Origin of the sequence: Streptomyces specialis, from assembly GCF_001493375.1 — a bacterium.
GTDB classification, from domain to species: Bacteria; Actinomycetota; Actinomycetes; order Streptomycetales; family Streptomycetaceae; genus Streptomyces; species Streptomyces specialis.
The window spans coordinates 400,299-584,232 of record NZ_LN929896.1 but is presented as its reverse complement, the minus strand read 5'-3'; the positions used below and the strand labels follow the sequence as shown (position 1 = coordinate 584,232).

Below are 183,934 nucleotides of genomic sequence, written 5' to 3'. Positions count from 1 at the left end.
CCCCGCCCGCCCCCACCCCCTCCGCCGGCGGCCCCGTATGTGTAGAAGAGCCGGGGGTGAACATGCCCGCCACCACCAGCACCCCCGCGCTGTCCGCCAGGGCCCGCACCCGCGTCGCCCACGGCCCGTCCAGCGGCTCGGCGACCGGCCCGAGCGGAATCCCGAACCGGGCCATGGCGGCCTCCGGGAAGACCACGACGTCCGCGCCCCCGGCCGCCGCCTCGGTGATCTGCCCGGCGACGACCGCCAGGTTCTCCGCGGGGGAGACCCCGGCCGCCAGTTGGCACGCTGCGATACGCACGGGCCGTCCTCCTTCGCTGTCGCGGTGTACGTCACCATGGTCGTATGGCGACACATGTGATCACGGGGGCGGGTTCGGGGATCGGCGCGGCGGTCGCGCGGCGGCTGGCGGAGCGCGGCGACGAGCTGTGGCTGTGGGCGCGCGACGCGGGGCGCGCGAAGGAGCTCGCGGAGCTGTACCCGGGCGCGCGGACGCTCGTCGGGGACCTGGCCGAGCCGGAGCGCCTGTCCTGGGCGCTCGGGCACCAGTCGCCGCCCGACCGGATCGACTCGCTGCTGCACATCGCCGGGGTCGTGGACCTCGGCGCGGTCGGTGACCTGACGCCGAAGATCTGGCGGGCCACCCTCGCCGCCAATCTGGTGGCCCCGGCCGAGCTGACGCGGCTGCTGCTGCCGCAGTTGCGCGCGGCGCGCGGCCACGTGGTCTTCGTCAACTCCGGCGCGGGCCTGCGCGCCAATCCGCAGTGGGCCGCGTACGCCGCGAGCAAGCACGGGCTGCGGGCCCTCGCCGACGCGCTGCGCGCCGAGGAGGCGGCCCACGGGGTGCGCGTGACCAGCGTCTTCCCCGGCCGCACCGCGACCCCGATGCAGGAGAAGGTGCACCGGCAGGAGGGCGCCGAGTACGACCCGGGCCGCTGGATGACCGCCGACGCGGTCGCCACCACCGTGCTGACCGCCCTCGACCTGCCGCGCGGCTCCGAGATCACCGATCTGACCGTGCGCCCGGCCGGGTGACGTGACCGGGCCGGGTGCGCGGTGACCTACGTTGAGACCGTGACCGACGTGAGCAGCGTGACCGAGACCGTGACGGAAACCGAGAAGCACAAGTTCCCCTGGGGCCCGGCCGCCGCGACCGGGGTCGGCTCGATGCCGGGCGAGGACGTCCGGGAGGCGGTCCGGGTAGCGACCGGGGCCCTGGAGGCGTTCGTCTTCCTGCCGGAGCTGCCCGCGCGCGGGCCGGGCGCCGACATGACCGGGCGCACCGCGGGGCTGCTGGCCGAGCTGTACGCCCATGTGGAGCCCAGCGGCTGGCGGATCAGCGACCGGCCGGGCCGGGACACCCGCCGGGCGCGGGCCTGGCTGCGGGAGGACCTGGACGCGCTGGAGGAGTTCACCCAGGGGTTCACCGGCGCGCTGAAGATCGCGGCGGTCGGCCCGGGGACCCTGGCGGCGGCCCTGGAGCGGCGCAACGGCGAGGCGATGCTGGGCGACGCGGGCGCCTGCCGCGATCTGGCCGACTCGCTGGCCGAGGGGCTGCGCGGCCATCTCGCCGAGGTGCGGCGGCGGGTGCCGGGCGCCCGGGTCGTCCTCCAGGTGGACGAGCCGTCGCTGCCCGCCGTGCTGACCGGCCGGGTGCCCACCGCCAGCGGGTACCGCACCCACCGGGCGGTGGACCGGGCGGTCGCCGAGGAGACGCTGCGCCGCCTGGTCGCGGTGGCCGGGGACGACCCGGTGGTGGTGCACTGCTGCGCGCCGGGGGTGCCGTTCGCGCTGCTGCGCCGGGCCGGCGCGCGGGCCGTCTCGGTCGACTTCTCGCTGATCACCGAGCGTGACGATGAGGCGATCGGGGAGGCGGTGGAGGACGGGGTCGCGCTCTTCGCGGGCGTGGTCCCGGCCGACGGCGCCGTGGCGGGGGCGTTGTCGGACCCGGCCGGTACTGTCGGGGGAGTCAGGTCGCTCTGGCGCAGGCTGGGGCTGTCCCCGGAGGCTCTCGCGGAGTCGGTGACCGTCACCCCGGCGTGCGGGCTGGCGGGTGCCTCACCGGCGTACGCGCGGGCCGCGCTGAGCCATTGCGTCCGGGCGGCGAGGTCCCTCGCCAACGACCCTGAGTGATGAGGGAGACGAGACAGTGGCTGGCGAACCGTCTGTCGAGCAGCAGTCAGCAGTGCCCGCCGAGGCGCGGGAGCGGCACGCGCGGCTCGCCGAGCAGGTCGAGGAGCACCGCTTCCGGTACTACGTGAGGACGCCGGTCATCAGCGACGCCGCGTTCGACGCGCTGCTGCGGGAGCTGATGGCCCTGGAGGACGAGCACCCGGAGCTGCGCACCCCCGACTCCCCGACCCAGAAGGTCGCGGGGGCGTACGAGACGGAGTTCACCCCGGTCGCCCACCGCGAGCGGATGCTCTCGCTGGACAACGCGTTCGCCGACGAGGAGCTGACCGCCTGGGCGGACCGGGTCGCCGGCGAGCTGCGGGACATCCCGTACCACTTCCTGTGCGAGCTGAAGGTCGACGGCCTCGCGGTGAACCTGACGTACGAGCACGGCAGGCTGACCCGGGCCGCGACCCGGGGCGACGGGCGCACCGGCGAGGACATCACGCCCAACGTGCGCACCATCGAGGAGGTGCCGGACCGGCTGACCGGGGACGACGTCCCGGCGCTGGTGGAGATCCGCGGCGAGGTCTTCTTCCCGATGGAGCGGTTCGAGGAGCTGAACGCCCGGCTGGTCGAGGCGGGCGACAAGCCCTTCGCGAACCCGCGGAACGCGGCGGCCGGCTCCCTGCGGCAGAAGGACCCGAAGATCACGGCGAGCCGCCCGCTGCGGATGGTGGTGCACGGCATCGGGGCCCGCGAGGGGTTCGCCATCGACCGGCTGTCGGAGGCGTACGGCCTGCTGACGGCGTGGGGGCTGCCCACGGCACGGGCCGCGAAGGTGGCCGGTTCCCTGGACGAGGTGCGGGAGTTCATCGCGTACTACGGGGAGCACCGGCACGCGGTGGAGCACGAGATCGACGGCGTCGTGGTGAAGCTGGACGAGATCCCGCTCCAGGGCCGCCTGGGCAGCACCTCGCGGGCGCCGCGCTGGGCGATCGCCTGGAAGTACCCGCCGGAGGAGGTCAACACCAGGCTGCTGGACATCCGGGTCGGCGTCGGGCGCACCGGCCGCGTCACGCCGTACGCGGTGGTCGAGCCGGTCACGGTGGCCGGCTCCGAGGTGGAGTTCGCCACCCTGCACAACCAGCAGGTGGTGAAGGCCAAGGGCGTGCTGATCGGGGACACCGTGGCGCTGCGGAAGGCCGGGGACGTGATCCCCGAGATCCTCGGCCCGGTCGCGGACCTGCGGGACGGCACCGAGCGGGAGTTCGTGATGCCGGCCGAGTGCCCCGAGTGCGGCACCGGGCTGATGCCCATGAAGGAGGGGGACATCGACCTGCGCTGCCCCAACGCCCGGTCGTGTCCAGCCCAGTTGAGAGAGCGGCTGTTCTATCTGGCGGGCCGCAGATGCCTGGACATCGACCACTTCGGGTATGTGACGGCCACCGCGCTCACCCAGCCGCTGGAGCCGGCCGAGCCACCGCTGCGGGACGAGGGCGGGCTGTTCGGGCTGACCGTCGAGGAGCTGCTGCCCATCAAGGCGTATGTCCTGGACCAGGACACCGGCCTGCCCAAGCGGGACCCGGAGACGGGCGAGCCGAAGATCGCGTCGGTCTTCGCGAACTTGCAGGGCGCCCCGAAGAAGAACACGCTGGCGATGCTGGAGGCCGTCCAGGAGGCCAGACAGCGGCCCCTGGCCCGGATCATCGCGGGCCTGTCCATCCGGCACGTGGGGCCGGTCGCGGCCGAGGCGCTGGCCCGCGAGTTCCGCTCGCTGGACCGGATCGCGGAGGCGAGCGAGGAGGAGCTGGCCGCCACCGAGGGCGTCGGGCCGACGATCGCCGCCTCCGTGAAGGACTGGTTCGCCGAGCCGTGGCACCGGCAGATCGTCGAGCGGTGGCGGGAGGCCGGGGTCCGGCTGGCCGAGGAGGAGCGGGAGGAGGCGGGCCCGCGCCCGCTGGCGGGCGTCACCGCCGTGGTCACGGGCACCCTGCGGGACTTCACCAGGGACGGCGCCAAGGAGGCGCTCCAGAGCCGGGGCGCGAAGGTCACCGGCGCGGTCTCCAAGAAGACGGACTTCGTGGTCGTCGGCGAGAGCCCCGGCTCGAAGTACGACAAGGCCGTGCAGTTGAAGGTGCCGGTGCTCGACGAGGCGGGGTTCGCCGTTCTGCTGGAGCGGGGGCCGGACGCCGCCCGGGAGGTGGCTCTGGTGCCCGAGGAGGAGCCCGGGACGGCGGCCGGTGAGGAGCCCGTCACGGAGGCGGCCTCCTGACACCGCAGGTCAGCGGTTGTTCCGGGGTGAGCAGCCCGGACCGGGGCATATGCCATATGAGTATGAAGATATGAAAGGCTGTCAGTGGCCGGGAAGGTTCCCTGCCGCTCACGGCCCCCGGCGCCCTAGGGTGGGGTGGAGCGCCCGCTCCGGGCGCGGGCGAATCCGGCCGTGAGAGGGACCTCCGCATGCAGTCAGCCCGCCCAGGGAGACCGACCACCCAGCGTGGTCCCGGCGGCCTGTACCGGTATCTCGGCCCCGCCATGCTCGCCGGCGCCGGAATCGCGTTCCTCATCGGCGTGATCCGCGTGCTCGCCGAGGGCCGCGCGCTCTTCCCCGGCGAGCGCGCGGGCTGGGGCTTCGCGCTCCTCACCGGGCTCGTCGTCGCGCACCTGGTCGCCGTGGGCCGCGACCGCTGGTGGGGCGGCAGCGGCTCGGGCGCCGCGCTCGCCCTGGCCATGCTGCTGCTCTACGGCTGGGTGCCGGCCGCGCTGGTCAGCCTCTCCGTCGTCACCCTCGTCGGCGCCGCCCGCCGCGACCGCTGGCCCGACGCGCTGCTGCACGGCGCCATCGACATGCTCGGCGTCGGCGCCGCCGCGCTCGCCCTGGCCGCCTGGGGCACCCGGCCCAGCGTCGAGCACCCCTGGGAGCCCGCCGACTGGCAGACCTCCACCCTGCCGCAGCTCCTCCTGGGCGCCTGCGCCTACCTCCTGGTGTCCCGCACGCTGCTGTGGCTGACGACCACCCCGCCCGGCAGCCTCCCCTCGCTGGCCGGCGCCGCCCTGCTCCGCCAGGGCCTGGTCGCCATAGCGCTGCTGTGCATAGCGCCCCTCATCGTCGTCGTCGCCGTCGACAAGCCGATGGTGCTGCCGCTGTTCGCCGTGCCGCTGATAGCCCTCGACTCCTCCTTCTGGATGGCCCGCGCCCGCGACGAGGACCAGCTCGTCGACCCGCTGACCGGCCTCCCCAACCGCCAGTGGCTGCTGGAGCGGACCAGGACCGCCCTGACCGAGGCCGCCAGGACCGGCGACCGCGCCGCCCTCATCCTCATCGACCTCGACAGCTTCCGCTCCGTCAACGACACCCTCGGCCACCTCACCGGCGACCGGCTGCTCCTCCAGATCGCCGACCGCATCCAGCGCGACCTGCCGCGCGACGCGGAGGTGGCCCGCCTCGGCGGCGACGAGTTCGCCGTCCTGCTGCCCCGCGTCGCCTCCGCGACCAGCGCCCAGCGCGCCGCCCGCGCCGTCATCGGCTCCCTCAGCGCCCCCCTCGACCTCGACGGGCTGACCCTGGTCGTGGAGGCCAGCGCGGGCGTCGCCGTCTTCCCCGAGCACGCCCCCGAGGGCGAGGGCCTCCTCCGCCGCGCCGACGTCGCCATGTACTCCGCCAAGCGCGACCGCAGCGGCGTCGAGGTCTACGACGCCAGCCGCGACGGCAACACCCCCGACCGGCTCGCCCTCCTCGGCGACCTGCGCCGAGCCCTGGACACCGGCCAGGTCGAGCTGCACTACCAGCCCAAGGTCGGTTTCGACGGCGTCGTCGTCGGCCTGGAGGCCCTCGTCCGCTGGGAGCACCCCGACCGGGGCCGGATCCCCCCGGACGAGTTCATCGCCATCGCCGAGACCTCCGGCCTGATGCCCCGCCTCACCGAGCACGTGCTGGAGACCGCGCTCGGCCAGGTCGCCCGCTGGCGCGCCGCCGGCCTCACCGTCCCCGTCGCCGTCAACGTGTCGCCGCGCGACGTGTACACCCCCGGCTTCGCCGGCGCGGTGGCCGCCCGCCTGGCCCGGCACGGCGTCCCCGCCGGCTCCCTCCAACTGGAGATCACCGAGCACGTGATGCTGGAGGACCCGCAGCAGGCCGCCGACACCCTCGCCGGGCTCACCGGCCACGGCGTCCGGATGTCCCTGGACGACTTCGGCACCGGCTACTCCTCGCTCGTTCACCTCCGCCGCCTCCCGGTGAGCGAGCTGAAGATCGACCGCTCCTTCGTCGCGCGCCTCACCGTCGACAGCGAGGACGCGGAGATCGTCCGCTGCACCGTCGAACTCGCGCACTCCCTCGGCCTGGTCGTCGTCGCCGAGGGCGTCGAGGACGACGAGACCTGGGAACGGCTGCGCGCCCTGGGCTGCGACGCCGTGCAGGGCTGGCTCGTCGCCGCCGCCATGCCCCCGGCCGAGGCCACCGCCTGGCTGCGCGCCCGCGACAGCGCCCCGCACCGCGCCGGGACGGCCCGGCCGGTCGCCGCCACCGGCCCCGCCGGCCCCGGGGTGGCCGTCACCTCCGGCGAACTCCCCGCCGACCGCGCCCCCGCCCGGTAGAACCCGGCGCTTAAACACCTCCGACGCCGCCGACGCATAGATACCTATTGTGGTAAGTTGTAGGAGTGAGTGTACGCAAGGGTGGCTGTAATGCTCAGAGTTGTATGTGGAAGGTCCGGTGACCACCGATGACGCCCCTATCCTCTTCGTCGGCAGCGTCAGATGTGTATAAGGGGCAGCCCCCCGCCGCGTCGCCCCCCGGGGAACGCGGGCGCGGGCCGCGTCGGGGTCCCCCTAGGATTGGGGTCGCGTACGACAGTGGGTTTTCGCGTCCGGACGCCGGGGACGCCGCCTGTGCGTGTCCGTCCGGCCGGGGCGCGTCCGCTGTCCGCGCACCATCCGAACCCAGCCCGCGACGAGCAAGAGGATCGCCACATGCCCGGCATCACGCGCGAGGAGGTCGCCCACCTCGCCCGGCTGGCGCGTCTGGAGCTGACGGCCGAGGAGCTCGACCACTTCGCCGGACAGCTCGACGACATCATCGGCGCGGTCGCCCGCGTCGCCGACGTCGCCACCGAGGACGTACCACCGACCTCCCACCCGCTGCCCCTCACCAACGTCATGCGCCCCGACGAGGTCAGGCCCGGCCTGACCGCGGAGCAGGCGCTGTCGGGTGCCCCGGCCCAGGAGCAGCAGCGCTTCAAGGTGCCGCAGATCCTGGGGGAGGAGTGACCGGCATGACCGACCTGATCCGGCTCACCGCCGCCGAGCTGGCCGCCCGCGTCGCCGCGGGGGACGTCAGCGCCGTCGAGGTCGCCGAGGCCCACCTCGCGCGCATCGACGCCATCGACGAGAAGGTGCACGCCTTCCTGCACGTGGACCGCGCCGGCGCCCTCGCCCAGGCCCGCGCCGTGGACGACAAGCGCGCCAAGGGCGAGCCCCTCGGCCCGCTGGCCGGCGTGCCGCTGGCGCTGAAGGACATCTTCACCACCGAGGGCGTGCCGACCACCGTCGGCTCCAGGATCCTCGAAGGCTGGATCCCGCCCTACGACGCCACGGTGACCAAGCGCCTCAAGGAGGCGGGCATCGTCATCCTGGGCAAGACCAACATGGACGAGTTCGCGATGGGCTCCTCCACGGAGAACAGCGCCTACGGCCCCACCGGCAACCCCTGGGACCTCACCCGCATCCCCGGCGGCTCGGGCGGCGGCTCCGCCGCGTCCCTCGCCTCCTTCCAGGCGCCGCTGGCCATCGGCACCGACACCGGCGGCTCCATCCGGCAGCCCGCCGCCGTCACCGGCACCGTCGGCGTCAAGCCCACCTACGGCGGCGTCTCCCGGTACGGGATGGTCGCCTTCTCCTCCTCCCTCGACCAGGGCGGTCCCTGCGCCCGCACCGTGCTCGACGCGGCGCTGCTGCACGCGGTGATCGCCGGGCACGACCCGATGGACTCCACCTCCATCGACGCCCCCGTCCCGCCCGTCGTCGAGGCGGCCCGCGCGGGCTCGGTGGCGGGGCTGCGCGTCGGCGTGGTCAAGGAGTTCCGCGGCGAGGGCTTCCAGACGGGCGTGATGCGCCGGTTCGACGAGGCGGTCGAGCTGCTGCGCGAGCTGGGCGCCGAGGTCGTGGAGCTGTCCTGTCCGTCCTTCGAGGCCGCGCTCGCCGCGTACTACCTGATCGCACCCTCCGAGTGCTCCTCGAACCTGGCCCGCTTCGACGCCATGCGGTACGGCCTGCGGGTCGGCGACGACGGCACCCGTTCCGCCGAGGACGTCACCGCCCTCACCCGCGAGGCGGGCTTCGGCCCCGAGGTCAAGCGCCGGATCATCCTCGGCACCTACGCCCTGTCGTCCGGCTACTACGACGCCTACTACGGCAGCGCGCAGAAGGCCCGCACCCTCGTCGTCCGCGACTTCGCCCGGGCCTTCGAGCAGGTCGACGTCGTGGTGGCGCCGACCACCCCCACGACCGCCTTCCCGATCGGCGAGCGCGCCGACGACCCGATGGCGATGTACCGAGCCGACCTGTGCACCATCCCCGTGAACCTGGCGGGCAACGCCGCGATGTCCCTGCCCTGCGGCCTGGCCCCCGAGGACGGACTCCCGGTGGGCCTGCAGATCATCGCCCCCGCCCTGGCCGACGACCGGCTGTACCGCGTGGGTGCGGCGGTCGAGGCGGCCTTCCAGGCACGCTGGGGACACCCGATTCTGGAGGAGGCGCCCGCGCTATGAGCAAGAAGAAGCAGAAGTCCAAGGCCAGCATGTACCTGTCCCTCGGCACCACGCTGTTCGGGACGTTCAGCGTCGCCCGGCGGCTGCGCGAGGCCCGCAGCGAGGGCGACCGGCTCCAGCTCGCCGACGCGGTGGTCTCGGCCGCCGCCATCGTCACCAGCGTCGCCCTGCTGGCGCGCGAGCTGCGCCGGCTCGCCGAGGACGAGGGGTAGGACCGACCCGTGACGACCGTTGAAGAACTGGTGTCGTACGAGGACGCGCTGACGTCCTACGACCCCGTCATGGGCCTTGAGGTCCATGTGGAGCTGGGCACCGCGACCAAGATGTTCTGCGGCTGCGCCACCACCCTGGGCGCCGAGCCCAACACCCAGACGTGCCCCACCTGCCTGGGCCTGCCCGGCGCGCTGCCGGTGGTCAACGCCGCCGGCGTGGAGTCCGCCATCCGCATCGGCCTCGCCCTCAACTGCGAGATCGCGCGGTGGTGCCGCTTCGCCCGGAAGAACTACTTCTACCCGGACATGCCGAAGAACTTCCAGACGTCGCAGTACGACGAGCCCATCGCGTTCGACGGCTACCTGGACGTGGAGCTGGCGGACGGCGAGATCTTCCGCGTCGGCATCGAGCGCGCCCACATGGAGGAGGACACCGGCAAGTCCGCCCACATCGGCGGCGCCACCGGCCGCATCCACGGCGCCTCGCACTCCCTGCTCGACTACAACCGGGCCGGTATCCCGCTGATCGAGATCGTCACCAAGCCGATCACCGGCGCCGGCGAGCGCGCCCCGGAGATCGCCCGCGCCTACGTGGCCGAGCTGCGCGAGGTCATCCGCGGCCTCGGGGTCTCCGAGGCCCGGATGGAGATGGGCCAGTTGCGCTGCGACGTCAACCTCAGCCTGCGCCCGCACGGCCGGGAGATGTTCGGCACCCGCAGCGAGACGAAGAACGTCAACTCGCTGCGGAGCGTGGAGCGGGCCGTCCGGTTCGAGATCCAGCGGCACGCCGCCGTGCTCGGCGCCGGGGGCACCATCGTCCAGGAGACCCGGCACTTCCACGAGGACAACGGCAGCACCACCTCCGGCCGGGTGAAAGAGGAGGCCGAGGACTACCGGTACTTCCCGGAGCCCGACCTCGTCCCGATCGCCCCCGACCGCGCGTGGGTGGAGGAGCTGCGGGCGTCGCTGCCCGAGCTGCCGCGCCTGCGCCGCAACCGGCTGCGCGAGGAGTGGGGCATCAGCGCCCACGAGATGCAGTCCGTGCTCAACGCGGGCGTCCTCGGGAGCGTCCTGGCCACCGTCGAGGCGGGCGCGGACGCCGCCGCGGCCCGCAAATGGTGGATGGGCGAGCTGGCCCGCCGGGCGAACGAGCAGGGCGTCGAGCCGACCGCCCTGCCGATCACCCCGGCGCAGGTGGCCCGGGTCGCCACCCTGGTCACGGACGGCCTGCTCAACGACAAGCTCGCGCGCCAGGTCATCGAGGGCGTGCTGGCGGGCGAGGGCGAGCCGGACGAGGTGGTCGCCAAACGCGGCCTGGCCGTCGTCTCCGACACCGGCGCCCTGGGCCAGGCCGTCGACGAGGCCATCGCCGCCAACGCGGCCATCGCGGACAAGGTGCGCGGCGGCAAGGTCGCGGCGGCCGGCGCGCTGGTCGGCGCGGTGAGGAAGGCGACCCGGGGCCAGGCGGACGCGGCCATGGCACGGCGGATGATCCTGGAGCGCCTGGGCGTGACGGAGTGACGCCCGGCGTCTGAGGCCCCTCCCCCAAGGCCCCCGGCCCCGGCCGGGGGCCTTTCCGCGTCCCCGCCGCGCGGGTCAGGGGAGCTGGTCGAGGAGCGCCAGCGCGACGCGCGCCTGGTACTCGGCCTGGTCCGCCACGGGCACCGGGCGCGGCGCGAAGTCCCGTTCCAGCCGTCGGCACCACTGCCGCAGCAGCCGCTCCAGCGTGCCGCGCACGCCCGCCGTCGCCGCGGCGGCCGGGCCCGTGCCCGGCGCGGGCAGGGCCCGCAGCAGCATCGCCGCCGACCGCATCACCAGCCGCCTGGCCGCCACGTCCAGCCCCGCCACGCGCCCGGTGTTCAGCCGGTGCCCCGTCTCGCGCAGCAGCACCGACGGCTCCCAGTCCCGGGCCAGCCCCGGCGCGTTGCCGAGGAACTCCTCGACGGCCGGCAGCATCGGCTCGGGCCGCTGGAGATGGGGCCTGGCCGCGTCGAGCTGCTCCACGACCAGGCGCGCGTCGTGTCGCAGCGTGGCCCCGATCTCCCGCAGCGCCGCGCCGGGCGCCGGGTGCGGCGCCGGGTCGGTCGCGGCCTCCGAAGCCCACTGCGGCGCCTCGATCACGGCGGAGACCGTGCCGTAGCGGAACGGGTAGAGCCAGGTCGATCTGGCCGTGCTGTCGGGCAGCGAGCGGAACTGGTCGATGCCGCCCGGCGGCGGCATCGTGTAGACACCGGGCGCCGGGCTGGGCCAGTGGAAGGCGTCGAACGGACCCGGGTCGAGGGGGATGCCCAGCTCGGTGGCGGCCCGGTGCAGCGGGGCCACCACACCGGGCAGGTCGTGCGTGAGCTGCACCCAGCCGCCGCCCATCTCCGACCCGTGCAGCGAGCACTGGAGCACCGGCCGCAGCTCGTCCAGGAGCTGCACGATGGTCCGGGTCTCCGGCAGCGGCGGCTCGCCCCCGGTCGGCAGCCACTCCGGCTGCTCGGCGGACGACGGCCGGAAGAAGTCCCGGTAGTACCGGGTGAGGGAGCCGGGCGTCCCCAGCCAGCCCTCGTTGTACCGGGAGCCGTCCGGGTCGGCGCAGAGCAGGAAGTGCCACGACGTCCCGCGGCGCCCCGCGACCCGCTCGGCCAGCCGGAGCGCGGTCATCCCGCCGACCGGCTCGTTGGCGTGCGCGCCCGCCACCACCAGGACGTTCCGCGGGCCGGTGCCGGCCGACAGCAGCAGCAGCGGGTGGCCGAGGCGGGACTTGCCGACCTGGCGCAGGAGGAACAGGTCGGGGTCACGGTCGACCAGGCGCTCGGCCGCGGCGGCGAGCTGGTCGACGGTCCGGTAGCCCATCGCTCAGCCGCCGGGCGTGCCCGCGTGTGCTGGCTGAGCTGGCTGAGCCATGCGGCACCTCCGGGAGTGGCGGGCGTGTCACGTGGAGTCAGTACACCCACGGCCCCGGCGGGCGTCAAGGGCAACTTCCCTGGCCGGGACGCACGTTGACGTGGCCCGTACGCAGGGGCGAACGGTGCGCGGGAAGCCTAAGTACCCCCGGCGCGCACGGCTAAGGCCCCGGCGCGCGGCGAAGTTCCGGAAGCTGCCCGATGCGCCGGACCCCCCTCGCGGCGGAGCCTTGGGGTAGTCCGGGAAACCCCGGGTGACCAGCCAGGACGAAGGAAGCCGGCCATGTTCCACGAGTACGACAGCGTCAAGGCCCGTATGGAGACCCTCCGCCGGGAGGCCGATCAGGAGCGGCTGGCGGCCGAGGTCCGCAGGGCGCGCCGTGATTCCGCCGCCACGAACGACGGGGGGCGGGTGAGAACGGTGAGAGACGGCGAGGAGTCGCCCGGAGGAAGGACCCGTGGCGGCCGGCTGCGGGCACTTCGCTGGGGCACCGGCGCCTGACGCGCCGGCCCGGCCGCGCTGTCAGACGTTTGTGCGATGCTGCGGAGTATGCAGACCAGAACCGTCAGCCCCGTCTTCGTCGGCCGCGGTCCCGAGCGGGCCGTGCTGTCCGAGGGGCTCGTCCGGGCGGGGGAGGGCGAGCCCCAGGCGGCGCTGGTCGGCGGCGAGGCCGGGGTCGGCAAGACGCGGCTGGTGGAGGAGTTCCTCGCCGAGGCCCGGGGCGCCGGGGCGCTCACCGCCGTGGGCGCCTGCGTGGAGGTCGGCGCGGACGGGCTGCCGTTCGCCCCGGTCTCCACGGTGCTGCGGGCCCTCCACCGGCACCTCGGCGAGGAGCTGACCCGGGCCGCCGCCGGGTTCGGCGGCGAGCTGGCGCGGCTGCTGCCGGAGCTGGGCGAGCCCGGCGAGGCGGTGCGCGCCGCGCGCGATGTCGAGGTCAGGGGGCGGCTGTTCGAGATGACGGCGCGGCTGCTGGAGTCGCTGGCGCAGGAGCGTCTCCTCGTCCTGGTCATCGAGGACCTGCACTGGTCGGACCGCTCGACGCGCGAGCTGCTCGGCTATCTGTTCCGCTCCCTCCAGCGCGGCCGGGTCCTGCTGCTGACGACGTACCGCTCGGACGACATCCACCGCCGTCACCCGCTGCGGCCCTTCCTCGCCGAGGTGGACCGGATGCGCACGGTGCGGCGGATGGAGCTGGCGCGGTTCACGCGCGACGAGGTGCGCCGCCAGCTCGCCGGGATCCGCGGCACGGCGCCCTCCCCGGAGCTGCTGGACCAGGTGTACCGCCGCTCGGACGGGAACGCGTTCTTCGTCGAGGAGCTGGCCAGCATCACCGAGGGCTGCGGCCGGGGCATGATCAGCGACTCCGTGCGCGATCTGCTGCTGGTGCGGGTCGAGGCGCTGCCGGAGACCGCGCAGCGGGTGGTGCGGATCGCCGCCGAGGGCGGCTCCAAGGTGGAGCACGGGCTGCTGCGCGCGGTGGCCGGGCTCTGCGAGGACGACCTGATCGAGGCGCTGCGGGCGGCGGTCGGCAGCAGCATCCTGCGCGTGGACGAGGAGGACGGCGCGTACCGGTTCCGGCACGCGCTGGCCCGCGAGGCGGTGGACGACGACCTCCTGCCGGGGGAGCGGTCCCGGCTGGCCAGGCGGTACGCGGAGGCCCTGGAGGCCGACCCGGCGCTGGTTCCGGGCGACGAGTTGCAGGCCCGCCTCGCGACGTACTGGTACCGGGCGCACGACGCGGCCAAGGCCCTGCCGGCCGTGCTCAGCGCGGCGGCGTGGGCCCGCCGCCGCCACGCGTACGCCGAGCAGCTCCAGCTCCTGGAGCGCGCCCTGGAGCTGTGGGACGACGCCCCCGCCGAGGTGCGGGCCGGCCTGCGGATCGCGGAGGACGCCGAGTCGTATCCGCTGTGCGACTGCGCCGACGACACCCTGAGCTTCCTCGACATGCTGGCCGAGATGACGCTGGCCGCGCGGTTCGCCGGCGACTCCGAGCGCGGCGTCTCCGTGGTGAACCGGGCGCTGCGCCTGCTGGACGGGCTGGACCATCCGCTGCGCGCCGCCTGGTTCTGGACGGAGAAGTCCCGCCTGGTGCGCTGGGGAGGCCGGGGGAACGGCTGGAAGGAGCTGGCCACCGCCCAGGAGCTGCTGCGCGGGTTCCCGCCCTCCCCGGTGCACGCCCGGGTGCTCACCGAGGCGGCGTCGTGGGGCGTGATCTTCGACCCGGGCCCGGGCAGCCTGGCCATCGCCGAGCGGGCGGTCGAGCTGGCCCGCGAGGTGTGCGACGAGCACGCCGAGCTGAACGCGCTGCTCAGCCGGGGCGGGCTGCTGATCGAGACCGGCCGGGGCGAGGCGGGGCTCGCCGACATGCGCGGGGTGGCCCGGCGGGTCGTGACCTCCGACATGGTCGGCGTCTTCACCCGCAGCCATGTGAACCTCCAGTCCCTGCTGGAGGGCATGGGCCGCTCCGAGGAGTCGCTGGCGGTGGCCGACGAGGGCATCGCCCTGGCGTACCGGTACGGCCTGCGCGACACGCAGTCCTGGATCCACGGGAACCGGGCGGACGCCCTGTTCTCCCTCGGCCGGTGGGCCGAGTCCCGGGAGGTCGCCGAGGAGGCGCGGCGCACCGCGCAGCTCCCCGTCACGCGGGCGCTGGCCGCGCAGCGCCTGGTCAGGCTGGCCCTGGGCCGGGGCGACTGGGAGACGGCCGAGGCGGAGCTGGCGGTGATGCGGGAGCACCACCTGAGCCATGACAACTCGGCGCCGCAGTACGCCCACCCGGCGGCGCAGTACGCGATCTCCCTGGCGGCGGCGCGCGGGCGCATCCTCGACGCCCGCCAGGTGCTGCGGGAGACGCTCGACCGCGGTCTGTCCCCGGGCACCGGGAGCTATACGTGGCAGATGGTGGCGGCGGCGGCGCTGGCCGAGTCGGAGGCGCGGGGCGTGCCGGCCGCCGAGCCGGGGCGCGCCGAGGCGATCGCGCTGATCAGGGAGTGCGCGGCGGGGCTGGCCAGGGACTACCCGGTGTGGGCGGCGTACGCGGCGCTGGTCGAGGCCGAGCTGCGCAGGGCCGAGGGCCGGGCCGTCCCGGCGGACTGGGCGGCGGTCGCGGCGGCGTTCGAGGGGCTCACGCGCCCGGCGGAGCTGGCGCGCGTCCACACCGGGTGGGCCGAGACGCTGCTGTCCGAAGGGGACCGCGAGGCCGCGGCGCCGCTGCTGGCGCGGGCGCACGCGGCGGCGGAGGACCTTGGCGCCCGCCCGCTGACCGAGGAGATCGGGCGGCTGGCCCAGCGGGCGCGGCTGTCGCTGGTGCCGCGGGAGGCGGGGGAGCCGGAGCCCGGCGGAGCGGAGCGGTTCGGGCTGACCCCGCGCGAGCTGGACGTGCTGGCGCTGGTGGCGGCGGGGCGGAGCAACCGGCAGATAGCGCAGGAGTTGTTCATCTCGCCGAAGACGGCGAGTGTGCACGTGTCCAACATCCTGGCCAAGCTGGCGGTGTCCGGCCGGGGCGAGGCCGCCGCGCTCGCCCACCGCCTCGGTCTCCTCGGCCCGGACCCGGCCGACGTGGCGGCCGGCTGACCGCCGGCCCGGCGCGGCCGGGGCCCGGGTGGGGAGTCCGGGAAGGGATCCCGGGGCGCGTGAGCCCCCGGCGTTCGGGAAGCGGAGGTCCTAGCCTGGCGGCATGACCTCACGCCCGGACGTTTGGCTGCCGTACCCCGCCGAGGAGCTCGGCCCGCTCCCCGCGTCGCCGCGCTACCTGCTCTGGGACGGGACGGGCGACTTCCCCGCCGACCCGGCGCGCTGCGCCTTCTACACGGTCCCCTATCTCAAGGGCACCGAAGCCGCCGTCCGGCCGCTGGCCGCGATGACCGGGGTGCGCGTCGTCCAGACCCTGACCGCGGGCGTCGACCACATGCTGCCCTCGCTGCCTCTGCTGCCGCCCGGCGCGCTGCTGTGCAACGCGGGCGAGCTGCACAACACCAGCACCGCCGAGCTGGCGCTCGCCCTGATCCTCGCCGCCCTTCGCGGCATACCGGACGCGGCCCTCGCCCAGGCCGAGGAGCGGTGGGCGCCCGCGTTCCACCCCGCCCTCGCCGACCGGCGGGTGCTGATCGTCGGCTACGGCGGGATCGGCGCCGCCGTCGAGGACCGGCTGCTCCCGTTCGAGGTCGCCGAGGTGATCCGGGTCGCGTCCCGCGCCAGGACGGCGGAGCACGGGCCCGTGCACGGCATCGGGGACCTGCCGGACCTGCTGCCGCGCGCCGACGTCGTCGTGCTGGCCACCCCGCTCACCGAACGCACCCGGGGCCTGGCGGGCGCGGACTTCCTCGCCCGCATGCGGGACGGCGCCCTGCTGGTCAACGTCGCGCGCGGCCCGGTGGTGGACACCGGGGCCCTCCTCGCCGAGCTGCGGTCCGGCCGCCTGCGCGCCGCGCTCGACGTCACCGATCCCGAACCGCTGCCCCCGGGCCACCCGCTGTGGCACGCCCCCAACACCCTCATCACCCCGCACGTCGGCGGCCCGAGCAGCGCGTTCCTTCCGCGCGCCGCGCGCCTGCTGCGCGCGCAACTGGCGCGCTTCGCCGCGGGTGAGCCCCTCCAGTACGTCGTCGCGACCGGTGGCACGCCCCTGGCTTAGGCCATAACTTCCCCCGAATGGTCACTTTCTGTGATGTTCGTATGTCGCTGTGTGACGGTTCTGGTGTATCGTCCGTCGCGGGCCGGTCCGCGACGAGAGGGGGGCGACAGGCGCATGCACCACCCGTGGACCCATCGGCGGTCTCCGAAGGAGCACCCGGCCGGACCGCTCGGCGGCCCGTTCCCGCGACTGACCCTCGGCATCGTGTGCACCGGCTACGCGGTGGGCGCCACGCTCGGCTGGGGCTCTCCCCATCTGGCCCTCGCCATGGGCGACTTCGGGCTCAGCGCCGCCGCCCTCCTGGCCGCCGGCTCCTGCCTGTGGTACGCCCGCACCCGGGCCGGTGAATTCCGCGCCGCGTGGACCCTGTTCGGCCTCTCCTCGCTGATGATGGCCCTGGGGAACGCCATCTGGGGCTGGTACGAGGTGGTGCTGCGCGGTCCCGTTCCCCGCCTCTCGCTCGCCGACATCTGCTTCGTGCTCTTCGCCCCGCTGGCCATCGTCGGGCTGCTCATGCTCGCCCGGCGGCCCGTCACCAAGGGCGGCTGGATCTGCCTCGGCCTGGACGCCTGGCTGATCGCCGGCTCCCTGATGACGCTCTCCTGGAGCGTCGCCCTCGCCCAGACGGCGCACCGGCAGGCCGAGAGCGTCCCCCGCGCCGCCCTCGCGCTCGCCTACCCGCTGCTCGACATCGCCCTGGTCAGCACGGTCCTGGTGCTGCACTTCCGGCGGACCGCCGCGCACCGCAGAGCCATCGACACGGCGATCGCCGCCCTCGCCCTGACCGTGCTGTGCGACGCGCTGTTCACCTCGCCGATGCTGCGCGAGCAGTACAGCTCGGGACGGCTGCTCGACGCCGGCTGGTTCGCCGGGTCCCTGATGCTGGCCTGCGCGCCCTGGATGGCCGGCCGCGCGGCGCCGGGGGAGCCCGCCGAGGAGGACACGGCCGGGCCCGCCGGCCGGAGGCACCCGCTGGCCGGCACGCTCGCCGCCCTCGCCCCCTACCTCACGGCCGCCGTCTGCGTCGTCAGCCTGCTGTTCATGCTCCTCAGCGGCCGGAGCGTGGACCGCGCGGTCGTCGTCATCGCCTGCGCCGTCGTGCTGGCCCTCCTCGTCCGCCAGGGCATCACCCTGATGGACAACGTCGCGCTGACCCGGGAGCTGGCCCACCGCGAGAGCTACTTCCGGTCCCTCGTGCAGGGTTCCAGCGACGTGATCATGATCGCCGACCCCGACGGCCGCCTGCGGTACGTCAGCCCCGCCGCCACCGGGGTCTACGGCCGGGACGCCGACCGGCTCAGGGGCAGTCACCTCGCCGACCACATCCACCCCGACGACCTCGGCCGCGTCGTGCACGAGCTGCGCCGTTTCCTGACCGTCCCGGCCGCCCGCGAGCCCGCCACCCGCGTCGAGTGCCGGATCCGGCACGGCGCCGGGCACTGGCTCAACGTCGAGTCCAGCGTCAAGCGCCACGAGGGCGGCCTGATCTTCAACAGCCGGGACGTCACCGAGCGGGTCCGGCTCCAGGCCCAGCTCCAGCACAGCGCCTCCCATGACGCGCTGACCGACCTGCCCAACCGCGCCCTGTTCGTCGACCGGCTGCGACTGGCCCTGAGCGGCGCGCACGGCGGCGACCCGGACGCCGCCGTCCTCTACATCGACCTCGACGGCTTCAAGGCCGTCAACGACTCGATGGGCCACCAGGCCGGGGACGAGCTGCTGGTCCAGGCCGCCCAGCGGCTGCGCGAGTCGGTGCGGACGGGCGACACCACCGCCCGGCTCGGCGGCGACGAGTTCGCCGCGCTCATCACCGGCGACAGCGGCGGCGAGCCGCAGCCCCGGGAGCACCGCATCCTGGAGATCGCCGAGCGGGTGCGCGCCGGGCTCTCCCGGCCCTACGTGGTGGACGGCCAGGAGGTCCGCGTCGCGGCCAGCATCGGCGTCGCCTTCGCCGAGCCGGGCGCCGCCCCCGCCGCGCTGATGCGGAACGCGGACCTGGCGATGTACCGGGCCAAGCAGGCGGGCAAGGGCCGGGTCGAGCTGTACGCCCCGCATCTCCAGTCCGACGCCGTCCGCCGCACCGAGGTGGCCGACCGGCTCCGGCGCGCCCTGCACGCCGAGGAGCTGGCGCTGCTGCACCAGCCCGTCGTCGCGCTGGCCGACGGGCGGATCGTCGGCGTCTCCGCCCAGGCCCGGTGGCGTTCCGCGCACGGCCTGCTCTCCACCCCGCTGGATTTCCTGCGCGGGCCGCGCCGCGAGCACGCCGTGGACACCGCCCCGGAGGACGACCGCGTCGCCGAGCTGACGGGCTGGGTGCTGGAGCAGGCCCTCGCCGAGGCCGGCCGGCGGTACCGCAAGGGCGTCGTGGTGCCGGTCAGCGTCCGGGTGCCCAGCGGCCGGCTCGCCGACCGCGTCCTCGGCGCGAGCGGTGTCGAGGCGCTGCTCGGCCGGCACGGGCTGCCGCCCGAGGCCCTCATGATCGAGCTGCCGGAGGCGTGCACCGTCCTCGGTTCCGACGGGCTGCGGGCCCGGCTGGCCGACCTCAGCGGGCTCGGCGTCGGCGTCGCGCTGGGCGGCTTCGGCAGCGGCGGCACCGCCGCGGCGGCCCTGCACCGGCTGCCGGTGGACCTGGTCCGCCTCGACGGCGAGCTGGTCGACGGCCTGCTGGACTCGCCGCGGCTGTACAAGATCGTCGCCGGGCTGCTGCGGATGGCCGCCGACCTCGGCATCGACTCCCTGGCCGACGGGGTGGACTCGCCCGAGCAGGCCCTCGCCCTGCGCGCCATGGGCTGCCGCCGAGGCCAGGGCCTGGCGTTCTGCGAGCCCCTGGACGGGAGCCGGCTGCGCCGGGTGCTCGACGGCGGCCGGCTGCCGGTGCCGCCCGGGCCCGGCCAGATCCCCGCGCAGCCGCCCCGCCCGGCCCGGCCCGCCCCCCGGGACGGCACGGGCGCCGGGGAGATCGGAAACGCCGGAGGGATCGGTGAGGCGAGGGAGATCAGAGAGGTCTGCGACGAGCCCACATAGTGAGACGTGAAACACCCCCGCTTGACACGTGGTGGGAGAGAAGAGCAGTGTCTGATCCATGCGCACCCGAATTCTCGTACTTGGACGGCGCGTCGGCTGACCCCGGGACCACCCCGTGGGCCCCCAGCGGCGCGCTCCCCCTCGCATGCCTCACGGCACGAGGGGTTTTTTGTTGCGACGACATCCGTCGCACAGGCACCACCGACCCGCACCCGCATCAGCACCACCACCCTCACACCCCGAGAAGAGAACGCCGATGACCGAGCAGGCCACCGGGGCTCCGAAGCCCCAGCCGCGGGCCCCTCGAAGCGGAGCACCGCAGCAGCCCACCGCCACCATCGAGCACGTGACGGGCGCGCAGTCCCTCATCCGCTCCCTCGAAGCCGTGGGCGCGGACACCGTCTTCGGTATCCCCGGCGGCGCCATCCTTCCCGCCTACGACCCGATGATGGACTCCACCGCCGTCCGTCACATCCTGGTCCGCCACGAGCAGGGCGCGGGCCACGCCGCCACCGGATACGCCCAGGCCACCGGCAAGGTCGGGGTGTGCATGGCCACCTCGGGTCCCGGCGCGACCAACCTGGTGACCCCCATCGCGGACGCCCACATGGACTCCGTGCCGCTGGTCGCGATCACCGGCCAGGTCGCCAGCCGGACCATCGGCACCGACGCCTTCCAGGAAGCCGACATCTGCGGCATCACCCTGCCGGTCACCAAGCACAACTTCCTCGTCACCGACCCGGCCGACATCCCGCGGGTGATCGCCGAGGCGTTCCACATCGCCTCCACCGGCCGGCCGGGCCCCGTGCTGGTCGACATCGCCAAGGACGCCCTGACCGGCTCCACCACCTTCTCCTGGCCGCCCACCCAGGACCTGCCGGGCTACCGCCCGGTCAGCCGTCCGCACGCCAAGCAGATCCGCGAGGCGGCCCGCCTGATCGCCGAGGCCAGGCGCCCGGTGTTCTACGTCGGCGGCGGCGTCATCAAGTCCGGCGCCTCGGCGGAGCTGCTGGCCCTGGCCGAGCTGACCGGCGTCCCGGTCACCACCACCCTGATGGCCCTGGGCTCCTTCCCCGACAGCCACCCGCAGCACCTGGGCATGCCCGGCATGCACGGCTCGGTCGCCGCCGTCACCGCCCTCCAGAAGGCCGACCTGATCGTCGCCCTCGGCGCCCGTTTCGACGACCGCGTCACCGGCCGGATCGACTCCTTCGCGCCCTTCGCCAAGGTCGTGCACGCCGACATCGACCCCGCCGAGATCGGCAAGAACCGCGTCGCGGACGTCCCCATCGTCGGTGACGTCAAGGAGGTCATGGCCGATCTCGCCGCCGCCCTGAGCGGCGAGGAGGCCGCCGCCTCGCGCGGCCCCGAGGCCGCCGAGCGGTACGCCGCCTGGTGGCGCCAGCTCGACCGGTGGCGCGAGACCTACCCGCTGGGCTACGACCTGCCCGAGGACGGCACGCTCTCGCCGCAGCAGGTCATCGAGCGCATCGGCCAACTGGCCCCGGCCAACACGATCTTCACCGCGGGCGTCGGCCAGCACCAGATGTGGGCCGCCCACTACCTGCCCTTCGAGCGCCCCGGCACCTGGCTCAACTCCGGCGGCCTGGGCACCATGGGCTACTCGGTCCCGGCCGCGATGGGCGCCAAGGCGGGCCGCCCCGACGCCACGGTCTGGGCGATCGACGGCGACGGCTGCTTCCAGATGACCAACCAGGAGCTGGTCACCGCCGCCCTGAACAACATCCCGATCAAGGTCGCCATCATCAACAACGGCGCCCTGGGCATGGTCCGCCAGTGGCAGACCCTCTTCTACAACCAGCGGTACTCCAACACCGTGCTGCACTCGGGCCCCGACGCCCCGGCCACCCCCGCCGCCGGCGCCGGGACCCGCGTCCCCGACTTCGTCAAGCTCGCCGACGCGATGGGCTGTGTCGGCCTGCGGTGCGAGGACCCCGCCCAGCTCGACGCCGTCATCGAGAAGGCCAACGCGATCAACGACCGCCCCGTCGTCGTCGACTTCATCGTCCACGAGGACGCCATGGTCTGGCCGATGGTCGCCGCCGGCACCTCCAACGACGAGGTCATGGCGGCCCGAGGGGTCCGCCCCGACTTCAGCGACGCCGACGACTGACCCACACGCCGAGGTAGCGAACCGACATGTCCAAGCACACCCTCTCCGTCCTGGTGGAGAACAAGCCCGGCGTCCTCTCCCGGATCACCTCGCTGTTCTCCCGCCGAGGTTTCAACATCGACTCCCTCGCGGTCGGCACCACCGAGCACCCCGAGGTCTCCCGCATCACGATCGTGGTCAACGTCGAGGCGCTCCCCCTCGAACAGGTCACCAAGCAGCTCAACAAGCTCGTCAACGTGCTGAAGATCGTGGAGCTGGACCCCTCGGCGGCCGTCAGCCGTGAGCTCGTTCTGGTGAAAGTCCGCGCCGACAACGAGACCCGCTCGCAGATCGTCGAGATCGTCCAGCTCTTCCGCGCCAAGACCGTGGACGTCGCGCCCGAGGCCGTCACCATCGAGGCGACCGGCAGCAGCGACAAGCTGGAGGCCATGCTCCGCATGCTGGAGCCGTTCGGCATCAAGGAGCTGGTGCAGTCCGGCGCCATCGCCATCGGCCGCGGCGCGCGGTCCATCACCGACCGCTCGCTGCGCGCCCTGGAACGGACCGCATAGCGAGACCGCACGTCCACCACCCGTCCGCACCGCTTACGGTGGTCCGCGAGCGCGGGACCACCCGCCAGGCAACAACAAGGAGAAGTCTCAGTGGCCGAGCTGTTCTACGACGACGACGCCGACCTGTCCATCATCCAGGGCCGTAAGGTCGCGGTCCTCGGCTACGGCAGCCAGGGACACGCCCACGCGCTGTCCCTGCGCGACTCGGGCGTCGACGTCCGGGTCGGCCTGCACGAGGGCTCGACGTCCCGCGTGAAGGCCGAGGAGCAGGGCCTGCGCGTGACCACGCCCGCCGAGGCCGCCGCCGAGGCCGACGTGATCATGATCCTGGTTCCCGACCCGATCCAGGGCAAGGTCTACGAGGAGTCGGTCCGCGACAACCTCCGGCCCGGCGACGCCCTCTTCTTCGGCCACGGCTTCAACATCCGCTTCGGCTTCATCCAGCCCCCGGCCGGCATCGACGTGTGCATGGTCGCCCCCAAGGGCCCGGGCCACCTGGTGCGCCGGCAGTACGAGGAGGGCCGCGGCGTCCCCTGTATCGCGGCGGTGGAGCAGGACGCCTCGGGCAACGCGTTCGCGCTGGCGCTCTCCTACGCCAAGGCGATCGGCGGCACCCGGGCCGGCGTCATCAAGACCACCTTCACCGAGGAGACCGAGACCGACCTCTTCGGCGAGCAGGCGGTGCTCTGCGGCGGCACCTCGGCGCTGGTGAAGGCCGGCTTCGAGACGCTGGTCGAGGCCGGTTACCAGCCGGAGATCGCGTACTTCGAGTGCCTCCACGAGCTGAAGCTGATCGTGGACCTCATGTACGAGGGCGGCCTGGAGAAGATGCGCTGGTCCGTCTCCGAGACCGCCGAGTGGGGCGACTACGTGTCGGGGCCGCGGGTCATCACCGCCGACACCAAGGCGGAGATGAAGCGCATCCTGGGCGAGATCCAGGACGGCACCTTCGCGAAGAACTGGATGGCCGAGTACGCGGCGGGCCTGCCCCGTTACAACGAGTACAAGAAGACGGACGGCGATCACCTCCTGGAGACCACGGGCAAGGAGCTGCGCAAGCTCATGAGCTGGGTCGACGACGAGCGCTGACCCTCCGGGGCCGGCCCGCCGTCCCCACCGCGGGAGTTCGCGCGATCGGGGCGGTGGCCTTCGTCAGACGTCTGGCGGAGAGCCACCGCGCCGATACACTGCACAGCATCGCCAAACGCGTCACAGGCTCACAGCGTCGTGCGTCTCCACGCGGCCTTCTCCCTCTCTCCCCGCCGTCGGCCGTCGGGACCCGGCCTACCGCAAAGGACCAGTGAGACCAGTGAGCAAGCCTGTCGTACTCATCGCCGAAGAGCTGTCGCCCGCGACCGTGGACGCCTTGGGCCCTGACTTCGAGATCCGGCACTGCGACGGCGCGGACCGCGCCGCCCTGCTGAACGCGATCGCGGACGTGGACGCCATCCTGATCCGCAGCGCGACCAAGGTGGACGCCGAGGCCATCGCCGCCGCCCGCCGCCTGAAGGTCGTCGCCCGCGCCGGCGTCGGCCTGGACAACGTGGACGTGGCCGCCGCCACCAAGGCGGGCGTGATGGTCGTCAACGCCCCCACCTCGAACATCGTGACCGCCGCCGAACTCGCCTGCGGTCTGATCATCTCCACGGCGCGCAACATCCCGCAGGCCAACGCCGCGCTGAAGAACGGCGAGTGGAAGCGGAGCAAGTACACCGGCGTCGAGCTGTCCGAGAAGACGCTCGGCGTGGTCGGCCTGGGCCGCATCGGGCTGCTCGTCGCGCAGCGCATGGCCGCGTTCGGCATGAGCGTCGTCGCCTACGACCCGTATGTGCAGCCCGCCCGCGCCGCCCAGTTGGGCGTCAAGCTGCTCACCCTGGACGAGCTGCTCGCCGCCTCCGACTTCATCAGCGTCCACCTGCCGAAGACCCCCGAGACGCTGGGCCTCATCGGCGACGAGGCGCTCCACAAGGTCAAGCCCTCGGTCCGCATCATCAACGCCGCCCGCGGCGGCATCGTGGACGAGGCGGCCCTGCTCTCCGCGCTGAAGGAGGGCCGCGTCGCCGGCGCCGGCCTCGACGTGTACGCGACGGAGCCCTGTACGGACTCGCCGCTCTTCGAGTTCGACACCGTCGTCTGCACCCCGCACCTGGGCGCCTCGACCGGCGAGGCCCAGGAGAAGGCCGGCATCTCGGTCGCCAAGTCGGTGCGCCTGGCGCTCGCCGGCGAGCTGGTGCCCGACGCGGTCAACGTGCAGGGCGGCGTCATCGCGCAGGACGTACGGCCGGGCCTGCCGCTGGCCGAGAAGCTGGGCCGCATCTTCACCGCGCTCGCCGGCGAGGTCGCGCAGCGGCTCGACGTCGAGGTCTGCGGCGAGATCACCCAGCACGACGTGAAGATCCTGGAGCTGTCCGCGCTCAAGGGCGTCTTCGAGGACGTCGTCGCCGAGACGGTCTCCTACGTCAACGCTCCCCTGTTCGCACAGGAGCGCGGCGTCGAGGTGCGGCTGACCACCAGCTCCGAGTCGCCCGACCACCGGAACCTGATCACCGTGCGCGGCACGCTGACCAGCGGCGAGGTCGTCTCCGTCTCGGGCACCCTGGCCGGGCCGAAGTACCTCCAGAAGATCGTCGCCATCGGCCAGCACACCGTGGACCTCGCGGTCGCCGACCACATGGCGTTCCTGCGCTACACCGACCGCCCCGGCATCGTCGGCGCGCTCGGCCGCATCCTGGGCGAGGCCGGCATCAACATCGCGGGCATGCAGGTCGCCCGCGCCGAGGAGGGCGGCGAGGCGCTGGTCGCCCTCACCGTGGACGGCACCATCCCGGCGCCGGTGCTCACCGAGATCGCCGAGGAGATCGGCGCCACCTCGGCGCGCGGGGTCGATCTCACCGACTGAGCGCCGCCGCGAGGCGACAGACGGCCGCGCCGTTCATCCGTGGGGGAGGATGACGGCGCGGCCGTTGACCTTTCCGGCGTGCAGCCGCTCGTACGCCAGCGGCGCCTCGTCGATGCCGTACGTCTCGACGCGGACCGCCACGGCGCCGGCCCTGGCCAGCGCCAGCACCTCGTCCAGCTCGCCCCGGCTGCCCCAGTACGGCGCGGTGACCTCCACGTCGAACGCGGTGGTGCCGATGCCGACCGGCAGCGCGCCGCCGCCGATTCCCACGATGGCCACGTCCCCCTCCACGGCGGCGACCGCGCCCGCCGTGGTCACGGTGGCCTGGGTGCCCACGAAGTCGAAGACGGCCTGGGCGCCGAGCCCGCCGGTCAGCTCCCGGACGCGCCCGGGGGCGTGCTCGTCCGACAGCACCGCCTCGTGCGCCCCCACCTCGCGGGCCAGCGCGAGCTTCTCCTCCGACACGTCCAGCGCGACGACCCGGCTCGGGGTCAGCGCGCGCAGCAACTGGATCGCGACGTGCCCGAGGCCGCCGGTGCCGATCACCACGGCGGTGGTGCCCGCCACCAGCTTGGGCAGCGACCGTTTGATCGCGTGGTACGGCGTCAGCCCCGCGTCGGTCAGCGGCACCGACGTCACCGGGTCCAGCCCGTCCAGCGGCAGCAGGAACCGCGCGTCGTCCACCAGCAGGTACTCGGCCATCGCGCCCGGCGCGCCCAGGCCCGGCGGGAAGATGCCCAGCTCGGCGGCGCGCAGGCAGTAGTTCTCCTTGCCCTCCGCGCACTTGGCGCAGCGCCCGCAGCCCTGCGGGCCGTAGACGGCGACCCGGTCGCCCTCCGCGATGCCGGTGACGCCCTCGCCCAGCGCCTCGACGGTGCCCGCGCCCTCGTGGCCGAGGGTGAGCGGCAGCGCGTACGGGAAGGTGTCGGCGGGCCGGCTCATCACGGCGATGTCGGAGTGGCAGACCCCGGCGGCGGTGACCTTCAGCAGCACCTGTCCCGGCCCAGGCTCCGGGTCCGGCACGGTCACGACCTCGGGCGCGGCGCCTATCTCCCGGTACTGGACGGCCTTCATGGCGTTTCCCCTTCGGCTCCCCGAGGCGGCGGGACGGCGGTCGGCATGCCGTCAGCGTAGGTCCGCCGCCGGCGCGGGACCGGGCGCGGATGCGCCATCCGGGTGGCGCATCCGCGGTCAGGCGTGCGGATCCGGCGGGTCCAGGCGGTCGAGGTGGGCGCGTTCCAGGCCGATCCGCTCCGCGGCGGCGTTCTCCTCCAGATGCGCGAGATCGGCGGTGCCCGGGATGGGGAGGATCACCGGCGAGCGGTGGAGCAGCCAGGCCAGCGCCACCTGTGCGGGGGTGACCCCGAGTTCGGCCGCGACGGCGCCGACCGGTGCGGTCCGGGCGGACGCCGCCGCGGGGGCGACGGGCCGCCAGGGGAGGAACGCGATCCCGGCCGCCTCGCAGGCGTCGAGCACGGGCTCGTGCGTACGGTCCAGCAGGCTGTAGCGGTTCTGCACACTGGCGATGTCGACGATCTCGCGGGCCCGGCGCAACTCGTCCACGGTGACCTCGGAGAGCCCGACGCGACCGATCCGGCCGGCGTCCCGCAACTCGCGCAGCGTGCCGAGCTGGTCGGCCGGCGGGACCGCTGGATCGATGCGGTGCAACTGGAGCAGCTCGATCCGCTCGACCCTCAGCCGGCGCAGGGCCTGCTCGACCTGGTCGCGCAGGATCTCCGGCCGCCCGTCGAGCTTCCACTCGCCTCCGGGCCCCGTCCGGGCGACACCGACCTTGGTGGTGATGAGCAGGTCGTCGGGGTAGGGGTGCAGCGCCTCGGCGAGCAGTTCCTCGTTGGCGCCCCCGCCGTACAGGTGCGCGGTGTCGATGAGGGTGATGCCCAGCTCGACGACCCGCCGGGCGACGGCGAGGGCGTTCTCCCGGCCCGGGCCGGGCTCGGTCGCCAGGTGCATGGCGCCGAACCCGAGACGCCGCACGGGCAGGTCACCGCCGACGCGGAAGGTGGTCGTTGTCATGCGCCGGAGCCTAGAAGTTCATCCGCGCTTGAGGTCAACCGCTCCCCGGCGGGCGGCGCCGTCGCGCGTCAGTCGGCGGGCGCCGCGGGGCCGGTCAGGCGGGCCGCCTTCAGGGCCATGTGCAGCAGCAGCCGGTCCTCGCCGGAGGCCAGGTCGAGGCCGGTGAGGCGCTCGACCCGGCTCAGGCGGTAGTACAGCGTCTGGCGGTGCACGCCCAGCGCCGCCGCCGTACGGGTCGCCCCGCCCGCGTGGTCCAGGAACGTCTCCGCCGTGCGGGCCAGCTCCCGGTGCTCGGGGCGGAGCAACGGCCGCACCGCCGGGTCGGGGTCGCCGCCCGGCAGCGCGGTCAGCAGCCGGTACGGGCCCAGGTCCCCCCACTGGGCCAGACCCGCGAACCGGCCCTCCGCGCCCGCCGCCCGCGCCGCGGCCAGCGCCTCCCCCCACGCGCCGGGCAGCTCCCGCGGATCGCGCCGCGCCGACCCCGGCCGCGCCCCCGTCGCCGCGCAGCCGCGCGGCGACCGGCGCGCGGCCTGCCTCCTACACCCATCTCCCGGCCCACGAGACAGGCAGCCAGCATGACTGCCCTTTTATGCCTCGTGCGCCGACAGCGACGAGTGGGTATCGGGGCCGGGCCGCCCCCCGCCCCGCCCTCGCCCAGCTCGCCGGCGGGCGGCACCGGCGGGTCCGCCCCCGGCTCCCCCGGCACGCCGCCCCCCCCGGTCAGCGGCCCCTCCGCCGGGGCGCCGAGGGCCGCCGCCAGCTCCCGGGCCGCGCCCGGGGTGGCCGCCGTGAGCGCGGCGCGCAGCAGCTCGCCCAGCCGGGCGCCCGCCCGGGCCTCCTCGGCGAGCAGCGCCCCGATCCGCCCGGCCACCACCATGGCGTCGTCCAGCCGGGGGTCGCCCGGCGTCACGGCGCCGTCGTCCAGCAGCCACAGGTACCCGTACACCACCGGCCCGTGCCGGACGGGCAGGCAGACGCGGCCGGTGAGCACCCCGGCCGCCGGCTCGGGCGGGATGCGCACCGGCCGCCGCGCGGTCGCGATGCCGAAGCTCTCGAACCACTCGCGGACGGCGGGCGCCGAACGCCGCCGCAGGATGGTGCGGGTGCGGACCGGATCCATCACCCGGTCGTCCTCGCTGTCGTGCGCGCCGAACGCGATCAGCCGGAAGTCGCGGCCCTCCAGCGTCGCCGGGGTGCCGAGCAGCGCGCAGACCTCGTCCACCAGCTCCTGGTAGTCCACCGCTCCATTCTCCGCCACGCCGTCATACACATGTCTGAGATCCGGGACACGAATCCGCGACACCTGTCCGTGGCCGCCGGGGCGGGCGATCCTTACCGTCCCGGGTAAGCGAAGAGGCGACCCACCGTCGGAGGTGCCCGTGCTCGGACCAGGCCCCCTACTCCTCGCCGCGGCGCGCAGCGACACCGTCCGGCGCCTCGTCTCCGCCGCGCCCGTCACCCGGCCCGTGGTCGACCGTTTCGTCGCGGGCGAGCGGCTCGCGGACGCCGTCCAGGTCGTCACCGGCCTCGTCGCGCGCGGTCTCGACGTCACCCTCGACCACCTCGGCGAGCACGTCACGGACGCGGCCGAGGCGCGGCGCGCCCGCGACGCGTATCTCGCCCTCGCCGAGGCCCTGGCGGCCGAGAAGCTGGGGGAGCGGGCCGAGCTGTCGGTGAAGCTGTCCGCGTTCGGGCAGGCGCTCCCCGGCGGCCACGACCTGGCGTACCGCACCGTTCTGCCGGTGGTGGAGGCCGCCGCCGCGGCGGGCACCACCGTGACCCTCGACATGGAGGACCACACGACGACCGACTCGACCCTGGCGATCCTGCGCGACCTGCGGACACGCTTCCCGCGCACCGGCGCCGTGGTCCAGTCGTACCTGTACCGCACCGAGGACGACTGCCGGGCGCTGGCGGCGGCCGGTGCCCGGGTCCGGCTGGTCAAGGGCGCCTACCAGGAGCCCACCTCCGTCGCGTACCGGGACCGGCGCGCGGTGGACCGCTCCTACGCGCGCTGCCTGCGCGTCCTGATGGCCGGTGACGCCTACCCGATGGTCGCCACCCACGACCCTCGCCTGATCGCGATCGCCGGTGCCCTGGCCGCGCGGTACGGCCGGGGCCCGGAGGCGTACGAGTACCAGATGCTGCGCGGCGTCCGCCCCGACGAGCAGATCCGGCTCGCCGCCCGGGGCCACCGGGTGCGCGTCTACGTCCCCTACGGCACCGACTGGTACGGCTACTTCACGCGCCGCCTCGCCGAGCGCCCCGCCAACCCTGTACCCTACACCCAGCTGACGCTGACGCCGGAGAGGCAAGTGTATGGTTATGTTGTGGTAGATGCGGTACTGGGCTGGGATCAGGGATGAGGTTGATATTTTTTTTTTTTTTTAAAGAAAAAGCGGGAAGAGGATTTTTCTGCCTGTCGCGGGGGCGGGGAGATGTGTAAAAGAGACGGGGAGACGACGGCCATGGACGCCGTGACCCAGGTCCCCCCGCCGGTGAACGAGCCGGTGCACACCTACGCCCCCGGCACCGCCGAGCGCGCCCGGCTGGAGCGGAAGCTCAAGGAGCTGGCGGGGAACCCGATCGAGCTGCCGATGACCATCGGCGGCGTGGAACGGATGGGCGGCGGCGAGCGCTTCGACGTCGTGCAGCCGCACCGCCACCGGGCCCGTCTCGGCACCGCGGCCGAGGCCACCGCCCGGGACGCGGCGGACGCGATCGACGCGGCCCTGGCCGCCGCGCCCCGCTGGCGGGCGCTGTCGTTCGACGACCGGGCCGCGGTCTTCCTGCGGGCCGCCGAGCTGCTGTCCGGGCCGTGGCGGGAGACGATCGCGGCCTCGACCATGCTGGGCCAGTCCAAGACCGCGCAGCAGGCGGAGATCGACGCCCCGTGCGAGCTGATCGACTTCTGGCGCTTCAACGTCCACTTCGCCCGCGAGATCCTCGCCGAGCAGCCCCCCGCGCACTCCCCGGGCGTCTGGAACCGGATGGACTACCGCCCGCTGGAGGGGTTCGTCTACGCGATCACCCCGTTCAACTTCACGGCGATCGCGGGCAACCTGCCGACCGCCCCCGCCCTGATGGGCAACGTGGTGCTGTGGAAACCCGCCCCCACGCAGACGCACGCCGCCGTGCTGTTGATGCGGCTGCTGCGCGAGGCCGGCCTGCCGGACGGCGTGATCAACCTGCTGACCGGCGACGGCCGGGCCGTCTCCGAGGTGGCCCTGCCCCATCCCGAGCTGGCCGGGATCCACTTCACCGGCTCCACCGCGACGTTCCGCCACCTGTGGCAGCAGGTCGGCGAGAACATCGCCCGCTACCGCGCCTACCCGAGGATCGTGGGCGAGACGGGCGGCAAGGACTTCATCGTCGTCCACCCCAGCGCCGACCCGGACGTGGTGCGGACCGCGATGACGCGCGGCGCGTTCGAGTACCAGGGCCAGAAGTGCTCGGCCGCCTCCCGCGCCTACGTCCCGCGCTCGCTGTGGGAGGGCGGGCTGCGGGACGCGGTGGCCGCCGAGACCGACGGGCTGTCGATGGGCGACCCGACCGACCTGTCGCACTTCATGGCCGCGGTCATCGACGCCCGCGCCTTCGCCAAGAGCAAGGCGGCGATCGACCTGGCCCGGACCGATCCGGCGTGCGAGATCGTCGCGGGCGGCCGGTACGACGACTCGCTGGGGTACTTCGTCCGGCCCACGGTCCTCACCTGCGCCGACCCGGAGCACGAGGTGTTCACCACCGAGTACTTCGGGCCGATCCTGGCCGTCCACGTCTACGAGGACGACGACTTCGAGGCGATGCTCGGCCACATGGAATCGGTCGCGGACTACGCCCTGACCGGCGCGTTCTTCGCCCGCGACCGCGCGGCGGCGGCGCTGGCCACCGAGCGGCTGCGGTTCGCCGCGGGCAACTTCTACCTCAACGACAAGCCGACCGGCGCCGTCGTCGGCCAGCAGCCCTTCGGCGGCTCCCGCGCCTCGGGCACCAACGACAAGGCGGGCTCCAAGCTCAATCTGCTGCGCTGGACGTCCCCGCGCGCCATCAAGGAGACCCTGGTCCCGCCGACCGACTACCGCTACCCGCACATGGGCTGAGCCGGGCCGGCCGGGGCGCCTCACCAGGGCTTCCGGCCGCCCGCGTCTCACATAGTAGGACGACCGCATATATGGCGGGACACCACGGCGGATCGCCGCTAACTTTGTGGAGGTCGTACTCCGGGCACCGTGGCCCGGCGTCGCCCGGCACCCCCACAGGAGCTGATCCGTCATGGACGCAACCCTCACTCCGCGCCGGCTGAGCGGGACGGCCCTCGCCCGCGCCCGCGCCGCCACCCGCGCCGCGGGGGACGACACCCGGCGCGAGGCCGCCGCCGCGCTCCAGCGCGCGATCGACCGCAGGGACAACGGCGGCGCCGGCGAACCCGGCCCGTCCGCATCGTGGACGGACCCGGCCGGTCCTCGGAACGCGGCGTAGGGTCCCCCGCATGGCTCGGAGTATCGATCTCGCGGTGATTCCCGGTGACGGCATCGGCCCGGAGGTGGTCGCGGAGGGACTGAAGGTCCTGACCGCCGCCCTGCCCGGCGACGTCAAGCTGGAGACGACGCGGTACGACCTGGGTGCCCGGCGCTGGCACGACACCGGTGAGACCCTGCCCGACGCCGACCTGGAGCGGCTGAAGGGGCACGACGCGATCCTGCTCGGCGCCATCGGCGACCCGTCGGTGCCGTCCGGGGTCCTGGAGCGCGGGCTGCTGCTGAAGCTGCGCTTCGCGTTCGACCACTACGTGAACCTCCGGCCCAGCCGCCTCTTCCCGAACACCGCCACACCCCTGGCGGGCAGCCCCTCCATCGACTTCGTCGTCGTCCGCGAGGGCACCGAGGGTCCGTACGTCGGCAACGGCGGCTCGATGCGCACCGGCACCCCCGCCGAGGTCGCCACCGAGGTCAGCATCAACACGGCGTACGGCGTCGAGCGCGTCGTGCGCGACGCCTTCGAGCGCGCCGCCGCCCGCGAGGCGAAGAAGCTGACGCTGGTCCACAAGAACAACGTCCTGGTCCACGCCGGCCACCTGTGGAAGAACACGGTGGACCGCGTCGGCCTGGAGTACCCGCAGGTCACCACCGACTACCTGCATGTCGACGCCGCGACGATCTTCATGGTCACCCAGCCGCAGCGCTTCGACGTGATCGTCACCGACAACCTGTTCGGCGACATCCTCACCGACCTGGCCGCCGCCGTCACCGGCGGCATCGGCCTCGCGGCGTCGGGGAACATCAACCCGGCGCGCACCTTCCCGTCGATGTTCGAGCCGGTCCACGGCTCCGCGCCCGACATCGCGGGCACCGGCAAGGCCGACCCGACCGCGACCGTGCTGTCCGTCGCCCTGCTGCTGCGTCACCTCGGTCACGAGTCCGAGGCCGCCCGCATCGAGGAGGCCGTCACCGCGGACCTGGCCGAGCGCGACGCCGCCGCCCCGCGCACCACCGAGACCATCGGGGACGCGCTGGCGGAACGAGTATCCGGTCTGTCCTAGACCCGCCGGTCACGCCGCCGGGTCCTGGCACCCGGCGGTCACCCCGCGTGAGGGGTGGGCAAGTCCTCCGCCGGGTGTCACCATCCCCCTCAGGACCGCCCCCCCCCCCCTCTCTTATACACATCTCACCCTACACACCTGTCACCTCCCATCACGGTTGGGCGGCGCCGTCGCTGTGCAATCTACCCACAACCGATGACATCCGTAGCAGTATAATCTCGGCCACAGGACTTGTATGTACGGCTGCGATGAATTGATCGAGAGTGTTGTATACTCGAGTGCCGGCTCTGACTTGCACATTTAGCTGTGTTGGTTGAAGAGTGCACGGGCCCACCGAAATCTACCACTATCCTCTCGGCCGGCGGCGTCAGAGGTGTAAAAGAGACGGGCCCGCACGGCACGCGGGCCCCCGCGCCATAATCGGACGCGGGGCCCACGCATCCCCGGTTGCTCGGATGCCCTAGTACCGCGTCGGGCGACGGATCAGGCGGCCCGCTCCACCCTTGACGTGAAGGACGCCCACCATGACGACGCCCGCCATCCCCTTCGACCTCAAGCCCGCCGCGCAGCCGCTGTCCGAGGCGGAACGCGAAGCGGTGCTCGCCGACCCCGGGTTCGGCCGGTACTTCACCGATCACATGGTCACCATCCGGTGGACGGAGGGGCGGGGCTGGCACGACGCGCGCCTCCAGCCCTACGCCCCGATCCCGATGGACCCGGCGACCCAGGCACTGCACTACGGGCAGGAGATCTTCGAGGGGCTGAAGGCGTACCGCCAGCCCGACGGCTCCGTGGCCGTCTTCCGCCCCGACGCCAACGCCCTGCGGTTCCAGCGCTCGGCCCGCCGGCTGGCGATGCCCGAGCTGCCGGTCGAGACGTTCGTGGAGGCCATCGACGTCCTGCTCGCCCAGGACGCGGCGTGGGTCCCCGCCGCGGGTGAACAGTCGCTGTACCTGCGGCCGTTCATGTTCGCCAGCGAGGTCGGCCTCGGCATCAACCGCCCGGCCAACGAGTACCTCTTCCTCCTCATCGCCTCGCCGGCCGGCGCCTACTTCGCCAAGGGCGTCAAGCCCGTTTCCGTGTGGCTGTCCACGGAGTACGTCCGGGCCGCCCCCGGCGGCACCGGCGAGGCCAAGTGCGCGGGCAACTACGCCGCCTCCTTCGTCGCCCAGGCCGAGGCCACCGCGCACGGCTGCGACCAGGTCGTCTGGCTGGACGCCACCGAGCGCCGCTGGATCGAGGAGATGGGCGGCATGAACCTGTACTTCGTGCAGGGCTCGGGCAGCGACGCCAGGATCGTCACCCCCGGCCTCACCGGCACCCTGCTGCCCGGCATCACCCGGGACTCCCTGCTGCGCATCGCCGCCGACCTCGGCCACGGAACGGGCGAGGTCCGCATCTCCACGGACGACTGGCGCGAGGGCAACGCGAACGGCACCATCACCGAGGTCTTCGCCTGCGGCACCGCCGCCGTGATCACCCCCGTCGGTTCGGTGAAGTCGGCCGCCGCCTCCTGGACGGTCGGCGACGGACAGCCCGGCCCGGTCACCATGCGGCTGCGCGAGGAGCTCCTCGGCATCCAGACCGGCCGCGTCCCGGACCGCCACGGCTGGATGCACCGCGTCGGCTGACCGCTCGCTGTCCGCGTTCCCGTGCGACCCGGCCCACCGGCCGCGCCGCACGGGAACGTCCGGCCGGATCGGTCCCGGTCGTCCCGGTCGACCGGGGTATGTCCGGATCGTGAGACGGTGCGCGGCTCGCGCGCTCCGTGTGCCACACTGACGACGTGCTCTCGTTCGCCATGATTATCGGTGACAGGCGCGCCGGTCCGCAGTGACCGCCCACCCGCTCGAACCCCGCGGGAGCGGCCACCTCGCCCCAGACCCGCGCGCAGACCTCTCGCATCCGCGAGAGGTTTTTTCGTTTTCCGGCCCCACCGGGCCGGGAGCGGGAGCGCACGGAGCGGGGGGCGGTGGAGCCAGGCAGACACACGCATCCATCCGACAGGAGTTCCCGCCATGACGACGGACGCCCTGGACACGCGGTCCCCCAGTGACGGCTTCCATGTGTTCGACACCACCCTGCGCGACGGCGCCCAGCGCGAGGGCATCAGCCTCACCGTCGCCGACAAGCTCACCATCGCCCGCCACCTGGACGACTTCGGCGTCGGCTTCATCGAGGGCGGCTGGCCGGGCGCCAACCCCAGGGACACCGAGTTCTTCCGGCGCGCCCAGGCCGAGATCCAGTTCCGGCACGCCCAACTGGTGGCCTTCGGCGCCACCCGCAAGGCGGGCGCCGATGTCGCCGACGACCCGCAGGTCCGCGCGCTGATCGACTCCGGCGCCCCCGTCGTCACCATCGTCGCCAAGTCCCACGACCGCCACGTCGAACTGGCCCTGCGCACCACGCTGGAGGAGAACCTGGCCATGGTCAGGGACACCGTGGCGCACCTGCGGGCCCACGGCCGCCGGGTCTTCGTCGACTGCGAGCACTTCTTCGACGGCTACGCGGCCAACCCCGGCTACGCGCTGGACGTCGTCCGCGCCGCGCACGGCGCCGGCGCCGACGTGGTGGTGCTGTGCGACACCAACGGCGGCATGCTCCCCGCCCGGGTCCAGGCCGTCGTCCGCACCGTGGTCGCCGACACCGGCGCCCGGCTCGGCATCCACGCGCAGGACGACACCGGCTGCGCCGTCGCCAACACCCTGGCCGCCGTGGACGGCGGTGCCACCCACGTGCAGTGCACCGCCAACGGCTACGGCGAGCGCGTCGGCAACGCCAACCTCTTCCCCGTGGTCGCCGCCCTGGAGCTGAAGTACGACCGGCGCGTGCTGCCCCCCGGCACCCTGACCGAGATGACCCGCATCTCGCACGCGATCGCCGAGGTCGTCAACCTCACCCCCGCCACCCACCAGCCCTACGTCGGGGTCTCCGCCTTCGCCCACAAGGGCGGTCTGCACGCCTCGGCCATCAAGGTCGACCCGGACCTGTACCAGCACATCGACCCCGAGCTGGTCGGCAACTCGATGCGGATGCTCGTCTCCGACATGGCGGGCCGCGCCTCCATCGAGCTCAAGGGCAAGGAGCTGGGCTACGACCTCGACGACCGCGACCTGGTCGGCCGGATCGTGGAACGGGTCAAGGAGCGCGAGCTGCGCGGCTTCACCTACGAGGCCGCCGACGCCTCGTTCGAACTGCTGCTGCGCGACGAGGTGCACGGACAGCCGCAGCGCTTCTTCCGCCTGGAGTCATGGCGTACGATCACCGACCAGCGCGCCGACGGCTCGATGGAGAACGAGGCGACCGTCCGGATCTGGGCCAAGGGGGAGCGGGTTCTCGCCAGCGGCGAGGGCAACGGGCCGGTCAACGCGCTGGACCGGGCGCTGCGCGCCGGGCTGGAGCGGACCTTCCCCGAGCTGGCCCGGCTGACCCTGGTGGACTACAAGGTCCGCATCCTGGCCGGGAAGCACGGCACCCAGTCCACGACCCGGGTGCTGATCACCACCAGCGACGGCACCGCCGAGTGGTCCACCGTGGGCGTGGCGGAGAACGTCATCGCCGCGTCCTGGCAGGCGCTGGACGACGCGTACACCTACGGGCTGCTGCGCGCCGGACTGCGGCCGGGCGACTGACTGTCCGGAACCGACAAAGCCACGCCGGGCGGCGCTGTCAGTTCACTGCACTGCGCCCCCCGGCGCACTCTGGTTCTGTCCAGCGCGGCCATGATTCCGGGACGGAGACTGTCCGGATCCGACGAGTCCACGGAGGGGTCCGGTTTCGTAGGGTCTATACATGACCGATCAAGCTGAGACCGATCTCTCCGAACCGGTAGCCGTCATCGACGCCCGAGGGAGGGTCGAGGAGCTCCGCGCCATCCGTGACGAGGCGCTCCGCGGTCCCTCGGAGAAGGCGACCGAGGCGCAGCACGCCAAGGGCAAGCTGACGGCACGGGAGCGGATCGGTCTGCTGCTGGACGAAGGGTCCTTCCAGGAAGTGGGTGTCCTGCGGCGGCACCGGGCCTCGGGTTTCGGTCTCGAGGCCAAGAAGCCGTACACCGACGGGGTGGTCACGGGCTGGGGGACGGTGCACGGGCGGACGGTCTTCGTCTACGCCCACGACTTCAGGATCTTCGGCGGCGCGCTGGGCGAGGCCCACGCCGCCAAGATCCACAAGATCATGGACATGGCCATGGCGGCGGGCGCGCCGCTGGTGTCCCTGAACGACGGCGCGGGCGCCCGCATCCAGGAGGGTGTGTCGGCGCTCGCGGGCTATGGCGGCATCTTCCAGCGGAACACCCGGGCTTCCGGGGTGATCCCGCAGATCAGCGTGATGCTCGGCCCGTGCGCGGGCGGCGCGGCGTACTCGCCGGCGCTGACGGACTTCGTGTTCATGGTCCGGGAGACCGCGCAGATGTTCATCACCGGCCCGGACGTCGTGCAGGCCGTGACCGGCGCCCAGGTCACGCAGAACGGGCTCGGCGGCGCGGACGTGCACGCCGGCACCTCCGGGGTGGCGCACTTCGCCTACGACGACGAGGAGTCCTGCATCGAGGAGGTGCGGTTCCTGCTGTCGATGCTCCCGCAGAACAACCGGGAGAACCCGCCGGTCCTGCCCACCGAGGACCCGGCGGACCGGCGCTGCGAGGCGCTGGTGGACCTGGTCCCCAGCGACGGCAACCGGCCGTACGACATGCGGGCCGTCATCGAGGAGATCGTGGACGACGGGGAGTTCCTGGAGATCCACGAGCGCTGGGCGGGGAACATCCTGTGTGCTCTGTCCCGCCTCGACGGCCAGGTGGTCGGCATCGTCGCCAACCAGCCGCAGTCCCTGGCCGGCGTCCTGGACATCTCCGCCTCCGAGAAGGCGGCGCGCTTCGTCCAGATGTGCGACGCCTTCAACATCCCGATCATCACGCTGCTGGACGTCCCCGGCTTCCTGCCGGGCGTCGACCAGGAGCACGGCGGCATCATCCGGCACGGCGCCAAGCTGCTGTACGCGTACTGCAACGCGACGGTCCCCCGGGTCTCGGTCGTGCTGCGCAAGGCGTACGGCGGGGCGTACATCGTGATGGACTCCCAGTCCATCGGCGCCGACGTGACGCTCGCCTGGCCGACCAACGAGATCGCGGTGATGGGCGCCGACGGTGCCGCCAACGTCATCTTCCGCCGTCAGATCGCCGGTGCCGACGACCCCGACGCCATGCGCGCCCGGATGGTCAAGGAGTACAAGGCCGAGCTGATGCATCCCTACTACGCCGCGGAACGCGGGCTCGTCGACGACGTGATCGAGCCGGCCGAGACCCGTGAGGTCCTCATCCGCACCCTGGCGATGCTGCGCACCAAGCACGCCGATCTGCCCGCCCGCAAGCACGGCAATCCGCCGCAGTGAGCCACCTCAAGGAGAGCTGACGATGAGCCCCGAGACGATCACCGCCCCCGCCCCGCATCTGGTCCGCGTGGAGAAGGGGCAGGCCAGCGCCGAGGAGCTGGCCGCGGTGACCGCCCTGCTGATGGCCCGTGCCTCGTCGCGGCACGCCGCCACCGGCGAGGACGACGCCGACCGCAGCCCCGCGGTCTGGCGGCGCCTGGAGCGGGCCCGGTCCTACCGCGCCCCGCATAGCTGGCAGGGCTGACACCCCGGCGGGAGGAGACACCGCCGACCGTCACAGGAGCGCCGCCCCGGCCCATGATCACCATGGGCCGGGGCGGCGCCGCGCGTGGTGCGCGGGGTTACGCGCCCGGCCGCACGTCGAGGACCGTGCGGCGCGGGTTCGCGGTCTGCCGGGGCAGCTCCGCCGAACGCGCCCCGGGCAGCGCGGCCGGGGCGAGCCCGGCGGCGTCCGCGAGATGGGCCAGCGTGGTGCGCCGGGGGTTGGCGAGGGAGCGCAGGGTCATGGTGGTCTTCACGGTGTTCCTCACGGTGTGCTGCCTCGGATCCGTCGGTGCCGGGATCGCGTCACGATGAGATTAGTGCGCCTCCTTTACCCGTCCCAAGCCGGGACACAGTCCACTCGAAGGTGTGAGTTTCCTCACCAGTAGCCTGACAAAAAGGGAGTAACGGACTAATGCATGTATAGGGCGAAGCGCACATATCACATCAAGTACCCATCTTCTTTCGTGCGTGATGAGTGCCAAATGTGCTGGTCGTGTGGTCACACTGGGAGCAAAGGTCCGGTTTTTCCGCGCATATGGTGCGCGTGCCGTGATGAGACCTCGACACGGCGTCATCCATGTCACGGGACGATGCCGGGCCCTTGTTGGAGATCGGCCACTGTGCTGGAATTCCACGGACCGCCGCGAGTCAACGAGCCACGTGAGGGACGCACACCAAGCGCCGCCCCCACGGGCTGATCCACCGGACGCGCCGGTTGTCCGAACGACCGATACGGGGCTCAGGTGCCCCCGGCTCGACACCGTCACGTCGCCACAGCGGCGGGACGCCTGGTCCAGAGGTTGCGACGCTAGTGCAGGGACGTTTCAAGAGGGAAGGCAGCGCTGCGGGGGACGCCGAGCGGATTGGAGCGGCGGACCGCGGCTCCTCCGTCGGTCCCGCGCTGAGCGGCGACCCGGCACGTCCGGGCCCGCCGGGCACGCACGCCCCCCGCTTCTCGCACGCCGCGCGCGACGGCACCGCCGACGACACGGCCGAGCGGTCCGCGCCCTCCAGGACCGGCCGCTCCGGCTCCCGGCTCGCCCTGCGCAACTGGAGCATCAGCACCCGCCTGGTCTCCCTGATCGCCCTCCCCGTCGTCGCCGCGAGCGTGCTCGGTGGCCTGCGCATCCAGAACTCGCTGGACAACATCGAGCAACTGGACAACATGCAGCTCCTCACCGACATGACCCAGCAGGCCACGCTGCTGGCCGCGGCCCTCCAGGAGGAGCGGGACCGCTCGGCCGGCCCGCTGATCAGCGGCCGGAGCCCCAAGAGCGACGAGGTCGCCGCCCCCCGCGAGCGCACCGACCAGGCGATGGAGGCGTTCGACGACGCCACCCTCGGCATCGACAGCTCCGACGAGGCGATGCAGGGCGTCTACGCGACGGTCACCGACATCGGGCGCCAGGTCAACCGGATCAGCCAGATCAGGAACGAGGCGTACCAGGACCCGCAGTACGTCTCCCAGACCATCTCCGAGTACAGCGTGCTCATCGCCGCGCTGCTGTCGCTCTCCCAGGACATGGCCCAGGCGACCAGCAACAGCGAGATGATCCGCAGCACCCGCGCCCTCACCGCGTTCTCCCTCGCCAAGGAGCACGCCTCCATCCAGCGCGCCGTCATCACCGCGGGCCTCGCCCGCGACGAGCTGCCCAACCAGACGGCCGCCCTGTCCGACAACGACTGGCGCTACGGCCGGATCCACCAGCAGAGCGAGAACGCCCAGCTCAAGACGTTCACCGAGATCTACGGCGACGAGGAGCGCGCCGAGCGGCTCCTCGACTCCCTCGACGGCGGCATCGCCACCATCACCTCGGCCGACCAGTTCGCGGCCCAGGTCTTCTCGGCCGAGGAAGGCATCCAGAGCCAGGAGCTGTCCTACAAGGACTGGTACGACCAGGACCGCGCCAAGATCGACGCGATGGCGGACATCGAGCAGACCCTGCTCGCCGAGATGGAGGAGCAGGCGGGCGAACTCCGCGACGACGCCCAGCGCGACGCCATCCTCAACGGCGCGATCATCATCCTGGTCCTCGGCATCTCGGTGGTCGGCGCGTTCGTCGTCGCCCGCTCCATGGTCCGCTCGCTGCGCCGCCTCCAGGACACCGCGCAGGAAGTGGCCCACAAGCGGCTGCCCGAGGTCGTCAAGCACATGTCCGACGCCGAGCCGGAGGACGTCGACACCACGGTCGAGCCGGTCGGCGTCTACACCCGGGACGAGATAGGCCGGGTCGCCCAGGCATTCGACGACGTCCACCGCGAGGCCGTGCGGCTGGCCGGTGAGCAGGCGCTGCTGCGCGGGAACGTCAACGCGATGTTCACCAACCTCTCCCGCCGCAGCCAGGGCCTCATCCAGCGCCAGCTCTCCCTGATCTCCGAGCTGGAGTCCCGCGAGGCGGACCCGGACCAGCTCTCCTCGCTGTTCAAGCTCGACCACCTGGCGACCCGTATGCGCCGCAACGGCGAGAACCTGCTGGTCCTCGCCGGCGAGGAGCCGGGCCGCCGGTGGACGCGGCCGGTGCCGCTCGTGGACGTGCTCCGGGCCGCCGCCTCCGAGGTCGAGCAGTACGAGCGCATCGAGCTGAGCGCGGTGCCCAAGACCGACGTCGCCGGCCGCGTCGTCAACGACCTGGTGCACCTGCTCGCCGAGCTGCTGGAGAACGCCACCTCGTTCTCCTCGCCGCAGACCAAGGTCAAGGTCACCGGCCACGCCCTGCCGGACGGCCGGGTCCTGGTGGAGATCCACGACACCGGTATCGGCCTCTCCCCGGAGGACCTGGCCGAGATCAACGACCGGCTCGCCAACCCGCCCACGGTGGACGTGTCCGTATCCCGCCGGATGGGCCTGTTCGTCGTCGGCCGCCTCTCGCTGCGCCACAACATCCGCATCCAGTTGCGGCCCTCCGACTCCGGCGGCACCACCGCCCTGGTGATGCTGCCCGCCGACGTCGCCCAGGGCGGGGGGCGCGCCCGCCCGTCCGGCACGGCCTCCGCCCCGCCGACCGCGACGCTGCGCCGCGACACCCCGCCGGCCGGCGCGGCCCGCGCGCCCGTCGGGCCGGGCGCCGCCGAGGACGACAGCGCACAGCTCCGGTCCGGCGGCCGGGCCAGGAGCCTGGGGCCCGGCCCCCAGCACCGCCCGGCCGCGCCGGCCCAGGGCGGTCCCGGCGGCCAGGGACGCCCCGCGCTGCGGGCTGGGGTGTGACGGACTGGGGTGTGACGGGCTGGGGCGGGTCGGGGCGCGGCGCGGCCGGGAACCTGTGTCTTATACCCCCCTCTCCGAGCCCACGAGACCGGCAGAACTCGACGGGCTACGGACGGCCCGCGCCGGAGCCGCCCCAGTCCGGCCATCCCGGGTTCGGCTCGTTCCCGCCGTCGCCGCTCCCCGGGCCGCAGCGGGCCGTTCCGCCGGCGTCGTCCCAGCCGCCGCCGCCCCGGCAGTCGCTGCGCCCGCCGGTCCGCCCGGCGGCGCAGCCGCCCGCGGGCCCGCTTCCGGCCGGACCGCCGCCCGCGGCCCCGATGACCGAATCACCGCACGGGAGTCCCGCCGGAGGCCCGCAGCGCGTAGGCTTCGGTGGACCGGACCCCGTGGCGGCCGAGTTCCGCACGAGGACCAGTGCGGGTCTTCCCCGCCGTGAACGACACTGGAAGCAGTCCGAGGAGGAACCGGCAGAGCGACCGCGGGAGGAGTCCCGGGCCCCGCTGCCCGGGATGGCGCGGTGGGAGAGCCGCGGACCGCGCCGGGAGGAGCAGCCGGCCGGCACGACGGCCTCCGGCCTTCCGAAGCGGGTTCCCCGCGCCAATCTCACCGAGCACACCACACCCGAACCGACCGACCCCGGCGGGCCGCAGGTCTCCCGGGACCCCAACGACGTCCGCGGCAGGCTCACCAGCCTGCGCCGCGGGGTACAGCAGGGCCGCGGCGCGGTCACGAGCCGTGGCGAGCGGAACGACGAACGGGGCCACGGCCCCGGACAGACCTATGATCAGGAGCGTTAGTGTGAGCCCGATGAGCCAGGCGGCGCAGAACCTGAACTGGTTGATCACCAGTTTTGTGGAGAACACCCCGGGGGTGTCGCACACGGTGGTGGTGTCCGCTGATGGTCTTCTTCTGGCGTTGTCCGAGGGGTTTCCGCGGGATCGTGCTGATCAGTTGGCGGCGGTGGCGTCGGGTCTGACGTCGTTGACGGCTGGTGCTTCGCGGATCTTCGAGGGTGGTGCGGTGAATCAGACGGTGGTGGAGATGGAGCGGGGGTTTCTCTTCATCATGTCGATCTCGGATGGTTCGTCGTTGGCGGTGTTGGCGCATCCGGAGGCCGATATCGGTCTGGTGGGTTATGAGATGGCGTTGCTGGTGGATCGGGCCGGTTCGGTCCTGACGCCCGACCTGCGCGCCGAGCTGCAAGGAAGTCTGCTTAACTGACTTCCAGCTTCCCCCACATGAGCACCACCGCCCGCCTCGCCGACCTCATGTCAAGCTCGGAGGAGCTATGATCACCCCGCCACCTTCGCAGGGCTCGTACGGTGTTCCGCATCATTACGGCGCCTTCGACGATGATGGCGACCAGCCTCTGGTGCGTCCCTATGCGATGACCGGCGGCCGGACCAGGCCGCGGTACCAGTTGGCGATCGAGGCGCTGGTGAGCACCACCGCCGAACCGGTGCAGCTCCCGGGATTGTTGCCGGAGCATCAGCGGATCTGCCAGCTCTGCCTCGAAGTGAAGTCCGTCGCCGAGGTGTCCGCGCTGCTGAGCCTGCCGCTCGGGGTCGCGCGGATTCTGGTGGCCGATCTCGCCGAGGCGGGACTTGTCGCCATTCACCAGCCGGGTAGTGAAGCCGAGCCGGGTGGCCAGCCAGACGTGACTCTGCTCGAAAGGGTGCTCAGTGGACTTCGCAAGCTCTAGCGCCGCGGGCCGTCCGGCTCCATCCCAGTCGACCACGTCCGCGAAGATCGTGATCGCGGGTGGGTTCGGTGTGGGGAAGACCACGTTCGTGGGGTCGGTGTCGGAGATCAATCCGCTGCGGACGGAGGCGGTGATGACGTCGGCGTCGGCGGGGATCGACGATCTGACGCATACCGCGGGGAAGACCACCACGACGGTGGCGATGGACTTCGGCCGGATCACGCTGGACCAGGATCTGATCCTGTACCTGTTCGGTACGCCGGGGCAGGACCGGTTCTGGTTCATGTGGGACGACCTGGTGCGCGGCGCGATCGGCGCGGTGGTGCTGGTGGACACCCGCCGGCTGGCGGACTGTTTCCCGGCGGTGGACTACTTCGAGAACAGCGGCCTGCCGTTCGTGATCGCGCTGAACGGGTTCGAGGGCCACCAGCCCTACTCGCCCGAAGAGGTCCGCGAAGCCCTCCAGATCGGCCCGGACGTCCCCATCATCACCACCGACGCCCGCCACCGCTCCGAAGCCAAGAGCACCCTCATCACCCTCGTGGAACACGCTCTGCTCGCCCGGCTGCACTGACCGCGTCCGGGGGTATGCCCTCTGTGTTCTTGAACACGCGCTCTGTCGATGTTCATAACAATCCATCGCGCGGCCCCTCGCTTTTCCCGCACCTCCCGGGAGCGCGGAGTATCTCTCCGTTGACAAAAAGCGGGGCTTTTGTGGCGCTCCGCACCGATGCCCGTTTCGCTCCGGCGGCACTTGGCTGGAATCAGGACGGTTCGGGGGATTGGAATCTCCCCTGGTCGCGTGCTGGAATCCACACAACTCCGCAGTCGTGACAGCCATGAGCGACGGTGTGCCGATGCCGAGAGGTGAGAGCCCAGTGAGGCGCAACAGTGCGACTCCCGCGTACCCCGGAGGGTCCGCGGCCCCCCGGACACCCGGGCGGGGCAACTTCACCCCGCCGTCGGTGGCCCGTCGGCCGGCCGAGGTGGAGATGGACCCCGACCCCCTGCCCGAGGTTCCCGCCTCCAGACTCGCCCCCCGCAACTGGCGGGTGGCGACCAAGCTCTACGCGATCCTCCTCATCCCGGTCCTGGTCGCCCTCGTGCTCGGCGGCTTCCGGGTGCACGACTCCTACGACCGGTGGCAGGAGGCCGACGACGCCCGGGCGATCGCCGAGCTGGTCCGCACCGCCTCCACCTACGCCCACGCGCTGATCGACGAGCGGGACGTCACCGCCCAGCCGCTGCTCCTCGGCGAGGAGGGCAGCCTCGTCGTGGAGGAGGCCCGCCGGACCACCGACCAGGCACAGGCCGAGTTCCACGCGCAGATAGCGGAGACACCGCTCACCGAGAGCCTCGAACGGCGTCTGGCGTCCGTCACCGCGGAGGAGGCCGACCTCGACTCGCTGCGGCAGCAGGCGTACACCGACGAGCTGCCCGGCGCCCAGACGGAGGAGCGGTACGTCCAGATCCAGCGCCCGCTGATGTCGCTCGCCAACGAACTGGGCCTGGGCACCGGCAACATCACCTCCTACGGCCGGGCCGTGTACTCGCTGTCCCTGGCGAAGTCGGCCAGCTCGCTCCAGCGCTCCATCGGCGTGCACATGCTTGTCGCCCCCGCCGACGACGAGGCGACGCGCGAGGCCATGCGGACGTCGTTCTCCTCCTACGCCTACCTGGAGCGCATCGCCCAGGCCGAGTACTTCGCGGCCGGCGACCCCGACGACCTGGGGCGGATGAGCGAGGTGGCGCAGTCGCAGTCCGACGACAAGGACCGGATGGTCGAGGCCATGAGCCGGCCGGGCGCCACCCCGGAGAGCCTCGCGGAGGAGGGCATCACCCCCGAGGCGTGGTTCCGGATGGCGACCACCGAGTTCGAGGCGTACCGCACCGCCGAGCGCGAGCTGGTGAACTCCGCGGTGCTCCAGACGCAGGACATCGCGTCGTCGGCCCGCCGCGACATGCTGATCAACTCCGTGGTCGTGCTCGCCGCGCTGTTCCTCGGCTTCGCCATCGCGGCCCTCATGGCCCGTTCGATGAGCCGCAACATGCAGCGCCTGCGCACCGCCGCCTTCGAGGTCGCCGAGCAGCGGCTGCCCGCCCTAGTCGATCAGCTCTCCCGCGCCAACGGGGGCGACGCCGACACCCGCGTCGCCCCGATCGCCATCACCAGCCAGGACGAGATCGGCGAGGTCGCGCGCGCCTTCGACCAGGTGCACCAGGAAGCGGTGCGGCTGGCGACCGAGCAGGCCCTGCTGCGCGGCAACGTCAGCGCGATCTTCACCAACCTCTCCAGCCGCAACCAGGGCCTCATCGAGCGCCAGATCGCGCTCATCAGCGAGCTGGAGAGCCACGAGGCGGACCCCGAGCAGCTCGAACACCTCTTCAAGCTGGACCACCTGGCGACCCGCATGCGCCGCAACAGCGAGAACCTGCTGGTCCTCGCCGGCGAGGAGCCCAGGCACCGCTGGAACCAGCCGGCCGCGCTCGTGGACGTGCTGCGCGCCGCGTCCTCCGAGGTGGAGGCGTACGCCCGGATCGACCTGTCCGGCGTTCCCGATCGCGACGTCCACGGCTCGGTCGTCAACGACCTGGTGCACCTGCTCGCCGAGCTGCTGGAGAACGCCACCTCGTTCTCCTCGCCGCAGACGAAGGTCCGCGTCACCGCCACCCGGCTGCCGGACGGCCGGATCATGATCGAGATCCACGACAAGGGCATCGGGCTCACCCAGGAGGACTTCGCCGAGATCAACAAGCGGCTGGCCGAGCCCCCCGCCATCGACGCCTCGGTCTCCCGCCGGATGGGCCTGTACGTGGTCGGCCGCCTCGCCGAGCGCCACAACATCAGGGTCCAGTTGCGGCCCTCGGGGGAGCAGTCGGGCACCACCTGTCTGGTCATGCTGCCGGGGGGCATCACCCTGCCGAGCCGGAGCCGCCCCCAGCGGCCGGAGGAGGACTTCACCGTCTCGCGGATCGTTCCCGCGCACCCGCCCGCGCTGGAGGACGACCGCAGGCCGCAGTCCCCGACCGCCGCCGACCTCGGCTTCGACGACTCGCGGTACGCGGCGGGCGACACCGCGCGGCTCGACCCGGTGGGCCGTTTCCCGCTGCCCGGCGAGCGCCGCCCGGCCCTCGGGCCGCAGCCTGTCTCTCATCCTCATCTGACGTTGCCGACGTAGAGGAGAGATTAGGCCACCGTTGTGGCTGCCTCATGAAAGCAGTAAGCTCTGCAATCCTGCCGTTGCGCGTCTGCATTTCCCAACACACACAATCTCCAGCCAGCCGGGCTACGGACGGCCCGCGCCGGAGCCGCCCCAGTCCGGCCATCCCGGGTTCGGCTCGTTCCCGCCGTCGCCGCTCCCCGGGCCGCAGCGGGCCGTTCCGCCGGCGTCGTCCCAGCCGCCGCCGCCCCGGCAGTCGCTGCGCCCGCCGGTCCGCCCGGCGGCGCAGCCGCCCGCGGGCCCGCTTCCGGCCGGACCGCCGCCCGCGGCCCCGATGACCGAATCACCGCACGGGAGTCCCGCCGGAGGCCCGCAGCGCGTAGGCTTCGGTGGACCGGACCCCGTGGCGGCCGAGTTCCGCACGAGGACCAGTGCGGGTCTTCCCCGCCGTGAACGACACTGGAAGCAGTCCGAGGAGGAACCGGCAGAGCGACCGCGGGAGGAGTCCCGGGCCCCGCTGCCCGGGATGGCGCGGTGGGAGAGCCGCGGACCGCGCCGGGAGGAGCAGCCGGCCGGCACGACGGCCTCCGGCCTTCCGAAGCGGGTTCCCCGCGCCAATCTCACCGAGCACACCACACCCGAACCGACCGACCCCGGCGGGCCGCAGGTCTCCCGGGACCCCAACGACGTCCGCGGCAGGCTCACCAGCCTGCGCCGCGGGGTACAGCAGGGCCGCGGCGCGGTCACGAGCCGTGGCGAGCGGAACGACGAACGGGGCCACGGCCCCGGACAGACCTATGATCAGGAGCGTTAGTGTGAGCCCGATGAGCCAGGCGGCGCAGAACCTGAACTGGTTGATCACCAGTTTTGTGGAGAACACCCCGGGGGTGTCGCACACGGTGGTGGTGTCCGCTGATGGTCTTCTTCTGGCGTTGTCCGAGGGGTTTCCGCGGGATCGTGCTGATCAGTTGGCGGCGGTGGCGTCGGGTCTGACGTCGTTGACGGCTGGTGCTTCGCGGATCTTCGAGGGTGGTGCGGTGAATCAGACGGTGGTGGAGATGGAGCGGGGGTTTCTCTTCATCATGTCGATCTCGGATGGTTCGTCGTTGGCGGTGTTGGCGCATCCGGAGGCCGATATCGGTCTGGTGGGTTATGAGATGGCGTTGCTGGTGGATCGGGCCGGTTCGGTCCTGACGCCCGACCTGCGCGCCGAGCTGCAAGGAAGTCTGCTCAACTAGCAGACGACTTGTGCGGATTGGGGCCGCGCACCTTAAGGTGCGGAAGACGCGGCCAAGCGGCGAGCGCGGCATCCGCGATCGGCAGTGGGAGTCGGAGGAGGAACTGTGGCAACGCCCCCAGGCGGACCATACGGCAATGAGTACCCGGCGCAGCCGAACGGCGGCGGGCGCTTCAACTTCCCCTCGGCGCCGAGCGGCCAGGGCCAGGACCAGAACCAGAACCAGAACCAGTGGAACGGGTACGACCAGGGCGCCCAGGCCCAGCCGTATCCCGGCCCCACGCCCGAGGTACGGCCGATTCCCGCGCCGGCGCCGGGCGCCGCCCACCCGCCCGGGAACGGGTACCCGCAGGAGCGGCACCCGGCCGGCGCCCCGCCGAGGCGCCCCGGCGACAGCGAGACGCCGCAGCCTCTGGTGCGTCCCTATGCGATGACCGGCGGCCGGACCAGGCCCCGGTACCAGTTGGCGATCGAGGCGCTGGTGAGCACCACCGCCGACCCCGTCCAGTTGCACGGGCAGTTGCCGGAGCACCAGCGGATCTGCCAGCTCTGCTACGAGGTCAAGTCCGTGGCCGAGGTCTCCGCGCTCCTCACCATCCCCCTGGGGGTCGCGCGGATTCTGGTGGCCGATCTCGCCGAGGCGGGACTTGTCGCCATTCACCAGCCGGGTCATGACGCCGAGCCGGGTGGCCAGCCAGACGTGACTCTGCTCGAAAGGGTGCTCAGTGGACTTCGCAAGCTCTAAGGACGGCGGTCTATCCGCGCCGTCCCGTTCCACCACGTCCGCGAAGATCGTGATCGCGGGTGGGTTCGGTGTGGGGAAGACCACGTTCGTGGGGTCGGTGTCGGAGATCAATCCGCTGCGGACGGAGGCGGTGATGACGTCGGCGTCGGCGGGGATCGACGATCTGACGCACACCGCGGGGAAGACCACCACGACGGTGGCGATGGACTTCGGCCGGATCACGCTGGACCAGGACCTGATCCTGTACCTGTTCGGTACGCCGGGGCAGGACCGGTTCTGGTTCATGTGGGACGACCTGGTGCGCGGCGCGATCGGCGCGGTGGTGCTGGTGGACACCCGCCGGCTGGCGGACTGTTTCCCGGCGGTGGACTACTTCGAGAACAGCGGCCTGCCCTTCGTGATCGCGCTGAACGGGTTCGAGGGCCACCAGCCCTACTCGCCCGAAGAGGTCCGCGAAGCCCTCCAGATCGGCCCGGACGCCCCGATCATCACCACCGACGCCCGCCACCGCTCCGAAGCCAAGAGCACCCTCATCACCCTGGTCGAGCACGCCCTGATGGCCCGCCTGCGCTGACGCTTCCCGCCGTTCGCCTCCCGGACGGGGTCCGGGGGGTCGTGGGCGCTTGGCCTAGGCTGGGCCCGTGCGCATCGCCAGATTCTCCATCGACGGGACCGTCGGCTTCGGCGTGGTGGAAGCCGATCCGGAAGCGGGCGGTGAGCCCGTGCTGGACATCATCAAGGGCCACCCCTTCGCCGCGTTCGAGCGCTCCGGCCGCCGGGTGCCGCTGAGCAAGGTCAGACTGCTGCCGCCCGTGCTGCCCAGCAAGATCGTGGCCATCGGCCGCAACTACGCCGAGCACGCCCGCGAGTTGGGGAACACCGTCCCCGACGTCCCGGTCACCTTCTTCAAGCCCTCCACCTCCGTGATCGGCCACCGCGACGAGATCGCGTATCCCGCCTTCTCCTCCGACGTGCACCACGAGGCCGAGCTGGCCGTCGTCATCGGCCGCATGTGCCGCGACGTCCCCCGCTCCCGCGCCCGCGAGGTCATCCTCGGCTACACCTGCGCCAACGACCTGACCGCGCGCGACGTCCAGCGGCGCGAGGACCAGTGGGCCAGGGCCAAGGGCTTCGACAACGCCTGCCCGCTCGGCCCCTGGATCGAGACCGACCTCGACCCGTCCGACCTGGCCGTCATGTGCACCGTCAACGGTGAGCAGCGACAGCTCGGCCGCACCAGCGAGATGGTGCGCACGGTCGAGGATCTGATCGTGCACATCACCGAGTCGATGACGCTGCTGCCGCAGGACGTCATCCTCACCGGCACCCCGGCGGGCGTCGGACCGCTCCGCGTCGGCGACGAGGTCGCCGTCACCATCGAAGGCATCGGCACTCTCACCAACAAGGTCGTCAAGCGTGACTAGCCCAGCTCCCGTCCGTGTCCGTTTCTGTCCGTCCCCGACCGGCAACCCCCATGTCGGCCTGGTCCGCACCGCCCTGTTCAACTGGGCGTTCGCGCGCCACCACGGCGGCACCATGGTCTTCCGCATCGAGGACACCGACGCCGCCCGGGACTCCGAGGAGTCCTACGCCGCGCTGCTCGAAGCGATGCGCTGGCTCGGCCTGGACTGGGACGAGGGCCCCGAGAAGGGCGGCCCGCACGCCCCGTACCGGCAGTCGCAGCGCATGGACATCTACGCGGACGTCGCCGCCCGGCTGCTCGCGGCGGGGCACGCCTACCGCTGCTACTGCACGGCCGAGGAGCTGGAGCGGCGGCGGGAGGCCGCCCGGGCCGCCGGGAGGCCGTCCGGCTACGACGGCACGTGCCGCGACCTGTCGCCCGAGGCGGTCGCCGCCCACGAGGCGGAGGGCCGCACCCCGATGATCCGGTTCCGGATGCCGGACGAGCCGATCACCTTCACCGACCTGGTCCGCGGCGAACTCACCTTCACCCCCGAGAACGTGCCGGACTACGGCATCGTGCGGGCCGGCGGCGCCCCGCTGTACACCCTGGTCAACCCCGTGGACGACGCGCTGATGGGCATCACCCACGTGCTGCGCGGCGAGGACCTGCTCTCCTCCACGCCCCGTCAGATCGCCCTGTACCGGGCGCTGGCGGAGATCGGGGTGGGCGACGGCGCGACCCCGGCGTTCGGGCATCTGCCGTACGTCATGGGCGAGGGCAACAAGAAGCTCTCCAAGCGTGATCCGGAGTCCTCCCTCAACCTCTACCGGGACCGCGGCTTCCTGCCGTCCGGGCTGCTCAACTACCTGGCCCTGCTGGGCTGGTCGCTGGCGGAGGACCGGGACGTCTTCACGGTGGACGAGATGGTCGCGGCGTTCGACATCGGCGCGGTGAACGCCAACCCGGCGCGGTTCGACCCGAAGAAGTGCGAGGCGATCAACGCCACCCACATCCGGGAGCACCTGACGGTCGAGGAGTTCACGGCCGCGTGCGAGCCGTGGCTGCGGGCGCCGCACGCGCCGTGGAAGCCCGAGGCGTACGACCCGGCCGCGTTCGCCGCGCTGGCGCCGCTCGCCCAGACCCGGGTCACGGTCCTGTCCGACATCACCGACAACGTCGACTTCCTCTTCCTGGACGAGCCGGTCTCCGACGAGCAGTCCTGGGCGAAGGCGATGAAGCCCGGCGCCGAGGCCGTCCTCGCCTCGGCCCGTGCCCGCCTGGCCGAGGCGCCGGAGTGGACGGCCGAGCACCTGAAGGCGGCGGTCCTGGCAGCGGGCGAGGAGCACGGCCTGAAGCTGGGCAAGGCACAGGCCCCGGTCCGCGTCGCGGTGACGGGCCGCACGGTGGGCCTGCCGCTCTTCGAGTCCCTGGAGGTCCTGGGCCGCGACCGGACACTGGCCCGCGTGGACACCGCCCTGGCACGCCTGGGGAGCTGAGCCGGAGGGAACGGGCCCCGGAACGCATCTCGTTTTGGGGCACCGTTCTCGATCGGGTATTGTTTGGCGCGTCGCAAGGGCGGGCCGGAAAACCGGACCGCCGCGTGATCACCTGGACGACTCCCCCTGGCGGGGGTTGCGTTTTGGTGGGGTATGGTGTAATTGGCAGCACGACTGATTCTGGTTCAGTTAGTCTAGGTTCGAGTCCTGGTACCCCAGCGCGATCTCTCAACAAGATCGAGCCCCCGTTGTGTAGCGGCCTAGCACGCTGCCCTCTCAAGGCAGTAGCGCCGGTTCGAATCCGGTCGGGGGTACGGATCCGTGAGGATCTTGAGCGAGCCCCCGTTGTGTAGCGGCCTAGCACGCTGCCCTCTCAAGGCAGTAGCGCCGGTTCGAATCCGGTCGGGGGTACTCGGTCGAAAGAGTCAGGGCCCTCCGCCGGTGGCGGAGGGCCTTCTCGCGTTCCGGGCCGCGTCCGGAGGCGGTCTCATGTCTGGGTGCCGAAGCGCCGGGTCGCCTCCTCGGCCTGGGCCAGGCGCCGCAGGCTCAGCAGCACCGGCTCGTACAGCACGGTGAGCGCGACGGCCGCCTCCAACTGCGTCGTCGGCGCCCCGAACTCCTCGATGAGCGCGATCTCGTGGCCCGCGATGGCGGCGGCGGCCCGTCCGTACGGCAGGAGTTGGTCCACGTCGCATGGGTATCCCAGGCGGATCAGCGTGGCGAGGGCGGAGACCAGCATGCCGTGCGCCGGGTTCCCCGGCACGGGCCGCCAGCCGAGCCGGCGCTGCACCTCCTCGGCGGTGCGCCGGGCGGCGTCCACGGCGCCGTCCGCGCCGGACGGCGCCGGGCCGTGGGGGAGGGCGGAGACCGCCGTGCCGAGCCGGGTGAGCTGGTCCACCGACTCGTCCTCGACCGCGGCCAGGACCTTCCGCGCGGTGGCCACCGGCACCCGGCCCACCTGCACCAGCGCCCGCGCCAGGCGGAGCCTGCGCAGGTGCTCCTCGTCGTACTCGGCCTGGGTGGCGCTCACGCGCTCGCCGGGCGGCAGCAGGCCCTCCCGCAGGTAGTACTTGATCGTCGTGATGGAGACCCCGCTGCGCTCGCTCAGCTCCGCCAACCGCATCGACTCGTGCTCACCCCTTGTGTTCCCGTTCGGAGAGTGGCACTATCCAATCATGGATAGCCGAGCTATCCAATCTGGCGATCCACCGAGGGGTGGGCGGCGAGCGGGGAGGTCTGTGATGGGACGCGGGATCATCGAGGGGCGCATGACGGCGGGGACGGACGACGGGGTGACGGTCTTCCTGATCGGCATGCGGATCAACGACTTCCGGCATCCGCGGAGCTGGTGGCCGGTGTTCACGGCGATGCCCCGGATGCTGAAGGAGCTGTCGCGGGACCCGGAGAGCGGCCTGCTCGGCTACCGGCTGCTGCTGGGCGGCCCCCGGCTGTTCTACGTCGTGCAGTACTGGTCGTCCGAGGAGAAGCTGCTGGCGTACGCGTCGGCGCCGGACCGGGAGCACCGGCCGGCGTGGGCCGCGTTCAACCGCCGGGCGCGTGCCGCCCGGGGCCGGGTCGGCATCTGGCACGAGACCTATGTGGTGCCCGCGGGCGCGCACGAGGAGATGTACGTGGACATGCCGCCGTTCGGCCTGGGGGCGGCGACCGGGGTGGTGCCGGTCGGGCCGCGCGGCGAGACGGCCGCGGAGCGGCTGTCCGCGGTGGGGGAGCGGTGATCAGCCGCCGTTGCGCCTGAGCGCCTCGGTCAGCCGGCCCGCCGCGTCCAGCAGCGCCTGGGCGTGCATCCGCCCCGGGTGCCGGGTCAGCCGCTCGATCGGTCCGGAGACGGACACGGCGGCCACCACGCGGTTGGACGGGCCGCGCACGGGCGCCGAGACGGAGGCGACCCCCGGCTCGCGCTCGCCGATGGACTGGGCCCAGCCCCGGCGCCGGACGCCGGAGAGCGCGGTCGCGGTGAAGCGGGCTCCCTGGAGGCCGTGGTGCAGGCGCTCGGGCTCCTCCCAGGCGAGCAGGATCTGCGCCGCCGAGCCGGCCTTCATCGGCAGCGTGGAGCCCACGGGCACGGTGTCCCGCAGCCCGGAGAGGCGCTCCGCGGCGGCCACGCAGATCCGCATGTCGCCCTGGCGCCGGTAGAGCTGCGCGCTCTCGCCGGTCACGTCGCGGAGGTGGGTGAGCACCGGTCCGGCCGCGGCGAGCAGCCGGTCCTCGCCCGCGGCGGCGGCCAGCTCGGCCAGGCGCGGCCCCAGGATGAACCGGCCCTGCATGTCGCGCGCCAGCAGCCGGTGGTATTCGAGGGCCACGGCCATCCGGTGCGCCGTGGGTCTGGCCAGCCCCGTCGCCCCGACCAGGCCCGCTAGCGTGGCCGGTCCGGACTCCAGGGCTCCCAGCACGAGGGCGGCTTTGTCGAGCACGCCCACACCGCTGGAGTCGCCGCTAGAGTTGTCCATGCAACGATATTCGCGTCTCACAGTGTGAAACGCAAGTTCAATTTCGCGGGGAAAGCGCCACGCTGGTTCCGCGGACCGCGTCACCACGCGCCGCACGGTCACCGTCCGGCGCGAGGGGAACGGACGGCGACCCCCTCACCGACCAGCGGCACAGCCGAAGGGAAAAGCGATGGGACGGACACTGGCGGAGAAGGTCTGGGACGATCATGTCGTCCGGCGGGCGGAGGGCGAGCCCGATCTGCTCTACATCGACCTCCACCTGCTGCACGAGGTGACCAGCCCGCAGGCGTTCGACGGACTCCGCAAGAGCGGGCGGCGGGTGCGGCGCACGGACCTCACCATCGCCACCGAGGATCACAACACCCCCACCCTCGACATCGACAAGCCGATCGCGGACCCCGTCTCCCGCACGCAGTTGGAGACGCTCCGGAAGAACTGCGCGGAGTTCGGCGTCCGGCTGCACCCGCTGGGCGACGCCGAGCAGGGCGTCGTGCACGTCGTCGGGCCGCAGCTCGGGCTGACGCAGCCGGGTATGACGGTGGTGTGCGGGGACAGCCACACCTCGACCCACGGCGCCTTCGGCGCCCTCGCGTTCGGCATCGGCACCAGCCAGGTCGAGCACGTGCTGGCCACCCAGACCCTGCCCATGGCCCCGTTCCGGACCATGGCCGTCACGGTCCTGGGCGAGCTGCCCGAGGGCGTCACCGCGAAGGACCTGATCCTGGCGATCATCGCCAGGATCGGCACCGGCGGCGGCCAGGGCTATGTCATCGAGTACCGCGGCGAGGCCATCGAGAAGCTCTCGATGGAGGCCCGGATGACCATCTGCAACATGTCGATCGAGGCGGGCGCCCGGGCCGGGATGATCGCCCCCGACGAGACCACCTTCGCCTACCTGCGGGGCCGCGACCACGCGCCCCGGGGCACCGACTGGGACGCCGCCGTGGAGTACTGGCGGACGCTGCGCACGGACGACGACGCCGTCTTCGACCACGAGGTCGTCATCGACGCCGCGGAGCTGGCCCCGTTCGTCACCTGGGGCACCAACCCCGGCCAGGGCGCGCCGCTGTCCGCGTCCGTGCCCGACCCGGCCTCGTTCGAGGACGCCAGCGAGCGCCTCGCGGCCGAGAAGGCGCTGGAGTACATGGGCCTGACGGCCGGCCAGAAGCTGCGGGACATCTCCGTCGACACCGTGTTCGTCGGCTCCTGCACCAACGGCCGCATCGAGGACCTCCGCTCGGCCGCCGGGATCCTGGCGGGCCGCCGGATCGCCGACGGCGTGCGCATGCTCGTCGTGCCCGGCTCCGTGCGGGTCGCGCTCCAGGCCGTCGAGGAGGGGCTGGACAAGGTGTTCACGGCTGCCGGCGCCGAGTGGCGGCACGCGGGCTGTTCGATGTGCCTGGGCATGAACCCGGACCAGCTCTCCCCGGGCGAGCGCTGCGCCTCGACCTCCAACCGCAACTTCGAGGGCCGGCAGGGCAAGGGCGGTCGTACTCACCTGGTCTCGCCGCAGGTCGCCGCGGCCACGGCCGTCACCGGCCACCTCGCGTCCCCGGCCGATCTGGCCGACGTCCCCACCCCCGTGGAGGTCTGAGTCATGGAAGCATTCACCACGCACACCGGCCGCGCCGTCCCGCTGCGCCGGGGGAACGTCGACACCGACCAGATCATCCCCGCGCACTGGCTGAAGAAGGTCACCCGCGACGGCTTCGAGGACGGGCTGTTCGAGGCGTGGCGCAAGGACCCGGAGTTCGTGCTGAACCGGCCGGAGCGCCGGGGCGCCACGGTGCTGATCGCCGGCCCCGACTTCGGCACCGGCTCCTCCCGCGAGCACGCGGTGTGGGCCCTCCAGAACTACGGCTTCAAAACCGTCATCTCGGCCCGCTTCGCCGACATCTTCCGCGGCAACTCGCTGAAGAACGGCCTGCTGACGGTGGTGCTGCCGCAGGCGACCGTGGACGCGCTGTGGGAGCTGACCGAGGCCGACCCCACCGCCGAGGTCACGGTCGACCTCGTCGGCCGGGTGGTGCGCGCCGAGGGGGTCGAAGCCCCCTTCGAGCTCGACGAGAACGCCCGCTGGCGGCTGCTCGAAGGGCTGGACGACATCAGCATCACGCTCCGCGAGGAGGACGCGATCGCCGTCTATGAGCGCGGCCGCCCCAACTGGAAACCTCTTACCACGCAAGGCGCCTGACACCCGCTCACCACACGCCCCCGCCGGTTCCGACCGGCGGGGGCGTTGTTCTGACAGGCCGTCACGACACGGGCGTTGAGGGCTTAGGGGGCGATAACAGGCCCAAGGTGGCACAATCGGCCGCATGGAACGCGACGGTCAACTCGAACTCTACGACCGCGTCGCCGCTCGACTGAAGGACGCGCACCGCACGGTGCGGGCCCTGCAAGTGCCTGAGGACGTACGGCAGGCTCTCACCCGGAAACTGCTGATCATCACCGCGGCCGCCAAGCAGGACCTGCCCGGGGCCGCTCGCCGTCTGGACCGGCTGATGGAGGACGTTGACGCGGGCCGGCTGCCGTCGGGGGTACCCGGCGACGGCCGTGACGGGACTTCGTGATGGTCGAGTTCGTTGCGACACAAGGGTGATTCGCCCGTTTCGCGTTTGATTTGCGGAATATATCTGCCTAACGTGCGAAAAAGCTTGAACACATTCGTTCCAGCAAGGCCTGCGAAGGGGAAGACGTGAACAAGGCGCAACTCGTAGAAGCGATTGCCGACAAGCTCGGCGGCCGTCAGCAGGCGGCCGACGCGGTGGATATCGTGCTCGACGCCATCATCCGCGCGGTGGTCGCCGGGGAGCGCGTCTCGGTGACGGGCTTCGGCTCGTTCGAGAAGGTCGACCGTCCGGCGCGGTACGCGCGGAACCCCCAGACCGGCGAGCGCGTCCGGGTCAAGAAGACGTCCGTGCCGCGCTTCCGCGCCGGACAGGGCTTCAAGGACCTGGTCGCGGGAACGAAGAAGCTCCCCAAGAACGACGTCGCCGTGAAGAAGGCCCCCAAGGGCAGCCTTTCGGGCGGCACCACCACCAAGAAGGCCACCACCAAGAAGGCGGCGGCGAAGAAGACGACCGCCAAGAAGACCACCGCGAAGAAGGCCCCGGCGAAGAAGGCCACCGCCAAGAAGACCGCGGCGAAGAGCACCGCCAAGAAGGCCCCGGCCAAGAAGGCCACCGCGAAGAACGCCCCGGCCAAGCGGGCGCCGGCCCGCACCACCACCGCCAAGAAGGCCGCCGCACGCCGCCAGTGATCACCGTCAGCACTCGGGGCCACCCCGCGGGCCGGACTCCTCCCCAGGAGCCCGGCCCGCTGTCGTTCGCGCCCGGCGGCTACGCTCGGGGCATGCAGGCCACCGCGTACACCTACGATCCGCAGACCCGCTCCGGCAGTGTCCTGCTGGACGACGGCACCCCGCTGGAGTTCGGCGCCGACGCCTTCGACGCCGGCGGCCTGCTCCTGCTGCGCCCCGGCCAGCGCGTGCGGATCGAGGTGACCGGGGAAGGCGACCGGCGCCGCGTCACGTTGCTGACCCTGCAGACGCTGTAAGCCGCCGCGCGCCCGCGGCCGTCCTCGGCCCGACGCCCAGCGCCAGCGCCGCCCACAGATCCGCCCCGGTGTCCACGTCGCGCCGCACGCTGTCCACCCCGGCGAGCGTCAGTTCCACCGCGCCGGACGCCAGATGCCGTTCCCGCGACGGCCCGCCGAAGCGCGGTCCCAGCGGTTTCCCGGCCGCGGCCGTCAACAGCGTGGTGCCGATGCCCGCCGCGTCGGCCAGGAAGGCCCGCGCGGCTCCCTCCGCCGCCGCGAGCACGCGGGCGAGTTCCGCCGGACGCAGCGCGGGCAGATCGGCGTTGAGCACGGCCACCGCCGCGTCCGGGGCGGCGTCCCGCACGGCGTCGGCACCGTACGTCAGCGCCGCGTTGAGTCCCCGGCCCGGGGCGTCGGGCACGATCCTGGCGCCCAGCGCCGCGAGGCACCGCCCGGCCAGCGGATCGTCCGTGACGACCACCACGTCCCGTACCGCCGCGCACGCCAGGACGGCGGCCACCGTGTCCTCGGCGAAGGCCAGCGCGAGCGAGGGCCGCAGCGTGTCCCCGGCCACGGGCGCGAGCCTGCTCTTGGCCAGCGCCAGCGGCTTCAGGGGCACCACCAGCGACCATCGGGTGTCTCGCATCCTGCCATTCTCCTCGTCCTGATCATCCTGATCGTCCCCGGCCGGTGGGGAGCGGTCGCCCGGCGGCGGCCTTCCGGTGCCCGCGCGAGCGGTGCGCATTAGGGTGCAAACAGACCCGCCGTGACGGTGAGGTTCGCTGGGCGGCCCCCGGCCCGGGGCGAGCGCGATCCGGCTGTCCGCACCGGGCCACGTCGGAGCAGCGCAAGAGGAGAGGGTGACCGAGTGTCTCGCCGCAGAATCGGCTTCTGGTACCGATTGGCCGCAATTCTGGTAAAACCGCCGCTGTTGCTGCTCTTCAGCCGGGACTGGCGGGGAATGGAGCATATTCCCGATGAGGGGGGATTCATCACGGCGGTGAATCACAACTCCTATCTCGACCCGCTCTCCTACGCGCACTTCCAGTACAACACCGGCAGGCCGCCGCGATTCCTCGCCAAGGTCAGCCTCTTCCAGCGCGGCGCCGTCGGCCGATTCATGCGGGGCACCGGCCAGATCCCCGTCTACCGGGACACCCTCGACGCCGCCGACGCCTTCCGCGCCGCCGTGGAGGCCGTGCACCGGGGAGAATGCGTCGCGTTCTACCCCGAGGGCACGCTCACCCGCGACCCGCGGCTGTGGCCCATGGAGGGCAAGTCGGGCGCCGCCCGCGTCGCGCTCCTCACCCGGGCCCCCGTCATCCCCGTCGCCCAGTGGGGCGCCCACGAGGCGATGCCGCCCTACGCCACGGAGCGACGACTCCGGCTGCGCCCCCGCAAGACGCTCGTCGTCGTCGCGGGACCGCCCGTCGATCTGGGCGAGTTCTACGGCCGGCAGCCCACCCCCGAGGTGCTGCGCGAGGCGACGGACCGCATCATGGATGCCATCACCGAACTGTTGGCCGACGTGCGCCACGAGCCCCCGCCCGCGGAGCGCTATGCCCACCGCCGGACGACGCCCGAGCGGCGCGTCCGGCGGACCGCCCCGGAGGAGGAGAACGCGGAGTGACACGTGCCGCCGTCTACGGAACCGGCTCCTGGGGGACCGCGTTCGCCATGGTCCTCGCCGACGCGGGCTGCGAGGTGACCCTGTGGGGCCGCCGCCCCGAGCTGGCCGAGGCCGTCAACACGGCCCGGGTCAACCCGGACTCCCTGCCCGGCATCGAGCTGCCCAAGGGGCTGCGGGCCACCCCCGACCCCGCCGAGGCGGCACGGGACGCGGAGTTCACCGTGCTCGCCGTCCCGTCGCAGACGCTCCGCGGCAACCTCGCCGCCTGGGCCGGCCTGCTGGCGCCCGACACCGTCCTCGTCTCCCTGATGAAGGGCGTCGAACTGGGCACCGCGAAGCGGATGAGCGAGGTCGTCGAAGAGGTCGCGGGCGTGGGACCGGAGCGGGTGGCCGTGCTCTCGGGACCCAACCTCGCCCGGGAGATCGCCGAACGGCAGCCCGCCGCCTCCGTCGTCGCCTGCCGCGACGAGGAGGTGGCCCGACGGCTCCAGGCCGCCTGCCACACGCCGTACTTCCGCCCGTACACCAACACCGACGTGGTCGGCTGCGAACTGGGCGGCGCCGTGAAGAACGTCATCGCGCTCGCCGTCGGCATCGCCGACGGCATGGGCCTGGGCGACAACACCAAGGCGTCGCTGATGACCCGCGGCCTCGCCGAGACCGCGCGTCTGGGGCTCGCCATGGGCGCCGACCCGCAGACGTTCGCCGGGCTCGCCGGCATGGGCGACCTGATCGCCACCTGCTCCTCGCCGCTCTCCCGCAACCACACCTTTGGCACCAACCTCGGCCGCGGCATGACGCTGGAGGAGACCATCGCCGTCACCCGGCAGACCGCCGAGGGCGTCAAGTCCTGCCGTTCCGTCCTCGACCTGGCGCGCCGTCATGGCGTCGACATGCCGCTGACGGAGACGGTGGTGGGCATCGTGCACCGCGGTACCGCCCCCCAGGTGGCCGTCGAAGAGCTGATGTCGCGAACCGCCAAGGCCGAACACCGCTGACGGAGGCGACCCCGTTGGGTAGCCTCAGAGCGTTATGAGCAGCGAGCCCTCTTCCCAGAGCCCCAAGCCCCGCGTCGCCGTCGTCTTCGGCGGCCGAAGCTCGGAGCACGCCATCTCGGTGGTCACCGCCGGAGCCGTGCTGCGCGCCATCGACCGCACCCGTTACGACGTGCTGCCCATCGGCATCACCGCCGACGGACGGTGGGCCCTGACCGCCGACGATCCGGACCGGATGGCGATCAGCGAACGCCGGATGCCCAGCGTCGAGCAGATCGCCGAGCCCGGCGCGGGCGGCGTGCTGCTGCCCATCGACGCGGGCCGCAGCGAGGTGGTCTACGCCGAGCCCGGCTCGGTGCCCAAGGACCTCGGCGAGGTCGACGTCGTCTTCCCGCTGCTCCACGGCCCGTACGGCGAGGACGGCACGCTCCAGGGGCTGCTGGAGCTGTCCGGGGTGCCGTATGTCGGGGCGGGCGTGCTGTCCTCGGCGATCGGCATGGACAAGGAGTACATGAAGCGCGTCTTCGTCTCCTTCGGCCTGCCCGTCGGCCCGTACACCGTGATCCGCCCCCGCGAGTGGGAGAACGACCCGTCGGCGGCCAGGAAGAGAGTCGTGGACTTCGCGGCGGAGCACGGCTGGCCGCTGTTCGTGAAGCCCGCCCGCGCCGGCTCCTCCTTCGGCATCTCCCGCGTGGACGACCTCTCCGGTCTGGAGGACGCGCTGGCGGAGGCCCGCCGCCACGACCCCAAGGTCATCGTGGAGTCGCTGCTGCGGGGGCGCGAGATCGAGTGCGGCGTGCTGGAGTTCGAGGACGGCCCCCGCGCCAGCGTGCCGGCCGAGATCCCGGCCGTCTCCAGCCACGCCTTCTACGACTTCGAGGCCAAGTACATCGACTCGGCCGAGGGTATCGTCCCGGCGCCCCTGACCGAGGAGCAGACGGCCCGGGTCCGGGAGCTGGCCGTGCGCGCCTTCGACGCGGCCTCCTGCGAGGGCCTGGTGCGCGCCGACTTCTTCCTGCTGGAGAACGGCGAGTTCGTCATCAACGAGATCAACACCATGCCCGGCTTCACACCGATCTCGATGTTCCCGCGGATGTGGCAGGCCAGCGGTGTGGACTACCCCGAGCTGGTGGACCGCCTCATCCAGGCCGCGCTGCGCCGCCCGACCGGGCTGCGCTGACGGTCACCGCGCGTACAGCGGGTCCGGCGGGATGTGCGCCTCGACCGCCTCGGCCACGTCGAGCAGCGGATCGACCTCGGGGGCGTAGTCGTCGGGCACGGTCATCTCGACGAACACCTCGCGTCCCGTGGTGGTGAACCGCTTGCCGCCGGACTCCTCCTCCAGGAGCCACGACACCCCGTTCACCTCCACCGCGTCGGCCGTCGGATCGTAGGTCTCGCTGCCCGGGGTCAGCAGCTCCGGGCGCGGGACGCCGCAGCGCAGCACGATCGCGGGGTCCCCCCATACCGCGGCGAACTCCATCCCGTCCGCGGCCGATACGCGTTCCTCGCCGTCCACGCGTCCGGGCAGGTCGCCCGCCAGCTCCCGGCACGCGTCCGCCGCCTCGCCGGTGGGGGTCGGTTCCGTCACCTCGGGGCCGTCCCCTCCCGAGGCGCACGCCGCCGACACCAGCGCCGCGCACACCAGCGGCAGCGCCCGAAGTGCCTTGAAGGTCATCCAGCGAGCATAAGCGGTGCTACAGATGCACGACCGGGCAGGTCAGCGTGCGCGTGATACCGGTCACCCGCTGCACCTCGGCGACCACCAGCCGCCCCAGCTCGTCCACGCTCCCGGCCTCCGCCCGCACGATCACGTCATAGGGACCCGTGACGTCCTCGGCCTGGAGGACACCTGGGATCTTGGAGATGACGTCGGCCACGGTGGACGCCCTGCCCACCTCGGTCTGGATCAGGATGTACGCCTGTACCACGGGTCCTCCACAGCGGCTACGAGGAACGGGGGCGCTACCGTAGCGCGTCATGACCAGCACCGGGGAGACATCAGGCCGCCGCTGGTCACGGCAGGTTGACGGATGGCCGCGAGACGAGCATGAGGAGAGCTGAGTGAAGGGCAGTGTGGGGGAGCTCGGGGAGTTCGGGCTGATCCGGGAGCTGACGTCCCGGATCACCGGGACGCCCGCGGTGCGGCTGGGCCCGGGGGACGACGCGGCGGTGGTGGCGGCCCCGGACCGCAGGGTCGTCGCCACCACCGACATCCTGCTGGAGGGACGGCACTTCCGCCGCGACTGGTCCACCGCGTACGACGTCGGCCGCAAGGCCGCCGCCCAGAACCTCGCCGACGTCGCCGCGATGGGCGCCGTGCCCACGGCGGTGCTCGTCGGGCTCGTGGTCCCCGCCGAACTCCCCGTCACCTGGCCCGTGGAACTGATGGACGGCATCCGCGACGAATGCCGCGTCGCCGGCGCCGGAGTGGCCGGCGGGGACGTGGTCAGGGGCGACCTCATCACCGTCTCCATCACGGCCCTGGGCGACCTGCGCGGCCGGGAGCCCGTCACCCGGTCCGGCGCCAGAGCCGGGGACATCGTCGCCGTCACCGGCTGGCTGGGCTGGTCGGCCGCCGGGCACGCCGTCCTCTCCCGCGGCTTCCGATCCCCCCGCGCGTTCGTCGAGGCCCACCGCCGGCCCGAGCCGCCCTACGTCGCGGGCCCGGCCGCCGCCGCCCTCGGCGCCACCGCCATGACCGACGTCAGCGACGGACTCGTCGCGGACCTCGGGCACATCGCGCTCAGCAGCAAGGTGCGCGTCGACATCGTCTCCGCCTCGCTGGACGTCCCCGCCCAGATGTCGGACATCGGGCAGGCCGTCGGCGTCGACCCGCTCCAGTGGGTCCTCACCGGCGGCGAGGACCACGCGCTCGTCGCCACATTTCCGCCCGAGACCAAACTGCCCGCCCGCTGGCGGACGATCGGCCAGGCCCTGCCCGCGCGCGGCCGGAACGCCCCGCCGGTGACCGTGGACGGCGCCGCCTGGGACCAGGCGGGCGGCTGGGACCACTTCGGCGCCTGACGCGTGCCCGCAGGTACCGTCGGGGCCATGCCGACACCTCCACGCGTGCTCACCGTCGCCGGCTCCGACTCGGGCGGCGGCGCGGGCATCCAGGCCGACCTCAAGACCATGCTGGCGCTCGGCGTCCACGGCATGAGCGTGATCACCGCCGTCACCGCGCAGAACTCCCTGGGCGTCCGCGGCGCCTGGGAGCTGCCCGCCGAGGCCGTCACCGCGCAGTTCCGCGCCGTCGCCGACGACATCGGCGTCCAGGCCGTCAAGACCGGCATGCTCGCCACGGCGGAGATCGTCGAGCTGGTCGCCGGGCTGCTGGCCGGCACCGGTGTCCCGGTGGTGGTCGATCCGGTCGGCGTCTCCAAGCACGGCGACCCGCTGCTGGCCGCCGACGCGCTGCACGCCGTGCGTACCCGCCTGTTGCCGGTCGCGACCGTCGCCACCCCCAACCTGCCCGAGGTCGCGCAGATCACCGGCGTCCGGGTCGCGACGGAGACCGACATGCGCCGCGCGGCGGCGGCGATCCTCGCCCACGGCCCGCGCTGGGCGCTGATCAAGGGCGGTCATCTGCCGGGCGAGGCCACCGACCTGCTCACCGACGGCACCGCCGAGCACTGGCTGCGCGCCCCGCGCCACGACAACCGCCACACCCACGGCACCGGATGCACGCTCGCCTCCGCGATCGCCGCCCGGCTCGCCCACGGCGACGCGGTGCCCGACGCGGTGGCCGCCGCCAAGGAGTACGTCACCGGTGCCATCGCGGCGGGCTTCCCGCTGGGCGCGGGCATCGGGCCGGTCGACCACGGCCACGGCATGCGAAAAGCCGGTCCGTCGTGAGCGACGGACCGGCTTCTCAGCGGTCTCACGGGCGCGTCAGCGCGTGACCTTGCCCGCCTTGATGCACGAGGTGCAGACGTTGAGGCGCTTCGGCGTCCCCTGCACCACGGCCCGCACCCGCTGGATGTTCGGGTTCCAGCGGCGGGGGGTCCGGCGGTGCGAGTGGGAGATGCTGTTGCCGAAGCCCGGCCCCTTGCCGCAGACGTCGCAGTTGGCAGCCACGGGTCACTCCAAAGACAGAAATTTACGCGGGGATCCCGGAACTCCTCGGCTCCGGTGAGGTCCGCCCGGTGCGTGGCCGACTGAAGGCGGCGGCATCGGGCAACCGGAGAAGCATACCCCGCGCTTTCCCGATCGGCGAAATCGCTCCCGCGCCGGACCGGGGCTTAAGCTGCCCCCCGGCCGTTCACCGACAGCCGTTCACCGACAGCCGTTTCCCCGGGCCGAGGAGGTCGCCACGTGCCGCAGCCGCTCGACGCCGCAGCGGTACGGCGCTGGTGCCGCATCGCCCTGGACGTCGTGGGCCGGGCCCGCGAGGACATCGACGCGATCAACGTGTTCCCCGTCGCGGACGGCGACACCGGCACCAACCTCTACCTGACCGTCGAGTCCGCCGCGCAGGCCGTCGCGGCGGCCGAACCGGCCCGCCCGACCCTCGCCGAGGCGGCCCACGCCATGGCGCACGGCGCCCTCATCGGCGCCCGGGGCAACTCCGGCACGATCCTCGCCCAACTCCTGCGCGGCATGGCCGGGGTGCTCGCCGCCGAGCCCGAACCGGCCGGCCCCGGCACCCTGGCCCGCGCGCTGCGCCGCGCCGCCGCCGCCGGGTACGAGGCGGTCGCCCACCCCGTCGAGGGCACCATGCTCACCGTCGCCGTGGCCGCCGCCGAGGCGGCCGGGCAGGCCGCGCGCGCCGGGGGCGACACCGCCGACGTCGCGGCGGCGGCCCGCGCCGGAGCCGGGACGGCGCTGGCCGCGACGCGGGCCCAGCTCGCCGCACTCGCCGAGGCGGGCGTGGGGGACGCGGGCGGCAGCGGCCTGGTCGCCCGCCCCGACGCCCTCGGCGCGGCCCCCTCCGGCCGCGCCCCCGCCGTCTCGCCGCGCGAGCGCCTGGGCCGCTCCACCGCGCCGCGCGCCGGCGGCCCGGCGGGCGCGGAGTGTCACGAGCCCGCCGACGCGGCGGGCGCCTACGAGGTCACCTACCTGCTCGACGCCCCCGACGCCCCCGTCGCCGCGCTGCGGGCGCGGCTGGACGCGCTCGGCGACTCGCTGGTCGTCGTCGGCGGCGACGGCCTGTGGCACGTCCACGTGCACCCCCCGGAACCGGGAGCGGCCGTCGAGGCGGGCATCGAGGCCGGCCGGCCGCACCGGGTCCGTATCACCGCCCTGGCCGCGACGGGCCCGCCCCGCGCCCCCCGCGCCGGCCGTGTCATCGTCTCGGTCCTGCCGGGCGACGGGCTGGCCGGGCTGTGCGAGGAGGCCGGCGCCGTCACCCTCACCGTGCTCCCCGAGGAGCCGCCCGGCGGCGGCGAGCTGGCCGCCGCGATCCTCGGCACCGGCGCCCGCGAGGTCGTCCTGCTGCCCAACGACGACGCGCTGTGGCACGCCGCCGCCGCGGCGGCCGAACAGGCCCGGGCCGGCGGCGTGCGCGTCGCCGTCATCCCCACCCGCTCCCCGGTGCAGGGCATCGCGGCGCTCGCCGTGCACGCCGCCGAGCGCCGCTTCGACGAGGACGTCGTCGCCATGACGGCCGCCGCCGGCGCCACCCGCTTCGGCGAACTGGCCGTCGCGGAACGGCAGTCCTGGACCACCGCGGGCATCTGCCAGGCCGGGGACGCGCTCGGCCTGATCGACGGCGACGTCGCCGTCATCGGCACCGACCTCGCCGATGTCGCCGGCGACGTGCTGGCCCGGATGCTCTCCGCCGGCGGCGAACTGGTCACCCTGGTGATCGGCACCGGCGCCCCCGCCGGGCTCGCCGCCCGCCTGGAGGCCCAGGTCCGCCGGGGGCACCTCGGCGTGGACACGGTGGTCTACGAGGGACGGCAGAGCGCGCCGCTGCTCATCGGCGTCGAATAGGCCGAACAGGCGGACGGCCGCCGGGGGCCGGCGTCCGTCGGCCGCTGTCGGCGCCATGGTGTGCAATGGGCGGCGTGACCGCACTGCACGAGCCCCTCACCAAGGTCGTCGGCGGCACCACCGCCAAGGTGATGGCCGCCCACCTCGACCTGCACACGGTCGGAGACCTGCTCCACCACTACCCCCGCCGGTACGCCGAGCGCGGCGAGCTCACCCGGCTGCCCGACCTGCCGCCGGACGAGCACGTCACGGTCGTCGCGGAGATCGCGGACACCCGGTCCGCCACGTTCAACCGCGGCAGCGGCGTGCGCCTGGAGGTCACGCTCACCGACGGCAGCGGCCGGCTCCAGCTCGTCTTCTTCGGCAGGCGCGCCGTCCACCACCACGAGAAGGTGCTGCTGCCGGGCCGGCGCGGCATGTTCGCCGGGAAGGTCACGCAGTTCAACGGCAGACTCCAGCTCTCCCACCCCGCCTACGAGCTGCTGGACGAGGACGACGAGGCGGACGGCGGCTCGGCGGCCGTGGCCGGGTTCGCCGGCCGGCCGCTGCCGATCTACCCGGCCGCCCGGCAACTGGAGTCGTGGCGGATCGCCAAGTCCGTCGAGGTCGTGCTCGACTCCCTGGCCGCCGTCGGCTGGGAGGGGCTGGCCGACCCGCTCCCCGCCGCCCTGCGCGCCCGGCAGGGGCTGATCGAACTGCCGGAGGCGTTCGAGAAGGTGCACCGGCCGCGCGGCAAGCAGGACATCGCCGACGCGCGGGCGCGGCTGAAGTGGGACGAGGCGTTCGTGCTCCAGGTCGCGCTGGCCCGCCGCCGCGCCGCCGCCCCCGCCCCCCCCGCCTCCCCCCCCCCCCCCCTCCCCCCGCCCCCCCCCCCGGTGATCGGCTCCCGATCACACTCGCCGGTGATCGGCTCCCGAACCGACAGTTGCAGTATCCTCTTCGTCGTCAGCGTCAGAGGTGTATAGTAGACAGACCGAGGGTCAGGTCCGGGTCAGCGAGGAGATCTTCGCCGACCTGGCCGCCGAGCACCCGATGCACCGGCTGTTGCAGGGCGAGGTGGGCAGCGGCAAGACCCTGGTCGCGCTGCGCGCCATGCTCGCCGTCGCGGACTCGGGCGGCCAGTCCGCGCTGCTGGCGCCCACCGAGGTGCTCGCGCAGCAGCACCACCGGTCGGTCACCGAGATGATGGGGCCGCTCGCCGAGGGCGGCATGCTGGGCGGCGCCGAGCGCGGCACGAAGGTGGTGCTGCTGACCGGTTCCATGGGCGCCGCCGCCCGGCGCCGGGCGCTGCTCGACGCGGCGACCGGCGAGGCGGGCATCGTCATCGGCACCCACGCGCTGATCGAGGACGTGGTGAAGTTCCACGACCTCGGGCTCGTCGTCGTGGACGAGCAGCACCGGTTCGGCGTCGAGCAGCGCGACGCCCTGCGCGCCAAGGGCAAGCGGCCCCCGCACCTGCTGGTGATGACCGCGACGCCCATCCCGCGCACGGTCGCCATGACGGTCTTCGGCGACCTGGAGACCTCGGTCCTGGACCAGCTCCCCGAGGGACGCTCCCCGATCGCCAGCCATGTCGTCCCCGCCCGCGACAAGCCGCACTTCCTCTCCCGCGCGTGGGAGAGGGTCCGCGAGGAGGTCGAGGCCGGCCACCAGGCGTACGTGGTCTGCCCGCGCATCGGGGACGGCGACGAGCCGGGCGCGCCCGCCCGGAAGGGCCAGGCGGCCAGGGAGCCGGCGGCGGACGCCGAGGGCGAGGAGCGGCGGCCCCCGCTGGCCGTCCTCGACGTCGCCGCCGAGCTGGCGGCCGGGCCGCTGGGCGGTCTGCGCGTCGAGGTCCTGCACGGCCGCCTCGCGCCGGACGCCAAGGACGACGTGATGCGCCGCTTCGGGGCCGGGGAGATCGACGTCCTGGTGGCCACCACGGTGATCGAGGTCGGGGTCAACGTGCCCAACGCCACCGCCATGGTGATCATGGACGCCGACCGGTTCGGCGTCTCCCAGCTCCACCAGTTGCGCGGACGCGTCGGCCGGGGGACCGCCCCCGGGCTCTGTCTGCTGGTCAGCGAGGCGCCGGAGGGCGCCGCCGCCAGGACGCGGCTGGCGGCGGTGGCGGCCACGACCGACGGCTTCGAGCTGTCCCGCATCGACCTGGAGCAGCGCCGGGAGGGCGACGTCCTGGGCCAGGCGCAGTCCGGCGGGCGCAGCAGCCTGCGGATGCTCACCGTCATCGAGGACGAGGAGGTCATCGCCGAGGCCCGCGCGGAGGCCACCGCCCTGGTCTCGGCCGACCCGGAGCTGACCGGTTCCCCGGCCCTGCGGACGGCGCTGGACGCGCTGCTCGACGCGGAGCGCGAGGAGTTCCTCGACAAGGGCTGACCTGCGGCGGAGGGGCGCCTGACGGCCCGTCAATTGTCAGTGCCCCCTGCGAGAATGGACCCAGTCCGCACCGATCCATCCGGGATCGTGCGGGAGTGGACCGTTGGGGGTTGCTCGATGGCATTCCGGCACATCAACGAACTGCCGCTCGGCGACAAGATCTTCCGCGTCGAGCTGGCGAGCGACGACGACATCACCGTGACCCTGACCCTGACCGGCTGGCGGGAGGCGCTGCCCGAGGTGCCCCTGGCCTCCGGCTCGCTCACCATGCCGCTGGCCGACGTCCCCGCGTTGCGCATCGCCCTCAATCGGGGGCTGCGCGCGCTCGCCCTGGCCGCCGACGTCGCGGAGCCGATCCCGGACCGGGACATCCTGCGCGAGCTGTTCCCCGGCCACGGCGCCCCCTGGATCCCGCAGCACGAGGAGGACCTGACCCGCCGGTTCCACGCCGGCGAGACCATCGCCCGCATAGCGGCCCGCTTCGGCCGCACCCCCGACTCCGTGCGGACCAAGCTCCGCGAGCTGGGCCACGACCCGCGCCGCCCGGAGCACTGCCCGCCCGACGGCTGCATGTCCTGGTCGCGCTACGCGTCGCCGGTCCTCATCGGCTCCGCCGGCCCGGCCGGTTCCGCCGAGGAGACGAGTGGGAGCTGACGACGTGCTCAGCGGGTGCTCATCCGCCGCGCACATGTTCTTGATTCCGTAAAGGGGGTCCCCCGGAGCGCATCCGGGGGACTACGGTGAGTACGCACGGGCATCGGACGCCGCATACCGGAAGGATTCAGCATGACCGATCGCCGCGAAGCTCCGCGGGACCGGAGCCTCGGGCCGGACGCGCTCACCGTGCTGGGAGTCAGGATCCCGGGCCAGCGGGCGTATCCGGGGCAGGACTCGTCTGAGCACGCCCGTCGGCTGCTCCGCCGCGCGGTCAACCCCGACCGCCCCGGCGAGGAGATACTCCGCCTGCTGTCGGCCGCCCGGGGTTATGGCATCGAGCGCCTGCCCGAGCCCCGCGGCCACGCCGGCGGCGGGCACTGGTGCTCCCTGTACGAGCACGCCTTCCTGCTCGACGACGACAGCGAGCTGTGTCTCTACGAGCTGGAACACGACCGGACCGCGGACGGCGGGCTCGTCTGCGAGGTCTACCCGGACGTGCTGAGCGCGGGGCGGGCCGCCCAGCGGCATGTCCGCGTCCGGGGAGGTGACGCCTGACGTCTCCCCACCGGAGCGTCCCCGGGCCCCTCGCCGTGCTCCTGGGCGGGGGGCCCGTATAGCGTGGAGTCCGACGGCTGACGGACGAGCGCTTGAGAGGGGCGAGGACGCCCATGACCCGCGTGATCGCCGGCATCGCCGGCGGGCGGCGGCTGGCCGTGCCACCGGGCGGTGGTACGCGGCCGACGTCGGACCGGGCGCGCGAGGGGCTGTTCTCGACCTGGACCGCGCTCCGGGGCCCGCTGGACGGGGCCCGGGTGCTCGATCTGTACGGCGGCTCGGGCGCCGTCGGCCTGGAGGCGCTCTCCCGCGGAGCCGCCCACGCCCTGCTCGCCGAGACCGACGCGAGAGCCGCCAGGACCATCAGGGACAACATCCGCTCCCTCGGGCTGCCCGGCGCCGAGCTGCGCTCCGCGCGCGCCGAGCAGCTTGTCGCGGCGCCGCCCGCTGGCGACCCCTATGACCTGGTTTTCCTCGATCCGCCCTACGCCGTGGGCGACGACGATCTCCGCGAGATCCTGCTCACACTCGTGACGCACGGCTGGCTGACGGCCGGTGCCCTCGTCACGGTGGAGCGCAGCACCCGGGGCGGTGCCTTTCACTGGCCGGACCGATTCCAGGAGCTGCGTTCACGCCGCTACGGCGAGGGAACTCTCTGGTACGGCCGGTTCACCGTCCACCACGTAAGCGACCGGCCATGAGCGGCCGGAAGAGCGAGGAGAGACCGTTGCGCCGCGCAGTCTGTCCGGGGTCCTTCGACCCCGTCACCAATGGGCATCTCGACATCGTCGCCCGCGCCTCGAAGCTCTACGACGTCGTCCATGTCGCCGTCATGATCAACAAGTCCAAGCAGGGGCTGTTCAGCGTCGAGGAGCGCATAGCCCTGATCGAGGAGTGCACCAGCGGCTACGGCAACGTCGTGGTCGAGGCGTTCCACGGCCTCCTCGTCGACTACTGCAAGCAGCGTGACATCCCCGCCATCGTGAAGGGGCTGCGCGCGGTCAGCGACTTCGACTACGAGCTGCAGATGGCCCAGATGAACAACGGCCTCTCCGGCGTCGAGACCATGTTCATCCCCACCAATCCCGTCTACAGCTTCCTCTCCTCCAGCCTGGTCAAGGAGGTCGCCGCCTGGGGCGGCGACGTCTCCCACCTGGTCCCCGAGCCCGTGCTCGCCGTCCTCGGGGAGCGGCTCGCCAGTCGCTGAGCCGCCCCGAGCCGCCGGGGACCTCGTCAACGAGTGCCCGCCGGTCCCCGGTTGGCCGTACAGTCGCTCCGTGGACGTACAGCAGAAACTCGACGAGATCGTCACGGCGGTCCGGAGCGCCAAGGGCATGCCCATGTCGGCGTCCTGCGTCATCAACCGCTCCGAGCTGCTCTCCCGGCTCGACGAGGTCCGCCAGGCGCTGCCCGGCTCCCTGGCCGAGGCCAGGGAGGTCCTCGGGGACCGCGAGCAGGTCGTGGCCGAGGCCCAGGAGGAGGCGCGCCGGATCGTCGAGGCGGCGCACGCCGAGCGCGGCTCGCTCGTCGGGACCACCGAGGTCGTGCGCCAGGCCCGGGACGAGGCGGCCCGGATCCTCGACGAGGCCCGGCGCGAGGCCGCCGAGGTGCGTGCCGAGGCCGACGACTACGTGGACAGCAAGCTGGCCAACTTCGAGGTGGTCCTCGGCAAGACGATCGGCTCGGTCGACCGCGGCCGGGCCAAGCTCCTCGGCCCGGACCGGGGCGACCCGCAGGAGCTGCTGGCGCAGGCCGACGCCTATGTGGACGCCCAGTTCGGGGCCATCGAGGCCGTGCTGCGCAAGACCCTGGAGGCGGCGAGGGGCCGACGTACGCGGCTCCATCGCAGCAGCACCGTGAGAAAGCAGATCGCCCTGAACGCCCCGCTGGACCACCGAGCCCCTCTCGTGTTCGACACACGCGAGCTGGGGCGGCGTCCCGGCGCGCTCCGGAGGATTTCCCGCACGGTCGAGGCTCCGGCCGATCTCGGCACCGAGGTCATCGGGGTGCCGCAGGGCGCTTTGATGGAGGTGGAGCTCCGCATGGAGTCGGTGATGGAGGGTGTGCTGGTCACCGGCACCGTCCGGGCGCCGTTGGCGGGGGAGTGCGTAAGGTGTCTGGAGCCTCTCGCCCGTGAGGGCGAGGCGGAGTTCCAGGAGATGTTCTCGTACCCCGAGACCGATGGGCACGGCCGCCGTCCGGCGGACGCCGTCGAGGACGAGGGGGACGAGGAGGCGCTGTTCCTCCAGGCCGACCTGTTCGACCTGGAGCCCGTGCTGCGGGACGCGGTGGTGCTGTCACTGCCGCTGCAGCCGGTGTGCCGGGAGGACTGCCCGGGTCTGTGCCCCGAGTGCGGGGCACTGCTCGCGGAGGACCCCGGTCACCGTCACGACGACGCCGTCGACATCCGTTGGGCGGCCCTGCGGGAGTTCGCCGGGACCTCGGGTTCCGGGGAGTCATCCGGCAGGCAGGACATGCAAGAGAAGGCACCCCGCGTTCGCGGGGACGATCCACAGGAGAAGTAGCCGTGGCTGTTCCGAAGCGGAAGATGTCGCGCAGCAACACGCGCCACCGCCGGTCGCAGTGGAAGGCTGCGGCCCCGAGCCTGGTGCGTTGCGAGCGTTGCCAGGAGCCGAGGCTGCAGCACACCGCGTGCGGCAACTGCGGCACGTACAACCGCCGTCAGGTCCTCGAGGTCTGATCGGCGGGTGACAGGCTCCATGCCACACGCCAGGAGGTCGCAGCCCCAGGCGTCGGAGGACACAGCCTCGTCCCTCGCGATTCTGGAAGGGCGGCTCGGCTACCGGCTCGAGCCCGCCCTTCTGGTGCGTGCGCTGACCCACCGCAGCTACGCGTACGAAAACGGCGGACTGCCCACCAACGAGCGGCTGGAGTTCCTCGGGGACTCCGTGCTCGGACTGGTCGTCACCGACACCCTGTATCGCAGGCACCCGGACCTGGCCGAGGGCCAGCTCGCCAAGCTGCGGGCGGCGGTTGTCCAGGCCAGGGCACTGGCCGAGGTGGCGCGCGGGCTCGACCTGGGCGCGTTCGTCCGGCTCGGGCGGGGCGAGGAGGGCACCGGCGGCCGGAACAAGGCGTCGATCCTCGCCGACACCCTGGAGGCCGTGATCGGCGCCGTCTACCTCGACCAGGGTCTGGACGCGGCGGACGAACTGGTGCACCGGCTCTTCGACCCGGTGATCGAGCGCTCCTCGAATCTGGGGGCGGGTCTCGACTGGAAGACCAGCCTCCAGGAGCTCAGCGCCGCCGAGGGCCTCGGCGTGCCCGAGTACGTGATCACCGAGAGCGGCCCCGACCACGAGAAGACCTTCACCGCCGCCGCCCGTGTCGGCGGGGAGACCTACGGCACCGGTACCGGCCGCAGCAAGAAGGAAGCGGAGCAGCAGGCCGCCGAGACGGCCTGGCGCGCCATCCGCGGCGCCATCGACGGCCGCGACGGCACGACGACGGCCGGGGGAGCGCCCGTTGCCTGAGCTGCCGGAGGTGGAGGTCGTCCGGCGCGGCCTCGACCGCTGGGTCAGCGGTCGCACCATCACCGCGGCCGAGGTGCTGCATCCGCGCGCCGTCCGCCGCCACCCGGCCGGGGCGGAGGACTTCACCGACCGGCTCCGGGGCGCCCGGGTGGCCGACGCGCGCCGCCGGGGCAAGTACCTGTGGCTGCCGCTGGGCACCGACTTCGCGCTGCTCGCCCACCTGGGCATGAGCGGGCAGCTTCTCGTCCAGCCGGACCGAGCCCCGGACGAGAAGCACCTGCGCATCCGGATCATGTTCACCGACCCGGCCGGCGGTGAGCTGCGCTTCGTGGACCAGCGGACCTTCGGCGGGCTCTCCCTCCACCCGGTCACGGCGAACGGGGTGCCCGACGTGATAGGGCACATCGCGCGCGACCCGATGGACCCCGAGTTCGACGAGGACGCCTTCCACACGGCCCTGCGCCGCCGCCGGACGACGATCAAACGGGCCCTGCTCGACCAGTCGCTGATCAGCGGCGTCGGGAACATCTACGCCGACGAGGCGCTGTGGCGCACCCGGCTGCACTACGACCGCCCGACCTCGGGCCTCACCCGGCCGGTGACCGCCGAGCTGGTGACCCATGTCCGCGAGGTGATGACGGCGGCCCTGGCGGTCGGCGGCACGAGCTTCGACAGCCTGTACGTGAACGTCAACGGCCAGTCCGGCTACTTCGACCGTTCGCTCGACGTGTACGGCCGCGAGGGGCTGCCCTGCCGCCGCTGCGCGACGCCGGTCCGCAGGCGCCCCTGGATGAACCGGTCGAGTTACTTCTGCCCGCGCTGTCAGCGGCCCCCGAGGCTGCCCCGCCCCTGACCTGCCGCGCCGCCGTCGGTCAGAAGCCGAACTCCTGCGTCCACCAGGGGCCGCCGGCCCCGACGTGGACGCCGATGCCGATGGTGGTGAAGGCGCAGTTCAGGATGTTGGCCCGGTGGCCGTCGCTGCTCATCCAGGCGTCCATCACCGCTTCGGGGTCCGCCTGGCCCCGCGCGATGTTCTCGCCGCCCAGACCGGTCACGCCCGCCGCCGCGGCGCGGTCCCACGGGGTGCGGCCGTCGGGGTCGGTGTGTCCGAAGTAGTCCCGCGCGGCCATGTCCACGCTGAAGGCGGAGGCGAGCGCGGTCAGCTCGGGGTCCTCCGTCAGCGGCCGGCAGCCGGCGATGGCGCGTTCCTCGTTGACCAGGGCCAGGACCGCTTCGGCGGCCGGCTCGGGGTCCGTGTCCGGGGAGCCGGGGTCGCCGGGCGACGGGCTCCCGGGTTCCGGCTCCGGCTCGGCCTCCGGCGTCTCGCTCGACGGCGCGGGCGAAGGCTCCTCCGCCTCGGTCTCGGGCCCGGCCTCGGGTTCGGCCTCCGCTTCAGGCTCGGGCTCGGGGCGTGACGGGGACCGGGAGGCGGCCCCGGACTCCCCGGCTTCCTCCGAGCCCCGTGCCTCCGGCGAGGGTGAGGGCGACGGCGCGGCGTCCGGCTCCGGGGCGGGCGACGACTCCTCGTCGGCCGGTTCGGACGACGCCCCGCCCGCCGGCTCGGGGGCGCTGTCGCGCTCGGGTGTCGGGGTGGGCGTGGGCACGGGACTGCCGGAGGAGCCGTGCCCGAGGGCACGCGGCCCGTCGGAGTCGCTGAGCGCGGGGTCGTCCCCGAGCCCGGGGAGCAGGCCCGTGGTCACGGCCACCGCGCCCACGGCGAGTGCCGTGGAGGCACCGATCAGCCCGGCCCGCGCACGCCCCCCGCGACGGCGATGGCGTCCCATCCGCAGCACCTTCCTCGTCGACTGGATGATCACAAATCACCCGAACAGGTGATTCTTTACCGCGTGACTGTACGCGATGTCGACATTTGCGCCAGTGCCTCGCTCTGTTTCGAGGGGATAACGTGCGTCACATGAACGGACCGTCTCCGCTTCCCGGCGAGGAATCCGGGCCCGTCCGGCTCACCGCCTGGGTGCGGGGCCGGGTGCAGGGCGTGGGCTTCCGGTGGCACACGAGGGCCCGCGCCCTCGCCATCGGTGGGCTGCGCGGCTTCGCGCTGAACCTGGCCGACGGCCGGGTGCAGGTCGTCGCGGAGGGCGACGCGGAGCGCTGCCGGCTGCTGCTGGAGTGGTTGCGGAGTGACGACACGCCCGGGCGGGTGACCGGTGTCACCGAGATTTGGGACACACCGCGCGGCGGCTACGAGGGTTTCGCGGTCCGCTGAGCGACGCCCCGGCGGCTCCGGGAAAGTTCCGGAAACTGCTTGCCAACCCCGCTCCCACGTGCGAGGCTGCCGCCACCACCGCCGCCCGGCGGAGCCGCCCGACCCGCCGACGAGTGTTTCTTCCTCCCTCGTGCGGGCATCCCGAGGCCGTGGCACCCGGGTGATACGCGGTGTGATCGTGTTGACCGTCCCACTTTTTGGTGAGACGCTGAAAGTCCCGCGCACCTCAGCTTTGTGACCCCTGGAGCACACAGCCGAGCCCATCGCGCGGATTCATACACCTCATGACCCACCAACGGCTTCGGTCGGTCACTCAGTGTGGAGGACCATCCATCATGGCAAAGGCGCTTCTTGGTCACGTCGGCGGCTTCGACCCCCGAGTGCTCGCCGAGATGCGACGGCTTCAGCAGCGCGTACAGGACCTGGAGACGCAGCTTCTCCGGGTCCAGGCGGAGAACGACGCGCTCGCCGCCGCCGCCCGGCACGGCGACTCGGTGCTCGACAGCATCGACGTGCACAAGGCGGAGCCCGCCCTGACCTGACCTCAAAGGAGAGGCAGACCGCGAGGGCATCCGCTTGCGGAAGTAGTTAATGCGAGGGACGCTTCGGCGTCCCTTCGTCATGTGCGGGTCCCCTGGCCCCGCCGGCTTGACTCATTCACTGATGTGCCCTGCATCCTCGGCGTCGAAACGGCGAATCCCGGAAGACTGACAGGTAAAGTCCCTCGGCGTGCACCTCAAGAGCCTGACCCTGCGCGGGTTCAAGTCCTTCGCCTCGGCCACCACGCTCCGCTTCGAACCCGGTATCACGTGCGTCGTCGGTCCCAACGGGTCGGGCAAATCCAATGTGGTGGACGCCCTTTCGTGGGTCATGGGGGAGCAGGGCGCCAAGTCGCTGCGCGGCGGCAAGATGGAGGACGTCATCTTCGCCGGGACCACCGGCCGTCCCCCGCTCGGCCGCGCCGAGGTGTCGCTCACCATCGACAACTCCGACGGCGCCCTCCCGATCGAGTACGCCGAAGTCACCATCACGCGGACCATGTTCCGCAACGGCGGCAGCGAGTACCAGATCAACGGCGACACCTGCCGTCTGCTCGACGTCCAGGAGCTGCTGTCCGACTCCGGCATCGGCCGCGAGATGCACGTGATCGTCGGCCAGGGGCAGCTCGACTCGGTCCTCCACGCCGACCCCACGGGACGCCGCGCGTTCATCGAGGAGGCCGCCGGCGTGCTCAAGCACCGCAAGCGCAAGGAGAAGGCGCTGCGGAAGCTCGACGCCATGCAGGCCAACCTGGCGCGCGTCCAGGACCTCACCGACGAACTGCGCCGCCAGCTCAAGCCGCTGGGGCGGCAGGCGGCCGTCGCGCGGCGGGCCGCCGTCATCCAGGCCGATCTCCGCGACGCCCGCCTCCGGCTGCTCGCCGACGACCTGGTCGCGCTGCGCGCCGCGCTGCGCGCCGAGATCGCGGACGAGGCCGCCCTGAAGGAGCGCAAGGAGGCCGCCGAGGAGCGCCTGCGGGAGGCCCTGCGCCGCGAGGCGGAGCTCGAGCGGGAGGTGCGCACCCTCACCCCCCGCGTCCAGCGCGCCCAGACCACCTGGTACGAGCTGTCGCAGCTCGCCGAGCGGGTGCGCGGCACCGTCAGCCTCGCCGACGCCCGGGTCACCAGCTCCCGCGACCGGGCTCCCGAGGAGCGGCGGGGGCGCGATCCGGAGGACATGGAACGGGAGGCCGCCCGGATCCGCGAGCAGGAGGCGGAGCTGACCGCCGCCCTGGAGGCGGCCGGCCGGGCGCTGGAGGACACCGTCGAGCACCGCGCCGCGCTCGAACGCGGCCTGGCCGAGGAGGAACGGCGGCTGAAGGACGCCGCCCGCGCCATCGCGGACCGCCGAGAGGGACCGGCCCGCCTGCACGGCCTGGCCACCGCGGCCCGCAGCCGCGCGGCGGCGGCCCAGTCGCAGATCGCCCGGCTGGCCGCCTCCCGGGACGAGGCGCGCGGGCGGGCCGAGGCGGCGCGGGCGGAGTACGAGACGCTGCGGGCCGAGGTCGACGGGCTGGACGCGGGCGACACCGAGCTGGCCGGGGAGCACGAGGCGGCCCGGGCCGCCCTCGCCGCCGCCGAGACCGCGCTGACCGCCGCCCGCGGGGCGGCCACCGCCGCCGAGCGGGAGCGCGCCGCCGTCTCGGCCCGGCACGACGCGCTCGCGCTGGGCCTGCGCCGCAAGGACGGAACGGGCGCCCTGCTGGCCGCCGCCGACCGGCTCACCGGGCTGCTCGGCCCGGCCGCCGGGCTGCTGACCGGCACCCCGGGGTTCGAGGTCCCGGTGGCCGCCGCGCTGGGCGCCGCCGCCGACGCGGTCGCCGTCGACGGGCCCGCCACGGCGGTCGAGGCGCTGCGCCTGCTGCGCAAGAACGACGCCGGCCGCGCCGCCCTGCTGCTCGGCGGGCCGGGTCCCGAGCCCGGCGAGGACCCGCCGGCCGGTCCGGCCGTCGCCGTGCCGGGGCCCGGGGAGAGACCCGTGCCGGCCGCGCGCCTGGTGCGCGGGCCGGAGAACCTGGTGCCGGCCGTGCGTCGCCTGCTGCGGGACGTGGTGGTGGTCGGCACGCTCGACGACGCGCGGGAGCTGCTGGCCGCCCGGCCCGAGCTGACCGCCGTCACCACCGACGGCGATCTGCTCTCCCGGGATCTCGCCCAGGGCGGCTCGGCGGGCGCGCCGAGCCTGCTGGAGGTCCAGGCGTCCGTGGACGAGGCGGCGGCGGCGCTGCGCCGCCTGACCGGGCGGTGCGCGGAGCTGGCCGCCGCGCAGGAGGAGGCGGCCGAGCGGCGGCGGGCGCTCGCGGCCGAGGTGGAGGAGCTGGCCGGGCGGCGCAGCGCGGCGGAGCGGGAGAAGTCGCGGGTGGCGCAGGACCTCGGGCGGCTCGCCGGGCAGGCCAGGGCCGCGGGCGGCGAGGCGGAGCGGGCGGAGGCCGCCGTGGCGCGGGCGCGGGAGGACCTGGCCCGCGCGGTCGAGCAGGCCGAGGAGCTGGCCGAGCGGCTGGCGGTCGCGGAGGAAGCCGCGGACGGCGACGAGGAGCCGGACACCACCGTGCGGGACCGGCTGGCCGCCGACGGGGCCAACGCGCGGCAGACCGAGATGGAGGCCAGGCTCCAGGTCCGCACGCACGAGGAGCGGGTCAGGGGGCTGGCGGGCCGGGCCGACTCCCTGGACCGGGCGGCGCGGGCGGAACGCGAGGCGCGGGCGCGCGCCCCGCAGCGGCGCGCGCGGGTGCGGCACGAGGCCGCCGTCGCCGCCGCCGTCGCCTCGGGCGCGCGGCAGCTTCTGGCGCATGTGGAGGTGTCGCTGGCCCGGGCGCTGCGGGAGCGGGAGGCGGCCGAGCGGGCCAAGGCGGAACGGGAGCAGGCGCTCGTCGTCGAGCGCAACGCCGGGCGGGAGCTGAAGGAGGAACTGGACAAGCTCACCGACTCGGTCCACCGGGGCGAGGTGCTCGGCGCGGAGAAGCGGCTGCGGATCGAGCAGTTGGAGAGCCGGGCGCTGGAGGAACTGGGGGTCGAGCCCGAGATCCTGGTCCGCGAGTACGGCCCCGACCAGTTGGTGCCGCCCGCGCCGCCGGCGGAGGGTGAGGAACTGCCGGACGACCCGGACGATCCGCGGAACCGGCCGCGCCCGTTCGACCGGGCGGAGCAGGAGAAGCGGCTGCGGGCCGCCGAGCGGGCCCACAAGCAGCTCGGGAAGGTGAATCCGCTGGCGCTGGAGGAGTTCGCGGCGCTGGAGGAGCGGCACCAGTTCCTCAGCGAGCAGTTGGAGGACCTCAAGAAGACGCGGGCCGACCTGCTGCAGGTCGTGAAGGACGTCGACGAGCGGGTCGAGCAGGTCTTCACCGCCGCCTACCACGACACGGCGCGCGAGTTCGAGGGCGTCTTCTCCCGGCTCTTCCCGGGAGGCGAGGGCCGGCTGCTGCTGACGGACCCGGCGAACATGCTCACCACGGGTGTGGACGTGGAGGCCAGGCCGCCCGGCAAACGGGTGAAGCGCCTGTCGCTGCTCTCCGGCGGCGAGCGCTCGCTGACGGCGGTGGCCCTGCTGGTGTCGATCTTCAAGGCGCGTCCCAGCCCGTTCTATGTGATGGACGAGGTCGAGGCGGCCCTCGACGACACCAACCTCCAGCGGCTGATCCGGATCATGGAGGAGCTGAAGGACAGCTCCCAGCTCATCGTGATCACGCACCAGAAACGGACCATGGAGGTCGCGGACGCCCTGTACGGCGTTTCCATGCAGGGAGACGGGGTATCCAAGGTCATCAGCCAACGCCTCTCTTCATAACTTGAATGATCATTCCCGGCACGTGAGCCGTATCACGTCTTTCGGCCGGGATTTGACGTAGAAACGCGAAGGCATACCCTCTCCTGGGCTGCTTTTCTGTTCAATCGGTGGCCCTCGCGCGGGTGTGCACCAGTGGACCGTGCGGAATCGGCACGGCCGGCAACGCCGCCGGACACCCAGGAGTACACCGTGAACACCACCGCGAGAACCGGGCCGCCGCAGCGCGCCGAGCGCCCGCCGCACCTCACCTACGTGATCTTCATCGCCGCCACCGCGGCGCTCGGAGGCTTCCTCTTCGGCTACGACAGCGCCGTCATCAACGGCGCGGTGGAAGGAATCCGCGGCAGGTTCGACATCTCGTCGGGGAAGCTCGGCACGGTCGTGGCCATCGCGCTGCTCGGCGCCGCGCTGGGCGCGATCGTCGCCGGCCGTCTCGCCGACCGCCTCGGCCGCATCCGGGTGATGCAGCTCGCCGCGGCGATCTTCGTCATCAGCAGCGTCGGCTCGGCCCTGCCGTTCGCCGTCTGGGACCTCGCGTTCTGGCGGACCCTGGGCGGCGTCGGCATCGGCATGGCCTCGGTCATCGCCCCCGCCTACATCGCCGAGGTCTCCCCGCCCGAGTACCGCGGGCGGCTCGCCTCGTTCCAGCAGGCCGCCATCGTGCTGGGCATCGCCGTCTCGCAGCTCGTCAACTACGGCCTGGTCAACCTCGCCGGGGACGACCAGCGCGGCTCCCTGCTGGGCCTGGAGGCGTGGCAGGTCATGCTCGGCGTCGGCGCGATCCCGGCCCTGCTCTACGGCCTGATGACGCTGCGCATCCCCGAGTCCCCGAGGTTCCTGATCACCAGCCGCCGGCCGGACGACGCCCGGCGCGTGCTCGCCGACGTCGAGGCGCCGGGCACGACCTCGACGCCAGGATCGCCGAGATCGAGCACCACATCCGCACCGAGCACAGGTCCACCTGGCGCGACCTGCTCGGCGGGCGCGCCGGGCTGCTGCCGATCGTGTGGATCGGCATCGGGCTGTCGGTCTTCCAGCAGCTCGTCGGCATCAACGTGATCTTCTACTACTCCAACTCGCTGTGGCAGTCGGTCGGTGTCGACCCCGAGGGCTCGTTCTTCTACTCGTTCACCACGTCGATCATCAACATCGTCGGCACCGTCGTCGCGATGACGCTGGTGGACCGCATCGGCCGCAAGCCGCTGGCCCTCATCGGCTCCGCCGGCATGGCCGTCTCGCTGGGCGTCGCCGCCTGGGCGTTCTCCTTCAAGGAGGGGACCGGCGACGACATCCGGCTGCCCGACACGCAGGGCACGGTGGCCCTGATCGGGGCGCACGGCTTCGTGCTGTTCTTCGCCCTCTCCTGGGGCGTGGTGGTCTGGGTGCTGCTCGGCGAGATGTTCCCCAACCGGATCCGCGCCGCCGCGCTCGGGCTGGCCGCCTCGGCGCAGTGGATCGCCAACTGGGCGATCAGCCAGAGCTTCCCGACCCTCTCCGACTGGAGCCTTTCGGGCGCGTACGTGATGTACACCTGCTTCGCCCTGCTGTCGATCCCGTTCATCCTGCTGTGGGTGCCCGAGACGAAGGGCAAGGCGCTGGAGGAGATGGGCTGATCACCCGCCGCCCCGGGCGGGGGCGGCGGCCGTCCGGGGCGGCTTCGGTACGTTGGACCCCGTTGTCCCACCGCCAGGCCGCTCAAGGGAACCGATGGACATCCTCATCCTCGTCGTGATCATCGCCGTGGTCGCCGTCGCCGCGATCAGCGGCCTCGTCGTCAGCACCCGCCGTCCCAAGCCGCCGCAGGCGCCACCGCCGAAGGGCCGGGGCGGCGCGACCGCCGCGCCGCCCGAGCCACGCGTCGGCGACGACGCGGCCACGCCCGTCGACGAGGAACGCCGCACCATCGAGGACGTCACCCTGCCGGGCGGTCCCGCCCCGCAGGCGCCGCCCGTCCCCGAGGTGGAGGTGCCCGAGCCGGGCGCCGGGCGGATGATCCGGCTGCGCGCCCGGCTCGCCCGGTCGCAGAACACGCTGGGCCGCGGCCTGCTCACCCTCCTGTCCCGTGAGCACCTGGACGAGGACACCTGGGAGGAGATTGAGGACACGCTGCTGAGCGCCGACATCGGTGTCGCTCCCACCCAGGAGCTGGTGGAACGGCTCCGCGAGCGGGTCCGCGTGCTGGGCACCCGTACCCCGGACGACCTGCGCGCCCTGCTCCGCGAGGAGCTGCTCGCCCAGATCGGCACGGATCTCGACCGCGTCGTGCACACCGAGGGCGGTGTCTCCACCGAGGGCGAGGAACGCCCGGCCGTCATCCTGGTCGTCGGCGTCAACGGCACCGGCAAGACCACCACCACCGGCAAACTGGCCCGGGTCCTCGTCGCGGACGGCAAGTCCGTCGTCCTCGGCGCCGCCGACACCTTCCGCGCCGCCGCCGCGGACCAGTTGCAGACCTGGGGCGAACGGGTCGGCGCCCGCACGGTGCGCGGGCCCGAGGGCGGCGACCCCGCGTCGGTCGCGTTCGACGCGGTCAAGGAGGGCATCACCGCGGGCGCCGACGTGGTCCTCGTCGACACCGCCGGGCGGCTGCACACCAAGACCGGCCTCATGGACGAGCTGGGCAAGGTCAAGCGCGTGGTCGAGAAGCACGGCCCGGTCAACGAGGTGCTGCTGGTGCTGGACGCCACCACCGGGCAGAACGGGCTGGTGCAGGCGCGGGTCTTCGGCGAGGTCGTGGACATCACCGGCATCGCCCTGACCAAGCTCGACGGTACGGCCAAGGGCGGGATCGTCGTCGCCGTCCAGCGCGAACTGGGCGTGCCCGTGAAGCTGGTCGGCCTGGGCGAGGGACCGGACGACCTCGCGCCGTTCGAGCCCGAGGCGTTCGTGGACGCGCTGCTCAGCTAGCCGGACCACCGCCGCCCGCCCGGCGGCAGGCGTACGCCAGGACGCCCAGCAGCAGCCGGGCGCGCGGCGGCCTCGCGGCCGTCTCCGGTCCGGGCGGGCGCAGCCAGCGCACCGGGCCGAGACCCGCGTGGTCCGAGGGCGGCGCGGTGATGTGCCGCCCGGGGCCGAGCCCCCGCAGGTCCAGCCCGGCGTCGTCCCAGCCCGCCCGGTAGAGCAGGCGGGGCAGCTCCGCCGCCATGCCCGGCGCGACGAGGAACCAGGCGCGGCCGTGCGGCGCCAGCGCCACCGGGCCCGGCGGCAGGCCCATCCGCCCCAGCCTGGGCAGGGCGCGCACCCCCGCCGCCGCCGGCACGTCGATCACGTCGAAGCCCCGGCCGGGCGGCAGCAGCACGGCCGCGCCGGGCGGGCGCGCCCACGCGCGCAGCGCCCGCTCCAGCGTGGTCCCGGCGGGAACGAGGGGCGCGGAGTCCAGCGGATGCGCCCCGGGGGACGGGCACTCCGCCCGGCCGCACGAACAGCGCGGGCAGCCGTCGTCGCCCGGTTCGGCGCGGGCCCCCGGCGCCACGTCCCAGCCCCACAGCCCCGTGTACTCCGCGACCGCCGTGGGGAGGGAGATCCGGTCGGCCCGCCGCCCGCCGATCGTGAAGACCATGCCCCCTCCAACGGGTCCGTCCGGCGATGGTTACGGACCGGCGGACGGTGGCGCCGACGGGGGAGCGCGCAGCCGTTCACGCGCCCCCGGTGTGCTTCGCGTCGCCCGCCACCGCTACCCGGTCGGAACAAGTCAAGCGCGCCGCGCGGGCAATAGGTTCTGGCAGAGGGGTGGCGAATGGTGGCGATTGGTAGCCTCCCCTCGCCGCACCTGTGACCACGGGATCACGTTCAGTGCGCTCCTGGGTGTGGCGTCCGCACAGCGTCTTCCTCAGCGTCTCCCTCATCCCGCGTTCCGCGCAGCGCGCACAGACTCCCTGATTGGGGGCGAACCCGTGTCCGGCAACGGCAGCGGCATTCCCGCGAAGCGGCCCAACGAGCGGCTCGGCTCATGGTTCCGGCGCAGCGGCTGGTCCAAGGGCGAGCTGGCCCGGCAGGTGAACCGGCGGGCCCGTCAGCTCGGCGCCCACCACATCAGCACCGACACCTCCCGGGTGCGCCGCTGGCTCGACGGCGAACAGCCGCGCGAGCCGATTCCCCGCATCCTCTCCGAGCTGTTCTCCGAACGCTTCGGCAGCGTCGTCGGCATCGAGGACCTCGGGCTGCGCTCGGCCCCCCAGTCCGCCGCGGTCTCCGGCATCGACCTGCCCTGGGCCGGAGCGCAGACCGTGGCGCTGATCAACGAGTTCTCCCGCAGCGACCTGATGCTGGGCCGCCGGGGCTTCCTCGGCACCTCACTGGCCATGTCGGCCGGCCCCGGCCTGATAGAACCCATGCAGCGCTGGCTGGTGCCCTCGCCCCCCGGCGGCGGGACACCGGCCGGGGCGAGACTGACCGTGCCTTCCCAGAGCCGGGGCGAGACCCGAAGGCTGACCGGTCTCTCCGGCCCCGAGCTGGAGCAACTGGAGGAGTCCACGGCCCAGTTCCGCCGCTGGGACGCGGTCAGCGGTGGGGGCCTGCGGCGCAAGGCGGTCGTCGGCCAGCTCCACGAGGTCACCGACCTGCTCCAGGAGACGCAACCCGAGGAGGTCCGCGGCAGGCTGTTCCGGATCACGGCCGAGCTGTCGGAGCTGGCGGGCTGGATGAGCTACGACATCGGGCTCCAGCCGACCGCGCAGAAGTACTTCGTACTGGCCCTGCACGCCGCCAAGGAGGCCGGGGACCGGCCGCTGGGCGCCTACGTCCTGTCCAAGATGAGCCGGCAGATGATCCATCTGGGCCGCGCCGAGGACGCGCTGGAACTGATCCACCTCGCGCAGTACGGCAGCCGGGGCCGGGCCACCGCCCGCACCCAGTCCATGCTGTACGCGCTGGAGGGCCGGGCCTACGCCACGATGGGCCAGGTGCCCCGGTGCCACCGCGCCGTGCGGATGGCGCAGGAGGCGTTCGGCGACATCACCAGCGGTGAGGAGGAGCCGGACTGGATCCGCTTCTTCTCGGAGGCCGAGCTGAACGCCGAGAACGCCCACTCCTACCGCGACCTGGCGTATGTCGCGGGCCGCAGCCCGGCCTACCTCGCGCGGGCCCGGCCGCTGATGGAACGCGCGGTCGAGCTCTTCGCGCGCGAGTGCGCGGAGAACGCGACGGGCGGGCACCAGCGTTCGTATGCACTCAACCTCATCGGGATGGCCACCGTGCACCTGATGGAGCGCGAGCCGGAAGCCTGCGCGGCGCAGACGGCCGAAGCGGTGAATCTCGCCCGGCGGCTCCGGTCCGAGCGGGTGAACAACAGGCTGCGCAAGACCTGGGCCACCGCGCGCAGGGATTACGGAAAGGTCCCGGAAATCGCCGCGCTGACCGAGCGGCTCGCCGTGGAATTCCCGGAAGGCGAGGCCAGCCGGGCGGTCTGACGTCCCTCACCGCCCCCGGCGCCGGCCGCGCCGGCCGTCCTTGGCACCGCCGCCGGGCGCCCCGGCGCCCGGCCGCCCCGGACGGCCGCCGCGGCCGGCCCCGTACCGGGGACGCCCCGGCGGCGGGCCGCGGACGCCGGTGCGGGACACGGTGACCCGGCCGCCCGGGCGACTAACCCGATTCATCGGCGTGTAACGCGCGGGCCGCCATCGTCACACCCAGGAAACATAGAGGGCCATCGACCGAAACGGCCCTCGGAGAGCCTGTGGCGAATCCTGGCCCGACCGAGATCCTGCCCGCACGGGTCGTTATTCCGAGGAGACGTCCACTTTGAGTCCCGCAGACACCAGTTTCGTACTGATCTGTTCCGCATTGGTGATGCTCATGACCCCAGGGCTCGCCTTCTTCTACGGCGGCATGGTCCGGGTCAAGAGCGCCCTCAACATGCTGATGATGTCCTTCATCTCCCTGGGCATCGTCAGCGTGCTGTGGGTGCTGTACGGCTTCAGCCTCACCTTCGGATCGAACTACTCGACCGCCGACGACGGCGGCCTCATCGGCAACCTGGACTTCATCGGGTTCGCGGACACGATCGCGCTGACGCCCGACGGGATCTCGCCGGACAGCACCGGCCTGATCACCTTCGCCCTCTTCCAGCTCATGTTCGCGATCATCACCCCCGCGCTGATGAGCGGTGCGCTGGCCGACCGCGTGAAATTCAGCAGTTGGGCCGTCTTCATCGCGCTGTGGGTCACGGTCGTCTACTTCCCGGTCGCCCACTGGGTCTGGGCCGCCGACGGCTGGCTGTTCGGCGAGGAGGTCATCGACTTCGCCGGCGGCACCGCCGTCCACATCAACGCGGGCGCCGGCGCGCTGGCCGCCGTGCTGGTGATCGGCAAGCGCAAGGGCTTCAAGAAGGAGCCCATGCGCCCGCACAACCTGCCCATGGTCCTCCTCGGCGCCACCCTCCTGTGGTTCGGCTGGTTCGGCTTCAACGCCGGCTCCGCGCTCTCCCCGACGGGCACCGCCGCCGTCATGGCCCTCAACACGCAGCTCGCCACCGCCGCCGCCATGGTCGGCTGGCTGATCTACGAGCGCGTCCGCCACGGCGCGTTCACCACGCTGGGCGCCGCCTCCGGCGCAGTCGCGGGCCTGGTGGCCATCACCCCGTCCGGCGCGCACGTCAACCCGATGGGCGCCCTGCTCATCGGCGTGGTCGCCGGCGCGGTCTGCGCCTGGGCCGTCAGCCTGAAGTTCAAGCTGGGCTACGACGACTCGCTGGACGTCGTGGGCGTCCACCTGGTCGGCGGCCTCATCGGCACCCTGATGGTCGGCTTCCTCGCCTCGGACAAGGTCAACACCATCGCCGGCGGCTTCGAGCAGTTCGGCAAGCAGGCCCTGGGCGCGTTCTCCGTCCTGGCCTACTCCTTCGTCGTCACCTTCGTCCTCGCGACCCTGATCCAGCGCACCATCGGCTTCCGCTCCTCCGAGGAGGAGGAAGTCGCGGGCCTGGACCTGGCGTACCACGCGGAGACCGGGTACGACTTCACACAGACCGGCACCGGCTCCGTGCCCGTCAGCAGCGTTCCGGCCTCCGCTGACCTGGCGGCCGGCGAGAAGAAGGTGGACGCATGAAGCTCATCACCGCGGTGATCAAGCCGCACCGGCTGGACGAGGTCAAGGACGCCCTCACCGCGTTCGGGGTGCACGGCCTGACCGTGACCGAGGCCAGCGGCTACGGCCGTCAGCGCGGTCACACCGAGGTCTACCGCGGCGCCGAGTACACCGTCGACCTGGTGCCGAAGGTCCGCATCGAGATCCTCGCCGAGGACTCGGACGCCGAAGCCCTCATCGACGTCGTCGTCAAGGCGGCCAGGACCGGGAAGATCGGCGACGGCAAGGTCTGGAGCCTGCCCGTCGACACGGCCATCAGGGTCCGCACCGGCGAGCGCGGCCCGGACGCCCTCTAGCAGAACACCGAGAGTTGGGGACCGCATGACGGCGGAGACGACATCCACGACCGGCGGCGAGACGGGTCCCAGCGGTGGCTACGCGGCGGCCCGGCTGCACCTCCTGACCCAGGAGGAGCAGGCCGGGCCGCCGCGCCGCGCGCGGCTGGCACGCCTCACGGACGAATGGCTCGCCGGTCTCCTCGGCGGCGGCCCCCGGCCCACCCGCGTCGCGCTCGTGGCCGTCGGCGGCTACGGACGCGGCGAGCTCTCGCCGCGCAGCGACCTCGACCTGCTCCTCCTCCACGACGGGAACGCCGGCCGCGCCGAGATCGCGGCCCTCGCCGACCGGCTCTGGTACCCCGTCTGGGACCTCGGCATCTCCCTGGACCACTCCGTGCGCACCCTGGCCGAGGCGCACGAGACCGCCGCCGGCGCCCTCAAGGTCCACCTCGGCCTGCTGGACGCCCGTCACATCGCCGGCGACGCCGCCCTCACCGCCGAACTGCGCACCGCCCTGCTCGCCCAGTGGCGCGCCCAGGCCCCCGCCCGCCTGCCGGAGCTGCACGAGCTGGGCCGCGAACGGGCCCGCCGCCAGGGCGAGCTGCCGTTCCTCCTCGAACCCGACCTGAAGGAGGCCCGCGGCGGGCTGCGGGACGCCACCGCCCTGCGCGCGGTCGCCGCCTCCTGGGTGGCCGACGCCCCCCGCCAGGGACTGGAAGCCGCCCGCAACACCCTCCTCGACGTCCGCGACGCCCTCCACCTGACCACCGGCCGCTCCACCGACCGGCTCGCCCTGGAGGACCAGGACCAGGTCGCCGCGGCCCTCGGCCTGCTCGACGCCGACACGCTGCTGCGGCGCGTGTACGAGGCGGGCCGCACCATCTCGTACGCCTCCGACGTCACCTGGCGCGAGGTCGGCCGCGTGCTGCGCGCCCGTTCCGCCCGGCGCCGGCTGCGCGGCCTGCTGGGCGGGCGTTCCGGCCGGCGCGTCCCGGGCGAGGAGCGCATGCCGCTCGCCGAGGGCGTCGTCGAGCAGGAGGGCGAGGTCGGGCTCGCCCTCGGTGCCCGCCCCGACCGCGACCCCGTGCTGCCGCTGCGGGCCGCCGCCGCGGCGGCCCAGGCCGGCCTGCCGCTGGCCCTGCCCGCCGTGCACACGCTGGCCTCCGCCGACACCGCGCTCCCGGTGCCCTGGCCCGCCGAGGCGCGCGAACAGTTCATCACCCTGCTCGGCGCCGGGCCCGACCCCGTTCCCGTCTGGGAGGCCCTGGAGGCCGCCGGGCTCATCACCCGCCTGCTGCCCGACTGGGAACGGGTCCGCTGCCGTCCGCAGCGCAACGCCGTGCACCGCTGGACCGTCGACCGGCACCTGGTGGAGACCGCCGTGCGCGCCTCCGCCCTCACCCGCCGGGTCGAGCGCCCCGACCTGCTGCTGGTCGCCGCGCTCCTGCACGACATCGGCAAGGGCTGGCCGGGCGACCACAGCGTGGTCGGCGAGACCATCGCCCGCGACATGGCGGCCGGCATCGGCTTCGGCCCCGCCGACACGGAGGTGCTCGCCACCCTCGTCCGCCACCACCTGCTGCTGATCGAGACCGCCACCCGGCGCGACCTGGACGACCCGGCGACCCTGGCCCACGTGGCGAAGGCCGTCGGCAGCCGGTCCACGCTGGAGCTGCTGCACGCGCTCACCGAGGCCGACGCGCTCGCCACCGGCCCGGCGGCGTGGTCCGCCTGGCGCGCCTCGCTCCTGGCCGACCTCGTCAAGCGCGTGGCGGTCGTCCTGGAGGAGGGCGGCGAGCCGCCCCGGCCCGTCCCGGCGCAGCCGAGCGTCGCGGCCGAGCGGCTGGCCGTCGAGGCGTTCCGCACCGGCGCGCCGGTCCTCGCCCTCCACCCGCGACCCGACCGGCCCCCGGCCGGGACCGCCGAACGGGACGGCGACGGCGAGGAGAGCGAGCCGGAACCGGTCGGCGTCGAACTGGTCGTGGCCCTGCCCGAGCAGCCCGGGGTGCTCCCGGCCGTCGCCGGGGTCCTGGCCCTGCACCGGCTGACCGTCCGCTCCGCCGAACTGCGCGGCGTCGACCCGACGGGCCAGGGCCAGGTGCTGCTCCTGGACTGGCGGGTCGCCGCCGAGTACGGCTCGCTGCCCCAGGCCGAGCGGCTGCGCGCCGATCTGGTCCGGGCGCTGGACGGCTCGCTGGACATCGCGACCCGGCTCGCCGAGCGGGAGGCCGCCTACCGGCGCCCGCACCGCAGGCTGCCGCCGGCCCCGCCGCCCCGGGTCACCGTGGCGCCACTCGGTTCCCGGGTCGCCACCGTCATCGAGGTCCGCGCGCAGGACGCCCCCGGTCTGCTGTACCGGATCGGCAGCGGCCTGGAGACCGCGGGCGTCACGGTGCGCAGCGCCCACATCAGCACCCTGGGCGCCAACGCCGTGGACGCGTTCTACGTCACCGGGCCCGACGGCGAACCGCTCGCCCAGAACGCCGCGGCCGGACTCGCCCGGGACCTGGAACGGGTCCTGGCCGACTGAGCCGCGCGACCGCGGGCTGACCGCACCCGCACGGGGCGGATACGCTGGAGGGCACCGCCGACCCACCCGCCGAGGTTAAGGATCCGCCAGCGCCGTGTTCGACACACTCTCCGACCGCCTTGCGGCAACGTTCAAGAATCTCAGGGGCAAGGGCCGCCTGAGCGAGGCGGACATCGATGCCACGGCGCGCGAGATCCGTGTCGCCCTGCTGGAGGCGGATGTCGCGCTGCCGGTCGTCCGCGCCTTCATCCAGCGGGTCAAGGAGCGGGCCCTCGGCGCCGAGGTCTCCCGGGCCCTGAACCCCTCGCAGCAGATCGTCAAGATCGTCAACGAGGAGCTCGTCGCGATCCTCGGCGGCGAGACGCGGCGGCTGCGCTTCGCCAAGACCCCGCCGACCGTGCTGATGCTGGCGGGTCTCCAGGGCGCGGGCAAGACCACCCTGGCCGGCAAGCTCGGCCGCTGGCTGAAGACCCAGGGCCACGCGCCGCTGCTGGTCGCCTGCGACCTCCAGCGGCCCAACGCGGTCAACCAGCTCAGCGTCGTCGCCGAGCGGGCCGGCGTCGCGGTCTTCGCGCCCGAGCCGGGGAACGGCGTCGGCGACCCCGTGAAGGTCGCCGAGGACTCCCTCGCCCACGCCCGGGACAAGCAGTACGACGTCGTCATCGTCGACACCGCCGGCCGTCTCGGCATCGACGAGGAGATGATGCGGCAGGCCGCCGACATCCGCGACGCGGTCCGGCCCGACGAGATCCTGTTCGTCGTGGACGCGATGATCGGCCAGGACGCCGTCACCACGGCGGAGGCGTTCCGCGACGGGGTCGGCTTCGACGGGGTCGTCCTGTCCAAGCTCGACGGCGACGCGCGCGGCGGCGCGGCCCTGTCCGTGGCGCAGGTGACGGGCCGCCAGATCATGTTCGCCTCCAACGGCGAGAAGCTGGACGAGTTCGACGCGTTCCACCCGGACCGCATGGCGTCCCGCATCCTCGGCATGGGCGACGTGCTCAGCCTCATCGAGCAGGCGGAGCGGACGTTCAGCCAGCAGGAGGCCGAGCAACTGGCCGGCAAGCTGGCCAAGGGGCCCAAGGAGTTCACCCTCGACGACTTCCTCCAGCAGATGGAGCAGGTCCGCAAGATGGGCTCGATCTCCAAGCTGCTCGGGATGATGCCCGGCATGGGCCAGATGCGCGAGCAGATCAACAACCTCGACGAGCGCGAGGTGGACCGCACCGCCGCCATCATCAAGTCCATGACCCCGGCCGAGCGCGCCGACCCCAAGATCATCAACGGCTCGCGTCGCGTCCGCATCGCCCGCGGCTCCGGCGTGGACGTCAGCGCGGTCAAGGGCCTGGTGGAGCGCTTCTTCGAGGCCCGCAAGATGATGTCCAGGATGGCCCAGGGCGGCGGTCTGCCCGGCATGCCGGGCATCCCCGGCATGGGCGGCGGCGCCCGGCGCAAGCCGAAGCAGCAGAAGAAGGGCAAGGGCGCGCGCCGCTCCGGGAACCCGATGAAGCGCCAGGCCGACGAGCGGTCCACCGGTCAGCGGCCGGGCGAGGACGGCGCGGCGTTCGATCCCCAGTCGTTCGAACTGCCCAAGGAGTTCCGGGACATGCTCCCGCCCAAGTAGTCCGATTCACGCTCGGGGGCGCCTTCCCCGTACCATTCGCGGCATGGCAAAGGCTCCCGTACTCACCCCCCAGGCGGAGGACTTCCCGCGCTGGTACCAGGACGTGATCAACAAGGCCGAGCTCGCCGACAACGGCCCGGTCCGCGGCACGATGGTCATCCGACCGTACGGGTACGGGCTCTGGGAGCGGATGCAGCAGGAGCTGGACGCCCGGATCAAGGCGACGGGCACCCGCAACGCGTATTTCCCGCTGTTCATCCCCCAGAGCTACCTGGCCAAGGAGGCGGAGCACGTCGAGGGCTTCGCCCCCGAGCTGGCGGTGGTCACGCACGGCGGCGGCAAGCAGTTGGAGGAGCCCGCCGTCGTGCGGCCCACCTCCGAGATGATCATCAACGCCTCCTTCGCGAAGTGGGTGCAGAGCTACCGCGACCTGCCCCTGCTGATCAACCAGTGGGCGAACGTAGTCCGCTGGGAGATGCGCCCCCGGGTCTTCCTGCGCACCACCGAGTTCCTCTGGCAGGAGGGCCACACCGCGCACGCCACCTACGAGGAGGCGCGGGACTTCGCCGCCCGGATCCACCGCGACATCTACGCCGACTTCATGGTCAACGTGCTGGCCATCGATGTCGTCCTCGGCCGCAAGTCGCCTTCCGAGCGCTTCGCCGGCGCCATCAACACCCTCACGCTCGAAGGGATGATGGGCGACGGCAAGGCCCTCCAGATGGGCACCAGCCACGAGCTGGGACAGAACTTCGCGCGAGCCTTCGACACCCGGTTCCTGTCGAAGGACGGCAGCCGGGAGCTGGTCTGGCAGACGTCGTGGGGCTCCTCGACCCGCATGGTCGGCGGCCTGATCATGTCGCACGGCGACGACAACGGACTGCGGGTCCCGCCGCGCCTGGCGCCCACGCAGGTCGTGGTGCTGGCCATCAAGGACGACGAGGCCGTGCTGGCGAAGGTCCGCGAGATCGGCGCGGCGCTGACCGCGGCCGGGATCAGGACCGAGGTCGACGACCGCACCGACACCCCCTTCGGCCGGCGCGCGGTGGACTGGGAGCTGAAGGGCGTCCCGGTGCGGGTCGAGGTCGGCCCGCGCGACCTGGAGGCCGGCACGGCGATGCTGGCCCGCCGCATCCCCGGCGGCAAGGAGCCGGTCGCCATCGACGCGCTGCCGGCCCGGCTGCCGGGCGTCCTGGACGAGGACCAGGCGCTGCTGCTGCGTCAGTCCCGCGAGCGCCGCGAGGCCAGGACGACGGACGTGCGGACGATCGAGGACGCGGTGGCCGCCGCCACCGCGGGCGGCTGGGCCCGCATCCCGTGGGCCGACCTCGGCCCGGAGGGCGAGGCGCGGCTGGCGCAGGACGCGGTCACGGTGCGCTGTCTGGTGGGCGAGGACGGCTCGGTCCCCGAGTCCGACGACGCCCCGGGCACGCTCGCCGTCGTCGGCCGGGCGTACTGACCCGGACGGGCCGGGAACCCGACCGGCCCCGCCGATCCGGGTCCCGCGTCCCCATAGGCGGCGAACTGACTGGTAAGTGCAAATTCGTGGACTTGGCCCGGAATCGGAACACCCCGGGGCACTCGCTCGTTAGGTAGACGTGAGCACGACACCACCAGTTCTCGCCGCCGAGCTGGCACACGCGTGGGCCGATATCCAACGGCACCACCCGGAGTTGCCCGACCTGGCCGCGCCCGAATCCCTGATCGGAGAGTCCTCGTCGGCCTGTGGCTCCGAGCTCTCCTTCGAACGGCTGTTGCATGAGGCCGTGCACGGTATCGCCGCCGCACGGGGGGTCAGGGACACCTCCCGCGCGGGGCGCTACCACAATCGCCGTTTCCTCGCGATCGCGGAGGAGCTCGGCCTCGACCACGCCGACGACCCCCACCCGAGCAGCGGTTTCTCGCTCGTCACGATGAACGCGGAGACCAGGCGGCGCTACCGGCCGACGGCCGAGCGGCTGGCGCGCGCCCTCAAGGCGCACCTGGCGGCCACCGCGACCGACACCAAGCGGAGCTTCCGCGGGCCGGCCGCCCGGCACGGGTCGTCCGGCGGCGGGGTGCGCGTGAAGGCGGTCTGCGAGTGCGGGCGGAACGTGCGGGTCGTTCCGTCGGTGCTGGCGCAGGCGCCCATCATGTGCGGCGCGTGCAAGAAGCCGTTCCAGATCGCCGAGGCCATGACCGTGGCGGCTTCCTCCTGACGGCCTATGGCAGAATAGGCCGTTGAACTCGGCAGTCGCACAGGACCCCTCTCTCCTCCGGCTGACGCGTCCACCGGGCCGGTCGGCACCGCAACCCCACGCGGTCCGCCGTGATGGCCCACCACGCCAAGACGCAGGAGACACCACACCCGTGGCAGTCAAGATCAAGCTGAAGCGACTGGGCAAGATCCGGTCGCCGCACTACCGCATCGTCGTCGCCGCCCCCCGCCCCCGCCGGGACGGCCGCGCCATCGAGGAGCTGGGGCTGTACCACCCGGTGCAGAACCCGTCGCGCATCGAGGTCGACTCGGACCGCGTGCAGTACTGGCTCGGTGTCGGCGCGCAGCCGACCGAGCCGGTTCTCGCGATCCTCAAGGTGACGGGCGACTGGCAGAAGTTCAAGGGCCAGCCCGCCCCGCCGCCCATGAAGGTCGCCGAGCCCAGGCCGGACCGCCGCGCCATCTTCGAGGCCGCGGCCAAGGAGACCGGTGGCGAGCCGAGGGGCGAGGCCATCACCCCGAAGGCGAAGAAGGCCGAGAAGAAGGCCGACGCCGAGGCCGCCGAGGCCCCGGCCGAGTCGACCGAGGGCTGAGGATGCTCGAGGAGGCCCTGGAGCACCTGGTGAAGGGCATCGTCGATCACCCCGAAGAGGTCCAGGTCGCCTCGCGCACGCTGCGCCGCGGGCGGATCCTCGAAGTCCGGGTGCACCCGGACGACCTCGGCAAGGTGATCGGTCGCAACGGCCGCACCGCGCGCTCCCTGCGCACGGTCGTGGGCGCGCTCGGCGGCAAGGGCATCCGCGTCGACCTGGTCGACGTGGACGAGGTCCGCTGAGGGCGCTGCCGATATCGCAACGAGGGCCGTGGGCGGCGATCGCCGCCCACGGCCCTCGTCGTCCGCAATGAAGAGCAACGGAAAGCGGAAGAGCACAGTGCAACTCGTCGTCGCGCGCATCGGTCGCGCCCATGGCATCAAGGGCGAGGTCTCCGTCGAGGTCCGCACCGACGAGCCGGAGCTGCGGCTGGCGCCCGGCGCGGTGCTGGCCACCGACCCGCCGGAGGTGGGCCCGCTCACCGTCGCCGACGGGCGCGTGCACAGCGGCCGGCTGCTGCTGCGTTTCGCCGGCGTGGCCGACCGCACCGCGGCCGAGGCGCTGCGGAACACCCTGCTGCTCGCCGAGGTGGACCCCGAGGCCCAGCCGGACGACCCGGAGGAGTTCTACGACCACCAGTTGGTCGGGCTCGACGTGGTCACGGCGGACGGCGCGCGCGTCGGGCCGGTGACCGAGATCGCGCACCTGCCCGGTCAGGACCTGCTGATCGTCGAGCGGGAGACCGGCGGCGAGGTGCTGATCCCGTTCGTCTCGGAGATCGTCCCCGACATCGACCTGGCCGCCCGCCGGATGGTCGTCGTCCCGCCGCCGGGCCTGCTCGACGCCGACGAGAGCGACGACGAGGGGAACGGCGAGGGCGACGACGACCGCGAGGGGAACGGCCGCGAGGGCTCCGGCGCATGAGGCTGGACGTCGTCACCATCTTCCCCGAGTACCTGGAGCCGCTGAACGTCTCGCTGGTCGGCAAGGCGCGCGCCGCCGGTCTGCTCGACGTGCGGATCCACGACCTGCGCGCGTGGACGCGCGACCGGCACCACACCGTCGACGACACCCCGTACGGCGGCGGCCCCGGCATGGTGATGAAGCCCGAGCCGTGGGGCGAGGCGCTGGACGCCGTGCTGGCCTCCGGGGAGGGCGAGCCGGTCGTCGTCGTGCCCACGCCCAGCGGCCGTCCGTTCACCCAGCGGCTGGCCGGGGAGCTGTCGGAGCGGCCGTGGCTGGTGTTCACCCCCGCCCGGTACGAGGGGATCGACCGCCGGGTGATGGACGAGTTCGCCGCCCGGCTCGACGTGCGCGAGGTCTCCATCGGCGACTACGTGCTGGCGGGCGGCGAGGCGCCGGTGCTGGTGATGGTCGAGGCGATCGCCCGGCTGCTGCCGGGCGTGCTGGGCAACGCCGACAGCCACCGCGACGACTCGTTCGCGCCGGGCCCGATGGCGGACCTGCTGGAGGGACCCGTCTACACCAAGCCGCCCCAGTGGCGGGGCCGGGACGTGCCCGAGGTGCTGATCAGCGGCCACCACGGGCGGATCGCGCGCTGGCGCCGGGACCAGGCGCTGCTGCGGACCAGCCTGCACCGGCCGGACCTGATCGCGCGGTGCGACCCGGCCGCGTTCGACCGGCACGACCGGGCCACCCTCGCGGAGCTGGGCTGGCGGCCGGGACCGGACGGCCGATTTGGGCGCGCGCCGGACGGCATGGAAGAATAGGCCGCTGGCTCTCGCCCGGCGCGCGACCCCGCCACAGGGGGACCGACGCCCGCCGGGGCGACCGAGCCGCCTCCCTTTTCGTCAGTTCGATCACTTCCGTCGATGACCTGTGGCATCGGCGAGGAAAGCAGCAGGTCATGAACCTTCTGGACAGCGTCGATTCCGCGTCCCTGCGCGACGACATCCCGGCCTTCCGCCCCGGCGACACGGTCAACGTCCACGTCCGCGTCATCGAGGGCAACCGGTCCCGCGTGCAGCAGTTCAAGGGCGTGGTCATCCGCCGCCAGGGCTCCGGCGTGCGCGAGACGTTCACCGTCCGCAAGGTCAGCTTCGGCGTCGGCGTGGAGCGCACCTTCCCGGTGCACACCCCGGTCGTGGAGCGCATCGAGCTTGTGACCCGCGGCGCCGTCCGCCGCGCCAAGCTCTACTACCTGCGGAACCTGCGCGGCAAGGCCGCCAAGATCAAGGAGAAGCGCGACAACTGAGCGGTACGACCGCCGGTTACCATCGCGGCGTGAGCGATTCCGACGCACCACCTCCGGAGCGCGACCCCATCCCCGACCCTTTCACGGGCGGGTGGTGGAGGTCGCGTTCGGTGCGTCTGTGGACCACGGCGCTGGTGACCACGGTGATCATCACCTGGTTCACCAGCTCTTTTGTGATGCAGCCGTTCCTCATCCCCAGCGGATCGATGGAGGGCACCCTCCAGGTGGGCGACCGGGTGCTGGTGAACAAGCTGGCGTACCGTTTCGGTGGGGAGGTGCGGCGCGGTGACGTCATCGTCTTCGACGGCGAGGGGTCGTTCGTCGCCGAGAGTGCCGAGCCGGGCCTGCTCGACGGCCTGCTGCGGAGCGCGGGCGCGGTGGTCGGCCTCGTCCAGCCGTCCGGCGCGGATTTCGTGAAGCGGGTGATCGGCATCGGTGGGGACCGCGTGCGCTGCTGCGACAGTCAGGGCAGGATCGAGGTCAACGGCGACCCGTTGGACGAGCCCTATCTGTATCCGGGGGACGCTCCTTCGATTGTCAGGTTTGATGTCATAGTCCCGGAGGGACGGTTGTGGGTGATGGGCGATCACCGTGCTGACTCGGCGGATTCCCGGGAGTATCTGGGCTCTCCGGGCGGCGGCACCGTTCCCGAGGACAAGGTGATCGGCCGCGTGGAGATGATCGGCTGGCCGGCGGACCGGTGGGGCTGGGTGCGGTCGGATCATGGGTGAGCGGGGACGCTCCAGGGCCGCGAGCCGCCACGGCGTGCCGCGGGACCAGGCGGAGCAGACACAGGAGCCGCACGGGAGCGAGCCGCGGCCGACGCTGCGGGGCCCCGGCGAGGGGCGGGCGGCCCGGCGGCGCGCGGCCAAGCGGATCAAGCGCCGCAGGCGGCTGCGGGCGACCCGCGAGGTCCCGATCCTCATAGGCACGGCCCTGCTGATAGCCCTGATACTCAAGACCTTCCTGGTGCAGGCCTTCGTCATCCCGTCGGGTTCGATGGAGCAGACGATCAAGATCGACGACCGGGTGCTCGTCGACAAATTGACGCCGTGGTTCGGCTGGGAGCCCGCGCGTGGCGAGGTCGTCGTCTTCAAGGACCCGGGCGGCTGGCTCCAGTCCGAGCGGGAGAACACCGCCGACGACGAGGCCCCGATCGTGATCGAACAGATCCAGGACGCGCTCACCTGGATAGGTCTGCTGCCGACCCAGAACGACCAGGACCTGATCAAACGGGTCATCGGGATCGGCGGCGACCGCGTGGTCTGCTGCGACGACGAGGGCCGGGTCACGGTCAACGGCGAGCCGCTGAACGAAGAGGACTACATATATCCGGGGAATCCGCCCTCACTGAGGACCTTCGACGTCACGGTCCCCGAGGGCCGGCTCTTCGTCATGGGGGACCACCGGTCCAACTCCTCGGATTCCCGCTACCACTTGGACGAGGCCGGGCAGGGTACGGTACCCGAGGACCTGGTCGTCGGCCGGGCCGTGGTGATCGCCTGGCCCTTCGGGCACTGGGGCAAGCTGGACGGGACGGAGGCATTCGCCTCGGTGCCCGATCCGGAAACGGGCACCGTGGGAGCCCGCTCGACCGCCGATCCGGAGGAATTTGCCCGTCTCCCGATGCCTGCGGAACTTCCGCTCGTTATGGGAGTGGCGGGCCTGTCGCGGGCGCGGAACAGGCCGGAGCGGAGCGTGAGGAGCGAATGTGGGGGATGTAGCGGTGGATGCGCGGGCCGGCTCGGGCGATCCGGAGGAGCGTCCGGAGCAACCGGGTGGCGACGCGTCCGGCGAGGAATCCCCCGGTGCGCGGACCGGCTCCGGTGGCGCCGGCGCGGACGGCGGCCCGGGCGGTAGCGGTCGCGCCGGCGAGGATCCCGCGGCGGATCCGGAGGGCGCGCACTCCGCCGAGGCGGAGGACGAGAACGATGCCGAGGACGACGACGCGGAGACGCAGCGGCGCCGGCGCGCCGCGAAGCAGCGCTCGTTCTGGAAGGAGCTGCCGCTCCTCATCGGCATCGCCGTGGTGCTGGCGCTGATCATCAAGACGTTCCTGGTGCAGGCGTTCTCCATCCCCTCGAACTCGATGCAGGACACCCTCCAGAAGGGGGACCGGGTCCTGGTCGACAAGCTCACCCCCTGGTTCGGCGCCGAGCCCGAGCGCGGCGAGGTCGTCGTCTTCAACGACCCGGGCGGCTGGCTCGCGGAGGCCCCGTCGAGCGGCGGCGTCGGCGCGGCCGTCCAGAGCGCGCTGAGCTTCATCGGACTGATGCCGTCGGCCGACGAACAGGATCTGATCAAGCGGGTCATCGCGGTCGGCGGGGACACCGTGGAGTGCCGGCAGAACGGCCAGGTCATGGTCAACGGCGAGACCCTGGACGAGAGCGACTACCTCTACCCGGGGAACACGCCGTGCGGCGACGAGCCGTTCGGGCCCATCGAGGTGCCCGAGGGGCGGCTGTGGGTCATGGGCGACCACCGCCAGGACTCGCTGGACTCGCGGTTCCACCAGAACCTGATCGGCCAGGGCACCGTCGCCGAGGACGACGTGGTGGGCCGCGCCATCGTCATCGCCTGGCCCGTGACCCGCTGGGGCACGCTGCCGGTGCCCGACGCGTTCGGGAGCCTGGGCAGCGGTGCCACCGCCGCCGGGCCGGCCGCGCTCGGCCTGGCCGGGGCGCTGCCGCTGGTGCTGTGGCGCCGCCGCAGGCTGCTGGACCGCGCCGTCGCGCGGGCGGCGGCGGGCGAGGAGCAGGTCAGGGGCTGACCCGCGGCTCCGCGCTGGGTAGGGTCGTCCTCCTGAGCACTCTTCGGGAGGGGACGTGATGAGCGGAGCGCCGCCGCGCCGCGCCGGGCGGGTGGGCCGGACGCTGTCCGGCCTCGCCGTGGGCCTGGGCTGTGTGCTGCTGCTGGGCGGGTTCGTGCTGGCCGCCGTCCTCTACCAGCCCTACACGGTGCCCACGGACTCCATGGCGCCGTCCGTGGCCGCGGGGGACCGTGTGCTGGCGCAGCGGATCGACGGCGGGGAAGTGCGCCGGGGGGATGTCGTCGTCTTCGAGGACGACGACTGGGGGCCCTCACTGATGATCAAGCGGGTCGTCGGCATCGGCGGCGACACGGTCGCCTGCTGCGACGACCGGGGGCGGCTCACGGTGAACGGCGACCCCGTCGCCGAGTCCTACCTCGCCGGGGACTCCGAGGACTCCGCGGCCTCCGCGATGAACTTCACGGCCGAGGTGCCGGACGGCGAGCTGTTCCTGCTCGGCGACAACCGGATGGACTCGCGGGACTCCCGGAGCATGCTGACGGAGACCGGGACCGGGACCGTGCCCAGGGACGCCGTCTCGGGACGGGTCGAGGCCGTCGTGTGGCCGCTGGGGGAGTTCGGTGTGCTGCCACGGGCGGCGGGGTTCGGCTACTCATAGCCCGCCACCAGCCTCTGCGTCGGGAGTGTAGGATGTGGCTCAGACTGCGGCCTCTGCTCTGGGCCACGGGCGCCGGCGCGGCGCTGATCGTCGTGGGCGCGGCGTACGACGGGATCGCGCGCCGGGGCTCCGGGTCGGGCCGCCGCGGCGTGCGGACGTCCGGAGTGGCGCACAATGAGGGAACGCACGGCTGAAGGGGATCACGCCATGAGTGCCGAGGACCTCGAAAAGTACGAGACCGAGATGGAGCTGAAGCTCTACCGGGAGTACCGGGACGTGGTCGGGTTGTTCACTTATGTGATCGAGACCGAGCGGCGCTTCTACCTCACCAACGATTACGAGATGCAGGTGCACTCGGTGCAGGGTGAGGTGTTCTTCGAAGTCTCCATGGCCGACGCGTGGGTGTGGGACATGTACCGGCCGGCCCGCTTCGTCAAGCAGGTCAGGGTCCTGACGTTCAAGGACGTCAACATCGAGGAGCTCAACCGCAGTGAGCTCGATCTTCCGGAGGACACCGGCTTCGGCGGCGGGCGGAACGGCTGAGCGACCTGTTTCACCCGATCGGGGGGCCTCCGTGTCCACCGTTCCCGGGTTGTCCACAGATTTCCGGTTCGCCCGTCGCGGCGGGGTGGGGCGGGGCAGGCTGCCGTCATGACCGTTCTCGCCGCGTTTGGGTCGTTCCTGCTGCGCGTCGCGCCCGGGGCGCCCGCCGGGGCCGGGGCGCCGGGGGAGCCCGCGTTCGCCGGGTGGCCGGTGCCGGGAGCCGCCGGTGCGGCCCGGCCGCTGGTCGCCCGCGGCTGGGATCCGCCGCCGGCTCCCTGGTCGGCCGGGCACCGCGGCGTCGATCTGACCACCGCGGCGGGGGCGCCCGCGGCGGCCCCCGGCCGCCGGACTCTGGAGCCGGTGCGGGCGGCCGTGGCCGAGGGGGCCGAGGTGGCGGCGGGCGAGGTGATCGGCTCGGTGGCGGCGGGCGGCCCGTTCCACTGCGACGGGCCGTGTCTGCACTGGGGGCTGCTGCGGGGCGAGACCTACGTCGATCCGCTGTCGCAGCTTCCGCCCGGCCTGCTGGGCCGGGGGCCGTCGAGGCTGCTGCCGACCGAGGGCGTCCCGGTCCCGTCGGGGGCCGGGTCGGTGCCGGTCAGCCGTTGACGTCGGCGAGCTTGGCACGGAGCTGGAGGACCGACTTGGTGTGGATCTGGCTGACCCGGCTCTCGGTCACCCCGAGCACCTCGCCGATCTCGGCCAGCGTCAGCCCCTCGTAGTAGTAGAGCGTCACCACTGTCTTCTCCCGCTCGGGCAGCGTGTTGACGGCGCGGGCCAGGAGGCGGCGCAGCTCGCGGTCCTCCGCGATCTCCACGGGGTTGTCCGCGGCGGTGTCCTCCAGCGTGTCCATCAGGCTCAGCCGGTCACCGCCCTCCCCCCCGGCGTGCAGCAGCTCCTCCAGGGCCACCACGTTGGCCAGGGACAACTGGCTGAAGACGCCGTGCAGTTCCTCCAGGGTGACGCCCAGCTCCGCCGCCACCTCGGGCTCCGTCGGGGTGCGGCGCAGCGACGCCTCCAGGGTGGCGTAGGCGCGTTCGATGGCGCGCGCCTTCTGCCGCACCGAGCGGGGGATCCAGTCCAGCGCGCGCAGCTCGTCGATCATCGCGCCCCGGATCCGGGTGATGGCGTAGGTCTCGAACTTGATGGACCGGTCGGGGTCGAACTTCTCGATCGCGTCGATGAGGCCGAAGACGCCGGAGGAGACGAAGTCGGCCTGCTCCACGTTCGGCGGCAGCCCCACGCTGACCCGGCCCGCCACATATTTGACGAGCGGTGAGTAGTGGAGGATGAGCTGCTCCCGCAGCCGCTCGTCGCCGGTGGCCTTGTACGAGCGCCACAGCTTGTCGAGCGCGGTGGGCGCCGCCGGGGCCGTGGTGCCCTCCGCCGCGGCCGGCGCTGCCGGAGCCGCGTGCTGAGGCCCGGAGGAGTGCTGTGGCATACGTCGTCGTGAGCCGTTCTGCGGGGAGTGCGTGCGGGGGGTGGAGTTCTGGCGACAGAACCCTGTGAGCGTAGCGTGACAACAGGATCGCGGTGCGCATGTGCGCCACCCCCGGGTATGCGCAGATACGTTCCGCTGCCCGCACGGTGGTGTTACGCACCGGCGTGCGCGCGGGCTCGCGGCTCGTCCGCGTGTCGGGGGCCGGCGCGGGAGACCCGCCACAGCTCGCCCACCCGTTCGACGAAGCCAAGCGTGTTCAGCTCGCGGAGCCGCGCCAGGGCCGCCGCCGGGCTGGTGCACGCCCCGCGCGCCACCTCCTCCACCGCCACCGCGCTGTCGGCGGGCAGCGCGTCGAGCACCTCGCCGGCCGGCCGGGACAGCAGGTCGCGCGGCACGGCCGGCTCGTCCGGCGCGCACGCCAGCTCGCCCATGTCCCCGACGAGCTCGATGACGGCGGCCGCGTCCGCGACCAGGGTGGCCTCCTCCCGGATCAGCCGGTGCGTCCCGGCCGACAGCCCGGAGGTGACCGGGCCCGGCACGGCCATCAGGTGCCGCCCCAGCCGCCCGGCCTGCCGCGCCGTGATCAGCGAGCCGCTGCGCCGCGCCGCCTCGACCACCACGGTGCCCCGGGTCAGCGCGGCGATCACCCGGTTCCGCTGGACGAACCGGGACCGCGTCGGACGGTCGCCGGGCGGCAGCTCGGCGACCAGCAGCCCACCGCCCACGATGCTCCCCAACAGCTCGGCGTGGGCGGCCGGATAGGGGACATCGACCCCGCAGGCCAGCACCGCCACCGTGGACCCGCCGACCGCGAGGGCACCCCGGTGCGCCGCGGCGTCCACCCCGAACGCCGCGCCGGAGACCACGGTCCAGCCGCGCTCGGCCAGCGACGTGCCCAGCTCGGCGGCGACATGCGCCCCATAGTCGGTGCAGGCGCGGGCGCCCACCAGCGCGACCGAGCGCAGCGAGACGAACCGCAGCGAGCAGGCCCCGCGCACCCACAGCCCGACCGGTGCGGCCACCCCCAGGTCGTCGAGCTGGCTGGGCCACTCCCGGTCACCGGGGCACACGAAACGCCCGCCCAGCCGGACGATCCGCTCCAGATCGCGCCCGGGCTCCGCGTGCCGCGCCCGCGACCGCAGCCCGGCCCACCGGTCGGCGGACATCCCCTCCGGCGGTGGGCCGTCCGCCCGCAGTGCCTGCCAGACCTCCACCGGGCCCAGCCGCGCCAGCCACCGCCCCACCACCTCGTCGCCCGGCTCCACGGTCCGGGCCAGCGCCGCCCGCGCCCGCCGGGTCTCCTCGTCCCCGCTCACGGCAGGCTGCCCGCGACACCCGCGCCGCGCCGCAGCCCGGTGCGCAGCTCCAGCGCCGCGTCGACGTCCGACGCGGTGGGCCGGTCGTGCCCGGCCAGGTCGGCCACCGTCCAGGCCACCCGCAGCACCCGGTCCAGCCCCCGGGCGGTGAGCAGCCCGCGTTCCATGTCCAGCTCGGCCCGGAGCAGGGCGCCCGGCTCCGGGCACCACCGGGTGCGCAACTCGTGCCCGGGCACCTCCGCGTTGGTCCGCCAGGGGGTCCGCGCGTACCGGGCCAGGGACCGGTCGCGGGCGGCGCGGACCCGCTCGGCCACCACGGCGGTCGGCTCCCCGCCACCGCCCCCCGTGATCAGCTCCGCGCGGCTCACCGGCTCCACCGGCACCCGCAGGTCCACCCGGTCCAGCAGCGGCCCGGACAGCCGGGCCCGGTACCGCCGGACCGTGCTGGGCAGGCACTCGCAGTCCCCCGCGGGCGCGCCGTGCCGCCCGCAGGGACACGGGTTCGTCGCGAGGACCAGCAGCACCCGGGCCGGCATCCGCACCACTCCGGCCGCCCTGGCGACCACGACCTGTCCCGACTCCAGCGGCTGCCGCAGCGCGTCCAGCACCTGACCGCTCATCTCCGCCGCCTCGTCGAGGAAGAGCACCCCGTGGTGGGCCAGGGACATCGCGCCCGGGCGGGGCAGGCCGGTGCCGCCGCCGACGAGCGACGCCATCGACGCCGAGTGGTGCGGCGCGCAGTACGGCGGGCGGTCGATCAGCGGGCGCCCCGGCGGCAGGGAGCCGCCCACCGAGTGCACGGCGGTCACCTCCAGCGCCTCCTGCGTGGTCAGCGGCGGCAGCAGCCCGGGGAGCCGCTCGGCCAGCATCGTCTTGCCCGCCCCGGGCGCGCCCTTCAACAGCAGGTGGTGCCTGCCGGCCGCGGCCACCTCCAGTGCCCGGCGGGCCAGCCGCTGACCCGCCACCTCCGCCAGGTCGGGCGGATGCTCGCCGGCCACCGGGAAGAAGAGGCCGCCGGACTGCGGCAGCCCCCAGCCGGGCCCCGGCGCGACGAACGGGCCGCCCGCCTCGTCCGGCTCCGGCTCCTCGGGCACGGGCTCGTCGGCCAGCACCGCGATCAACTGCCGCAGGCTGCGCCCGCCGAGCCCCGCCACGTCCGGCACCAGGGCCGCCTCGGCCGCCGTCTGCTCGGGCACCACCACCTGCCGGTACCCGGCGTCGACGGCCGTGAGCACCGCGGGCAGCACCCCCCGGACCGGCCGCACCCGCCCGTCGAGCCCCAGCTCCCCGATCATCATCACGTCCGCGATCACCCGCGGGTCGATCCGCTCGGCGGCGGCCAGCACACTGCACGCGACCGCGAGGTCGAACCCGCTGCCGCACTTGGGGACCGCGGCCGGACTCAGCCCCACGGTCAGCTTCTTCTGGGGCCACTGCGCCCCCGAGTTGATGACGGCGGCCCGGACCCGGTCCCGGCTCTCGCTCAGCGACTTGTCGGCCAGCCCCACCAGGGAGAAGGCCGCGACGCCGGGCTCCAGATCGGCCTGGACCTCGACCACCACGCCCTCGACACCGACCAGGGCGACCGCGCACGTGCGGGCGAAGGCCATCACGCCACCCCCCGCGCGTGCTCGACCAGCGGCGCCCCGCGCTCGGGCAGCACCACGCCGACCAGGTCGATCCGCACCCCGCCGGGCGGCGGCGCCGCGTACACCGTCAGCCATCGCTCGCTCAGCCACCACTGGGCGAGCCGGCGCAGCCGCTCCACCTTGCGGGGCGTCACCGCCGCCATCGGATGCTGGAACCGGCCGGCCCTGCGGGTCTTCACCTCGCACACCACCAGCGTCCGGCCGCCGGCGGCCCGCTCCTGGGCCACGATGTCGATCTCGCCCGCACGGCATCTCCAGTTCCGCTCCAGGACGGTCAGCCCCTCGTCCCGCAGCCGCCGCACCGCGACGTCCTCGCCGAAGCGGCCCAGCGCACCTCGCTGATTCATGACGCCTCACCTCCGTCACCGACTGTGACGTACTCCCGGCGCTCGCGGGGACCCCGGTGGACAACCGGAACGTTGTGGAAAAACCCGTCACCCGTTCGGGGTGGATCGGGGTAACGGCGGGCGCTGCCACGGAAGGGTCATGCCGTCCGGGACGGTCGCCCGGCCCTGTCGCGGTCCCGTACACTGCTCGTGGCGATCCGGGTTCCCGGATCGACCTCGCATGCCCCGCCACCTCGGCGCCCGGTCCGTTCTCGGCGCCCCGGTGGCCGCGCATCTCGGTCCATGGAGCTGTCTGCCGCACAGGCACTCCCCGGCACTGCGCGCGGGGGCGTCAGGAGCGCCGGTCACCCGGCCGGCGCTGACAACCGAGCATCCACAAGGAGAACGGCCATGGCCGTCGTCACGATGCGGGAGCTGCTGGAAAGCGGCGTCCACTTCGGGCACCAGACCCGTCGCTGGAACCCGAAGATGAAGCGCTTCATCTTCACCGAGCGCAACGGCATTTACATCATCGACCTGCTCCAGTCGCTGTCGTACATCGACCGCGCCTACGAGTTCGTCAAGGAGACGGTGGCGCACGGCGGCACCGTCATGTTCGTCGGCACCAAGAAGCAGGCCCAGCAGGCGATCGCCGAGCAGGCGGCCCGGGTCGGCATGCCCTACGTCAACCAGCGCTGGCTCGGCGGCATGCTCACCAACTTCTCGACCGTGCACAAGCGGCTCCAGCGCCTCAAGGAGCTGGAGCAGATCGACTTCGACGACGTCGCCGCCTCCGGCCTCACCAAGAAGGAACTGCTCGTCCTCTCCCGTGAGAAGGCGAAGCTGGAGAAGACGCTGGGCGGTATCCGCGACATGCAGAAGGTGCCGAGCGCCGTCTGGATCGTGGACACCAAGAAGGAGCACATCGCCGTCGGCGAGGCCCGCAAGCTCAACATCCCGGTCGTCGCGATCCTCGACACGAACTGCGACCCGGACGAGGTGGACTACAAGATCCCGGGCAACGACGACGCGATCCGTTCGGTCACCCTGCTCACCCGGGTGATCGCCGACGCCGTCGCCGAGGGCCTCATCGCCCGGTCCGGTGCCGCCGAGGCCAAGGACGGCGAGAAGCCGGCCGGTGAGCCGCTGCCCGAGTGGGAGCGCGATCTGCTGGTGGGCACGGAGGCCAAGGCCGAGGAGCAGGCCGCCGAGGACCAGCCGGCCGCGACGGCCGAGCAGCCGGCCGAGGAGCAGGCCGCTCCCGCCGCCGAAGCCGTGGAAGCCCCCGCCGAGCAGGGCTGACGCGGACGACAGGCCCGGCGGCGGGGCAAGCGATCCGAACGACTTCCGGGAAGAGAATCACCATGGCGAACTTCACCGCCGCCGATGTCAAGAAGCTCCGCGAGCTCTCCGGCGCCGGCATGATGGACTGCAAGAAGGCCCTGGACGAGGCCGAAGGCGATGTCGCGCAGGCTCTGGAGATCCTGCGCGTCAAGGGCCAGAAGGGCGTGGCCAAGCGCGAGAGCCGCACCGCCGAGAACGGCGCGGTCGTCTCGATCATCGCCCCGGACAACGCCTCCGGCGTCCTGGTCGAGCTCAAGTGCGAGACCGACTTCGTCGCCAAGGGCGAGAAGTTCCAGGCCGTCGCCGGCGCCATCGCCGAGCACGTCTTCGCGACCGCGCCCGCCGACCTGGCGACGCTGCTCGCCTCCGAGATCGAGGGCGGCAAGACGGTCAAGGAGTTCGTGGACGAGGCCAACGCGTCGCTGGGCGAGAAGATCGTCCTCGACCGGTACGCGCGCTTCGCCGGCGGCTATGTCGCGACCTACCTGCACCGCACCAGCCCCGACCTGCCGCCGCAGGTGGGCGTCCTGGTCGAGCTGGAGCAGGAGAACGCCGAGGTGGCCAAGGACGTGGCGCAGCACATCGCCGCGTTCGCGCCGCGCTTCCTGACCCGCGACGAGGTGCCGGCCGACGTGGTCGAGAGCGAGCGCCGCATCGCCGAGGCCACCGCGCGCGAGGAGGGCAAGCCCGAGGCGGCCCTGCCGAAGATCGTGGACGGCCGGGTGAACGGCTTCTACAAGGAGAACGTCCTCCTCGACCAGCCTTTCGCCAAGGACAACAAGAAGACCGTGCAGAAGGTCCTCACCGAGGCCGGCGTCGCGCTGAAGGGCTTCGCCCGCTTCCGCGTCGGCGCCTGATCCCGGCGGAACGGACGCCGCCCGGCTATTGTCGGGCGGAAGCCCGTCCGGCCGCGGGTCGAACCGGCCGTACGACCGCAGTCGTGACGAGGAGGCCATTGCCCAGCAGGGGAACCGTACGGATCCACTGGCAGTGGCCTCCTTGGTGTGTGCGCACGAGGAGAGTTCCATGAACCAGGACGACAAAGCCCGGCGTTTCCTGCTGAAGCTGTCGGGAGAAGCCTTCGCGGGTGGCGGAGGGCTCGGCGTGGACCCCGATGTCGTGCACAAGATGGCCCGGGAGATCGCCGCGGTGGTACGGGACGGCGCGGAGATCGCCGTCGTGATCGGCGGGGGCAACTTCTTCCGCGGGGCGGAACTCCAGCAGCGCGGCATGGACCGGGCGCGCTCCGACTACATGGGCATGCTCGGCACGGTGATGAACTGCCTGGCGCTCCAGGACTTCCTGGAGAAGGAGGGCATCGACTCCCGGGTGCAGACCGCCATCACCATGGGGCAGGTCGCCGAGCCGTACATTCCGCTGCGGGCCGTGCGGCACCTGGAGAAGGGCCGCGTGGTCATCTTCGGCGCGGGCATGGGCATGCCGTACTTCTCCACCGACACCACCGCTGCCCAGCGGGCCCTGGAGATCCACGCCGAGGCGCTGCTGATGGGCAAGAACGGTGTCGACGGGGTATATGACTCGGATCCGGCGAAGAACACCGACGCGGTGAAGTTCGACGCGCTCGACTACGGCGAGGTCATCACCCGGGACCTGAAGGTCGCCGACTCCACCGCCATCACCCTCTGCCGTGACAACAAACTGCCGATCCTGGTCTTCGAACTGCTCGCGGAGGGCAATATCGCCCGTGCCGTGAAGGGTGAGAAGATCGGCACACTCGTCAACAGCCAGGGCCGACGGGCCTGAAGGCCCGTCACCTCATACGCGTCAACACATCGAACCAGGAGCACGTGGTGATCGAAGAAGCCCTCCTCGAGGCCGAGGAGAAGATGGAGAAGGCGGTCGGCGTCGCCAAGGACGACCTCGCCGCGATCCGTACCGGCCGCGCCCACCCTGCGATGTTCAACAAGATCGTGGCCGAGTACTACGGCACCATGACCCCGATCAACCAGCTCGCGTCGTTCTCGGTGCCCGAGGCCCGCATGGCGGTGGTGACGCCGTTCGACAAGAGCGCGCTGCGCAACATCGAGCAGGCGATCCGGGACTCCGACCTGGGTGTCAACCCGACCAACGACGGTCACCTCATCCGCGTGGTCCTCCCCGAGCTGACCGAGGAGCGGCGCCGGGAGTTCATCAAGATCGCCAGGACCAAGGGCGAGGACGCGAAGATCTCGATCCGCGGGGTCCGCCGCAAGGCCAAGGAGATCATCGACAAGGCCGTCAAGGACGGCGAGGTCGGCGAGGACGAGGGCCGGCGCGGCGAGAAGGAACTCGACGACACCACGGCCAGGTACGTCGCCCAGGTGGACGAGCTGCTCAAGCACAAGGAGAGCGAGCTGCTCGAGGTCTGAGACCTCCGCCGAGGACGCGGGCGCCGCGCATGCCGCGGGCGCCATGGACCGCTGAAGGACGCTGTCACCTGTGAACGATTCATCCTGGGGGCCGCCCCGGGCCGCCGGGTTCTACGAGCCGCCCGAGCCCGCCCGGGCCGTACCGGCGGGTCCCCTGCGCGATTCCGGTGAGGCGGCGCAGACTCGCCCTATGTCGATCGTGCCCGAGCCAGGCGGCGTGCCGGAGCAGCGGCCGGACGGCGGTGACGGGAAGCGGAGCAGGAAGCGGGCGGGCCGGGATCTGCCCGCCGCGATCGGGGTCGGGCTGGCCCTCGGCGCCGTGGTCCTCGCCTCGCTGTTCGTCTACAAGCCGGTCTTCGTCGGCGTGATAGCGGTGGCCGTGGTCGTGGGGATGTGGGAGCTGTCCTCGCGGCTGGCCGAGCGCAAGGGAATCCGGGTGCCGCTGCCGCCGCTGGCGGTCGGCGGCGCCGCCATGGTGGTGAGCGGCTATCTGCGCGGCCCGGAGGGCGCCTGGGTGGCCGCGGCGCTGACCGCGCTGGCCGTGCTGGTCTGGCGCATGGCCAGGCCGCCGGAGAACTACCTGCGGGACGTCACGGCGGGCGTGTTCGCCGCGTTCTACGTCCCCTTCCTGGCCACGTTCGTGGCCCTGATGCTCGCCGCGGACGACGGTGCCTGGCGGGTGCTGACGTTCATACTGCTCACCGTGGTCAGCGACACCGGCGCCTACGCCGTCGGGTGGCGGCTGGGCCGGCGCAAGCTGGCGCCGCGCATCTCGCCGGGCAAGACCCGGGAGGGGCTGGCCGGTGCCGTCGTGTTCGCCATGGCGGCCGGGGCGCTGGCCCTGGAGTTCCTGATCGACGACGGCGTCTGGTGGCAGGGGCTGGTGATCGGCCTGGGCGCCGCGCTCAGCGCCACCCTCGGCGACCTGGGCGAGTCCATGATCAAGCGGGATCTCGGCATCAAGGACATGGGCACGCTGCTGCCCGGCCATGGCGGGATCATGGACCGGCTGGACTCGCTGCTGCCGACCGCCCCGGTGGTCTGGCTGCTGTTCCTGGCGTTCGTCGGGGCCGGCTGAGCCCGCGGCCGAGGCACCGGGCGGGCCGGGTCGTCCCGCCGGTCTGCGACACTTGACGCATCATGCCTGTACCAGGAGAGCTCACGTTCGTCGCGCCGCGCGGGGCCGCCAAGCCCCCGCGGCATCTCGCCGACCTCACCCCGGACGAGCGCCGCGAGGCGGTCGTCGCGCTGGGCGAGAAGCCGTTCCGCGCCCGCCAGTTGTCGCGGCACTACTTCGGGCGCTTCGCCGACGACCCGGCCGCCTGGACGGACGTCCCGGCGGCGGCCAGGGAGCGGCTGGCCGGTGAGCTGCTGCCCAGGCTGATGACGGTGGTGCGGCATGTGAGCTGCGACGACGGCGCCACCCGCAAGACGCTGTGGCGGCTCCACGACGGCACGCTCGTGGAGTCGGTGCTGATGCGGTACCCGGACCGGGTCACCATGTGTGTCTCCTCACAGGCCGGGTGCGGGATGAACTGCCCGTTCTGCGCCACCGGTCAGGCGGGTCTGGAGCGGAACCTGTCGACGGCCGAGATCGTGCACCAGATCGTGGACGGCATGCGCGCCCTGCGCGACGGCGAGGTGCCGGGCGGCCCGGCGCGGCTGTCGAACATCGTCTTCATGGGCATGGGCGAGCCGCTGGCCAACTACCGGCGCGTCACGGGTGCCATCCGCCGGCTCACCGACGCCGACCCGGACGGCGCCGGCCTCTCGCAGCGCGGCATCACGGTGTCCACCGTGGGCCTGGTCCCGGCGATGCGGCGGCTGGCCGACGAGGGCTTCTCGTGCCGGCTCGCGGTCTCGCTGCACGCGCCGGACGACGAGCTGCGGGACACGCTGGTGCCGGTCAACACCCGGTGGAAGGTGCGGGAGGTGCTGGACGCGGCGTGGGAGTACGCCGAGAAGTCCGGGCGCCGGATCTCCGTCGAGTACGCCCTGATCCGGGACGTCAACGACCAGGCGTGGCGTGCCGATCTGCTGGGCCGGCTGCTCAGGGGCCGTGGCGCGCACGTCAATCTGATCCCGCTCAACCCGACGCCCGGGTCGAAGTGGACCGCGTCGCGGCCGGAGGACGAGCGGGCGTTCGTCGCCGGGCTGGCGGCGCACGGCGTGCCCGTCACCGTCCGGGACACCAGGGGCCAGGAGATCGACGGCGCGTGCGGACAGTTGGCGGCGGCCGAGCGGTAACCACGCGGCTGCTATCGTTCGAAAACACAACAATCACACAGTCCGACAGGGGAGCGCTCGCAGCGCTGAGAGTGCGGCACCGGCCGCAGACCCTCGAACCTCGCCCGGGTCATGCCGGGTAGGAAGTCCGGATCGCTCTCGTCCGTGCCGCGCGCCCCCGCGAAGGAAGCGCCAGATGAGACGCACCGCCACGACAGCCCTGAGCGTGAGCACGGCTCTGCTCACCGTCACCGTCCTCACCGCCTGCGGCGACGGCGGCGGGAACGGTGACGACGCCGAGGGCGGTGGCGGCGGCAAGGTCACGCTCGTCGCCCATGACTCGTTCCTCGTCTCCGACGAGGTCCTCGCGGCGTTCACCGAGCAGACCGGCTACACCGTCGAGGTGCTGCGCGGCGGCGACGCCGGGATCGTCGTCAACCAGGCCGTGCTGTCCAAGGACAACCCGCAGGGCGACGTCCTCTTCGGCGTCGACAACACGCTCCTGTCCCGCGCCCTGGACGCCGGGATCTTCGCCCCCCACGAGGCGGCGGGCCTGGCGGACGTCCCCGAGGAGATCAGGCCGGGTGACGGCGAGCACCGCGTCACCCCGGTCGACACCGGCGACATCTGCGTCAACTACGACCGCGCCTGGTTCGCCGAGCGCGACCTGGCGCCGCCCGCCACGTTCGACGACCTGGCCGACCCGGCCTACGCGGACCTGCTCGTCGTGGAGAACGCGGCCACCTCCTCGCCCGGCCTCGGCTTCCTGCTCGGCACGGTCGCCGCGTACGGCGAGGACGGCTGGCGGGACTACTGGGAGCGGCTCGCCGACAACGGCGTCGAGGTCGTGGACGGCTGGGAGCAGGCGTACAACGAGCGCTTCTCCGGCGCGGGCGGCGGCGACCGGCCGCTGGTCGTCTCCTACGCCTCCAGCCCGCCCGCCGGGGTGTACTACGGCGGCGACGACCGGCCCGAGGAGGCGCCCACCGGCGTGGTCACGGCGACCTGCTTCCGGCAGATCGAGTACGCGGGGCTGCTGGCGGGCGCCGCGAACCCCGAGGGCGGCCGGGCGCTGATCGACTTCCTGCTGAGCCGCGCGTTCCAGGAGGACATGCCGTTGCAGATGTTCGTCAACCCCGTCCTGCCCGACGCCGAACTGCCCGACGTGTTCACCCGGTACGCGGAACCCGTCGAGGAGCCGCTGACGCTCGCGCCCGACACGATCGCCGCCAACCGCGACGCCTGGGTCGAGGACTGGACCTCCCTGGTCGTCAGGTGACGCGCGCCGGATGGACCCGGCTCGCGCTCCTCGCGCCGCCGGTCGCCTTCCTCGGCGTCTTCTTCGCCTGGCCGGTCGCCGCGATCACCGCGCGCGGGCTGCGGGTGGACGGCGGGGCCGCCGAGGTGCTGACCGACGCCGACACCCTGCGCGTGCTGGGCTTCACCCTCTGGCAGGCCGCCGCCTCGACCGCGCTGACGCTGGCCCTGGCGCTGCCGGGCGCCTACGTCTTCGCGCGGCTGGCCTTCCCCGGCAAACGGCTGCTGCACGCCGTGGTCACCGTGCCGTTCGTGCTGCCGACCGTCGTGACCGGGGCGGCGTTCCTCGCCCTGGTCGGCCGGGGCGGGCTGCTGGACGAGCTGTGGGGCGTACGGCTGGACACCGGGGTCTGGGCGATCCTGCTGGCACACGCCTTCTTCAACTACGCCATCGTCGTGCGGACCGTCGGCGGCCTGTGGGCGCGCCTCGACCCGCGCCAGGAGGAGGCCGCTCGGGTGCTGGGCGCCGGGCGGTTCGCCGCGTGGCGGACGGTGACGCTGCCCGCGCTCGTCCCCTCGGTGGCCGCGGCGGCGCCGATGGTCTTCCTGTTCACGTTCACCTCGTTCGGGATCGTGCAGATCCTCGGCGGGCCCCGGTACGCCACGCTGGAGGTGGAGATCTACCGGCGGACCGCGCAGCTCCTCGACCTGCCGACGGCGGCCGTGCTGACGCTGCTCCAGTTCGCCGTCGTGGCGGTGCTGCTGGGCGCGCACGGCCGGATCGCGCGCCGTGGGGAGAGCGCCCTGGCGCTCGTGGACCCGGCGCGCACCGTCCGCCGGCCGCGCGGCGCGGCGCAGTGGGGACTGCTCGGCGGGACCCTGACGGTGATCGCGCTGCTGCTCCTGCTGCCGCTGGCGGTCCTCGTCGAACGGTCCCTGTCCGGGCCCGACGGCTACGGGTTCGCCCACTACCGGGCGCTCACCTCCGCCGAGGGCGGCACGTTCCTGGTCGCGCCCTGGGAGGCCGTGGGCAACTCGCTGCGCTTCGCCGCCGTCGCCACCGTCGTCGCGCTGGTGGTCGGCGGGCTCGCGGCGGCGGCGCTGACCCGGCGGGCCGGGCGGTTCGCGCGCGGCTTCGACGCGCTGCTGATGCTGCCGCTGGGCACCTCCGCCGTGACGGTCGGGTTCGGCTTCCTGATCGCGCTGGACGAGCCGCCGCTGGACCTGCGGTCTTCCTGGATCCTGGTCCCGCTGGCGCAGGCGCTGGTCGGGGTGCCGTTCGTGGTGCGGGTGATGCTGCCGGTGCTGCGCGCGGTGGACGACCGGCTCCGGCAGGCCGCGGCCGTGCTCGGCGCCTCGCCGCTGCGGGCGTGGCGGGAGGTGGACCTGCCGCTGGTGCGGCGCGCCGTGCTGGTGGCGGCGGGATTCGCGTTCGCCGTGTCGCTGGGGGAGTTCGGGGCCACCGTGTTCATCGTCCGCCCCGACGCCCCGACGCTGCCGGTCGCCGTGGCGCGGCTGCTGGGCCGGGCCGGCGAGCTGAACTACGGGCAGGCGATGGCCCTGAGCACGGTCCTGATGCTGGTGTGCGCCCTGACCCTGGTGGCGCTGGAGAGTCTGCGGCCCCTGCGGACGACGGAGCTGGTGTGACCATGCCGAAGATACTGCTGGAGACCGAGGGGCTGACCGTCCGTTACCAGGGCCGCACCGCCCTGGACTCCGTCGGCCTGCGGGTGGCGGAGCACGAGACGGTCTGCGTGCTCGGACCCAGCGGCGGGGGCAAGTCCACGCTGCTGCGCGCCGTCGCCGGACTGACGGATCTCGACGCGGGAACGGTCCGGCTGGCCGGCCGGGACCAGGCCGGGGTGCCGACGCACCGCCGCGAGGTCGGGCTCATGTTCCAGGACCACCAGCTCTTCCCGCAGCGGGACGTCGGCGGCAACATCGCGTTCGGCCTGCGGATGCGCCGCGTGCCCCGGGCCGAGACCGGGCGGCGGGTCGCCGAACTGCTCGATCTGGTGGGGCTGCCGGGCGCCCAGCGCCGCGCCGTGGACGCCCTGTCGGGCGGGGAACAGCAGCGGGTGGCGCTCGCCCGCGCGCTGGCGCCCGGCCCCCGGCTGCTGATGCTGGACGAGCCGCTCGGCCAGCTCGACCGCGATCTGCGGGAGCGGCTCGTCGTCGAGCTGCGGCAGCTCTTCCGCCGCCTGGGCACCACGGTCCTGGCCGTCACCCACGACCAGGGCGAGGCGTTCGCACTGGCCGACCGGGTGGTGGTGATGCGTGAGGGGCGCGTGGCGCAGACCGGCACCCCGGTGGAGGTGTGGCGGCGGCCGGCCGACGCGTTCGTCGCCCGGTTCCTCGGCTTCCGCAATCTGGTCCGGGCCACGGTCGGGGCGGACGGTACCGCGCGGACGCCCTGGGGACCGGTTCCGGTGCCCGAGGGCACCCCGCCCGGCCCGTGCCGGCTCCTCGTCCGGCCGTCGGGCGTCCGGCTCACCGCGCCGGGCGCCGACCCCGCCGGCCCGCGCGCGACGGTCGGCGCCCGCACGTTCCGCGGCGACCATGTGCTGCTGCACCTCGACCCCGAGCGCGGGCCCGCCCTGGAGGCGGCGTGTCCGCTGCGCGACGCCCCGGCGGAGGGCGAGGCGGTCGGGGTCGCGTTCGACCGGGCGGATGTGGTGGCGCTCCCGGAGTGAGCCCGACGCGCCCGGGCGTGCGGGGTCAGTGCCCGGCCGGCAGGGCGATCAGGTAGGCGGCCAGCCAGGTCACCGGTGCCAGCACCGACACCAGCACCGTGGCCCGCAGCACGGCCGCGCCGCGGAGCAGCGTGCGCGGGGCGCCGAGCCTCGACAGGGCGGCGGTCGCCGTCCGGCGGGCCGCCCGTCCCTCGTCGGCGACGGTCGCCACCGTTCCCAGCGCGCAGGCCAGCACCACGGCGGCGCCGAGGGCGCCGAGCGGGCCGAACCCGTCCAGCCCGTCCAGCTCCCGCGCCGCCAGCAGCGCGGCCGACGCGGCGACCAGGGCGCCCAGCGGGCGGCCGACCCGGCGCGCCTCCTCCTGGAGCGCCCGCCCGGCCAGCAGCCGCAGCACGCCCGGCCTGCCGCCGGACAGCAGCCGCCCGCACAGGTGGACCAGGCCCGGCGCGGCCAGCACGATCCCGGCCGCGATCAGCAGCCAGCCGGCGACCACGCCCGCGGTGACACCGCCCAGCGCGCCCGGAAGCGGCAGCCAGCCGTCGGGCGCGGGGGCGGAGGCCGCCGCGTCGTTCCCGGCGTAGGCGCTGAGCGCGATGCCCCCGGTGATCAGGGCGGTGCCCCAGGGCAGGCCCTGTATCTTATACTCATCAGAAGCTGTGGACGTAGAGGACAGTCCGATACACGTGCGGTACCGCTACTCTAGCAACCGTAGCGAGCGACTATGCGCCGGTCCGGCTGCAGACTCGTATTTCGGTCGGGAGATACGGCTGCAGACAAGTTCTGCACCAGTCCCCTCGGCGGCAGCGGCAGATGTGTAAAAGGAGCGGGCGAGCCCCCGGCCGCGGCGGCGGCGGGCGCGACGGCCAGCAGGGTCAGCGCGGCACCCAGCGGCAGCGAACGGCCCGCCCCGAGCGTCCCGGCCGCGGCACCGCCGAACGGCAGCCCGATCAGGTCGCCCCGCAGGTGCAGGAAGAGCAGCAGCGCCAGGCCGCTGCCCACCGTTCCCGCCAGGGCCGTGGACATCGCGGCGAGCACCGGGACGCGCGCCGGGCCGAGCCCCGCCATGTCGAGGCCCGAGGCGGGCCGCGTGGCCGGGTCCGCCCGGGCGACGGCGATGGCGAGCTGGACGTTCGCGGCCAGGGGCACGGCGCACCAGGCCAGGCGGAGCGCCGCCGAGCGGCCTTCGCCCGGGTGGCCGACGGCGTAGGCGAGGGCGCTGAGCAGCAGGAACCCGACGCCGGCCGCCGCGCAGACGAGGAGCAGTCTGCGGCACAGCGCCGTCGGGTCCGCGCCGCGGGCTAGGCGGAGAGCGAGCATGTGGCTGTGTGGGGCGCGCCGGACGCGCGGCCGTCGAGGAGGTGGACCGTCCGGTCGGCCAGGGTGGCGACCTCGGGGTCGTGCGTCGCGATGACCACGGTGATGCTGTGCGAGCGGCCCGCCGTGGTCAGGGTCCGCAGCACCTGCGCCCGGTCGGCGCGGTGCAGCGGCGCGGTCGGCTCGTCCGCGAACAGCACGTCGGGCTGGTGCACCAGCGCCCGCGCGATCGCGACCCGCTGCCGCTGGGACTGGAGCAGCGCGGTGGGCCGTTTGCGGGCGCAGTCCCCGACGTCGAGCCGGTCGAGCCACTCCATCGCGGTCCGGCGGGCCTTGCGGTGGCCGGTGCCGGCCAGCAGCAGCGGCAGCGCGGCGTTCTCCCAGGCGGTCAGCTCGGGCAGGAGCTGCGGGGTGTCGCCCACCCAGCCGAAGCGGTCGCGGCGCAGCCGCTCCCGCGAGGTGGGGGTGAGGGTGTGGACGGGCATGCTGTTGAACCAGACCTCGCCCTCGGCGGGCACGAGCTGCCCGGACAGGCAGCCGAGGAGCGTGCTCTTGCCGCAGCCGCGCGGTCCGGTGACGGCGAGGATCTCGCCCTGGCGGACGCCGAGGCAGACTCCGAGCAGCGCGGGCGAGCCGTGGTGGGCGTAGTGCACACCGCGTGCCCAGAGGACGTCGTTGTCGGGTGGGGCCATGTCTCCGGCACCTCCGCTCGTAGCGGTTCTGACTCCCCCGGCCGGGTGAACGAACGGCCGGGGAATCGGTCACGGACTCCTCCGCACGCTGACACAGCCCCGCGGGGCCCGGACGGCGACTCGGCGGGTTGTCCGCAGAATCCTCCGAACGGTGCACCGGGGGCCTGGGCTGGCGAAAGATTTCCCTTCTGATGGGGAAAAGCAAGCTGTTTTTCCTTCGTGTTCCGGTGTGGCGCGGAAGGATCTGCTGGCTGTGGCAGTGTGGTGTGACCGGGGTGGGGCATAGGCTGGGAGGCCCGACAGGGGTCGGGCCGGGAAGGCAGGAGGGTGCCGTGACGACCGAACCGCGCCGTGTGCGCAACTACATCGACGGGGAGTTCCGGGACGCCGCCGACGGGCGGACCACCGATGTGGTGGACCCGGTGACCGGGCTGGCGTTCGCCACGGCGCCGCTGTCCGGCGCGGCCGACGTGGACGCCGCGATGGCCGCCGCCGCCGCTGCCTTCCCGGCCTGGCGCGACACCACGCCCGCCGCCCGGCAGATGGCGCTGCTGCGCGTCGCGGACGCGTTCGAGAAGCACGCGGACGAGCTGCTGGCCGTCGAGTGCGAGAACACCGGCAAGCCGCTGGAGCTGACCCGGCAGGAGGAGCTGCCGCCGATGCTCGACCAGATCCGGTTCTTCGCCGGGGCCGCGCGGATGCTGGAGGGGAAGTCGGCGGGGGAGTACATGGAGGGGATGACCTCGTTCGTGCGGCGCGAGGCGATCGGTGTCTGCGCGCAGGTCACCCCGTGGAACTACCCGGTGATGATGGCGGTGTGGAAGTTCGCCCCGGCGCTGGCCGCGGGCAACACGGTCGTGCTCAAGCCGTCCGACACCACCCCGGCGTCGACCGCCTTCGTCGCCGGGCTGCTGGGCGACATCCTGCCGCCCGGCGTCCTCAACGTGGTCTGCGGCGACCGGGACACCGGGCGGCTGATGGTGGAGCACCCCACCCCCGCCATGGTCTCGATCACCGGCTCCGTGCGGGCCGGCACCGAGGTGGCGGCCAGTGCCGCGAAGGACCTCAAGCGGGTCCACCTGGAGCTGGGCGGCAAGGCACCCTGCGTCGTCTTCGAGGACGCCGACCTCAAGGCGGCCGTCGAGGGCATCCGCGACGCGGGCTTCTTCAACGCCGGGCAGGACTGCACGGCCGCCACCCGGGTGCTGGTCCACGAGTCGGTCCACGACGACTTCGTGGCCGCGCTCACCAAGGCGGCCCAGGAGGTGAGGACGGGCGACGTCACGGACCCCGACTGTTTCTACGGCCCGCTGAACAGCCCCGCGCACCTCGCCAGGGTCACCGCCTTCATCGACCGCCTCCCGTCCCACGCCACGGTCGTCACGGGCGGCCACCGGGTGGGCGAGCGCGGGTTCTTCTACGCGCCGACCGTGGTCACCGGCTGCCGCCAGGACGACGAGATCGTGCAGCGGGAGGTCTTCGGACCGGTGATCACCGTGCAGAAGTTCACCGACGAGGCACAGGCCCTGGCGTACGCCAACGACGTGGAGTACGGGCTGGCGTCGTCGGTGTGGACCACGGACCACGCGCGGGCCATGCACATGTCGCGGGCCCTGGAGTTCGGCTGCGTCTGGATCAACACCCACATCCCGCTGGTCGCGGAGATGCCGCACGGCGGCTTCAAGAAGTCCGGGTACGGCAAGGACCTCTCGGCCTACGGTCTGGACGACTACACCCGCGTCAAGCATGTGATGACCGCGCTGTGACCCGCGGCGGCGCCCGGCGTCCCGCGCCGGGCGCCGTGCTCAGCGGCCGGTCGCGCCCAGCACCGAGCGGAGGACCGCGACGCGGTTGGTGGTGATCGCCGTGACGCCGAGGGCCAGCAGCCGCCGCATCGTGCGGCGGCTGTCCGCCGTCCACGCGGCGACCCGGTAGCCGTCGGCCCGCGCGCGTTCCACCGTCTCGCGGGTGATGAGCCCGAAGCGGTAGTTGAGCCAGCGGGGCCGCACCTCGGCCAGCAGCGCGTCGCGCGGACGCGCGGCGCGCTTCCAGGTGAGGGCGATCTCCGCCGCCGCGTCGGCCGCCCGCACCGCGCGCAGCGCGGCGACGTCCCCGCAGTACCAGACCCGCGCCCCCGTGCCGGTCTCGCGGACCACGGCCATCGCCGCCAGCGCGGTCGCCGAGGCCCGCTCCGGCAGGTCGATCAGCGTCCGCACCGGCGCCGTCACCGCCAGCGCCTCGGCCAGCGTCGGGACGCCGCCGCCCGTCAGCTCCGCGATGCGGCGGGCCGTCAGCGACGCCACCGGCAGGTCGTGACCCCACAGCCGCTTCAGCGTGGCGTCGTGCACCACCACCGGCACGCCGTCGGCCGAGAGGCGGACGTCCAGCTCGACGGCGTCGGCCCCGGCGGCGATGGCGGACCGGAAGGACGCCAGGGTGTTCTCCCGGACCCGGTACGGGTCGCCGCGGTGGGCGACCGCGATCACCCCGGCCACGTGGCCAGGTGGGCGTCGATCTCCGCCGCGAGCCGGGCCTTGCCGGCCGCGTCCATGAAGGAGACGTCGACGGCGTTCTTCGCCAGCGCCGCCACCCCGGCCGCGTCCAGGCCCAGCAGGCGCGCGGCGACGCCGTACTCGGTGTTGAGGTCGGTGCCGAACATGGGCGGGTCGTCGCTGTTGATCGTCACCAGCACCCCGGCGTCCACCATCTGCCGCAGCGGGTGCTCCTCCAGCGAGGGCACCGCCCGGGTGGCGACGTTGGAGGTGGGGCAGACCTCCAGCGGAATCCGGTGCTCGGCCAGGTACGCCAGCAGCTCCGGGTCGCGGACCGCGCTCGTGCCGTGCCCGACGCGCTCGGCGCGCAGCTCCCGCAGGGCGTCCCAGATCGTCTGGGGTCCGGTGGTCTCGCCCGCGTGCGGGACGCTGTGCAGCCCCTCCGCGATGGCCCGGTCGAAGTACGGCTTGAACTGCGGGCGGGGCCAGCCGATCTCGGGCCCGCCCAGGCCGAACGCCACCAGCCCGTCCGGCCGCAGGTCGCACGCGAGCCGCGCGGTCTCCTCGGCCGCCGGGAGGCCCAGCTCGCCGGGGATGTCGAAGCACCAGCGCAGCACGACGCCCAGGTCGCGCTCGGCGCCGGTCCTGGCGTCCTCGATGGCCTCCATGAAGGCGACGTCGGGGATGCCGCGCATCACCGACGTGTGCGGGGTGACGGTCAGCTCGGCGTAGCGGATGTTCTGCCGGGCCATGTCGCGGGCGACCTCGTAGGTCAGCAGCCGCACGTCCTCGGCGTCCTTGATGAGCGAGACGACCGCGATGTAGACCTCGACGAAGTGGGCGAAGTCCCGGAAGGTGAAGAACGCGGCCACCTCCTCGGGGTCCTTGGGCACCGGGGAGTCCGGGTGCCGGGCGGCCAGCTCGGCGACGATGCGGGGGGAGGCGGATCCCACGTGGTGGACGTGCAGTTCGGCCTTGGGCAGGCCGGCGATGAACTCGGTCAGGTCGGACAACGGGCCCTCCGGCGTCGGTGGCATGCCAGCTCATCGTAGGCGGGGGTCCCCGGCGGGCGGGCGGCCCGTAGGGTGAGCACCCTGAAGATATGGAGGTGCTGTGGCCGCAGAGCAGCCGTACAACCCGTTCCGTCCGCCGGACGCGAGCGCCGCCGCGGTCGCGCCCCCACCGCCTGCCGGGCCGGTGGCCCCGGTGCCGCCGCAGCCGTACGGATACCCGGCCCACCCCGGGGGGCCCGCCGGGTACCCGCCGGGGTGGGCGGCGCCGTACCCGCCGGTCCCGTACCCGCCGATGCCGCGCAACGGCATGGGCACGTCGTCGCTGGTGCTCGGGGTCGTCGCCGCCGCGCTCTGCTGGACCTTCATCCTCAGCGTGGTCACGCTCGTCCTCGGCGTCCTCGCGGTGATCTTCGGTGTCGTCGGCCTCCGGCGCGCACGCCGGCGCGAGGCCACCAACGGCGGTGTGGCGCGGGGCGGTCTGTGGACCGGCGTGGGCTCGGCCGCCGTCTCCGCGGTGCTCACCGTGCTCCTCTTCGTCTGGGCCCTCGCGCCGGTTCCCGTGGTGTCCGCGGCGGGGGCCGACTTCCTGGCGGACACCGGCGACCAGGTCGCCTTCGACGACGGCCTGGTGGTGGTGGCCGACGCGCCGTCGGTGAACGCCGACGGCGGCTACTCGGTGCGGCTGCGCCTCGCCAACGAGGGCGACGAGGACATCGCCCTGGACGGCTCCCGGCTGACCGCCGCCTGTGACGGCGAGGCGGTCCCGGGCGACGGCGTCGAGCCCGAGCAGCGGCTGACCGGTGTGCTGCGGCCGGGGGAGACGACGGCGGCCGGTCACCGGATCGCGTGCCCGGGTGGGCACGCGGAGATCCTCGCCCTGGACCTCCGGCCGGGCGACGACCACGAGACCGCGTACTGGGAGCTGGACCTGCCCAGCGGTGGTGGCGCCGGTGACAACGGTGGCAGTGGTGACGGCGGTGGCGGCGGATCGGGCGGGCTCGACGCCTGACGCGCCGCCGCACGCGGAAGTTCACCGCGAAATGACGTGAAGTGGCGTAAGAATGCGCCGAGTTCGCCCTCCTACCACGTGACCCGACCGGCCCGGACCCCGGGCCGGGGGGGCGAGGAGGCGCGGCATGAGCGGCATGGGCGGGACCAGGACGGCGATGGAGTGGCTGGCGTCGGCGGCGCCGGACCCGGAGGCGTGCCGCTGGGAGTGGGAGCGGCACCCGATGGGGGTGGCCCTGCTGCCCGCCGGGCGGTTATGGGATGTGCTGATCCTCTCCGGCGAGCTGGGACATCCCACCTTCGACGTGCTGGCCCGGCTGATCGACCGGCCGGGTCCGGTGCTGGCGGACCACGGGAGCGCGCGGGGGGGATTCTTCGTGCCGCCCGGCACGGCGGGCCGCTGGCTCGGCGCGGGGATCCGCGCGGGGGGGCGCGGCAGTTGGATCGTGGTGCCGCATCCGACCCGCACGGCGCACGGGGTGCGCTGGCTGGTCCCGCCGGACGGCTCGGGGCTGCTGACGGACACGGCCGTGCTGGAGATGGCGATGCACGAGGCGGCGGCCGGTATCCCGCGGTCGGGCGGCGACTGACCGGGCGGGCGCCGGTGAACGATTGACTGCCCCGGAGCAGTGGGGGAGAGCTCCGGGGCAGTCAAGTGGTTCGCCGGCCGGACGGCCGCACGCCCCGGGGGGTGTGGGGCGGGCGGATCCGGTCCGTCATGGAGTAACGGGAGTCTGGCTGCTCTCGCTTCCGCCTCGACCGTACTGCGGGACCGGCCGGGCCGGAGGGGCCCGCCGCGGATCCGCATCACATCCCCGCACGTTCTTCATGGGCTGTGGGACGGCGGGGAGGAATCACGTTCGCCGGTCCGGCCGGCGCCGCTCGCCGTGGGTGCGCGCCCGCTCATCGGGCGGTGGCGGGCCACAGCTTCAGGTGCGGCACCAACAGCTCGGCGAGCTCGCCGGGGGCCTGGTCGGGGATCCAGTGGCTCACCCCGGCCAACGTCACAAAGGTGTAGGGCCCCTGGACATGGCGGGCGCAGCGCCGCGCCGCCTGCCGGGAGATGGCCACGTCGCCGTCGGACCACACGAACAACGTCGGACGGCGTACCGGCGTGCGGGCGGCACGCGGGTTGACCAGTGGCATGGCCCGGTACCAGTTGATCGCGGTGCGCAGCGCTTCCGGGCCGGAGAACCAGGCCGCGTCCCGCCGGGCCTGCTCCGGGGACAGACCCAACCGGATCAGCGTCCGGACCGGGTCGACGAGCAGCAGCCGTTCGGGCAGCCACGGCAGTTGGAAGGCGTACATGTACCAGGACTTCAGCCCCTGCACGCTGGTGAACATCGACGTCAGGAACGCGGAAGGGTGCGGCACGGACAGGGCGGTCAGGCTGGCCACCCGCTCGGGGTGGGCGGCGGTCAGGGCCCAGGCCACCGCCGCGCCCCAGTCGTGGCCGACCACATGCGCCGGGCCACCGCCGGTCCGGGCGTCGATCAGGGCGACGACGTCGGCCACGAGCTCTTCCATCCGGTAGGCGAGGCGTCCGCGCGGGCTGGCGCTCGGGCTGTAACCGCGCTGGTTCATCGCCAGGACGCGGTAGCCGTGCGCCGTGAGCAGCGGGGTCAGCGCGTCCCAGCAGTCGGCGTGCTGGGGGAACCCGTGCAGCAGCACCACGGGCTCACCGGCGGCGGGCCCGCTCTCGGTGATGTCGAACTCCAGCCCGGCTCGGTTGATCGTGGCCATCGGCTCACTCGCTCTCGGGGTCGGGGTGGGTGGCGAGTCCGCGCAACAGGGTCCGGACGAGCGCGGCGTAGTGGGCGTCGTAGTCGGTGACGAACGCGATACCGCGCAGCTCCAGACTGGTCGCGCCGTGGCACCCCGCCCAGATCCGCTGGGCGATCTCTTCGGGGTCACCGGGCCGCAGGTGCCCGGTCGCGATGGCGAGCCGGACCGCGTCGATCAGTCGCTCGAACGCCGCGTGCGCCATCATGCGGACCTCCGCGGACGGCTCGAACCCCGCGATCGACCGGTCGAACATCAACCGGTACATCGCGGGGTTGGCCAGCGCGAACGCGCGGTAGTTGCCCACTCCGGCGGTGATCGCGCCGAGGGGATCGGCGGCATCGGGCCGGACCGTGACCGCAGCCGCGAGTTCGGCGAACCCTTGTTCGAGCAGCGCGTTGAGGATGCCGTCCTTGGAACCGAACCGGTTGTACACCCCCATCGGGGCCACCGCGGCGCGCGCGGCGATGTCCCGGATCGCCAGCCCCGAGGGGCCGCGCTCGTCGAGCAGCTCACGGGCCGCCCGCAGCAGCGCCTCGCGGACCACCAGCGCCGAGGTCCGCCCGCGGCTCACCTCCGCCCCCGGGGGCGGAGGGGCGGTGTCCGGGACGAGGCGGGCGACGGAAGCGATGGCATGCGGCCATGCAACCACGCCGCCGTCGGTCGACGGGAACGGACATGTCGCCGGTCCTGGCGAGGCCGGCCACGGCAGCGATGTCACGTGACGGCTCCGTGTTGCCCCGGCACCACCGGCCCCGGCGTCGGCCCACCGCCGGTCTCGGGGTGAGCGTCGGGCAAGGCGCGGACGGCCGCCAGCGAGGCGTCCGTCAGGCCGAATTCCTGGCTGGGGACGCCGAGCCGTCCCGCGAGCGCCGCCCGGGCGACCCGCACCGGCACCCGGGGGCCGAACAGCGTGGCCGGTGACGCCATCATCATGATCAGGTCGAAGTACCTCTCGGAGAGGTACGGGTCGGCCACGGCCGCGCGCAGCACCAGATCGATCCAGCGCCGCACGGCTCGTCCGCCGCGCCGTGGTCGCGCCCCGTGCAGGGCGATCCCCGGCCAGCGCAGGTCCTCGCTGCCGGCCACCATCCACGCGGTCGCGACGTTCTTGGCGAGCCGGCGCTGGAACTCCCGCTCGAAGCCCGGCCGGACGCCGCCGCGCGACGGGTCGGCGTGGTCCCGCAGGCATGCGTCCAGGACCAGCGCGTCGGTGGCGGCCACGGTCATGCCCTGGCCGTAGATCGGGTTGAACGCGCACACCGCGTCGGCGGTTGTCACGAAACCGGACGGCCATCCGGCCAGCCGCTCGAAGTGGCGCAGCCGGTTGACGAGCGTGCGATGGCCCCGGATCGGGGTCAGCGGACGGGCGATCCGGACGCACTCGTAGACCGTCGGATCAGGCAGGTCGCGGGCCCACCGCAGGAACCCCGCCTCGTCGGTGGGCGGCGCGGCGCCGGCGAAACCGCCGAGGGTGACGTGCCACTGGTCCTTCTCGATGCCCAGCACCAGCCCGCTCCGGGGGTTGTCGGGGGCCCGGCCGTTGATCACGATCCCGGACCAGTCGCCGGGAAATCCGTCGGGTTTGGCGTAGAAACGCGACGCGTAGCCGATGCCGGAGGTGATGGTCTCCTCGGCCACCTCGCCGTAGCCCAGCTCCCGCAACCAGTCCGGCGCCTTGGAGCCGCGCCCGCTCGCGTCGACCACCAGATCGGCGGCGAGCACGGAGGTGGCGCCGACGCCCGCGCCGCGATGACGCACCCGCACACCGGTGACCCGCCCGGAGCCCGGCCGGGCCGCCGGGCCGCCGGTGTCCAGGCCCACCGCCTCCGTTCCCCCCAGCAGCCGCAGCCGGGAGTGCGCGGCCAACCGCTCGCGGATCTGCCACTCCAGCAGGAACCGGCTGTGGACCGTGAACTCGGCGTTGACCGGCTTGAGCGGCAGCGGCCCGAAGGGCGACACCACCTGGAACGGCACGCGGTCGCATTCGACGGTCGCCCCGGCCGCCCGCAGGTCCTCCTCGATCCCCGGGAACAGCTTCTCGACGATCTCCCGGCCGCGCAGCAGCAGGCCATGCGCGTGGTGCGACTGCGGCACCCCGGACCGGTGCGTCGGCGACTCCGGGAAACGGTCCCGGTCGAGCACGGTGACCCGGTCGAAGTGATCGAGAAGTACCCGGGCCGCCAGCAGGCCGCCCATGCCGCCCCCGATCACCACCGCGTTCCCGCGCGCCGACGCCGGCGTGTGGTGCGGATCCCGTCGGGACCCAGGTGTCGTCCTGATCATCGCGACCTCCAGTGGAACAGTGCCCTGAAGTAATAGATCGACGTAATGCGAATATAGAACGCTGTTATATAGCTGGCAAGCCTGGTTCGGCATCGGTTCGTTCGGGTGAGCGAGTGGTGCGCTCACAGCCCGGTCAGGGCGTCCTCCAGGATGTCGAGGCCCTCCGTCAGCAGGTCCTCGCCGATGACCAGCGGCGGAAGGAAACGCAGCACGTTGCCGTAGGTGCCGGCGGTGAGCCCGATCAGGCCCTCGCGGTGGCAGGCGGCGGCGACGGCCGCCGTGGTCGCCGGGTCCGGCTCCTTGGTACCGGGCCTGACCAGTTCGGCGGCGAGCATCGCGCCGCGTCCGCGCACCTCGCCGATGACCGGGTGCCTCGCGGCCATCGCCAGCAGCCGCGGCTTCGCGATCTCCTCGATCCGGCGGGCCCGGGCGGGCAGGTCGAGGTCGCGCATCGTCTCGATCGCGCCGAGGGCGGCGGCACAGGCGACGGGGTTGCCGCCGTACGTGCCGCCGAGGCCGCCCGCGTGCACCGCGTCCATGATCTCGGCCCGCCCGGTCACGGCGGCCAGCGGCAGCCCGCCCGCGATGCCCTTCGCGGTGGTGATCAGGTCCGGGACGATGCCCTCGTCCTCGCAGGCGAACCAGTGTCCGGTGCGGCAGAAGCCGGTCTGGATCTCGTCGGCGACCAGGACGATGCCGTGCTCCTTCGCGAACGCGGCCAGGCGCGGCAGGAAGCCCCGCGCCGGGACGATGAACCCGCCCTCGCCCAGCACCGGTTCGATCACGATCGCCGCGGTGTTCGCGACGCCGATCTCCTTGGTGATCCGGTCCGCGACGAGGGCGGCGGCCTCCTCGGCGCAGTTCCCGGGGCCGGTCAGCCAGCGGAACGGGTAGGCCACGGGCACCCGGTGGATCTCGGGCGCGAACGGGCCGAAGCCGTGCTTGTACGGCATGTTCTTCGCGGTCAGCGCCATCGTGAGGTTGGTCCGGCCGTGATAGCCGTGCTCGAACACCACCACCGCCTGCCGCCCGGTGTGGTAGCGGGCGATCTTCACCGCGTTCTCGACGGCCTCGGCGCCGGAGTTGACCAGGACCGACTTCTTCGCGTGGTCCCCCGGGGTGAGCCGGGCCAGCTCCTCGCAGACCTCGACGTAGCCCTCGTAGGGCGTGACCATCGCGCAGGTGTGCGTGAAGCGTCCGAGCTGCTCCGCGGCCCGGCGGACCCCCGCGTCGGCGCTGTTGCCCACGCCGGTGACGGCGATGCCGGAGCCGAAGTCGATGAGCGCGTTGCCGTCCACGTCCTCGGCGATGCCGCCCCCGGCCCGCCGCGCGAACACCGGCAGCACGGACCCCACCCCGGCCGCGACGGTGGCCAGCTTCCGTTCCATCAGCTCCCGCGACACCGGTCCGGGGATCTCGGTGACGAGCCGGCGCTCCTGGGGGAGGGACGGGCCTCCGGACGGTCCTGGCGTGGCACTCATGAGGCGCTCCTGGGGCGAGGGGGCTGGTACGGTCGCTCACCCGCAGGCTAGGGCCGTCCCCGGCCGTCCGGGACGAGCCGTCGTGGAGTGTTCGCCGCGACCTTGTGGCCGGTATGGAGTACGGGCCGCCGCGGGGTCCGGCGAGCGCCGGCGGCGAGCGGCTCCGTCCGGACGGGCCCGGCCGGGTGCGCCCTGCACTAGATTTGACCGCCGAGGCTTCAGTCGGCCGATGGCGTGAGCAGGGGGCTTGGCACCGCATGAGCACCAATGGCGCGCGGGACGCGCGGGAGACACGTGAGGGCGCCCGGCCCGCCACGCGGCCCACCGGCACACCCCCGGCTCCCCGGCAGCCCCCGGAGGCCGAAGGCCCGCCGCTCGTACGCTGGTTGCACACACCGCGTCCGGCGGCCAGGCCCGGAGTCTGGCGGGCGGGCCACGTGCCGAAACCGCCGGAGGACCCCGACCGCCTCGGCGACCGCGAGCTGCACGGCGGCGCGCTGCTGGCGCTGCTGGCCGGCTGGCTGATCTGGTCCTTCTACCACAACGGCTATCTGGACATGGTGGGCTGGCCGCTCGACTGGCTGGGCGCCGATTCCTGGGGCTCCTCGGCGGTCGGCCCCACCCTGCTGGACCTGTACAACCTGCTGTTCGCCTGCCTGCTCGCCTGGTTCTTCGGCCGCGTCGGCAACGCGCCCCGGCTCTGGCGCCGCTGGCGGCCCGCCGTGCTGCGCCTGGTCTGCGGGCGCGCGGACATCGAGCCGATGAGCCGCCGCGACACCGTCCGGGCCACGGCTGCCCTGCTCGCCGGGTACGCCGCGTGGCGGCTGAGCTTCGGGGGCATATGGGAGTTCTGGCTCGAACCGCTCTACGCCGTCGTCCCCGACTCCTGGTGGGAGGACGGCGACACCACCGCGTACACCGTCACCTACAACCTCTACTACGTGATCTACACGGCGCTGCTGCTCGCCGTCTTCGGCGCGCTCGGCGGCTGGCGGGCCGTCGCCCGGCGCTACCCCGTCGCCCCGCCACACCGGCGCGGCGGCGCCGCGACGGTCCGGGACCGCGCCGAGCTGGCCCGGCTGACGGACTTCACCGAGCTGCGTGCCGCCGGCGCGGACGGGGCCGCCGACCGGCTCGCCGACGAGGTGCGCGGCGGACGCATGGGCGACCTCGACTACGCCCGGATCACCCACGCCTGGCAGGCCGTCAGGGCCCGGCCGACCGCGCTGCCCGCGTTCGCCGCGGCGGCCCGCGCCCCCGGGGCCGCCGCGTTCGTCCCCCCCCCCGGCGCCCGCGACCTGCCGGTCAGGGCCGCCCAGCACGACCTGCTGACCCGTCAGGTCCGCATCGGCCACGCCCCCGACGAGGAGCGGAACCCGTACGAGTACCGGGGCGAGGACGTCGCCCTCGACCCGGCCGTGCTCGGCACCTCCCTGCTGGCCGTGGGGCCGCCCGGCTCCGGCAAGACCGGCCGCGTCATCCGGCCCGTCACCGAGGCCCTGTGCCTGCACGCGCTCACCGGCCAGGCGGCCGTGGTCGCGGTCGGCACCGCCAGCAGCGCGCTGGGCCCCGACCACGCCTTCGACGTCATCGTCCGCGTCGGCCACCCGGACGGCACCCACCAGCTCGACCTCTACGGCGGCGCCACCGACACCGACGAGGCCGCCACGCTGGTGGCCGAGGCGCTGGTGGGCGGCTCGCGCACCGACCCGCGCGAGGCGGCGGCCGTCCTGGTCCAGCTCATCGGCCCCTACCAGGCGGCGTACGGCCGGCTGCCCGGCGTGCCCGAGCTGCGCGCCATGCTCGACGGCGCCCCGGCCCTGCTGGCCACGCTGCGCGAGGACCTCCGGCTGGCGGGCGCCGTCGGCCAGGAGCGCGAGCTGGACGCGCGGGCGCGGCAGGCGCAGCGGCCCGACGACCTCGGGCCGCACCTGGCGGACCGGCTCGCCCTGCTGGACCGCGCCGGGTTCTCGCACACCGCGCGGGCGTTCTCCCTCAACTCCCTCGTCCACCCGCTGCGGGTCCGCGTGGACCTGCCCGCCACCGGGCACGCCGAGGCGGGCCGGATCATCACCCGGCTGCTGCTCGCCCAGTTCACGGCGGCGGTCACCGCGCGGCCCGACCGTTCGCTCTTCGCGTGCCTGGTGCTGGACGACGCCACCGCCGCCATCACCGCCGGCACGGTGCGCGGGCTGACCCATCTCCGTCCGGCCAACGCGGGGGCCGTCCTGGCGCTGCGCACGCTGGACGACGTTCCGCCCGAGCTGCGCGCCGGGCTGCTGGGCGCGGTCGGCTGCCGGATGGCGTTCTCCGGCATCACCACCTGGGACGCCGAGCATTTCGCGCGGGCGTGGGGCACGGAGTGGAGAGAGGACCAGGACGTCACCCGCACCCCCGACCGCAGCGGTGGTGTGATGAAGCGCACAGTGCGCGGAATCCGGAAAGTCTTCACCGGCCGGGACACCACCACCGAGTCCGTCACCGTGCGCCGGGTCGAACGGGAGCGCTGGTCGGCGTCCGAGCTGGCCCATCGTGTGCCCCCGCGCCACGCGGTGCTCTCGCTCACCACCGTCGCGGGCGAGCCAGGACCGCCCGTCCTGGTGCGGTTGGGCTGACCGGCGAAGCCCGGGGTTATGGCCGATACCCACCGCATATGCCACGGGCGCCATCGGCGGCGGGACACCTCCGCTGTACGGTGAGGACACGTGTCGTCCCGGCTCTTCACAAGGTGACTCATGCGGCCGACTCTCGCGACGCTCGTCCAGCACTCCGCGCTGAAACTCGGCGTGCTCGCGGGCGAGGACCGGCTCGACGCCGAAGTGCGCTGGGCGCACGCGAGTGAGCTGGCCGACCCCGCGCCCTGGCTGGACGGCGGCGAACTGCTCCTGGTGACCGGCGTGAAGCTGCCCGTCCACGACGAGGCGGAGATGCGGGCGTACGTCGCGCGGCTGGTCACCGCCGGGGTCGTGGGGCTCGGCTTCGGCGTCGGCGTGAACCATCCGCGGGTGCCGCCCGCGCTGCTGGCCGCCGTCCGGGACGCCGGGCTGCCGCTGCTGGAAGTGCCGCGCCGGACGCCGTTCATGGCCATCAGCAAGGCGGTCTCGGCCGCGATAGCCGCCGAGCAGTACCGGGCGGTCACCGCCGGGTTCGCCGCCCAGCGGGAGCTGACCTCGGCGGCGCTGTCGGCGGGCGGCCAGGACGCGCTGGTCGAACGGCTCGCCACCCAGGTGGGTGGCTGGGCCGCGCTCTACGACCTGACCGGCGCCGTCACCGCCGCCGCCCCCGGCTGGGCCGGGCGGCGGGCCGCGAAGCTGGCCGCCGAGGTGCGGCGCCTCGCCGACCGCCCGGCGCCCGCCGCCGTCGTCTGCGCGACCGCGCCCGAGGACGACCGGGTGGAGCTCCAGACCGTGGGCAGCGGCTCCGCGCCCAGGGCCGTGCTGGCCATCGGCACGAGCGCGGCGCCCGGTACGGCCGAGCGGTACGCGGTGCAGTCGGCCGTCGCCGTGCTCACCCTGCTCACCGAGCGGTCCAGCGCGTACCGGGCGGCGGACGCCAGGCTCGGCGGAGCGGTGCTGCGGATGCTGCTCAGCGGCGAGCCGGACCACGCCCGCGCGGTCGCCGGGCAGTTGTTCGGCGGCCTGCTGGACGCGCCGCTGCGGCTGCTGGTCGCTGCGCCCGGGGCCGACGCGAAGGCGCTGGAGGCGCTGACGACGACGGTGGAGTCGGCGGCGGCGCGCGCCGGGGAGTCGGTGCTGACGGCGGCGGGCGGCGACGGGCTGGGCATCGTGGCGGCGGACGGCGGCGCGGTGGTGGCGGCGTGCCTGGCGTACGCCCGGGAGGAGCCGCGTTCCCGCGCCGAGGGCCTCGCCCTGGGCATGTCCGCGCCGACCGGTCCGGCGTCGGCGGACGCGGCGTACCAGCGGGCCAGGCAGGCGGCGCTGGTGGCCCGTAAGCGAGGCCGGACGCTGGTGGAGCACGACGACGTCGGCACCGGCTCCGTGGTCGCGCTGCTGGCGGACGACGCGGTGCGGGCGTTCGCGGACGGGATGCTGCGGGCGCTGCGCGAGCACGACGAGCACGGCCGCGGCGATCTCGTCGTCTCCCTGCGCGCCTGGCTGGCCCGCCACGGCCAGTGGGACGCGGCGGCGGCCGACCTCGGGGTCCACCGCCACACGCTGCGCTACCGGATGCGGCGCGTGGAGGAGATCCTCGACCGCTCGCTGGACGACCCGGACGTCCGGATGGAGCTGTGGCTGGCGCTGAAGGCCACCGCCACGCCCGACCGTCCCGCGTAGCCCCGGCCCCGCCGGAACGGCGTACGCGGGCGGCCCGCTCCGACGGGCCGGACAAGGACCCGCGCCGCCGCCACCCCCTACGGTGGGAAGCGGGACACGACAGCAGCGAGAAGGGCGGCACCCCGCGATGAGCACAGCGACATCCCACCCGTTCTGGCCCGCCGGCCGGGCGGCGACCGGCGAGCGCACCCTGGAGGTCACGTCGCCGGGGGACGGCGGCGTCGTCGGCCCGGCCGCCGTGCCGACCGCCGCGCAGACCGAGGAGGCCGTCGCCGCGGCGGCGGCCGTCACGGCCGAGTTCGCCGCCACGCCCGCGCACGTCCGGGCCGCGGCCCTCGACCATGTGGTCCGCGGGCTCGGCGAGCGCGCCGAGGAGATCGCCCGGCTGATCAGCGCGGAGAACGGGAAGCCCGTGAAGTGGGCGCGGCGGGGGGTGTCCCGCTGCGTCTCCGTCTTCCGCTGGGCCGCCGACGAGGCCCGCCGCTTCAACGGCGGCACGGCCCAGCGGCTGGACGCCGACGCGGGCGGCGCCGGCCGGCTGGCGCTCACCCGCCGGTTCCCCTACGGCCCGGTTCTCGGCATCGCGCCGTTCAACTTCCCCCTCAACCTCTGCGCCCACAAGATCGCCCCCGCGCTGGCCGCCGGCGTTCCCCTCATCCTCAAGCCGGCCCCCGCCACCCCGCTCAGCGCGCTGCTCCTCGGCGAACTGCTGGCCGGGACCGACCTGCCCGCCGGGGCCTGGAGCGTGCTGCCGGTGCCCAACGAGGCCATGGAGCCGCTGGTGGCCGACCCGCGGCTGCCGGTGATCTCGTTCACCGGCTCCGTCCCGGTCGGCTGGTCGATCCGCGACGCGGTGCCGCGCAAGCGCGTCACGCTGGAGCTGGGCGGCAACGGCGCGGCCGTCGTGCTGGCCGACTACGCCTCCGACGCCGACCTGGACCACGCGGCCGGGCGCATCGCCACGTTCTCCAACTACCAGGCCGGCCAGTCCTGCATCTCCGTGCAGCGCGTCATCGCCGACGCCGCCGTCCACGACCGGCTGGTGCCGCGGATCGTCGCCGCCGTGGAGGCCCTGGTGACCGGCGACCCGTCCGACGACGCCACCGACGTCGGCCCGCTGATCGACGAGGGCGCCGCGCGGCGCGTGGAGTCCTGGGTGCGCGAGGCGACCGAGGCCGGCGCGAAGGTCCTCACCGGCGGCACCCGGGACGGCGCGACCTTCGCGCCGACCGTCCTGGCGGATGTACCGGCCGACGCGAAGGTCTCCCGGGAGGAGGTCTTCGGCCCGGTCCTGACGGTGACCCGGGTGGACGGCGAGGAGGAGGCGTTCGCCGCGGCCAACGCCTCGAAGTTCGGCCTCCAGGCGGGCCTGTTCACCCACGACCTGCGCGCGGCCTTCCGCGCCCACCGGGCCCTGGAGGTCGGCGGCGTGGTGGTCGGCGACGTCCCGTCCTACCGCGCGGACCAGATGCCTTACGGCGGCGTCAAGGACTCGGGCGTCGGACGCGAGGGCGTGCGGTTCGCGATGGAGGACTACACCTATGAGCGCGTGATGGTGCTCACCGGGCTCGACCTCTAGGGGACGGCCCCCCGGGCTGGGGTGCAAACGAGAACCGTTTTCATATAGGCTGCGCGGCATGGCCGTTCCCAAGCGCAAGATGTCCCGCAGCAACACCCGCCACCGCAGGGCCCAGTGGAAGGCGACCCCGCCCGACCTCGTGCCCGTCGTCATCGACGGGCGCGAGCACCGGGTCCCGCGCCCCCTCGTGCGCGCCTACCAGCGCGGGCTGCTGCGGCCGGCGGACTGAGCGACCGGCGGCCGGTCAGTCCGCCGGCCGGCGGGCCACCACCACGTCCCGCAGGACCGCGTGGTCGACGCGGTGCCGGAAGCCCCGGTACGGCTCGTCCTCCCGCACCTCCAGCCCCTGCCCGGCGAGCAGCGCGGCCAGCTCCTCGCGCGGCGCCGCCTGCGCGTTCCACGCGATCCCGATCGCGCCGCCCGGCCGCAGCAGCCGGGCCCAGACCGGCAGGGCCGTCGAGAGCAGGCCCAGCGGACCGCGGGACGTCTCCCCCCGCGAGGCGCCGCCGTGGGGCGCGTCGGTCACGATCAGGTCGAACGACGCCGGGCGGAAGAAGTCGCCGCACGCCGCCGTGTCGGCGTGGATCATGGTCAGCTCGATCGCCTCGCCCTTCTTGTACGACTCCTTCGACTCGCCGAGCGTCACGTGGAGACGGCGCCCCAGCGCCCTGCGGTCGCGGCGGACCGTGGTGGTCGCGGCCTGGTGCTTGATCCGGCTGTCCTTCAGCCAGTGGCGCAGGAAGTTGCCGTACGCCTCGAAGCTCTTGGCGTCCCGCTCCACCCCCGCCGCGTCCAGGCCGTACATCACCGCCTGGTTGAGGGTGGTGCCCCGGCCGCACAGCGGGTCCAGCACGCGCAGCCCGCCGTCCAGCAGCCGCTCGGGGGTGTCGCAGGCCATCGCGGTGACGTTCAGCAGCAGCTTGGTGAAGTCCTCATCGGTCTTGCCCGGGTACCTCTGGGCGGTGATCAGATCGCCGCCGAACTTGTCCAGGCGTGGCACGTCGAGGGGCGTCAGCCGGCCGTCCGCGATCTCGAAGACCGCGTACAGCGCCGACAGGTTCGCCAGGTACCGCAGATCGTCCCCGGTCAGCTCCGGCGCCCGGAACGTCAGATACGGCACCCCGCCGAGCGTCGTCCCGCCCACGTCCGTGAGCCGCCCGCCCAGGACGGTGTCGTTGAGGACCAGCAGCTCCGCGCGGGCCAGCGCGGAGGCGAACCTGGCGTACCCGCGGTGGTGCGAGGGGATGAGCAGAAAGCCGTACGTTCTCATGGCGCCGGAATCCTACGCGCCCCGGAACGGCCCGTGTCCGCGCGGTGGCACCCGCCGTCGGGCCGGGCGACGCTCTGTGTCCGGATATGTGTCGAACTGCTTCGGATTCCGGTTCCCCGCTGCCGAGAATGGGTACATACGCACCAGTAGTTCTCATCCGGGCGAGGTGAGCGACATGACCGTCTCCGAGCGCGAGGCCCGCCGGGTCGCCGAGGCCGCCAGGGACCAGGAGTGGCACAGGCCGAGCTTCGCCAAGGAGCTCTTCCTCGGCCGGTTCCGGCTCGATCTGATCCACCCCAGGCCGGTCCCCGACGAGGACGCCGCCCGGGTGGGCGAGCGGTTCCTCGACCGGCTCCGCGCCTTCTGCGTCACCGGCATCGACGGCGCCGCCATCGAGCGGGACGCCCGCGTCCCCGACGAGGTGATCGCCGGGCTGCGCGAGCTGGGCGCGTTCGGCATGAAGATCGCGACCGCGTACGGCGGCCTCGGCCTGAGCCACGTCCACTACAACCGGGCCCTCGCGCTCGTCTCCTCCGCCAGCCCCGCGGTCGCCGCCCTGCTCTCCGCCCACCAGTCCATCGGCGTCCCCCAGCCGGTGACGCTGTTCGGCACCGACCGGCAGAAGCGGACGTTCCTGCCGCGCTGCGCCGCCGGGGCCATCTCCGCCTTCCTGCTCACCGAGCCCGACGTCGGCTCCGACCCGGCCCGCCTGGCCACCACCGCCGTCCGCGACGGCGACGCGTATGTGCTGGACGGCGTGAAGCTGTGGACGACCAACGGCGTCATCGCCGAGCTGCTGGTCGTCATGGCCGACGTGCCCGGCCGGGGCGTCACCGCCTTCGTCGTCGAGGCCGACTCGCCGGGCATCACGGTCGAGCACCGCAACGCCTTCATGGGCCTGCGCGGCCTGGAGAACGGCGTCACCCGCTTCGAGCGGGTCCGCGTCCCCGCCGCGCACCGGATCGGCGCCGAGGGCGCCGGCCTGAAGATCGCCCTGACCACCCTCAACACCGGCCGCCTCTCGCTGCCCGCGATGTGCGTCGGCGCCGGGAAGTGGTCGCTGCGCATCGCCCGCGAGTGGTCGGCGGCCCGCGTCCAGTGGGGCAGGCCCATCGCCGAGCACGAGGCGGTCGGCGCCAAGCTCTCCTTCATCGCCGCCACCACGTTCGCCCTCGAAGCCGTCCTGGAGCTGACCGGCGAGCTGGCCGACGAGGACCGCCACGACATCCGCATCGAGGCCGCCCTCGCCAAGCTCTACGCGAGCGAGATGGCCTGGCGCGTCGCCGACGACCTGGTCCAGATCCGCGGCGGACGCGGCTTCGAGACCGCCGACTCCCTCGCGGCCCGCGGCGAGCGCGGCGTCCCCGCCGAGCAGCTCCTGCGCGATCTGCGCATCAACCGCGTCTTCGAGGGCTCGACGGAGATCATGCACCTGCTGATCGCCCGGGAGGCCGTCGACACCCACCTCCGGGTCGCCGGGGCCCTCGTCGACCCGGACGCCAGCTTCACCGAGAAGCGGAAAGCCGCCACCGCGGCCGGCGCCTTCTACACCCGCTGGCTGCCCTCCCTGGCCACCGGGCGCGGCCAGCTCCCCCTGGCCTACGGCGACTTCCACATCTCCCGCCACCCCGACCTCTCCGCGCACCTGCGCTGGACCGAGCGGTCCTGCCGCCGGCTGGCCCGCGCCACCTTCTACGGCATGTCCCGCTGGCAGGGGCGACTGGAGGCCAAGCAGGTCTTCCTCGGCCGCGTCGTGGACATCGGCGCCGGGCTGTTCGCCATGGCCGCCGCCTGCGTCCACGCCGAGCGCCTGCGCCGCGGATCGGAGCGCGGCCGGGAGGCGTACGAGCTGGCCGACGCGTTCTGCCGCCAGGCCCGCCTCCGGGTGGACGACCTCTTCCACCACCTGTGGCGGAACACGGACGAGACCGACCACGGCGTCGTCGCCGCCCTGCTCGAAGGGCGCCACACCTGGCTGGAGGAGGGCGTCCTCGACGCCTCCACGGAAGGCCCCTGGATCGCCGAAAGCCCGCCCGGCCCCTCCGGCAGGAAGAACGTGCACCGCAGGATCGGCTGACCGGTGGGTGGAGTGCCCCGCCGACGCGTCATGATGGAGGAATGACCGAGAGCCCCGTCTGTCTCGCCGACCCGCATCTGCGCTATCCGGCCCAGCCGCCGCCCGAGGGGCCCCGGGAGGTGGTGATCCTCGGCTCGACCGGGTCGATCGGCACCCAGGCCGTGGACGTCATCCTGCGCAACCCGGGGCTGTTCACCGTGACCGGGCTCTCCGCAGGCGGCGAGCGGGTGGACCTGCTGGCCGAGCAGGCGCACCGGCTCGGGGTGCGGACCGTGGCCGTCGCCCGGGAGGACCGGGCCCCCGCGCTGCGCGAGGCGCTGCGCGCGCGGTTCGGCGCCGGCGAGCCGGTGCCCGGGGTCCTGGCCGGCCCCGACGCCGCCGCCCACCTCGCGGCGAGCCCGTGCCACACCGTGCTCAACGGCATCACCGGCTCGATCGGCCTCGCTCCCACCCTGGCCGCCCTGGAGGCGGGCCGGGTCCTCGCCCTGGCGAACAAGGAATCGCTGATCGTCGGCGGCCCGCTGGTCACCGGGCTCGCCAAGCCGGGCCAGATCGTCCCCGTGGACTCCGAGCACTCCGCGCTCTTCCAGGCGCTGCTCGGCGGCACCCGCGCCGAGGTCGCCAAGCTGATCGTCACGGCGAGCGGCGGCCCCTTCCGCGGCAGGACCCGCGCCGAGCTGGCCGGGGTCACGCCCCGCGACGCGCTGGCCCACCCGACCTGGGACATGGGCCCGGTCATCACCATCAACTCCGCGACCCTGGTCAACAAGGGGCTGGAGGTCATCGAGGCGCACCTGCTGTACGGGATCCCGTTCGACCGCATCGAGGTCGTCGTCCACCCCCAGTCCTACGTGCACTCCATGGTCGAGTTCACCGACGGCTCGACCCTCGCCCAGGCGAGCCCGCCCGACATGCGGATGCCGATCGCGCTCGGTCTCGGCTGGCCGGAACGCGTTCCCGCCGCCGCGGCGCCCGTGGACTGGTCGCGCGCGCACACATGGGAATTCCTCCCGCTGGACACCGATGCCTTCCCCTCGGTGCCGCTCGCCCGGAAGGTGGGTAGCCTCGGCGGTACCGCGCCCGCGGTGTTCAACGCGGCCAACGAGGAGTGCGTGGACGCCTTCCTCGCCGGTCTGCTGCCGTTCACCGGGATCGTGGACACCGTCGCCCAGGTCGTCGAGGAGCAGGGCACCGCCGGCTCCGGAACCTCGCTGACCCTTCCGGACGTCCTGGAGGCGGAGGCCGGGGCGCGCCGCCGCGCCCGGGAGCTGGCCGGGACGGCCGGCCGAGCGAACCAGGAGATGACCGCATGACCGCCCTGATGTTCATCCTCGGCATACTCATCTTCGTCCTCGGGCTGCTGTTCTCGATCGCCTGGCACGAGCTGGGACACTTCTCGACCGCCCGGATGTTCGGCGTGCGGGTGCCGCAGTTCATGGTGGGCTTCGGCCCCACCATCTGGTCGCGCCGCCGGGGGGAGACCGAGTTCGGGATCAAGGCCGTGCCGCTCGGCGGCTACATCCGCATGATCGGCATGTTCCCGCCCGGCGACGACGGCAAGATCCGCAAGCGCTCCACCTCGCCGTTCCGCGGCCTGATCGAGGACGCCCGCGCCGCCGCCTTCGAGGAGCTGCGGCCTGGCGACGACAAGCGCCTGTTCTACACGCGCAAGCCGTGGCAGCGGATCATCGTGATGTTCGCCGGCCCGTTCCAGAACCTGATCCTCGCCGTGGTGATCTTCTTCGGCGTGCTGATGGGCTTCGGCATCAACACCCAGACCACCACCGTCGCCACCGTCTCCGAGTGCGTCATCGCCCAGAGCGAGGAGCCCCGCGACTGCCGGGCCGGCGACACCCCGGCCCCCGCGGCGGCGGCCGGGCTCCGGCCGGGCGACACCATCGTGGCCTTCGACGGCGAGCCGATCGAGGAGTGGAGCACCCTCCAGAAGCGCATCCGCGAGACGACGGGCGAGGCCGTCATCACCGTCGAGCGCGAGGGCCGCACGCTGGACCTGCGCGCCGACCTGATCGAGAACCAGGTCGCCAGGACCGACGGCGACGGCGGCTACGTGGAGGGTGAGTACGTCACCGCCGGCTTCCTCGGCTTCTCGCCGGCCAGCGGCATCGTCAAGCAGGATTTCACCGAGGCCGTCACCCGGATGGGTGACATCATGGTCGGTGGTGTCGAGGCGCTCATCGACATCCCGTCCGAGATCCCCGGTCTGTGGGACGCCGCCCTCGGCAACGGCGAGCGCGAACAGGACTCCCCGATGGGCGTGGTCGGCGCGGCCCGCGTCGGGGGCGAGATCTTCACCCTCGACATCCCCGCCAGCCAGCAGATCGCCACCGCCCTCTTCCTCGTGGCGGGCTTCAACCTGTCGCTTTTCCTGTTCAACATGCTGCCGCTGCTCCCGCTGGACGGCGGACACATCGCGGGCGCCGTCTGGGAGTCGATCCGGCGGACCTACGCCAAGGTCACCCGGCGGCCCGACCCGGGCCCGTTCGACGTGGCGCAGCTCATGCCCGTCGCCTATGTCGTCGCGGGCGTCTTCGTCTGTTTCACTCTTCTGGTCCTAGCGGCGGACATTGTCAACCCGGTAAGGCTGACCGGCTGATGTGCCGTAGGCTCGGGGACCGGGAGCCCGCCCTCCGCAGGGCCCATCGAACCGCACCGTGGGGTCGCACGCAGTCATGACAGCCATCTCGCTGGGAATCCCGTCCGTACCGGTCAAGCTGGCCGAGCGCCGCGCCAGCCGCAGGATCCAGGTCGGATCCGTGCCCGTGGGCGGCGACGCCCCCGTATCCGTGCAGTCGATGACCACGACACGGACGTCCGACATCGGGGCGACGCTCCAGCAGATCGCGGAGCTGACCGCCTCCGGCTGCCAGATCGTCCGGGTGGCCGTCCCGACGCAGGACGACGCCGACGCGCTCCCGGTCATCGCGCGCAAGTCCCAGATCCCGGTGATCGCCGACATCCACTTCCAGCCGAAGTACGTCTTCGCCGCGATCGACGCGGGCTGCGCCGCCGTCCGCGTCAACCCGGGGAACATCAAGCAGTTCGACGACAAGGTCCGGGAGATCGCCAAGGCGGCCGGCGACGCGGGCACCCCGATCCGCATCGGCGTCAACGCCGGCTCTCTCGACAAGCGGCTCCTCGCCAAGTACGGCAAGGCCACCCCGGAGGCGCTGGTCGAGTCGGCGCTGTGGGAGTGCTCGCTCTTCGAGGAGCACGGCTTCCGCGACATCAAGATCTCCGTCAAGCACAACGACCCGGTCGTCATGGTCAACGCCTACCGGCTGCTGGCCGCCCGCTGCGACTACCCGCTCCACCTCGGCGTCACCGAGGCGGGCCCGGCGTTCCAGGGCACCATCAAGTCGGCCGTCGCCTTCGGCGCCCTGCTCAGCGAGGGCATCGGCGACACGATCCGCGTCTCGCTGTCGGCCCCGCCGGTGGAGGAGGTCAAGGTCGGCACCCAGATCCTGGAGTCCCTCGGTCTGCGCGAACGCGGGCTGGAGATCGTCTCCTGTCCCTCCTGCGGCCGGGCGCAGGTCGATGTCTACAAGCTGGCCGAAGAGGTCACCGCCGGGCTCACCGGCATGGACGTGCCGCTGCGCGTCGCCGTCATGGGCTGTGTCGTCAACGGCCCGGGGGAGGCCCGCGAGGCCGATCTCGGCGTCGCCTCCGGCAACGGCAAGGGCCAGATCTTCGTCAAGGGTGAGGTCATCAAGACCGTTCCCGAGTCCAGGATTGTGGAGACCCTGATCGAGGAGGCCATGAAGCTGGCCGAGGCCATGGAGAAGGACGGTGCCGCCTCCGGCCGGCCAGAGGTCTCCGTGGGCTGACCGGCAGCGCGCGGTATCGTGCGGGGCACGCGTCCCGTAGTCCCCGATCGCAAGGTCCCGTGCCGTGCTGACCACGTCCACCACGCGGGTTCTCGGCCCCGCGGATCTCAGTGACGTCCTCGCCGTGCTCGGCGAGGACCCCGTGGCGAATGCCTTCGTCACCGCCAGGGTCCTGGCGTCCGGGCTCGAAGTCCCTTACCTGGGCGGCGAGATGTGGGGCTACTACCGCCGGGGGCGGCTGGCGTCCGTGGCGTACTCGGGGGCCAATCTGGTCCCCGTCCGCACCGGTACCGCCGCCCTGCGCGCCTTCGCGGACCGCGCGCTGCGCGAGGGCCGCCGCTGCTCCTCCATCGTCGGCCCGGCCGAGGCGACCGCCCGGCTCTGGGCTCACCTCGAACCGCGCTGGGGCCCGGCCCGCCAGCTCCGCCCCTGCCAGCCGCTGCTGGCCACCCGCGCCATGCCGCGAGGCGTGACCCCCGACCCCCTGGTGCGCCGGGTCCGCAAGGACGAGATGGAGCTGGTGCTGCCCGCGTCCGTCGCCATGTTCACCGAGGAGGTCGGCGTCTCGCCCCTCGACGCCGAGGACGGCGGGCTGACCTACCAGGCGCGGGTCGCCGAGACCGTCGGCACCGGACGCTGCTTCGCCCGGGTGGAGGACGGCCGGGTCGTCTTCAAGGCCGAGATCGGCGCGGTCACCCCGGACGCCTGCCAGCTCCAGGGCGTCTGGACCGCCCCCGACCGCCGCGGTCGCGGCCTGGCCACCGCCGGTCTGGCCACGGTCCTGCGGCACGCCCTCGCCGAGGCCGCGCCCGTCGTCAGCCTGTACGTCAACGACTTCAACACCCCGGCCCTCACGGTCTACCGGCGCCTCGGCCTGACCCGCGTCGGCACCCTCATGAGCGTCCTGTTCTGACCCCGCCCCGGCCATTCGCGGCAACGGGCGCGACTTCCCCCGCCCGGCGCGTTAGCCTCCCGGCATGACACCATCCGCCGGTGGAGCCGCCCCGGACGCGCGGGACATCGTCATCGCCCCCCTCGACCTCGCCACCTGGGTGGACGAGGCGCTGGCCGTGCAGGCACAGGCGTTCGGACTGAGCCCCGAGGAGGTCGCGGTCCGCCGCCACATCGTGCTGCGCCACCTCGCCAGCCCGGGCGCCCGCGCCCTGGGCGCCACCGACGGCGCCGGGCGCCTGGTCGGCTTCGTCTACGGCATGCCCAACGACCGCGCGCAGTGGTGGTCCACGGTCGTCGAGCCCTACCTGCGCCGCACCGGGAACGAAGGCTGGCTGGACGACTCCTTCACCATCACCGAACTGCACGTGCTCCCCGCCTACCAGCACCGCGGCATAGGGCGGCGGCTCATCACCACCCTCACCGACGGCGCCACCGAGCCCCGCTCGATCCTGTCGGCCATCGACACCGAGAGCCCCGCCCGCGCCCTGTACCGCAAACTCGGCTACCGCGACCTCGCCCGCCGCGTCCTCTTCCCGTCCGCGCCCTCGCCGTACGCCGTCATGGGAGCGCCGCTGCCGCTGTGCCGCTGACGCCGAGCCCCCCGACCGAGCCCCTGACGGAGCGCCAGGGGCTCACAGCCAGGAAGCGAACTCCAGCAGCATCTCGCCGTCCGCGCGGCGGCCCGCGCCCAGGTCCGCCACACCGGACTCCACCGCCCGGACCAGGGCCCAGGCGCGCAGCCGTTCCTGATCGACGTCCACCGCGTCGGCCAGCCGCGCCACCCGCCGCCGGGCGAGCGCCGCCGCCCCCGGCGCGGCCACCAGATCGGGCAGCCGGTCCGGCACCAGCCGCGCCAGGTCGTACGCCCGCTCGCCCACCACCGGCTCGGGACCCACCGCCAGCCACGGCGCCCGCTCGGCGTCCGACGCCAGCACCGCCCCCTGCCGGAAGTCCCCGTGCAGCAGCAGCTCCTCGTCCGAACCGGCCAGCAACTCGGCCCGCAGCCGCAGCGCCTCGTCGATCAGCGCCCGCGCCTCCGGCGGACTGTCCGCCCGCAGCCCGGCGGCCCGCGCCCCGGTCCGCTCGGCGACCGAGGGGAACGGATGCCCCTCACCCGGCTCCACCCACAGCTTCCGCACCGCCGGCACCGCCGCCAGCATCGCCTTGGCGTCCGGCGGCGCGCGCAGCGCCATCTCGCCGCGGACCCGCTCCAGCAGCAGCGCCCCCTCCGCCGGCGCCGCCCGCAGCACCCGCACCGCGCCATGGCCGTCCCAGCGGCGCAGGGCCGCCTCCTCCAGGGCGGCGGACGCGGCGGGCGCGCAGATCTTCAGCGCCGCGGGACCGCCGTCGGCCGACCGGACCAGCACGGTCATGCTGGTCCTGCCGCCCGGCGCCGCGACCCGTTCCGGCGTCAGCTCCCAGCGGCGCAGCAACTCGCCGACGAGCGCGGGCAGCCCGGCCAGCCAGCTCGCGGCGTCCGCCGGCTGGGCCCGGGCGAGACGGCGCGGGGGTGCGAGGCTGATCGTGGAGGTCATTCGGCCGCGCCGCCACCGGAGCCGTACTCCGCGAGCCCGGGGAACGGGTCGGGAAGCGCGCCGCGCCAGCGGGCCGCCCTGACCACCGCGTCGCGCATCGCCGCCGCCGCCTCCCGCCGCCGCTCGCCCTCCGCCACCGGCACCAGATCCGCGTAGGCGCCGGCCAGCCGCGTCTCCAGCTCGGCGGCCAGCTCCACGGCGCCCGCGCCGTCCCCGACGTCGAACGGCAGCGCGTACGCCGGCTCCGCGGCCACCGGGGTGCCGCCCAGGTCGCGCACGGTCCGGTGCAGCAGATCGCGCCGCGCGCGGTGCGCGTCGTACGCCTCGGTGGCCTCGCCGCCGCGCTCCTCGCCGATCCGGGCGCCGACCACGCCGTAGCCGTAGACCGCGGCGTGCTCGGCGGCCAGCGCGGCCTGGGTGGCGTCCAGTTCTCCCGTGGTCCCGCTCATGGGCGTGCCTCGCTCAGCAGATAGGACTGGGCGGCGCCGGCCGCGGCCAGCGACGCCAGCAGGCGGGCGAGTTCGGGTGGTGCGCCGGCCAGCGCGCCGAGCCGTTCGTCGGCGGTCTGCCGCTCGGCGTCGGCCAGCGCGGAGACGGCCTCGCCCGGATCGGCGGGCGCCTCGGGCGCCGGACCGACCGCGCCGGGAGCGGCCGTCTCCGACTCGCTCAGCGCGGTGAGATGGGAGGCCACGGTCTCCCGGAACGCGGTCAGTGTCCCCGCCAGCGCGGGATGGGCCGAGGCGGTCGCGTCGTACCGGGCGAGCAGCGCCGAGCTGTCCCGGGCGGCCCGGCGGCGCAGCCCCTGCGCGGAGACCGCCGCGCGCGAGTCCTCCGGGACGTGCAGCGGGGTGGGTGGGGGGCCCGCGGCCTCCGGAACGGCGGTCGGGGCCCCCGCCAGCGCGGGATGGGCCGAGGCGGTCGCGTCGTACCGGGCGAGCGGCGCCGAGCTGTCCCGGGCGGCCCGGCGGCGCAGCCCCTGCGCGGAGACCGCCGCGGCCTCGCCGCCGCCCGCCCCGCCGCCGCCTCCTGACGTGCAGCCGGCCAGCGCGCCGAAGGCGGCGCAGCCGGCCAGCAGAGAGCGTCTGGGCACACCGGAGGACATGGCTTCCCGCACTTTCCGTTCTCCCGGAGGACTCGCGCGCGGCGGATCGTCGGTCACGCGGCGGCTCCCGGCGCGGCCGGGGAGATCACCGCCCCGTGAGCGTACCCGTGCGGCACGTCCCCGCCGGTCGCGCCCCGCCACCGGCGTGCCAGTCGGCGTCGCCGGGCCGGTCGGCGTACCGTGCCACAGGCGTTAGGCTGTTGCGCGAGCGCCCGAACGCGCCGTCCCCCACAACAGCAGACGCGGCCGAGGAGTCCACCCGGATGAGCACCACCCAGATCGACAGGCTGCGAGAGTTGCTGGAGCCGCTCGCCGGGGAGCGCGGGATGGACCTGGAGGACGTGCGGATCACCCCGGCCGGGCGCCGGCGGGTGCTCCAGGTCGTGGTCGACGCCGACGGCGGAGTGGGACTGGACGCCTGTGCCGAGCTGAGCCGGGCGGTCTCCGAACGGCTCGACGAGACGAATGTGATGGGCGCCGCGCCCTACGTGCTGGAAGTGACATCGCCCGGCGCGGAGCGCCCGCTGACCGAGCCCCGGCACTACCGCCGTTCCGTGGGCCGCCTGGCCCGTATCCGGCTGCGCGAGGGCGGCGAGCTGACCGCCCGGATCGTCGCGGTCGACGACGAGGGGCTTGATCTGGAGGTTCCGGGGGAGAAGGGCCGCAGGCCCACGGTCCGCCGGGCCGCCTTCGCCGGGATCGCGGCGGCCCGCGTGGAGATCGAGTTCAGCCGCCGGGCGGCGGGCGGCGACGCCGACGAAGAGCCGGACGAAGAGCCGAACGAGGACCCGAACGAGAGCCCGAAGGAGGCGTAGCCGTGGACATCGACATGGAGGCATTGAAGGGTCTCGTCCGGGAGAAGGAGATCTCCTTCGACGTGCTGGTGGAGGCCATCGAGTCGGCGCTGCTGATCGCCTATCACCGCACCGAGGGCAGCCGCCGCCGGGCCCGGGTGGTGCTGGACCGCGCCAGCGGCCACGTCACCGTATGGGCCAAGGAGGACCCCGAGGACCTCGACGACGCCGAAGGCGCCACCGAGGCGCGGGAGTTCGACGACACCCCGCAGGGTTTCGGCCGGATCGCGGCGACCACCGCGAAGCAGGTCATCCTTCAGCGGCTGCGCGACGCCGAGGAGGACGTCACCTTCGGCGAGTACGCGGGCCGGGAGGGCGACGTGGTGGCCGGTGTCGTGCAGCAGGGCCGTGACCCCAAGAGCGTGCTGGTGGACATCGGCAGGCTGGAGGCGATCCTGCCGCCGCAGGAGCAGGTGCCCGGTGAGATCTACTCGCACGGATCACGGCTGCGCTCGTATGTGGTGCGGGTCGTGAAGACCCCGCGCGGGCCGTCCGTCACGCTGTCGCGGACCCATCCGAACCTGGTGCGGAAGCTGTTCGAGCTGGAGGTCCCGGAGATCGCCGACGGCTCGGTGGAGATCGCCGCGATCGCCCGGGAGGCCGGCCACCGCACCAAGATCGCGGTCCGCTCGCTGCGCTCCGGACTCAACGCCAAGGGCGCCTGCATCGGCCCGATGGGCGGCCGGGTCCGCAGTGTGATGGCGGAGCTGCACGGCGAGAAGATCGACATCGTGGACTGGTCGGACGACCCGGCCGAGCTGGTGGCGAACGCGCTCAGCCCGGCCCGGGTCACCAAGGTCGACGTGGTGGACCAGGCCGCCAGGTCCGCCCGGGTCACCGTGCCGGACTACCAGCTCTCGCTGGCGATCGGCAAGGAAGGGCAGAACGCGCGGCTCGCGGCCCGGCTGACCGGCTGGCGGATCGACATCCGGCCGGACACCGAGCAGACGGAGCGGCCCGGCGACGGGCCCTCCTGAGCGGCTTCGGCCGAAACAGCTCTCCACCGCGGGGAATACCGGCGGTGGCCGTGTCGTTACAAGTTCCGTCGGTGTGTGCCCGCCCTCTGGGGCCGGACGCGCGGGGAGGTAGAATCGTCAGTGTCTGGCCGGACGCGGGCCTCTGTCTGCCCGGAACGCACCTGCGTGGGTTGCCGGCAGCGCTCGGCCCGGAACGGACTGCTGCGTGTGGCGCTGGACGGGGATCGCTGTGTCCCCGATCTTCGCGGTACGCTGCCCGGTCGGGGTGCCTATGTGCATCCCACGCCGGCCTGTCTGGAGCTGGCGGTCCGCCGTCGGGCGTTCCCCAGGGCCCTCCGGGTCCAGGGGCCACTCGACACCGGAGAGCTGCGGCGGGCGGTCGGCCAGGCCGCGGCACCGTAGGAAACGCAAGACCCCTCAAGGAACGGCGTGCGGAAGGTCTCCGCACGGTCAGGTACCTCGCGAGTCGGAAGTAGGTCGAGATTGCGATGAGCACTCGATGAGTACGCGATGAGTACGCCCATGAAGTAGCGAAGGTCCGGCGGACGACCGACCCCGGACCGTTAAAGGAGCGAAGTGGCTAAGGTCCGGGTATACGAGCTCGCCAAGGAGCTTGGAGTGGAGAGCAAGGTCGTCATGGCCAAGCTCCAAGAACTTGGTGAATTCGTCCGTTCGGCGTCCTCGACGATCGAGGCGCCGGTAGTTCGCAAGCTGACCGACGCGTTCAGCGGCAATGGCGGCAGGAAGTCCGCCAAGCCGGGTGTCCCCGGCGGCGCGCCCAGGCCGGGCGCCCCCAAGCCGGGGGCCATGGCCCCCAGGCCGCCCGCGCCCAAGCCGGGCGCCGCGGCCCCCAGGCCGGGCGGTGCGCCGGGTGGCGCCCGGGGCCCGGGCCCCCGGGCCGGCCCGGCCCGCGCCGGGGCGCGCGGCCCCCAGGCCGGGGGGGGCCCCGGGGGGCGCCCCCGGCCGCGACCCCGGGGGGGCCCCCCGCGGGTGCCCCCAAGCCGGGCGCCACGCCGAAGCCGGCCGTCAGGCCCGGCCCCGCGGCACCCGAGTTCACCCAGCCGACCGGCGCCGGTGAGGCCGCGCCGCCGCGTTCCGGCGCGCCCAGGCCCGCCGCTGCGGGCGGCCAGGGCCAGCCGTCCGGACCGGGCGGCCCGCGTCCCGGTAGCAGGCCCGCGCCGAAGCCGGGCACCGCGACGCCGAGGCCGGCGACTCCGGCCAAGGCCAACGGGCCCAAGCCGGGCGGCCGTCCGGCCGGCCCGCGCCCCGGCAACAACCCCTTCACGACCAGCGGCTCGACCGGCATGGCCCGCCCGCAGCCGACGACCCCGCGTCCCGGCCCCGCGGCGCCGCGCCCGGCCGGCGGCCCCGGCCAGGGCGGTCCCCGCCCCGGCGGGCAGGACCGGCCGGCCGGCCCGCGCCCGCAGGCGCCCGGTGGCGGCCGTGCCACCCCGGGCAACATGCCGCGTCCGCAGGGCGCGGCCCCCGGCGGTCCGCGTCCCGGCCCCGGCGGCAACCGCCCGAACCCGGGCATGCTGCCGCTGCGTCCCTCCGGCGCCGGCCGTCCCGGCGGCGGTCCCGGCGGCCCCGGCGCCCGTCCGGGCGGCGGCGGTCCGCGTCCCGGTGGCGGCGGTGGCGGCGGCTTCGCCGGCCGCGGTCCGCGTCCCGGTGGCGGTGGCGGCGGCTTCGCCGGTGCCGGTGGGCGCCCCGGCGGCACGGGCACCCGTCCCGGTGGGGGCGGCTTCGGCGGCGGCGGTGGCCGTCCCGGCGGCTTCGGCGGCGGTCCCGGCGGCGGTGGCCGTCCGGGCGGTCCCGGCGGCCGTGGCGGTACGCAGGGCGCGTTCGGCCGTCCCGGCGGCCCGGCCCGGCGTGGCCGGAAGTCGAAGCGGCAGCGGCGCCAGGAGTACGAGGCCATGCAGGCCCCGTCCATCGGCGGCGTGATGCTGCCGCGCGGCAAGGGCGAGACGATCCGTCTCTCCCGCGGCGCCTCCCTGACCGACTTCGCCGAGAAGATCAACGCCAACCCGGCGTCCCTGGTCCAGGTGATGTTCAACCTGGGCGAGATGGTCACGGCCACGCAGTCGGTCTCGGACGAGACGCTCCAGCTCCTCGCCGACGAGATGAACTACACCGTTCAGATCGTCAGCCCGGAGGAGGAGGACCGCGAGCTGCTGGAGTCCTTCGACATCGAGTTCGGCGAGGACGAGGGCGGCGAGGAGGCCCTGACCTCCAGGCCGCCGGTGGTGACCGTCATGGGTCACGTCGACCACGGCAAGACGCGTCTGCTGGACGCGATCCGGAAGACGAACGTCATCGAGGGCGAGGCCGGTGGCATCACCCAGCACATCGGTGCGTACCAGGTGTCGACCGAGGTCAACGGCGAGGACCGGGCGATCACGTTCATCGACACCCCGGGCCACGAGGCGTTCACCGCCATGCGTGCCCGAGGTGCCAAGTCGACCGACATCGCGATCCTCGTGGTCGCGGCCAACGACGGTGTGATGCCGCAGACGGTCGAGGCGCTCAACCACGCCAAGGCCGCCGACGTGCCGATCGTCGTCGCGGTGAACAAGATCGACGTCGAGGGCGCCGACCCGGTCAAGGTGCGCGGCCAGCTCACCGAGTTCGGGCTGGTGGCGGAGGAGTACGGCGGCGACACCATGTTCGTCGACATCTCCGCCCGCCAGGGCACGAACATCGACGGGCTGCTGGAAGCCGTCATCCTGACCGCTGACGCCTCGCTGGACCTGCGGGCCAACCCGCACCAGGACGCCCAGGGCATCGCGATCGAGGCGCACCTCGACCGTGGCCGGGGCGCCGTGGCCACCGTGCTCGTGCAGCGCGGCACGCTGCGGGTCGGTGACACGATGGTGGTGGGCGACGCCCACGGCCGCGTGCGGGCCATGCTGGACGACGCGGGCCGCAGCCTCACCGAGGCCGGGCCTTCGACGCCGGTCCTGGTGCAGGGTCTGACCAACGTGCCGGGCGCCGGGGACAACTTCCTGGTGGTCGGCGAGGACCGCACGGCGCGGCAGATCGCCGAGAAGCGCGCCGCCCGCGAGCGGAACGCGGCGTTCGCCAAGCGCACCCGCAGGGTTTCCCTGGAGGACCTGGACAAGGTGCTCAAGGCGGGCGAGATCCAGCAGCTCAACCTCATCATCAAGGGTGACGCGTCCGGTTCGGTCGAGGCACTGGAGTCCTCGCTGCTCCAGCTCGACGTCGGCGAGGGCGTGGACCTGCGGGTCCTGCACCGCGGCGTCGGCGCGGTCACCGAGACCGACATCGACCTGGCGGCGGGCTCCGACGCCATCGTCCTCGGCTTCAACGTGCGCGCCGAGGGGCGCGCCACGCAGGCGGCCGAGCGCGAGGGTGTGGACGTCCGGTACTACTCGGTCATCTACCAGGCGATCGAGGAGATCGAGGCGGCCCTGAAGGGCCTGCTGAAGCCGGAGTTCGAGGAGGTCGAGCTGGGCACGGCGGAGATCCGCGAGGTCTTCCGCTCGTCCAAGCTGGGCAACATCGCGGGTGTGCTCATCCGCTCGGGCGAGGTCAGGCGGAACACCAAGGCCCGCCTGGTCCGCGACGGCAAGGTCGTCGCGGAGAACCTCAACATCGAGGGTCTGCGCCGCTTCAAGGACGACGTCACCGAGATCAGGGAAGGCTTCGAGGGCGGTATCAACCTCGGGAACTTCAACGACATCAAGGTCGACGACGTCATCGCGACGTACGAGATGCGGGAGAAGCCCCGCGCGTGACGCAACCGGCCGGGGCCGGTCGGCAGGGGAAACCCCGTCGATCGGCCCCGGCCGCTCCCGTTACGATCACCGGCATGTATACCGGGACGCTGTCCTTCGACCTGTTGCTCGGCGACGTCCGCTCGCTGAAGCAGAAGCGCTCCGTGGTCCGGCCGATCGTGGCGGAGCTGCGCCGCGCGTACGCCGTGAGCGTCGCCGAGGTGGGCGACCAGGATCTTCACCGCCGGGCCGAGATCGGGCTGGCCGTGGTCTCCGGGGACGCGGCGCACCTCACGGACGTTCTCGACAGGTGCGAGCGGTGGGTGGCCGCCCGTCCGGAGGTGGAGTTGCTCTCCGTGCGGCGGCGCATCCACGGCGACGATGATGAGTAGGGCCGGGTAGCACCGGCCGCGGCGGTGCGCCGGGAGCACCACACAGAGCACCACAGAGCAAGGAGACGGACCAGTGGCCGACAAGGCGCGGGCCAAGAAGCTGGCGGACCTCATCCGTGAGGTGGTGGCCGAGAAGCTGCACCGGGACATCAAGGACCCCCGGCTGGGCACCAGGGTCACCATCACCGACACCAGAGTCACCGGGGACCTGCGGGAGGCGACCGTCTTCTACACGGTCTACGGCGACGAGGCCGACCGTGAGGAGGTGGCCGCCGGGCTGCGCAGCGCCAAGGGCGTGCTGCGGTCGGCGGTCGGCGCGGCGGCGGGCGTGAAGCACACACCGAGCCTGGAGTTCGTTCCGGACGCGCTGCCCGAGACGACGCGGAACCTGGACGACCTGTTCGTCCGGGCCAGGGAGCGCGACGAGCAGGTGCGGCGCGCCTCGGCGGGCGCCGAGTACGCGGCCGGCGCCGATCCGTACGTCAAGGACGACGAGGGCTCCGAGGCGTCGCCCGCTCCGGGCGACACCTCCGACGACACGGCGGACGAGGACTGAGCCGACCATGAGCCGCACCACCGCCGCGCGGGGCGCGGCCGGCCCGGACGGGCTCGTCGTGATCGACAAGCCCGCCGGGTTCACCTCGCACGACATCGTCGCGATGACGCGGGGCATCGCCAGGACCCGCCGCGTCGGGCACGCCGGGACGCTGGACCCGATGGCGACCGGGGTGCTCCTGCTCGGCCTGGGGAAGGCGACCCGGCTGCTGGGGCACCTGGCGCTGACGGAGAAGGAGTACACCGGGACGATCCGGCTCGGCCAGACGACGGTGACGGACGACGCGGAGGGCGAGGTCACCGCGAGCGCGGGGGCCGCGTCCGTCGACCGCGCGGCCCTGGACGCCGGGGTGGCGGCGCTGACCGGCGACATCCTGCAGGTTCCGGCCAGCGTCAGCGCGGTGAAGATCGACGGCAAGCGGTCGTACCGGCGGGTGCGGGAGGGCGAGGACGTGGTGCTCCCGGCCCGGCCGGTGACCGTCCGTTCGTTCATCGTGCGCGAGGTGACGGAGCTGACGGCGGAGGACGGCACGGTCGTCACCGATGTGGCCGTGTCCGTCGTCTGCTCGTCCGGTACGTACATCCGGGCGCTCGCCCGCGACCTGGGCGCCGCGCTCGGCACCGGGGGGCATCTGACGGCGCTGCGCCGCACCCGCGTCGGCCCGTACGGTCTGGACGTCGCCCGGACCCTGGACGACCTGCGCGAGGAGCTGACCGTGCTGCCCCTCGGTGTGGCCGCCGCCGCCGCGTTCCCCCGCTGGGACGTGGACGACCGGCAGGCCGAGCTGCTGGGGCACGGGGCCCGCATCACCACGCCCGACCTGCCCGCCGGGCCGGTCGCCGTCTTCGGTCCCGAAGACCGTTTCATCGCATTGATCGAGGCGGCGGGGGAGCGGTCGCGGAGCCTGGCCGTTTTCACCTGAACGAGTGGCCAGCGGGCAATCCCGCTGAATCCGGCCGCTTCCGGGGCAGAACCCTGTTCCACGCCGGGGGGCTCGGGAGGTTGGTTCGGCGATGACAGTGGACTCGCGGCTCGCACTGGTCCGCATCTGCGATCCGGCTGGGCAGCCGCGCGGCAGCGGCTTCCTGGCCGACCGGGACGGGACCGTGGTGACCGGCCGGGCCGTGGTCGAGGGTCTCACCCGGCTGCTCCTCGTCACCCCTTCGGGTGAGAGCCGACCGGTGCGGGCCGACGCGGTGACCGTGCTGCCGCACGGGGAGCTGGCGCTGATCCACGCCCCCGGGCTGCCACCGGCGCCGCTGGTCATCGGCCACGACCGCACGGACGCCCCCGGCACGGCGGTCCGGGTGCATCTGGGGGCCTGGTCGGACCGCACCTTCGACGCCGTCATCGGCGGCGAGACCGGTGCAGCCGTCATCGGCGGCGAGACTGGTGCGGCCGTCATCGGCGGCGAGACCGGTGCGGTCGTTGTCGAGGGTGCGGGCGGGGTGGAGGGCGCCGTGTCGCTGACCCTGCCCAGGCCGCTGACCGCGGCCCACCTCGGCAGCCCGGTCCTGCACGCCGCCACCGGGGCCGTCGTCGCGGTCCTGGTCGCCCGCCGGGACACCGTCGCCGTCGCCGTCCCGCCGCGCGCCCTGGCCGCCCTCGATCCGGACGGGCCCCTGGCGGCGCTGCTGCGCCGCAACGACGCCACCGTTCCCGGCTACGGCCAGGACCTCAACCTGGCCGGGGCCCTGGCGCTCACCGCCGCGGCGCCGGGTCCGGGCGGGGCTCCGGGGGGCCGGGTCGAGCGGCCGGTGGTCGCCGCCGCGCTGGCCGCGTTCGACGCCGGACGGGCCAGCGTGCTGGCCGTCGCGGGCGCTCCCGGCACCGGCCGGACCACCGCCCTGGCCGCGCACACCGACCGCCGTCGCCGCGCGGCCGATCCGGCGCCCACGGTCTGGCTGCGCGGCGCCGACCTGCACGGGCGCGACCACGGTCTCCGTGACGCCGTCGCCCGCGCGCTGCCCGCCGCCGGCCGGGCGCCGGCCGCCGGACGGCCGGCGACCTGCGGCGCCCCCGCGCACGTCAACGCCGATGTCGTGGCCCGGCTGGCGCGGGACCACGGCCGGCCGCTGCTGGTGGTGCTCGACGGGCCGGAGGAGATGCCGGAGGCGCTGGCCGGGCGGCTGCCCGAGTGGGCCGCGGCGACCGCCGACTGGCTGCGGGCGGCGGGCGCCCGGCTCGCGCTGGCCTGCCGGCCCGAGTTCTGGGAGTACGCCGGGACGCTGTTCCCGGCGGGCATGGTCGATGACCTTCCCCTCGGGGACCTCACCCCGGCGGAGGCCGGGCGGACGCGGGAAGTCCTCGGCCTGGGCGGCACGGGGATGGCGCCGGGCGAGGACCGGCATCCCCTCTCCTTGCGGATGCTGTCGCGCGTCCGCGCCGCGCAGCGGACCGACGCGGGCGGCAGCCCGGGCCGGCACGACATCTTCGCCGCCCACCTCGACCTCTCCGCGCTGCGCATCGCCGGGGCACTGGCGGCGGGCGGCCGGGCCGCGCCGGGCGCCGCCGCCCAGCGGCGCCTGGCCGCGCACGTCGCGGCGCGGCTGCACGAGGCCGCCCGCCGCTCGGTCGCGACCGGGGCCCTGGGCGCGCGCGTGTTCGAAACGCTGTTCCCGTCCCGCCTCGGCTGGGCGGGCGCGGTGCTGACCGAGGGCGTCCTGGCGCCGGCCGGGCCCGGGTACCGGTTCGCGGACGAGGAGTTCGCGGACTGGCTGCACGGCAGGCACCTCGACCTCGACACCACCCTCGCCACGGTCGCGCGGACCGCCGTGCCGCGCCACCGCGTCGGGCCCGTGACGTGGGCCCTGTGCCACCTGTGGCGGGACCGGGGGCCGGGCCCGCTGCGGCGCCGGCTGCGGCCCCTCGTGGACGACCTGACGGACGGTTACGGCCGTGACGCCCGCACGGACGACGGCTGGTGGGCGCGGCGCCTCCTGCACGACGTCCCCCTCGCCCTCCCCGACGCGACCGGGCTGCTGCCGGAGCTGCGTCTGCTGGCCGACCGGATCGCGGCGGGCGCCATCGACGCCGAGCCGTTCGGGCCGCCGTTCTGGGACGGGCTGCGGTTGTCGGCGGCCGATCTGCTGGATCTGCTGCACCGTTTGCGGCCCGCCGTGCCGCCGCCCGCGCTCGGTGAGGCAGGCATCCCCCGTGGGAGTGAAGCCGGGTACCTTTGACCGGCAGACCCACACGGAGAACAGCGAGGAGCGAGAACGGTGCAGCGCTGGCGTGACATGGAGGACATCCCCGACGACTGGGGACGCAGCGTCGTCACCATCGGTTCGTACGACGGAGTGCACCGAGGCCATCAGCTCATCATCGGCCGGGCCGTGACGATCGCCCGGGATCTCGGCGTTCCCGCCGTGGTGGTCACCTTCGACCCGCACCCGAAAGAGGTCACCCGGCCCGGCACCCATCCGCCGCTGCTCGCCACGCACGCCCGGCGGGCCGAGCTGATGGCGGGTCTCGGGGTGGACGCCGTGCTGGTGCTGCCGTTCACCCACGCGTTCTCGCAGCTCTCGCCGCAGGAATTCGTCGTCAAGCTGCTCGTGGAGAGGCTGCACGCGCGGGCGGTGGTCGAGGGTCCCAACTTCCGTTTCGGACACCGGGCCGCCGGCTCCGTGGAGACGCTGGCCTCGCTGGGCAAGACCTACGACTTCGACGTGCACGTCATCGACCTGTTCACCCCCGGTGGCGCGGGGGAGGACGAGCCGCTCTCCTCCTCGCTCGCCAGGCGGCTGATCCTGGAGGGCGACGTGACGGGCGCCTCCCGCGTGCTCGGCCGGCCGCACCGGGTCGAGGGCACCGTGGTGCACGGGGCCCACCGGGGGCGGGAGCTGGGCATCCCGACGGCGAACCTCGACACGGTCCCTTACGCGGCGGTCCCGGCGGACGGCGTCTACGCGGGATGGCTCCTCACCGAGGCGGGGGAGCGGCTGCCCGCCGCCGTCTCGGTCGGCACCAACCCGCACTTCAACGGCACGCGGCGGACCGTCGAGGCCTACGCGCTGGACCGCACCGACCTCGACCTGTACGACCAGTGGGCCGCCATCGAGTTCCGCTCCTTCGTGCGCGGCCAGGAGTCGTTCGACTCGCTGGACGCCCTGATGGAGCGGATCGCGGACGACATCCGCCGGGTGCGGGAACTGACGCGCGAGGGCTGACCCACCGGGGCCGGCCCTCGCGGCGTCACCGCGGCGGCTGCTGCGGCCAGGGGCCGGGCTGCTGCGGATACCCGTACGGGGCCTGCTGCGGGTGCTGTTGCGGCGGCTGGTGCTGCTGCGGGTAGCCGTAGCCGGGCTGTGGCTGCTGGACCGGCTGGGGGTATCCGTATCCCTCGGGAGCCTGGCCCTGAGTCTGGCCCTGGCCCTGGCCGGGCAGCGGGGGCGCCATGTGCGGCGGCATGCCGCCGTCCGGCGTCCACAGCCCCTGCTCCTGCTGGACCCGGACGAAGTCCTCGGCGATGAGCGCGGCGAGATCGAAGTACGCCTGCCGGGTCTTGGGCCGCATCAGGTCCAGATCCAGCTCGGCGCCCGCGGCCAGGTGCTCGTCGAACGGCGCCACCACCACACCCCGGCAGCGGGTGCGGAAGTGGGCCACGATGTCGTCCACCTTGACCAGCCGGCCGGTCTCCCGGACGCCGGAGATCACGGTCACGCTGCGCCGGACGAGATCCCCGTACCCGTGCGCCGAGAGCCAGTCCAGAGTGGTGCTGGCGCTGCTCGCGCCGTCGACCGAGGGCGTCGAGACGATGATGAGCTGGTGCGCGAGGTCGAGCACCCCGCGCATCGCGCTGTACAGCAGCCCGGTCCCCGAGTCGGTGAGGATGATCGGGTACTGCTTGCCCAGGACGTCGATGACGCGGCGGTAGTCCTCGTCGTTGAACGTCGTGGAGATCGCCGGGTCCACGTCGTTGGCCAGGATCTCCAGGCCGGACGGCGCCTGCGAGGTGAACCGGCGGATGTCCATGTAGCTGTTCAGATAGGGAATCGCGCCGACCAGGTCCCGGATCGTCGCACCCGTCTCGCGGCGCACTCTGCGGCCGAGCGTGCCGGCGTCGGGGTTGGCGTCGATCGCGATGACCTTGTCCTGGCGCTCGCTGGCCAGGGTGGCGCCCAGCGCCGTGGTCGTCGTGGTCTTGCCGACGCCGCCCTTGAGGCTGATGACGGCGATGCGGTAGCAGGACAGCACCGGCGTGCGGATGATCTCCAGCTTGCTCTGGCGCTCGGCGTCGGCCGACTTGCCGCCGATCCGGAACCGGGAGGAGGGCTTGCTCGCGGGTTGCGAACGCGGCTTGTTGCGCCGCTTGTCCTGGAGCAGGCGGTCGGAGGACAGCTCCACGGAGGCCGTGTAACCCAGCGCGCCGGGCTGCACCTGGCCGGGATACGGCTGCGCGGGCGGGGCCGCCTGCGGCGCCTGGGCCTGCGGTGCCTGGGCCTGGGGGAACTGCGGCTGCGCGGGCTGGGCGGGCGCCGTTCCCCCCGGCCCCGTCTTTTTTTCACACCTCCGAGCCCACAATAAAGTCAGAAACTGCCAGCTGGGGGGGCGGGGGAGGGGGAGTGGAGGGGTGCGGGCGTGGGCGGGGCGGCCGGAGGGGGGGCGGGCGGCGCGGCCCGCGGGCCGTCGGCCCGCGCGGCACCGCCGAACCGCGTCGTCTCCCCGCTCACCACGTCCCCGGACCCCGGCACGGGCGGCTCCGGCATGGCGGCGGGCTGAGGCTCCGGCGCGGACGGCTCCGGCGTCGGCGCCTCCGGCGCCGGCTGCGCGGGGGCGGCGGCGCCGCCCGTCGCGGCACCGCCCCCCGAGTACCAGGCGGGCGGCGTGTAGTCGATGGTGAACTGCCCCGTGTTGTCCGAGTCCTCCTCGAGGAGCTCGTCATCGGGGCGTTCACCGGCGGAGGTCTCCTCCGCGGTGCGAGCCCTGTCCCGGTCGCTGGTCACGACGCCTCCCGCTACTGGTATTGCCTACTGCTCCGCACCCCGTGGGCCGCCGCGCGCGAGACGGGCCGGGCCCCCGGGCGGTTCCCCCGCCGTGGGCTCAGGTCCTTGCCCCTACGACACTGGTGCCGCGCCCACCCTCACCCTAATCGTCCCCCGGGTGCTCCCCTAGACCTGCCCTCCCCCGGTACCGGGGTCGAGGCGGCTCGGATTCCCCAGCAGTCCCGTCTCGCTGTCCGTCGGGACCGTCCGGACCATGCGCCGCGACGTCCGGGTGCACCACAGCGTCACGTTCTCGGCGAAGGTCGACAAAGCGTCCACCTGCGTCTCCGGCAGCGCCATGATCCGGCCTATCAGCCGCGCCTCCTCGGGCGACACCTGCTGCACCCCCACCAGCGCGGCCCGTTCGACCAGCCGGGGGGCCACCGGGCTCACATAGGGCAGCAGCGTCAGCACCGGCTGCCAGGGCGCGGACGCCACCCGCCCGCGCGGCGGCCGGATGCCGCAGTCCCGGATGACCAGCACCGGGCTGCCCAGGGTGGCGCCGAGCGGCGGCACCTTGCCGACCTCGTGCAGCGTCATGCACTCCAGGCCGCCGTTCGCCGCCTGCGCCAGCCGCGTCCACACCTGGGGACGGCCGGTCTCGACGGCCACCCGCACCCCGGTCGCGACGGCGCGCAGCGCCAGCACGTTCGCCATCCACACGCCCCCGATGAGCACCATGTCGAACGGCACCGGATGGTGAATGCCCAGCACCGCCGGCCTGGACCTGCCGTCCACGCCCACGATGATGCCGTCGTCGCCCACCGGCAGCGAGAGCGCCGCCAGGTCCCCGGCCGGGAACACATGCCCCGCGCGCGCCATCAGCGGGCACCACCCAGCGGCAACGTGGCCTGCACGCCCGACAACTGCCGCCGGTCCATCCGCGCCAGCCCCACCCCGGCGGCACGCGCGGCCCGCCACAACTGCTCGTCGGCGGCCCGCAACTCGCCCTCGCCCCGCCCGGTGATCCGCACATGGCCGCTCACCTCGGCCGACCCGCGCCCGCGCCGCCGCAGCGTCAGCGCGAACGTCGTGGCGAACGCGGGCAGCGACGTCAGCAGCGCCACCAGCCCCGGCAGCGGCGTCGCGCCGGGCCCGAGCAGCGGCCAGCGCGCCACCCGGAACGTCGTGTGCCACCGGTCGTCGCACCGCCAGACGCGCGGCTCCTCGACCGTCCGCCGGGGATGCGGACCGTCGCCCCGGCCGCGCAGCGTCGTCGCCGCCGGGTCGGAACCTGCGCACGCGGCGACCGCCGACAGCAACTCGGCCTGGGTGAGCACCGTCGCGGTGAAACCCGCCCCGGTCAGCCGGCTCGCCAACTGGTCGGCCGCCCGCGTCAGGCAGCGCTGCGCGCCGACCAGACCGCCGCCGCGTTCGGCGATCGCGCCCGGGCACAACTCGGGATCCAGCCGCAGCGCCACCCATGTCAGCCGCAGCGCCGGCACACCGGCGCCCGGCTCCTGGAGCAGCGCGTAACTCGTGCCGGCCACCGACCGCTCCGGCAGCATCGGCGCCGGAGCCGGCTGGGTGTACTGCACCGACTGCACGGACTCCAGGCTGATGCCGTCGGTCTCCAGCGCCGCGTGGAGCAGCGACAACGGCAACGGCCTGACCGCGTGCCCCGGCTGCAACGGCGTCGGCGCGGCCTCCACCCGCAGCACCGCCGTCAGCGTCCCGCCGTCGCCGGCCATGCCCACCTCGCGCCGCTCCCGGCGGTCCGGCCCGCCCGGCGCGGCGAACGCGTGACCGAGCAGCCCGGGGCGGCACTCGGCGGCCAGCGAGAACAGCGGGTCCTCGCCCGGCGGCAGCGGTATCCGCGCCTGCCACCGCCTGCGCCGCAGCGCCAGCGCGGAGCCGATCCACGCCGGCAGCGACTCGCCCTGCCGCCAGGCCACGCACACCAGCACCAGCAGCGCGGCGGGCACCACGGCCAGCGCGCCCAGCGGCGGGCTCTCCGCGGCCACGCCCAGGAGCACCAGCGCGCCCACGCCCTGGAGGCACAGCAGCGGCCACAGCGGGAGCGGCCCGCCAGGCCCCGGCAGGGACCTCGGCGCCACGCGCCGGTCCGACCGGTCCGGCCCCGCCGTCGCGGGCGCGGCCGTCGTGGTCGTGGTCGTGGTCGTCGCCATCGTGGGCCCCCCTCCTGACCGTGATCGCTCCGTCACCCGGCATAGTAGAGGCCCGCACTGACGAAGCGTTCACGGGTACGGGCACGGGGGAGGGAGCGGCACCGATGGCGTCGCGCAAGGACGAGCTGAACGCCTACACGTTCGCGAAACGGCGGACCGTCGCGGCCTTCCTGCGGCCCGCGCCGACCGTCACCGGGGAGGACGCGCCGCGCCCGCTGCGCGCCGTGCTCCCCGGGATGATCGTCGGCGCGCTGATCGTGGCCGGATTCGGGGCGTGGGGGATGTTCCGCCCGTCCGTCCCCGAGGGCTGGGACGAGCCGGGCGAGAACGTCATCATCGGCAGCGACTCCACCACCCGGTACGTGGTGCTGGAGACCGACGGCCGGGCGCAGCTCCACCCCGTCCTCAACCTGTCCTCCGCGCGGCTCCTGCTGGACGATCCGTCCGACCTGAGCATCGTGAGCGTCGACGAGGAGGAGCTCGACAGCGGGACGATCCCGCGCGGCCCCACCCTCGGCATCCCGTACGCCCCCGACCGTCTGCCCTCCGCCGAGGAGGCCGCCGAGGCCAAGCGCTGGGCCGTCTGCGAGCAGCCGGGCAGCGGCGCGAACGCCGTTCAGCGGGCCGTGTTCGTCCTCGCGGACCGCGACGCGCAGCGCGTCGAGGGCCCCGGCCGACTGACCGGCGGCGACGTGCTGTTCGTCCGCTCCACCGGGGAGGATCAGGCGCTGTACCTGGTGGACCCGGCGGGCACCAAGTACCGCCTCGACGAGCGCGGCGAGGACCTGGACCTGCTGCTGCGGCTGCTCACCCGGGGCGACCCGCAGCCGGTCGGCGAGGAGTGGCTGGCCACCCTGCCCGAGGGGACCCCGATCGCCTACCCCGACCTGCCCGGCACCGTCGGCGCCCCGGCCGGGGTCCCCGGCCTCGTCCCGGAGGCCGACGTCGTCGGCACGGTCCTGCGCGCCACGACGGGCGGCGGCCCGCAGCAGTACGTCGTGCTGCCGGGACAGGTCGTGCCCGTCTCCGACTTCACCGCGCGACTGCTCCTCGGCAGCCGGGCCCTCGATCCCCTCGGCCAGGCGGGCGAGCCGCTCGACATCGGTGCCGCGGGATTCGTTCCCGCACCGCCGGAGGAGGCCCTCGACCACGGCCTCGACTGGCCCACCGAGCCCGTCCGGCAGGTCAACGACGGCTCCCGCGACACCCTCTGCTCCGTCCTGCTCTCCGTGGACGGCGACGGCGGCACGGAACAGGCGGTCTGGGCGGGCGACGCCTACCCCGCCCCCGTCGCCCCGGGCGCCACCACCGCGTACGTCACCCCCGGCACCGGCCTGCTCTACCGCCAGATGCAGGGCGAGGAGACCGGCGCGGGCGGCGTCTTCCTCACCACCGACACCGGCCTGCGGTACGCCGTCCAGGCCACCGCCACCGGCGAGGAGGAAACGGACCAGGCCCAGCTCAAGCTCGGCTACGGGGACGTCACCCCGGTCCCCGTGCCCGCGAGCTGGTCCACGCTGCTGCCGACCGGGCCCCGCCTGGACATCGACAGCGCCCGGCAGCCCCAGGGGTCGTGAGCCCGTGACCCTCTCCCGAGCAGCCCGCGCGGCGGCGGCCCTCGGCCTGGCCGCCGCCCTCGGCGTCACCGGCGCCCCCGCCGCCGACGCGGCCGGCGCCGCGTGCACGTTCCCCGCCGAGCCCATCGAGGAGCGCCCCTGGTCGCTCCAGCGCCTCCTGTTCGACGAGCTGTGGGAGCACACGCGCGGCGAGAACGTGCGCGTCGCCGTCATCGACTCCGGCGTCGACACCGCCAACCCCCAGCTCACCGGGGCCGTGGACGCCGCCTCCGGCACCGACTTCCTCCAGGACGCCGAAGGCGGGCCCACCACCGACCCGGTCGGCCACGGCACCAAGGTGGCGGGCATCATCGCCGCCCGCCCGAGCGACGACACCGGGTTCGTCGGCCTGGCGCCCGGGGCGACGATCATCCCCATCCGGCAGAACGACGCCGAGGGCAGCGGCAGCGTCGCGACCCTCGCCCAGTCCATCGAGTACGCCATCGGCCAGGGCGCCCACATCATCAACATCTCCCAGGACAGCGAGGGGACGCCCACCCCCGACTCCGCGCTGGAACAGGCCGTCGCCCACGCGCTGGCCGAGGACATCGTCGTCATCGCCTCGGTGGGCAACGAGGGCGCCGACGGCCGTCTCCGCGAGACCTACCCGGCCGCGTACGACGGGGTGCTGGCCGTCGCCGCCTCCGACCGCAACAACGAGCGCGCCCCGTTCTCCCAGGCCGGCGACTTCGTCGGCATCGCCGCCCCGGGCGTGGACATCGTCTCCACCGTCCCCCTCGGCGGCCAGTGCGTGGACAACGGCACCAGCTTCGCCGCGCCCTACGTCGCGGGCGTCGCGGCCCTGCTGCGCGCCGAGCACCCGGACTGGACCGCGGCGCAGATCGTCACCCAGCTCCAGCAGACGGCGGAGCGCGCCGTTCCCGGCCCGGACCCGTACGTCGGGTGGGGCGTGGTGGACCCGGTCCGGGCCGTGACGGAGGACGACGTCGCGCCCGCCGAGGCACCCGTCCCCGACGAGGGCCTCGCCGCCGCGCCCGCCCCCGAGGTGCCGGACGTGGTGCTCGGCGAGACCCACGCCGAACGGGCCGAACGGCTCGGCACGTTCGCCGTGCTGGCCACCGCCCTCCTGGTCGCCGTCGTCGCGGGCGCCGCCCTCGTCCACCGCGACCGACGACGCCGCGCCCGCTGAGAAACCGGCGGCGGTGAACAGCGTGCCCGGGACCGACGCGACCTGGACGCGGGACGAACCGGCCCACGCTCGGTTCCGAACATCCCGCGAGGGGACGGCCGACATCACCCGCGTGCGGGCCGCACCGACCGCCCGACTTCCGGAAGACGCGGGCGCTCGACCGCACCGCCCGCGCGCTCCGCCCCGGTCCGCGGCCGGCGCGGCCGGGAGTCCCGCCCTGGGCCACACGACGGACGACGACGCGGGCCACATCCGCGCCGAGCACAGCACCTGCCGCCAGCTCCTGGAACCGACGCCGCGGACCGCCGGCAGGGCCGCCTCTTCGGCGCCCGCACGTGCGTCAAGCGGTGACCGTCACTCCACGTCGATGTCGAACTCGCCGTCCCGCGCCCCCAGCACGAACGCCTCCCACTCGGCCGCGGTGAACCGCAGCACGGTGTCGGGATCCTTCGAGTTCCGCATGCCGACGGCGCCGCCCGGCAGATAGGCGATCTCCACCTTCTCGTCCTCCGGGCCCCCGGGCGCGCTGAGCCACTCCACGCCCGAGATGTCCAGGGCGTACAGCTCGTTCTTCTCACGCTCCTTGCGCGCGGCGATCTCTTCCGGGGTCTCGGTCGTGGCCATCGGCGCACTTTCCCTTCGCTCGGCGGGACTTGGGACACAGGGACGCCCCACCGTGATCGTAGCGCGGCTCACCGTCACCGGACCGCTCCCGGCTAGAAGCTCCGCAGCCACCAGTCGGCACCGAGGACCAGCACGAAACCGGCGACGAGCACGGCCATCCCCAGCCGGGTCCGGCCGCGCCGGCTCATCTCGATCACGGCGCCGGAGAGGATGAACGCGGCACCGTACAGACCTATGGACTGCAGGGACGAGCCGTCACCGAGCTGTATGACGAGCACCACCGCCATCGCGACCATCGCCACACCGGCGATGCCCATCCGCAGCCGACGGGCCTGACGCGGGGTGAGTCCCTGCTGTGTCGATGTCACGGCAGCAGCATAAGCGTTCGGTCCCCACCCACCCCTCGTCCGTCCGGCGCAATCGGCAGACGATCTGATCTTCGCCACAACTACGCCTCTGCCGACGGGTGTTCACACATCTGCCTTGCGCGGCTGTCGGCGCGACCGCTTAGGATGGGTGGCCCACGGTGACTGAGGGGGCACGACCTGTGGAAGGGGTGGGATGAGCGATCCGTACCAGCCGACGGGCCAGCCCGATCTACGTCTCGCGGACGGGGAGCTCGCCGACTTCGTCAACTGGCTGAACGACTGCCTGCGCTCTCTGCGCGACTCGGGGCTGAACCCCGACGAGATCGGGCGGCTCGGCACGGCCGTCCATCAATTCGGCGACCTCGCGGCGGCGGGTGAGATCTACGCGCGCTACGAGGATGTCCGGGGCCGTCTGGAGCGCTTCGCGCGCGCCCAGCAGGACGCGATCGAACTGCTGGGCATCGCGACCCAGTTGGCGGAACGCGACTACGTGGCCACCGACGCCGCCCAGGTGGACCGACTGCGGGAGATCATGGCGAACTTCGAATCGCTGTACGCCGAGGACGGCGGCGCGCCCGCCACGGAGCGGTGACGGGGAGGGACGGATTTTGAGCGAGTTCGAGAACCACTCGCACGCACAACTGGCGGCGATGATCGCCGACGCCAACCCCGAGGCCCTGACGGACCGGGCGCACTTCCTGTGCGACATCGCCCCCTATTTCTTCGAGGTGGGCCAAGTGATCGCGACCCGGATGGACAATCTGGAGTGGCAGGGCGAGGCGGCCGACGCGATCCGCGCGTGGGGAGAGCACTTCCGCCGCGAATCCCTGGCCCTCAGCACCTACGCGACGATCATCGGCAAGAGCATGCTGGACGCCGGCGCCGCGCTCTCCGAGGCCCGTGCGACCATGCCCCCGGTCCTGTCTCCCGCGTTGCCCACGGCCGAGGAGACGACCCCGTTCGATCAGGTGATGGGCGAGACGCACCGGCAGGACGCCATTCAGGCGCTGACGGTCCTCTCCTCCCGCTACCGCACGGCCGTCGAGTCGATGACAGCGGCGGAGGAACCACGGTTCCAGCCGGTGGGCGTGGCCGAGGACGACATCATGGTGCCGGAAGGGAGCGGAGGGTCCGGTGGCCTCCCGTCCGGCGGTGGTCAGTCGTACGGCAGCCCGTCAGCCCCGGCAGGGGCGCCTGCGTCGGGCAATGGAGTCGCGGATGCGCCGACCGGTTCCCCACTGGAGTACACGCGCGAGCCGGAGGCGGTCGACCCCGGAGGGGTCGGAGCCATCACGACGCCCGGCACGGTGGCGCCTGTTGACAGCCGAATCGGGACGTCCCTGGAATCCGTGGGGCCTGTTCCCGACGTACTGGCCCCCACGTCGCCGTCGGGTAATCCCGCACCATCCGCTCCGCCTCCGGCCGCGCAGCCCACCGTGGGAGTGCCGCAGGGCCTCCCGCCGATCGCCCCGGGCGTCGGGCGCTCACTTCCGGGGCAGAGCACCACATCTCGGGCGAATCCCCAGGCCGTCGGTCGTCACTCCGTGCCCGGCGTCAGTTCTTCAGGCCCGGACGCCCACCCGTCCGCGCGTCCGACCGCCCAGGTCGTGAGTTCCGGAGCACAGACACCTCTGGTGGGGCGGCCTCCCATGGCCGGTATGCCTGGTGCCCCCGGAGCGATGTCGCACCTGCCGGGCCCCCGGGGCGTCGTCGGCGGCATCGCGCGTCCGGCGGAGAGGCTGACCCGTGGCATCCCGCAGGGCATGGCCATCGGTTCCGGTGCCGTTCCGGCGGTACGGGATCCCGTGACGGGAGCGGTGCGCGGAGCGGGAGGCGGTCCCGTCGGGACGCCGACCGGCCGCCATGTCCCCATCTCGCGGGCGGCCGTGCCGACGGGCCGCCGCCGACGTGGTGACAGGCGGGAAGACAGCGACCAACCGGGGAAGGACACCTGAGTACATGCCGCACCGACCAACCGCCCTTTCACCTGGCGGCCGGGCCGTTGCCTTCTCGCTGACCTCGGCGGTCCTGGGCGTTCTGGCGTTAGTGCCTCAAGCCGTGGCGGCCGAAGGTCCCCAGGATCCCTGGTACATGGACACCTGGCGGATCGAAGAAGTGTGGGAGCACGCGCGCGGGGAGGGAATCACCGTCGCCGTCATCGACGGCGGGGTGGACAGCTCAAGGCCCGAGCTCGCGGGTCAGGTACTCGACGGCGAGGACTTCAACTGGGGCCCCGACGGAGCCCACTTCGACAAGACAGGTCACGGCACCTTGATGTCGGCCCTCATCGCGGGCACCGGCGCGGGCGGGGGGATACAAGGTCTCGCACCCGAGGCCAAGATCCTCCCTCTCCGGGTGACGGATGAACTGACCTTCGACTTCGGCTCTGAGGCACGCATTGCCACCGCCATCGAGTACGCCGTCGAGGAAGGCGCACAGGTCATCAGCATCTCCTTGGCGGGGGACGAACTCGGTGCGGACCGGGAGATCGTCGACGCGGCGATCGCGGAGGCAGCCCGCCAGGACGTGCTCATCTTCGCGGGAGTTGGCAACGAGGGAGACACCGAGAACAGGTCTCTCTTCCCCGCCGCTCGCGAGGGCATCGTCGGCGTGGCGGCGGTCGACCGGAACGGGGACCACGCCCGCTACTCGAACCATGGCGTGCAGGTGGCCCTCGCGGCGCCCGGCGACGATGTCCCGACCTACTGTCCGCTCCTCGACGGCGACCCGTGCCTGGTGAGCGAGGGCGGCACGAGCGCGGCCACCGCCCTCGCCGCCGGGGCCGCCGCGTTGGTGCGGTCGGCGCATCCGGACTGGACGAAGAATCAGGTCCTCCGCGCCATGATGGAGACGGCCGATGCCCCGGAAGGCGGTCGTGACGACTACGTCGGCCACGGCATGATCCGCCCCGACCGGATTCTCCTCGACGGCACGGTCGATCCGGGGGACCCGGGCACCAACCCGCTCTTCGCGGAGTACGAGGCCACCCTCGACCCACCCGTCTCCCCGGAGCCCCAGCCCGAGCCGGAGCCGTCGGAGGCGGAAGCCCAGGAGGAACAACCGGCTCCGTCCGAGAACCAGGCGGCGGCAACCGGTGGGGGGGACGACGGAATCGGCCCCTGGGCCCTGGCCGGTGGCGCGGGGGTTCTCCTGGTGGCCGGGATCCTGACGGCGGTGATCCTCAACCGGCGGCGCGACACGACGTCCGTCTGAACACAAGCGCGCGGCAACGATAACCACGAAAGGGGAAGTACATGTCTGACTCCGTGTCCGGCAGTGACCTGCATCTGAGTGATGAACAGATCCGTCTGCTGCTCAACGCGCTCGACCAGGAGATCGGGCTCCTCAACACGAGCCACGGCAAGCTGTCGGCCGCGACCGACCAGGTCGCCACCGGATGGGCGGGCGACGCGTCCCGGCAGTTCTACTCCGGGCAGACCGACGCCAACTTCAATCTGAACCGGTTGATCAAGGCCCTGGAGAACCTGCGCACCCTCGTCGAGATGAGCCGTAACGACTTCTCGGAGGCCGAGCAGGAGCAGATCTCCGGCATGAGGATCGCCCAGTCCGGCCTCCAGGACATGGGCAACCCCACCATCGACAGCCTCGCGTGACGCCATACCGACCGTCCGAGGAACAGGAAGGGAAGCACCATGGGTGACATCAGTGTCGTGTACGAGGCCCTCAACTCCGGATCCGAGGGGTTGATGGCCGAGGAGAGGCAGCTCCTGGAGCGCATGGTCGCGCTGCGGAGCGCCCTCCGGGACGCCGCGGCCGGCTGGGACGGCGAGGCGATGCGCGCCTTCGAGGCGAACATGCGGGTCTTCGACGAGGAGCTGGGCAAGCTGAGCGTCGTGCTGGCCAAGACGGGCAGCGCGCTGGACACGGCGGGAGCCTCCTACCGCAGCGTCGATCTGAGGAACGCCGGCCGCCTGATGGGCGGGTGACGCGGCGACACCGGTATCCGGCGCGGGGCCGCGCGCCCGTGATCGGGAGGGGAGGCCATGTCCTGGAGTGACCAGGGAGGTCCGGGCACACCGGATCTGAACATCGGGGCGGACGCGCTGCGCCGGCTTTCCGGCCACGCCGACACCCAGGTGGAGGAGATGACGGAGATCGTCGGCGATCTGCACTCGGACGAGCACCGATCGTCGACGGAACCGACTCTCGCGGACCTGGAGTCCGCCGTCGCGATGGGGCGGGTGCGGGCGAGCTGGGAGCGGCGACTGGCCGACCTGCTGGCCGAGTGCCGGCGATTACAGGAGGAGTTCCACCTCGTCGCCACCGGTTTCGAGGGCACCGAGACGGAGATCGAGGGGCTGTTCCGGCGGGAGCCGGTCCCTCGTGAGCCGGGAGGTTCTCTGTGACGATCACGGTCAGCCGCCTGCGGGATCTGCGCCTGACCGTGTACAGCGGGGAGGCGAATCTCTTCGGCCGCGTCCAGCGAACGGCCGAGCGGCTGCGTGACCACGTGGAACAGCGGATGACGCCCGAACTCGACGCGGGAGAGGGCGAGACGGCCGTCGCCGCCCATGGGCGGCTGAGAGTGCTCATGGACAACCACCACTTCACGCGCGTCCAGTGCACACTCGTGGAGACCGCGCTCACCTGCCTCGTCGAGGAACTGACCGTGGCGCGGAACGAATTACACCTGGCCCTGGACGACGCGTCGGCATGCGGTTACGAGGTCGCCGACGACGGAAGCGTCACCTATCCGCCGGTGGTCGGCGATGCCGACGCGGCCGGGTACGAAGGCGGTCGCGTCACTCCGGTGCCATCCACTCAGGTGGGCATCAACCCGGGGGCACCCCTCCCGCCGAACCCGCACATCGAGGAGGCGCGACGAATCGCCAACCGGGTGGGCGAGGCGCTCCGGGCGGCGGAAACGGCTGACACCGCCTACGCCCAGGCCCTGGCACGGCTGGAGACCTCCGGCGGCCTGTCCGTCACCGACGCGATGTGGGAGGACACCGGCCAGGACACCAGTGCCCTGGCCGGCGCCGTCGGTTCTCTTCACGCCCCCGAGCCCCCGAACGGGCTGTCCCCGCAGGAGAACCGCGCATGGTGGGACGGTCTGACAACGCGCGAGAAGGACTTCTGCCTCGCGCTTCATCCGGCGGAGATCGGAGCCCTGGACGGGCTGCCCGCCGAGGTGCGGGACATGGGCAACCGCGCCGTGCTGGAGGTGGAACAGGGGCGCCTCGGCGGGCTGCTCGCGGAGCACATGGCGGGCAGGCCCGGCGAGGACTCCGAGGAGTGGGACCAGTGGAACGACGAGTCGGAGCGGCTGTCCGGCCAGTTGCGGGGAATCGAGGACATCCAGGCACGCTTCGAGCAGACCGGGGTGGGCGGCCTGCCCGAGGCGTACCTTCTCGGATTCAGTACCGAGGGCGACGGGCGCGTCATCATCGCCAACGGCAATCCGGATTCGGCGGATCACACGGCCGTGTACGTTCCCGGTACCAGCACCGACCTCACCGAAATCAACAGTGACATCACGCGCGCCACCCAGCTCTGGAGAGAAAGCGATTCTCTCACCGATGGCACCGTGTCCACGGTCATGTGGTACGGATATGACGCGCCGGACGAGTTGACGGACGCGGCATACCAGGACGACGCGCGGGACGCGGCACCGCTGCTGAACGGATTCCTCGACGGGCTCACGGCGGCGCAGGGCGGTGCGGAGAACAGCCACACCACCGTCATCGGCCACAGCTACGGCAGCACGGTCATCGGGGCGGCCACGCAGGAAGCGCCTGTCGCGGCCGACGACATCATCGCTGTCGGCAGCCCCGGCATGCTGGTGCACAAGGCGGATGACCTGGGAGTCGGCGAGGAACACGTCTGGTCCCTGGCCGCGTCCGTCTGGGACGACCCGGTGCCGTTGGCGGGCATCCTCCATGGTGAGAACGACTTCGGATTCGATGTGGAGCGTGGTTTCGGCGGGATACCCCTGCCCGATTTCGATTTCGATCTCGTGCCGAATGTGCCGTCGAGTGAGGATTTCGGTGCCACCATCATGGTGACGGACTCCGGCCATCACGGTGGCTATTGGGATAAGGATTCCGAGAGTCTGATGAATCAGTCCCGGGTGATCGTCGGCGCGTACGGGGACGTGGTGCGGGAATGAGGAAAGCGTGGTGAATCACCGGAAGGTGAGCAGGCTGTCGGCCGGGGTATTTTTCCTTTTGTGCAGTGTCGTGGGGTGTTCGGATGTGAGCGGACAGGACGGCGAGTCCCAGGCGGCGCCGACCGTGAAGTCGGTGGACGACGCCCGGGCGGAGGCGAGTGACGTCTCCAGCCGCATTCTCGATGTGGCCGCGATCCAGGGGCAGGTGTCCGAACCGGGCCCCGGCGTGGGGATCTGCGAGGACGACCCCGAGAAAGAGCGTCTGTACACGATGGACCACCCGTGGTCTGTCTCGGGACTGCCGCGTCGGACGCTCGAGGAGGCCATGGACCGGCTGCGGGCGGAACTCCCGCGGGAAGGCTGGGAGATCCTCGAGGACGGTGAACTGGACAACGCGAACCGCACGCCCCGCATCCTCTTCGAGAACACCCGGATCGAGTACGCGGCTCATGTGACGATCGAGGGCGGCGACGACGACCCCCGGCTCCATGTCTCGTTGGTGTCCGCGTGTTTCAGCACGCCGGAGGGGGAGAGCCCGCGCAACGAGTACTGACCCCCGGCCCCCGCCGGGCGGGGCCCCTTCCTCACTCCTCCGGCTGCCAGCCCAGTTGGACCAGCGGCCTGCCGCGGCGGCGCGTGGCGAACTGCGCCCGGCCCGGCGGCAGGGGGCGGGGGCGCACGCCGGGGAGGATCTCGCCCTCCTTGGGGTCCCCGGACAGGACCACGCCCTGCGCGCCGAGGTCCCGCATGCGCTGGAGCAGGGGCTCGAAGATCGCCCGTGAGATGCCCGACGCGTTCCGGGCGATGATCAGGTTGATCCCGACGTCCCGGGCGTACGGCAGGTGCTCCGCCAGAACGCCCAGCGGGTTCTTGGCCGTCGCCACCAGGTCGTAGTCGTCGACGATGAGGAACAGCCGGGGCCCGTGCCACCAACTGCGGGCGCGCAGCTCCTCGACGCTGATGTCCTCCCGGGGCGTCCGCTTCTCGAAGACGCCCTTGAGCGAGATCACGTCCTGCGTGAGCCGCGCCTCCGTCGTGGAGTAGCTCGCGACGAACCCCTCGGGAGCCGCCGCCATCAGGGAACGACGGTAGTCGGCGACGATGAAGCGCGCCTGATCGGCGGAGTAGCGCTCCGCGAGCTTGTGCATGATCAGCCGGAGCGCCGCTGACTTCCCCGACTCGCTCTCACCGACGACCAGCAGGAACGGGTCCTTCTCGAAGTTCACGAACACCGGCTCCAGATCGGTCTCGCTCACGCCGATCGCGATGCCCTCGTCCGGCCGCTCGAACCCCTTCGGCAGATCCCGGGCGCCCAGGCGTCGTGGCAGGAGGCGTACGGGTGGGGCCGCCTCGCCCGGCCAGGCCGTGCGGACGGCTTCCACGAGGGACGCCGTGCCCTCCGCGAGGTCGCTCGCCCGGCTCTGTCCGTCCAGGCGGGGCAGCGCCGCCATCCAGTGCAGCTTGTCGGGGGTCTGCCCCCGGCCCGGTACGCCGGCCGGGACCGCGGCGGCGACCTTGCGGTCGAACTCCGAGTCCAGGGTGTCGCCCAGCCGCAGCTCCAGCCGGTTGGTCAGTTGGTCCTTCAGCGCGGGCCGGATCTCCATGGAGCGGGCCGCCGTGACGACCAGGTGGACGCCGTAGCCGAGGCCGCGCGCCGCGAGGTCGTTGATGACCGGCTCCAGCGTCCCGTCGTACTCCTGGCGGAACGCCGCCCAGCCGTCGATCAGCAGGAAGACGCCGCCCCACGGCTCGCCGGGCAGCCGCCCCGCCGCGCGCAGCCGCCGGTAGGTGACCACCGAGTCGATGCCCTCGCGCCGGAAGAACTCCTCGCGCCGCGCCAGCACGCCCGCCACCTCGGCCACCGTCCGCCGCACCCGGTCCGGGTCCAGCCGGGAGGCGACGCCACCGACGTGCGGCAGGCCCTCCACCGCGGACAGTCCGCCGCCCCCGAAGTCCAGCCCGTAGAACTGCGCTTCGCGCGGCGTGTGCGTCAGCGCGAACGACGCGACCAGCGTCCGCAGCAGCGTCGACTTCCCGGACCGCGGCCCGCCGACGATCAGCATGTGCCCGCCCGAGCCCGAGAAGTCGCGGAACAGAACCTCCCTGCGCTGCTCGAACGGCTTGTCCACGAGGCCCAGCGGAACCGTCAGCCCGCCCGGCGCCCCGGAAGCCCGCAGCCCCAGGCCCTCGACCACGCCCAGCCCCGGCAGCAGCCCGTCCATCGTCGGCGCCTCCCCCAGCGGCGGCAGCCACACCTGGTGCGCCGCCGGCCCCCGCCCCTCCAGCTCCCGTACGTCGTTCCGCTGGCGGACTCGGTTCTGCCCGTCGTCGTCCCGCCGCTGGTGACCACGTCCAGGACCGAGTCCGCCAGCGGATCGCCGTCCGGCCCGCCGCCGCCCGCCGGCTCCGGGCGCGGCTCGGGATCGGCGTACGTCACCGGCACCGGCGCGGCGGTGAACAGCACCGGCCGGCGCCGCGGCGTACGCCTCGGGCCCGTCCCCGCCGCCTCCCGCCCCGCCCCCGGCTCGCGGTAGGGGCCCGAGACGTACGCCGCCTTGAAGCGCGTCATCCGCTCCGTCCCCGACTTCAGCAGACCCGAGCCCGGCACCTGCGGCAGGTGGTACGCGTCCGGCACCCCGATCGCCGTCCGCGACTCGGCCGCGGAGAACGTCCGCAGGCCGATCCGGTACGACAGGTAGGTGTCCAGACCCTTCAGCCGCCCCTCCTCCAGCCGCTGGGAGGCCAGCAGCAGATGGACGCCCAGCGACCGGCCGATGCGGCCGATCTGGATGAACATGTCGATGAAGTCCGGCTTCGCCGTGAGCAGTTCGCTGAACTCGTCGATCACCAGCACCAGCGACGCCAGCGGCTCCAGCGGCGCGCCCGCCGCCCGCGCCCGCTCGTAGTCGTGGAGGTTGGCGTAGTTGCCCGCCGCCCGCAGCAGCTCCTGCCGCCGCTGGAGTTCGCCGCGGATCGAGTCGCCCATGCGGTCGACCAGCGTCAGGTCGTCCGACAGGTTGGTGATCACCGCCGACACGTGCGGCAGCCCGGCCATCCCGGTGAACGTGGCGCCGCCCTTGAAGTCCGCCAGCACGAAGTTCAGCGTCTCCGACGTGTGGGTGACCGCCAGGCCCAGCACCAGGGTCCGCAGCAGCTCCGACTTGCCCGAGCCGGTGGCCCCCACGCACAGCCCGTGCGGGCCCATGCCCTCCTGCGCCGCCTCCTTGAGGTCCAGCATCACCGGCTGGCCCTCCTCGTCCACGCCGATCGGCACCCGCAGCCGTTCACCCGCCGACCTCGGCCGCCACGTCCGCGCCACGTCGACCGACGCCGGATCGCCGAGACCGAGCAGATCGGAGAAGTCCAGGTTCGCCAGCAGCGGCTCGTCCTCGTCCGCGGCCGTGCCCAGCCGCAGCGGCGCCACCTGCCGGGCGAACGCCTCGGCCGCCGCCGGCGGCAGCACGTCCGGCTCACCGTCGAACACCGAGCCGTCCGGCGCCTCCAGGCGCCGCAGTCCGGGCGCGCAGAACGCCGCCAGGCCGTCACGCGGCGGCGCGGCCTCACCGGGCGCCACCTCCACGATCGTGACGCCCTGCAGGCCCTCCGCGGTGGCGAACACCGAGTGCGGCGGTATCCGCGCGCCGCCGTCCAGCAGCAGCACCACGTGCGGCTGGTCGAGCACCGGCTTGCCGTTGGGCGAGAACCGCCCCCGGCCCTCCAGGCGTCCCGCCAGCTCCTGCTCCGCCTCCGGCACGCTCCCGCCGATCAGCCGTCGCGTGCCGGCCCCGTCCAGCGCCGACGCCTGGGTGTGCGGCAGCCACTTGGCCCACTCCCAGCGCTCCGCCGCCTCCGCCCCGGCCGCGACCACTGCCAGCGTCACGTCCTCCGGCGCGTGCAGGGCCGTCAACGCGGCCACCAGCGAACGCGCCACGCCGCACGCCGTCTCCGCGTCACCGGTCAGCGTCACCCGGTAGAACCCGCGCAGCGACACCGCCATCGGCAGCGCCGGAACGGTGCTGTGCGTCTCCAGGAACCGGCGCATCGCTCCCGCCGTCAGCGGCTCCAGCTCGTCCACCGGGGCGGTCGCCGGCTCGATCAGCGGCGTCACGAGCTGGTGTTCGCCCAGGCCCAGCCGCACCTGGCCGAAGTCCGCGTCGCCGGGCCGCCGTTCCCACACCCGGCTGCCCTCCGCGACCAGCGCCCACAACTGCTCCGGCGCCGGGTGCAGATACAACCGCGTGTCCCGCTGCTCCCGCGCGGTCTCCCGCACCTCCCGCCGGGTGCGCGCCAGGTACTTCAGATAGTCCCGCCGAAGCTGCGCCATCTGCCCCTGCGTGCCGCGCCGGACGCGCACGATCATCGCGATCAGCATGCCGCCGGTGGAGACCAGCATCAGCATCCCCATGACCCGCATGAACGGATGCGCCCCCGGCATGAAGAAGAACACCACCGACGAGCCCATGCCGAGCATCGGCATGATCTGCATCAGCACGCCCTCCTGCTGCCCCTTGGGCAGTTCGGGCGGTGGCAGCAGCGGTACGGCCTCGCTCGGCAGCTTCCTGGGCAGCGCCCTCGGCGGTCGCTTCACCACGACCTGGCTCATCGATATCCCCCTGCGCCAACGGCTGGATTGTCGCACCGCGCACGATCCTAGTTGGCGGACGGTAGGGTGTCCGACGCAGTGCGTGCCCAAGGGGAGGGGAGTCGTTCCGTGAGCACGACCGCAGCCACCGGCTTCTGCCGGATCACCGTCGCCGCGCCGGCCGGCCGTACCGATCTGGCACTTCCCGACGACATCCCGCTGGCCGACCTGTACCCCGAGGTCCTGCGCCTGACCGGCCAGACGCCCGATCAGGAGGCCCCGGCCGGCTACCACTTGGTCCGCCGGGACGGGACCGTGCTGGACGGCTCCCGCACCCTCGCCGCACAGCGCGTCCTGGACGGCGACGTGCTGGTCCTGCGTCCCTTCGCCGACTCGCTCCCGCCGCCCGTCCACGACGACGTGACGGACGCCGTCGCCGACGCCGTCGGGGGCGACCGGCGGCTGTGGCAGGACCGGATGCTGCGGACGGCCGGCCTCGCCGCCGCCGCGGTCCTCGCCGCGCTGACCGCCGTCGTGCTCTGGTACGGCGAGCCCGACCGGCACGAGGCGCACGGCCTGCCCGGTGTCCTCGCGGGCGTCCTCGCGCTCCTGCTGCTCTCCTTCGCCGCCGTCCGCGCCCGGGTCTACGCCGACGACGCCGCCGGTGTCGCGTTCGGTCTCGCCGCCCTGCCGCACGCCTTCGCCGGCGGCACCGGCATACTGCCCCTCGACGACGGCCACGGCGTCGGCCGCCTGGAACTGCTGCTCGGCTGCGCCGCCGTCCTGGTCGCCGCCGTCGTCCTGATCGCCGTCATGGCGGAGGCCGCCGCCTGGTTCGTGGCCGCCGCGTCCGCCGCGACCCTCGGCACCCTCGCCACGTTCCTCGCCGTCCTCACCGAGGCCGAACCCGCCGAGACCGCCGCCGTCTGCGCGCCCGTCGCGCTGGGCGCCCTGGCCTTCCTCCCGGCCCTCGCCGCGAGCCTCGTACGGCTGCCCCTCGGCTACACCGCCCCGCCGCCCGGCTACGGGACGGCCGCCCCCGAGCCGCCGCAGCCGGCCGCCGGCCCGGCCGCCGCCGAGCGCCTCGCCGCGCAGGCCAGGCGCGGCCCCCAGATCCTGCTCGGCCTCACCGGCGGCTGCGCCGTCCGCGCCACGGCCGCCGCCGCCGTCCTCGGCTTCTCCGACAGCGGCTGGGGCCAGGTGCTCGCCCTGGCCACCGGCCTCGCCCTGCTCACCCGCGCCCGGCTCTTCCGGTACGCCGTCCAGGTGGCGGTGCTGCTGATCGCGGGGCTCGGCTCCCTCGCGCTGCTCGTCCTCGGTTTCGCCACCGACGCGACCACCGCGGGCGGCGGCGACCCCGGCCTGCGCACCCTGTGGCTGACCGCCGCCCTCACCGCCGCCGCCGGCCTGGTCACGGCGATCGCGCTGATCGTGCCGCGCGCCGGGCTCACCCCGTTCTGGGGCAGGGTCTTCGACCTGACCGAGAGCGCCGTGCTGCTGTCCCTGATCCCGCTGTGCCTCGCGGTGCTCGACGTCTACGCGAAGGCGAGGGGGCTGACCAGCGGCTGAGCGGTCCGGGCAGCGGACGACCAGTGCCTGAGCAGGGCGGATGTGCTCGCCGGGCCATCCTGTTGTAGCCTGCTTAGCGGCCGTTTGCGTACGCGCCCCCGGAGTCTTCTGGAGGAAGCGCTCAGCGGACCCCGCCTCCCGAGTTCCGGAAGCTCCCCTGTGGATCAGCCCAGGGGCACTCGGTGGCCAGATCGGACAACGTCAAGGAGTACGTGTGTCGTCGCTCGACGCCGCCACGAAGCAGAAGATCATCGCCGAGTTCGCCACCAAAGAGGGCGACACCGGCTCCCCCGAGGTCCAGGTCGCTCTGCTGTCGCGCCGCATCTCGGACCTGACCGAGCACCTGAAGATCCACAAGCACGACCACCACTCCCGCCGGGGCCTGCTGCTCCTGGTCGGCCAGCGCCGCCGACTGCTGCAGTACCTGGCCCGCAAGGACATCCAGCGTTTCCGCGCCCTGGTGGAGCGGCTCGGCATCCGCCGCGGCGCGGCGGGCGCCAGGTAAGCAGTGCGAGAGGGAGCGGCCACCCGCGGGGGGCCGCTCCCTTCGCCGTATCCGGTTCCCGTCAGGGACGGAAACCGAGCCGGGAACCGCTGCCCTTTGTAGGCTGGGTTCCAGCGGCACGACCGTGAACAGACGAACGCACGGGGCGGTGCCCCTCCGCACGTCGCCGGTCCTCGGTAGTGGCTTCCGGGCGTACAGGCCCCGGAGGCTTCGATCGATGGCCGGCCAGTCCGGAGGCGCTCCCCCTCACCGCCCCGCCGAGTCGGCGGGGCACAGAAGAGGAGAATTTCCACAGTGGAGAACGAGACCCACTACGCCGAGGCCGTGATCGACAACGGCGCTTTCGGCACCCGCACGATCCGCTTCGAGACGGGCCGGCTCGCCCGGCAGGCGGCCGGCTCGGCCGTCGCGTACCTGGACGACGACACGATGGTCCTGTCGGCCCCCACCGCGTCCAAGAACCCCAAGGACCAGCTCGACTTCTTCCCGCTCACCGTCGACGTCGAGGAGCGGATGTACGCCGCCGGGAAGATCCCCGGCTCCTTCTTCCGGCGCGAGGGGCGCCCGTCCGAGGACGCCATCCTCACCTGCCGCCTCATCGACCGCCCGCTGCGCCCCTCGTTCAAGAAGGGCCTGCGCAACGAGATCCAGATCGTCGAGACGATCATGGCCCTCAACCCCGACCACCTCTACGACGTGGTCGCCATCAACGCCGCGTCCTGTTCCACGCAGCTCGCCGGCCTGCCGTTCTCCGGCCCCATCGGCGGCACCCGCGTGGCCCTGATCCGCGGCCAGTGGGTGGCGTTCCCGACCCACTCGGAGCTGGAGGAGGCCGTCTTCGACATGGTCGTCGCCGGCCGCGTCCTGCCGGACGGTGACGTCGCGATCATGATGGTCGAGGCGGAGGCCACCGACAGGACGATCGAGCTGATCAAGGGCGGCGCCCAGGCCCCGACCGAGGAGGTCGTCGCCGCGGGCCTGGAGGCCGCCAAGCCGTTCATCAAGGTCCTGTGCCGGGCGCAGTCCGACCTCGCCGCCAAGGCCGCGAAGCCGACCGGTGAGTTCCCGGTCTTCCTGGACTACCAGGACGACGTGTACGAGGCGCTGTCGGCGGCCGTCCGCGACGAGCTGGCCCAGGCGCTGACCATCGCCGGCAAGCAGGAGCGCGAGACCGAGCTGGACCGCGTCAAGACGGTCGCCGCGGAGAAGCTGCTGCCCCAGTTCGAGGGCCGCGAGAAGGAGATCTCCGCCGCCTACCGGTCGCTGACCAAGGCGCTGGTCCGCGAGCGCGTCATCCGCGACAAGGTCCGCATCGACGGCCGTGGCGTCACCGACATCCGCACGCTGGCCGCCGAGGTCGAGGCGATCCCGCGGGTGCACGGCTCGGCGCTGTTCGAGCGAGGCGAGACGCAGATCCTCGGCGTCACCACGCTGAACATGCTCCGGATGGAGCAGCAGCTCGACACCTTGTCGCCGGTGACCCGCAAGCGGTACATGCACAACTACAACTTCCCGCCCTACTCGACGGGTGAGACCGGCCGCGTCGGTTCCCCCAAGCGCCGCGAGATCGGCCACGGCGCGCTCGCCGAGCGGGCCCTGATCCCGGTGCTGCCCAGCCGCGAGGAGTTCCCCTACGCGATCCGGCAGGTCTCCGAGGCGCTCGGCTCCAACGGCTCGACGTCGATGGGCTCGGTCTGCGCCTCCACCATGTCGCTGCTGAACGCGGGTGTCCCGCTGCGGGCGCCGGTGGCCGGCATCGCGATGGGCCTGATCTCGCAGGAGATCGAGGGCGAGACGCACTACGTCACCCTCACCGACATCCTGGGCGCCGAGGACGCGTTCGGCGACATGGACTTCAAGGTCGCCGGCACCCGCCAGTTCGTCACCGCGCTCCAGCTCGACACCAAGCTCGACGGCATCCCCGCCTCCGTGCTGGCCGCCGCGCTGAAGCAGGCCCGGGACGCCCGGCTGCACATCCTCGACGTGATGAGCGAGGCCATCGACGTCCCCGACGAGATGTCCCCGAACGCCCCGCGGATCATCACCGTCAAGATCCCGGTGGACAAGATCGGCGAGGTCATCGGCCCCAAGGGCAAGATGATCAACCAGATCCAGGAGGACACCGGCGCCGACATCACCATCGAGGACGACGGCACCATCTACATCGGCGCCGCCGACGGTCCCTCCGCCGAGGCCGCCCGCGCCACGATCAACGGCATCGCCAACCCGACGATGCCCGAGGTCGGCGAGCGGTACCTGGGCACGGTCGTGAAGACGACCACCTTCGGCGCGTTCGTCTCCCTGCTGCCCGGCAAGGACGGTCTGCTGCACATCTCGCAGATCCGCAAGCTGGCCGGCGGCAAGCGCGTGGAGAACGTCGAGGACGTCCTCGGCGTCGGCCAGAAGGTCCAGGTCGAGATCGCCGAGATCGACCAGCGCGGGAAGCTCTCGCTGATCCCCGTCCTGGAGGAGGCCGCCGACGGCGGCGCCGAGGACGCGGCCGACACCGACAAGGACGCCGCCGACCAGTGATCCGTCACTCCCGTACGGCATCGCGTGCCACGGCCCGCCCCACCACCGAGGTGGGGCGGGCCGTGCCCCGTCCGCGTGGCGCCGAGAACGGTCCCGGCGCCGTCGCCAGGACCGTCCTGCCCGGCGGCCTGCGCGTCCTGACCGAGTCGGTGCCCTCGGTCCGCTCCGCCACGTTCGGCATCTGGGCCCGGGTCGGCTCGCGCGACGAGACCCCGGCGCTCAACGGCGCCACCCACTACCTCGAACACCTGCTGTTCAAGGGCACCGAACGGCGTACGGCCCTGGAGATCTCCTCGGCCGTCGACGCGGTCGGCGGCGAGATGAACGCCTTCACCACCAAGGAGTTCACCTGCTACTACGCCCGTGTCCTCGACAGCGACCTGCCGCTTGCCGTGGACATCGTCTGTGACATGCTCACCAGCTCGGTGATCGCCGCCGAGGACGTGGACGCCGAGCGCGGCGTCATCCTCGAAGAGATCGCGATGACCGAGGACGACCCCGGCGACGGCGTCCACGACCTCTTCGCCCACACCCTGCTCGGCGACAGCCCGCTGGGCCGCCCCGTGCTGGGCACCGAGGCGACGGTCAACGCGCTGACCCGCGACCGGATCGCCCGCTTCTACCGGCGCCACTACGAGCCGGCGCGCCTGGTCGTCACCGCCGCGGGGAACGTGGATCACGCGGCCGTCGTGGAACAGGTCGGCGCCGCGTTCGAACGGGCGGGCGCGCTCGCCGCCACGGGCGCCGAGCCCGTCGGCCCGCGCTCCGGACAGCGCGCCATCAGGGCCGCCGGCCGGGTCGCCGTCGTCGGGCGTCCCACCGAGCAGGCGCACGCCGTGCTCGGCATGCCCGGCGTCTCCCGCCACGACGAGCGCCGCTGGGCGCTGAGCGTCCTGTCCACCGCCCTCGGCGGCGGCATGAGTTCGCGTCTCTTCCAGGAGGTCCGCGAGAAGCGCGGTCTGGCCTACAGCATCTACACGCACACCTCCGGCTACGCCGACTGCGGCCTGTTCGGCGTCTACGCCGGCTGCCGCCCCGACCGGCTGGACGACGTGCTGAAGATCTGCCGGGACCAGCTCGCGGACGTCGCCGAGCACGGCCTCGGGGACGACGAGGTCCGCCGCGCGATCGGGCAGCTCGCCGGTTCGACCGTGCTCGGTCTGGAGGACACCGGCTCCCTGATGCACCGGCTCGGCAAGAGCGAGGTGTGCTGGGGAAGCCAGCTCTCGGTGGATGAGATGCTGGAGCGCATCACCGAGGTCACCCCGGACGATGTCCGGAGCGTCGCCCGCGAGCTGCTCGGACAGCGTCCCTCGCTGTCCGTCATCGGCCCGCTGAACGACCGGCAGACCGCGCGCCTGTCCGGCGCCGTCGCCTAGCCGACCGGCCGGGGGACCGAGGGGGAACCGAGAAGGAGTGCGATGAGCAAGCTGCGCGTGGCCGTCATCGGCGCCCGCGGACGGATGGGTTCCGAGGCCGTCCGGGCCGTGACGGAGGCGCCCGACATGGAGCTGGTCGCCGCGCTGGGCCGCGGCGACAAGCTGGAGACGCTGACCGAGGCCGGTGCCCAGGTCGCCGTCGAGCTGACCCGGCCCGAGTCGGTGATGGACAACCTGGAGTTCTGCGTCCGCAACGGCATCCACGGCGTCGTGGGCACCACCGGCTGGACGGAGGACCGGCTCGCCACCCTCCGGGGCTGGCTGGCCGGTTCCCCGGCGACCGGGGTGCTGATCGCGCCGAACTTCGGCATCGGCGCCGTGCTGACGATGCGGTTCGCGCAGCAGGCCGCCCGGTTCTTCGAATCGGTGGAGATCGTCGAGCTGCACCACCCCAACAAGGCGGACGCGCCCAGCGGCACCGCCGTGCGCACCGCCCAGCTCATCGCCGGGGCCCGCGGCGCCGCCGGCCTCGGCGCGCAGCCGGACGCCACGAGCACGGCGCTGGAGGGCGCGCGCGGCGCGGACGTGGACGGGGTGCCGGTGCACGCCGTCCGCCTGCGCGGGCTGATCGCGCACCAGGAGGTGCTGTTCGGCGACGAGGGCGAGATCTTCACCATCCGCCACGACTCGATGAACCGCGGCTCGTTCATGCCGGGCGTCCTGCTCGGCATCCGGCGGATCTCCGGCGCCCCTGGCCTGACCTTCGGCCTGGAGCACTTCATGGAGCTGGACGGCTAGCCGTGCGCGCCAAGGTGGGTTACGTGGCGCTGTGCGCGGCCCTGCTGGTGTACGCCGGGCTGCTCGGCCACCGCGGGGTGGTGCTGATCCTGGAGGGCACCTGGGTGACCGTGCCGCTGGGCGCGGCGGTGCTGGTCCTGCCGCTGCTCGGCGGGTGGTTCCTGTGGCGCAGCGCGCGGTTCGTGCGGGACGCCAACCGGCTCGCGAGGGAGCTGGACGCCGAGGGCGGGCTCCCGGTGGACGAGCTGGCGCGCACGCCCAGCGGTCGCGTGGACCGGGCCTCGGCCGACGCGGTGTTCGAACGGCGGCGGGCGGAGGCCGAGGCGAGCCCGGGGGACTGGCGCTGCTGGTTCCGGCTCGCCGTCGCCTACCACGACGCGCGGGACACGCCGCGCGCGCGGAAGGCGATGCAGCACGCGATCGCGCTGCGCGCCGGCCGCTCGACGCGCGCCGGGACGTAGCGCCGCCGCCACGCCGGCCGCGGAGGTCAGCGGGGCTCGGCGCGGTTCTCGGCGGCCCACGCCTCCAGCACGTCGGCGGCGCGGTCGAACGCCTCGGGGCGCGACAGGAAGTCGGCGTTGTGGTCGGTCAGCAGCGTGCGCAGCGGCTCGCCGTGACGCCGTTCGATCTGGAGGGCCTGGCCCTGCACACCGCGCGGCAGCCCGAGCCACTTCACCGGTTGCTGCACGGTGGAGACACGGCCGATGTCGCGCCACGGCAGCGTCGTCGTGGCGAGCAGCCCCACGCGGCGCAGGCCGTGCGGGCTGACCCAGATGCCGATGCGCAGCAGCCGCAGCGCGAAGGCGATGGCCGCGGTGGCGGCGAGGCCGGTGGCGGTGGCGCCGGTGGGCGAGCCCGCCATGATGATGATCATGGCGGAGAGCAGCATGTAAGCGGCGATCAGGAGCGTCAGCGCGGCGAGGGCCACACGCCAGGGGCCGGGCCGGTAGGGGCGGCGCCAGTGGTCCTGATCCACGTGCGGCAGCGGCTCGTCCGGCACAGTGGCGGCGGAGTCGTCGTCGGCCGCGAGAAAGCGCAGGGGCACGGCTGATCCTCGTTCGCATTCACAGAGACATCACGTGGGGGTGGTGCTGTGAACGGTGAGGCTACCGCGCTTCAGTGGCCTTCCGCCGCCTCGGGAGCGTCGGGAACCGACTGATGTTCGACATCGAGCGCGGGCCGCGCCAGCAGCACGGCCCCTATGAGCCCGCATATCAGGACAAGGGCGACCAGAGCGCCGCCGAGAACCGCGCCCGTGGAGGGCCGACGGCGCGGCGGGGTGATGTCACCGGCGAAGCCGTCGTCGTACGCCATGCGAGTGTTCCTCCCCCTGAAGTGACCTCATACGAATTTATCAGGGGAAGAATCCGGCTCCGTCCGGAGGGGTCCCTTTTACCCCGGGTTTGCCCCGGACCCGCCGTCTCCGGGCCGGGTGGGGCTTCCCCGATGCCTGCCCGTACGCTGAGCCGCGTTCCACACGGAAGGATCCGACGGTGACCGACACCCCCAGTTTCCGCAGCGACGTGACCGTCGAGCTGGTCAAGCACAGCGCGTCCGACACCGACGTGCTGTGGGCGGCCCGCGTGTCCACGGCGGGGGAGCAGTCCCTCGAGGAGATCGGCCGGGACCCGGAGCGTTCGAAGGGCCTGATCAACTACCTGATGCGCGACCGGCACGGCAGCCCGTTCGAGCACAACTCGATGACGTTCCTCGTCAGCGCCCCGATCTTTGTGTTCCGCGAGTTCCACCGGCACCGCGTCGGCTGGTCGTACAACGAGGAGAGCGGGCGGTACCGGGAGCTGGGCCCGGTGTTCTACGTGCCCGGCGGGGACCGCAGGCTGGTCCAGCGGGGCCGCCCCGGGAAGTATGACTTCGTGCCCGGCACCCACGAGCAGCACGCGGTGGTCGGCAAGGTCATGGAGGACTCCTACCGGCAGGCGTACGAGGCGTATCAGAAGATGCTCGCCGCCGGCGTGGCCAGGGAGGTCGCCCGGGCGGTGCTGCCGGTCGGCCTGTACTCGTCGATGTACGCCACGTGCAACGCCCGGTCGCTCATGCACTTCCTCGGACTGCGCACCCAGGACGAGCGGGCCGCGGTGCCCTCGTTCCCGCAGCGCGAGATCGAGATGGTGGGCGAGCGGATGGAGGCCGAGTGGGCCCGTCTGATGCCGCTGACGCACGCCGCGTTCAACGCGAACGGCCGTGTCGCGCCGTAGGAGTCACGCATGCGTGCCCCCGGGGTGCCCGAAGTGTCCGTATTGCGACATTTAGCGAAGTTCATTTAGGGTGAATGAACGGACCCGGCGCTGTCTGAACCCCCGAGCAGGCAGTGCCGGGATCCACAGGTTGCCCGCCCCGATGGCCCCAGAGCCGCTGAGCTGCGAGTAGCGTGGAACCCATGGCTCCGACCTCCACACCGCAGACCCCCTTCGGACGGGTCCTGACCGCCATGGTCACGCCATTCACGGCGGACGGATCGCTCGACCTCGACGGCGCGCAGCGGCTCGCCGCGCACCTGGTGGACGCCGGCAATGACGGCCTGGTCGTCAACGGCACCACCGGCGAGTCCCCGACGACGAGTGACGCGGAGAAATCCCGGCTGATCAGCGCCGTGGTGGAGGCCGTGGGCGACCGGGCCCACATCGTCGCGGGCGTCGGCACCAACGACACCAGGCACAGCGTGGAGCTGGCACGCGCCGCCCAGGCGGCCGGTGCCCACGGCCTGCTGACCGTCACGCCGTACTACAACAAGCCGCCGCAGGAGGGCCTGTACCAGCACTTCACCGCCATCGCCGACGCGAGCGACCTCCCGGTGATGCTCTACGACATCCCGGGCCGCAGCGGAGTGCCGATCAACACGGAGACCATGGTCCGCCTGGCAGCTCACCCGCGCATCGTCGCCAACAAGGACGCCAAGGGCGACCTGGGCCGGGCGAGCTGGGCCATCGCGACCACCGGTCTCGCCTGGTACTCGGGCGACGACATGCTCAACCTGCCCCTGCTGTCCGTCGGCGCGGTGGGCTTCGTCTCCGTCGTGGGCCATGTGGTCACGCCCGAGCTGCGCGCGCTCGTGGACGCCCACACCGGCGGTGACGTGGCCAAGGCCACCGAGATCCACCAGAAGCTGCTCCCGGTCTTCACCGGGATGTTCCGGACCCAGGGCGTGATCACCTCCAAGGCCGCCCTCGGCTTCCTGGGCCTTCCCGGCGGCCCCCTCCGGCTTCCCCTGATCGGTCTCACCGACGAGGAGACCGATCAACTCAAGCGGGATCTCACCGCCGGTGGGGTACAGATCTGACAACACAGACGTTGCCCGGGACGCGCATCGCCGCGCCCAGGGTGATAACTGAATACGACCAGTGCACACAGTCACGCGCGCCACGTGCCCGCCCGGGCGTGTGGCGCGCGTGGTCAGGAGAGTCTCTTGAGTCATCCGCACCCAGAACTCGGCCCGCCGCCGAAGCTTCCAGAGGGTGGCCTACGCGTTACCCCGCTCGGCGGGCTCGGCGAGATCGGCCGCAACATGACCGTCTTCGAATACGGCGGCAGGCTGCTCATCGTCGACTGCGGCGTGCTCTTCCCCGAGCAGGAGCAACCCGGGATCGACCTCATCCTCCCGGACTTCAGCTCCATCAAGAACCGCCTCGACGACATCGACGGCATCGTGCTCACCCACGGGCACGAGGACCACATCGGTGGCGTGCCGTTCCTCCTGCGCGAGAAGCCGGACATCCCCCTGATCGGGTCCAAGCTCACGCTCGCGCTGCTGGAGGCGAAGCTCCAGGAGCACCGCATCCGGCCCTACACCCTGGAGGTCAAGGAAGGACACCGCGAGCGGATCGGCCCGTTCGACTGCGAGTTCGTCGCGGTCAACCACTCCATCCCCGACGCGCTCGCCGTCGCCATCCGCACCCCGGCCGGCATGGCCGTGCACACCGGCGACTTCAAGATGGACCAGCTCCCGCTGGACGGCCGCCTCACCGACCTGCGGGCCTTCGCCCGGCTCGGCGAGGAGGGCATCGACCTGCTGCTGTCCGACTCCACCAACGCCGAGGTGCCGGGCTTCGTCTCGCCGGAGCGCGAGATCTCCGGCGTGCTGCGCCAGGTCTTCGCGCGCGCCGAGAAGCGCATCATCGTGGCCAGCTTCGCCAGCCACGTGCACCGCATCCAGCAGATCGTGGACGCGGCCCACGAGCACGGCCGCAGGATCGCCTTCGTCGGCCGCTCGATGGTCCGGAACATGGGCATCGCCCGGGACCTCGGCTATCTGCGGGTCCCGGCCGGGCTGGTGGTCGACGTCAAGGCCCTCGACGACCTGGCGGACCATCAGGTCGTCCTCGTCTGCACCGGCTCCCAGGGCGAGCCCATGGCGGCGCTGTCGAGAATGGCCAACCGCGACCACCAGATCCGGATCGTGGAGGGGGACACGGTGATCCTCGCCTCGTCCCTGATCCCGGGCAACGAGAACGCGGTCTACCGCGTGATCAACGGCCTGACCCGCTGGGGCGCCAACGTCGTCCACAAGGGCAACGCGCGCGTCCACGTCTCGGGCCACGCCTCGGCCGGTGAGCTGCTGTACTTCTACAACATCTGCCAGCCGAAGAACCTGATGCCCGTTCACG

General features: G+C 73.3%; 162 protein-coding genes, 3 tRNA genes and 9 pseudogenes (1 of these 174 running past the window's edge). 134 read left to right on the top strand and 40 right to left on the bottom strand.

Annotated elements, in window-relative coordinates:
* The coding region (locus BN2279_RS20810; RefSeq protein WP_324612854.1) for a nitrilase-related carbon-nitrogen hydrolase at positions 1–301 on the bottom strand (301 nt) is incomplete at its 3' end.
* 44 nt (positions 302–345) lie between these two features.
* Here BN2279_RS20810 and BN2279_RS20805 point away from each other — a divergent pair.
* From BN2279_RS20805 to gatB, 8 genes are all read left to right on the top strand, one after another.
* Positions 346–1,035 carry an SDR family oxidoreductase gene (locus tag BN2279_RS20805; RefSeq protein WP_059011830.1) on the top strand — a complete coding sequence of 230 codons (690 nt, stop codon included), beginning with the start codon at positions 346–348 and terminating at the stop codon, positions 1,033–1,035.
* 132 nt (positions 1,036–1,167) lie between these two features.
* Positions 1,168–2,133, top strand: coding sequence for a methionine synthase (locus BN2279_RS20800; RefSeq protein WP_059012619.1), 966 nt, complete (start codon positions 1,168–1,170; stop codon positions 2,131–2,133).
* A gap of 16 nt (positions 2,134–2,149) precedes the next feature.
* Positions 2,150–4,387, top strand: a complete 2,238-nt coding sequence (gene ligA, locus BN2279_RS20795) for an NAD-dependent DNA ligase LigA (protein WP_059011827.1) — start codon at positions 2,150–2,152, stop codon at positions 4,385–4,387.
* Positions 4,388–4,650: 263 nt separating this feature from the next.
* A complete protein-coding gene (locus BN2279_RS20790; RefSeq protein ID WP_234348052.1) occupies positions 4,651–6,711 on the top strand; it encodes a putative bifunctional diguanylate cyclase/phosphodiesterase in 2,061 nt (686 codons plus the stop codon).
* A 375-nt stretch (positions 6,712–7,086) separates the two neighbouring features.
* Complete coding sequence (gene gatC, locus BN2279_RS20785; RefSeq protein ID WP_059011825.1) at positions 7,087–7,383, top strand: Asp-tRNA(Asn)/Glu-tRNA(Gln) amidotransferase subunit GatC; 297 nt, start codon at positions 7,087–7,089, stop codon at positions 7,381–7,383.
* Between the two features lie 5 nt (positions 7,384–7,388).
* The gene (gene gatA / locus BN2279_RS20780; RefSeq protein WP_059011823.1) at positions 7,389–8,882 is read left to right on the top strand and encodes an Asp-tRNA(Asn)/Glu-tRNA(Gln) amidotransferase subunit GatA; all 1,494 of its coding nucleotides are present in this window, start codon (positions 7,389–7,391) and stop codon (positions 8,880–8,882) included.
* Positions 8,879–9,094, top strand: coding sequence for a hypothetical protein (locus BN2279_RS20775; protein ID WP_059011821.1), 216 nt, complete (start codon positions 8,879–8,881; stop codon positions 9,092–9,094). Before gatA ends, BN2279_RS20775 begins: the two co-directional genes overlap by 4 nt.
* Positions 9,095–9,103: 9 nt before the next feature.
* Positions 9,104–10,615, top strand: coding sequence for an Asp-tRNA(Asn)/Glu-tRNA(Gln) amidotransferase subunit GatB (gatB, locus tag BN2279_RS20770; RefSeq protein ID WP_059011820.1), 1,512 nt, complete (start codon positions 9,104–9,106; stop codon positions 10,613–10,615).
* Positions 10,616–10,690: 75 nt separating this feature from the next.
* On the opposite strand, the gene BN2279_RS20765 is transcribed toward gatB, so the two are convergent.
* Entirely contained in the window at positions 10,691–11,935 is a 1,245-nt protein-coding gene (locus BN2279_RS20765) for a M14 family zinc carboxypeptidase (RefSeq protein WP_059011818.1), read from the bottom strand.
* 333 nt (positions 11,936–12,268) lie between these two features.
* Here BN2279_RS20765 and BN2279_RS20760 point away from each other — a divergent pair, with 333 nt between their 5' ends.
* The 8 genes from BN2279_RS20760 (at position 12,269) to serA (ending at position 25,227) form a co-directional block, all read left to right on the top strand.
* Entirely contained in the window at positions 12,269–12,487 is a 219-nt protein-coding gene (locus BN2279_RS20760; RefSeq protein WP_059011816.1) for a hypothetical protein, read from the top strand.
* A gap of 48 nt (positions 12,488–12,535) precedes the next feature.
* Complete coding sequence (locus BN2279_RS20755; protein ID WP_234348021.1) at positions 12,536–15,559, top strand: helix-turn-helix transcriptional regulator; 3,024 nt, start codon at positions 12,536–12,538, stop codon at positions 15,557–15,559.
* A gap of 103 nt (positions 15,560–15,662) precedes the next feature.
* The gene (locus BN2279_RS20750; RefSeq protein ID WP_059011812.1) at positions 15,663–16,619 is read left to right on the top strand and encodes a 2-hydroxyacid dehydrogenase; all 957 of its coding nucleotides are present in this window, start codon (positions 15,663–15,665) and stop codon (positions 16,617–16,619) included.
* A 114-nt stretch (positions 16,620–16,733) separates the two neighbouring features.
* Positions 16,734–19,643 (top strand): putative bifunctional diguanylate cyclase/phosphodiesterase, encoded by a 2,910-nt coding sequence (locus BN2279_RS20745; protein ID WP_079032343.1) that lies wholly within the window; start codon positions 16,734–16,736, stop codon positions 19,641–19,643.
* A 256-nt stretch (positions 19,644–19,899) separates the two neighbouring features.
* Positions 19,900–21,777 (top strand): acetolactate synthase large subunit, encoded by a 1,878-nt coding sequence (locus BN2279_RS20740; RefSeq protein WP_059011810.1) that lies wholly within the window; start codon positions 19,900–19,902, stop codon positions 21,775–21,777.
* Positions 21,778–21,803: 26 nt separating this feature from the next.
* A complete protein-coding gene (gene ilvN / locus BN2279_RS20735) occupies positions 21,804–22,328 on the top strand; it encodes an acetolactate synthase small subunit (protein WP_059011808.1) in 525 nt (174 codons plus the stop codon).
* A 90-nt stretch (positions 22,329–22,418) separates the two neighbouring features.
* The gene (gene ilvC, locus BN2279_RS20730) at positions 22,419–23,417 is read left to right on the top strand and encodes a ketol-acid reductoisomerase (RefSeq protein ID WP_059011806.1); all 999 of its coding nucleotides are present in this window, start codon (positions 22,419–22,421) and stop codon (positions 23,415–23,417) included.
* A 220-nt stretch (positions 23,418–23,637) separates the two neighbouring features.
* Entirely contained in the window at positions 23,638–25,227 is a 1,590-nt protein-coding gene (serA, locus tag BN2279_RS20725; protein ID WP_059011804.1) for a phosphoglycerate dehydrogenase, read from the top strand.
* Positions 25,228–25,260: 33 nt separating this feature from the next.
* Here the strand turns inward: serA and BN2279_RS20720 are convergent, their stop codons facing one another.
* The 4 genes from BN2279_RS20720 to BN2279_RS20710 form a co-directional block, all read right to left on the bottom strand.
* Positions 25,261–26,301 (bottom strand): NAD(P)-dependent alcohol dehydrogenase, encoded by a 1,041-nt coding sequence (locus BN2279_RS20720; protein WP_059011802.1) that lies wholly within the window; start codon positions 26,299–26,301, stop codon positions 25,261–25,263.
* 117 nt (positions 26,302–26,418) lie between these two features.
* The gene (locus BN2279_RS20715; protein ID WP_059011801.1) at positions 26,419–27,261 is read right to left on the bottom strand and encodes an aldo/keto reductase; all 843 of its coding nucleotides are present in this window, start codon (positions 27,259–27,261) and stop codon (positions 26,419–26,421) included.
* Between the two features lie 68 nt (positions 27,262–27,329).
* Positions 27,330–27,575: a helix-turn-helix domain-containing protein gene (locus tag BN2279_RS31585; protein ID WP_407702280.1), complete on the bottom strand. Its 246-nt coding sequence runs from the start codon at positions 27,573–27,575 to the stop codon at positions 27,330–27,332.
* A 32-nt stretch (positions 27,576–27,607) separates the two neighbouring features.
* The gene (locus BN2279_RS20710; RefSeq protein ID WP_407702278.1) at positions 27,608–28,519 is read right to left on the bottom strand and encodes a PucR family transcriptional regulator; all 912 of its coding nucleotides are present in this window, start codon (positions 28,517–28,519) and stop codon (positions 27,608–27,610) included.
* Between the two features lie 121 nt (positions 28,520–28,640).
* On the opposite strand from BN2279_RS20710, the gene BN2279_RS20705 reads away from it, so the two are divergent.
* From BN2279_RS20705 to BN2279_RS20670, 8 genes are all read left to right on the top strand, one after another.
* On the top strand, positions 28,641–29,627 hold the full coding sequence (locus BN2279_RS20705) for a proline dehydrogenase family protein (protein ID WP_079032342.1): 987 nt from the start codon (positions 28,641–28,643) through the stop codon (positions 29,625–29,627).
* 102 nt (positions 29,628–29,729) lie between these two features.
* On the top strand, positions 29,730–31,361 hold the full coding sequence (gene pruA, locus BN2279_RS20700) for an L-glutamate gamma-semialdehyde dehydrogenase (RefSeq protein ID WP_059011799.1): 1,632 nt from the start codon (positions 29,730–29,732) through the stop codon (positions 31,359–31,361).
* A gap of 172 nt (positions 31,362–31,533) precedes the next feature.
* A complete protein-coding gene (locus tag BN2279_RS20695; protein ID WP_059011797.1) occupies positions 31,534–31,740 on the top strand; it encodes a hypothetical protein in 207 nt (68 codons plus the stop codon).
* A gap of 10 nt (positions 31,741–31,750) precedes the next feature.
* Entirely contained in the window at positions 31,751–32,800 is a 1,050-nt protein-coding gene (locus BN2279_RS20690) for a 3-isopropylmalate dehydrogenase (protein WP_059011795.1), read from the top strand.
* Between the two features lie 524 nt (positions 32,801–33,324).
* Positions 33,325–34,431 carry a branched-chain amino acid aminotransferase gene (locus BN2279_RS20685; RefSeq protein ID WP_059011794.1) on the top strand — a complete coding sequence of 369 codons (1,107 nt, stop codon included), beginning with the start codon at positions 33,325–33,327 and terminating at the stop codon, positions 34,429–34,431.
* A gap of 387 nt (positions 34,432–34,818) precedes the next feature.
* On the top strand, positions 34,819–36,432 hold the full coding sequence (gene cimA / locus BN2279_RS20680) for a citramalate synthase (protein ID WP_059011792.1): 1,614 nt from the start codon (positions 34,819–34,821) through the stop codon (positions 36,430–36,432).
* A 160-nt stretch (positions 36,433–36,592) separates the two neighbouring features.
* Positions 36,593–38,188, top strand: a complete 1,596-nt coding sequence (locus BN2279_RS20675; RefSeq protein WP_059011790.1) for an acyl-CoA carboxylase subunit beta — start codon at positions 36,593–36,595, stop codon at positions 38,186–38,188.
* Between the two features lie 22 nt (positions 38,189–38,210).
* Positions 38,211–38,432, top strand: a complete 222-nt coding sequence (locus BN2279_RS20670; protein ID WP_059011788.1) for an acyl-CoA carboxylase subunit epsilon — start codon at positions 38,211–38,213, stop codon at positions 38,430–38,432.
* A gap of 97 nt (positions 38,433–38,529) precedes the next feature.
* Here BN2279_RS20670 and BN2279_RS30015 read toward each other — a convergent pair whose 3' ends face one another.
* Positions 38,530–38,706: a hypothetical protein gene (locus tag BN2279_RS30015; RefSeq protein WP_199827765.1), complete on the bottom strand. Its 177-nt coding sequence runs from the start codon at positions 38,704–38,706 to the stop codon at positions 38,530–38,532.
* Between the two features lie 557 nt (positions 38,707–39,263).
* On the opposite strand from BN2279_RS30015, the pseudogene BN2279_RS20665 reads away from it, so the two are divergent.
* The 15 genes and pseudogenes from BN2279_RS20665 to BN2279_RS20600 form a co-directional block, all read left to right on the top strand.
* Positions 39,264–41,645: pseudogene (locus tag BN2279_RS20665) on the top strand (nitrate- and nitrite sensing domain-containing protein); the annotation flags it as partial.
* A gap of 518 nt (positions 41,646–42,163) precedes the next feature.
* Complete coding sequence (locus BN2279_RS30775) at positions 42,164–42,451, top strand: hypothetical protein (protein WP_059011782.1); 288 nt, start codon at positions 42,164–42,166, stop codon at positions 42,449–42,451.
* Positions 42,452–42,461: 10 nt separating this feature from the next.
* On the top strand, positions 42,462–42,875 hold the full coding sequence (locus BN2279_RS20660; RefSeq protein ID WP_059012614.1) for a roadblock/LC7 domain-containing protein: 414 nt from the start codon (positions 42,462–42,464) through the stop codon (positions 42,873–42,875).
* Positions 42,876–42,945: 70 nt separating this feature from the next.
* Positions 42,946–43,356, top strand: a complete 411-nt coding sequence (locus BN2279_RS20655; RefSeq protein ID WP_407702289.1) for a DUF742 domain-containing protein — start codon at positions 42,946–42,948, stop codon at positions 43,354–43,356.
* Positions 43,337–43,930, top strand: coding sequence for a GTP-binding protein (locus BN2279_RS20650; RefSeq protein ID WP_079032341.1), 594 nt, complete (start codon positions 43,337–43,339; stop codon positions 43,928–43,930). The genes BN2279_RS20655 and BN2279_RS20650 overlap by 20 nt, the downstream gene beginning before the upstream one ends.
* Before the next feature lie 283 nt (positions 43,931–44,213).
* Positions 44,214–46,535, top strand: a complete 2,322-nt coding sequence (locus BN2279_RS20645) for a sensor histidine kinase (protein WP_079032409.1) — start codon at positions 44,214–44,216, stop codon at positions 46,533–46,535.
* A gap of 508 nt (positions 46,536–47,043) precedes the next feature.
* Positions 47,044–47,331: a hypothetical protein gene (locus BN2279_RS31580; protein ID WP_059011782.1), complete on the top strand. Its 288-nt coding sequence runs from the start codon at positions 47,044–47,046 to the stop codon at positions 47,329–47,331.
* Positions 47,332–47,341: 10 nt separating this feature from the next.
* Positions 47,342–47,755: a roadblock/LC7 domain-containing protein gene (locus BN2279_RS20635; protein WP_059012614.1), complete on the top strand. Its 414-nt coding sequence runs from the start codon at positions 47,342–47,344 to the stop codon at positions 47,753–47,755.
* A 105-nt stretch (positions 47,756–47,860) separates the two neighbouring features.
* A complete protein-coding gene (locus tag BN2279_RS20630) occupies positions 47,861–48,499 on the top strand; it encodes a DUF742 domain-containing protein (RefSeq protein WP_059011781.1) in 639 nt (212 codons plus the stop codon).
* Positions 48,480–49,073 carry a GTP-binding protein gene (locus tag BN2279_RS20625; RefSeq protein ID WP_079032340.1) on the top strand — a complete coding sequence of 198 codons (594 nt, stop codon included), beginning with the start codon at positions 48,480–48,482 and terminating at the stop codon, positions 49,071–49,073. The genes BN2279_RS20630 and BN2279_RS20625 overlap by 20 nt, the downstream gene beginning before the upstream one ends.
* A 67-nt stretch (positions 49,074–49,140) precedes the next feature.
* Positions 49,141–49,923, top strand: a complete 783-nt coding sequence (locus BN2279_RS20620) for a fumarylacetoacetate hydrolase family protein (protein ID WP_059011777.1) — start codon at positions 49,141–49,143, stop codon at positions 49,921–49,923.
* Entirely contained in the window at positions 49,916–51,400 is a 1,485-nt protein-coding gene (gltX, locus tag BN2279_RS20615) for a glutamate--tRNA ligase (RefSeq protein WP_059011775.1), read from the top strand. Before BN2279_RS20620 ends, gltX begins: the two co-directional genes overlap by 8 nt.
* A 147-nt stretch (positions 51,401–51,547) precedes the next feature.
* Positions 51,548–51,619 (top strand) — tRNA-Gln (locus BN2279_RS20610).
* Positions 51,620–51,641: 22 nt separating this feature from the next.
* A tRNA-Glu gene (locus BN2279_RS20605) sits at positions 51,642–51,714 on the top strand.
* A gap of 24 nt (positions 51,715–51,738) precedes the next feature.
* Positions 51,739–51,811: transfer RNA gene (locus BN2279_RS20600), tRNA-Glu, on the top strand.
* 76 nt (positions 51,812–51,887) lie between these two features.
* Here the strand turns inward: BN2279_RS20600 and BN2279_RS20595 are convergent.
* Entirely contained in the window at positions 51,888–52,523 is a 636-nt protein-coding gene (locus BN2279_RS20595) for a MerR family transcriptional regulator (protein ID WP_059011773.1), read from the bottom strand.
* 118 nt (positions 52,524–52,641) lie between these two features.
* Between BN2279_RS20595 and BN2279_RS20590 the strand changes: the two genes are divergently transcribed.
* Complete coding sequence (locus tag BN2279_RS20590; protein WP_104531077.1) at positions 52,642–53,136, top strand: DUF4188 domain-containing protein; 495 nt, start codon at positions 52,642–52,644, stop codon at positions 53,134–53,136.
* On the opposite strand, the gene BN2279_RS20585 is transcribed toward BN2279_RS20590, so the two are convergent.
* Positions 53,137–53,868, bottom strand: a complete 732-nt coding sequence (locus BN2279_RS20585) for an IclR family transcriptional regulator (protein WP_059011771.1) — start codon at positions 53,866–53,868, stop codon at positions 53,137–53,139.
* Between the two features lie 169 nt (positions 53,869–54,037).
* Between BN2279_RS20585 and leuC the strand changes: the two genes are divergently transcribed.
* The 5 genes from leuC to BN2279_RS20560 all read left to right on the top strand — a co-directional run bounded on the left by leuC (position 54,038) and on the right by BN2279_RS20560 (position 57,426).
* Positions 54,038–55,462, top strand: a complete 1,425-nt coding sequence (gene leuC / locus BN2279_RS20580) for a 3-isopropylmalate dehydratase large subunit (RefSeq protein ID WP_059011769.1) — start codon at positions 54,038–54,040, stop codon at positions 55,460–55,462.
* Positions 55,463–55,465: 3 nt separating this feature from the next.
* Positions 55,466–56,062 carry a 3-isopropylmalate dehydratase small subunit gene (leuD, locus tag BN2279_RS20575; protein ID WP_059011767.1) on the top strand — a complete coding sequence of 199 codons (597 nt, stop codon included), beginning with the start codon at positions 55,466–55,468 and terminating at the stop codon, positions 56,060–56,062.
* Positions 56,063–56,186: 124 nt separating this feature from the next.
* On the top strand, positions 56,187–56,441 hold the full coding sequence (locus BN2279_RS20570) for an SCO5555 family protein (protein WP_059011764.1): 255 nt from the start codon (positions 56,187–56,189) through the stop codon (positions 56,439–56,441).
* Between the two features lie 125 nt (positions 56,442–56,566).
* On the top strand, positions 56,567–57,130 hold the full coding sequence (locus BN2279_RS20565; protein ID WP_059011762.1) for an HU family DNA-binding protein: 564 nt from the start codon (positions 56,567–56,569) through the stop codon (positions 57,128–57,130).
* A gap of 92 nt (positions 57,131–57,222) precedes the next feature.
* A complete protein-coding gene (locus BN2279_RS20560; RefSeq protein WP_059012610.1) occupies positions 57,223–57,426 on the top strand; it encodes a hypothetical protein in 204 nt (67 codons plus the stop codon).
* Here BN2279_RS20560 and cofC read toward each other — a convergent pair.
* Positions 57,398–58,054: a 2-phospho-L-lactate guanylyltransferase gene (cofC, locus tag BN2279_RS20555; protein ID WP_059011760.1), complete on the bottom strand. Its 657-nt coding sequence runs from the start codon at positions 58,052–58,054 to the stop codon at positions 57,398–57,400. The genes BN2279_RS20560 and cofC overlap by 29 nt on opposite strands.
* A gap of 222 nt (positions 58,055–58,276) precedes the next feature.
* On the opposite strand from cofC, the gene BN2279_RS20550 reads away from it, so the two are divergent.
* The 3 genes from BN2279_RS20550 to BN2279_RS20540 are packed head-to-tail and all read left to right on the top strand — an operon-like array spanning position 58,277 to position 61,213.
* A complete protein-coding gene (locus tag BN2279_RS20550; RefSeq protein ID WP_059011758.1) occupies positions 58,277–59,038 on the top strand; it encodes a lysophospholipid acyltransferase family protein in 762 nt (253 codons plus the stop codon).
* Positions 59,035–60,036, top strand: a complete 1,002-nt coding sequence (locus tag BN2279_RS20545; RefSeq protein WP_079032339.1) for an NAD(P)H-dependent glycerol-3-phosphate dehydrogenase — start codon at positions 59,035–59,037, stop codon at positions 60,034–60,036. The genes BN2279_RS20550 and BN2279_RS20545 overlap by 4 nt, the downstream gene beginning before the upstream one ends.
* Before the next feature lie 34 nt (positions 60,037–60,070).
* Positions 60,071–61,213 carry a D-alanine--D-alanine ligase family protein gene (locus tag BN2279_RS20540; protein ID WP_059011756.1) on the top strand — a complete coding sequence of 381 codons (1,143 nt, stop codon included), beginning with the start codon at positions 60,071–60,073 and terminating at the stop codon, positions 61,211–61,213.
* A gap of 3 nt (positions 61,214–61,216) precedes the next feature.
* Here the strand turns inward: BN2279_RS20540 and BN2279_RS20535 are convergent, their stop codons facing one another.
* Entirely contained in the window at positions 61,217–61,711 is a 495-nt protein-coding gene (locus BN2279_RS20535) for a DUF3515 domain-containing protein (protein ID WP_059011754.1), read from the bottom strand.
* A gap of 19 nt (positions 61,712–61,730) precedes the next feature.
* The gene (locus BN2279_RS20530) at positions 61,731–61,964 is read right to left on the bottom strand and encodes an Lrp/AsnC family transcriptional regulator (protein ID WP_059011751.1); all 234 of its coding nucleotides are present in this window, start codon (positions 61,962–61,964) and stop codon (positions 61,731–61,733) included.
* A 133-nt stretch (positions 61,965–62,097) separates the two neighbouring features.
* Between BN2279_RS20530 and BN2279_RS20525 the strand changes: the two genes are divergently transcribed.
* The gene (locus BN2279_RS20525) at positions 62,098–63,060 is read left to right on the top strand and encodes a thiamine-phosphate kinase (RefSeq protein ID WP_059011749.1); all 963 of its coding nucleotides are present in this window, start codon (positions 62,098–62,100) and stop codon (positions 63,058–63,060) included.
* Between the two features lie 27 nt (positions 63,061–63,087).
* A complete protein-coding gene (gene thiD / locus BN2279_RS20520) occupies positions 63,088–63,891 on the top strand; it encodes a bifunctional hydroxymethylpyrimidine kinase/phosphomethylpyrimidine kinase (protein WP_059011748.1) in 804 nt (267 codons plus the stop codon).
* Between the two features lie 36 nt (positions 63,892–63,927).
* Here thiD and rpmB read toward each other — a convergent pair whose 3' ends face one another.
* Positions 63,928–64,113, bottom strand: a complete 186-nt coding sequence (gene rpmB / locus BN2279_RS20515) for a 50S ribosomal protein L28 (protein ID WP_059011746.1) — start codon at positions 64,111–64,113, stop codon at positions 63,928–63,930.
* A gap of 237 nt (positions 64,114–64,350) precedes the next feature.
* On the opposite strand from rpmB, the gene BN2279_RS20510 reads away from it, so the two are divergent.
* From BN2279_RS20510 to mutM, 10 genes and pseudogenes are all read left to right on the top strand, one after another.
* The gene (locus BN2279_RS20510; protein WP_059011745.1) at positions 64,351–65,970 is read left to right on the top strand and encodes a DAK2 domain-containing protein; all 1,620 of its coding nucleotides are present in this window, start codon (positions 64,351–64,353) and stop codon (positions 65,968–65,970) included.
* A gap of 65 nt (positions 65,971–66,035) precedes the next feature.
* Positions 66,036–68,346, top strand: a pseudogene (locus BN2279_RS31575) (ATP-dependent DNA helicase RecG).
* A gap of 117 nt (positions 68,347–68,463) precedes the next feature.
* On the top strand, positions 68,464–69,000 hold the full coding sequence (locus tag BN2279_RS20495) for a hypothetical protein (protein ID WP_059011741.1): 537 nt from the start codon (positions 68,464–68,466) through the stop codon (positions 68,998–69,000).
* 132 nt (positions 69,001–69,132) lie between these two features.
* Positions 69,133–69,558, top strand: a complete 426-nt coding sequence (locus tag BN2279_RS20490) for a DUF6227 family protein (RefSeq protein ID WP_059011740.1) — start codon at positions 69,133–69,135, stop codon at positions 69,556–69,558.
* A gap of 113 nt (positions 69,559–69,671) precedes the next feature.
* Positions 69,672–70,259, top strand: coding sequence for a 16S rRNA (guanine(966)-N(2))-methyltransferase RsmD (gene rsmD, locus BN2279_RS20485; protein ID WP_059011738.1), 588 nt, complete (start codon positions 69,672–69,674; stop codon positions 70,257–70,259).
* 26 nt (positions 70,260–70,285) lie between these two features.
* The gene (gene coaD / locus BN2279_RS20480; RefSeq protein ID WP_059011736.1) at positions 70,286–70,765 is read left to right on the top strand and encodes a pantetheine-phosphate adenylyltransferase; all 480 of its coding nucleotides are present in this window, start codon (positions 70,286–70,288) and stop codon (positions 70,763–70,765) included.
* Positions 70,766–71,426: 661 nt separating this feature from the next.
* On the top strand, positions 71,427–72,083 hold the full coding sequence (locus BN2279_RS20475) for a YceD family protein (protein ID WP_059012606.1): 657 nt from the start codon (positions 71,427–71,429) through the stop codon (positions 72,081–72,083).
* 2 nt (positions 72,084–72,085) lie between these two features.
* On the top strand, positions 72,086–72,259 hold the full coding sequence (rpmF, locus tag BN2279_RS20470; protein WP_059011733.1) for a 50S ribosomal protein L32: 174 nt from the start codon (positions 72,086–72,088) through the stop codon (positions 72,257–72,259).
* 19 nt (positions 72,260–72,278) lie between these two features.
* Positions 72,279–73,052, top strand: coding sequence for a ribonuclease III (rnc, locus tag BN2279_RS20465; protein WP_059011731.1), 774 nt, complete (start codon positions 72,279–72,281; stop codon positions 73,050–73,052).
* Entirely contained in the window at positions 73,045–73,905 is an 861-nt protein-coding gene (mutM, locus tag BN2279_RS20460; protein ID WP_059011729.1) for a bifunctional DNA-formamidopyrimidine glycosylase/DNA-(apurinic or apyrimidinic site) lyase, read from the top strand. Before rnc ends, mutM begins: the two co-directional genes overlap by 8 nt.
* A gap of 19 nt (positions 73,906–73,924) precedes the next feature.
* On the opposite strand, the gene BN2279_RS20455 is transcribed toward mutM, so the two are convergent.
* The gene (locus BN2279_RS20455) at positions 73,925–74,836 is read right to left on the bottom strand and encodes a CAP domain-containing protein (RefSeq protein ID WP_059011728.1); all 912 of its coding nucleotides are present in this window, start codon (positions 74,834–74,836) and stop codon (positions 73,925–73,927) included.
* A 131-nt stretch (positions 74,837–74,967) separates the two neighbouring features.
* Here BN2279_RS20455 and BN2279_RS20450 point away from each other — a divergent pair, with 131 nt between their 5' ends.
* From BN2279_RS20450 to ftsY, 5 genes and pseudogenes are all read left to right on the top strand, one after another.
* Positions 74,968–75,279: an acylphosphatase gene (locus BN2279_RS20450; protein WP_059011726.1), complete on the top strand. Its 312-nt coding sequence runs from the start codon at positions 74,968–74,970 to the stop codon at positions 75,277–75,279.
* A gap of 335 nt (positions 75,280–75,614) precedes the next feature.
* On the top strand, positions 75,615–75,821 hold the full coding sequence (locus BN2279_RS20445; protein WP_059011724.1) for a hypothetical protein: 207 nt from the start codon (positions 75,615–75,617) through the stop codon (positions 75,819–75,821).
* 187 nt (positions 75,822–76,008) lie between these two features.
* On the top strand, positions 76,009–79,599 hold the full coding sequence (smc, locus tag BN2279_RS20440) for a chromosome segregation protein SMC (protein ID WP_059011722.1): 3,591 nt from the start codon (positions 76,009–76,011) through the stop codon (positions 79,597–79,599).
* Between the two features lie 189 nt (positions 79,600–79,788).
* A pseudogene (locus BN2279_RS20435) lies at positions 79,789–81,212 on the top strand (sugar porter family MFS transporter).
* 94 nt (positions 81,213–81,306) lie between these two features.
* Positions 81,307–82,506: a signal recognition particle-docking protein FtsY gene (ftsY, locus tag BN2279_RS20430; protein ID WP_059011720.1), complete on the top strand. Its 1,200-nt coding sequence runs from the start codon at positions 81,307–81,309 to the stop codon at positions 82,504–82,506.
* On the opposite strand, the gene BN2279_RS20425 is transcribed toward ftsY, so the two are convergent.
* Positions 82,499–83,158, bottom strand: coding sequence for a bifunctional DNA primase/polymerase (locus tag BN2279_RS20425; protein WP_059011717.1), 660 nt, complete (start codon positions 83,156–83,158; stop codon positions 82,499–82,501). The two genes, ftsY and BN2279_RS20425, sit on opposite strands and share 8 nt — an antisense overlap.
* Positions 83,159–83,492: 334 nt before the next feature.
* Here BN2279_RS20425 and nsdA point away from each other — a divergent pair, with 334 nt between their 5' ends.
* The 19 genes and pseudogenes from nsdA to BN2279_RS20340 all read left to right on the top strand — a co-directional run bounded on the left by nsdA (position 83,493) and on the right by BN2279_RS20340 (position 100,696).
* Positions 83,493–85,007: a transcriptional repressor NsdA gene (nsdA, locus tag BN2279_RS20420; RefSeq protein ID WP_104531076.1), complete on the top strand. Its 1,515-nt coding sequence runs from the start codon at positions 83,493–83,495 to the stop codon at positions 85,005–85,007.
* Between the two features lie 385 nt (positions 85,008–85,392).
* Positions 85,393–86,643, top strand: coding sequence for an ammonium transporter (locus BN2279_RS20415; RefSeq protein ID WP_234348019.1), 1,251 nt, complete (start codon positions 85,393–85,395; stop codon positions 86,641–86,643).
* Positions 86,640–86,978: a P-II family nitrogen regulator gene (locus tag BN2279_RS20410; RefSeq protein ID WP_059011713.1), complete on the top strand. Its 339-nt coding sequence runs from the start codon at positions 86,640–86,642 to the stop codon at positions 86,976–86,978. The genes BN2279_RS20415 and BN2279_RS20410 overlap by 4 nt, the downstream gene beginning before the upstream one ends.
* Before the next feature lie 25 nt (positions 86,979–87,003).
* A complete protein-coding gene (locus tag BN2279_RS20405; protein WP_059011711.1) occupies positions 87,004–89,490 on the top strand; it encodes a [protein-PII] uridylyltransferase in 2,487 nt (828 codons plus the stop codon).
* A 94-nt stretch (positions 89,491–89,584) separates the two neighbouring features.
* Positions 89,585–91,114, top strand: coding sequence for a signal recognition particle protein (gene ffh / locus BN2279_RS20400; RefSeq protein ID WP_059011709.1), 1,530 nt, complete (start codon positions 89,585–89,587; stop codon positions 91,112–91,114).
* 43 nt (positions 91,115–91,157) lie between these two features.
* Complete coding sequence (proS, locus tag BN2279_RS20395) at positions 91,158–92,573, top strand: proline--tRNA ligase (RefSeq protein ID WP_059011707.1); 1,416 nt, start codon at positions 91,158–91,160, stop codon at positions 92,571–92,573.
* A gap of 139 nt (positions 92,574–92,712) precedes the next feature.
* A complete protein-coding gene (locus tag BN2279_RS20390) occupies positions 92,713–93,312 on the top strand; it encodes a hypothetical protein (protein ID WP_059011705.1) in 600 nt (199 codons plus the stop codon).
* Between the two features lie 151 nt (positions 93,313–93,463).
* A complete protein-coding gene (rpsP, locus tag BN2279_RS20385; protein ID WP_059011703.1) occupies positions 93,464–93,904 on the top strand; it encodes a 30S ribosomal protein S16 in 441 nt (146 codons plus the stop codon).
* 2 nt (positions 93,905–93,906) lie between these two features.
* Positions 93,907–94,146, top strand: a complete 240-nt coding sequence (locus tag BN2279_RS20380; RefSeq protein ID WP_059011702.1) for an RNA-binding protein — start codon at positions 93,907–93,909, stop codon at positions 94,144–94,146.
* Between the two features lie 97 nt (positions 94,147–94,243).
* Complete coding sequence (gene rimM / locus BN2279_RS20375; protein WP_059011700.1) at positions 94,244–94,828, top strand: ribosome maturation factor RimM; 585 nt, start codon at positions 94,244–94,246, stop codon at positions 94,826–94,828.
* Positions 94,825–95,634 (top strand): tRNA (guanosine(37)-N1)-methyltransferase TrmD, encoded by an 810-nt coding sequence (gene trmD / locus BN2279_RS20370; protein ID WP_059011698.1) that lies wholly within the window; start codon positions 94,825–94,827, stop codon positions 95,632–95,634. Before rimM ends, trmD begins: the two co-directional genes overlap by 4 nt.
* Positions 95,635–95,771: 137 nt before the next feature.
* Positions 95,772–96,119 carry a 50S ribosomal protein L19 gene (gene rplS / locus BN2279_RS20365; RefSeq protein WP_059011696.1) on the top strand — a complete coding sequence of 116 codons (348 nt, stop codon included), beginning with the start codon at positions 95,772–95,774 and terminating at the stop codon, positions 96,117–96,119.
* 29 nt (positions 96,120–96,148) lie between these two features.
* Positions 96,149–96,850, top strand: a complete 702-nt coding sequence (gene lepB / locus BN2279_RS20360; protein WP_059011694.1) for a signal peptidase I — start codon at positions 96,149–96,151, stop codon at positions 96,848–96,850.
* A pseudogene (gene lepB / locus BN2279_RS31570) lies at positions 96,843–97,571 on the top strand (signal peptidase I); the annotation flags it as partial. The gene lepB (BN2279_RS20360) and the pseudogene lepB (BN2279_RS31570), both read left to right, overlap by 8 nt.
* 259 nt (positions 97,572–97,830) lie before the next feature.
* Positions 97,831–98,889, top strand: a complete 1,059-nt coding sequence (lepB, locus tag BN2279_RS28000) for a signal peptidase I (RefSeq protein ID WP_407702276.1) — start codon at positions 97,831–97,833, stop codon at positions 98,887–98,889.
* Positions 98,890–98,947: 58 nt separating this feature from the next.
* Positions 98,948–99,547 carry a signal peptidase I gene (gene lepB, locus BN2279_RS20350; RefSeq protein WP_079032337.1) on the top strand — a complete coding sequence of 200 codons (600 nt, stop codon included), beginning with the start codon at positions 98,948–98,950 and terminating at the stop codon, positions 99,545–99,547.
* A 32-nt stretch (positions 99,548–99,579) separates the two neighbouring features.
* Positions 99,580–99,741, top strand: coding sequence for a hypothetical protein (locus BN2279_RS29535; protein WP_159037291.1), 162 nt, complete (start codon positions 99,580–99,582; stop codon positions 99,739–99,741).
* A 13-nt stretch (positions 99,742–99,754) separates the two neighbouring features.
* Positions 99,755–100,090 carry a DUF2469 domain-containing protein gene (locus BN2279_RS20345; protein WP_059011690.1) on the top strand — a complete coding sequence of 112 codons (336 nt, stop codon included), beginning with the start codon at positions 99,755–99,757 and terminating at the stop codon, positions 100,088–100,090.
* Positions 100,091–100,198: 108 nt separating this feature from the next.
* Positions 100,199–100,696, top strand: coding sequence for a hypothetical protein (locus tag BN2279_RS20340; RefSeq protein WP_059011688.1), 498 nt, complete (start codon positions 100,199–100,201; stop codon positions 100,694–100,696).
* Here BN2279_RS20340 and whiG read toward each other — a convergent pair.
* From whiG to BN2279_RS20320, 4 genes are all read right to left on the bottom strand, one after another.
* Positions 100,686–101,528: an RNA polymerase sigma factor WhiG gene (gene whiG, locus BN2279_RS20335; RefSeq protein WP_059011686.1), complete on the bottom strand. Its 843-nt coding sequence runs from the start codon at positions 101,526–101,528 to the stop codon at positions 100,686–100,688. The two genes, BN2279_RS20340 and whiG, sit on opposite strands and share 11 nt — an antisense overlap.
* 152 nt (positions 101,529–101,680) lie before the next feature.
* Entirely contained in the window at positions 101,681–102,844 is a 1,164-nt protein-coding gene (dprA, locus tag BN2279_RS20330; RefSeq protein WP_059011684.1) for a DNA-processing protein DprA, read from the bottom strand.
* Complete coding sequence (locus BN2279_RS20325; RefSeq protein WP_059011682.1) at positions 102,841–104,454, bottom strand: YifB family Mg chelatase-like AAA ATPase; 1,614 nt, start codon at positions 104,452–104,454, stop codon at positions 102,841–102,843. The genes dprA and BN2279_RS20325 overlap by 4 nt, the downstream gene beginning before the upstream one ends.
* Entirely contained in the window at positions 104,454–104,840 is a 387-nt protein-coding gene (locus BN2279_RS20320) for a YraN family protein (protein ID WP_059011680.1), read from the bottom strand. The genes BN2279_RS20325 and BN2279_RS20320 overlap by 1 nt, the downstream gene beginning before the upstream one ends.
* A gap of 390 nt (positions 104,841–105,230) precedes the next feature.
* On the opposite strand from BN2279_RS20320, the gene rpsB reads away from it, so the two are divergent.
* From rpsB to BN2279_RS20275, 9 genes are all read left to right on the top strand, one after another.
* Positions 105,231–106,121, top strand: coding sequence for a 30S ribosomal protein S2 (gene rpsB, locus BN2279_RS20315; protein ID WP_059011679.1), 891 nt, complete (start codon positions 105,231–105,233; stop codon positions 106,119–106,121).
* Between the two features lie 62 nt (positions 106,122–106,183).
* A complete protein-coding gene (gene tsf, locus BN2279_RS20310) occupies positions 106,184–107,020 on the top strand; it encodes a translation elongation factor Ts (RefSeq protein WP_059011677.1) in 837 nt (278 codons plus the stop codon).
* Positions 107,021–107,189: 169 nt separating this feature from the next.
* Positions 107,190–107,927, top strand: coding sequence for a UMP kinase (pyrH, locus tag BN2279_RS20305; RefSeq protein WP_059011675.1), 738 nt, complete (start codon positions 107,190–107,192; stop codon positions 107,925–107,927).
* A 47-nt stretch (positions 107,928–107,974) separates the two neighbouring features.
* Positions 107,975–108,532: a ribosome recycling factor gene (gene frr / locus BN2279_RS20300; RefSeq protein WP_059012602.1), complete on the top strand. Its 558-nt coding sequence runs from the start codon at positions 107,975–107,977 to the stop codon at positions 108,530–108,532.
* Between the two features lie 70 nt (positions 108,533–108,602).
* Positions 108,603–109,610, top strand: a complete 1,008-nt coding sequence (locus BN2279_RS20295; protein WP_079032336.1) for a phosphatidate cytidylyltransferase — start codon at positions 108,603–108,605, stop codon at positions 109,608–109,610.
* Between the two features lie 62 nt (positions 109,611–109,672).
* Complete coding sequence (gene rlmN, locus BN2279_RS20290) at positions 109,673–110,779, top strand: dual-specificity RNA methyltransferase RlmN (RefSeq protein WP_059011673.1); 1,107 nt, start codon at positions 109,673–109,675, stop codon at positions 110,777–110,779.
* Between the two features lie 175 nt (positions 110,780–110,954).
* Positions 110,955–112,037, top strand: coding sequence for a thiamine ABC transporter substrate-binding protein (locus BN2279_RS20285; protein WP_059011670.1), 1,083 nt, complete (start codon positions 110,955–110,957; stop codon positions 112,035–112,037).
* Positions 112,034–113,662, top strand: coding sequence for an ABC transporter permease (locus BN2279_RS20280; RefSeq protein WP_059011668.1), 1,629 nt, complete (start codon positions 112,034–112,036; stop codon positions 113,660–113,662). The genes BN2279_RS20285 and BN2279_RS20280 overlap by 4 nt, the downstream gene beginning before the upstream one ends.
* Before the next feature lie 2 nt (positions 113,663–113,664).
* The gene (locus BN2279_RS20275) at positions 113,665–114,708 is read left to right on the top strand and encodes an ABC transporter ATP-binding protein (protein ID WP_059011666.1); all 1,044 of its coding nucleotides are present in this window, start codon (positions 113,665–113,667) and stop codon (positions 114,706–114,708) included.
* Positions 114,709–114,733: 25 nt separating this feature from the next.
* Here the strand turns inward: BN2279_RS20275 and BN2279_RS31565 are convergent, their stop codons facing one another.
* From BN2279_RS31565 to BN2279_RS20260, 3 genes and pseudogenes are all read right to left on the bottom strand, one after another.
* Positions 114,734–115,201 (bottom strand): hypothetical protein, encoded by a 468-nt coding sequence (locus BN2279_RS31565; protein WP_059011664.1) that lies wholly within the window; start codon positions 115,199–115,201, stop codon positions 114,734–114,736.
* A gap of 296 nt (positions 115,202–115,497) precedes the next feature.
* A pseudogene (locus tag BN2279_RS31560) lies at positions 115,498–116,025 on the bottom strand (hypothetical protein); the annotation flags it as partial.
* Positions 116,007–116,630: pseudogene (locus BN2279_RS20260) on the bottom strand (ABC transporter ATP-binding protein); the annotation flags it as partial. The pseudogenes BN2279_RS20260 and BN2279_RS31560, both read right to left, overlap by 19 nt.
* 416 nt (positions 116,631–117,046) lie before the next feature.
* On the opposite strand from BN2279_RS20260, the gene BN2279_RS20255 reads away from it, so the two are divergent.
* Positions 117,047–118,480 carry a gamma-aminobutyraldehyde dehydrogenase gene (locus BN2279_RS20255; protein ID WP_059011660.1) on the top strand — a complete coding sequence of 478 codons (1,434 nt, stop codon included), beginning with the start codon at positions 117,047–117,049 and terminating at the stop codon, positions 118,478–118,480.
* A gap of 39 nt (positions 118,481–118,519) precedes the next feature.
* On the opposite strand, the gene BN2279_RS20250 is transcribed toward BN2279_RS20255, so the two are convergent.
* Complete coding sequence (locus tag BN2279_RS20250) at positions 118,520–119,209, bottom strand: glycerophosphodiester phosphodiesterase (protein WP_059011658.1); 690 nt, start codon at positions 119,207–119,209, stop codon at positions 118,520–118,522.
* Positions 119,197–120,219 carry an adenosine deaminase gene (locus tag BN2279_RS20245; protein ID WP_059012598.1) on the bottom strand — a complete coding sequence of 341 codons (1,023 nt, stop codon included), beginning with the start codon at positions 120,217–120,219 and terminating at the stop codon, positions 119,197–119,199. The genes BN2279_RS20250 and BN2279_RS20245 overlap by 13 nt, the downstream gene beginning before the upstream one ends.
* A gap of 100 nt (positions 120,220–120,319) precedes the next feature.
* Between BN2279_RS20245 and BN2279_RS28730 the strand changes: the two genes are divergently transcribed.
* Together BN2279_RS28730 and BN2279_RS20235 are read left to right on the top strand one after the other, a co-directional pair.
* Positions 120,320–121,228: a DUF4190 domain-containing protein gene (locus BN2279_RS28730; RefSeq protein ID WP_059011656.1), complete on the top strand. Its 909-nt coding sequence runs from the start codon at positions 120,320–120,322 to the stop codon at positions 121,226–121,228.
* A gap of 136 nt (positions 121,229–121,364) precedes the next feature.
* Entirely contained in the window at positions 121,365–121,817 is a 453-nt protein-coding gene (locus tag BN2279_RS20235) for a hypothetical protein (RefSeq protein ID WP_059012596.1), read from the top strand.
* Between the two features lie 313 nt (positions 121,818–122,130).
* On the opposite strand, the gene BN2279_RS20230 is transcribed toward BN2279_RS20235, so the two are convergent.
* From BN2279_RS20230 to gabT, 4 genes are all read right to left on the bottom strand, one after another.
* Positions 122,131–122,970, bottom strand: a complete 840-nt coding sequence (locus tag BN2279_RS20230) for an alpha/beta fold hydrolase (protein WP_059011654.1) — start codon at positions 122,968–122,970, stop codon at positions 122,131–122,133.
* A gap of 4 nt (positions 122,971–122,974) precedes the next feature.
* Complete coding sequence (locus BN2279_RS20225; protein WP_059011653.1) at positions 122,975–123,583, bottom strand: TetR/AcrR family transcriptional regulator; 609 nt, start codon at positions 123,581–123,583, stop codon at positions 122,975–122,977.
* Positions 123,584–123,726: 143 nt separating this feature from the next.
* Positions 123,727–125,226 carry an FAD-dependent oxidoreductase gene (locus tag BN2279_RS20220; RefSeq protein WP_059011652.1) on the bottom strand — a complete coding sequence of 500 codons (1,500 nt, stop codon included), beginning with the start codon at positions 125,224–125,226 and terminating at the stop codon, positions 123,727–123,729.
* A gap of 191 nt (positions 125,227–125,417) precedes the next feature.
* Positions 125,418–126,776, bottom strand: a complete 1,359-nt coding sequence (gene gabT / locus BN2279_RS20215) for a 4-aminobutyrate--2-oxoglutarate transaminase (protein ID WP_059011649.1) — start codon at positions 126,774–126,776, stop codon at positions 125,418–125,420.
* 437 nt (positions 126,777–127,213) lie between these two features.
* Between gabT and BN2279_RS20210 the strand changes: the two genes are divergently transcribed.
* From BN2279_RS20210 to rpmF (BN2279_RS20195), 4 genes are all read left to right on the top strand, one after another.
* A complete protein-coding gene (locus BN2279_RS20210) occupies positions 127,214–129,391 on the top strand; it encodes an ATP-binding protein (protein WP_234348018.1) in 2,178 nt (725 codons plus the stop codon).
* Between the two features lie 120 nt (positions 129,392–129,511).
* A complete protein-coding gene (locus BN2279_RS20205) occupies positions 129,512–131,071 on the top strand; it encodes a PucR family transcriptional regulator (protein ID WP_059011645.1) in 1,560 nt (519 codons plus the stop codon).
* A 127-nt stretch (positions 131,072–131,198) separates the two neighbouring features.
* Positions 131,199–132,650 (top strand): aldehyde dehydrogenase family protein, encoded by a 1,452-nt coding sequence (locus BN2279_RS20200; protein ID WP_059011643.1) that lies wholly within the window; start codon positions 131,199–131,201, stop codon positions 132,648–132,650.
* A gap of 58 nt (positions 132,651–132,708) precedes the next feature.
* Complete coding sequence (gene rpmF / locus BN2279_RS20195; RefSeq protein WP_059011641.1) at positions 132,709–132,879, top strand: 50S ribosomal protein L32; 171 nt, start codon at positions 132,709–132,711, stop codon at positions 132,877–132,879.
* 15 nt (positions 132,880–132,894) lie between these two features.
* Here the strand turns inward: rpmF (BN2279_RS20195) and BN2279_RS20190 are convergent, their stop codons facing one another.
* The gene (locus BN2279_RS20190) at positions 132,895–133,920 is read right to left on the bottom strand and encodes a TRM11 family SAM-dependent methyltransferase (protein ID WP_059011639.1); all 1,026 of its coding nucleotides are present in this window, start codon (positions 133,918–133,920) and stop codon (positions 132,895–132,897) included.
* Positions 133,921–134,095: 175 nt separating this feature from the next.
* Here BN2279_RS20190 and BN2279_RS20185 point away from each other — a divergent pair, with 175 nt between their 5' ends.
* The 6 genes from BN2279_RS20185 to BN2279_RS20160 all read left to right on the top strand — a co-directional run bounded on the left by BN2279_RS20185 (position 134,096) and on the right by BN2279_RS20160 (position 141,386).
* Positions 134,096–135,997 (top strand): acyl-CoA dehydrogenase family protein, encoded by a 1,902-nt coding sequence (locus BN2279_RS20185; RefSeq protein WP_059011637.1) that lies wholly within the window; start codon positions 134,096–134,098, stop codon positions 135,995–135,997.
* 41 nt (positions 135,998–136,038) lie between these two features.
* The gene (gene dxr, locus BN2279_RS20180; protein ID WP_059011635.1) at positions 136,039–137,310 is read left to right on the top strand and encodes a 1-deoxy-D-xylulose-5-phosphate reductoisomerase; all 1,272 of its coding nucleotides are present in this window, start codon (positions 136,039–136,041) and stop codon (positions 137,308–137,310) included.
* On the top strand, positions 137,307–138,611 hold the full coding sequence (locus BN2279_RS20175) for a M50 family metallopeptidase (RefSeq protein ID WP_059011633.1): 1,305 nt from the start codon (positions 137,307–137,309) through the stop codon (positions 138,609–138,611). Before dxr ends, BN2279_RS20175 begins: the two co-directional genes overlap by 4 nt.
* 76 nt (positions 138,612–138,687) lie before the next feature.
* Positions 138,688–139,842, top strand: a complete 1,155-nt coding sequence (ispG, locus tag BN2279_RS20170; protein ID WP_059011631.1) for a flavodoxin-dependent (E)-4-hydroxy-3-methylbut-2-enyl-diphosphate synthase — start codon at positions 138,688–138,690, stop codon at positions 139,840–139,842.
* A 64-nt stretch (positions 139,843–139,906) separates the two neighbouring features.
* On the top strand, positions 139,907–140,755 hold the full coding sequence (locus BN2279_RS20165; RefSeq protein ID WP_059011629.1) for a GNAT family N-acetyltransferase: 849 nt from the start codon (positions 139,907–139,909) through the stop codon (positions 140,753–140,755).
* A gap of 64 nt (positions 140,756–140,819) precedes the next feature.
* The gene (locus tag BN2279_RS20160; protein WP_059011627.1) at positions 140,820–141,386 is read left to right on the top strand and encodes a GNAT family N-acetyltransferase; all 567 of its coding nucleotides are present in this window, start codon (positions 140,820–140,822) and stop codon (positions 141,384–141,386) included.
* A gap of 42 nt (positions 141,387–141,428) precedes the next feature.
* Here the strand turns inward: BN2279_RS20160 and BN2279_RS20155 are convergent, their stop codons facing one another.
* The 3 genes from BN2279_RS20155 to BN2279_RS29530 are packed head-to-tail and all read right to left on the bottom strand — an operon-like array spanning position 141,429 to position 143,421.
* A complete protein-coding gene (locus BN2279_RS20155; RefSeq protein ID WP_059011624.1) occupies positions 141,429–142,331 on the bottom strand; it encodes an aminoglycoside phosphotransferase family protein in 903 nt (300 codons plus the stop codon).
* Positions 142,328–142,780, bottom strand: coding sequence for a ferritin-like domain-containing protein (locus BN2279_RS20150; protein WP_059011622.1), 453 nt, complete (start codon positions 142,778–142,780; stop codon positions 142,328–142,330). The genes BN2279_RS20155 and BN2279_RS20150 overlap by 4 nt, the downstream gene beginning before the upstream one ends.
* Positions 142,777–143,421 carry a hypothetical protein gene (locus BN2279_RS29530; protein ID WP_159037290.1) on the bottom strand — a complete coding sequence of 215 codons (645 nt, stop codon included), beginning with the start codon at positions 143,419–143,421 and terminating at the stop codon, positions 142,777–142,779. The genes BN2279_RS20150 and BN2279_RS29530 overlap by 4 nt, the downstream gene beginning before the upstream one ends.
* A gap of 275 nt (positions 143,422–143,696) precedes the next feature.
* Between BN2279_RS29530 and rimP the strand changes: the two genes are divergently transcribed.
* The 9 genes and pseudogenes from rimP (at position 143,697) to BN2279_RS20105 (ending at position 154,115) form a co-directional block, all read left to right on the top strand.
* Positions 143,697–144,248 (top strand): ribosome maturation factor RimP, encoded by a 552-nt coding sequence (gene rimP, locus BN2279_RS20140; protein ID WP_059011618.1) that lies wholly within the window; start codon positions 143,697–143,699, stop codon positions 144,246–144,248.
* A 2-nt stretch (positions 144,249–144,250) separates the two neighbouring features.
* A complete protein-coding gene (gene nusA, locus BN2279_RS20135; RefSeq protein WP_059011616.1) occupies positions 144,251–145,264 on the top strand; it encodes a transcription termination factor NusA in 1,014 nt (337 codons plus the stop codon).
* Positions 145,265–145,384: 120 nt separating this feature from the next.
* Positions 145,385–145,666 carry a YlxR family protein gene (locus tag BN2279_RS27990; RefSeq protein WP_079032335.1) on the top strand — a complete coding sequence of 94 codons (282 nt, stop codon included), beginning with the start codon at positions 145,385–145,387 and terminating at the stop codon, positions 145,664–145,666.
* 174 nt (positions 145,667–145,840) lie between these two features.
* Positions 145,841–149,019 (top strand): annotated as a pseudogene (infB, locus tag BN2279_RS20130) (translation initiation factor IF-2).
* 74 nt (positions 149,020–149,093) lie between these two features.
* Positions 149,094–149,390, top strand: coding sequence for a DUF503 domain-containing protein (locus tag BN2279_RS20125; RefSeq protein ID WP_059011614.1), 297 nt, complete (start codon positions 149,094–149,096; stop codon positions 149,388–149,390).
* Between the two features lie 73 nt (positions 149,391–149,463).
* Positions 149,464–149,946, top strand: a complete 483-nt coding sequence (gene rbfA, locus BN2279_RS20120; RefSeq protein WP_059011612.1) for a 30S ribosome-binding factor RbfA — start codon at positions 149,464–149,466, stop codon at positions 149,944–149,946.
* Positions 149,947–149,953: 7 nt separating this feature from the next.
* A complete protein-coding gene (gene truB / locus BN2279_RS20115) occupies positions 149,954–150,868 on the top strand; it encodes a tRNA pseudouridine(55) synthase TruB (protein WP_059011610.1) in 915 nt (304 codons plus the stop codon).
* A gap of 91 nt (positions 150,869–150,959) precedes the next feature.
* A complete protein-coding gene (locus BN2279_RS29525; protein WP_159037289.1) occupies positions 150,960–153,128 on the top strand; it encodes a hypothetical protein in 2,169 nt (722 codons plus the stop codon).
* 39 nt (positions 153,129–153,167) lie between these two features.
* A complete protein-coding gene (locus tag BN2279_RS20105; RefSeq protein ID WP_079032334.1) occupies positions 153,168–154,115 on the top strand; it encodes a bifunctional riboflavin kinase/FAD synthetase in 948 nt (315 codons plus the stop codon).
* A 25-nt stretch (positions 154,116–154,140) separates the two neighbouring features.
* Here BN2279_RS20105 and BN2279_RS20100 read toward each other — a convergent pair.
* The 3 genes and pseudogenes from BN2279_RS20100 to eccE form a co-directional block, all read right to left on the bottom strand.
* Positions 154,141–155,885: pseudogene (locus tag BN2279_RS20100) on the bottom strand (SCO5717 family growth-regulating ATPase); the annotation flags it as partial.
* A gap of 171 nt (positions 155,886–156,056) precedes the next feature.
* On the bottom strand, positions 156,057–156,752 hold the full coding sequence (locus tag BN2279_RS20090) for a hypothetical protein (RefSeq protein ID WP_059011603.1): 696 nt from the start codon (positions 156,750–156,752) through the stop codon (positions 156,057–156,059).
* Entirely contained in the window at positions 156,752–158,059 is a 1,308-nt protein-coding gene (eccE, locus tag BN2279_RS20085) for a type VII secretion protein EccE (protein ID WP_059011601.1), read from the bottom strand. Before eccE ends, BN2279_RS20090 begins: the two co-directional genes overlap by 1 nt.
* Positions 158,060–158,163: 104 nt before the next feature.
* Between eccE and eccB the strand changes: the two genes are divergently transcribed.
* Both eccB and mycP read left to right on the top strand, forming a co-directional pair.
* The gene (gene eccB / locus BN2279_RS20080) at positions 158,164–159,636 is read left to right on the top strand and encodes a type VII secretion protein EccB (protein ID WP_059011599.1); all 1,473 of its coding nucleotides are present in this window, start codon (positions 158,164–158,166) and stop codon (positions 159,634–159,636) included.
* 4 nt (positions 159,637–159,640) lie between these two features.
* Entirely contained in the window at positions 159,641–160,825 is a 1,185-nt protein-coding gene (mycP, locus tag BN2279_RS20075) for a type VII secretion-associated serine protease mycosin (RefSeq protein ID WP_059011597.1), read from the top strand.
* Positions 160,826–161,179: 354 nt separating this feature from the next.
* On the opposite strand, the gene BN2279_RS20070 is transcribed toward mycP, so the two are convergent.
* Positions 161,180–161,449, bottom strand: coding sequence for a DUF397 domain-containing protein (locus tag BN2279_RS20070; RefSeq protein WP_059011595.1), 270 nt, complete (start codon positions 161,447–161,449; stop codon positions 161,180–161,182).
* A 92-nt stretch (positions 161,450–161,541) separates the two neighbouring features.
* Positions 161,542–161,817: a hypothetical protein gene (locus BN2279_RS20065; RefSeq protein WP_059011593.1), complete on the bottom strand. Its 276-nt coding sequence runs from the start codon at positions 161,815–161,817 to the stop codon at positions 161,542–161,544.
* Positions 161,818–162,010: 193 nt separating this feature from the next.
* Here BN2279_RS20065 and BN2279_RS20060 point away from each other — a divergent pair, with 193 nt between their 5' ends.
* From BN2279_RS20060 to BN2279_RS20025, 8 genes are all read left to right on the top strand, one after another.
* The gene (locus tag BN2279_RS20060) at positions 162,011–162,409 is read left to right on the top strand and encodes a hypothetical protein (RefSeq protein ID WP_059011590.1); all 399 of its coding nucleotides are present in this window, start codon (positions 162,011–162,013) and stop codon (positions 162,407–162,409) included.
* A 16-nt stretch (positions 162,410–162,425) separates the two neighbouring features.
* Positions 162,426–163,772: a hypothetical protein gene (locus BN2279_RS20055; protein WP_059011588.1), complete on the top strand. Its 1,347-nt coding sequence runs from the start codon at positions 162,426–162,428 to the stop codon at positions 163,770–163,772.
* A 136-nt stretch (positions 163,773–163,908) separates the two neighbouring features.
* Complete coding sequence (locus BN2279_RS20050; protein ID WP_059011586.1) at positions 163,909–165,030, top strand: S8 family serine peptidase; 1,122 nt, start codon at positions 163,909–163,911, stop codon at positions 165,028–165,030.
* 41 nt (positions 165,031–165,071) lie between these two features.
* The gene (locus BN2279_RS20045; RefSeq protein WP_079032332.1) at positions 165,072–165,431 is read left to right on the top strand and encodes a WXG100 family type VII secretion target; all 360 of its coding nucleotides are present in this window, start codon (positions 165,072–165,074) and stop codon (positions 165,429–165,431) included.
* Positions 165,432–165,470: 39 nt separating this feature from the next.
* Positions 165,471–165,764, top strand: coding sequence for a WXG100 family type VII secretion target (locus BN2279_RS20040; RefSeq protein ID WP_059011582.1), 294 nt, complete (start codon positions 165,471–165,473; stop codon positions 165,762–165,764).
* Between the two features lie 57 nt (positions 165,765–165,821).
* A complete protein-coding gene (locus tag BN2279_RS20035) occupies positions 165,822–166,184 on the top strand; it encodes a hypothetical protein (protein ID WP_059011580.1) in 363 nt (120 codons plus the stop codon).
* A gap of 185 nt (positions 166,185–166,369) precedes the next feature.
* On the top strand, positions 166,370–167,947 hold the full coding sequence (locus BN2279_RS20030; protein ID WP_159037288.1) for an alpha/beta hydrolase: 1,578 nt from the start codon (positions 166,370–166,372) through the stop codon (positions 167,945–167,947).
* An 85-nt stretch (positions 167,948–168,032) separates the two neighbouring features.
* A complete protein-coding gene (locus tag BN2279_RS20025; RefSeq protein WP_059011576.1) occupies positions 168,033–168,500 on the top strand; it encodes a hypothetical protein in 468 nt (155 codons plus the stop codon).
* Between the two features lie 31 nt (positions 168,501–168,531).
* Here the strand turns inward: BN2279_RS20025 and eccCa are convergent.
* Positions 168,532–172,550 (bottom strand): annotated as a pseudogene (eccCa, locus tag BN2279_RS20020) (type VII secretion protein EccCa).
* Between the two features lie 108 nt (positions 172,551–172,658).
* Between eccCa and eccD the strand changes: the two are divergent.
* From eccD to BN2279_RS19990, 6 genes are all read left to right on the top strand, one after another.
* On the top strand, positions 172,659–174,098 hold the full coding sequence (gene eccD / locus BN2279_RS20015; protein ID WP_059011575.1) for a type VII secretion integral membrane protein EccD: 1,440 nt from the start codon (positions 172,659–172,661) through the stop codon (positions 174,096–174,098).
* 214 nt (positions 174,099–174,312) lie between these two features.
* Positions 174,313–174,603 carry a 30S ribosomal protein S15 gene (gene rpsO / locus BN2279_RS20010; protein WP_059011573.1) on the top strand — a complete coding sequence of 97 codons (291 nt, stop codon included), beginning with the start codon at positions 174,313–174,315 and terminating at the stop codon, positions 174,601–174,603.
* A 294-nt stretch (positions 174,604–174,897) separates the two neighbouring features.
* Complete coding sequence (locus BN2279_RS20005; protein WP_059011571.1) at positions 174,898–177,135, top strand: polyribonucleotide nucleotidyltransferase; 2,238 nt, start codon at positions 174,898–174,900, stop codon at positions 177,133–177,135.
* A complete protein-coding gene (locus BN2279_RS20000; RefSeq protein WP_059012594.1) occupies positions 177,135–178,514 on the top strand; it encodes a M16 family metallopeptidase in 1,380 nt (459 codons plus the stop codon). Before BN2279_RS20005 ends, BN2279_RS20000 begins: the two co-directional genes overlap by 1 nt.
* Positions 178,515–178,556: 42 nt before the next feature.
* Complete coding sequence (gene dapB, locus BN2279_RS19995) at positions 178,557–179,312, top strand: 4-hydroxy-tetrahydrodipicolinate reductase (protein ID WP_059011569.1); 756 nt, start codon at positions 178,557–178,559, stop codon at positions 179,310–179,312.
* 2 nt (positions 179,313–179,314) lie between these two features.
* Positions 179,315–179,773, top strand: coding sequence for a hypothetical protein (locus BN2279_RS19990; protein WP_059011567.1), 459 nt, complete (start codon positions 179,315–179,317; stop codon positions 179,771–179,773).
* A 26-nt stretch (positions 179,774–179,799) separates the two neighbouring features.
* On the opposite strand, the gene BN2279_RS19985 is transcribed toward BN2279_RS19990, so the two are convergent.
* Positions 179,800–180,357 (bottom strand): PH domain-containing protein, encoded by a 558-nt coding sequence (locus tag BN2279_RS19985; protein WP_059011565.1) that lies wholly within the window; start codon positions 180,355–180,357, stop codon positions 179,800–179,802.
* 71 nt (positions 180,358–180,428) lie between these two features.
* Positions 180,429–180,626, bottom strand: coding sequence for a hypothetical protein (locus tag BN2279_RS19980; RefSeq protein WP_059011564.1), 198 nt, complete (start codon positions 180,624–180,626; stop codon positions 180,429–180,431).
* Positions 180,627–180,805: 179 nt separating this feature from the next.
* On the opposite strand from BN2279_RS19980, the gene thyX reads away from it, so the two are divergent.
* The 3 genes from thyX to BN2279_RS19965 all read left to right on the top strand — a co-directional run.
* A complete protein-coding gene (gene thyX, locus BN2279_RS19975; protein ID WP_059011562.1) occupies positions 180,806–181,528 on the top strand; it encodes an FAD-dependent thymidylate synthase in 723 nt (240 codons plus the stop codon).
* Positions 181,529–181,710: 182 nt separating this feature from the next.
* Entirely contained in the window at positions 181,711–182,610 is a 900-nt protein-coding gene (gene dapA / locus BN2279_RS19970) for a 4-hydroxy-tetrahydrodipicolinate synthase (protein ID WP_059011560.1), read from the top strand.
* A gap of 126 nt (positions 182,611–182,736) precedes the next feature.
* Positions 182,737–183,934 carry the 5' portion of a ribonuclease J gene (locus tag BN2279_RS19965; RefSeq protein WP_059011558.1) on the top strand. 488 nt of this gene lie beyond the right edge of the window, so the window shows 1,198 of its 1,686 coding nt (coding positions 1–1,198); it begins with the start codon at positions 182,737–182,739; its stop codon lies beyond the right edge, outside the window.

Bases quoted from the DNA above. Each gene is read 5' to 3' on its own strand.
- whiG (WP_059011686.1), bottom strand. From the start codon at position 101,528: ATGCCACAGCACTCCTCCGGGCCTCAGCACGCGGCTCCGGCAGCGCCG.
- BN2279_RS20490 (WP_059011740.1), top strand. From the start codon at position 69,133: ATGACCGATCGCCGCGAAGCTCCGCGGGACCGGAGCCTCGGGCCGGAC.
- dapB (WP_059011569.1), top strand. From the start codon at position 178,557: ATGAGCAAGCTGCGCGTGGCCGTCATCGGCGCCCGCGGACGGATGGGT.
- BN2279_RS20690 (WP_059011795.1), top strand. From the start codon at position 31,751: ATGGCTCGGAGTATCGATCTCGCGGTGATTCCCGGTGACGGCATCGGC.
- BN2279_RS20040 (WP_059011582.1), top strand. From the start codon at position 165,471: ATGGGTGACATCAGTGTCGTGTACGAGGCCCTCAACTCCGGATCCGAG.
- rplS (WP_059011696.1), top strand. From the start codon at position 95,772: ATGAACCTTCTGGACAGCGTCGATTCCGCGTCCCTGCGCGACGACATC.
- BN2279_RS20805 (WP_059011830.1), top strand. From the start codon at position 346: ATGGCGACACATGTGATCACGGGGGCGGGTTCGGGGATCGGCGCGGCG.
- BN2279_RS20160 (WP_059011627.1), top strand. From the start codon at position 140,820: ATGACACCATCCGCCGGTGGAGCCGCCCCGGACGCGCGGGACATCGTC.
- BN2279_RS20760 (WP_059011816.1), top strand. From the start codon at position 12,269: ATGTTCCACGAGTACGACAGCGTCAAGGCCCGTATGGAGACCCTCCGC.
- BN2279_RS20635 (WP_059012614.1), top strand. From the start codon at position 47,342: ATGAGCCAGGCGGCGCAGAACCTGAACTGGTTGATCACCAGTTTTGTG.
- tsf (WP_059011677.1), top strand. From the start codon at position 106,184: ATGGCGAACTTCACCGCCGCCGATGTCAAGAAGCTCCGCGAGCTCTCC.
- BN2279_RS20175 (WP_059011633.1), top strand. From the start codon at position 137,307: ATGACCGCCCTGATGTTCATCCTCGGCATACTCATCTTCGTCCTCGGG.
- BN2279_RS20405 (WP_059011711.1), top strand. From the start codon at position 87,004: ATGACGGCGGAGACGACATCCACGACCGGCGGCGAGACGGGTCCCAGC.
- trmD (WP_059011698.1), top strand. From the start codon at position 94,825: ATGAGGCTGGACGTCGTCACCATCTTCCCCGAGTACCTGGAGCCGCTG.
- rlmN (WP_059011673.1), top strand. From the start codon at position 109,673: ATGCCTGTACCAGGAGAGCTCACGTTCGTCGCGCCGCGCGGGGCCGCC.
- BN2279_RS20535 (WP_059011754.1), bottom strand. From the start codon at position 61,711: ATGACCTTCAAGGCACTTCGGGCGCTGCCGCTGGTGTGCGCGGCGCTG.
- BN2279_RS20230 (WP_059011654.1), bottom strand. From the start codon at position 122,970: ATGGCCACGATCAACCGAGCCGGGCTGGAGTTCGACATCACCGAGAGC.
- BN2279_RS20185 (WP_059011637.1), top strand. From the start codon at position 134,096: ATGACCGTCTCCGAGCGCGAGGCCCGCCGGGTCGCCGAGGCCGCCAGG.
- gatC (WP_059011825.1), top strand. From the start codon at position 7,087: ATGCCCGGCATCACGCGCGAGGAGGTCGCCCACCTCGCCCGGCTGGCG.
- BN2279_RS20050 (WP_059011586.1), top strand. From the start codon at position 163,909: ATGGACACCTGGCGGATCGAAGAAGTGTGGGAGCACGCGCGCGGGGAG.
- BN2279_RS20645 (WP_079032409.1), top strand. From the start codon at position 44,214: ATGCCGAGAGGTGAGAGCCCAGTGAGGCGCAACAGTGCGACTCCCGCG.
- BN2279_RS20410 (WP_059011713.1), top strand. From the start codon at position 86,640: ATGAAGCTCATCACCGCGGTGATCAAGCCGCACCGGCTGGACGAGGTC.
- dapA (WP_059011560.1), top strand. From the start codon at position 181,711: ATGGCTCCGACCTCCACACCGCAGACCCCCTTCGGACGGGTCCTGACC.
- BN2279_RS20775 (WP_059011821.1), top strand. From the start codon at position 8,879: ATGAGCAAGAAGAAGCAGAAGTCCAAGGCCAGCATGTACCTGTCCCTC.
- BN2279_RS29535 (WP_159037291.1), top strand. From the start codon at position 99,580: ATGTGGCTCAGACTGCGGCCTCTGCTCTGGGCCACGGGCGCCGGCGCG.
- BN2279_RS20200 (WP_059011643.1), top strand. From the start codon at position 131,199: ATGAGCACAGCGACATCCCACCCGTTCTGGCCCGCCGGCCGGGCGGCG.
- BN2279_RS20155 (WP_059011624.1), bottom strand. From the start codon at position 142,331: ATGACCTCCACGATCAGCCTCGCACCCCCGCGCCGTCTCGCCCGGGCC.
- BN2279_RS20190 (WP_059011639.1), bottom strand. From the start codon at position 133,920: ATGAGAACGTACGGCTTTCTGCTCATCCCCTCGCACCACCGCGGGTAC.
- BN2279_RS20455 (WP_059011728.1), bottom strand. From the start codon at position 74,836: ATGGGACGCCATCGCCGTCGCGGGGGGCGTGCGCGGGCCGGGCTGATC.
- BN2279_RS31580 (WP_059011782.1), top strand. From the start codon at position 47,044: ATGGCGCGGTGGGAGAGCCGCGGACCGCGCCGGGAGGAGCAGCCGGCC.
- BN2279_RS29525 (WP_159037289.1), top strand. From the start codon at position 150,960: ATGACAGTGGACTCGCGGCTCGCACTGGTCCGCATCTGCGATCCGGCT.
- BN2279_RS20150 (WP_059011622.1), bottom strand. From the start codon at position 142,780: ATGAGCGGGACCACGGGAGAACTGGACGCCACCCAGGCCGCGCTGGCC.
- BN2279_RS20285 (WP_059011670.1), top strand. From the start codon at position 110,955: ATGAGACGCACCGCCACGACAGCCCTGAGCGTGAGCACGGCTCTGCTC.
- BN2279_RS20670 (WP_059011788.1), top strand. From the start codon at position 38,211: ATGAGCCCCGAGACGATCACCGCCCCCGCCCCGCATCTGGTCCGCGTG.
- BN2279_RS20595 (WP_059011773.1), bottom strand. From the start codon at position 52,523: ATGCGGTTGGCGGAGCTGAGCGAGCGCAGCGGGGTCTCCATCACGACG.
- gatA (WP_059011823.1), top strand. From the start codon at position 7,389: ATGACCGACCTGATCCGGCTCACCGCCGCCGAGCTGGCCGCCCGCGTC.
- BN2279_RS20560 (WP_059012610.1), top strand. From the start codon at position 57,223: ATGCAGGCCACCGCGTACACCTACGATCCGCAGACCCGCTCCGGCAGT.
- BN2279_RS20320 (WP_059011680.1), bottom strand. From the start codon at position 104,840: ATGAATCAGCGAGGTGCGCTGGGCCGCTTCGGCGAGGACGTCGCGGTG.
- rnc (WP_059011731.1), top strand. From the start codon at position 72,279: ATGCCACACGCCAGGAGGTCGCAGCCCCAGGCGTCGGAGGACACAGCC.
- BN2279_RS20415 (WP_234348019.1), top strand. From the start codon at position 85,393: ATGACCCCAGGGCTCGCCTTCTTCTACGGCGGCATGGTCCGGGTCAAG.
- BN2279_RS20235 (WP_059012596.1), top strand. From the start codon at position 121,365: ATGGGCGGGACCAGGACGGCGATGGAGTGGCTGGCGTCGGCGGCGCCG.
- truB (WP_059011610.1), top strand. From the start codon at position 149,954: ATGAGCCGCACCACCGCCGCGCGGGGCGCGGCCGGCCCGGACGGGCTC.
- BN2279_RS20745 (WP_079032343.1), top strand. From the start codon at position 16,734: ATGCACCACCCGTGGACCCATCGGCGGTCTCCGAAGGAGCACCCGGCC.
- BN2279_RS20035 (WP_059011580.1), top strand. From the start codon at position 165,822: ATGTCCTGGAGTGACCAGGGAGGTCCGGGCACACCGGATCTGAACATC.
- BN2279_RS20695 (WP_059011797.1), top strand. From the start codon at position 31,534: ATGGACGCAACCCTCACTCCGCGCCGGCTGAGCGGGACGGCCCTCGCC.
- BN2279_RS20540 (WP_059011756.1), top strand. From the start codon at position 60,071: ATGAGCAGCGAGCCCTCTTCCCAGAGCCCCAAGCCCCGCGTCGCCGTC.
- rpsB (WP_059011679.1), top strand. From the start codon at position 105,231: ATGGCCGTCGTCACGATGCGGGAGCTGCTGGAAAGCGGCGTCCACTTC.
- BN2279_RS20685 (WP_059011794.1), top strand. From the start codon at position 33,325: ATGACGACGCCCGCCATCCCCTTCGACCTCAAGCCCGCCGCGCAGCCG.
- leuD (WP_059011767.1), top strand. From the start codon at position 55,466: ATGGAAGCATTCACCACGCACACCGGCCGCGCCGTCCCGCTGCGCCGG.
- eccB (WP_059011599.1), top strand. From the start codon at position 158,164: ATGGCGTCGCGCAAGGACGAGCTGAACGCCTACACGTTCGCGAAACGG.
- BN2279_RS20030 (WP_159037288.1), top strand. From the start codon at position 166,370: ATGGACAACCACCACTTCACGCGCGTCCAGTGCACACTCGTGGAGACC.
- BN2279_RS20800 (WP_059012619.1), top strand. From the start codon at position 1,168: ATGCCGGGCGAGGACGTCCGGGAGGCGGTCCGGGTAGCGACCGGGGCC.
- BN2279_RS19980 (WP_059011564.1), bottom strand. From the start codon at position 180,626: ATGGCGTACGACGACGGCTTCGCCGGTGACATCACCCCGCCGCGCCGT.
- ilvN (WP_059011808.1), top strand. From the start codon at position 21,804: ATGTCCAAGCACACCCTCTCCGTCCTGGTGGAGAACAAGCCCGGCGTC.
- BN2279_RS20790 (WP_234348052.1), top strand. From the start codon at position 4,651: ATGCTCGCCGGCGCCGGAATCGCGTTCCTCATCGGCGTGATCCGCGTG.
- ispG (WP_059011631.1), top strand. From the start codon at position 138,688: ATGACAGCCATCTCGCTGGGAATCCCGTCCGTACCGGTCAAGCTGGCC.
- BN2279_RS20720 (WP_059011802.1), bottom strand. From the start codon at position 26,301: ATGAAGGCCGTCCAGTACCGGGAGATAGGCGCCGCGCCCGAGGTCGTG.
- rpmF (WP_059011641.1), top strand. From the start codon at position 132,709: ATGGCCGTTCCCAAGCGCAAGATGTCCCGCAGCAACACCCGCCACCGC.
- ftsY (WP_059011720.1), top strand. From the start codon at position 81,307: ATGGACATCCTCATCCTCGTCGTGATCATCGCCGTGGTCGCCGTCGCC.
- BN2279_RS20060 (WP_059011590.1), top strand. From the start codon at position 162,011: ATGAGCGATCCGTACCAGCCGACGGGCCAGCCCGATCTACGTCTCGCG.
- BN2279_RS20675 (WP_059011790.1), top strand. From the start codon at position 36,593: ATGACCGATCAAGCTGAGACCGATCTCTCCGAACCGGTAGCCGTCATC.
- BN2279_RS20590 (WP_104531077.1), top strand. From the start codon at position 52,642: ATGGGACGCGGGATCATCGAGGGGCGCATGACGGCGGGGACGGACGAC.
- BN2279_RS20070 (WP_059011595.1), bottom strand. From the start codon at position 161,449: ATGGCCACGACCGAGACCCCGGAAGAGATCGCCGCGCGCAAGGAGCGT.
- BN2279_RS20425 (WP_059011717.1), bottom strand. From the start codon at position 83,158: ATGGTCTTCACGATCGGCGGGCGGCGGGCCGACCGGATCTCCCTCCCC.
- pruA (WP_059011799.1), top strand. From the start codon at position 29,730: ATGGACGCCGTGACCCAGGTCCCCCCGCCGGTGAACGAGCCGGTGCAC.
- BN2279_RS20750 (WP_059011812.1), top strand. From the start codon at position 15,663: ATGACCTCACGCCCGGACGTTTGGCTGCCGTACCCCGCCGAGGAGCTC.
- BN2279_RS20125 (WP_059011614.1), top strand. From the start codon at position 149,094: ATGTATACCGGGACGCTGTCCTTCGACCTGTTGCTCGGCGACGTCCGC.
- BN2279_RS20570 (WP_059011764.1), top strand. From the start codon at position 56,187: ATGGAACGCGACGGTCAACTCGAACTCTACGACCGCGTCGCCGCTCGA.
- thiD (WP_059011748.1), top strand. From the start codon at position 63,088: ATGCCGACACCTCCACGCGTGCTCACCGTCGCCGGCTCCGACTCGGGC.
- BN2279_RS20205 (WP_059011645.1), top strand. From the start codon at position 129,512: ATGCGGCCGACTCTCGCGACGCTCGTCCAGCACTCCGCGCTGAAACTC.
- pyrH (WP_059011675.1), top strand. From the start codon at position 107,190: ATGAACCAGGACGACAAAGCCCGGCGTTTCCTGCTGAAGCTGTCGGGA.
- BN2279_RS20740 (WP_059011810.1), top strand. From the start codon at position 19,900: ATGACCGAGCAGGCCACCGGGGCTCCGAAGCCCCAGCCGCGGGCCCCT.
- leuC (WP_059011769.1), top strand. From the start codon at position 54,038: ATGGGACGGACACTGGCGGAGAAGGTCTGGGACGATCATGTCGTCCGG.
- BN2279_RS30775 (WP_059011782.1), top strand. From the start codon at position 42,164: ATGGCGCGGTGGGAGAGCCGCGGACCGCGCCGGGAGGAGCAGCCGGCC.
- rimP (WP_059011618.1), top strand. From the start codon at position 143,697: ATGAGCACCACCCAGATCGACAGGCTGCGAGAGTTGCTGGAGCCGCTC.
- BN2279_RS20765 (WP_059011818.1), bottom strand. From the start codon at position 11,935: ATGGGCTACCGGACCGTCGACCAGCTCGCCGCCGCGGCCGAGCGCCTG.
- BN2279_RS20090 (WP_059011603.1), bottom strand. From the start codon at position 156,752: ATGGCGCGCGCGGGGCATGTGTTCCCGGCCGGGGACCTGGCGGCGCTC.
- BN2279_RS20660 (WP_059012614.1), top strand. From the start codon at position 42,462: ATGAGCCAGGCGGCGCAGAACCTGAACTGGTTGATCACCAGTTTTGTG.
- rsmD (WP_059011738.1), top strand. From the start codon at position 69,672: ATGACCCGCGTGATCGCCGGCATCGCCGGCGGGCGGCGGCTGGCCGTG.
- eccE (WP_059011601.1), bottom strand. From the start codon at position 158,059: ATGGCGACGACCACGACCACGACCACGACGGCCGCGCCCGCGACGGCG.
- BN2279_RS20445 (WP_059011724.1), top strand. From the start codon at position 75,615: ATGGCAAAGGCGCTTCTTGGTCACGTCGGCGGCTTCGACCCCCGAGTG.
- BN2279_RS20045 (WP_079032332.1), top strand. From the start codon at position 165,072: ATGTCTGACTCCGTGTCCGGCAGTGACCTGCATCTGAGTGATGAACAG.
- BN2279_RS20755 (WP_234348021.1), top strand. From the start codon at position 12,536: ATGCAGACCAGAACCGTCAGCCCCGTCTTCGTCGGCCGCGGTCCCGAG.
- BN2279_RS20495 (WP_059011741.1), top strand. From the start codon at position 68,464: ATGGCATTCCGGCACATCAACGAACTGCCGCTCGGCGACAAGATCTTC.
- dxr (WP_059011635.1), top strand. From the start codon at position 136,039: ATGACCGAGAGCCCCGTCTGTCTCGCCGACCCGCATCTGCGCTATCCG.
- BN2279_RS20585 (WP_059011771.1), bottom strand. From the start codon at position 53,868: ATGGACAACTCTAGCGGCGACTCCAGCGGTGTGGGCGTGCTCGACAAA.
- BN2279_RS20275 (WP_059011666.1), top strand. From the start codon at position 113,665: ATGCCGAAGATACTGCTGGAGACCGAGGGGCTGACCGTCCGTTACCAG.
- cofC (WP_059011760.1), bottom strand. From the start codon at position 58,054: ATGCGAGACACCCGATGGTCGCTGGTGGTGCCCCTGAAGCCGCTGGCG.
- proS (WP_059011707.1), top strand. From the start codon at position 91,158: ATGGCAAAGGCTCCCGTACTCACCCCCCAGGCGGAGGACTTCCCGCGC.
- BN2279_RS20380 (WP_059011702.1), top strand. From the start codon at position 93,907: ATGCTCGAGGAGGCCCTGGAGCACCTGGTGAAGGGCATCGTCGATCAC.
- gabT (WP_059011649.1), bottom strand. From the start codon at position 126,776: ATGAGTGCCACGCCAGGACCGTCCGGAGGCCCGTCCCTCCCCCAGGAG.
- BN2279_RS20715 (WP_059011801.1), bottom strand. From the start codon at position 27,261: ATGACAACGACCACCTTCCGCGTCGGCGGTGACCTGCCCGTGCGGCGT.
- BN2279_RS20345 (WP_059011690.1), top strand. From the start codon at position 99,755: ATGAGTGCCGAGGACCTCGAAAAGTACGAGACCGAGATGGAGCTGAAG.
- BN2279_RS20325 (WP_059011682.1), bottom strand. From the start codon at position 104,454: ATGGCCTTCGCCCGCACGTGCGCGGTCGCCCTGGTCGGTGTCGAGGGC.
- cimA (WP_059011792.1), top strand. From the start codon at position 34,819: ATGACGACGGACGCCCTGGACACGCGGTCCCCCAGTGACGGCTTCCAT.
- BN2279_RS20340 (WP_059011688.1), top strand. From the start codon at position 100,199: ATGACCGTTCTCGCCGCGTTTGGGTCGTTCCTGCTGCGCGTCGCGCCC.
- BN2279_RS20450 (WP_059011726.1), top strand. From the start codon at position 74,968: ATGAACGGACCGTCTCCGCTTCCCGGCGAGGAATCCGGGCCCGTCCGG.
- lepB (WP_079032337.1), top strand. From the start codon at position 98,948: ATGAGCGGAGCGCCGCCGCGCCGCGCCGGGCGGGTGGGCCGGACGCTG.